The 230,686-nt window shown below is 62.8% G+C and carries 186 protein-coding genes and 3 tRNA genes (1 of these 189 only partly in view); 81 read left to right on the top strand and 108 right to left on the bottom strand.

Features of this window, described 5'->3' with window-relative positions:
* Window positions 1-200 precede the first annotated feature (200 nt).
* The 4 genes from KF691_07660 to KF691_07645 all read left to right on the top strand — a co-directional run bounded on the left by KF691_07660 (window position 201) and on the right by KF691_07645 (window position 7,424).
* On the top strand, window positions 201-1,331 hold the full coding sequence (locus KF691_07660) for a hypothetical protein (protein ID MBX3389318.1): 1,131 nt from the start codon (window positions 201-203) through the stop codon (window positions 1,329-1,331).
* A 194-nt stretch (window positions 1,332-1,525) separates the two neighbouring features.
* Window positions 1,526-2,779, top strand: coding sequence for an efflux RND transporter periplasmic adaptor subunit (locus KF691_07655; GenBank protein ID MBX3389317.1), 1,254 nt, complete (start codon window positions 1,526-1,528; stop codon window positions 2,777-2,779).
* A 3-nt stretch (window positions 2,780-2,782) separates the two neighbouring features.
* Complete coding sequence (locus KF691_07650) at window positions 2,783-5,953, top strand: multidrug efflux RND transporter permease subunit (protein ID MBX3389316.1); 3,171 nt, start codon at window positions 2,783-2,785, stop codon at window positions 5,951-5,953.
* The gene (locus KF691_07645) at window positions 5,946-7,424 is read left to right on the top strand and encodes an efflux transporter outer membrane subunit (GenBank protein ID MBX3389315.1); all 1,479 of its coding nucleotides are present in this window, start codon (window positions 5,946-5,948) and stop codon (window positions 7,422-7,424) included. Before KF691_07650 ends, KF691_07645 begins: the two co-directional genes overlap by 8 nt.
* 189 nt (window positions 7,425-7,613) lie before the next feature.
* On the opposite strand, the gene KF691_07640 is transcribed toward KF691_07645, so the two are convergent.
* Together KF691_07640 and KF691_07635 are read right to left on the bottom strand one after the other, a co-directional pair.
* Window positions 7,614-9,599: a serine/threonine protein kinase gene (locus tag KF691_07640; protein ID MBX3389314.1), complete on the bottom strand. Its 1,986-nt coding sequence runs from the start codon at window positions 9,597-9,599 to the stop codon at window positions 7,614-7,616.
* A gap of 4 nt (window positions 9,600-9,603) precedes the next feature.
* Complete coding sequence (locus KF691_07635) at window positions 9,604-10,215, bottom strand: hypothetical protein (protein MBX3389313.1); 612 nt, start codon at window positions 10,213-10,215, stop codon at window positions 9,604-9,606.
* A 151-nt stretch (window positions 10,216-10,366) separates the two neighbouring features.
* On the opposite strand from KF691_07635, the gene KF691_07630 reads away from it, so the two are divergent.
* The 3 genes from KF691_07630 (at window position 10,367) to KF691_07620 (ending at window position 11,898) form a co-directional block, all read left to right on the top strand.
* Window positions 10,367-10,795, top strand: a complete 429-nt coding sequence (locus tag KF691_07630) for a hypothetical protein (GenBank protein ID MBX3389312.1) — start codon at window positions 10,367-10,369, stop codon at window positions 10,793-10,795.
* 61 nt (window positions 10,796-10,856) lie between these two features.
* The gene (locus KF691_07625) at window positions 10,857-11,333 is read left to right on the top strand and encodes a hypothetical protein (GenBank protein ID MBX3389311.1); all 477 of its coding nucleotides are present in this window, start codon (window positions 10,857-10,859) and stop codon (window positions 11,331-11,333) included.
* Window positions 11,334-11,352: 19 nt separating this feature from the next.
* Complete coding sequence (locus KF691_07620) at window positions 11,353-11,898, top strand: hypothetical protein (GenBank protein MBX3389310.1); 546 nt, start codon at window positions 11,353-11,355, stop codon at window positions 11,896-11,898.
* Window positions 11,899-11,931: 33 nt separating this feature from the next.
* Here KF691_07620 and metF read toward each other — a convergent pair whose 3' ends face one another.
* The 4 genes from metF to KF691_07600 all read right to left on the bottom strand — a co-directional run bounded on the left by metF (window position 11,932) and on the right by KF691_07600 (window position 16,304).
* The gene (gene metF, locus KF691_07615) at window positions 11,932-12,882 is read right to left on the bottom strand and encodes a methylenetetrahydrofolate reductase [NAD(P)H] (GenBank protein MBX3389309.1); all 951 of its coding nucleotides are present in this window, start codon (window positions 12,880-12,882) and stop codon (window positions 11,932-11,934) included.
* An 85-nt stretch (window positions 12,883-12,967) separates the two neighbouring features.
* Window positions 12,968-14,482, bottom strand: coding sequence for an adenosylhomocysteinase (gene ahcY / locus KF691_07610; protein ID MBX3389308.1), 1,515 nt, complete (start codon window positions 14,480-14,482; stop codon window positions 12,968-12,970).
* Between the two features lie 72 nt (window positions 14,483-14,554).
* Complete coding sequence (locus KF691_07605; protein ID MBX3389307.1) at window positions 14,555-15,547, bottom strand: metalloregulator ArsR/SmtB family transcription factor; 993 nt, start codon at window positions 15,545-15,547, stop codon at window positions 14,555-14,557.
* 100 nt (window positions 15,548-15,647) lie between these two features.
* The gene (locus KF691_07600; GenBank protein MBX3389306.1) at window positions 15,648-16,304 is read right to left on the bottom strand and encodes a hypothetical protein; all 657 of its coding nucleotides are present in this window, start codon (window positions 16,302-16,304) and stop codon (window positions 15,648-15,650) included.
* Window positions 16,305-16,436: 132 nt separating this feature from the next.
* Between KF691_07600 and KF691_07595 the strand changes: the two genes are divergently transcribed.
* Window positions 16,437-16,949 carry a GNAT family N-acetyltransferase gene (locus tag KF691_07595; protein MBX3389305.1) on the top strand — a complete coding sequence of 171 codons (513 nt, stop codon included), beginning with the start codon at window positions 16,437-16,439 and terminating at the stop codon, window positions 16,947-16,949.
* Window positions 16,950-16,971: 22 nt separating this feature from the next.
* Here KF691_07595 and asnB read toward each other — a convergent pair whose 3' ends face one another.
* From asnB to KF691_07575, 4 genes are read right to left on the bottom strand one after another with little or no spacing between them, the layout of a single operon-like run.
* The gene (gene asnB, locus KF691_07590; protein MBX3389304.1) at window positions 16,972-18,846 is read right to left on the bottom strand and encodes an asparagine synthase (glutamine-hydrolyzing); all 1,875 of its coding nucleotides are present in this window, start codon (window positions 18,844-18,846) and stop codon (window positions 16,972-16,974) included.
* Between the two features lie 45 nt (window positions 18,847-18,891).
* On the bottom strand, window positions 18,892-19,413 hold the full coding sequence (locus KF691_07585) for a hypothetical protein (GenBank protein MBX3389303.1): 522 nt from the start codon (window positions 19,411-19,413) through the stop codon (window positions 18,892-18,894).
* Window positions 19,414-19,444: 31 nt separating this feature from the next.
* Window positions 19,445-19,849, bottom strand: coding sequence for a hypothetical protein (locus KF691_07580; GenBank protein ID MBX3389302.1), 405 nt, complete (start codon window positions 19,847-19,849; stop codon window positions 19,445-19,447).
* Window positions 19,850-19,901: 52 nt separating this feature from the next.
* Complete coding sequence (locus KF691_07575; GenBank protein MBX3389301.1) at window positions 19,902-20,729, bottom strand: ABC transporter ATP-binding protein; 828 nt, start codon at window positions 20,727-20,729, stop codon at window positions 19,902-19,904.
* Between the two features lie 137 nt (window positions 20,730-20,866).
* On the opposite strand from KF691_07575, the gene KF691_07570 reads away from it, so the two are divergent.
* The 7 genes from KF691_07570 (at window position 20,867) to KF691_07540 (ending at window position 29,875) form a co-directional block, all read left to right on the top strand.
* A tRNA-Phe gene (locus tag KF691_07570) sits at window positions 20,867-20,939 on the top strand.
* Between the two features lie 78 nt (window positions 20,940-21,017).
* Window positions 21,018-21,542 carry a dTDP-4-dehydrorhamnose 3,5-epimerase family protein gene (locus tag KF691_07565; protein MBX3389300.1) on the top strand — a complete coding sequence of 175 codons (525 nt, stop codon included), beginning with the start codon at window positions 21,018-21,020 and terminating at the stop codon, window positions 21,540-21,542.
* A 179-nt stretch (window positions 21,543-21,721) separates the two neighbouring features.
* Window positions 21,722-25,162: a DUF748 domain-containing protein gene (locus KF691_07560; protein ID MBX3389299.1), complete on the top strand. Its 3,441-nt coding sequence runs from the start codon at window positions 21,722-21,724 to the stop codon at window positions 25,160-25,162.
* A 232-nt stretch (window positions 25,163-25,394) separates the two neighbouring features.
* On the top strand, window positions 25,395-26,204 hold the full coding sequence (locus KF691_07555; protein MBX3389298.1) for a hypothetical protein: 810 nt from the start codon (window positions 25,395-25,397) through the stop codon (window positions 26,202-26,204).
* Window positions 26,205-26,552: 348 nt separating this feature from the next.
* Complete coding sequence (locus KF691_07550; GenBank protein ID MBX3389297.1) at window positions 26,553-26,918, top strand: hypothetical protein; 366 nt, start codon at window positions 26,553-26,555, stop codon at window positions 26,916-26,918.
* 389 nt (window positions 26,919-27,307) lie between these two features.
* A complete protein-coding gene (locus KF691_07545; GenBank protein MBX3389296.1) occupies window positions 27,308-28,024 on the top strand; it encodes a prepilin-type N-terminal cleavage/methylation domain-containing protein in 717 nt (238 codons plus the stop codon).
* A 294-nt stretch (window positions 28,025-28,318) separates the two neighbouring features.
* Window positions 28,319-29,875 carry a hypothetical protein gene (locus KF691_07540; GenBank protein ID MBX3389295.1) on the top strand — a complete coding sequence of 519 codons (1,557 nt, stop codon included), beginning with the start codon at window positions 28,319-28,321 and terminating at the stop codon, window positions 29,873-29,875.
* Between the two features lie 169 nt (window positions 29,876-30,044).
* Here KF691_07540 and KF691_07535 read toward each other — a convergent pair whose 3' ends face one another.
* The 6 genes from KF691_07535 to KF691_07510 form a co-directional block, all read right to left on the bottom strand.
* Window positions 30,045-30,401 carry a VOC family protein gene (locus KF691_07535; GenBank protein ID MBX3389294.1) on the bottom strand — a complete coding sequence of 119 codons (357 nt, stop codon included), beginning with the start codon at window positions 30,399-30,401 and terminating at the stop codon, window positions 30,045-30,047.
* Between the two features lie 18 nt (window positions 30,402-30,419).
* Window positions 30,420-30,572 carry a hypothetical protein gene (locus KF691_07530; GenBank protein ID MBX3389293.1) on the bottom strand — a complete coding sequence of 51 codons (153 nt, stop codon included), beginning with the start codon at window positions 30,570-30,572 and terminating at the stop codon, window positions 30,420-30,422.
* A 22-nt stretch (window positions 30,573-30,594) separates the two neighbouring features.
* Window positions 30,595-31,704, bottom strand: coding sequence for an acetylxylan esterase (locus KF691_07525; protein ID MBX3389292.1), 1,110 nt, complete (start codon window positions 31,702-31,704; stop codon window positions 30,595-30,597).
* A gap of 203 nt (window positions 31,705-31,907) precedes the next feature.
* Window positions 31,908-32,249 (bottom strand): RNA-binding protein, encoded by a 342-nt coding sequence (locus KF691_07520; protein MBX3389291.1) that lies wholly within the window; start codon window positions 32,247-32,249, stop codon window positions 31,908-31,910.
* Window positions 32,250-32,618: 369 nt separating this feature from the next.
* On the bottom strand, window positions 32,619-34,112 hold the full coding sequence (locus tag KF691_07515; protein MBX3389290.1) for a CoA-acylating methylmalonate-semialdehyde dehydrogenase: 1,494 nt from the start codon (window positions 34,110-34,112) through the stop codon (window positions 32,619-32,621).
* A 363-nt stretch (window positions 34,113-34,475) separates the two neighbouring features.
* Window positions 34,476-35,519 carry a hypothetical protein gene (locus KF691_07510; GenBank protein ID MBX3389289.1) on the bottom strand — a complete coding sequence of 348 codons (1,044 nt, stop codon included), beginning with the start codon at window positions 35,517-35,519 and terminating at the stop codon, window positions 34,476-34,478.
* Between the two features lie 843 nt (window positions 35,520-36,362).
* On the opposite strand from KF691_07510, the gene KF691_07505 reads away from it, so the two are divergent.
* From KF691_07505 to KF691_07460, 10 genes are all read left to right on the top strand, one after another.
* Window positions 36,363-36,656, top strand: coding sequence for a transposase (locus KF691_07505; protein MBX3389288.1), 294 nt, complete (start codon window positions 36,363-36,365; stop codon window positions 36,654-36,656).
* 642 nt (window positions 36,657-37,298) lie between these two features.
* Window positions 37,299-39,359, top strand: coding sequence for a methyl-accepting chemotaxis protein (locus KF691_07500; protein ID MBX3389287.1), 2,061 nt, complete (start codon window positions 37,299-37,301; stop codon window positions 39,357-39,359).
* Window positions 39,360-39,368: 9 nt separating this feature from the next.
* Complete coding sequence (locus KF691_07495) at window positions 39,369-39,842, top strand: chemotaxis protein CheW (protein MBX3389286.1); 474 nt, start codon at window positions 39,369-39,371, stop codon at window positions 39,840-39,842.
* Window positions 39,842-41,092 carry a hypothetical protein gene (locus KF691_07490; protein ID MBX3389285.1) on the top strand — a complete coding sequence of 417 codons (1,251 nt, stop codon included), beginning with the start codon at window positions 39,842-39,844 and terminating at the stop codon, window positions 41,090-41,092. The genes KF691_07495 and KF691_07490 overlap by 1 nt, the downstream gene beginning before the upstream one ends.
* Window positions 41,089-41,673 carry a chemotaxis protein CheW gene (locus KF691_07485; protein MBX3389284.1) on the top strand — a complete coding sequence of 195 codons (585 nt, stop codon included), beginning with the start codon at window positions 41,089-41,091 and terminating at the stop codon, window positions 41,671-41,673. The genes KF691_07490 and KF691_07485 overlap by 4 nt, the downstream gene beginning before the upstream one ends.
* Window positions 41,670-44,015 carry a hybrid sensor histidine kinase/response regulator gene (locus KF691_07480; GenBank protein ID MBX3389283.1) on the top strand — a complete coding sequence of 782 codons (2,346 nt, stop codon included), beginning with the start codon at window positions 41,670-41,672 and terminating at the stop codon, window positions 44,013-44,015. Before KF691_07485 ends, KF691_07480 begins: the two co-directional genes overlap by 4 nt.
* Window positions 44,015-45,046 (top strand): chemotaxis-specific protein-glutamate methyltransferase CheB, encoded by a 1,032-nt coding sequence (cheB, locus tag KF691_07475; protein MBX3389282.1) that lies wholly within the window; start codon window positions 44,015-44,017, stop codon window positions 45,044-45,046. The genes KF691_07480 and cheB overlap by 1 nt, the downstream gene beginning before the upstream one ends.
* Entirely contained in the window at window positions 45,043-46,206 is a 1,164-nt protein-coding gene (locus tag KF691_07470; GenBank protein ID MBX3389281.1) for a response regulator, read from the top strand. Before cheB ends, KF691_07470 begins: the two co-directional genes overlap by 4 nt.
* Window positions 46,203-47,417, top strand: coding sequence for a SpoIIE family protein phosphatase (locus KF691_07465; GenBank protein MBX3389280.1), 1,215 nt, complete (start codon window positions 46,203-46,205; stop codon window positions 47,415-47,417). Before KF691_07470 ends, KF691_07465 begins: the two co-directional genes overlap by 4 nt.
* A gap of 70 nt (window positions 47,418-47,487) precedes the next feature.
* Window positions 47,488-47,562 (top strand) — tRNA-Glu (locus KF691_07460).
* On the opposite strand, the gene KF691_07455 is transcribed toward KF691_07460, so the two are convergent.
* From KF691_07455 to KF691_07400, 12 genes are all read right to left on the bottom strand, one after another.
* A complete protein-coding gene (locus tag KF691_07455; GenBank protein ID MBX3389279.1) occupies window positions 47,525-48,823 on the bottom strand; it encodes a site-specific integrase in 1,299 nt (432 codons plus the stop codon). The two genes, KF691_07460 and KF691_07455, sit on opposite strands and share 38 nt — an antisense overlap.
* Before the next feature lies 1 nt (window position 48,824).
* Complete coding sequence (locus KF691_07450) at window positions 48,825-49,481, bottom strand: hypothetical protein (protein ID MBX3389278.1); 657 nt, start codon at window positions 49,479-49,481, stop codon at window positions 48,825-48,827.
* Window positions 49,482-49,681: 200 nt separating this feature from the next.
* Window positions 49,682-50,545: a hypothetical protein gene (locus tag KF691_07445; protein MBX3389277.1), complete on the bottom strand. Its 864-nt coding sequence runs from the start codon at window positions 50,543-50,545 to the stop codon at window positions 49,682-49,684.
* On the bottom strand, window positions 50,542-51,015 hold the full coding sequence (locus KF691_07440) for a hypothetical protein (protein MBX3389276.1): 474 nt from the start codon (window positions 51,013-51,015) through the stop codon (window positions 50,542-50,544). The genes KF691_07445 and KF691_07440 overlap by 4 nt, the downstream gene beginning before the upstream one ends.
* 274 nt (window positions 51,016-51,289) lie before the next feature.
* A complete protein-coding gene (locus KF691_07435) occupies window positions 51,290-52,468 on the bottom strand; it encodes a hypothetical protein (GenBank protein ID MBX3389275.1) in 1,179 nt (392 codons plus the stop codon).
* A 418-nt stretch (window positions 52,469-52,886) separates the two neighbouring features.
* On the bottom strand, window positions 52,887-54,038 hold the full coding sequence (gene bshA, locus KF691_07430; GenBank protein ID MBX3389274.1) for an N-acetyl-alpha-D-glucosaminyl L-malate synthase BshA: 1,152 nt from the start codon (window positions 54,036-54,038) through the stop codon (window positions 52,887-52,889).
* A gap of 1 nt (window position 54,039) precedes the next feature.
* Entirely contained in the window at window positions 54,040-54,801 is a 762-nt protein-coding gene (locus KF691_07425; protein MBX3389273.1) for a PIG-L family deacetylase, read from the bottom strand.
* The gene (locus tag KF691_07420) at window positions 54,776-55,570 is read right to left on the bottom strand and encodes a hypothetical protein (protein ID MBX3389272.1); all 795 of its coding nucleotides are present in this window, start codon (window positions 55,568-55,570) and stop codon (window positions 54,776-54,778) included. Before KF691_07420 ends, KF691_07425 begins: the two co-directional genes overlap by 26 nt.
* Window positions 55,567-57,300, bottom strand: a complete 1,734-nt coding sequence (locus KF691_07415) for a sodium:solute symporter (protein ID MBX3389271.1) — start codon at window positions 57,298-57,300, stop codon at window positions 55,567-55,569. Before KF691_07415 ends, KF691_07420 begins: the two co-directional genes overlap by 4 nt.
* Before the next feature lie 166 nt (window positions 57,301-57,466).
* Window positions 57,467-59,971 carry a PIG-L family deacetylase gene (locus KF691_07410; GenBank protein MBX3389270.1) on the bottom strand — a complete coding sequence of 835 codons (2,505 nt, stop codon included), beginning with the start codon at window positions 59,969-59,971 and terminating at the stop codon, window positions 57,467-57,469.
* 102 nt (window positions 59,972-60,073) lie between these two features.
* Window positions 60,074-60,667: a DUF2911 domain-containing protein gene (locus KF691_07405; GenBank protein ID MBX3389269.1), complete on the bottom strand. Its 594-nt coding sequence runs from the start codon at window positions 60,665-60,667 to the stop codon at window positions 60,074-60,076.
* A 419-nt stretch (window positions 60,668-61,086) separates the two neighbouring features.
* Window positions 61,087-61,551 carry a MarR family transcriptional regulator gene (locus KF691_07400; protein MBX3389268.1) on the bottom strand — a complete coding sequence of 155 codons (465 nt, stop codon included), beginning with the start codon at window positions 61,549-61,551 and terminating at the stop codon, window positions 61,087-61,089.
* Window positions 61,552-61,683: 132 nt separating this feature from the next.
* Between KF691_07400 and KF691_07395 the strand changes: the two genes are divergently transcribed.
* Window positions 61,684-63,060 carry an efflux RND transporter periplasmic adaptor subunit gene (locus KF691_07395; protein MBX3389267.1) on the top strand — a complete coding sequence of 459 codons (1,377 nt, stop codon included), beginning with the start codon at window positions 61,684-61,686 and terminating at the stop codon, window positions 63,058-63,060.
* 81 nt (window positions 63,061-63,141) lie between these two features.
* Window positions 63,142-66,219: an efflux RND transporter permease subunit gene (locus KF691_07390; protein ID MBX3389266.1), complete on the top strand. Its 3,078-nt coding sequence runs from the start codon at window positions 63,142-63,144 to the stop codon at window positions 66,217-66,219.
* 99 nt (window positions 66,220-66,318) lie between these two features.
* On the opposite strand, the gene KF691_07385 is transcribed toward KF691_07390, so the two are convergent.
* Window positions 66,319-66,687 carry a hypothetical protein gene (locus tag KF691_07385; GenBank protein MBX3389265.1) on the bottom strand — a complete coding sequence of 123 codons (369 nt, stop codon included), beginning with the start codon at window positions 66,685-66,687 and terminating at the stop codon, window positions 66,319-66,321.
* On the opposite strand from KF691_07385, the gene KF691_07380 reads away from it, so the two are divergent.
* The gene (locus KF691_07380; protein MBX3389264.1) at window positions 66,667-67,518 is read left to right on the top strand and encodes a hypothetical protein; all 852 of its coding nucleotides are present in this window, start codon (window positions 66,667-66,669) and stop codon (window positions 67,516-67,518) included. The genes KF691_07385 and KF691_07380 overlap by 21 nt on opposite strands.
* Before the next feature lie 26 nt (window positions 67,519-67,544).
* Here KF691_07380 and KF691_07375 read toward each other — a convergent pair whose 3' ends face one another.
* The 4 genes from KF691_07375 to KF691_07360 form a co-directional block, all read right to left on the bottom strand.
* Window positions 67,545-69,068, bottom strand: a complete 1,524-nt coding sequence (locus tag KF691_07375; protein ID MBX3389263.1) for a HAMP domain-containing histidine kinase — start codon at window positions 69,066-69,068, stop codon at window positions 67,545-67,547.
* Between the two features lie 4 nt (window positions 69,069-69,072).
* Window positions 69,073-69,747, bottom strand: coding sequence for a response regulator transcription factor (locus KF691_07370; protein ID MBX3389262.1), 675 nt, complete (start codon window positions 69,745-69,747; stop codon window positions 69,073-69,075).
* A 372-nt stretch (window positions 69,748-70,119) separates the two neighbouring features.
* Window positions 70,120-73,095, bottom strand: a complete 2,976-nt coding sequence (locus KF691_07365) for a serine/threonine protein kinase (GenBank protein ID MBX3389261.1) — start codon at window positions 73,093-73,095, stop codon at window positions 70,120-70,122.
* Window positions 73,096-73,704 carry a sigma-70 family RNA polymerase sigma factor gene (locus KF691_07360; GenBank protein MBX3389260.1) on the bottom strand — a complete coding sequence of 203 codons (609 nt, stop codon included), beginning with the start codon at window positions 73,702-73,704 and terminating at the stop codon, window positions 73,096-73,098. It abuts the gene before it with no gap.
* A 211-nt stretch (window positions 73,705-73,915) separates the two neighbouring features.
* Between KF691_07360 and KF691_07355 the strand changes: the two genes are divergently transcribed.
* On the top strand, window positions 73,916-74,650 hold the full coding sequence (locus KF691_07355; protein MBX3389259.1) for a hypothetical protein: 735 nt from the start codon (window positions 73,916-73,918) through the stop codon (window positions 74,648-74,650).
* Window positions 74,651-74,653: 3 nt separating this feature from the next.
* Here KF691_07355 and KF691_07350 read toward each other — a convergent pair whose 3' ends face one another.
* Window positions 74,654-75,979 carry a hypothetical protein gene (locus KF691_07350; protein MBX3389258.1) on the bottom strand — a complete coding sequence of 442 codons (1,326 nt, stop codon included), beginning with the start codon at window positions 75,977-75,979 and terminating at the stop codon, window positions 74,654-74,656.
* Between the two features lie 133 nt (window positions 75,980-76,112).
* On the opposite strand from KF691_07350, the gene KF691_07345 reads away from it, so the two are divergent.
* Both KF691_07345 and KF691_07340 read left to right on the top strand, forming a co-directional pair.
* Window positions 76,113-77,705, top strand: coding sequence for a Re/Si-specific NAD(P)(+) transhydrogenase subunit alpha (locus KF691_07345; GenBank protein MBX3389257.1), 1,593 nt, complete (start codon window positions 76,113-76,115; stop codon window positions 77,703-77,705).
* A 1-nt stretch (window position 77,706) separates the two neighbouring features.
* Window positions 77,707-79,137 carry an NAD(P)(+) transhydrogenase (Re/Si-specific) subunit beta gene (locus KF691_07340; protein ID MBX3389256.1) on the top strand — a complete coding sequence of 477 codons (1,431 nt, stop codon included), beginning with the start codon at window positions 77,707-77,709 and terminating at the stop codon, window positions 79,135-79,137.
* A 318-nt stretch (window positions 79,138-79,455) separates the two neighbouring features.
* On the opposite strand, the gene KF691_07335 is transcribed toward KF691_07340, so the two are convergent.
* The 5 genes from KF691_07335 to KF691_07315 form a co-directional block, all read right to left on the bottom strand.
* Window positions 79,456-80,652, bottom strand: coding sequence for a HupE/UreJ family protein (locus KF691_07335; protein ID MBX3389255.1), 1,197 nt, complete (start codon window positions 80,650-80,652; stop codon window positions 79,456-79,458).
* Window positions 80,649-84,860 (bottom strand): chitobiase/beta-hexosaminidase C-terminal domain-containing protein, encoded by a 4,212-nt coding sequence (locus KF691_07330; protein MBX3389254.1) that lies wholly within the window; start codon window positions 84,858-84,860, stop codon window positions 80,649-80,651. Before KF691_07330 ends, KF691_07335 begins: the two co-directional genes overlap by 4 nt.
* Window positions 84,861-85,109: 249 nt before the next feature.
* A complete protein-coding gene (gene ptsP, locus KF691_07325) occupies window positions 85,110-87,611 on the bottom strand; it encodes a phosphoenolpyruvate--protein phosphotransferase (GenBank protein MBX3389253.1) in 2,502 nt (833 codons plus the stop codon).
* Window positions 87,612-87,638: 27 nt separating this feature from the next.
* Window positions 87,639-87,938 carry a PTS fructose transporter subunit IIB gene (locus KF691_07320; GenBank protein MBX3389252.1) on the bottom strand — a complete coding sequence of 100 codons (300 nt, stop codon included), beginning with the start codon at window positions 87,936-87,938 and terminating at the stop codon, window positions 87,639-87,641.
* Window positions 87,935-89,026: a fructose-specific PTS transporter subunit EIIC gene (locus KF691_07315; GenBank protein MBX3389251.1), complete on the bottom strand. Its 1,092-nt coding sequence runs from the start codon at window positions 89,024-89,026 to the stop codon at window positions 87,935-87,937. Before KF691_07315 ends, KF691_07320 begins: the two co-directional genes overlap by 4 nt.
* Before the next feature lie 369 nt (window positions 89,027-89,395).
* Between KF691_07315 and lysW the strand changes: the two genes are divergently transcribed.
* The 5 genes from lysW to KF691_07290 all read left to right on the top strand — a co-directional run bounded on the left by lysW (window position 89,396) and on the right by KF691_07290 (window position 93,610).
* A complete protein-coding gene (lysW, locus tag KF691_07310) occupies window positions 89,396-89,590 on the top strand; it encodes a lysine biosynthesis protein LysW (protein MBX3389250.1) in 195 nt (64 codons plus the stop codon).
* Between the two features lie 110 nt (window positions 89,591-89,700).
* Complete coding sequence (gene lysX / locus KF691_07305; protein MBX3389249.1) at window positions 89,701-90,624, top strand: lysine biosynthesis protein LysX; 924 nt, start codon at window positions 89,701-89,703, stop codon at window positions 90,622-90,624.
* A complete protein-coding gene (gene argC, locus KF691_07300) occupies window positions 90,621-91,667 on the top strand; it encodes an N-acetyl-gamma-glutamyl-phosphate reductase (protein ID MBX3389248.1) in 1,047 nt (348 codons plus the stop codon). Before lysX ends, argC begins: the two co-directional genes overlap by 4 nt.
* Before the next feature lie 3 nt (window positions 91,668-91,670).
* A complete protein-coding gene (locus KF691_07295; protein MBX3389247.1) occupies window positions 91,671-92,492 on the top strand; it encodes a [LysW]-aminoadipate kinase in 822 nt (273 codons plus the stop codon).
* A complete protein-coding gene (locus KF691_07290; protein ID MBX3389246.1) occupies window positions 92,489-93,610 on the top strand; it encodes a [LysW]-lysine hydrolase in 1,122 nt (373 codons plus the stop codon). Before KF691_07295 ends, KF691_07290 begins: the two co-directional genes overlap by 4 nt.
* Window positions 93,611-93,717: 107 nt before the next feature.
* Here the strand turns inward: KF691_07290 and KF691_07285 are convergent, their stop codons facing one another.
* The 4 genes from KF691_07285 to KF691_07270 form a co-directional block, all read right to left on the bottom strand.
* Window positions 93,718-95,181, bottom strand: a complete 1,464-nt coding sequence (locus tag KF691_07285) for an efflux transporter outer membrane subunit (protein ID MBX3389245.1) — start codon at window positions 95,179-95,181, stop codon at window positions 93,718-93,720.
* Window positions 95,182-95,338: 157 nt separating this feature from the next.
* Complete coding sequence (locus tag KF691_07280) at window positions 95,339-96,703, bottom strand: ABC transporter permease (GenBank protein ID MBX3389244.1); 1,365 nt, start codon at window positions 96,701-96,703, stop codon at window positions 95,339-95,341.
* Entirely contained in the window at window positions 96,700-97,452 is a 753-nt protein-coding gene (locus KF691_07275; GenBank protein MBX3389243.1) for an ABC transporter ATP-binding protein, read from the bottom strand. The genes KF691_07280 and KF691_07275 overlap by 4 nt, the downstream gene beginning before the upstream one ends.
* Before the next feature lie 84 nt (window positions 97,453-97,536).
* Window positions 97,537-98,973: an efflux RND transporter periplasmic adaptor subunit gene (locus tag KF691_07270; protein ID MBX3389242.1), complete on the bottom strand. Its 1,437-nt coding sequence runs from the start codon at window positions 98,971-98,973 to the stop codon at window positions 97,537-97,539.
* A 950-nt stretch (window positions 98,974-99,923) separates the two neighbouring features.
* Between KF691_07270 and KF691_07265 the strand changes: the two genes are divergently transcribed.
* The 4 genes from KF691_07265 (at window position 99,924) to KF691_07250 (ending at window position 101,744) form a co-directional block, all read left to right on the top strand.
* Window positions 99,924-100,364, top strand: a complete 441-nt coding sequence (locus KF691_07265; protein MBX3389241.1) for a prepilin-type N-terminal cleavage/methylation domain-containing protein — start codon at window positions 99,924-99,926, stop codon at window positions 100,362-100,364.
* Window positions 100,365-100,458: 94 nt separating this feature from the next.
* Window positions 100,459-100,872: a type II secretion system protein gene (locus tag KF691_07260; protein ID MBX3389240.1), complete on the top strand. Its 414-nt coding sequence runs from the start codon at window positions 100,459-100,461 to the stop codon at window positions 100,870-100,872.
* Between the two features lie 6 nt (window positions 100,873-100,878).
* Window positions 100,879-101,409, top strand: coding sequence for a prepilin-type N-terminal cleavage/methylation domain-containing protein (locus KF691_07255; GenBank protein MBX3389239.1), 531 nt, complete (start codon window positions 100,879-100,881; stop codon window positions 101,407-101,409).
* Between the two features lie 47 nt (window positions 101,410-101,456).
* On the top strand, window positions 101,457-101,744 hold the full coding sequence (locus tag KF691_07250; GenBank protein ID MBX3389238.1) for a hypothetical protein: 288 nt from the start codon (window positions 101,457-101,459) through the stop codon (window positions 101,742-101,744).
* 66 nt (window positions 101,745-101,810) lie between these two features.
* Here KF691_07250 and KF691_07245 read toward each other — a convergent pair whose 3' ends face one another.
* Complete coding sequence (locus tag KF691_07245; GenBank protein MBX3389237.1) at window positions 101,811-102,935, bottom strand: hypothetical protein; 1,125 nt, start codon at window positions 102,933-102,935, stop codon at window positions 101,811-101,813.
* Between the two features lie 165 nt (window positions 102,936-103,100).
* Complete coding sequence (locus KF691_07240) at window positions 103,101-104,192, bottom strand: SPFH domain-containing protein (protein ID MBX3389236.1); 1,092 nt, start codon at window positions 104,190-104,192, stop codon at window positions 103,101-103,103.
* A 346-nt stretch (window positions 104,193-104,538) separates the two neighbouring features.
* On the opposite strand from KF691_07240, the gene KF691_07235 reads away from it, so the two are divergent.
* On the top strand, window positions 104,539-107,181 hold the full coding sequence (locus KF691_07235; protein ID MBX3389235.1) for a hypothetical protein: 2,643 nt from the start codon (window positions 104,539-104,541) through the stop codon (window positions 107,179-107,181).
* Between the two features lie 220 nt (window positions 107,182-107,401).
* Window positions 107,402-108,625 carry a tetratricopeptide repeat protein gene (locus KF691_07230; GenBank protein ID MBX3389234.1) on the top strand — a complete coding sequence of 408 codons (1,224 nt, stop codon included), beginning with the start codon at window positions 107,402-107,404 and terminating at the stop codon, window positions 108,623-108,625.
* Window positions 108,626-108,684: 59 nt separating this feature from the next.
* Here KF691_07230 and KF691_07225 read toward each other — a convergent pair whose 3' ends face one another.
* Entirely contained in the window at window positions 108,685-109,266 is a 582-nt protein-coding gene (locus tag KF691_07225; GenBank protein MBX3389233.1) for a hypothetical protein, read from the bottom strand.
* Between the two features lie 54 nt (window positions 109,267-109,320).
* On the opposite strand from KF691_07225, the gene KF691_07220 reads away from it, so the two are divergent.
* Window positions 109,321-109,995: a hypothetical protein gene (locus tag KF691_07220; GenBank protein ID MBX3389232.1), complete on the top strand. Its 675-nt coding sequence runs from the start codon at window positions 109,321-109,323 to the stop codon at window positions 109,993-109,995.
* Here the strand turns inward: KF691_07220 and KF691_07215 are convergent.
* The 3 genes from KF691_07215 to KF691_07205 form a co-directional block, all read right to left on the bottom strand.
* Window positions 109,937-111,838, bottom strand: a complete 1,902-nt coding sequence (locus KF691_07215) for a hypothetical protein (GenBank protein MBX3389231.1) — start codon at window positions 111,836-111,838, stop codon at window positions 109,937-109,939. The genes KF691_07220 and KF691_07215 overlap by 59 nt on opposite strands.
* A gap of 180 nt (window positions 111,839-112,018) precedes the next feature.
* Complete coding sequence (trpB, locus tag KF691_07210) at window positions 112,019-113,296, bottom strand: tryptophan synthase subunit beta (protein MBX3389230.1); 1,278 nt, start codon at window positions 113,294-113,296, stop codon at window positions 112,019-112,021.
* 8 nt (window positions 113,297-113,304) lie between these two features.
* Window positions 113,305-114,642, bottom strand: a complete 1,338-nt coding sequence (locus KF691_07205; protein MBX3389229.1) for an MFS transporter — start codon at window positions 114,640-114,642, stop codon at window positions 113,305-113,307.
* A gap of 95 nt (window positions 114,643-114,737) precedes the next feature.
* Between KF691_07205 and KF691_07200 the strand changes: the two genes are divergently transcribed.
* On the top strand, window positions 114,738-115,814 hold the full coding sequence (locus KF691_07200) for a hypothetical protein (GenBank protein ID MBX3389228.1): 1,077 nt from the start codon (window positions 114,738-114,740) through the stop codon (window positions 115,812-115,814).
* Between the two features lie 39 nt (window positions 115,815-115,853).
* Window positions 115,854-116,639: a prepilin-type N-terminal cleavage/methylation domain-containing protein gene (locus tag KF691_07195; protein ID MBX3389227.1), complete on the top strand. Its 786-nt coding sequence runs from the start codon at window positions 115,854-115,856 to the stop codon at window positions 116,637-116,639.
* Here KF691_07195 and KF691_07190 read toward each other — a convergent pair.
* The gene (locus KF691_07190) at window positions 116,636-117,505 is read right to left on the bottom strand and encodes a prolyl oligopeptidase family serine peptidase (GenBank protein ID MBX3389226.1); all 870 of its coding nucleotides are present in this window, start codon (window positions 117,503-117,505) and stop codon (window positions 116,636-116,638) included. The two genes, KF691_07195 and KF691_07190, sit on opposite strands and share 4 nt — an antisense overlap.
* Before the next feature lie 22 nt (window positions 117,506-117,527).
* Entirely contained in the window at window positions 117,528-118,970 is a 1,443-nt protein-coding gene (locus KF691_07185) for a UDPGP type 1 family protein (protein MBX3389225.1), read from the bottom strand.
* 78 nt (window positions 118,971-119,048) lie between these two features.
* Between KF691_07185 and rpe the strand changes: the two genes are divergently transcribed.
* From rpe to KF691_07145, 8 genes are all read left to right on the top strand, one after another.
* Window positions 119,049-119,747 carry a ribulose-phosphate 3-epimerase gene (gene rpe / locus KF691_07180; GenBank protein MBX3389224.1) on the top strand — a complete coding sequence of 233 codons (699 nt, stop codon included), beginning with the start codon at window positions 119,049-119,051 and terminating at the stop codon, window positions 119,745-119,747.
* 349 nt (window positions 119,748-120,096) lie between these two features.
* Window positions 120,097-120,984, top strand: coding sequence for an acetyl-CoA carboxylase, carboxyltransferase subunit beta (gene accD / locus KF691_07175; protein ID MBX3389223.1), 888 nt, complete (start codon window positions 120,097-120,099; stop codon window positions 120,982-120,984).
* 41 nt (window positions 120,985-121,025) lie between these two features.
* A complete protein-coding gene (gene lnt / locus KF691_07170; protein ID MBX3389222.1) occupies window positions 121,026-122,789 on the top strand; it encodes an apolipoprotein N-acyltransferase in 1,764 nt (587 codons plus the stop codon).
* Complete coding sequence (locus KF691_07165; protein ID MBX3389221.1) at window positions 122,786-123,895, top strand: HEAT repeat domain-containing protein; 1,110 nt, start codon at window positions 122,786-122,788, stop codon at window positions 123,893-123,895. Before lnt ends, KF691_07165 begins: the two co-directional genes overlap by 4 nt.
* A 265-nt stretch (window positions 123,896-124,160) precedes the next feature.
* Window positions 124,161-125,018: a hypothetical protein gene (locus KF691_07160; protein ID MBX3389220.1), complete on the top strand. Its 858-nt coding sequence runs from the start codon at window positions 124,161-124,163 to the stop codon at window positions 125,016-125,018.
* A 42-nt stretch (window positions 125,019-125,060) separates the two neighbouring features.
* On the top strand, window positions 125,061-125,273 hold the full coding sequence (locus tag KF691_07155) for a hypothetical protein (protein ID MBX3389219.1): 213 nt from the start codon (window positions 125,061-125,063) through the stop codon (window positions 125,271-125,273).
* Between the two features lie 131 nt (window positions 125,274-125,404).
* A tRNA-Asp gene (locus tag KF691_07150) sits at window positions 125,405-125,478 on the top strand.
* A gap of 120 nt (window positions 125,479-125,598) precedes the next feature.
* The gene (locus KF691_07145) at window positions 125,599-125,988 is read left to right on the top strand and encodes a hypothetical protein (GenBank protein ID MBX3389218.1); all 390 of its coding nucleotides are present in this window, start codon (window positions 125,599-125,601) and stop codon (window positions 125,986-125,988) included.
* Here the strand turns inward: KF691_07145 and vsr are convergent.
* On the bottom strand, window positions 125,949-126,350 hold the full coding sequence (vsr, locus tag KF691_07140; GenBank protein ID MBX3389217.1) for a DNA mismatch endonuclease Vsr: 402 nt from the start codon (window positions 126,348-126,350) through the stop codon (window positions 125,949-125,951). The genes KF691_07145 and vsr overlap by 40 nt on opposite strands.
* 77 nt (window positions 126,351-126,427) lie before the next feature.
* Between vsr and KF691_07135 the strand changes: the two genes are divergently transcribed.
* Entirely contained in the window at window positions 126,428-127,210 is a 783-nt protein-coding gene (locus KF691_07135; GenBank protein ID MBX3389216.1) for an Eco29kI family restriction endonuclease, read from the top strand.
* On the opposite strand, the gene KF691_07130 is transcribed toward KF691_07135, so the two are convergent.
* From KF691_07130 to KF691_07040, 19 genes are all read right to left on the bottom strand, one after another.
* On the bottom strand, window positions 127,161-128,393 hold the full coding sequence (locus KF691_07130; GenBank protein ID MBX3389215.1) for a DNA cytosine methyltransferase: 1,233 nt from the start codon (window positions 128,391-128,393) through the stop codon (window positions 127,161-127,163). The two genes, KF691_07135 and KF691_07130, sit on opposite strands and share 50 nt — an antisense overlap.
* A gap of 348 nt (window positions 128,394-128,741) precedes the next feature.
* On the bottom strand, window positions 128,742-129,164 hold the full coding sequence (locus KF691_07125) for a hypothetical protein (GenBank protein ID MBX3389214.1): 423 nt from the start codon (window positions 129,162-129,164) through the stop codon (window positions 128,742-128,744).
* Window positions 129,161-129,742 carry a hypothetical protein gene (locus tag KF691_07120; protein ID MBX3389213.1) on the bottom strand — a complete coding sequence of 194 codons (582 nt, stop codon included), beginning with the start codon at window positions 129,740-129,742 and terminating at the stop codon, window positions 129,161-129,163. Before KF691_07120 ends, KF691_07125 begins: the two co-directional genes overlap by 4 nt.
* Window positions 129,743-129,744: 2 nt before the next feature.
* Entirely contained in the window at window positions 129,745-130,488 is a 744-nt protein-coding gene (locus KF691_07115) for a hypothetical protein (protein MBX3389212.1), read from the bottom strand.
* 441 nt (window positions 130,489-130,929) lie between these two features.
* On the bottom strand, window positions 130,930-131,565 hold the full coding sequence (locus KF691_07110; GenBank protein ID MBX3389211.1) for a hypothetical protein: 636 nt from the start codon (window positions 131,563-131,565) through the stop codon (window positions 130,930-130,932).
* Between the two features lie 507 nt (window positions 131,566-132,072).
* A complete protein-coding gene (locus KF691_07105) occupies window positions 132,073-134,370 on the bottom strand; it encodes a bifunctional DNA primase/polymerase (protein ID MBX3389210.1) in 2,298 nt (765 codons plus the stop codon).
* Window positions 134,367-134,753 (bottom strand): hypothetical protein, encoded by a 387-nt coding sequence (locus tag KF691_07100; GenBank protein ID MBX3389209.1) that lies wholly within the window; start codon window positions 134,751-134,753, stop codon window positions 134,367-134,369. The genes KF691_07105 and KF691_07100 overlap by 4 nt, the downstream gene beginning before the upstream one ends.
* The gene (locus KF691_07095; protein ID MBX3389208.1) at window positions 134,750-134,992 is read right to left on the bottom strand and encodes a helix-turn-helix domain-containing protein; all 243 of its coding nucleotides are present in this window, start codon (window positions 134,990-134,992) and stop codon (window positions 134,750-134,752) included. The genes KF691_07100 and KF691_07095 overlap by 4 nt, the downstream gene beginning before the upstream one ends.
* 374 nt (window positions 134,993-135,366) lie before the next feature.
* The gene (locus KF691_07090; protein ID MBX3389207.1) at window positions 135,367-135,783 is read right to left on the bottom strand and encodes a hypothetical protein; all 417 of its coding nucleotides are present in this window, start codon (window positions 135,781-135,783) and stop codon (window positions 135,367-135,369) included.
* Window positions 135,780-137,219, bottom strand: a complete 1,440-nt coding sequence (locus KF691_07085; GenBank protein MBX3389206.1) for a tyrosine-type recombinase/integrase — start codon at window positions 137,217-137,219, stop codon at window positions 135,780-135,782. The genes KF691_07090 and KF691_07085 overlap by 4 nt, the downstream gene beginning before the upstream one ends.
* Window positions 137,220-137,513: 294 nt before the next feature.
* On the bottom strand, window positions 137,514-137,966 hold the full coding sequence (locus KF691_07080) for an STAS domain-containing protein (GenBank protein MBX3389205.1): 453 nt from the start codon (window positions 137,964-137,966) through the stop codon (window positions 137,514-137,516).
* Window positions 137,967-138,061: 95 nt separating this feature from the next.
* On the bottom strand, window positions 138,062-138,469 hold the full coding sequence (locus tag KF691_07075; GenBank protein MBX3389204.1) for an STAS domain-containing protein: 408 nt from the start codon (window positions 138,467-138,469) through the stop codon (window positions 138,062-138,064).
* Between the two features lie 195 nt (window positions 138,470-138,664).
* Window positions 138,665-141,160: a malto-oligosyltrehalose synthase gene (gene treY, locus KF691_07070; GenBank protein MBX3389203.1), complete on the bottom strand. Its 2,496-nt coding sequence runs from the start codon at window positions 141,158-141,160 to the stop codon at window positions 138,665-138,667.
* Complete coding sequence (locus KF691_07065; protein MBX3389202.1) at window positions 141,157-143,571, bottom strand: DUF3536 domain-containing protein; 2,415 nt, start codon at window positions 143,569-143,571, stop codon at window positions 141,157-141,159. Before KF691_07065 ends, treY begins: the two co-directional genes overlap by 4 nt.
* Entirely contained in the window at window positions 143,568-145,415 is a 1,848-nt protein-coding gene (treZ, locus tag KF691_07060) for a malto-oligosyltrehalose trehalohydrolase (GenBank protein ID MBX3389201.1), read from the bottom strand. Before treZ ends, KF691_07065 begins: the two co-directional genes overlap by 4 nt.
* The gene (locus KF691_07055; protein MBX3389200.1) at window positions 145,412-147,424 is read right to left on the bottom strand and encodes a 4-alpha-glucanotransferase; all 2,013 of its coding nucleotides are present in this window, start codon (window positions 147,422-147,424) and stop codon (window positions 145,412-145,414) included. Before KF691_07055 ends, treZ begins: the two co-directional genes overlap by 4 nt.
* Complete coding sequence (gene glgB, locus KF691_07050; GenBank protein ID MBX3389199.1) at window positions 147,417-149,393, bottom strand: 1,4-alpha-glucan branching protein GlgB; 1,977 nt, start codon at window positions 149,391-149,393, stop codon at window positions 147,417-147,419. The genes KF691_07055 and glgB overlap by 8 nt, the downstream gene beginning before the upstream one ends.
* Window positions 149,390-152,821 (bottom strand): maltose alpha-D-glucosyltransferase, encoded by a 3,432-nt coding sequence (gene treS / locus KF691_07045; GenBank protein ID MBX3389198.1) that lies wholly within the window; start codon window positions 152,819-152,821, stop codon window positions 149,390-149,392. Before treS ends, glgB begins: the two co-directional genes overlap by 4 nt.
* A gap of 18 nt (window positions 152,822-152,839) precedes the next feature.
* Window positions 152,840-154,909, bottom strand: a complete 2,070-nt coding sequence (locus tag KF691_07040; protein MBX3389197.1) for an alpha-1,4-glucan--maltose-1-phosphate maltosyltransferase — start codon at window positions 154,907-154,909, stop codon at window positions 152,840-152,842.
* A gap of 521 nt (window positions 154,910-155,430) precedes the next feature.
* On the opposite strand from KF691_07040, the gene KF691_07035 reads away from it, so the two are divergent.
* Window positions 155,431-157,896 (top strand): hypothetical protein, encoded by a 2,466-nt coding sequence (locus KF691_07035; GenBank protein MBX3389196.1) that lies wholly within the window; start codon window positions 155,431-155,433, stop codon window positions 157,894-157,896.
* A 79-nt stretch (window positions 157,897-157,975) separates the two neighbouring features.
* Window positions 157,976-158,206, top strand: a complete 231-nt coding sequence (locus tag KF691_07030; protein MBX3389195.1) for a hypothetical protein — start codon at window positions 157,976-157,978, stop codon at window positions 158,204-158,206.
* Between the two features lie 309 nt (window positions 158,207-158,515).
* Here KF691_07030 and KF691_07025 read toward each other — a convergent pair whose 3' ends face one another.
* The 3 genes from KF691_07025 to thrS form a co-directional block, all read right to left on the bottom strand.
* On the bottom strand, window positions 158,516-158,848 hold the full coding sequence (locus tag KF691_07025; GenBank protein MBX3389194.1) for a hypothetical protein: 333 nt from the start codon (window positions 158,846-158,848) through the stop codon (window positions 158,516-158,518).
* A gap of 67 nt (window positions 158,849-158,915) precedes the next feature.
* Complete coding sequence (locus KF691_07020; GenBank protein ID MBX3389193.1) at window positions 158,916-159,485, bottom strand: hypothetical protein; 570 nt, start codon at window positions 159,483-159,485, stop codon at window positions 158,916-158,918.
* A gap of 44 nt (window positions 159,486-159,529) precedes the next feature.
* On the bottom strand, window positions 159,530-161,776 hold the full coding sequence (thrS, locus tag KF691_07015) for a threonine--tRNA ligase (GenBank protein MBX3389192.1): 2,247 nt from the start codon (window positions 161,774-161,776) through the stop codon (window positions 159,530-159,532).
* Window positions 161,777-162,005: 229 nt separating this feature from the next.
* On the opposite strand from thrS, the gene nrdR reads away from it, so the two are divergent.
* Window positions 162,006-162,494: a transcriptional regulator NrdR gene (gene nrdR / locus KF691_07010; GenBank protein ID MBX3389191.1), complete on the top strand. Its 489-nt coding sequence runs from the start codon at window positions 162,006-162,008 to the stop codon at window positions 162,492-162,494.
* Here the strand turns inward: nrdR and KF691_07005 are convergent.
* Complete coding sequence (locus tag KF691_07005) at window positions 162,491-164,053, bottom strand: MHS family MFS transporter (GenBank protein ID MBX3389190.1); 1,563 nt, start codon at window positions 164,051-164,053, stop codon at window positions 162,491-162,493. The two genes, nrdR and KF691_07005, sit on opposite strands and share 4 nt — an antisense overlap.
* Before the next feature lie 44 nt (window positions 164,054-164,097).
* Here KF691_07005 and KF691_07000 point away from each other — a divergent pair, with 44 nt between their 5' ends.
* From KF691_07000 to KF691_06985, 4 genes are all read left to right on the top strand, one after another.
* Window positions 164,098-164,895, top strand: a complete 798-nt coding sequence (locus KF691_07000) for a CoA transferase subunit A (GenBank protein ID MBX3389189.1) — start codon at window positions 164,098-164,100, stop codon at window positions 164,893-164,895.
* Between the two features lie 406 nt (window positions 164,896-165,301).
* Complete coding sequence (locus KF691_06995) at window positions 165,302-165,829, top strand: four helix bundle protein (protein MBX3389188.1); 528 nt, start codon at window positions 165,302-165,304, stop codon at window positions 165,827-165,829.
* Complete coding sequence (locus KF691_06990) at window positions 165,826-166,518, top strand: HAD-IA family hydrolase (protein ID MBX3389187.1); 693 nt, start codon at window positions 165,826-165,828, stop codon at window positions 166,516-166,518. Before KF691_06995 ends, KF691_06990 begins: the two co-directional genes overlap by 4 nt.
* 83 nt (window positions 166,519-166,601) lie before the next feature.
* Entirely contained in the window at window positions 166,602-167,363 is a 762-nt protein-coding gene (locus tag KF691_06985) for an SIMPL domain-containing protein (protein MBX3389186.1), read from the top strand.
* Window positions 167,364-167,381: 18 nt separating this feature from the next.
* On the opposite strand, the gene KF691_06980 is transcribed toward KF691_06985, so the two are convergent.
* Window positions 167,382-167,786 (bottom strand): DUF3224 domain-containing protein, encoded by a 405-nt coding sequence (locus tag KF691_06980; protein MBX3389185.1) that lies wholly within the window; start codon window positions 167,784-167,786, stop codon window positions 167,382-167,384.
* 145 nt (window positions 167,787-167,931) lie between these two features.
* Window positions 167,932-169,122: an aminotransferase class I/II-fold pyridoxal phosphate-dependent enzyme gene (locus tag KF691_06975; GenBank protein MBX3389184.1), complete on the bottom strand. Its 1,191-nt coding sequence runs from the start codon at window positions 169,120-169,122 to the stop codon at window positions 167,932-167,934.
* 198 nt (window positions 169,123-169,320) lie between these two features.
* Between KF691_06975 and KF691_06970 the strand changes: the two genes are divergently transcribed.
* Window positions 169,321-169,905, top strand: a complete 585-nt coding sequence (locus KF691_06970; protein ID MBX3389183.1) for a CHRD domain-containing protein — start codon at window positions 169,321-169,323, stop codon at window positions 169,903-169,905.
* Window positions 169,906-170,004: 99 nt separating this feature from the next.
* Here the strand turns inward: KF691_06970 and KF691_06965 are convergent, their stop codons facing one another.
* Complete coding sequence (locus tag KF691_06965; GenBank protein MBX3389182.1) at window positions 170,005-170,166, bottom strand: small basic protein; 162 nt, start codon at window positions 170,164-170,166, stop codon at window positions 170,005-170,007.
* A gap of 33 nt (window positions 170,167-170,199) precedes the next feature.
* Entirely contained in the window at window positions 170,200-170,856 is a 657-nt protein-coding gene (locus tag KF691_06960) for a hypothetical protein (protein ID MBX3389181.1), read from the bottom strand.
* 311 nt (window positions 170,857-171,167) lie between these two features.
* Here KF691_06960 and KF691_06955 point away from each other — a divergent pair, with 311 nt between their 5' ends.
* Window positions 171,168-171,728 (top strand): NADH-quinone oxidoreductase subunit I, encoded by a 561-nt coding sequence (locus KF691_06955; protein ID MBX3389180.1) that lies wholly within the window; start codon window positions 171,168-171,170, stop codon window positions 171,726-171,728.
* A gap of 307 nt (window positions 171,729-172,035) precedes the next feature.
* Here the strand turns inward: KF691_06955 and pyrF are convergent, their stop codons facing one another.
* Window positions 172,036-172,905, bottom strand: a complete 870-nt coding sequence (pyrF, locus tag KF691_06950) for an orotidine-5'-phosphate decarboxylase (GenBank protein MBX3389179.1) — start codon at window positions 172,903-172,905, stop codon at window positions 172,036-172,038.
* The gene (locus tag KF691_06945) at window positions 172,902-173,984 is read right to left on the bottom strand and encodes an alpha/beta hydrolase (GenBank protein ID MBX3389178.1); all 1,083 of its coding nucleotides are present in this window, start codon (window positions 173,982-173,984) and stop codon (window positions 172,902-172,904) included. Before KF691_06945 ends, pyrF begins: the two co-directional genes overlap by 4 nt.
* On the opposite strand from KF691_06945, the gene KF691_06940 reads away from it, so the two are divergent.
* The 5 genes from KF691_06940 (at window position 173,983) to KF691_06920 (ending at window position 181,103) form a co-directional block, all read left to right on the top strand.
* Window positions 173,983-174,351 (top strand): DUF971 domain-containing protein, encoded by a 369-nt coding sequence (locus KF691_06940; protein MBX3389177.1) that lies wholly within the window; start codon window positions 173,983-173,985, stop codon window positions 174,349-174,351. The genes KF691_06945 and KF691_06940 overlap by 2 nt on opposite strands.
* A gap of 34 nt (window positions 174,352-174,385) precedes the next feature.
* Window positions 174,386-176,494 carry an ATP-dependent DNA helicase RecG gene (recG, locus tag KF691_06935; GenBank protein MBX3389176.1) on the top strand — a complete coding sequence of 703 codons (2,109 nt, stop codon included), beginning with the start codon at window positions 174,386-174,388 and terminating at the stop codon, window positions 176,492-176,494.
* A gap of 16 nt (window positions 176,495-176,510) precedes the next feature.
* Window positions 176,511-178,436 carry a PHP domain-containing protein gene (locus KF691_06930; protein ID MBX3389175.1) on the top strand — a complete coding sequence of 642 codons (1,926 nt, stop codon included), beginning with the start codon at window positions 176,511-176,513 and terminating at the stop codon, window positions 178,434-178,436.
* Between the two features lie 47 nt (window positions 178,437-178,483).
* Complete coding sequence (panB, locus tag KF691_06925; protein ID MBX3389174.1) at window positions 178,484-179,344, top strand: 3-methyl-2-oxobutanoate hydroxymethyltransferase; 861 nt, start codon at window positions 178,484-178,486, stop codon at window positions 179,342-179,344.
* Between the two features lie 307 nt (window positions 179,345-179,651).
* Complete coding sequence (locus tag KF691_06920; GenBank protein ID MBX3389173.1) at window positions 179,652-181,103, top strand: trypsin-like peptidase domain-containing protein; 1,452 nt, start codon at window positions 179,652-179,654, stop codon at window positions 181,101-181,103.
* Window positions 181,104-181,148: 45 nt separating this feature from the next.
* Here KF691_06920 and KF691_06915 read toward each other — a convergent pair whose 3' ends face one another.
* Window positions 181,149-181,997 carry a hypothetical protein gene (locus KF691_06915; GenBank protein MBX3389172.1) on the bottom strand — a complete coding sequence of 283 codons (849 nt, stop codon included), beginning with the start codon at window positions 181,995-181,997 and terminating at the stop codon, window positions 181,149-181,151.
* The gene (murD, locus tag KF691_06910) at window positions 181,994-183,388 is read right to left on the bottom strand and encodes a UDP-N-acetylmuramoyl-L-alanine--D-glutamate ligase (GenBank protein MBX3389171.1); all 1,395 of its coding nucleotides are present in this window, start codon (window positions 183,386-183,388) and stop codon (window positions 181,994-181,996) included. Before murD ends, KF691_06915 begins: the two co-directional genes overlap by 4 nt.
* Before the next feature lie 148 nt (window positions 183,389-183,536).
* On the opposite strand from murD, the gene KF691_06905 reads away from it, so the two are divergent.
* Entirely contained in the window at window positions 183,537-184,289 is a 753-nt protein-coding gene (locus tag KF691_06905) for a glucose 1-dehydrogenase (GenBank protein ID MBX3389170.1), read from the top strand.
* Between the two features lie 292 nt (window positions 184,290-184,581).
* Here the strand turns inward: KF691_06905 and KF691_06900 are convergent, their stop codons facing one another.
* The 3 genes from KF691_06900 to KF691_06890 all read right to left on the bottom strand — a co-directional run bounded on the left by KF691_06900 (window position 184,582) and on the right by KF691_06890 (window position 187,617).
* Complete coding sequence (locus tag KF691_06900) at window positions 184,582-185,289, bottom strand: methyltransferase domain-containing protein (protein ID MBX3389169.1); 708 nt, start codon at window positions 185,287-185,289, stop codon at window positions 184,582-184,584.
* A gap of 181 nt (window positions 185,290-185,470) precedes the next feature.
* The gene (locus KF691_06895) at window positions 185,471-186,586 is read right to left on the bottom strand and encodes a bifunctional oligoribonuclease/PAP phosphatase NrnA (GenBank protein MBX3389168.1); all 1,116 of its coding nucleotides are present in this window, start codon (window positions 186,584-186,586) and stop codon (window positions 185,471-185,473) included.
* Window positions 186,583-187,617 (bottom strand): bifunctional riboflavin kinase/FMN adenylyltransferase, encoded by a 1,035-nt coding sequence (locus tag KF691_06890; protein MBX3389167.1) that lies wholly within the window; start codon window positions 187,615-187,617, stop codon window positions 186,583-186,585. The genes KF691_06895 and KF691_06890 overlap by 4 nt, the downstream gene beginning before the upstream one ends.
* Before the next feature lie 67 nt (window positions 187,618-187,684).
* On the opposite strand from KF691_06890, the gene KF691_06885 reads away from it, so the two are divergent.
* The 4 genes from KF691_06885 (at window position 187,685) to KF691_06870 (ending at window position 194,513) form a co-directional block, all read left to right on the top strand.
* Window positions 187,685-188,614, top strand: coding sequence for an MBL fold metallo-hydrolase (locus KF691_06885; GenBank protein ID MBX3389166.1), 930 nt, complete (start codon window positions 187,685-187,687; stop codon window positions 188,612-188,614).
* Between the two features lie 293 nt (window positions 188,615-188,907).
* Window positions 188,908-189,705 (top strand): class D beta-lactamase, encoded by a 798-nt coding sequence (locus KF691_06880; GenBank protein MBX3389165.1) that lies wholly within the window; start codon window positions 188,908-188,910, stop codon window positions 189,703-189,705.
* Between the two features lie 278 nt (window positions 189,706-189,983).
* Window positions 189,984-193,259, top strand: coding sequence for a hypothetical protein (locus KF691_06875; GenBank protein MBX3389164.1), 3,276 nt, complete (start codon window positions 189,984-189,986; stop codon window positions 193,257-193,259).
* Window positions 193,260-193,403: 144 nt separating this feature from the next.
* Window positions 193,404-194,513 (top strand): PA0069 family radical SAM protein, encoded by a 1,110-nt coding sequence (locus KF691_06870; protein ID MBX3389163.1) that lies wholly within the window; start codon window positions 193,404-193,406, stop codon window positions 194,511-194,513.
* Between the two features lie 340 nt (window positions 194,514-194,853).
* Here the strand turns inward: KF691_06870 and cls are convergent, their stop codons facing one another.
* From cls to KF691_06855, 3 genes are all read right to left on the bottom strand, one after another.
* A complete protein-coding gene (gene cls, locus KF691_06865) occupies window positions 194,854-196,308 on the bottom strand; it encodes a cardiolipin synthase (protein ID MBX3389162.1) in 1,455 nt (484 codons plus the stop codon).
* A gap of 42 nt (window positions 196,309-196,350) precedes the next feature.
* The gene (locus tag KF691_06860) at window positions 196,351-197,493 is read right to left on the bottom strand and encodes a PilT/PilU family type 4a pilus ATPase (protein MBX3389161.1); all 1,143 of its coding nucleotides are present in this window, start codon (window positions 197,491-197,493) and stop codon (window positions 196,351-196,353) included.
* A gap of 120 nt (window positions 197,494-197,613) precedes the next feature.
* The gene (locus KF691_06855; protein ID MBX3389160.1) at window positions 197,614-198,942 is read right to left on the bottom strand and encodes a DUF4147 domain-containing protein; all 1,329 of its coding nucleotides are present in this window, start codon (window positions 198,940-198,942) and stop codon (window positions 197,614-197,616) included.
* Window positions 198,943-198,953: 11 nt separating this feature from the next.
* Here KF691_06855 and KF691_06850 point away from each other — a divergent pair, with 11 nt between their 5' ends.
* A complete protein-coding gene (locus tag KF691_06850; GenBank protein ID MBX3389159.1) occupies window positions 198,954-199,310 on the top strand; it encodes a hypothetical protein in 357 nt (118 codons plus the stop codon).
* 11 nt (window positions 199,311-199,321) lie between these two features.
* Here the strand turns inward: KF691_06850 and KF691_06845 are convergent, their stop codons facing one another.
* The 4 genes from KF691_06845 to efp form a co-directional block, all read right to left on the bottom strand.
* On the bottom strand, window positions 199,322-200,503 hold the full coding sequence (locus tag KF691_06845) for an aminotransferase class I/II-fold pyridoxal phosphate-dependent enzyme (GenBank protein MBX3389158.1): 1,182 nt from the start codon (window positions 200,501-200,503) through the stop codon (window positions 199,322-199,324).
* Entirely contained in the window at window positions 200,503-201,033 is a 531-nt protein-coding gene (locus tag KF691_06840; protein ID MBX3389157.1) for a shikimate kinase, read from the bottom strand. The genes KF691_06845 and KF691_06840 overlap by 1 nt, the downstream gene beginning before the upstream one ends.
* Before the next feature lie 47 nt (window positions 201,034-201,080).
* Entirely contained in the window at window positions 201,081-202,688 is a 1,608-nt protein-coding gene (locus KF691_06835) for a hypothetical protein (GenBank protein ID MBX3389156.1), read from the bottom strand.
* A gap of 88 nt (window positions 202,689-202,776) precedes the next feature.
* Window positions 202,777-203,331 carry an elongation factor P gene (gene efp, locus KF691_06830; protein ID MBX3389155.1) on the bottom strand — a complete coding sequence of 185 codons (555 nt, stop codon included), beginning with the start codon at window positions 203,329-203,331 and terminating at the stop codon, window positions 202,777-202,779.
* A gap of 203 nt (window positions 203,332-203,534) precedes the next feature.
* On the opposite strand from efp, the gene KF691_06825 reads away from it, so the two are divergent.
* Window positions 203,535-204,599, top strand: a complete 1,065-nt coding sequence (locus tag KF691_06825) for an MBL fold metallo-hydrolase (protein ID MBX3389154.1) — start codon at window positions 203,535-203,537, stop codon at window positions 204,597-204,599.
* A 682-nt stretch (window positions 204,600-205,281) separates the two neighbouring features.
* On the opposite strand, the gene truD is transcribed toward KF691_06825, so the two are convergent.
* From truD to KF691_06785, 8 genes are all read right to left on the bottom strand, one after another.
* Window positions 205,282-206,628, bottom strand: coding sequence for a tRNA pseudouridine(13) synthase TruD (gene truD / locus KF691_06820; protein ID MBX3389153.1), 1,347 nt, complete (start codon window positions 206,626-206,628; stop codon window positions 205,282-205,284).
* A gap of 152 nt (window positions 206,629-206,780) precedes the next feature.
* On the bottom strand, window positions 206,781-207,941 hold the full coding sequence (locus tag KF691_06815; GenBank protein ID MBX3389152.1) for an agmatine deiminase family protein: 1,161 nt from the start codon (window positions 207,939-207,941) through the stop codon (window positions 206,781-206,783).
* 43 nt (window positions 207,942-207,984) lie between these two features.
* A complete protein-coding gene (locus KF691_06810; GenBank protein ID MBX3389151.1) occupies window positions 207,985-208,416 on the bottom strand; it encodes a four helix bundle protein in 432 nt (143 codons plus the stop codon).
* 23 nt (window positions 208,417-208,439) lie between these two features.
* Window positions 208,440-209,441, bottom strand: a complete 1,002-nt coding sequence (locus KF691_06805) for a carbon-nitrogen hydrolase (protein MBX3389150.1) — start codon at window positions 209,439-209,441, stop codon at window positions 208,440-208,442.
* Window positions 209,442-209,597: 156 nt separating this feature from the next.
* Window positions 209,598-211,067: a deoxyribodipyrimidine photo-lyase gene (gene phrB, locus KF691_06800; GenBank protein ID MBX3389149.1), complete on the bottom strand. Its 1,470-nt coding sequence runs from the start codon at window positions 211,065-211,067 to the stop codon at window positions 209,598-209,600.
* Window positions 211,064-212,308 carry a DUF2029 domain-containing protein gene (locus tag KF691_06795; protein ID MBX3389148.1) on the bottom strand — a complete coding sequence of 415 codons (1,245 nt, stop codon included), beginning with the start codon at window positions 212,306-212,308 and terminating at the stop codon, window positions 211,064-211,066. Before KF691_06795 ends, phrB begins: the two co-directional genes overlap by 4 nt.
* The gene (locus tag KF691_06790; GenBank protein ID MBX3389147.1) at window positions 212,305-213,351 is read right to left on the bottom strand and encodes a radical SAM protein; all 1,047 of its coding nucleotides are present in this window, start codon (window positions 213,349-213,351) and stop codon (window positions 212,305-212,307) included. Before KF691_06790 ends, KF691_06795 begins: the two co-directional genes overlap by 4 nt.
* Window positions 213,348-214,442 carry a glycosyltransferase gene (locus tag KF691_06785; GenBank protein ID MBX3389146.1) on the bottom strand — a complete coding sequence of 365 codons (1,095 nt, stop codon included), beginning with the start codon at window positions 214,440-214,442 and terminating at the stop codon, window positions 213,348-213,350. Before KF691_06785 ends, KF691_06790 begins: the two co-directional genes overlap by 4 nt.
* A 237-nt stretch (window positions 214,443-214,679) precedes the next feature.
* Between KF691_06785 and KF691_06780 the strand changes: the two genes are divergently transcribed.
* A complete protein-coding gene (locus tag KF691_06780) occupies window positions 214,680-217,229 on the top strand; it encodes a ligase-associated DNA damage response DEXH box helicase (protein ID MBX3389145.1) in 2,550 nt (849 codons plus the stop codon).
* Window positions 217,226-217,963 (top strand): ligase-associated DNA damage response endonuclease PdeM, encoded by a 738-nt coding sequence (pdeM, locus tag KF691_06775; GenBank protein ID MBX3389144.1) that lies wholly within the window; start codon window positions 217,226-217,228, stop codon window positions 217,961-217,963. The genes KF691_06780 and pdeM overlap by 4 nt, the downstream gene beginning before the upstream one ends.
* Here pdeM and KF691_06770 read toward each other — a convergent pair.
* The 3 genes from KF691_06770 to KF691_06760 are packed head-to-tail and all read right to left on the bottom strand — an operon-like array spanning window position 217,946 to window position 220,309.
* Window positions 217,946-218,440 (bottom strand): peroxiredoxin, encoded by a 495-nt coding sequence (locus KF691_06770; protein MBX3389143.1) that lies wholly within the window; start codon window positions 218,438-218,440, stop codon window positions 217,946-217,948. The genes pdeM and KF691_06770 overlap by 18 nt on opposite strands.
* A gap of 9 nt (window positions 218,441-218,449) precedes the next feature.
* Window positions 218,450-219,091: a phosphoribosylanthranilate isomerase gene (locus tag KF691_06765; protein MBX3389142.1), complete on the bottom strand. Its 642-nt coding sequence runs from the start codon at window positions 219,089-219,091 to the stop codon at window positions 218,450-218,452.
* A gap of 3 nt (window positions 219,092-219,094) precedes the next feature.
* Complete coding sequence (locus KF691_06760; GenBank protein MBX3389141.1) at window positions 219,095-220,309, bottom strand: rhomboid family intramembrane serine protease; 1,215 nt, start codon at window positions 220,307-220,309, stop codon at window positions 219,095-219,097.
* Window positions 220,310-220,520: 211 nt separating this feature from the next.
* Between KF691_06760 and KF691_06755 the strand changes: the two genes are divergently transcribed.
* Window positions 220,521-221,660 (top strand): hypothetical protein, encoded by a 1,140-nt coding sequence (locus tag KF691_06755; protein MBX3389140.1) that lies wholly within the window; start codon window positions 220,521-220,523, stop codon window positions 221,658-221,660.
* 117 nt (window positions 221,661-221,777) lie between these two features.
* Here the strand turns inward: KF691_06755 and KF691_06750 are convergent, their stop codons facing one another.
* Window positions 221,778-222,215 (bottom strand): hypothetical protein, encoded by a 438-nt coding sequence (locus tag KF691_06750; protein ID MBX3389139.1) that lies wholly within the window; start codon window positions 222,213-222,215, stop codon window positions 221,778-221,780.
* 220 nt (window positions 222,216-222,435) lie between these two features.
* On the opposite strand from KF691_06750, the gene rpsU reads away from it, so the two are divergent.
* A complete protein-coding gene (gene rpsU / locus KF691_06745) occupies window positions 222,436-222,651 on the top strand; it encodes a 30S ribosomal protein S21 (GenBank protein ID MBX3389138.1) in 216 nt (71 codons plus the stop codon).
* A gap of 196 nt (window positions 222,652-222,847) precedes the next feature.
* Window positions 222,848-225,421, top strand: coding sequence for a sodium-translocating pyrophosphatase (locus KF691_06740; protein ID MBX3389137.1), 2,574 nt, complete (start codon window positions 222,848-222,850; stop codon window positions 225,419-225,421).
* A 103-nt stretch (window positions 225,422-225,524) separates the two neighbouring features.
* On the opposite strand, the gene KF691_06735 is transcribed toward KF691_06740, so the two are convergent.
* Both KF691_06735 and KF691_06730 read right to left on the bottom strand, forming a co-directional pair.
* The gene (locus KF691_06735) at window positions 225,525-228,713 is read right to left on the bottom strand and encodes a protein kinase (GenBank protein ID MBX3389136.1); all 3,189 of its coding nucleotides are present in this window, start codon (window positions 228,711-228,713) and stop codon (window positions 225,525-225,527) included.
* The gene (locus KF691_06730) at window positions 228,710-229,318 is read right to left on the bottom strand and encodes an RNA polymerase sigma factor (protein MBX3389135.1); all 609 of its coding nucleotides are present in this window, start codon (window positions 229,316-229,318) and stop codon (window positions 228,710-228,712) included. Before KF691_06730 ends, KF691_06735 begins: the two co-directional genes overlap by 4 nt.
* A 269-nt stretch (window positions 229,319-229,587) precedes the next feature.
* Between KF691_06730 and KF691_06725 the strand changes: the two genes are divergently transcribed.
* A complete protein-coding gene (locus KF691_06725; GenBank protein MBX3389134.1) occupies window positions 229,588-230,370 on the top strand; it encodes a hypothetical protein in 783 nt (260 codons plus the stop codon).
* A gap of 116 nt (window positions 230,371-230,486) precedes the next feature.
* On the opposite strand, the gene KF691_06720 is transcribed toward KF691_06725, so the two are convergent.
* Window positions 230,487-230,686, bottom strand: partial view of a protein kinase gene (locus tag KF691_06720; GenBank protein MBX3389133.1) — the final stretch only. It continues 2,734 nt past the right edge of the window; only the last 200 of its 2,934 coding nucleotides appear in the window; its start codon lies beyond the right edge, outside the window; it ends in the stop codon at window positions 230,487-230,489.

The raw sequence follows: 230,686 nt of genomic DNA, 5'->3' as shown, positions 1-230,686 counted from the left end.
TGCCCTTCCCTTCTCTTCCTCCACACCATTCCTCATCCGGATCCCGCCACCTACGCGATGATCCAGCAGGCGGACACCGTCGGGGTTTTTCAGATCGAGAGCCGGGCGCAGATGTCGATGCTGCCGCGGCTGAAACCGAAAGAGTTTTACGATCTCGTCATCGAGGTCGCGATCGTGCGGCCCGGGCGATCCAGGGCGACATGGTGCATCCGTACCTGCGCCGGCGCAACAAAGAAGAACCGATTCCGCCCTCGCCTCATCCTTCTTTTGATGAAGTGCTGGGACGCACGCTCGGTGTGCCGCTGTTTCAGGAACAGTGCATGGCGCTCGCGGTGAAGGCGGCGGGGTTCACACCGGGCGAGGCGGATCAGCTGCGGCGCGCGATGGCGGCGTGGAAACGCAAGGGCGATCCCGCGATCGTTCGCGGAGCGCTGCTTCGAGCAGATCAAAGGTTTCACGAGCATGGTTTTCCAGAGAGCCATGCCGCGTCGTTTGCACTATTGGTGTACGCATCGGCGTGGCTGAAGTGTCACTACCCGGCGGAGTTCTGCGCGGCGATCCTGAACAGCCAGCCGATGGGTTTCTATGCGCCGGCGCAGCTCATCCGCGATGCCAAAGAGCACAATGTCGTGGTCCGGCCGATCGATGTGAACCACAGCGCATGGGATTGCACGGTCGAACCCGACGGCGCGCTGCGTCTTGGCATGCGGCTGGTGGCGGGCGCGCGGAAAGAAGATGGCGATGCGATTCGCGCCGCGGTCGAGCGGCGTGGGCGCTACTCGTCTCTGCTTTCGCTCTGGCGCGAATCGGGCTCGAGCGCGCTGACTTTCCGGAGGCTCGCGGGCGCGGATGCTTTCGGCTCCATGAATCTCTCGCGTCAGGAAGCGCTCTGGAACGCACGGCTTCTCCGCGATGACAAGCTGCCGCTCTTCGACGGCGCGGAAGAACCGGAAGCAGAGCCGGGACTGCCCGCGCTCTCGGCGCAGCAGCATACCACGCTCGACTACAACGCGACGGGTCTCTCGCTCAAGTCGCACCCGATGGAATTTCTTCGTCCTTCGCTCAGAGCGCGCAAGGTACGCCCGTGCGGCGATCTTCGCAACGCGAAGCTCTGTCACAACGACTGTCCCATCGCGGTCGCGGGGCTGGTGCTCGTGCGCCAGCGCCCCGGAACGGCTTCGGGCGTGACGTTCATTACGATCGAAGATGAGACCGGCATCGCCAATCTGATTGTGTGGCGTCAGGTCTATGAGTGCTACCGGAAGCAGGCGCGCGCCAACGTGCTGTCGCTTACGGAAAGGTCCAGCGCGAAGGTGAGGTTGTGCACGTGATCGTTTCGCGTCTGCAAGGACTCGAAGCAAGCGAGCCGCTCATCGTGCGCGCCCGGAATTTCCATTGAACTCGCAGGAAGACTTCGGCGCACGCACGACCCGACCACCTACCCAACTGTCCCTCCTGCCGCCGACACAATCACCCAATACTCGGTATGATCGCGCCGACGCCGAACACGTCACGTGAGAACTCCATGACTGCGCACAAAGTGATCCTGCTCTCGCTCGCGGCACTCGTCGCCTCGTCCTGCGACCGCACAAAGGAAGAAAAGAAGGCGCCCCCGCCCCCCGAAGTGCTGACGATGCAGGTCAAGAACAGCGACGTCCCGATCTGGGCTGAATGGGTCGCGACGACCGACGGCTATGTCAATGCCAAGATTCGCGCGCAGGTCACGGGCTATCTGGTCGCGCAGAATTACACCGAGGGGTCGTTCGTCAAAAAGGGAGATGTTCTCTTCACCATCGATGACCGCCCCTTCAAAGCGGCTCTCGACCAGGCCAAGGGCGACCTCGCTCAGCAGGAAGCGCGACTGGGCAAGGCCGTGATCGATGTGAACCGGTACACCCCGCTGGCGGCGGAGCAGGCGATCAGCCAGCAGGAACTTGACGACGCGATCCAGGCGAAACTCGCGGCGGAAGCGGCGGTCGCGGCAGCGAAGGCCGTGGTCGAGAACGCGCAGGTCAATCTCGGGTTCACCAAAGTGACGTCGCTGATCGACGGCGTCGCGGGCCTCGCCAACGCGCAGATCGGCGACCTTGTCGGCCCCACCGGCACGGAGCTCACCGCGGTTTCGACGGTCGATCCGATCAAGGTGTACTTCGTGATCAGCGAGCAGGACTATCTCCGGTGGTCGCTTCAGTACAAGTCGGAAGCGGAGATGGAGGCCAAGAGCAAGGATCTTGCATTCGACCTGGTTCTGAGCAACGGCGAAACCTGGCCGCACAAAGGAAAGTTCTTCTTCGCCGATCGTCAGGTGGACGTGCGCACGGGATCGATCCGGCTTGCCGCGACGTTCTCGAATCCGCGCCGGATCCTGCGACCGGGACAATTCGGCTTGATCCGAACGGTCGTGCGCACGCAGAAAGATGTGCTGCTGGTCCCGCAGCGCGCCGTCATCGAAGTGCAGGGGCTCTATCAGATTATGGTGCTCGACCACGAGAACAAGGTGAGCGTCCGCCCCATCACAACGGGCGAGCGGATCGGCAGCGACTGGATCATCCTCACCGGCGTCGAGGCCGGTGACACCATTCTCGTGGAAGGGCAGCAGAAGGTGCGACCGGGGATGGTCGCGGCACCGAAGCCGTACGTGCCGTCGAAGAAGGAACAGGATGCCGCGGCGGACGACAAGGCCGACGCGCCCAAGCCCAAAGCAAGCTCTCCCCCCACGCGCCCGCCATCCGCTCCCGCGGAAGCGCCCGCCGCCGCGGAAACCGGGGGGAAGCACTAACACATGTCCAAGTTCTTCATCAACCGGCCGATCGTCGCGATGGTCATCTCGATCATCATGGTCATCATCGGCCTGGTGAGCATGCTGCGGTTGCCGATCGCGCAGTTCCCGAAGATCGCGCCGCCGGAAATTTACATCAGCACGACGTACCCTGGCGCCGATGCGCTCACGATCGAACAGTCTGTCGCGACTCCGATCGAACAGCAGATGAGCGGCGTGGACAACATGACGTACATGTACTCGCTGAACATGAACAGCGGGAACATGAAGCTGTACGTGGACTTCGACGTCGCGACCGATCCGAACCAGGATCAGATCCTGGCGCAGATGCGGGTGACGCAGGCGAACAGCCAGTTGCCGCAGGCGGTCATAAACCAGGGCGTGACGGTGATCAAATCGGTGACGAGCCCGCTGGTTCTGTTCGCGCTCACTTCGCCGAATAACACGTACGGCCAGACTTTCCTCGCCAATTACGCGTACATCAACATCAACGATCAGTTGCTGCGCGTCCCGGGCATCGGGCAGGTGCAGGTATTCGGCGCGGGCCAGTACGCGATGCGGCTGTGGGTGAAGCCGGACCAGCTTGCCAAACTGGACATCACGGTCCCGGAGATCGTCAACGCGATCCAACAGCAGAACACAGTGAACCCGTCGGGTCAGATCGGGGCGGACCCGATCCCGCCGGGCCAGGAATTCACGTACGCGGTGCGCTCGCAGGGACGCCTTGAAACCGAGGAAGATTTCGCCAAGATCGTGATCCGGGCCGAGACCGACGGTTCGTTCGTGCGGGTCGGGGATGTCGCCCGGATCGAACTGGGCGCGCAGAACTACACGCAAAAAGCGCGGCTCGACGGCGGCAACGCGGCGCTCGTGGCGATTTACCAGTTGCCGGGCTCGAACGCGGTCGCGGCGGCACAGAACGCCCGCAAGCTGATGGACGACCTTGCAAAGCGATTCCCGCCAGACATGCAGTATGTCGTGGCGCTCGACACGACGCTCGCGGTGACCGAGGGCATCGTCGAGATCGAGCACACGCTCTGGGAAGCGATCATCCTGGTCATCCTCGTGGTGTTCATCTTCCTTCAGGGCTGGCGCGCGACGCTGATCCCGCTCATGGCGGTGCCGGTTTCGCTGATCGGCACATTTGCGGTGTTCCCGCTTCTCGGTTTTTCGATCAACACGCTGAGCCTGTTCGGGCTCGTGCTGGCGATCGGGCTCGTCGTCGATGACGCCATCGTCGTCGTCGAAGCCGTGGAGCACCACATCGAGCAAGGCAAGACGCCGAAGGAAGCGGCGCTCAAGGCGATGTCGGAGGTGTCGGGGCCCGTGGTCGCGATCGCGGTCATTCTCTCGGCGGTGTTCCTCCCCACGGTCTTCATCCCGGGTATCACCGGCCGGCTGTATCAGCAGTTCGCCGTGACGATCGCGATCTCGGTCATCATTTCGGCGTTCAACGCGCTGACGCTGAGCCCTGCGCTCGCGGCGATGCTGCTGCGCCCGAAGAAGGAAGGGCGCGGACCACTCGCGCTGTTCTTCCGCGGATTCAACCGGGCCTTCGGGGCGACAACGAACGGATACGTCTCGGTCTGCCACTTGCTGATCAGGCGGTGGATCCTGGCGATCCTGCTTCTGGGCCTGATGACTTTCTCCGCGGGCTGGTTCGGCAAGCAGCTCGCGCCGTCGTTCCTGCCGGACGAAGACCAGGGCTATCTCTTCGCGGCGATTCAGTTGCCCGATGCCGCGAGTCTGCAACGAACCGATGCGGTGCTCAGCAAGGCGGAAGAAGAAGTGCTGAAAGTGCCGGGCGTCGCGCATGTGACGACCGTTGCGGGCTTCTCGCTCTTCAGCAATGTGAACAACACGTATAGCGGGTTTTTCTTCATCACACTCAAGCCCTGGTCGGAGCGGAAGGATGAGGCGCAGAGTTACGACGCCATCAAGCGGAACCTCACGCGCATTTTGTCTTCGTTTCCCGCGGCCATCGGATTCGCGTTCCCGCCGCCGGCGATCCCGGGCGTGGGCACCTCCGGCGGGGTGACGTTCATTCTCGAGGATCGGGCGGGCGGAACGGTCGATTTCCTCGCGGAAAACACCGAGAAGTTCATGGCGGAGGCGCGGAAGCGGCCCGAACTGGCGAGCGTCATCTCGACGGCGCTGCTCAAGGTGCCGCAGATCTACGCGGACGTGGACCGCGACAAGGTGCTCAAGCAGGGAGTGGATCTGTCGGAAGTCTTCCAGACGATGCAGGCCTTCATGGGCGGCGCGTTCATCAATTACTTCAACCGATTCGGTCGTCAATGGCAGGTGTATGTGCAGGCGGAGGGCGACTATCGAACGAATATCGAGAACCTCGGGCAGTTCTACGTACGGAACAGCGTGGGGCAGCCGGTGCCTTTGAACGCGGTGACCTCGACGCGGCCTTCGGTCGGACCCGAATTCACGATGCGGTACAACCTGTATCGGTGCTCGCAGATCAACGCGTCGGCGGCGCCGGGTTACAGCAGCGCGCAAGCGATGAAGGCGCTCGAGGAAGTCTTTGCCGAGACGATGCCGCCCGAGATGGGGTTTGACTACATGGGCATGTCGTACCAGGAGCAGCAGGCGCAGAAGGGCGTCGGCGCGGGTGTGATCTTCGCGCTGTCGCTGTTGTTTGTCTTCCTGATTCTCGCCGGACTTTACGAAAGCTGGTCGCTTCCGTTCTCGGTGCTTCTGAGCACGCCGATCGCGGTGGCGGGCGCGTTCGCCGGTCTGTACATCCGCGAGATGGAGAACAACATCTACGCCCAGATCGGCCTGGTCATGCTCATCGGTCTCGCGGCGAAGAACGCTATTCTCATCGTCGAGTTCGCCAAGCTCAACTATGAAGAGGGGAAACCGCTTGTCGAAGCCACGCTCGACGGCGCGAAGCTGCGCCTGCGCCCGATTCTCATGACCTCGTTCGCGTTCGTGCTCGGCTGCGTACCGCTGGCGATCGCGTCGGGCGCCGGCGCGATCTCGCGTCAGGTGATGGGCACGGCCGTGATCGGGGGCATGCTGTTCTCCACGCTCATTGCGATCTTCATCATCCCCGCCGGTTTCTACATGGTGGAACGGATCCGGGGCGACAAACCGAAGGAGCCTCTCCCGCCGGTTGAAAGCGCCGGTTCGTCCACGGGGGCGAAAGCCCATGAATAAGACGGATCTCAATCCCCGAGTTCTGATCGCGATCGCTGCTCTTTGCGCGATTGGCGCGTGCCACCCGGTCGGGCCCGATTACAAGCGGCCCGAGACGGCTTCGCCCGAAGTTTTCCGAGGGCAGGCGCAGCCTCAGGAGAAGTCGCTCGCCGAGACAAACTGGTGGGATATCTATGAAGACCCGGTGCTTCAGGAACTGATCCGCGAGGGACTCACGAACAACTTCGACACGCGCATTGCCGTCGCCCGGGTCGAGCAGGCGCGCGAACTCGCGGCGCAAGCCCGATCGCTCTACTACCCCACTGTGAATTATCAGGCGGCGCTCGCGGGCGGCCGCAACGATTTCGTCGGCACGCCGGTTTTGAACAACGGAGTGCAAGGGGGCACGGGCTTTGGCATCATCGGCGCGGCGTGGGAACTCGACGTGTGGGGTCGGATTCGGAGGCTCAACGAGCAGGCGCTCGCCGAGTATCTTGCAACCGAGGAGGCCAAGAACGCCGTGATAATCACGGTGCTCGCGGAAATCGCGACGGCGTACTTTCAGCTGCTCGAACTCGATCTCGAGCGCGAGATCGCGATCCGGACCGAGCAATCGTTCGCCGAGAGCCTGAAGCTGTTCACCCAGCGTTTGAAGGGCGGGGCCGGTTCGCGGCTCGAAACCTCTCGCGCGGAAGCATCTTTAGCGTCGGTTGCCGCACGCGTCCCCGATCTCGAGCGGCTGATCACGCTCAAGGAAAACGAGATCAGCGTGCTCCTTGGAAGAACGCCGGGACCGATCAAACGCGGCGCGAGGCTGACCGAGCAGACAACGCCGCCGGAGGTTCCGGCGGGCATTCCATCACAGCTGCTCGAGCGCCGGCCCGATTTGCGCGAGGCGGAGCAGAGGCTGCGTGCCGCCAATGCCGCGGTCGGCGTCGCGCAGGCGGACTTCTTCCCGCGGATCGGTCTGACCACGTATTTCGGCAAGGTCAGCAGTTCGCTGGGGGATCTGCTCGATCCGGTCTCGACCGCGTGGTCCGCGGGCGGCAATCTGCTGGGTCCGCTCTTCACTGGCGGGCAGCTGGAAGCGCAGCTCGCGCAGCGCAAGGCGGAATGGGACGCAGCGCGGCTTGGCTATCAGAAGACGGCGATCGTCGCGCTCCGCGAAGTTTCGGATGGCCTGACTGATCGAGAGAAGCTCGCGTACGTGCGTACCGAACAGGAGCGGAGCGTCCGGGCGTTTTCCGAATCGGTGGAAGTCGCGATGAAGCGCTACTCGGCGGGCAAGGCTTCGTACTTCGAAGTGCTCGAGGCGCAGCAGCAGTTGTTCCCGGCGGAGAACACGCTGGCGCAGGTGCGATTCAGCCAGCTCGCGGCGATTGTGCGGCTGTACAAGGCGCTGGGCGGCGGGTGGAATCCGAATACAGAGGCGGAGCCGCTGCCGCCGGTGGAGATTTTCTCTTCGCGGCAGAGCGGAACCAACGCCAATTGAGATGGGCGTCGCTCCGCGTTGGACACTGTTGACTTTGAACGCCCCGCGCCCCTCCGCTGGCAAATCGGGAAGTACCCGAACTCGATCGCTCATGATGCAAGTGCAATCCGCAAGGCGCGTGCGACGATCGTGGGGCGCCACACGAACCCGGCGAGCGAGCCCCTGTTGTGCGGATCGATCGGACAGGCTTTAGGGCACTGTGACCGCGGAATCCGGGTAGGCGATTGGCTTGAGCTTTTCGAGAAGCATGCGCACCGGTCTGCCGGTTTGACCCAAGGTCTTCGATCGATCGACCGCGGCTGCATAAAGAGCGACTCGCCGTTCACTTGCATCGGGCATATTCGAGTCCACAACGAGCATCTCCGCGCACCGGCGGAACACATCCATGAAAATAAACCACTCGTCATCTGGCTGGAGCATTTTTCGCCAACGAGGTTCGATTGCATCCAGATGCTCGAGTGCTTCCTCGCCGTTCTTTGTCCGGAGCAGCCACAAGCACAAGGAAGATTCGAGCATCAAAGGCTCAAGGTCATCTCCGTGCCCTTTGGCTCTGGATTCGGCGATCGCGTTCTTGGCGACTCTCACTCGGCTCAACCAGAGTTGTTCTGTGTCGGTTGGATCGGCGCTCGACCGCGATCCCATCATCGATTCGATGAAAGTCAGAATGTGTACCCAATTCGCCCCCATATCATCGTCGCTGACATTTCGGAGATACTTCGACATGAGCGCAGTCATGAGGTTCGCGGTCTGAAGCCGCTGCTGCTGTTCGCTGTTCCGCTGGCTCAGCATCTCGATCGTCGCTCGCTCCCGCGCGACTTCGGCATTGCCGACACGGTAGCCAGCGATCAACACGATCGCGATCACGGCGATCACGCCGATCCCGGCGGCTCCCCACGCAATCGGCGCACGGCGAACCGAGAGCCGGTACCGGCGGGCGAGCGTCGGCCTGGTCCACTGCAATGGCTGTTTGGCGAGCCACAGCTCGAGATCCATCGCCATGCGATCCGCCGAGGAGTATCGCTCTTCCGGTTCGATCGACAGCGCTCGGAGGCAGATTGCGGCGAGATCCGAGTCGAAGGGAGAAAGGCTTTGCGCGAGGTCGGAGTTGTTCACCCCACCGACAAGCCGTTGGGTTGCCGCCTGCTTTGTGGTCCCGTTGGGCCCGTTGCCCGTCAGCATCCAATACAACAGACCGCCGAGTCCGTAGACGTCGTCTTGAACGGTCGCTTGAATACCACGGAATTGCTCCGGCGACATGAAGCCCAATGAACCGGAGCGATCCGAAATCTCCCTGTTCGCCTGATTGTGGCTGATTCCAAAATCGGACACTTTGGGAGTACCGTCGTCCGCAAGAAGCACGTTTCCCGGCTTCAGGTCGCGATGAATCAAACCGGCCGAATGCGCCGCCTGCACACCCCTTGCGATCTGAACGCACAACTCTGCCGCAGCACGCTCGCGATCGGGCAGAGTCTTTCCTCCCCACGTCTTTTCGAGCGAACCCCCTCGGACAAATTCGAACACGAGCATCCACGAACCATCCGGACCGGGCACGCGGTCGAGCGCCCGTACGACATTGGCGTGCAGCACCTTTCGGGCTCGAACCGCCTCCTCCGATGCTGCGCCGGGGCCGACGTGCTTGATCGCGACCCACGCCGGACTTCCCGGTTCGGACAGAGATCGGTCCTGGCCGAGATAGACTGCCCCTTCGCTACCGATTCCCAGCAACTGGTGCAACTGATACCGCGGCCTACCCGAAGCCAGAATGGGGCCGACATCAAACGGAAGCGTGAAGGACTGACGCTCGGAACTCGCCATCGCCAGTGACGTGGTGCTGCTCATGGCCTGCCCGAGCGCGTGCGCGGTCCGGATCGCGGTCGCGAGCATCGGATAGTGACGGGAAAGAGTCGCGGCGGCTTCGTCCGCTTCCGCGCCGGAGCGTCGCATCGACTGGAGCGTCACCTCGATTGCGGCGTCGAGCGCGACCGGCCGCGATTCGAGATCCGGAATCGCTCTCAGGAACAGGCCGAGATCGAGCGAATCGATCGAGCCGCAATTCTCCACGATGACATCGGCGAGTTCGCCGTCGGAGAGATACGAGGACGCGGCGAGCAACCGAGCGACCCCGGAAGCGTTGGTATCGGACAAATCCTGCTTGACGGAAACAAGTTTCAACATAGTGCTATTCCTGCTCTGCACTGACCCGCAACCTTGATCGGATCCGCTCCCAGCGTTTGCGCACCGCCGCGGGCTCCATCGACAATTCCGACGCAATGACCTGCTGCTCGATTCCCATGAGCCACATCGTGAGGATCTGCCTGTCGATCGGCTCTTCGAGCGAGCGGAGCATGGAATCGAGCTCGCCTTCCATACCGTCGGGGCCGGACCGCTCGGCTCGGGCAAAGCGGATGCGCCATTCCCGTGCGACGTCGGAATCCGGTCCTTCCACGCGCTCGAGATGCTGCAGAATCCTTCCCTTGTCCGCCAGCGCGTGATCGCCGATCGAAAAAATCAGCGCCCACAACTGGCGCTCGCTGGCGGCCCGCACTTCGCCGTCGCTGACCATTTTGTCGAAGCGTCGCGCGATGGTGGACACGAGTTCCTGCGAATCGCACAGCCGCCGCATCGCCCGGCCCATCTTCTGGCGGTAGCGGCGCCGAATGAGAGCTTCGTTGCGGGTCAGAAATTCTGCCGCGGCATCGCGATCGCCCGTCCGGATTCGGTCGAGCGGATCGCCCGGGCCGCTTACCGGCCTTTCTGGTTCCGGACCTGTGTTGCTCGCGAAGCGTCCCATCAGACGGACTCAACTTTCGATAACGCCCGCCCCTCCACAGGAATGTGGAAATCTTATCCGAAATCCACACGGTTGTGTCACACGACCCCGGTTTGTCCCGCCCACTCCATGTCTCTGAGGCTCCCGCCTCTTGGACACATGGAGATTTGTTATGGGAAGAACCCTCCTCGTTCGGGTGTTCTTGGCGTTCTGCTTCGGCATTGGTCACCTGGGATGGCTCTCCTTGCCGGCGGTTGCTGAGAACGGCGTGCCGACGCCGTACGCGGGGGGAACTGCCGATCCACTCGACGATCTCTGGTCATGGCTTCACCAACTGTGCTCCGTCGTGCACTGCGACGAATCACGACCTCCGGCTGATGGCTCGATCTCGGAAGCGGACTATGCGGCTCTCCAGTTCGTCCTTTCGTACGAAGCCTACGGCGTGCGATCTGGAGTGAACAAGTATGACGTTCTCAATGCGCAGCTCGTGACTGTGCATTGTTTGAAACTGCTGGACCAAGAAGCGACCAAGCTCGACCCGGACATTGAAGAGGCTTTGACCGACGCGCTTCTTTCGCTCCAAGTTGATCTCGCTTCGTGATTTCGCGTTGCCGCAAACCGTGGCTCGCGATGGGGCGCGCCACATACACACAGGAGTCAGCGTGCCGCTCTCTCGAACAAACCTGCGCATCACCCGGGGACATGTGACGGTTACCGATTGCTCACTCGACGCGATACGCGAACGGCTGAAATCGGCGCTCGGGGGCCAAAGCTGCCGCGCCATCGGAATTCGAACTTCGACGCACCCCGAGACGGTGCGCCGATACTTATCCAACGGTCACCCTTCGATCGAGTTCCTGATCGCGGTCGTCCGCGGCTTTGACATTTCGGCGAACTGGCTGCTGCTCGGGCTGGGCCCGCCGAGGCAGAGTGAGGTTGTCGATCATTCCATCCGGTCGGCTTCGCTCTCGCATCTTCTGCGGGGCATCGCGGAAAAGCTCGCGACGTCGGAGGATGTCGGCAGGCTTTCCTCCCCACGTTCGACCGCCCCACTTCGGATGACGAATTCGGCGGCGCCTCAAGTCGCGTCGCGCCTCAAGTCGGCTTCGGGTGCGTCTCTCAGTTCCACTTCGACCTAGCCCGCAAGGAATCGACCCCATGACTCTCCGCCCCGGCGCCGGTTCGCTTCGAATCCACATCAGCCATCCGCTCGGTCGGAGCACGAAGGCCGTGCGCGACTTTGTGGATGCACTCGACGGGCTCGGGGGCGGCACGGTGATCGTCTCGCACTCCGCCGGCTTCCAGCTTGATCAGCACTGGCACGCCCGCGCGGGAGAGATGCTCCGATCGGCGCACTGGCTGCTCCTGGTTTTCGGAGAGCGCTCGCTCGATCGCGATTGGTGGCTTTGGGAGGCGGGGTATTTCGCGGCGATCAACCAGAATTCGATGAAGCGGATGGTGTGTCTCCATCACCCGGATCTCAATGTGCCGCGCACGCTCCACTCGTGGCGCACCGTTCCGGCGACCACGGCGCAGGCCGATTCGCTGCTGCGCGAGTTGCTCGATTCTCAGCCCGGCCCGAGCGGGCGCACGCTCACATCGGGCATCGAAGGCAAGGGCATTCGATGGCTGAGCGAATGTCTGAAGCAGTGCGCGATGCCATCGGCGCTCGAGCCAGCGGGCGATGCGGTTCAGGCGATTTAGAACGAACGAGCGGGCCATCGCTGGCCGCGAGTGTCAGGCGAGATCGAGGCTGTTCTGAACGCCCAGCGTGGCGTAGATCTCTTTCGTTGCGGTCGAGCGATTGAGCGTGTAAAAATGAAGGCCCGCGACGCGGTGGTCGAGCAAGTCGCGGCATTGCTCGGTCGCCCAGTGCACGCCGACGCGGCGGACCGCGGCTTCATCTCCGCCGGTTCGGTTGAGCGCCCGGAGCAGAGGCGCCGGATAGCGCGCGCCGAGTGCGAGTTCGGCCATTTTGCGCATGCCGGGGAGGGACGTGATCGGCATGATGCCGGCGATGATGGGAAGATCGATCCCGGCGAGCCCGCAACGGTCGCGATAGTCGAAGAAGTCGTGGTTGTCGAAGAAGAGCTGGGTGACGATGAAATCGGCCCCCTCATCGCACTTGGCTTTCATGCGCTCGATCTCGATCACGCGGTTGGGCGTGTCGGGATGGCCTTCGGGGAATCCGGCGACGGCGATGGCGAAGCCGCGCCTGTTCGGATGGCGCCCCGAGTCGTTGAATTTTTTGATGGCGCGGACGAGGTCGCAAGCTTGCTTGAAGTGCTTGTAGGGGTCCTGGCCGTTGACGGAGTCCTTGGTCTTCGGCGGATCGCCGCGGAGCGCGAGGATCTTGTTGATGCCCGCCTCGGCGTATTTCTGAAGGATCTCATCGATTTGCTTTTCGTCGTGCCCGACGCAGGTGAGGTGAGGCATCGGGTCGAGCGGAGTCTGGGTTTTGATCCGCACGACGAGGTTGTGGGTCAGATCGCGCGTCGAGCCGCCCGCGCCGTAGGTCACGCTGACGAAGGAAGGGCGCAGCTGCTCGAGATCGGTGATGTGTTTGTAAAGCTCTTCGGCGCCTTCGGGCGTTTTGGGCGGAAAGAACTCGAAGCTGAAGGTGGCGCGCTTTTGCGCGAAGAGATCGCGGATATCGGCGGGGCCGGGCTTGATGGAATTCGCCCACATCGTGCGGTACTCGCTTCTCGCGGGCCGTTCCTCGGCCCGCAGGACACTCAAAGAAGCCCGGACGCTCTCGCACCCGGGCATCGAATCAATAGCGATAGTGATTGGGCTTGTAGGGGCCTTCCGCGGGAACACCGAGGTAGTCCGCCTGATCCTTCGAGAGCTTGGTCAGTTTCACCCCGAGCTTGTCGAGGTGGAAACGAGCGACGCGCTCGTCGAGGTGCTTCGGGAGCGTGTACACCTTCTTCTCGTACTTGCCCGCGTTGTTGTGCAGCTCGATCTGCGCCATCACCTGGTTGCTGAACGAGCAGCTCATCACAAAGCTCGGGTGGCCGGTGGCGCAGCCGAGATTGAGGAGCCGGCCTTCGGCAAGGATCATCACGCTGTGCGCAGGCTTGCCCTTCGAGGCAGGGAAGACCCACTCGTCGTACTGCGGCTTGATGTTGATCGTCTTGATTCCCTTGTACTTCTTCAGGCCGGCCATGTCGATCTCGTTGTCGAAGTGACCGATATTGCCGACGATCGCCTTGTCCTTCATCCGCGCCATGTGATCGACGGTGATGATGTCCTTGTTGCCGGTGGCTGTGATGAAGACGTCGGCGCGCTCGACGACATCTTCGAGCGTCGTCACTTCATACCCCTCCATCGCCGCCTGCAGCGCACAGATCGGGTCGATTTCGGTGATGATGACGCGTGCGCCCTGCCCGCGCAGCGACTGCGCGCAGCCCTTGCCCACGTCGCCGTAGCCGAGCACAACACAGATCTTGCCGCTGAGCATCACGTCGGACGCGCGGAGGATGCCGTCGGTGAGCGAGTGGCGACAACCGTAAAGATTGTCGAACTTGCTCTTGGTCACGCTGTCGTTCACGTTGATCGCGGGGAACGCGAGCTTGCCCTGCTCCATCATCTGGTAGAGGCGGTGAACGCCGGTGGTCGTCTCTTCGGAAACGCCCCGGATGTCCTTGATCACTTTGGTCCAGCGACCCGGGTTCTTCTTCTGCTGCTGCTCGCAGAGCGCGAGGATGTAGCCCCACTCTTCGGGGTCCTTGCTCTCGTTGAACTTCGGAACCTTGCCCGCTTTTTCCCACTCCGCACCGCGGTGGACAAGCAGCGTCGCGTCGCCGCCGTCGTCGAGAATCAGATTCGGGCCGGTGCCGTCGGGCCACATGAGCGCCTGGTCGGTGCACCACCAGTATTCCTCGAGGGTTTCGCCCTTCCACGCAAACACCGGCACACCCTTCGGGTTGTCCGGCGTTCCGTCCTTGCCAACGACGACTGCCGCGGCGGCGTGATCCTGCGTGCTGAAGATGTTGCACGAAACCCAGCGCACGTCGGCGCCGAGTTCGACGAGCGTTTCGATCAGGACCGCGGTCTGGATCGTCATGTGCAACGATCCCATGATCTTCGCGCCCTTGAGCGGCTTCTTGCCCTTGTATTCCTCGCGGATCGCCATCAGCCCGGGCATCTCGGTTTCGGCCAGCCGGATCTCGTTCCGGCCGAACTCGTGCAGGTTGATGTCCTTCACCTTGTAATCAAGGGTCGCCAGCTTGTGCTTGGTGCTGGCTTTCGTCAGTGTCTTGGGTTTGGTCGCGATGCTCGTCATTCCATCCGCTCCTGCAACTGTGTGAAGACTGCAATCCGTCGTCTGTCCCGCGGCACTCCGCCCGGGAATCTTTCAGTTTGATTTCCTTCCCCGCACGCCCGCCCGCGCCGTGGCCACAAACAGCCCCGGGCCGCGCGCATCCGGATCGACCGGAAGCTCGCGGAAACTCATCGGCTGGAGGCCGGCGAGTGCAAAGCGAGATTCGATGTCCTCCCTCGAGAACCCGAGGTGCTGATGCCCCATCAAGTGCCGATATTCGCTTCGATCGTGCCGGACCATGTCCAAAACGAGCACACGTCCGGGAACCCCTGCCTCAGTTGTCCGCAGAATTCTGGCGGCTTCCTTGAGCGGCAGCTCGGGTTTGGCGACGTGATGAAGCACCAGGCCGAAGGCCGCGATGTCCACGCTGCCATCCGCCAGCGGCAAACTCGAGAGTTCGCTTTCCACAAACTCGACGTTTTTCACGCCCTTGAGTCGCTGCTTCGCCGCTTCGAGCATCGGCCCGGATTGATCGACCGCGATCACGCGCTTCACAATCGGTGCGAGAAGCTCCGCGATGTTGCCGGTGCCACAGCCGAGATCCGCAACCACCCACGAAGCCGAAAGCAATTCGAGCAGAGCATGCAGAGTGAACCGTGAACCGAAGAGATCCTGCCGCACGGCGTCCCACTCGCCCGCGACTCGACCGAAAAAAGCCTGACTGTCCGTTCGGCGCTCATCGAGAACTGCCGCGACACGGCGAGCATCTTCCGCGTGCTCGGCCCGATCGGTTCCCGCGGCGAGATCACGGATCGTCAACCAAAGAGCCCGCGCGGGCGTGTGAAGATCGTCGAGCACCATGCGGTAGAACGTCGCCGTCCCCTCGCTCCGCCTCACGACCCAGCCGGCGTCGGCCAGAACCTTCAAATGCCGGCTCACGGTCGATTGGGGGCTCTGGAAAACCTGTGCGAGCTCGCCGACGGACAATTCGTTCCCTTCCAGGACGCGCAGCAGCCGAAGCCGCGTCCTGTCGGCCAGTACCGCAAGTCTCGTCGCGACGGGAATGTCCGAAATCCGTTCTTTCATCCGTTTATCCGGATGAATGGTAGAAAGGACCCGGCGCGGCGTCAAATTCGTCTCGGAAACCCCAAAACGAGCCGGAAAGAGAACCGAAGACGCCTTGGGCTCACTCAGGTCGCAGGACGTAGCTAGGACCCGGAACCTCGCCCAATTCGCGGATCCGCTTCTGGATCTCCTGATTCTTGGGCTCGATATACAGGGCCATGCGCAGCCTCTTCAATTCGCTTTCCTTGTCGCCGAGACTCTGATAGAGGTTGGCGAGGGCCATCTGAGGTTTGATCGTCTTGGGGTTTTCGAGTTTCGCCGCAGTGATCAGAGCCAACTTCGCTTCGTCCACGTTACCCAGCAGAAACTGGTAGTGACCGAGCCGCTCGTAGTCTCCCGGCCGGCCGCGCTCGCGTGCTTCGCGAGTCAGAAACGTGATGAGTTCCTCGCGCTCACCGCACGCGAGCAGAGCCTCCGCCAGCCCCTGCGCGTAGTCCTGATTGTCCGGATGAACTGCAAGACACTGATAGAACTGCTCGCGCGCGAGCTGCGGCTGTCCCAGCTTCATCTCGGTCATCGCCAGCGAATACCGAACTTCTACGCCGTCGGGCTTGCGGGTGATGTATTCCTGATAGTCGCCGAGGGCGGCTTGATAGTCGCCGAGCGAGTAATTCCGATCGCCCATCTCGCGCACGAGACTCAAGTTGCGCTCGGCCTGGCATCCGCCCAGAGCGATCGCGCCCACGAACAGCAACACGATGAGTAGAAAACGAGACATAGAAATCGGCTCCTGACAATCCTGAAAACCCGATCCGAGCAGATGTATCGGTCGCACAGAATACGCGACCGGAATTCATCGCGCTTTCGCCCATCCGCCGCCCCGCGCCCCATTCATGACGTACTCTCCGGCATGCCCGATCTCACGCCGAATCTGCGCGTCCGACCCGCCCGGCCGGACGATGTACCCTTCATTCTCGCGATGATCAAGGAACTCGCGACCTATGAGCGCGAGCCCGACGCCGTCCATTCCAATGAGCCATCGCTCCGCCAATACCTGTTCGGCATGGGTTTCGGCCGCGGCCCATGCGCCGAGGCCCTGATCGGTGAGATCAACGACACCCCTCAGGCCGCGGCGGTTTACTTCATGAATTTCTCGACCTGGTCGGGCGCCGTGGGGCTCTATCTCGAAGACCTGTATGTCCGTCCCGACGCGCGGCGTCTTGGGATCGGGAAGGCTCTGCTCGTCGAACTCGCATCGATCGCGCGGGCACGGGGTTGCCGCCGGATGGAGTGGGCGGTGCTCGATTGGAATTCCACCGCGCAGGATTTCTACAAGACGCTCGGCGCGCGCGAGATGTCGGGCTGGCACGTCTGGCGCATGGATGAGCACGCGCTGCAGCGACTTGCTGATACGACACGGTGAGGCGCGAAGAAATCGCCGAGCCTCACGCTGCGAGAGGCACCGTGGGTCGGCGCGTGTTTTCGATTGCTTCGAGCCAGTGCGCGAGATTCGCGATCGGCCACGCGAGGTGCCAATACTGCGAGGGATTTGCTGCCGCCGTCTGGATCGCGTCTTCCCGCACGAATTCGCGCAAGGCCTCGCTCTCGAGCATTGCGCGTCGGGCGCACCCGATCCAATTCTGAAACGGCAACGGAAAACTCGCCTTCTCGCGGGCGACCACTTCCTGGGGCAGCATTCCCGCAAACGCCCGCCTCAATGCGATCTTCGTCTTGCTCACGACACGATCGCCCCGCACATCGAACTTGTCGGACATCGGCAGCGATTCCGCGATCGCGCGCACCCGCGCATCCGCGAACGGAGTGCGCCCCTCCACGCCGGCGCACATCGTCGCGGAGTCAAGCCGTAGAAGCAGACCAGAGAGATTCATCCGCTGCTGAAAGCACAGGTGCGCCTGGAGCGGATCGTCGTGGCCGCGCTCCTGCGCGCGGGAGGCGCTCTCCGCGAACTCGCGCTCGAAGATTTCGGTCAGTTCGTCGCCCCGGCCAATTCTCGTCAGGAACTGCGGCGTCAACACGTCGTGATACGCATCCGGGCTCAACCACGCGTTGGCGCGCAGCTCGAAAGCGCCCGGCCCGAGCGCCGGATGATTCCGCACGAGCGCATGCGACCCGTCACGAAACCGCGCGCTCTGAGCGAGCGCCAGGTCGTACCCCCCGAACAATTCATCGGCGCCCTCGCCGCTCAGCGCGACCTTGTGCCCTTCGCTCCGCAGCACGCGCGCGACCTCATAGATCGCCACCTCGTTCGGCGTGCTGAGCGGCACCAACTGCCCGCTGACGATCTCGCTCCACAGGCGCGCAAATGAATCCTGCGTCACCGGCACTTCCGTGTGCGCCGTGCCGAGACGCTCCGAAACCAGCCTCGCGAAGGCGAAATCGTCACCGCCGGGAGCCGTCGCGCCGCGCGCACCGGAGCAGTAGGTACGCAGCTTTCCTTCTCGAGCGATTTCTCCGCACGTCACCGCCGCGATGATCGAGCTGTCTAGCCCGCCCGAGAGCAATGCGCACAGCGGTACATCGCTCCGCAGGTGAGTAATCACGCTTTCGCGCACCACTCGCGCGACATCCCGTGCCACGCTACCCGCTTCGCCGACTTCCTGCACCGACACGCGCAGCGAGTCGCCGGCGTAGTTCACCCGCACAATCTGGCCGGGACGGACGATGGAAACTCCCCGGAACATCGTGCGTTCGGCGAACGTCGTTCGCGAAGTTGTCAGGTACGCCGCGACGCCCAACCCGTCGGGCTGGATCTCGAATCCCGGCATCGCGACGAACGCTCCGGGCTCGCTCGCGAATCCGAACGACGCGGGTTCCCCGACACGCGCGGCAGTTTCGGCGATGTAAAGCGGTTTCACTCCGAGCGGGTCGCGCCCGAGAATCGCGACATGGCGCGCCGTATCGACAAAGCAGAAAGCGTACATGCCGCGGCAGCGCCGAAGTCCATCGGCGCCCCATGTTGCGAGCACCTGCAACATCGTCTCGGTATCGCTCACGGTTCGGAACGAAACGCCGCTCGCCGACAGATCCCGTCGAATCTCCGCGTCGTTGTAAAGTTCGCCGTTGTAGGAGATGACGAATCGGCCATCCGAGGTCGTCATCGGCTGCGCGGCGGCGGCGCTCAAGTCAACAACCGCGAGCCTTCGGTGCCCGAGCGCCGCGCCCGGCCCCTCCCACAAGCCCGCACCATCCGGCCCCCGATGCGCCAGCCGATCGCGCATGGCTTCGACCGCCTCTCTTCGAGCCGACGACAACACACCATCCGTCGAGAAAATCCCGGCGATGCCACACACGCGATCCATCTATCGGATCGCGGCAACCCCTCTGTTCGCATTTGGCCCCGGTCGTCAGACCCAAACTTGGACGATCACGTTGGGTTCTTTCAGTTTTCCGGTCCATTCACCGACCGTGGAAGTTGAGAACTTCACTTCGTGATCCGGGTGCGCATCGAGCCAGTCGTTGATCTGCTTGTCGAGAAACTCGAGCGATTCACCCGTCAGTTTGGCGTGAAAGGTCTTGACGTGGGTGGCGCCCGACCCGGTCTTGTTGGTCTTGCGCTGCCACGAATCTTCGGTCTTGCCGATGCCGCCCTTTTGCTCAAAGGCCATGATCTTCGGCTTGGCCTCGGGGCCATCCTTCGGAAGGTTCATGCCGCCCGAGCCGCCGTTGCCCGATGTCGGCACGTTCGCGCTGGCACCGCCTCCGGCAACCCCGCCACCCGCCGCGCCGCTCGCGCTGCTTGATGCCCCGATTCCCGTAGACCCGGGGCGAAAAACATTGCCCCCGCTCCCCATCGGAGGCAACCCGCCCCCCGATCCATTTCCACTTGAACTTCCGAACGAATCCGGAGACTGCAAAGGCTGACGCATGAAGGCCCCCTTTTGTGCAGATGGAACGGTTTCAGCATACCACGCCGACGAACTTCCAGCGAGGCCCATTCTCCCTTTCTCCGGTCCATTTCATTCGTCGGCCACCGGTGCCCGCCGACTGCAGAACCACGCTGAAGCGATCTTCAGATTCGAGGAGCTCGAATGCTTCAAACTCGGCAATCCTCTTCACGCTCCCCCTGCCGCCGGTGATGATCCCTTCATACTCAAGATAGTCGCGCCGGTGGTCCGCGATTCGCTCGGCACCGATCTCTCCCGCGCGCATCAAATCGCTCTCGAGCGCGAGGCGAAACGTGATCAGCGCTGATGCCGGATCCACGCGCTCGATCATCCAATCCAGGTGCGCGCTGCCATCCGCAAGCGTGTGTCGAAGCAGCACACTCTGGATCGATCGTGAATTGCGGGTCTCGTTTGCCATCGCTCGCCCGCCACTGCTCTTGCCGAGCCGGTGGCGCGGCTCTCATCAACGATTACCTTCGCACCTCCGCCACGGGCACGGCATCAAGCAATCTCTTCGTGTACTCATCCCTTGGCGAAAACAGCACCTGCGCCGTCGCGCCGCTCTCGACAATCTTCCCCGCATTCATCACCGCGATCGAATCGCACATGTGCTGCATCACGTTCATGTCGTGGCTGATGAAGAGGTACGACATGCCGGATTCGCGCTGGAGATCCTTGAGCAGATTAAGAATCTGCGCCTGCACCGATACATCGAGAGCGCTCGTCGGCTCATCGCAGACGATCAACTTCGGCTTGAGCGCGATGGCCCGCGCGATCGCGATCCGCTGCTTCTGTCCGCCCGAAAACTGGTGCGGGAATCGCTCGATCGAATCCTGCGGCATGCCGCAACGCTCCAGCAGTCCCGCAACCCGCGCGCGAAGCGCCCCCGCGTTCTTTTCGATCCCGTGCACAACCAGCGGCTCGCCCACGATCGCGCCGATCTTCATCCTCGCATTCAGCGATCCACCAGGGTCCTGAAACACGATCTGCAATTCCCGTCGCAGCGCTCGCAATCTCGAAGCCCCCGCCCTGCGCACATCGACTCCATCAAAGACGATTTCGCCCAACGCCGCGGGGATCAACCCGAGGACCGCACGGCCGACAGTCGTCTTGCCGCAGCCCGATTCGCCGACAAGCCCGAGCGTGCGCCCGCGCTCGATGTGAAAGGACACGCCATCGACGGCGTTGGTCCAACCCGTGCGTCTGCCGAGCGCGCCAGAATGCCGCGGGAAGCGAACCAGGAGGTTGCGCACTTCGAGAATATTGCGGGCCTCCGATTGCCCGTTCACGCCGTCCATGTTGAATGCATGTTACCGGCCGGGGCGCGTCACGATGCCGACGCCCTTCGGATTGCCCGATTCCGCGTGCCAATCGCCCGATGCTCATTCCCCTTGACGCTCGCCCCGCGGCGTCTACTCTTCCGCCTCTACTTTCCGGGCAGATAGCTCAATTGGTAGAGCACAGCACTGAAAATGCTGGGGTTGCCGGTTCAAGTCCGGCTCTGCCCATTCCCGGAAGATTTGGCCGCCCCGTCGCGCACTCGGTGGGGTCTCCGGCAACGCACTTCCAACCAAGGGATTCACCCCGTGCCCATGCATCCCCGGCAGGACGTCGCCACGGTCACGCCCGACGGAAAGCCGCTCGGCCGTCTCATCGAAGGCGTCGACATCCGATACGCCACCACACATCAGGACGACCGCGGCACACTCTGCGAGATCCTCAATCCGGCGTGGGGATTTCACCCCGCGCCTTTTTCCTACGTCTATCAGTTCACCATCCGACCGGGGATGGTCAAAGGCTGGCACCAGCACCATCAACACGACGATCGCATTTTCATCAGCCAAGGCACGGTGAAGGTCGTTCTGTACGACGACCGCCAAGACTCACCCACCCGCGGCATGATCAACGAAATCGTGCGCTCCGAACTCCACCGTTCCGTCATGACGATCCCGCAATTCGTCTGGCACGCGCATCAGAACATCGGCGCGACCGATGCGCTCTTCGTGAGCATGCCCACCCGCGCATACGACCATGCATCGCCCGATGTCTTCCGATTGCCGCTCGAGAACGATGTCATCCCCTACCGCTTTGAGAAGAAACTCGGCTGGTAAAACGCCCTGCGCGCCACGCCTTGCGCCGAGAGCGCCCGCCGGATCGCGAGGAATGCCCTTTCTGCTTCGCCGTTCGGCTGAATCCCCATGGCCTCGAGCTCGCGACGCCGAAACGGTCGGATGAGTTCGGCTAAATCCATCCGGCCGACGCCGCTCGACCCGCGTGTTATAACTCTGCTATGACCAATTCAGCGCCCCGCTGGTCCCGCAAGAAGCGCTTCCTTCTCGTCTACCTGCCCATCGCCATCATCCTGTACACGCTCTTTGGCTTCTTCGCCGTCCCGCTCATCATCCGCAAGATCATCGTGCCGCAGGTGCAAAAGCGCCTCAACGCCACCATCACGCTCGACCGCGCGTACACCAATCCCTACACCTTCTGGCTCTCGCTCGACAAGCTCGAAGTCAAAGACCTCGCGGGCGAAAAGGTTTTCGCGCTCGATCAACTCGACGCCAATTTCCAACCACTCGCAACCATCTTCTCCCGCGGGTGGCACTTCGACACGGTCAAAGTCGTCGCGCCGTTCATCCGCGCGCGCGTCGAAGCCGACGGCACGAACACGCTCGCAAAGTTGATCAAGCCGGCTCCTCCAGATCCGAATGCAAAGCCGGAAGAGCCGCTCAAGCGCCTGCCGCGCGTGGTCGTCCGCGAACTCTCCGTCGAAAAAGGCGAGGCCGATCTCAAAGACCTCTCCACGCCCAAGCCCTTCGAGCGCGAGATCCACGGCGCTTCATTCCGCATCACCAACGTCGATACCAACCCCGACTACGTGAACCCGATGAAGATCGAGTTCTCGACCGACGAGGGCGCCAAAGTCACCTGGACGGGCACGCTCCAGGTCAACCCGCTCACGAGCAAGGGCGAGATCGAAGCCGTCGGCATCCAGCCCGCCCGCTTCATGCCCTACGTCATGCGCTACACCGACATCAGCCTCGAAGGCGCCACGCTCGGCGCGAGACTCTCCTACGACTTCGCGCCCGCCGCCTCGCCCCGCGTCGCGAAGTTCCATGTTTCCACCGCAACTTTGGAAACTCCCAAGCTCATCGTCCCCTGGCAGGACATCATCAAAGGTCGCGCCGATGCCGGAGCGGACAAAGTCACCGTCACCGACATCGACGCCGACGCCGACGCCCGCAGCATCTCGATCGCCAAAGTCGAAGTCGATGGCGGCGAAAGCCTGCTCGAGCTCAGCAAAGGTCGTTCCGTGCCGCAGCGCATCGCCGATGCCCTGCTCAACGACGCGCACGAAAAACTGGAACTCCCCGCAGTCGAGCCCATCATCCACGAAGACGTCGCCGCGATCCCCTATCCCGTCGTCCGCCTCTTGACCGGACTCAAGCAGCTCCTCAGTGATATCCAAAATCCCTGGACGATCGAGCTCACCGCTCTCGACATCACCAATTACCGCCACACGTTTGCCGATCTCTCCGCGCCCGACCCCGTGAAACTGTTCATGTCCGATGTCACAATCCACGCCGGTCCGATCAAGAGCTCCGATCAATTCCTCACGCCCTTCGCCCTGAACGTGAAGTTCGAAAAGCAAGGCATCGCCGCCATCAAGGGCGACATCAAGCCGCTCGACCAGATCATCCAAGGCCACATCGAAGCGACCGACCTCAACGCGGGAGTCGCCTCGCCCTACATCCCCGCCTCCGCGCTCGCGCCGCTTCCCCCGGCGCGCCTGGGCAACAGCATCATCGCCCTCAACGGCGACTTCCGCGCCGAACTCCCTCCCGCCGGCGGCGCGAGAACCGCCTGGAAAGGCCGCACACGCATCGCGCCGCTCACGTTCGAATCATCCGAGCATGGCGTCGTCCTCGGCGCGAAATCACTCGACATCCAGAGCGATGCAACGCTCGACACCTCCGCCGCGGCAGATATCGACATCAAATGGAAGGGCGACATCAAGGGCGAGGGAGTCACCGCGGGCGGGCCGCTCCCGCAAACCGGCGACACCAAAGTCGCGATGGAGCAATTCGGAATCAAGGGCGCAGCGGCGCTCGCCCGCTCGAGCGCGGGCCAAGTCAACATCTCCTACAAGGGCGACGCCTCCCTCGGCGGCATCGATGCTTCCGCAAGCGACGCGCACGGACCCGTGACCGCCGGAATCGGCGGCGCCTCCTTCAGCGGCGAACTCGCCGTCGCCGGCGCGCCCGGAACAACACCTTCCCTGACAGTCGGCGGCAATGCATCCGCCTCTCAAGTCGCCGCGAAATCCGCCAAACTGGGCGATACATCGCTCACCGTTTCGGGCGCGAAAGTGGATGCGCTCAAGCTCGACACCCAAGCCAAGTCCGTCGCCGCGACGCTCGTCTCGGTCGATGGCCTCGGCCTCAAGGGTTCGCCCCCGATCATCCCGCCCGAAGGCTTTACAAAAGAGCCCCCCAGCGACCGCGGCAAGTTCACGCTCGCTGGCCTCATCCCATTCAACATCAACCTCGATCGCTTCGAACTCAACGGCGGCACGCTCGACCTCACCGATTCCTCAACCTCCCCCGCCACAGTCATCGCCGCCGAAGACATCAACGTTTCGATCGTTCCGCTCTCGACCGCCGCCGGAACGCCTTCGGAAGTGAACGTCGCCGCGAAAGTGAACAACAGCGGCAAGCTCGCCGTGACCGGCACGGCCGAGGCATTCAGGGATTCGCCGACCGCGAACATCAAGATCTCGCTTTCCTCGATCCCCGTGCCGCCGTACTCCGGCCCCACCGGCCGCTTCCTCGGCTATCAGATGGCCGACGGCCGCATGACGACGCAGATCCCGTTCGAGATCGAGAACGAAAAAGTCAAAGGCGAAATCGACTTTGCCTTCGATCACCTCAAGCTCGGCGAGCGTGTGAAGAGCGAGGATGCGATCGATGCGCCGCTCGAGCTCGGCCTCGCGCTCCTCCGCGATTCCAACGACCAGATCAAGAGCAAGATCCCCTTCACCGGCGATCTCACCGATCCGAAGTTCAGCCTCGGTGGCGTCATCTGGCAGGCTTTTTCCGGTCTGCTCGTCAAGGCCGCGACCGCGCCCTTCCAGATCCTCGGCGCGATGTTCGGCGGCGGCGATCAGGACCTTTCCCAAGTCGTCTTCGCCGCGGGCTCGTTCGAGCTCGCGCCCGAGTCGATCTCCGCGCTCGACACACTCGTCAAGGGATTGACCGATCGACCCGGCATCTCCCTCGCCGTTCGCGGCCAGGTCGAGCCCGAGTCCGACAGCCTCGAACTCCGCCGCCAAATTCTGCGCGAGCGCTACGCCGAGAACATTTTCGGCAAGGGCAAGGCCTCGCAGAAGCTCAGCGATCAGCAGCTGAAAGAGCAGACGATGATCGCTTTCGATCAGTTGCAGATCGAGAAAGCCAGAGCCGCCAATCAGCCGCCCCCGCCATCCGTGCGGCGAGTCGGTTCCGGCGTCGCGCCGCCGCCCCCGATTGAAGAAATGGAGGCAGCGCTCATCGAAGCGACCGAACTGCCCCCCGAGCGCGTCGTCGATCTCTGCCAGAAACGCGCAACCGCCGTCGTCGATTTCCTGGTGCAGGAAAAGAAACTCGACCCCTCGCGCGTCAAAGCCGCCGAGCCCGATCCGACGAAGCAGGAGTCCGAAAAGCCGCGAGCTGTGTTTGAAGTCTACAAGTAGCCATTTTTCCGCCCCCCCCCCCCCCCACACACACACAAAGATTTTTGCCCCCTCCACTGCAAGACGGCGCCGGTCCGTACGCAGACTCGGGAGTGAAGCGACCTCCCCCTCCCCTCGTCTTTGGCCGGTCTGCAATCGCCGCCGATTATCGTGAGGCGATGCATGCGCGCGCCGACCGATCTGCCCTCGCCTCGACCGGAGAGCCCCGCCCTCGTTCAAAAAGGAGTGAGAGATGAACCAGTTTGTGATCGCCTTCGTCGTCGGAGCCGCCGCCACTGCGTCTGTCGTCCGCGCCCAAGGCACCCTGACGGCCTCGTATCAAGTCTCACAGGCCAACGCCCACTACGTGCTTCCGAACAGCACAACCGTCGGAAACTTCGGTCAAACCAGCACGCCGCCCGGCACGGGCAATGATTTCTCCGCCACCGAGAATCGCCTGTTCAACAACAACGGGTTCTCCGGCCGCGGCTTCGCCGTGGTCGCCGCCACATTCAATCCCACAAGTCCGGGTGTCGGGGGCCCGTTCTGGGGCGCGACACTCGACGCCTGCACCTCCGCAGAGGTCTTCGCGTCCAACATCGGCCCGCACCGACTCGAAGAGTCCTACGGCCGCGCCTACGGCGAAATCTCGTTCAACCTCTCACAGGGCCTGGCCTGGACCTGGAACGGCGTGAGCCAGGGCACCTCTTACAACACGGGCTCGTACCACGCCGTCACCGCTGAGTTCACGCTGACCGACATCAACACCGGCTTCTCCTACGTCAACATGTCCGACACCACCATCAACGGCGTCGGAAACTTCTTCATCCCCTTCGCACTCGGCGGCTATCTTCCGCCCGGCGACTACCGCCTGACCTGGCTCCATGAATCAATCTGCACCGGCGGCAACACCCCCTATGGCTTCTATCCCACCGCCTTCGGCGGCGCCCCGCTCGTCTCGTGCATCCCCAGCACCTTCTCCCTCTTCCCTGTCCCAACCCCAAGCACCGCGGCAGCGTTCTCTCTCGCCGGACTGATCGCCACGCGCCGCAGGCGCCACTGATTTGATTCAACTGGATTTGAGGGCGAGGCAGTTCATCGGCGGTTGATTTCGACTTCGTGGCACTGACCTTGCTTCAAGGTCAGTGGCCCTTGATCGCAAACCGGCGAAGGCAGAAAGACGCACTGACCTCAAAACGAGGTCAGTGCCACGATGCCTGAGATGGGATTTGGGAGCCACTGCAACGCACGGTCATGGCCACCTGCCGTTCCCCTCGCCAGTCGCCCGCCAATGTGGCTCGGCGTCGCGATCTGGATCCTTGTCGCGGCGGCTGCTTTCGCCGCCAACACCCGACTCCGTCTCGGGCTCCTGCGCCGCCCTTCGATCTTTTTCTCCTGCCTGCTCTCCGTCGTGGCCCTGACCCGTGGTCTGGAATGGCTGAGTCCCGACATCAGCGAGGCACGCGAGCCGGTTGTACTGCTCATTTCCATCGCTTCATTCATGATTGTCGTTCGGGCGGTCGCTACCGACGCCCGCCATATGCAGAACCTGTCAATTACTCGCTGGGCGTCCGTCTTTGAATCGCTGGCGTTTGTCGCGACGGCCGTCTTGCTGCTCGTGAATCTCGTCGGCATTCTGCTCCCCACGCTCCGGACACCGCTTACCCTGGCTTGGGTGTCGATCGCAATCGTGGCAGCATGCGAACTCGCGGGACTCTATCTCGCCGTGATCAAGTCGCGGGAAATGCGGAAGAATTGGACGACTGCGATGTCGTGAAGCCGTTGTGGCGACAGCGGCCATTGCAGACTCAGCCAGATGGCATCGACTTCGTAGCACTGAGCTTGCTTCAAGGTCAGTGCGATTGGATCGAAAGGCAAAGAGAATTGCGCTGCCTTCCCAGGGCCCGGGCCACCGGCACACTCAGGCTCGGCGCGCCGCAACCCATCCACCGAGCAGCAATGCTGCGCTTCACGCAGAATCCGATTCTGCCCAGGCTGGCCGCGATCTCTCCCGACTCCCGCCTCCCAGTGCCCAATGCCTGCCCCCTAATGCCTAGTACCAAGTGCCTCCTTTTCCCGGTGCCAAACCCCCTCTTTTCCGAAATACCCCAGCCCCGATACCGTTATCCCTTCCGGTTCTTCTCTCCCAGCGGAGTCTCCGCGCCCATGCCCAGTTCCAAGTCCAATATCCGTCGTTCTTTAGCGCCCGCGCAACGCGCCCGCTCCACACCATTTACTCCCCCCACCTCCCGCGCCAAGCTCCTTCACGCCTTCACCATCATCGAGCTCCTGGTCGTCATCTCGATCATCGCGCTGCTCATCGCCATCCTGCTCCCGGCACTCGGCCCGGCCCGCGATTCCGCACGGCGTGCCGCGTGCACCGTCAACATGCGTTCCGTCGGCCAGGCGGTCGAGCTCTACAAAAACCAGTGGAAGGAAAAGTTCCCCGTCGCCAAGTACATGCCCGATCCGTGGCTCAGCGGCGACCCCAACCCCCCGCTCAACATCGCCATGCTCGATCAGCTCGATCGCGAGAGCCCCGCCTGGCGCTGCCCCGGCGATCGCGTCATCTGGAGAGAGACTTTCAAAGACACCTCGACGACCCCCGTCACCGAAAAAATCGGAGGCAGTTCCTACACCTACGTCAGCGCCCTCGGCGATGAATTCACCGGCACCGATTCAAACGGTCGCCGCCGCAACTTCTTCGCGATGTACCTCCGCACCCAGCCCACCAACACGCCGATCATCTACGACTTCGACGGCGGCACCTTCGACAAGCAGCCCGGCGAGGGCGACCCTGTCACCGTCTCCTTCTTCCACCGCGTGCGCAACGTTTTGTTCGCCGACGGTCACGCCGGCCGATTCGATGCCAACACCCAGTAACCCCTACCTCAAGTCTCGACGCCCGTTCCCCAAGCGCACCCGATTTCACCATCTGCCATTTGAGATTTGAGATTTGAGATTTGAGATTCTCCCGCTCCGCTCCTTTCTCCGTGTCCGCCTCCGTGGTTCTCCGTGGCCTTCTGTGTTTCACCTGCCTTTCGCTCCGAAATCCGCCACTCCCATGCCTCTCCCGTCTTTCTCTGTGTCCTCTGTGTCCTCTGTGGTGAACTCCCTGCTTTTCTTTGCCACTCTGCCACTTCGCCACTTCTACCCACCTCCCCAGTGAGCAAGACCATGAACAAAAACCCAAGTCTTCTAGAGGGCCTCGACATCCCCGACAAGCACAAGGGTGGCGGTTCATCCCGGCGCGACCTCTTCTCCGCCGCGGCATCCAGCGCGAGCAAGGCCGTCTCGCACGACTGGACTCCCAAACAGAAGAAAATCGCCGCGATTGGGCTCGCCGGCATGGCTTGCGCCGCGCTGGTCTATGGCGGCGTGCTCTTCGTCCGCAACCGCCCGCTGCAATTGCCCAAGACATTCGAAGAAGGCAAAGCCGCGATGGCGACCGCGCGCTTTCAGAACATGGACGAACTCCGCCAGGCCCAGTACAAGACCGAAATGGATCGCCTCTTCCGCGAGAAGATGGGCACGATGAAGGAAGAAGGCGAGCGCCGCGACTTCTTCCGCGACGAATCAAACCGCGAAGTCATGCAGCAGATCCGCGAGCAGATGTTCGACGACATGGCCAAGCGTGTCGCCAAAGGTGAAACGCCGCAGTTCCCCTTCGGCCCCGGTGGACCGGGCGGACCCGGCGGCTTCCGTGGCCCGCGCGAGCCGAGCAAGGACATCAATCTCGCTTCGCTCGATACGTTCAAGCCGCGCGCGGGCGATGAACCGCCCAGCCCCGCGCCGCGACCCGATCGCCGCGACTTCGGTCCGGGCGGTCCAAATGGTGGCCCCAATGGCGGCCAAAACAACAACGGAAGAAATGGTGGTCCGAACGGACAACCCAACGGGAATCAACCCGGCGCGCCCGGCAACAACCAAGGCCAACCCGGCAACGGAAACCAGCCGGCCCCCGGCTCAGGCTCACCGGGAGCAGGATCGCCCGGCTCAGGAGCACCCGGCGCGGGAGGGGGCGGGGGTGGAGGAGGGGGACGAATGCGTGGCAACCCGACCGCGCGCATCGCCAACCGGATTCAGAATGGAAACGCGCAGAGCAACGGTCTGCGGTACGAGATGATGAAGAAGATGGAGGCGCTCCGCGCCGCGAACGGGCGCCAGGATCAGAACCCCGGCGTGCGCGTGATGTTCGTCTCGGGAACATCCGAGATCACGACCGACGGGTTCGCGAGCCTCGGCACGATCGCGAAGCAACTCAACGATCAGCCGGAGACCGCGGTGCGCATCTGGGGCCTGATCGACATGGACACCGACGGCAAGAAGGTGCGCCACGAAGCGCTGCGCGATTCGTTCGCGGTCAAACTCTTCGGCACCGGCGCGAAGGGCACGCGGCTCACCAAATCTCAGCTCGAAGATCAGATGGTCGTGGCGTACAACGAGATGCTCGCCAAGAAGGCCGCCGAAGCGGGCAAGCCCGCGCCGGCGCTCGTCGGCCCCAACTCCGAAGTCGCGGCACCCGCGGTCGCGGCCATGGAAAACGAACTCGTCGAGACCATCCAGGCCCCAGCGGATCTACTCATCATCCTCGCGCAAGAGCGCCAGGACGCGATCAAAAAGTACCTCGTCGAAAAGAAGGAATTCAACCCCGTGCGCGTGCGCATCGTCGGCGTCTCGACGCAGTTCATGGAAACGAATGCTCCGTCAGCGGTGCTGCAGGTCGCCAAGTGATACGGGCTCCGCTTTTTCTTTGTGTGCTCCCTGCATAGTCCTCCCCCTTTGCCAAAGGGGGAGGTGTCATCGCGCAGGCTTTGCGAAGCGATGACGGCGGGGGTTTCAGAACTCCTCTGGCGCCGATCTTGGACACCAACGTCCCAATTCAAATTCGCTTGATTTCTTGCTACCTGCTGTGCGCAACCGGATGTTTCGGCTGATACAAGCCGATCGCGCCGAGCCCAGGCACTCGCATCGATACAAGTATCCCCCACCCTCGATCGATCGGTTCGCCCTCGAACTCGACGCTTTTTGATTTCAGCTCCCGGATCGTCCGCTCGATGTCGTCGCACATGAAGTACAGCCCGTGCCGCCCCGCCTGATGGGGCTCCGCAGGGTGCGCCGCGATCTCTCCCGGCGGCAACGCGAAGATCAGCCAGCCCCGCCCCGCATCGACGCTTCCGAACCCGAGCACATCGCGAAAGAACGCCCGCGCCTTCTCGGCATCCTGCGCATACACGATCGTGTGAATGCCGTTGATCATGCCCGTTTCCATCTCCCTTCAGCCGCGACGCTTGAAATACTGCACGGCGCGCTCGTGCTTCTCCGCCGCCGCACGCGTTGAAAACGTGCCCAGGTTCCTGCGTTTGCCCGTCTTGGGATTCACCTTGCGCGAATAGAGCCGGTACTTGCCCGAAGACAACTTGCGGATCATCGGAGGCGCTCCTCCCGCGATTCTACTTCGCCGGCTTGAATTCCGCGGCACAATCTTCGTGCTTCTGTGAGGCGTAGTCGACGAGCCACGCTTTCGCGCCCGCGTCCGATTTCACGTACGCATCAAAGAACGCGCCGCTGTACGACTCGATATTCAGCACGTGCGCGTTCACCTCCGGGTCCGTTCCGCCGCTCTTTTCCGCGGCCTTCTCGCGCACGCGATCGCGGATCCGGTCGCGCAGCCTGCCGAGCGACTTGTTCTCCGACTCGCCGGTCCCGCCGAGCGCAGCGCTTGTCCCCGGTCCGCCGAATGTCATATGCCCCGCGCCCTCGATCGTGAACAGGTAGTCATCGACCCCTCGCACGCTCTCGAATCCCGTCCGCCGCCACGAGGCCGATCGCCCCCCGCTGCCGTAGTCCTTCGTTCCGGTGAGAAAGAGCACGGGCGCACCGAAGTTGTTCCACGATTCCTTCGTGATCCCCATCGTCCCCGCCCCCTCGGGCGACATCGGCAAAACCGCTTTCACGCGCGGATCGCGGAACGAAACCGACTTCGCTTCCGGAAGATCGACCGTCATCCCGCCGATCGCCATCGCCGTGTACGCGCCGAAAGAGTGACCCGCGACGCCGATCTTCTCCATGTCAACAAGCGCCGCGAGTCTCGGGTCTTTCGCCGCGCGATCGATCACGAATGAAATGTCCTTGGGCCGGTTCCGCAGATTGTCGGGGTCGGAAATCCCCGCCTGCAGCCAGCCTTCTCCATCCTCGTTTTTCTTCCCCAAACCGTGCGTACTGACCCACTCTTTCAGCGCCTGCGTGTCGCTCCCGTGGTGCGTCGGCGCGATCACGATGTACCCCGATTCCGCCATGTGCTTCCCGAAATAGCCGTACATCTCGCGCGATGCGCCCAGCCCGTGCGAAAACACGATCAGCGGCAGCTTCCCTTTCTCCGCTCCCTCTTGCGATTTCGGAATGTACATCCGCACCGGAATCTCGCGCCCGCGCGCCTCATCGCGCCACTCCGCATCGACGATCGTCACCTCGCGCTTCGGCTCGCTCGGCTTGTACAAATCCCCCGCCAGCGCGCGCACCGCGCTCACCACCACAACCAGCGCAACAAGCAACTTCCTCATCGCAAGACCCTCCCAAATCACAACGCGGTCCCCCACTCCCGATTGCTCACTCAAAAACAAAGACCGGAACCCTTCGGCTCCGGTCTTCTCTATTCATCAGATTCTCGGACAGCCCTGATTCTCAGACATCGAATCTCCGAACGTTACGAATTCTCGGAAAGCGCACGTCTTCGAACAGCGCCGATGCGCAGACGGCGCCGGACTTACCAGCCCCCGCCGCCGCCACGGTTTCCACCGCGACCGCCGCCACCGAATCCACCACGACCGCCGCCGCCGAATCCGCCGCGACCGCCGCCACCCGCTTCGCGGGGCTTGGCTTCGTTCACGGTGAGATCGCGGCCGTCGATGTTCTTGCCGTTGAGCGCGGACATCGCGGCTTTGGCGTGTTCATCGTTCGCGAATTCGACGAAGCCGAAGCCGCGCGGGCGGCCGGTTTCGCGATCCATGACGAGAGTCGCCGAGGAGACATCGCCGTGCTCGGAGAAGATCTCGCGGAGGCGCTGCTCGGACGTGCTGAAAGAGAGATTGCCGACATAAAGCTTCATGACGCTTTCCATCCTGCCCTTGAAACTGAACGTGAGACCGGTGCTTGAACTCGGGCGGAGAAAGCGTCGGGAGACCTGAACACTCGAGCCAACATTGGCCGGGCCTGAACAAGAGTCACGTCGTGATTATAGCAATTCGAAACTAAAAACAGGTTTCAATTCGGGTAATTGGGCGCTCATCATGAAAACGCTTCCATCGCGTTTTTCCGACGGAAATGCGTCGTCGCGTGCTTGAAGAGCCCCCTCCGTCATCGCTTCGCGATGACACCTCCCCTTTGGCAAAGGGGGAGGACAAAAAATGAAGCAGGTGAAACGGGCGCGGAACTCGGGCGCGTTCGCGAGTGCTGCGTGCGCGTCGCAACTTGTCAATCACATCCAGCGCGCGACGACGACTTTGCTTTCGGTCCAGAACTTGGCCGCGTCTTCGCCGTTGGCGTGGAGGTCGCCGAAGAAACTCTGCTTCCAGCCGGCGAACGGGAAAACCGCCATCGGCGCGGGGACGCCGACGTTGATCCCGATCATGCCGACCTGCGCGTGGGTCTTGAAGCGGCGCGCGCTGTAGCCACTGCTCGTGAAGATCACGCCCATGTTGCCGTAACGGCTTCGATTCATGGTCGCGAGCGCGGCATCGAGCGTCGATTCGCGCACGACGCTGAGCACCGGACCGAAGATTTCCTCGTCGATGATCTTCATCCCGGGGCGCACCTGATCGAAAATGGTCGGACCGACGAAGCAGCCTTTATTCGGCATTGGACACTTGCGTCCGTCGAGCACGAGTTTCGCGCCGTCCTGCTCGCCGCTGGCGATGAAACCTTCGATGCGCTTTTTGCTGGCATCATCGATGACAGGTCCCATGCCGACGCCCGACTCGGTTCCGGCGGCGACTTTGATCTTTTCTGCCGCGGCTTTGAGCTTGGGGATCAGCCACTCGCCCGTGTCCCCCACTGCAATGCACACGCTGCCGGCGAGGCAGCGCTGGCCGCTGTTGCCGAAGGCGCTGCCGACGATGCCTTCGATCGCGGCGTCCTGGTTTGCATCGGGCATGATGACCATGTAGTTTTTCGCGCCGCCCATGCACTGGGCGCGCTTGCCCGCGGCGGTCGCGGTCTTGTAGATGTGCTGCGCGACTTTCGTCGAGCCCACGAAACTGACGGCCTTCACATCTTCGTGCGTGATCAGGTGATCGACGACGGCGGGGCCGCCGGTGACGAGATTCAGAACGCCCGCGGGGAGACCGGCTTCGTGCGCGAGTTCGACTTCGCGGATCGCGCTGAGCGGCACTTTTTCGCTGGGCTTGAGGACGAAGGTGTTGCCGCAGGCGACGGCCATCGGCCACATCCAGAGCGGTACCATGACGGGGAAGTTGAACGGGGTGATTCCGACGCAGACACCGAGGGGCACGCGATCGACAAAGGAGTCGATGCCCACTCCACTCTTGTCCTCAGTGCGGCAGAAGGAACTGCTGACGGCGATTTGCGGGAGGGTTTTGCCCATCATGAGTGTGGGCGCGGCGCAGGCGAACTCGACGCAGTCGATGCCGCGGCGGACGTCGCCGCGTGCTTCGGCCATGGTCTTGCCGTGCTCCTGCACGATGAGCGAGGCGAGTTCTTCGAAGTGCTTTTCGAGGATCGCCTTGTACTTGAACATGAACTGGCAGCGGTCGCCGACGGGCGTCGCGGACCAGGATGGAAATGCTTCGTACGCGGCCTGCACCGCGGCTTCGGCGCTGCGCTTGGCATCGAGATCGACCTGCGCGATGGTCTCGCCGGTGGCGGGGTTGATGACGGAGTGGGAAGCGGCGCCTTCGGCTTGAGCGGCGGTGCGCTTGCCGGCGATGAATTGGTCGACTTTGGGTGAAGGCATGTGGTGGCTCCAGCGAAGAGTGGGCGTCTTTATGTTGTGTCAGGGGAAGTTTAGGGGAGAAATGGCCAAAGAGCCAAAGTTCCAAAGGGCCAAAGAAAGGCGGGGTCACCGCAGAGGCACAGAGAAAAATGGGAGAGGGGATTGGGGAGAATTCAAATGGCCAAAGGGCGGAGGATTCAAATTGCCAAAGGGCCAAAGTTCCAAAGGGCCAAAGAAATGCAGGGAGTTCACCACGGAGGCGCGGAGACGCAGAGAAGACTGGGAAATGTGCGGGAAAAGAAATGGGGAATCGCAAATTCCGGATTTCGGATTGCGATGGGAAGCGGAGTGCGCGGGAGGCGCACTGATCGCGTCGTGACGCGATCAAGGGGACGAGCGGGCGGATTGTTTGGCGCGGGCTCGGTTGCCGGACGCTCTGGTGGCAGGGGAACTTTTGAGGCGTGATCGTTTGTTGAGTGCGTTTGGAGCGGAGGGCGACTTGTGTGGTCGCGTTCTGCGCGTTGCTTGCTTGCCAGTTGGTTCGGAGCGATTCGACGCGGGGGCGGCTGGCGCTGGGGCATTGGGTTCGATGACAGAAGGTTGTGCGGGGTCTCGAGGCTGCGGGGTGTTTGCGGACAAGACGCACTGATCGCTCGGAGCAGCGAGCTGTGACATGGCGGGCACCGGGGGCACGAGAGGCACGGGGGGCGCGGGTTCTTCTTTGCCGACGTGGTTCTTCAGCTCGAGCACTTCGAGGTTGGTGGGATTTGCATCATCTTCCCAGCAGACGATGAGATCGCATCCGGCGGGGTCGTGATTGAAGCGGCTGGTGACGAATTCGAATTCGATGCGCAGGCGGCGCCACTTGCCGTCCTTGCCTTTGCGTTTGGCTTCGCAATCGGGGTAGCCGGTGCGCACCATTTCGATTCGGAAGCCGAGTTTCTTGGCGAGGATGCCGAAGAGGAGCACGACGCCCTGCTCGTTGACGGGTGCGTGCGCCATGTCGCAGCAGTGGATCGGATCGCCGTAGAAGAGTTCGTCGGTGCGGGGGCGGGGCTTGATTGGAGGCTTGGATGGGGCGGGTGTACCGCGTGAAGGATTTGATGAGACGGATGGGACCGATGGGGCTGATGGGAGTGATGCGATGGGTGATTCGTGAGGTGGGTCGGAGTTGGGGTCGGAGTTGATGATCGGGTGGCGTGTCGATTGGACGGTTGATTGCGCCTCCGATTGGGCTTGCCATTGGGCGGCGCGTTGATTCGCGGCGATTTCGCGGCGGCGATCGGTGGCGGACCGGTAGCCGCAGGATCGGATGAAGTCGTCGTAGCCGCGGAAGAACTTGCGGTAAGGAGGCGTCGCCTGGCGGACCGCGCGGGCGAACTCATCGCGCGAGGGGGCGAAGCCGTCGGGGGAGGCGAGAGCGTGCAACTGAGATTTGAGTTGTTCGAGTTCGCGTGCCGCGGATTCAGAGAGGCGTTGGGAGGGCGGGTGTGGGAGGAATGTCGGATGTGGGATGTCGAATGGCGGATGTGAAGAAGGGGTCGGGGATGTTGGATGGGAGCGCGTTGGGGATGCGAGCGCGGCGTCGCTGGAGCGGCCGGGCTGCTTGGGGGGTTGGTCAGCGGTCTGCGCGGGAGAGATGTTTTTGGATGGCGGATGTGGGATGTGCGGTGATTTCGGAGGTGCGATGTCGGGTGCCGGAGGTAAGGCGGCAGATTGGCCAGCGGCAGAGTGCTCAGGGGCAGTCTGCATTTCGGGCGCGGCTACGAACGCGGAGCTCGGGCCGACTTCGGAAGTGGGCGGGGCGGGAGATGGAGAGTCGCCGGTGGAGCCGGGCTGGAAAGGGGGCGTCGAGAGAGGGGGCTGGATTTGGGGCGTGTGGACGGAGCTGCCGCGCTGGTCGGAGGGCTGGAACATTTGGTAGATCCTGTAGAGGTGCGGGGAGATTTCGGGGCGCAGCGAGCATCCTACCAAATCCCGTACCGTGATGCAAGGGGGAATTGGGGATATTTTGCAAGTCGCTGCTTTTCGGAGATTTACGAAAGGCGTTGGCGAGTATTTTCGGGCTGCGATTGCCTCTCAGAACGACCTAGCGGGAAGGCGTCTTCTTCGGCGGAAAAGCAAAGGCACACGCTGATCTCTCAATGCGAAGATCAGAGTGGAACGATGCGAATGATCCTCTCCGACGCGTGGCTGGAACCAACGTCATGGCCCTGCCCACGACTTTCGGACACCGTTGAACCTCGGTTATGGTTCGACAGGAGTCCGATTATGGCACGCAAGGTGTACACCCGGGAGTTCCGTGAGACCGCCGTCCGGCTGGCGTCGCAGCCGGATGTCTCGGTCGAGAAGGTGGCCAACGAACTCGGCATCACCGGCTGGACGCTGCGGCGTTGGATGAAGCTCGATCTGCCCGTTCCCGCGCCGACCTCTCAATCTCAGGTTCCCAAAGAGACCGATCTCCAGCAACGCATCCGCCAGCTCGAAGCCGAGAACAAGCAGCTCCGCATGGAGCGCGACATCCTAAAAAAAGCGACGGCGTTCTTCGCGAACCAGCAGCCGTGAAGTACGCCTTCATCCGCGATCATCTCGCCGGCCTCTACCCGGTCCGAGTCTGCTGCTCGGCGCTGCGAGTCAGCCGCTCCGGGTACTACGCCGCGCAAGATCGCGGCGATTCTCCGCGTCGGCAGCGGCATCAACTGCTTACCCGTCAGGTCCGTCTCGTGCACGAAGAGACGCGGCAGGCCTACGGAAGCCCGCGTCTGTGCCGCGAGCTGCGGAGAAGAGGCATCCCGAGGCGCGCCCACCCCCAAGCCCCCTCCCACAGGGAGGGGGTTCCGGAAGCGGGCAAGGCCGCGGGAGCGCAGAGTTGCGCACGAGCAAGTTGCACCCGCAGGAAAGACACTCCCTTCCCCCAACCCCTTCCCTCAGGGAGTGAGCTTCGGAAGTGGCGCCGCGGGTAATGAGTTGAAGACATGACTCGGCGATGCGAAATGCGCGCCCTTGGTGTCGATGAGACGTCAAACCATGCTCTGGCGCGCGCGAATTGACGCAATTCTTGCCGAAAACCCGACTAAACCGGGGCTCGCGGAACGAGAATGGGCGGGGGGTCGGAAGGGACTTTCAATATACTTTTGATGGCGCGCTCCAGCCCACGATATGAACGCGTGCGCTTCGGGCGCCAGTCCGCACAGGGAACCACGACGCATGTCCAAACCATCCTTTGCCAACAGTCTGTCGGGACGGATTCTGCTGTTTGGCGTTCTGCCCACGGTCCTCGTGATTGGTGCGATCGTGGCGTGGAGCGCCGTGGAAACGTATAAGAGCCTGCGGACTGCGGAAGAGGAGGTTCTGGCGGCGGATGCGCGGGGTGCCGCGGTTGACCTCAACGGGCGCAACGATCGCTGGAATCTGGTTGCCGCGATCTTGGCGCAGAGTCAGCCGGGGGGGATGTTCGGCAAGCGGAGCGAATCGCTTGAGTTTATCCGCCATGTGAACGCATTGAACGACCGGACATTGAACACGTATTTCGTCTACGAACCAAATGCGGACGGAGCGGATGCGTCGTCGCTTAAGTCGGACTTGCCGCGGGGCGCCATGGATTCGTCGGGCAGGTTCTGTCCGGTGTGGACGACGGTGAACTGGGAGCAGACAAAGGGGAAGGGCGACACGCTTTCGTCGGCGACAGGGATGGACACGCTCGAGTACTACCAGGGACCGAAGCGAGAATTCGGGAAAACGGGGCGGGCCGATGCGCTCATGACCGAGCCGCGGGTAGTGGGGAGTGCGACGGTCGTGTCGCACGTCTATCCGATCGTGATCGACGGGAAATTTCAGGGAATCGCGGGCGTGGATCGGGACCTGCGGAAACTCGAAGAGCTCGCGAACGGGATTAAAGCGCGATCGGGTGCGGATGTGATGGTTCTCAGCTCGGGCGGACGTGTCGTGGCGTCAACGGTCGAGGCGCGCTCCGGAACCGAATCGCTGGAAATGAAGCCGATCGCGGAGACACCGTTTGGTTCCATGGCGAAGGGCTGGATGTCGGTCACAGCGGGAGGTTCGGTGGACATGTTCGATGAGGTCGACCCGACCCTGAACGAGCCGTGCATCTATGGCGTCGAGCGAACGGCGACAGGAGGCTGGACGATTGTGGTGCGGCGGACAAAGGCGGAAGTGATGGCGCCGGCGCGCGCGGCCCTTCTGCGGAATGTCGCGATCGGGGCAATCGGTACCGCGATCGTGGCGGTGCTGCTGCTCCTGGTCACGGGGGGCGTCGTGCGTCGGGTCGGACGCGCGGCGAGTGCCGCGGACCGGATCGCGCGGGGAGATTTGACGCAGGAGATTGAGGAAGCGCGGAGCCTCGACGAGACGGGGCAACTGATGCGTTCGATGCGCACCATGGACGGCAGCCTGAATTCGCTGGTCGGTGACGTGAAGCAGGCGGGGATCCGGCTGAACTCGACGGCGACGGAGATTGCGGCGACCAGCAAGCAGCAGGAAGCTTCTTCGGCGACGTTCGGCGCCGCATCGAACCAGATCGCGGCGGCGGTGAAGGAGATTTCCGCGACGGGTCAGGACCTCGTGAAGACTGTGGATTCGGTGAGCCGGATGGCGGCGGAATCGGCTTCACTCGCAACGAGCGGGCGTGCCGGGCTCCAGAGCATGGAAGCGGTGATGCGCGAGCTTGACGGCGCGACGGCTTCGATCGCGGACAAGTTGAACGCGATCAACGAGCGCTCGCAGAAAATCACGACCGTCATCACCACGATCACAAAGGTCGCGGATCAGACCAATATTCTCTCGATCAACGCGGCGATCGAGGCGGAGAAAGCGGGCGAGTACGGGTCGGGTTTCCTCGTGATCGCGCGCGAGATCCGGCGGCTCGCGGATCAGACCGCGTCGGCGACGCTCGATATCGAGCAGATGGTGCGGCAGATGCAGGGGGCGGTTTCGGCTGGCGTGATGGAGATGGACCGGTTCAGCGATCAGGTGAGGCGTGGCGTGCGCGACGTTGTTTCGGCGGGATCGCAGATGACGGAGATCATCGACCGGGTGAATCGAAGCACCGACAGCTTCAAGCAGGTGAACGAGTCGATGCAGGCGCAATCGGAGGGAGCGCAGCAGATCAGCGATGCGATGAATTCGCTGGTTGGCAATGCGAATCAGACCGTTCAGTCGGCGCGCGAGTTTGGGCGTGCCGCGACGGATCTGCAATCGGCGATCGCGCTGCTGCGTGATGCTGTGTCGAAGTTCAGGCTGCGCGAATAGGGGGAAGCGATGAGTTCGCTCGCGGTCATCTGGCGCGCAGGAGGGCTGGTCTTCTCGACGGCGGTCGCCGACGTGGTGGAAGTCCTTGCGCCGGTGCAGGCGGAGCCCTGCTCGGCGGTTCCGGGATGGGTGCGCGGGCTCTTTGTCTATCGCGGAACGCTCATTCCGCTGGTGGATGTTGCGGGCCTTCTCGGTCGCAACCCGCAGGAAGACCGGATGTCGAACCGTGTCATCGTCGTCCGCGTCGGCGAACATGCCGCGCTCGAACGCGCGGGGCTCTGGGTTGAAAACGTGCTCGAACTCGATCGGCCCGCGTTCGAGGCGCCCGGCTCGCACCCTGGCTTTTGGGTCGAGCAGTCTCGCTTCCTGGGCAAGGTCGCTCAAACCCGCTACGGAGCGGTGCAGGAAGTCCGGCCTCGCGAATTGTTCACGCCGGAACAGGCGGAGCTGCTCTGGTCGCGGGTGAAAGCGGGTGCCGCGTGATGCGCGTGCAGCGATGGCTGAGCGAGCGGATGTCGCTCGACGCCGATCTGATGCGCGGCGCGGGCTTTCGCGCGCTGCTCGACGAGCGTTTGCAATCACTCGGGCTCTCGACCGAAGACGAGTATCTGTCGCTGCTCGAGCGCTCGCCGGAGGAAGCCGAGCGCATCGCGGGATCGATCGCCGTTCCGGAAACCTGGTTCTTTCGATACCCCCACTCCTTTGGCTTGCTGGTGGAGCAACTTTCGTCCAAACTCGCTTCAGGGGCCGCTTCACTCCGCATGATGAGCATCGGGTGCGCCACGGGCGAGGAGCCGTACGGGATGGCGATGGCCGCGGCGTACGCGGGCTGGCCGGATGAGCGCGTGACGATCGACGCGATCGATCGGAGCGGCGCCGTGCTGGAACGCGCGAGGCAGGCCGAATACGGATCGTTTTCGCTCCGGCACGAGATTCCGGCGTGGGCGATCCAATTCTTGCAGCATGAACCGGGGCGGATCTTGGTGGACAAGCAGATTCGTGCGATGGTTCGATTCCGGCGCGCCGATGCGCTTGATGCGGGAACGCTCGGCACGGCGGGTGCGGATGTCGTTTTCTGCCGCAATCTGCTCATCTATCTCAGCGCGGGTGCACGGGCACGGTTGCTGACGTCGATCACCGACTCGCTCGTCGAGGGGGGCCTGCTCTTTGTCGGGCACGCCGAACAGATGCTGGCGATCGGGACGGCGATGAAGCGGCTCGAAGCACCGCACGCTTTTGCACTCGAACGCGTCGCACCGACACTTACGAAGCAGACATCGCGGAGCGAAACGCCGGACCGCGTATCACCGGCGTTTGGTCCGCCTCAGATTCGGCGTGCGGCGGTTTCGAGTAGCACGACCGCCGCAGCACGCCCGCCGGTCGAGGTAATCGCGAAGCACAGCCGCCCGGAGCCCGGTCTCGAGGAGGCGCGGACGCTGGCGGATGAAGGGCGCACCATCGAAAGCGAAGATTTGATCCGGCGGATCCTGGCAAAGAAGGGCCCGAGCGCACCGGCGCTCGAACTCTTGGGTACGTTGCGGGGCGCTGCCAACGATTCCGCCGGCGCGAAAGCGCTGTTCGAACAGGCGCTGTATCTCGAACCCGCACGTCCCACTGCGCTGCTCCAGCTCGCCATGATCTTCGAGAAAATGGGAGATCAAGCCATGGCCGACCGCTTGTGGAATCGGCTGCGTCGCGTTCAACCGAACGGCAAAGATGGTGAGAAGCCATGAGCGCGAGCACACCACCCCCACATTTCGGCAGTCATTCGGATTCGCTGTTTCGGCTCCTGGAGCGACCGCTTCTTGAATCGGATGTTCGCGCTTCGACCGAAGACGCCGCAAGCCCGGCGGAAACGGGGGAGCGCGGGCGGATCGGCGTCGTGCTGTTCGGACTCGGAAACGAGTCGTTGGCGCTACCGGCGAGCGTCGTGCGGCGGGTGACCGCGTTCGCCCAGCCCGTTCGCATCCCGCATCGGTCGGGCGGAGTGTTGCGTGGTGTGTGTAATGTGCGGGGTGAGCTGGTTCTTTGCGCCGATCTGCGGCGGCTGCTCGGAATGCCGGCGCGAGAAGATGCGAACACCGAGCCACTCCGAACGATGGTCATCGGTCCCGCCAGCGCCGCGTGGGCCTTTGAAGTGGATGCGCTGCACGGGATCGGACGGGTCGATCCATCGGCGCTCGCCTCGGCGCCCCTCACCGTAGAGCATGCGCTCGGCGCGTTCGTTGCCGGGCTGGCGGAAGTCGACAATCGGCCTGTGACCGTTCTTGATGGCGAACGAATCCTGGCCGGGTTCAAGGCGGCACTCGCATGAGCGATGACGGCGGCTTTGCGGGCGTTTCGATGCTCGAGCTCTTCAAGCTCGAGGCGGAATCGCATTGTGCCGCGCTCACCGAGGGCTTGCTCGCGCTCGAGAAGAACCCTGGCGACACGTCGGTTGTCGAACCGCTGATGAGAGCGGCGCACTCGGTCAAGGGCGCGGCACGGATCGTCGGGCTGGATGTGGTCGTCACGCTCGCGCACGTGATGGAAGAATGTTTTCTTGCCGCCAAAGCCGGACGCGAGAAGCTCACAGCGGCACGCGTGGATCAGTTGCTGCGCGGCGTCGACGTGCTCGCGGAAATCCGGGCGATTTCCGAGTCGGAGCTCGGCGCATGGACCTCGTCTCAAGCGAGTCGGATCGATGCGCTTGTTGCAGAGTTGAAGGCTCCCGCGCCCGCAGGCGCCGCGCCGGTTTCGTCCCCACCGCCCGCGGCACCGGCTTCCGAGTCGATCCCCGCTGCTTCCTCACCTTCACCTGTTTCCGCACCGGCCGCGGCGCCGCCTGCAACGGCTACATCACCGTCCCCTGCTTCTGGGCCGGCGCGCGAAGCGCCGAGCGAAGGGAGCGCCACGAGCGTGCGCGTCGCGTCGGATGTACTGAACCGGATGCTCTCGCTGGCAGGGGAATCGACGGTCGAAGCGTCGCGGATGCAGGGGCTGCGTGCCCTCTCCGAAAACTTGCGATCCCGCGAGCGTGCCCTCGAGAACGGGATCGAATCACTGCGCGAGCAGGTACACGAGGCGAGACGCCGCGGGAAGCCCGAGCAGAGCGACGCCGAGCTCGACACGATGCTCGAATCTCTGGGTACCGAGACCGGCCGCCTGCGCGGGGCGGTGCTCGAACACTCGGCGCGGTTTGATGAGACGATGCGGCGCGTGGAAGAGTTGTCCGGCGCGCTCTACACCGAAGTTCTGCGGAGTCGCATGCGGCCTTTCACGGAAGGGACGACCGCGTTTCCGCGCATGGTGCGCGACATCGCAAGACAACTCAACAAGAGCGTCGAATTCACGCTCGTCGGAGGAGGGGTCGAAGTCGATCGCGAGATACTGCAGAAACTCGAGTCGCCTCTCACGCACATGATCCGCAACAGCCTCGATCATGGCGTCGAGCCCGAAGCCGAACGCATCGCGCTGGGCAAGCCACCCAAGGCGACGATCAAGCTCACGGCGCGCCACCAGAGCGGCATGCTCGTCGTCGAAGTCCAGGATGACGGACGCGGCATCGACCCGGACGCTATCCGGCGGAAGGTCGTCGAACGCAAGATGGTGGACGAGTCGACCGCGGCGAAGCTCTCGAAGCAGGAACTGATGGAGTTCCCGTTCCTGCCCGGATTTTCAACTAAGCAGTCGGTGAGCGAGATTTCGGGGCGCGGCGTGGGGCTCGACGTTGTGATGTCGATGGTCCAGGGCGTTTCAGGGACGATTTCGCTCGAATCCGATCCGGGCAAAGGCACGTGCTTCGTGATGCGACTGCCCGTGACTCGCTCGGTGCTGCGGGCGGCGCTCGTGCGCATCGGCGGGCAGTTGTTCGCCGTGCCTCTCGCGCGTCTGCACCGCGTAGTTCTGGTCGCACGCGAAGATGCGCGACCGGTACAGGGACGGCTCCAGTTCACGCTCGATGAGCAGTCGGTCGGCCTGCTGCGGGCGAGCGACATGCTGGGCGGCGAGGCGCCAGACCAAAGCAGCGCTGTGCTGTCGGTGCTGGTCATCGGCGGGAAGAGCGATGACTTGTGCGGGCTCATCGTCGACGAGTTCTGCGGTGAAGAGGACCTCGTCATCCGTCCGATCGATGCTCGACTCGGCAGCGTGGCGCACATCGCGGCGGCTTCGATCCGCGCGGACGGGCTTCCGGTTATTGTGGTGGATGTGGATGATCTCCTCCGCTCGGTCAAGCAATCGCTGCAGGAGGGCAAGCCACTCGGAGTGATCACAAAGCAGGGCGGAGCGGCGCACGCGGCGCGTCGGCGAATCCTTGTCGTCGACGACTCGATCACCGTGCGCGAAGTGGAGCGCCAGTTGCTCCAGCGGCGCGGCTATCACGTGGAAGTCGCGGTTGACGGGCGGGAAGGTCTGAACGCACTGAAAGCCGGGAAGTTTGATCTTCTTGTCACCGATGTGGATATGCCGCGGATGACCGGAATCGAACTGATCCGCGCACTCCGGAAGGAATCTCGTTTCGGCGAGTTGCCGGTGATCATCGTGTCGTACAAGGATCGGGAGGAGGATCGGCTTGCGGGACTCGAAGCGGGGGCCAACGCCTATCTGACCAAGAGCAGCTTTCATGACGACTCGTTGATTCGCATGGTGGAAGACCTGATCGGAGCGCCGGTGTAATGCGGATCGCGATCGTGAATGATTTGAGGCTTGCGATCGAGGCGCTGAGGCGCGCGGTCACCACGATTCCGGGAGCGACAATCGCATGGATCGCCGAGGACGGCAAGCAGGCCGTAGACAAGTGCGCCACCGATGTGCCGGACATCATCCTGATGGACATGATCATGCCGGTGATGGACGGCGTCGAAGCAACGCGCCGCATCATGGCGAAGACTCCGTGCCCGATCCTGGTCGTCACCGCGACCGTCGAAGGGAACTCGAGCAAGGTCTTTGAGGCGCTCGGCGCGGGCGCGCTCGATGCGGTCGAAACGCCGGGGCTCGGCGCCGGGGGCGGAGTCGAACGCGCCGAAGCGCTCGCACGCAAGGTGCAGGCGATCCGGATGATCGCGGGCGCCGGGAACACTGAGGCCGCGTTGGCTCCGATGTTCGACCCCAACCGAACGCTGGCACCGACCCCGCCGCTTGTTGCCATCGGGGCTTCGACCGGCGGCCCGATGGTGCTCTCGCAGATTCTCAATGCGTTGCCGCGCCCGCTGCCGTGGCCGGTCGTGATCGTGCAGCACGTCGATCTGCAGTTCGCACCCGGGCTTGCTTCATGGCTCGGCGCGGAATCGGGTCAGGCGATCGGCATCGCGACCGCTGGAGAATCGCCGCGTGCGGGGCGGGTTGCGATCGCCGCGACCGGCGATCACCTTGTGCTGGATCCGGGCGGAAGGTTGATCTATTCGCCGCACCCGAAAGAGGCGGTGTTTCGGCCGTCGGTGGATGTGTTCTTCGAATCGCTGGCGGCGCCGCAGGTTTCGCGCGGCGTCGCGGTCGTCTTGACCGGCATGGGAAGAGACGGCGCGATCGGGATGAAACGATTGCGAAAAGAGGGCTGGCACACGATCGCCCAGGATCGCGCGAGCAGCGTGGTGTGGGGGATGCCGGGAGCGTGCGTCGAATCTGGCGCGGCAATCGAGGTTCTTCCCCCCGGTCAGATCGCCGGCGCGATCATCCGCGCCATGACGAAGGTGACGGGGCGCGCATGAGCGAAGAAAACAAGCAAGCCGCGGCACCCCCGGAAGATGGCGCGATCGTGCTGCTCGTCGATGACCAATTGATCATCGGTGAGGCGGTGCGTCGGATACTCGCCGGGCAAGAGGGAATCCGATTTCACTTCTGCCAGAAGGAACAGGAAGCGCTCGCGATCGCTGCGAAGATCGGCCCGACTGTCATCCTGCAGGATCTGGTCATGCCGGATGCCGATGGATTGGACCTCGTGACGCGGTATCGCGCGCAGGAAGCGACAAGCCGGACGCCGATCATCGTCTTGAGTTCGAAGGAAGAAGGAGAGACCAAGGCGCAGGCGTTTGCCAATGGCGCGAACGACTATGTCGTCAAGTTGCCCGACGGTGCGGAATTGCTGGCGCGAATCCGGTACCACTCGGGAGCGTTCCGCGCACAGCAGCGCGCGCGGGCGTACGCGGATTCGGAACGGCGACGAATCGAAGCGGAGAGACGAGCGGAATCGGTGAACGCCCGCAACACGCTGATCTTCGCCCTCGCGAAACTCGCGGAAAGCAGAGACACGGACACCGGCCTGCACCTGGAGCGCATCGCGGCGTACAGCCGCGTGCTTGCGGAGCAGCTTCGCGCGAAAATGCCCGAGTTGACGGACGAATGGATTCTCAACCTTCAATTGGCGTCGTCGCTGCACGACATCGGCAAGGTGGGGATTCCCGATGCCGTGCTGCTGAAACCCGGGAAACTCACGCCGGAAGAGCGGACCGTGATCGAGAAGCACCCGGCAATCGGCGCGGACGCATTGAGCGCGATCCTCGCCCGTCAGCCCTCAGACGACCTTTTAAGGATGGCGCGAAACATCGCCGCAAGCCATCACGAGCGCTGGGACGGCAACGGCTATCCGGGAAAACTGGCGAAGGACCAGATCCCGCTCGAGGCGCGGATCGTGAGCGTGGCGGATGTGTACGACGCGCTCACATCCAAACGCGTCTACAAGCCGGCGATGCCGCACGAGGAGGCGGTGAAGATCATTGCAGGCGGGAGCGGAACGCAGTTTGATCCGGTGGTGGTCGATGCGCTGCAAAAATCGGAGATGGTGTTCCGCCTCGCGGGAAGCCAGTTCCATGATGAACAGGGCAATGGAGAGGGTGCTGACGCGAAACAAGCGAGCAAGGAGTCGGCATGAACCAGGTCGAATCCAATCCGATGACCGCACCGGTCCCTGCTCCGGCTCTCGACACCTGCATCGTGCTGCTCGTGGATGATCAGTTGATCATCGGTGAGGCCGTGCGCCGGATCCTCGCCGGGCAGGAAGGGATTCGTTTTCATTTCTGCCAGAAGGGGCAGGATGCGATCGCGACCGCCGCGAAGTTGAACCCGACGGTCATTCTGCAAGATCTGGTCATGCCCGATGCCGACGGGCTCGAACTCGTGAAGAAATATCGCGAACAGGATGCGACAAGGCTGACGCCCCTGATCGTCTTGAGCTCGAAGGAAGAGGGCGCGACGAAGGCCGAAGCATTTGCTCGCGGCGCGAACGACTACATCGTCAAGCTTCCCGATCCGGTCGAGCTGATCGCCCGCATCCGGTATCACTCGCGGGGTTATCTCTCCCTGCTCCAGCGAAATCAGGCATTTGAAGCGCTGCGTGCAAGCCAGGCGGCGCTGGCCAACGAGCTGCACAAAGCGGCGCAGTATGTCCGATCGTTGCTGCCCGAACCGATGAAGTCGCCTCTCTCGATCGACTGGCGATTTGTGCCTTCGGCGTCGCTGGGAGGAGACTGCTTCGATTACTTTCAAATCGATGACGATCACATCGCGATGTATGTGCTCGATGTGTGCGGGCACGGCGTCGGCCCGGCGCTTCTCGGCGTTTCGGCGATGAACTCTCTCCGCACGAGCAGCGTGACCGGCGCCGATCTTCGCGAGCCATCGAGCGTGCTCGAGCGGCTGAACGCGTCGTTCCCCATGAGCACGCACGGCGGCATGTTCTTCACCATCTGGTACGGCGTGTTCAAGCGCAGTTCGCGAACACTGACGTACTCAGGAGGAGGACATCCGCCCGCGATGCTGATCGAACGCGGCGGAACCGGCAACCCGATCCGCGAATTCGAATCGCCCGGCCCGCCCATCGGCGTGGTCCCGGACATGACATTCGAGTCGAACCGCGCGGAACTCCCCGCCGGGTCTTCTCTTTTTCTCTACAGCGACGGCGCGTTCGAAGTCTTCCCGACCCCCGGTAAGGTGTGGGGCGTGGAAGGCATCCGCGCGTTCATGGAAGCGCAGGACGTGCGGACCGCTTCGTGCCTCGACAACCTGTACGAAACGGTGAAAAAAATGACGGGCTCTGAAATCCTCGCGGACGATTTTTCCGCCGTGCTGGCGCGATTCAGCTGATTTCGCCCCGCAAAGTCGGCCCCGATTCGATTGCCCTTCGCACCTTCGTCACCTACGCTTGCCCCTCTCAGGCCCCGTCGTCTAGCCTGGTCTAGGACACCACCCTTTCACGGTGGGGACATGGGTTCGAATCCCATCGGGGTCATTGGTTCACCGCTCGCAGAATCGCCCTGCGAAGCATTTCCCGACAAAACAAGCTCTTTTTCAATTCTTGCCGACGCTGCTGGCGCGGGCTGTCGGTCCGTGTGATGCTGTGACTGCGCCGCATTTTGCGCCGCTTTTTCGTTGGCCGCTGGGATCAGTGCCCGTTCGAAGTCTTCCGGTCGGGCTTGCCAGTAGTGCGCGGTCGCGACCGCAACGCCGTGCCCCATCCATTCTGCGGCGACGTGCTGGGGGAAGTCGGCCGCCAGCTCGCACGCTCGCGACGAGCGGAGATTCTGCCAGAGCCGCGGCCAAGACGGGATCGCGGCTCGCTGGATGAGTCGCTCGAGTTGCGTTCGAAAGTTCGTCGCGGTGCCGCGTGTCTTGTTGATGACATACACCGCACCCTCGGGAGCTGCATCGAACGCGGCCTGCAGCGCCGGCGCAACTTCAGGAAAGATCGGGATCACGCGGGACGGCTTGTCCGCGCCTTCGGTCTTGGGCGATGTGATACTCATTCGCCCCGTGTCCCAATTGATGTGCTCCCACTTCAGGAGCAACGCTTCGGAGGGGATCCGCAAGCCGCCGTATCGAGCCAGGAGAATCAAGAGGCGGAACTCGGGGTCCTTTGTCTGAGCGAGAACCTTCGAGATCGTCTCGCGCGGAACGAATTGCAACCGCTCGCGATTCTTCATTCCGCCGGCCTTGATCGCCGCGAATGGGTTTGCCTGGATCCAGCCCCAGAGAACCGCTTTCGCGAAGATCGCCTTCGCAACCTTGATTCGCTTCGCCGCGGTTGCTGGCGCCAAGCCCGACTCCGTGAGCGACCTTGCCCAGAGCGCGGCCGGGAGTGGGCCAACCGTCTCGATCGGGGCCTCGAGCTTGAAGTACGCTTCGAGACTTGTGCGGGTCTGGAGGAGCGTCGTCATCGTAGACGGTTTCACGTTGATCGAGGCAAAGAACGCATCCAGGAGCTTGGCGAGAGTCGCGGCCTCTTTGGCCTGCGACTTCACCCGCGGAGAGACCAGTTCGACCCTTGCGAGCCTGGCGTGAAAGGTATCGTCCAAACCCGCGACCCACTTCGAAAGATCGGCATCGAGAGGCTCGCCCGTAAGCATGTGGGATACAAGCGATTCGACGCGGCGATTGATCGTGCGGGCGAGCGACATTTCCATCCGGCCGAGACGGATCCGCCGGCGATCCGTCGCCGACAAAACGAACTCGATTCTCCGCAGACCGTTCGCCTGTGTCACGATGCTGGCCATCTCAACCGCCTCCCTGTTTTTCGCCGAGAGCCTTCAGGAATCGCTGCTTGGAGATCCTCGCAACTCCGCTCGCTTTCACCGCAGAGATTGCGTTCTTCATCGTTTTCGTGCGGGCCTCCACAAAGCTGGCATGCGCCTCGGTGTTGTGGATCTCAACGATCGTGGTGTTCCTGGTCTGATGGATCTTGCCGCGGCCGCGGTAGATCTTGTAGCGGACGGAAGGATCCTTTTGACCGTAGAGGCCGCCGATCACGATCGCATCATTGGTCTGCTGGAAGCGCTGCAGCTCGAGCTCCGCTCGGGCGCGGTTCCGCAGGATCTTCCGGTAGAACGGCTGACTTGTTCTTCGCTCGCTTTGATAGCGCTCGTCCATGTGCCGCCAGAATGAAACCGAGTCCATGAGCCTAGCGAGATAGGTCGCCGCGTATCGGCTCCGCTTCGTCGGTGTGAGCAGGAACGGACCAAGGCCGGCGGCATTCGCCGCTTCGCCAAGGTTCCGCTTGAACCGGCCCGTATCCGTCGGCGCCGTGGCGAAGGCGCGACGAGCGACCAGCTGCGCCGCGGCGATCGCGACCTCTCGCCGCGCGAATGCTCGCCGGCTGAGGATTCGGCGGTACCGAGCTTCCCATTTCGATTTGTCGATGCTGATCGTGAACATGTTTTCGCCGTTCAGTCAGAGTGAGCCGCCGGCGCTGATTGGCAGCGCGGGCTCGGATGACTCACAGGGAAGAAAAACCCGCCGGCACTGCGGACCGTCTGACTCTGCAATGCCGGCGGGGTGAACTCGGAAACCGTCTCGCACAAGCACGCGAAGCGATCCGATCTCCGAGCTGGGTGCTGATTGCTCATCGGGGCGATTCATCGAGCGGGTAGCGGCATTGTGAGCGCAGCCATTCGATCTCCGGTCGAAGCCAGGAGCGATTCGATTGCCGCACCTTGTTCGATCGTGCCTCCGAGCTCCGATAGCCGGGCTCGAAGCCCGCTGATCTCCCCCTCAATTGCCGCGATGTTCGCGCGATCCTTTTCGATCGACAGGCCCAGCCGCTCCTTGGCGCTTGACTCCGAAGACTGGGCAAGCTCGAGCTTCTCTGTTGCGGCGCTAAGAGCGACCCGCACCCGCTCGTGTTGTGAAACCCTTGACCGGACGGTATCCGCTTCGGCCTCGAGCGTTTCGAGCTGTCGCTTCATGGCCAAAACCGCGGTTTCTGTTTTGAGATCGAGCTTCGCGAGAACCACGCTCATGTCCCGCTTCGCTGACTCAACGTCTTCGGAGGCCTCTCTAACCTGATCCTCCGCTCGGCCGATCGCCTCCTCAGCGCCCTGGATGGATCCGCGCAGCGTTGTGGCGTTCTGCTCTAGTCGCTGCACTTCCATTTTCAAGTCTTCGACCTTCGCGGCATCGGCGCTCGGCTTGTGCGATTTCTGCTCTTTTCGCAGAGAATCCTGAACCCGCCGGAATTTCCGCAGGTCTTCGACGAGCATCATCGCGCGATCGTTGATCGGCTTTTTCGAATCCTGAAGCCATTCGTGCGCCATCACGACAAGATCTCGCGGCGCCTTGCCGAGTTTGTTGAGAATCGCTTCGAGCTCTTTCCGTCCAGTCGCAATCGAACCGCCGGCGGCTGCCGCCGTCGTGCCGGCGGACGGAACGTTTGTCGGCTCCGGAGCGGGAGACTGAGCGAGCTGGGGAGCGGTTGCGGGTTTCTTTTTCGTTGCAGTCATGAGATGCCTTTCGTTGAAGAGGGGAGATCAATGACGGACAATTCGACCAGTCGCCGGCGAACTCTCGCGCTTACCCATTGACAGCGCCCAATCTGGCCGAGCAAAATGTTGTGCCGGCCCATCGCTTCCATGATGCCGAGCAGCTGCATTTCGATTTGGGCGGCTCGTTTCTGAGCGACGAAATCCTCGTCGCGAGCGCTTCCATGGAGCTGATCCGCAGCCGCCAGCTTACGAACCGCCCGCTTCCGCAGGATCCTCGCGGCATTCCTGGTGTCGGCATCGTTCGATCGCTTTGCATCTTCCTCGAGCCTTGCCGCGGCCTCACTCGCCTCGTCGGCATTTGCCTTGGCCTGGTGAAAGACTTCGGCGCGTTTGACGAGCGGCGCCATGGCGGTTTCAAGCCGCCCCTGGAGCTCCAGAATCTGGCGTCCGACATTCGCCGGCGCCGATTCCGATGCTTGAGCTCGCAAACGTCCCTCAATCTCTCCGAGTCGATCGAGTCGCTCTCGCACCCGACAAACTCTCGCGATGAGATCGACCAGCTCCGATGACTGTTCGGAATCGGACTCGGGCCCGGATCCGGGATCGGCGCCCGCGGCACGGATCGCGGGTCCGACAAGATCGGGCCGGCAATCCTCGAGTACTTTCAGACCCAGAAGATCTTCCGCTTGAGCAGGCCGCGCTCGAGAGAATCTTCCGAGCCTGTTGCTTGCGTCGTTTTTTCGATGACTTCAAGTGGCATATTCAATATCCGTATGTGGCCGAAATCGTGCCGCCAGGCGGCGGAAGTCTCGCGATCAGTTCTTTGAGGATTCGCTCCTGGATGTCTTTCATTTGCTCGAGCGGGCGTTCCGCCGGCTGCGCCAGCATGGCGAGCTGTTGGGCGAACGTGGCGCCGCCGACGGACCCGGAGAGCGAGTGATAAGCGACGTTTCTCGATTCGATCTGCTTGCGCATCTCGTCTTCGGCCATGTATCGGGAGTTGATCGATGCCGCCTCGTAGGCCGATTGGTTTCGATAGAACCCGATGAGCCCTCGCTTGGCATCCAGAGTGAGCAAGTCGCTGTTCTCGATTTCGCGGATCCGATCTCGAGTCTTGGATTGGAGGCGCATGAGATCGGCGCCCTTGCTGTCTCCGAGCAGTTCCTTCAGCCTGGCGGTTTCTTCGTCGCGCTCCCGGTTGAACTTTTCCTGCGCCGCGAACCACTCATCCCAGGACTTGGCGGATTCCGCAACGTCCTTTTCGATCTCGGCGACCTTGGCTTTCGCCAGGTCGAGCGCTTGTTTCTTCGCGAGCGCTTCGGCCTGCCGCTCCGTGCCCTGGGTGACTGTCGATTCACCAGCTCGAACGGTCTCCCACTGATCGGCGATCGCCCGCTCTCGGACGCTATCCATGCCGGCATAGATACGGCGGCCGTACCGATAGTTTCCCAGCGGGCCCGTGAGCAGCTCGCCCCATGAGGGAATGAGTCCGCGGTCTTCGGTGTTCGCCTGGTAGAACTTCAGCCGATCGAGAAAGCTCATGCTGCGGAGACTCTGCTCGTATTCCAATGCGGTGTCATTGAGCTTCTGAAGCGACTCGGCTCGCTTGGCGAAGACATCGGCCCGAGAGTCGGCCGATTCGCCCCGAAGCGCTCGGATCTCCTGGTTGGCTGCCTTGGTTGCCTCGATCGCGATTTCGGAGAGAGTGACCTTCAGCTTCTGACCACGAGTCGACATCTCCTCGAGCTCTTTCGACAGCTGAACAATCTGCGAAGCAACGCCGAGCGCTCCGAAGCCGGCGAAGACATTCCGGAGCTGCCCGAACCCGCGGCGCACGTGGTCTGTGGTCCGAACAAGTCCATTGAGCCGGGCGTTGACGCGATCGACGCCGCGTTGGAAATCCGAATCGTCGGCGCCGATTGCCGTTTTGAGATCAGCCATGAATCGTTCCTTCCTGCTCGCGGGCCGCTGGCCGGTCCGCGGGCTTGCCGGAATTAGCGATCGCAACGATCGCCGCCTTCAGGTGGGGCTCGAGCAATGGCCATTGCTCGAGGAGCTCGGCGAGTTGGCGGTCTTCTCTGCGCTGTTCGTGGTTCGCCGGAAGCGATTCGCGGTCGGCGCAAAATCGTCGTTCTGCGCCTCCGCGAAAACTGTTCGAAAACGCCGAGAAATTAGGGCGAGTGACAGACCCCATCGGGGTCATTCTCTCGGCGTCTCCAAACGCCTCAAGGGCCTTCGGGCGCTCTTTTTGGGGGCTGAACGAGGCGTGACCGGCCTTTGCGGGCTCAAAGATGCCTGTTGAGACCACCGCCCAACCAATCCACCGCTTCGTCTGCGAGCGCGAGACCGGCGCCACGAATTACCTGACCGAGCGTGACTTGCCCAGTTTCCGATAGAGCGCCTCATACCGCGGCACGATCGCGTCTGCGGAAAACTTAGACGCGGCATCGCTTTCCGCCGCCTTCCCGAGTGCCGCCCGACGCGAGGTGTCCTTCAAAAGCGTGTCGATCGCGCCCGCGAGCGCCGCGACATTTCCGAACGGCACAAGCAATCCCGTGCGGCCGTCGGTGACGACCTCCGGAATGCCGCCGACGCGGGTGCTCACGCTCGGACACGCGAACCACATCGCTTCGAGAATGCTGAGGCAAAAACTCTCCGATTCCGATGCGATCAAGGTCAGGTCCGCCGCCTGCATGAACTCCTCGATGTCGAACACGCGGTGACGGACAACGACCTGATTCTCAAGCCCGAGCCGCCGCACGATCGGCTCATACTGCTCAAAGCTCTCTCCCGCGAGCACCAGAAACTTGAACGACTCCCGAGACGAAATCCGAGACAGCGCCTCGAGCAAGAGATCCATCCGCTTCCCTGGGCGCAGATTGGAGCTGTGCAGCAGCAGCGCCTGACCCGGCGCCATGCCCAATTCAGCTCGCACCTCGTCGCGGGAGCGCGACGGCCGCTTGGGGACGAAGAAATTCGGGATCACCTCGATCTCGCGCGCAACTCCGAGCAGCCGCCGGGTCTCCTCCGCCAGGAAGCCCGAAACCGCCGTGACCGCATCCGACGATGCGAGCGCATGCCGGAGCGCGGGCGCGTAACCCGGGTCCTTTCCCATCAACGTCGTGTCCGTTCCGTGCAGTGTCGTAACGACCTTCGGCTGCCTGCCTTCCGGCAACATCCAGCGCGCGAGAATCGCCGCGGTCGCATGCGGCACGGCGTAGTGCACATGCAAAATATCCAGCGCAAATCGCTCGCTGACTTCGGCCATCTTCACCGAAAGCGGCAGCGTGTAGTCCGGATACTTGAAGAGCCCGTAGTCGTTGATCGCAACCGGATGAAAATGAATCCGCTCCGAGGGCAACTTCAACCGGAATGGCTGCTCGTAACTGATGAAGTGGACTTCGTGGCCCCGCGCTGCGAGTTCTTCGCCCAGTGTCGTCGCGAGAATCCCGCTCCCGCCCACCGACGGATAGCACGTGATCCCGACGCGGCATGTGCGAGAATTCGTCATATCAAAACGCCCTCGCTCCCCGCGAGATCGACGCCAGCGACTCGACGACGATTGAGTCGCTCGGGAAGAGGGGGATCGCGTACTCAACTCCGGCGCACAGCCCGAGCGTGCGGGCGCGCGACAACTGCAACTCGATGTATTTGAGGTGAGCCGTCTGCGATCCATGCGCGTTCATCGCCTGCTTCCAAGTCTCGATCACGCCCGAAACGTCATACAAAACTTTTCCCGCTCCGCCACCCACCCCGCTGCCCACCCCGCTGCTCGGCTCGGAGCTCGGCGAAATCGCGTAGAACAACAATTGCCCGATCGCGTGCGCGGGCAGATCTTTCAACTCCGCGACGCCTCCGTATCTTGCCAGCCGCGCCGCCTGCCGCACCAGTTCGCCGAGCACGGCATGATCCGGATGCTGATCGCGCACAACGCTGGGCGCAAGAACGATCACCGGCTTCGTTTTCCGCAACAGCCGCGCGATCTTGATCGCATGCTCCACGCGCCACTCAAAGTGAGCATCCCCTCCCAGATCGAGAAACTCGAGCGTCGCACCGAGAATCTCAGCGCCCTTCCGCGCCTCGGCCTCTCGCTCGACCGGAGTGCCCCGAGTGGCGGACTCGCCGCTCGAGCAGACCACGATCTGCACCGGTCGCCCGGCGCGCACCTCCGCCGCGAGCACGCCCCCGCAGGCAAACTCCACGTCGTCGGGGTGCGCCCCGAACGCGACCAGCGGCGCCGGCCCCGCATCAGATGGTTTTTTCGGTGTAGGCATCATCGGATCGCTCGATCGGCTCCCTGTTGACAAAGGCAGTTTCGGGCGCCTCTTCTTTCTTCAGATACGCCTGTTCGCCCGCGCCGCACACATAGTGCGTGCAGTGCAGCACGGAATTCATCCAGCGAAGCCGTGTATCGCGAGCCGGACTGATCTGTTCTTTCGAAATCGATGCGGGCGCGGGAATCGTCAGAAACGAATCACCCCCCTGGTGCAACTGCAGCACGCGCTTGCCCCCTGCCTCTTCCATCACACGCGCCCGCACGATCTCGCCCTCATACGGCACATCCGCGTAAAACTCGCCCACATCGCACGCCGCCTTCCGAAACTCCGGATCGCCCGACCGCGCCACACGCACGCCCTTGAGCATCCCCATCCGTCGGTACATCTCGAGGCAATAGTCCGCGATGTTCGTCATGGGCAGCGTGCGGAACTCCTCGAGCCACACCTTCGCATCGAACGACGGCATTTGCCGCAGTGTTTTCGCGTGCCACTCCGCAACGACACGCTTCAGATAAAACGGCGTGTACTTCCGCTGCACCTTGTTCTCGAACGCGAAATTCAGCGTCGTCGGTTCGCCCGTTTTGTGGTGGTGCAGCGTCGTCTGCGTCTCGCGCGGGTCATGATCGCTGTCGTGATAGAAGAAAACGATCTCGCCCCCGATTTCCGCCTGCAGCTTTCTCGCCGTCCGCAACTTGGCGACAAGAAACCGGCGCGGGAAAAAGCCGCACGGCTGCTGACCGAAGCAGATGACCGGTGATTGACTCATGCGGCATTCGCTCCCACGTTCTTCGGCTGCCGCGGCAGCACGGTCTGCAACACGATCGCAAGCAAGATGCAGGCGCCCGGTCCGATGAAGTTGTACCAGAGATAGCTGATGTCCAGCGTGAAATAAAGCGCGATCACCAGCAACTGCGCCCCGATCGCCGCCCAGAAGACCGCCGTCCCGCCGATCCACTTCAGAAAGAACGCCACGAGAAACAGCGTCAGCACCGGACCATAAAAAATCGATCCGACGATGTTGAGCGCCTGGATCAGGTTTTCCGCGAGCCGCGCGAAGAGCGCGAACCCGATCGCCACCATCCCCCAGAACACCGTCAACACCCGCGACGCCATCACATAATGCGCATCGCTCGCGCCGCGCGACACAAGATTGCGATACACATCGATCGTCGAAGTCGACGCCAGCGCGTTCAGCTCCGCCGATTTCGATGACAGCGTCGCCGCAAAGAATGCCGCGACAAGCAACCCGATCAGACCGTGCGGCAGATACCCGAGAATAAACGTGATAAATACATAGTCGGCGTCGCTCACCGGCTTTCCGCCCTTGCCTTCGTCGCCGGATTTCAGCTCGCCCCCCACCGCCGCCTTCGCTCGCGCGCGAATCTCCTCGCTTCGCTGCTGCAATTCCTGCGCCCGTTCGCGTGCCGCGGCAGCGCCATCCGCGTTTCCATCCCGCTCGGCCGCGATCCAGCGCTGAATCGCTTCACGCTTCTGCGCGTGAACCGCCGCGAAGTCGCTCTCGAGTTGTTGATACGCCGCCGAGCCGTCCGCCGCCATGCGCTCCGACCACGCGGCCTGGTTGAAATAGACCGGAGGCTTCTCGAATTGATAGAACGAAAACAGCATCGCGCCCAGCAGCAGAATCCCGAACTGCATCGGAATCTTGAACACCGCGTTGAACATCAGCCCGAGCCGGCTTTCGCGCAGCGAGCCCGACGACAAATACCGCTGCACCTGCGACTGGTCCGTCCCAAAGTACGAGAGCGCCAGGAACAATCCGCCGATCGTCCCCGACCAGAACGTGTATCGGCTCTGGATACTCGGCGAGAAATCGACCGCGTTCAGACGATTGAGCCCGCCCGCGACATTCATTGCGCCCCGAAAGCCGATTCCCGCGGGCAGCTTCCAAATCAAAACGACAAACGCCGCGATCATCCCCGCGAAGATGACGGCGAACTGATACTTCTGCGTCAGACTCACCGCTTCGCTGCCGCCCACGACGGTATAGATGATCACCACCAGCCCGCTCGAAATGATGGTGAGATCGAGCGGCCAGCCGAACACCGTCGAAAGCACGATCGCCGGCGCATAGATCGTGATCCCCGCGCCAAGCCCCCGTTGCAGCAGAAACAGCCCGGCGCCGAGCAAGCGAGTCTTCGCGTCGAACCGCTTCCCCAGAAACTCATACGCCGTGTACACATTCAGCCGCCGGAACAAGGGCAGAAAGATCGCTGCGATGATCATGAGCGCGAACGGCGCACCGAAGTAATTCTGCACAAAGCCAAGTCCGCTCTCGAAGCCTTGGCCGGGTGTCGAGAGAAACGTGATCGCGCTCGCCTGCGTCGCCATCACCGAAATCCCGATGATCAGCCACGAGGATTTGCCGCTTCCCTGAATGTACGTTTCAAGGCTCCGCTTGCCCCGCGTGCGCCAGATGCCGTATGCCGCGATGCTCAGGATCGAGATCAGCAGCACCGCGTAATCGAGCGCGTTCAAGAGAACACCCGCGGCAGAAGGGCAAGGATCGCAACCCAGAACACAAAACACGCGGTCACCAAGATGTAAACCGCTCGCCAACTGCCAAGCAGAGGCAAGCCAGTCGCCAGTTCATCGTCGGCCGGGTTCGGGCTCGGCGCCGCGTGGTTTTCAGACGGGTTTCGGTTCATTCGCTGGGTGCCACGAGATTGGCGAAGAGTCGATACGCCCCCGGCACCCCGGCTGGAAGCTCACGGAACCATGCCAGCCCCGTGTAGATGTACCGCCCTTTTCCGTACGGCGCTACGAGCAGCCCGCCTTTCAGCGGCGCTTCCCCCGGATCAGAACACGCGATCAGCGGCACAAATCGCTCGTCCCACTGATTCGGGAAATACAGCCCCCGCTCTTGCACCCAGCCTTCAAAGTCCTTTGCCAAAATCTTGTTCGGCGTGTTCAGCACCGAATGCTCGGGCGCAAGCAAAGTCACCGGCGCGTTTTCATCCGTCACGCGATCAGAAGAGATCTGAAGGTTGAACGGCGCAACGGCGCCACTTTGGATCCCGTTCGGCCGGTTGTACTGCACGACGACCGTGCCGCCAGCCTCCGCAAACGCAAAGAGCGCCGGTAGACCCGCGCTCAGATCATTCCGTACGTTGAACGCGCGAACGCCGATCACCACCGCATCAAGACCTTTCAACTTCTCCGGCGTGAGATCCTCGCCAGTGAGCGTCGTCACCTCAAACCCCATCTGCTCGAGACATTCGGCGACGCTATCACCCGCGCCCGGAACGTACCCGATGCGATGTCCCGCGGTCTTGAGATCGAGGCAGACCGCGCGAAGCCGCGCCGGCGGCTGAAGCACCTGCCGCGGTATGTGCGGATAGCGAATGTCGATCCGGCGCGTGCCATATTCGCGCCCCGCAACTTCCGCTCTGACTCCGAAATCAACCGGCGCGCTCGCGCCGGGCGCTGTGACTTGAAATTCATACGCTTTTCGATCGCCCGCCTGCACGAGCTTTAGCGGAAGCGGGGCAGGAGAAACGCTCCAGCCGGCGGGTACCTCCAGCGAAACCGTTCCAGAAATCTGCGGCCGTGCCGCGAGCACCTCCACTTCCACCGCGCGTTGCTCTCCGGGAGCGAACAAACGAATATCCGACTTGAACGAGAGCGAAACCGGCGGCACGACCACGAGTTCTTCCCGCGAAATCGCGCCGTCGCCTGCCGAAATGGCTTTCGCCGGCACGTCGCGAACGACCAGCCCTTGTCCCGCGATTTCAAACACATATTCAACCGGGAACACCGGCGGGTTTTCCGCTCGGCCGATGAGCATTGCATCGGAGACCTGTGCGATCCCCGCCGAAGCGGTCTCTCTCAGCCAATACGGCTGTGTCAGCGGCGCGGTCGGCGGCAATTCCGCGCTCAACGAACGCCGCGTGAAAGTGGAAGAGAGATCCGCATTCACAACTTCGTCGCGATCCGTCGCCGGAAACCGCACCGCAACCCATCGAACGGGCGCGCTCGCCGCGGCAGACACCTGCAACGCCATCGTTTCGCCCGGACAAACTTCGGGATTTGCGATCTCGGTGCGGACTCGAATGCCCGCGCACTCGGCGATGATCCGATCGAGTTGCTCGCGCTTGTCCGCGATCACCGGGTCGCTCGGGAGCGCAGCGGCCTTTGAACGAATCGCAAGAAGCGCCGGAATGCTCGCCGCCGGATCATCGGCGCGAAATCCCGCGATCGCATCTGCAACCGACTTCGCAACCCCCTCGCCTCCCGGATATCGCGCCCATGTCGTGTCGATCCCGTCGAATGGATCCTTGGCCGCCGGCTCTCCACCCAAGGGCAAGAACGTCTCCATTCGCGCACCCGCGGCACCGCGCGAACCGAATCCCGTGAATCCCGCGAAGCCCTGCGATTGGTGCATGGAGCGGCTCTTCGCCGCAATCTCGTCGAACGAATGCCCGGTGACCGCATCCGCGCCGCTGATGTCGATGCTGAAAGCGCCGACCGGAGACTCGCCGCCCCCCGATCGGCCGTTGTGCAGAATCCGCTTCGGCTGCCACGGCTTGAGTTCGCCGAGTTGTTCCGGATACGCGCTCGGATCGCCCGCCAATTTGAACGCCTCGACCGTCAGCATCGCGGACGCCGTGTGATGTCCGTGCGTGCGGCTCGGTTCGGGCGAAAAACGCGTGATGATCACATCCGGCCGGAATTCGCGGATCACCCGCACCATGTCGCCCAGCACGGCCTTGCGATCCCAGATGCTCAGCGTCTCATTCGGATCTTTCGAAAACCCGAAGTCGATGGCGCGCGTGAAGAACTGTCTGCCGCCGTCGACTTTGCGCGCTTCGAGCAGTTCCTGCGTGCGGATCACGCCGAGTTCATCGCCGAATTCCGGACCGAGCACGTTCTGCCCGCCGTCGCCCCGCGTCACCGAGAGATACGCGGTCCGAAAGCCCCGCCCCTGCGAGAAATAGGTGATGAGCTGCGTGTTCTCATCGTCCGGGTGCGCCGCAACATAGAGAACCGTGGCGCACTTTCCGAACGCCTCCAAGTCGTGGCCGATCGCAGCGCCCGGTGCCGCCTCCTTTTCCGGGAGATCGGGCGCGCGCCCGAACGCGGCGCCCGCGATTAAAGAAAAGATGAATAGACAAGCCAGCCACGTCGGCGATTGATGCGGTGTGTTCATTTCTGAAATCCGCGTGGGATCAACCGCCGGCGCGGCCGGCGCAGGTCGTGACAAATCAACGCGATCGAAAAACGTGGCTCCGAGAAGTCGCCGTGCACGCTGCTATTTCTTGACCGAGTACGGAACCGTGAACTGCAGGTTTTCCCACGCGAGAGTGAGAGTTCCCCCGCCGGCGGCTTCTTTCGCTACCCGCATTGTGAATTGATCAACAGACTCCGGGGTTGCGGATTGCACGAGATCGACGCGGGCGAGATCCTGCTTGTCATCGTACTGGCTGCCCCACTGGCCGATCTGCTTGTTGATGATCAGCTTCGAAGGGCCACCCTCAACCGGCAGCATGAAGAGCGAATACGCGCCGGCCGGCACGGTCGCGCCGCCGATCTCGATCGGTTGCTGCGTGATCAAAAGCGTCGCCTCGTTCGCGCCCGCGCGCCAAACCTGTCCGTAGGGGACCAACCCGCCCCAGATCTTGCGGGCGGCGCCGGTCTTGGGGTCCTTCGTGTACGGGCGGCTGTAGACCAGCGTCACGCGATTGCCATCGACAACCGTGCTCGTCACTTCGCCCGGGCTGACGCGGGCCGGCGCCTTTGTGGCCGGCTTGGGCGCGGGAGTCGAACCGCCGGGCTGCGCCATCAAGGGCAATGCGACAACCATCGAAAGCGCCAAAGTGGACACGATCGGCTTCCAGTGTTTCATTCGGATCTCCTTGAAGTTGAGAGAATCGGGATCATTCTTGCCAGCATTCCGGAGAAGAAGCGAACAGTTGCGATTTCCGGCCGGAGGCTCTGATTCGCGCGTGCCCGAACAAACTTGCCGGAACACCCTGCGAATCATGCAGCTCGAGTTTCCGCTACCAACGTGCTTCCGCGCCTCGAACCCGTTGGATGCGGCAGCGCGACCAATCGTTCCATTGTTTACAGGCTTTTTGCAATCCGCCGATCAGCCCCCCGAAGGATCGGCGGGTTTGGAATGCTCCGCGTTTCAGCCGGTGCACCCGGGATTCCGACCGGATCCTCTTGCTCGCAGAACCGACCGGGCGCCGCGTTCACAGGCTCTCGATGCACTTTGAGCCAAACGGAAATGCCGGTTCCACATCCGACAATCGCTGCCTTGTTTCAGATCGATTGATTGACGGGGGCGTCCGAGCACAAGCTGGAAAGAAGATTGCGCAAGTCGGCGACCTGCGATCGTGAAAGCATGTTCATCCCAGGCACGTCACGGAACAATTCAGAGCCGATGACCTCGCGCAGTTTCTTTCCGGCCGGCGTCACATGTAAGATTTTGACGCGCCGATCCTTCGGATCCTCAGAGCGGGTCAACAACCCGCGATCCTGCAGTCGATCGACTACGCCCGTGATGTTCGAGGGATCGCAACCCAGATTATCGGCGATGCATCGCATCGGCTCCGCGTCCCCCAGAAACATCAGCACCTTGGCCTGGACCGCCGTCAATTCTCGCGCGGCGGCCACCGACTCGAAGTGAGCTCGAAGTCGCTCGACATACGAGAAAAGCAACTCCACCACTTCCGCACGTGCCGCGGCAACCGGATCCTTGGGTTTGGGAATCTTGCAAACGCCCATAGGGGCACATCTTACCCGAAACACTTGACAACTTCAACTATTGAAGACTATCGTTTTCTTGGTTGGTCGTTCGGGCGCCCCGGGGTGCACTCAACCCGGTGCACCGCGCCGACCAGGAGAAGAAGGTTCGTCATGCGAATGAAACCGTTTTTGGCCGGAGTCGGACTGCTCGCCACGTTGGTCGTCGTCGGCGGAGGGCTTGCATTCTGGAAGTATCGCCAGATTCACGCCGCCCAAGGCATGGGCGGATTCGCGATGCCCGAATCTGTCGAAACGGTCGAGGCCACATCTGTTCCGTGGCAGCCACGCTCACGTCTGGTGGGCACGGTCATCGCCGTCCGGAGCGTGAATCTCGCGAACGAGATCGTCGGCGTCGTGAGAGAAGTCAACTTCAATTCAGGGGACATCGTGGAGCCCGGTCAGGTGCTCGTCAAGCTCGACGCCTCAACCGAGGAGGCCGACCTCGCCGCCGCCAAGGCGACAGTTCGACTCGCCGTGTCGGGAATCGAAGTCGCGGAAGCTGAAATCACGATGGCCAAGTCGGCGGCGGACCTCGCGCGCTCGACCCTGAAGCGGTACAAGAGCGCGGCGACTGCAAGTTCGGTATCGGAATCGGATGTCGACAAGGCGACGAGTGAAGTGGAGCGCGCCGAAGCCGCGCAGCAGCGTGCCGAATCGTCGCTCGCCAAAGCCAAGGCCGAGCGCGATCAAGCCACGGCACGCGTGCAACAGATCGAGACCATCATCGCAAAGAAAACCCTGAGCGCGCCGTTCAAGGCACGAGTCGGCATGCGCACGGTCCACCCCGGCCAATACCTTGCCGAGGGCACCAAGATCGTGGATCTCACCGAACTCACCGACGACATCTATCTCGATTTCGCAGTGCCTCAGGAATATGCCCAGCGTGTGTCCGCGGGCATGGTCGTGTCGGCAAGGTCTAAATTGCTCGGTACCGACGACGCGAAGATCACCGTCGTCTCGGTCGATGCGACCGTGAATCCGGTCACGCGAAACGTCCGGGTGCGCTCCAGCGTTCCGAATCCTGGCTACAAACTCAAGCCCGGCATGTTTATCGATGTCGAAGTGCCTGTGTCGCCACCGGTTGATTCGATCGTCATTCCGGCGACGGCGGTGCGACGCGCCGCCTTCGGCGACCACGTGTATGTGGTGTCGCCGATGGACCCGAGCAAGATCCCGCCGGCTCCGCCCGGCGCGCCGCCCATGCAGGGACCGCCCCCCATGGTGGCTCATCAGAGAATGGTGCAACTCGGGGCAAACATGGGCGATCGGGTTGTCGTCGCGACCGGGCTAGAGGCCGGCGAGAGAGTCGTCACCGGTGGCTCGTTCAAACTGAGGGATGGAGCCATGGTCGTCGCCATACCGCCGCGGAGCGAACAGCCGGCCGGCGGCGCGACCGCGCACGCCGGAATTCAGAACAAGCCGGGGAATGACGCGAGCCCCGCGTCTCCGGCGACCCCGAACGTCAGTGAAGTCAGCGACAAACACTAACCAGTGAGTCTCCGCTCCCGCCCGCCGAGATAAACGCAGGACTCGGATCCCATCGCGGTTCGTGCCGCAATCGAGAGAAGAATGAAACCGTTCACGGACATCTTTATCAAGAAGCCGGTGCTGGCGCTCGTGATCAACCTGATCATCCTGGGCCTTGGGTGGAAGGCGATCTTCAACCTGCCGGTCCGCCAGTATCCGCGCCTCGAGTCGAGCGCGATCATCATCAACACGGCGTACATCGGGGCGAGCGCCGAAACGGTCCGCGGCTTTGTGACTACGCCGATCGAGAAGGCCGTGTCGGCGATCGACGGCATCGACTACATCGAATCGAAGAGCACCGCAGGCATCAGCACCGTCACCGTTCGTCTTCGGCTGAACCACTCAAGCAACGCGGCGCTTGCCGAGATCTCCGCGCGTCTCAATCAGGTGCGCAGCGAACTCCCTTCCAACGTCGAATCACCCGTCATCGAAATCCAGCGGACCGACAAGCCCTACGCCACCTTCTACATCAGCATGACGACGAAGCTGATGTCGCTTCCGCAGCTCAACGACTACATGGCGCGGGAACTGCAGCCCGAGCTTCAGGCGCTGCCTGGGGTGCAGCGCGTGGGCATCGAGGGCCCGCTGCCGCTGGCGATGCGGATCTGGCTGGACTCCGACAAGCTCGACGCGCTCGACATCACACCGGGTGAGGTGCAAACGGCGCTCGTGCGAAACAATTTTCTGGCGACGGTCGGCCGTACGAAAGGGAAGGACGTCCAGGTCGACCTGATGACCGACACCGACCTGCGCACGGCGGACGAATTCCGCCAACTCATCGTCCGCGAACGTGACGGCACGATCGTCCGGCTCGCCGATATCGCGCGCATCGAGCTCGGAAGCGAAGAAGCCACCGGTCGCGCGGGATTCAACCGAGAGCCCGCCATCTGGTTCAGCGTCTGGCCCCTGCCGAGCGCCAACGAACTCGAGGTCGCCCAGGCGCTCAAGGAAAAGCTCGCGGAGATGCAGCCCAAACTCGCGCCCGGCGTCACGATGACGCTCGCCTACGACGGCACGTACTACATGGAAAATGCGATCAAGGAGATCATCCACACCCTCATCGAGACCATTCTGATCGTCGGTCTCGTGGTCTTCCTGTTCATGGGGTCGCTGCGCACGGTGCTCGTGCCCATGGTCGCGATGCCGATCTCTCTCGTCGGCGCGTGTCTTGCCATGCTGGCGATGGGCTTTTCTCTCAACCTGCTCACGATTCTCGCGATTGTGCTCGCCGTCGGTCTTGTGGTGGACGATGCGATTGTCGTCGTCGAGAACGTCGAGCGCCACGTCCGCGAGGGCAAGACTCCGATGCAGGCAGCGATACTCGGCGCACGCGAGCTCTTCGGACCCGTCGTGGCGATGACGATCACGCTCGCCACCGTTTATGCCCCGATCGGATTCCAAGGCGGCTTGACCGGCATGCTCTTCCGGGAGTTCGCGTTCACTCTTGCCGCCGCCGTCGTGATTTCCGGCATCGTCGCCATCACGCTCTCGCCGGTCATGAGCGCGTGGATGGTTCCCGCTGGAGCGCGAGAAGGCCGTTTCCAGCGCTTCGTCAACCACCAGTTCGATGCGTTGCAGCGCGTTTACGTCAGGGTTCTGGCGTTTGTGCTGCAGATGCGCTGGGCCGTCGTGATCGCGGCGGTCCTCATCACCGCCGCCGGTTACCCGCTCTACATGATGTCGCGCTCGGAACTCGCGCCGACGGAAGACGAAGGCATCGTGTTCACGGTTGTGCAGGCCGCTCCGGACGCTTCTCTCGACTACTCGCTGAAGTACTTCGATCAGGTCGGCGAAGCGTTCATGAGTCTCGAGAACAGAGAGTTTCTCTTTCAGGTCATGCAGTCCCCGACGTTCGGGTTCGGCGGAATCAAGGCGGTTGACTGGAGCAAACGAAACCAATCGACCACCGATATGCGCAACGAGGTTTTTCCCAAGCTCATGGCGATCAGCGGCGTCCGCGCCATTCCCGCTCTGCCCCCCCCGCTACCGGGCGCCGGCCAGTTCGATGTCGAATTGATGGTGACGAGCACGCAGGAAGCGCAGGACATGGAGCAGTACGCCGGCATGCTCGTCGGAGCCGCATTCGGAAGCGGGAAGTTTCTCTACGCCGATACCGATTTGAAAGTGGATCTACCTCAGACCCGGATCGTGATCGATCGCGACAAGGTTGCCGACATCGGTCTCGATCTCGCTTCTGTCGGACGCGATCTTGCCGTGCTGCTCTCGGGCGGGTACACCAATCGATTCAACCACGAGGGCCGCAGCTACAAAGTGATTCCGCAGGTCGAAGACTCGGCGCGCATGACGCCCGAGTCGGTTCTGAACCTCAAAGTGCGCGCCGCGGATGGCGGGCAGGTCTCGGTCTCTTCGTTCGTCACGCTCGAAACAACGGCGGCGCCGCGCGAGCTCACCCGATTCCAGCAGCGCAACAGCTTCAAGATCTACGGCATCGTGGCGAACGGGGTCACAAAAGCCGAAGCGCTCGCGGCGCTCGAGGCCGCGGCAAAAAACGTTCTGCCCGCCGGCTACGCGCTTGATTACGCGGGCGAGAGCCGCCAGATCAAGACCGAAGGTGCGTCGCTGGCGTCCACACTCGGTCTCGCGATCGGCCTCATCTACCTCGTACTCGCGGCGCAATTCGGGAGTTTCCGCGATCCGCTGATTGTGCTGCTCGGATCCGTACCGCTCGCCCTGACCGGTGCGCTGATCTTCACGTTCCTGGGCTTCACCACGATTAATATTTATTCACAAGTGGGCCTGATCACGCTGGTCGGCCTTGTCGCCAAGAACGGAATCCTGATCGTGGAATTCGCGAATCACGTCCAAGCATCGGGCGCGTCAAAGTTCGAGGCGGCGATGCAGGCGGCCGGCACGCGCCTCCGCCCGATTCTGATGACGTCGGCCGCGACGGTTTTCGGACACTTCCCGCTCGTGCTGGTCTCCGGAGCCGGCGCGGAAGCGCGAAACAGCATCGGCATCGTTCTGGTAACCGGCATGACCATCAGCACGCTGTTCACGCTGTTCGTAGTGCCGTGCATTTACACGCTGCTCGCGGGCGCCCACAAACCGGTGCAGCTCGAGCCGGACGGAATGCCCGAGCCGAGCCTCAGCATGGCCTGAGCACCAAGCGTGACGAAAAATCGGGAACTCGCCCGATTCAGGGTGTCGGACTCGCCGAGGAGCGAAGTCATCAATTTTGCCCTGATTTTATGGAAAAACTCAGCGCGAGCGTCGCTTGAACTGTCCGGGTACCGAGTCGAGCGACTTGGCCGCCCATCTCGCGAGGATCGCAACAGTGAAGGAAACAAAGCCGACTATGCCGATGATGAATCCGATGTGGAATCCCACATCGCCGCCGTCTTTGCCAAAGGCAAAAACGCCGCACGCGACGGCGATCAGGAAAAACAACACCGAAACGGCCGCCATGATTCGAACCTTTTGCAGCGGAATTCGACTTGTACAGCGGACGAAAAGACCATACAAAGATACCGGATGGGGGTCATCCGCACGATAAAGTGCGAATGAAAACTGGATGAGCCCGCGCCTCGTGCTTTTCCTTTCGAACCGATGCTCGATTTTCTGCTCCACCTCTTTGATCCCGCTGAGCCACCGACCGCCGTCCACGGCGGCGCGCTCTCCACTCCTTCGGGCTGGTTCCATTTCGCCGCGGACATGTCGATCTTCTTCACCTACGCGGTGCTCTGCACGCTGCTGATGATCTTCCTTTTCGGACGCAAAAGCCTTCCGAATCGCAGCACGGTGTGGATGATCTGGCTGTTCATGCTCGCGTGCGGCATCACGCGCCTCGTCGCGGCGGCCATGCTGTACTACCCCGCGTTCCGGCTGCTGCTCGTCGTCAAAGTTGTGACCGCAGGCATTTCGATCGCGACGGTGATCGCGGTTGCCCGGGTGTTCCCCGCAATGTTGATGATGGACCCTCGCGCCAAGCCCGACGCCGGACGCGGCGGCTCGCGCCCGCTCCATCGCAACGGCGATGAGACCTTCGTCGATCAGCGCAATCAACTCGAGCAGCGAGCAAGTCAGCTCACGGTGCGGGACCGCAGAATTCGACGCGCGCTGGACTCGTCGGCCTCCGCCGCGTGCAGCTGGGACATCGAGACCAACCGAATCTACTGGGAGGTCGGGCTGAAGGCGCTCTTCTTGAATCAGAGCGACGAAGTCGAACCCGCGCATTCGTGGTCCGAGCTGCTCAGCGAGCCCGATCGCTCCCGGCTGCAGGCAGCGGCAAAGCAGGCCGCGGCATCCGGCGAAGAGCTCCAACTCGAGATTCCGGTTTCCCCCGCGAGCGGTCGCGAGGGAACTCTGCGCATTCGTGCCCGCGTCGATACGGGTTCATCCGCCGCAAAATCGGCGTTCACCGGGCTCGTCACTCTGGTATCCGCGGACGTGGCCGCCTGAGCGGGATTCGCGGGCCCAGCGCCCTGCTAAGAGCGGACTTCGCGATTGGCCGCCGCGCCGTTTTGCAGGTCCGGCCGGTCGCCCGGTTGAAGTCGCGGCAACACCACAACGAACTCGCAGCCTTTGGGATCACGGTTTGAAACCGAGATCGAACCTTGGTGCAATTCCGCGATGCCGAGCGCAATCTCCAATCCGAGGCCGTGTCCGCGTCCACGCCGCTCCTCGTCTTTGGACTGCGCGAAGCGGTCGAACAGTCTTGGGAGCAGCGCGGGAGGGATGCCCGGTCCGCAATCCCGCACGTGCACGGTGATCTGGGCGGGGCTCGCGACCGCCTCGACCTCGACCGTCTCGCCTTCCGGGCTGAAGCGGATTGCATTGCGGATCAGGTTGTCGAAGATGATTCGGAGCAGATCGACGTTACCCTCGACGGTCGCGTCGATGTCGTCGCCTTCGGGCACGCGCAGACTCAGGCGAACTTTGTGAAGGGTCGCCATCGAAGAGCAGCCCGCGTACGAATCCAGGAGCACATCGCGGAGCGCGCAGGACTCGAGCGCGGGGATGATGCCCTTGTTGTGGCGCACGCGGGTGAGGAGCAGGAAGTTGTCCACCACGCGCGCCAGCTTCTCGAGTTCCTCCGTCATGCCGCGGAGAAACTCCTTCGTGCTTCGGGGAAGATCTTCAGTCTTGAGCGCCTGCGCTCCGGTCAGGACGACCGCGATGGGCGTCTTGAGTTCGTGCGATACGTTCGACATGAATCGTTCTTGTGCCGCGAAGCCGGCTTCGATGCGCTGCCGGGCTCGCTCGAGTTCTTTGCGGACGTCGGATATCTCCGACGCGGCGGGCGCATTTTCGATCGACTGATCGATCGATTCGGGCGACAGACGCTGAGCCAGATCGCGGATGTCGGCGAGCGGGCGCACGGCGAATCCCGCGATGAGATAGGCACTGAGCGCGATCGGAAGAATGCCGATCGGGATCGCCGCGGCGATCATCCGTGTCGTCAGTTCCTGCATTTGCGACGCGCTGGAATCGCTGGTTGTGAGGACGATGAAGTACTCGTGGCCGTCCGAAGTCGTGATTGGTGCGATCGAGACTCGATCGGGTGTCGCGCGATTGTCGACGGGCCGTATCCGGCTGCGCACGCTGAATGGGTCGTCGGAGTTTGCTGCACGGTGAAAGAGCGTCGGATCAAGCTTCGTAGCGGGTGCAATGTTGGTCGCGACCGGCGCGCCGCCGGCGTCGAGGACGTCGATCTTTATGACCTCTCCGACGCGCAGGAGAAACCGCGTGGCGACAAGCTGCTGGAGCTGCTCGTCGGTGATGGTGGGAATCTCCGGGCGGAGCGACTCGGCGATAGCGTCGACCCGCTCGATCGCGCGCTCGGAGAAAAAATCTTCGATCGCCCTTGCGAAGTAGAGATGAAATACGAACGCGATCGACAACTGGACGATCAGGAAGATCGCCATCATCCAAAGCATGAGCCGCACCCGGAGAGGGAGCTGCCGCATGTTCTGCGCTGGACGGACAAGGTCGATGCGGGACCGCGTCATGGATCTAATCCATGATTCCGAAGCGATAGCCGGCGTTCTTGATCGTGTGAATCAACGGCTTGAGGCCGGGACGATCGATCTTCTTGCGCAGCGTCGAGATGTAGACATCAATCACGTTGCTGGTGGGCTCGAAATTCAATTCCCAAACGTGCTCGCCGATCTGGACGCGGCTGAGCACGCGGTTCTGATTCCGCATCAGGTATTCGAGCAGCGTGAACTCACGCGAGGGCAAGTCCCACGTTTCGCCCGCGCGCGTGGCCCGCCGGGAATACAAATCGAGTTCGAGGTCGTCGCAGCGCAGAATCTTGCCCTCGGTCGCCTGGCCGCGCCGGAGAAGTGCGCGCAAGCGGGCCACAAGCTCTTCAAATTTGAAGGGCTTGGTGAGGTAATCGTCGGCTCCGGAGTCCAGCCCCTGAACCTTGTCCTCTGTGGCCGAGAGCGCGGTGAGCATCAGAATGGGCGTCGCGATTTTTCTGCGCCGGAGATTACGGCAGACATCGACGCCGTCGCGGTCCGGAAGCATGAGATCGAGAACGATGGCGTCGAACGGTTCGCCCGCAGCGAGGTCCTCGCCCTCGGCACCGCTGTGCGAGACTTCGGTCGCGAAGCCCGCTTCGTCGAGACCCGTGCAAATGCCACGGGCCATTTTCGGGTTGTCTTCAATGACCAACACTCGCATGCGATGTTCTCCGTTCCCCAACCGGGCCGGGAGCGGGCCCCGGAATGGGCAGGCGCTGCCCCCCGACAACCTTACTGTACGCAAACACATTGACCAAGCCCCCACCTCGGTTTTTTCGGGGCCGGGTCGTATGGGACTCGGGTGAGCGCATTCATTGCCGCGCGAAACAATTCGGATCGAACCCAAGTTTGCCGGAGTTCGAACTCGCCTCGCAACGCGAATTCACGGATCCGGTGATGCATCCACGCCCTTCACGGCGAGGAGCGCCCCGCGCCTTCGAGTGGCGCTTGTTCTTGAAGCGAGGTGTGCAAGATCCCAGGGGTTCGCGCTTCGAAAGTCAGGAAATCGCTGCGCTTGCAGGTCGCTCTGCCACTACCTCATCCCTTTGGTGTTCGCTTCTCCCTCGCGCTGGGCGACGGCTTCCCATGCATGGAGGTTGGCTTCATCTCCCATTGCCTTCAGGCTGGTGATCATGTCGTCGGTCAGCATCTTGCGCCATGGAGAGACGATGCGGTCCTGCCGGTACGAGCCCTCCCACGCCTGCAACAGCATGCTGTGCGCTTCTTCGTAGCGGCCGAGCCTGGTGAGCACGTGGCCGCGGGAAAAGCGGATGTGCGAGGCTGTATCGACGGGGGTCGCGGGCCAGAGCGCAAGGATCTCGATCGCGAAGCGGGAGTTGTCTTCCGCCTCTTGAAAGTTTCCCTGCTCGGCGTAGCAGATCGCCTGGTGCGAACGCGCGAGTGCGACGACGTAGTGCCTGCCGCCGACTTCCTTTTCGAATTCTTTCTGCGCCGTTTGCAGGATCGGGAGCGCCTCCGTGAACTGACCGGCGGCGATCATGTACCACCCGAGGCGGCGACGGCAGTTTGCCGCGAGCAGGTTGTCGCGCGATTTTTCGGGGCGCGACATCCAGATGTCGAGCGCTCGCTGCTGCAAACCGACGGCCTGCTCGGCGCGTCCGCCGAAGGCGAGATTCACTGAAGCTTCCTCGATGCAAACGAGGACGGAGTTGTCGTTAGGGCCGAACTTCTTTGAGAGGATTTCGGCGGCGCGGAGCGCCGCCGACCAGCGGACATCGATCCGGTTCTCGCTCTGGGCAGCGCGATATTGCGAAACGAGCGTCCGCACCAGCGCGGGGCTGTCTTCGCCGAGCATTTCGCCCTGCAGGCGGACGATGCGCTCGAGGGCCTGCGTTCGCCCGATGTCGACGGGGCGGTAGTAGGTTCCGCGGTCTGGTGATGCGAGGATCGGGATATCGCGGCGGATGGCGGTGACGAGCGGGACATCGCTTGTCCCCCAGGCCTTTTGCATGTCAACCGTGAACTGGCAGTCGGAGCAAGCGGCGATGAAGTCGGCCGCGGCCGAGAGCGCGCTCAGGAGATCCGAGTCATCCGGAGGTAGCCTCCGAAGCCGACGAACGAGCGCATCGCGGATCTTGGGCTCGGCGTCGCGATACTTGGCGACCTTCATGTAGAGCTGCGCCTGCAGAGCCGAAAGGGTGGCGATCTGCAGATCGACGCGCTCCTCCGGGAATTTCTTGAGGACGGCGAGTGCCGCGGCGGCTTCGCGCATGGCGTCGTCGGGCTTGACCAGGTTGGCGTGGATGCGAGCGAGGAGCGTGCGCGATTCGGCGGTTTCGATGCTCGAAGCCCCGAGAAGCTTTTCGCGCATCTGGAGCGCCGCACGGCAGTAGACCTCGGCCTCGCCCATGCGATCTCGGACGAGGAGGACGCTGGCGAGATCGTGCATCGTGGCGGCGATCTCGGCGTGCTCTTCACCGTATTGCTCACGCAGACTCATCAGACCGTTGCGGAGAGCGACCTCGGAGTATTCGATCTGCGAGATGGGTTTGCCGTTGGCGAGACCGGTGTAAACGCCGCTCCACATGCGCCGAAGCGCCTGATCCATTTCGGGATCGGCATTGAACTCGCCTGTTTCGAGGCGGAAATAGAGGCGGTTGAGTCCGGCGCCGACCGCCTCGGCGATTTCTGGCCTTTGTGGATCGGTACCGGGGAGCGCTTCGCGCAGAAGCTCGGCGACGGCGCGGGCGCGGATACTCTCGCCTTGGGCTCGCTCGCGCTGAAACTCTGCGGACTGTGCGGAGCGCGTGGCGTTGGCGATGCTGATCGCGACCGCGGCGCCCGCGCCGACAACGAGCACGACGGCGGCGGCGGCGAGAAAAAGCCGCTTCTTGTTGAGCGAGATGGCCTTCTGGAGCACGTACCAGCCAGAGCCGCTGCGGGCATCGACGGGCGCGCCGTCGAGATAGTTTTCGATGTCGCGGGCGAGCGCCGCGGCGGATTGGTAGCGGAGGGTCTTATCCTTGCGCATCGCGCGGCGGACGATCGCCTCGAGATCGGCGGAGATCGAGATATCGTGGAATCGCATCGGCACGGGCTCGACCGTGCCGATGGTCTTGGCGATGTCGAAGATCGAACCCTCGATGTTGTAGGGCATGCGCCCGCAAAGGAGCCGGTAGAGCACGACGCCAAGCGAATAGATGTCGGTGAGGGCGTCGACCACATCGGACTTGCCGGAGACCTGCTCGGGCGAGGCGTAGGCGGGCGTGCCGGCGAATTCGCCGGTGAGGGTCGTGCGGATGCCGCCGGCTTTGGCGATGCCGAAATCGAGCACGACGGGGCGGGCGTCCGGAGTGACGAGGACGTTGTCGGGCTTGATATCGCGGTGGATGACGCCGTTGAGGTGGGCGTGATGGATGGCATTGCAGACTTCGACAAAGACGCGGAGGAGATTGCGGCGCCGGGCTTCGTCGTTCAGGCCGCGCGGATACCAACGGTCGATCGGAACGCCGTTGATGAACTCCATGACGACGGCGATGCGTCCGTCGCCGAGCTTGCGTGATTCGAAGACTGTGACAATGTTGGGGTGACGGAGGCGGGCGGAGATTTCGGCTTCGCGTTCACCCCGGGCGCGCTGACGGGCCGAAGCCGTGTCTCCGGCGATCGTGACCTTGATCGCAACGGTCCGCGAAGTGGATTCCTGGACGGCCTTGTAGACGACGCCCTGCGAGCCGGAACTGATGACGCTGAGATTGCCGTAACCGGGAATGCGCGGCGCGCCGGCCGGCGGAAGCCCGTCTTCGGCGAGCAGCCGCACGCGCGTGAGAAAACTCGCGTCGTCCTTGGCTGCGCGCAGGCGGTCTTTGCACTCGGGGCAGGTGCCGACGTGGCGCATGACCTCGGCGCTGGCCGACTGGCCGCTGGCGAGCGATTCGATCTCCGCCATGGTCGGGCAGGAGCCGATCACGGAAGATTCGCCGGTCGATTGCGTCGGAGGATCGACGGCAGGATCAGAAGAGGGGAACGAACTGGGTTGAGGCGGAGTCACTCAAACGTCCTCCTCGAACGCTTCGGTCAGTTGGAGGACGATCTCGCGGAGCTTTTTCGTCATTCGGCTCTTGGCGACGTAGACCTGCTCCACGGACATGCCGGATTGCGAAGCGGCCTCGGGGGCGGGAACGCCGCGGAGCGCAACAAGTTCGAAAGCCTGGAGGGTACGGTCGTCCACGCCGGTCTCGTCGCGGAGGAGGGAGATGGCACGCGAGAGAATGGTGCGGTCGCGCTCGTCGGTCCAGATGCCGCGAAGGGTTTGCTCGTCCGGCGTTTCGGTCAGGATCGTGGCGCCGGGAAGCAGGTTTTTTTTGTTCGTGCGGGCGACGCGCATCGCGGTGTGATGGGCGATGCCGAGGATCCATGAGCTGAGCCGGCCCTTGGTTCGGTCGTAGTGACCTTCGCGATAGACGCGAACAAATTCGGAGAGCGCCTGCTGCGCGACCTCGTCGGCGTCGGATTCGCGCAGGCCGAGGCGGCGGGCCAGACCGGCGATGACGGGTCGATAGCGGGCGTCAATCTGGGCCCACGCCGGCTCATTGGCCGGCTCCAACAAAGCGTCGAGAAGACGCGTGGTCGTCTTTGTCGCGAGAAGTGCTTCGCTCAAGGCCCGGAATCCTTCCGAGCTGTCAGTATACAGGTACGGGAGGGGTTGCCAAGATGTATTGGCGCTCCCGCCCACCACGTTTGGAAACGGTTCAGACGATTTGTTGTTATCAGGCACTTGTTGCGCCGGGGTGAGCTCTTGCCGGCCGGAGCGGGAAGCGCCTCGTTTCGGTAACCTGCTCCGGCTTTTCATCCTTCAAAGGGGCTTAGAAATGAGGAATCGATTTGTGTCAGGGCTGGTCGGCGTCGCCGCGGCTGGAATGGTGGCCTTTGCCGTGGGTTGCACCCACACCCGGGCACCAGACGCGTCGGTCGCGGCGAAGCTTGTAGGCGAGCCTTCGGGCGGCCAAAAGGCATTGGCACTCCTGAAGGAAGGAAACAAGCGTTTTCTTGAAGGACAGGCGGAAGCACCGGCGACAGACGCGGAAACGATCCGGATTGCCGCGGAACAGGGGCAGCGGCCGTTTGTGACGATCCTGACGTGCTCGGACTCGCGCGTGCCGGTAGAGCGCGTGTTCGATCGCGGATTTGGAGAGGTGTTTGTCGTGCGGGTCGCGGGAAATGTGACCGCACAGCACGAGACCGGAAGCGTGGAGTATTCGCTGCTGGCGCTCAAGGTGCCTCTGCTGGTCGTGATGGGACACACCAAATGCGGTGCAGTTCAGGCAGCATGCGCAGGCAAGAACGTGTCCCCCAATATCGACTCGTTCCTCGCGAGCATCGGACCGGCCGTGCGCCGGGTCCGAGCCGAGCACCCGGAGCTAGCCGGCGATGCGCTCGAAGCGGCCGTGACAGAGGAAAACATCCGACAAACGCTGCACGAGCTGTATGTCACGAGCCCGGAGATTCGAGAAAAGGTTTCCAAAGGAGAAGTGGAAGTGGCTCTGGCCGTGGTTGATATCGCGACGGGAAGTGTCAGGTGGTTGGGCAACGTGCCGAAGCCGTAGTCTTCAGGCCGCGATAAAGAGACCGGCGACGCTCGCGGTCATTTGGGTCGCGAGCGCGCCGCCGACCATAGCGCGGAGCGCAAGACGTGCAAATTCCTTGCGCCTGCTCGGCGCGAGCACGGAGAGTCCGCCGATCTGGATCGCGATCGAGGCGAAGTTGGCAAAGCCGCAGAGGGCGTAGGCGGCGATCTGCGCCGAGCGGGGCGAGAGTTTTGCGACAATTTCGCCCCCGGTATCGACATCCAACCCGGGATGGAGCGCATCGGCGAGATGCAGGTAAGCCACAAACTCGGTGAGGATGAGTTTTTCGCCGAGCAGCGAGCCAATGAGCGGCGCATCTTTCCATTCGATGCCCATCGTCCACGCCAGCGGCGCGAAGAGCCGGCCGAGAATCACCTGCAGCGACAGTTCGGAAATCCCCTGCGTCGCGAGCCACGCCTTGACGGACGAGATTTCGCCGATGGCGTGGATCGGCCAGTTGATGAGCGCCAGGAGCGAGATGAAGCCGATCAACATCGCGGCGATGTTCGCGGCGAGTTTCATTCCGGTGGTCGCGCCGCCCGCCGCGGCATCGAACACGTTCGCGTGATCCTCGTCCGCCGCGGCGTGGAGGCTGCGCGCATCTTCGGGGGGTGGAGTCTCGACTTCGGGGACGATGATGCGTGCCATGACGAACGCGGAGGGAGCGCTCATCACGCTGGCGGCGATCAAGTGTTTCGCGAAGAGAACGCGGCTGTGTTCGTTGTCGCCCCCGAGCATGAGGACGTATGCGCCGAGCACGGAGCCGGCGATGTGCGCAAAGCCGCCGAGCATGACGAGCATGAGCTGCGCGCGGGTCATGCGCGGGATAAGAGGGCGGATGGTGAGCGGGGCTTCGGTCTGGCCGATGAACATGTTGGCGGCCATGCAGGTTGCCTCGGCGCCGGTGACGCGCAGCGTTTTGCGCAGGCACCACGCGAGCACCGCGACGATGCGCTGCATCACTCCGAGGTAGTAAAGCACGCTCATCAGCGAAGAGAAGAAGATGACGATCGGCAGGACCTGAACCGCGAAGATGAAACCCCAGGGTTTGGATTTGTCCCTGAGAGCCGAACCAAAGACGAAGTCGGTGCCCGCCTGCGACATGTCGATCACGCGGTTGACAAACCACCCCATGCCTTCGAAGAAATCGCGGATTCCGGGAAGGCGCAGGATCGCCCCGGCAACGAGGATCTCGACAATGACGCCGATGAAGACAAACTTCCACGGCACCTTCGAGCGGTTGGTCGAGAGCGCGAAAGCGAGAAGGATCATCACGCAGATACCGAGTAGCCCGGTGTATTGACCCACGGTGAACTCCAGGCCCGAACGACGCCGGGCGTGAGCAGTAGTAGAACATTTTTGCGGTTCAACGTCCAATCGGCGTGCCGCCGAGGGGATTCGCTAGACTCGCGGCTCCGCTCTGTCCGATCGAAGAGAACCGATGCGCATCGCGATCCCCAAGGAAATCCACGCCGGCGAGAAGCGAGTCGCGGCGACGCCGCAGACCGTGATGCGGCTGTGCAAAGTGGGCTTTGAAGTCACCGTGCAGGCCGGGGCCGGGCAGAACACCGATATCAGCGACAGCGCGTATCAAGAAGCGGGCGCGACGATCGTTGATGACGCAAAGGCGCTCTGGGCCGGCGCCGGCGTCGTGCTCAAGGTTCGGCCGCCGCAGACAGGCGGCCCGCACGGGATCGACGAAACGGAGCTGATCGCGCCGGGCACTCTGCTCATCAGCTTTGTCTGGCCAGCGCAGAACCGCGACCTGCTCGACAAGCTCGCGGCGAAGCGCGTGACGGCGCTCGCGATGGACTGCGTGCCGCGGATCACGCGCGCGCAGAAAATGGATGCCCTTTCCGCGATGGCGAACATCGCCGGATACCGCTCCGTCATCGAAGCGGCGCAGCACTTTCCTCGCTTCTTCACGGGTCAGATGACCGCGGCGGGGAAGATCGATCCGGCGAAAGTGCTTGTGATCGGCGCGGGCGTCGCGGGACTCGCCGCGATCGGCGCGGCGCGCTCGCTCGGCGCGATCGTCCGCGCGTTCGATCCGCGTGCCGCGACGCGCGACCAGGTGAAGAGCATGGGGGCCGAGTACCTCGAACTCCACGTCCAGGAAGAAGCCGAAGGCAAAGGCGGTTACGCCAAGGAAATGAGTGACTCATTCCTCAAGGCCGAGATGGCGCTCTTCGCCACTCAGGCCATGGAGGTCGATGTCATTATCACAACGGCGCTCATCCCCGGGAAACCGGCACCAAAGCTGATCACGGCCGGCATGGTTGAGAGCATGAAGCCGGGATCGGTCATCGTCGATCTCGCCGCCGAACAAGGCGGCAACTGCGCGATGACGCGCCCCGGAGAAGTTGTCACGCACAAGGGCGTGACGATCGTCGGTTACACCGATCTGCCCAGCCGCGTCGCGAGCCTTTCGAGTCAGTTGTACGGTGCGACGGTCGCGGCGCTTCTCGAGGAAGTGTGGCACGAAGGCGTGATCCGCATCGAAGAGAGCGATCCGGTCGTGCGTGGTGCGATGGTGACGCATGAAGGACGTGTGACATGGCCTCCCCCGCCGCTACCAAGCCCCACGCCCGCACCGCCGCCGGAGCCCGGTGTTGCCGCGAACACGGCGAGGGCCGAAGCGGCTTCGCAAGGCGCGATCGCCGCGGCACCGTCGGTCTCGTCAGTCTGGGTCTGGCTGATCCTCGGAGCAGTCGTGTGCGTCGGGATCGCCCGCGTCGCGCCCGCCTCGTTCCTGAGCCACTTCACGGTATTTGTGCTCGCGTGCTTTGTCGGCTGGCAGGTCATCTGGAACGTCAAGCCCGCGCTGCACACTCCTCTGATGAGCGTCACCAACGCGATCAGCGGCATTATCCTGATCGGCGGGATGCTTCAGCTTTCCGGCCCGGCCGATGGCCCCGTCTTCACCGCCGCGGCGATCCTCGGCGCCATCGCGATCCTCATCGCGACCATCAACGTCGCGGGCGGATTCCTCGTCACGCAGCGCATGCTCGCGATGTTCAGGAGGAACTCCTGACATGAGCGGCGAAATGCGCGAAAGTCTCTCGAATCTCGGCTACATCGCCTCCAGCGTGCTCTTTATCCTGAGTCTCGCGGGCCTTTCGAAGCAGGAATCGGCGCGGCGCGGCAACGCGCTTGGCATCCTTGGCATGGTCATCGCGCTCCTCTCGACCGCCGTACGCCCCGATTTCGGCGGGTATGGCCTGCTGATGGCGGCGCTTGTTCCCGGCGCGATCGTCGGCGGCGTGCTTGCGCGACGTGTTCAGATGACCTCGATGCCGCAGCTTGTCGCGATCCTGCACAGCTTCGTCGGCGCCGCGGCAGTGCTCGTCGGCCTCGCGACCTATCTCGGCCGGCACGCGCTCATGAGCGACGCGGAGTTCAAGATCCACCTCGCCGAGATTTTCATCGGCGTCTGCATCGGCTCGGTCACCTTCACCGGCTCGGTCATTGCGTTCGCAAAGTTGCAGGGGAGCATCTCGGGCAAGCCGCTCATTCTCCCGGCACGTCACCTCATCAATCTGATGATGGTGGTGATCACCGTCGGCCTGGGAGTCTGGTTCTATCGCGAATCGGGCAACGCCACCGGACACGAATCCCACGCCGGCATCTGGCCGCTGATCATCGCGATCTTCGTGACGGGCGTGCTCGGCGCGCACTCGGTCATGGCGATCGGCGGCGCGGACATGCCGGTGGTCGTCTCGATGCTGAACAGTTACTCCGGCTGGGCGGCCGCCGCGGCCGGCTTCATGCTCAGCAACGACCTGCTCATCATCACCGGCGCGCTCGTCGGCAGCAGCGGCGCGATACTGAGTTTGATCATGTGCCGCGGCATGAACCGCTCGCTTGTCAGCGTGATTCTCGGCGGCTTCGGAACCGGCGAAGGAAGCGGATCAGGTGCTCCGGCGGCGCCGCAGGGCGAAGTCCGCTCGATCGATACTGCGGGCGCCGCGGACCAGCTTCAGCGCGCCAAATCGGTCGTCATCGTCCCCGGCTATGGGCTCGCGGTCGCACAGGCGCAACACGCGCTCGCGGAAGTCGTTCGCTCGCTCCAGTCGCGGGACATCAAAGTTCGCTTCGCGATCCACCCCGTCGCGGGCCGATTGCCCGGACACATGAACGTGCTTCTCGCCGAGGCGGACATCCCGTACGACATCGTGCTCGAGATGGACGAGATCAACGACGACATGCCCGAAACCGATCTCGTGCTCGTGATCGGCGCGAACGACATCGTGAATCCGAGCGCGTATGAAGATCCGAACAGCCCGATCGCAGGGATGCCGGTCATCGAGGTCTGGAAGGCCGGGACCGTCATCGTCATGAAGCGCGGCATGGCGAGCGGCTATGCGGGCATCGATAATCCGCTGTTCTTCAGGCCCAACACGCTGCTGCTCTTCGGCGATGCGAAAAAGACGGTCGAAGGCCTGCGAAATGCCCTCACGCAGTAATGCTCCCGGACGACAGATGTGAACTCAAATGCCTCGTAGTGACCAGTATTTCCGCTTTGCAATTCCTGTCGTCATCGCCCTGAGTCTACCGGGATGCACGGCGAACACGGCGCGGCTATCTCAAGACGACGCAATTCAAGTAGCGTTGCAGGAAGCCTCTCGCAAGGGCTTTACTGCGCCAACGGTGGATTCCGTTGACGTCTGGAAGCGGAAGTGGCAAGTACACATCAGCTCAAACCCACCCACGCCCGGCAGCCATGCGACCGTATTAGTCTCCGATTCCGGCGAAGTACTGAAGTATCAGCCCGGCCTTTGACGCTACCCCATCATCCGCGTCACCGCCCAATACAACCCGACGCACGCGATCGCCGCGGACGCCGGGATCACGACCGCGCTCCGGTACCAACTCTTCCGCGCCGCCCAGCCGATCACGGCGAACGCCGCGCACAGCACGATCAACTGCCCCACTTCAACTCCGACATTGAACCCCACGAGCGCCGGCACGAGCACGCTCCGCGGCAATTCCATCTCCTTAAAGGCCGAGGCGAACCCCAGCCCGTGCACAAGCCCGAACAAAAACACGATAATCGCGCGCAGTCGCAATTCAGGAGCCCCCTCCCGGAGGGAGGGGGTTTGGGGGTGGGTGCCGTCTTCTGTCTTTCCCGATTTGCTCCAAATATTCTCAATCGCCACCGCGGCGATCGACAACGCAATCAGCGGCTCAATCACTCTCGGTGGCGCAACCACGATCCCGGTCGCGGCGAGCGCCAGCGTCACCGAATGCGCCAGCGTGAACATCGTGACCATCACCAGCAGCGACTTCACCCTCGGGCTTGCCAGAAACAGCCCGAGTATGAACAGCATGTGATCGAGCCCTTGGGGAACGATGTGCTCGATGCCGAGGCGAACAAAGGAGCCAAAGCCGCCGTGCCGCGGCTCTTCCCCGCCGGTGTCTCTCAGCGAGAATGGCTCGCTCCGCACTCCGGCGGCGAGCGGAACCGCCTGCGCTTCCCTGCCCGGCGACTCAAACGCCAGGACAAGGTCGCCGAGCACCTCCGGGAACTGCACACCGATCGCCCCTGCCGAGGGCGGCACGTCGAACGCGAGCACCGCATCCGCGAGCCACGGCAAGCGCGGTCGCTCGCCCGGCGTGCGCACGTCTGCCTTCCACTTTTCCAAATCCGCTGCGCTCGGAAATGCCGCCATCCGAACAGGAACGATCGTTCCATCCGCGCGCACGAACGCATGTCGCGCCAGCCGCCCCGCCGCCTCTTCCAATGACTCCCGAATCGCTCCGTCTGGCCCATCGACAAGTCGCCAGAGTGCCGCGTCGTCGGCTTTCGAAGGTTCTTCGTTCAAAACAAACGAAAGAACATCGAAATGAAGGGTGAGAGTGCCCCGCCGTTGCTCGTCAACTTTGAGAACTGCCGCGCACCGCACCGCCGGGTGCGCGATCGCCACGCGTGCGCCAAGTCCGAGCGCGATCATCACAAGCGCCCGAGCGAGCCACTTCACGGCAATTTCGCCTCGTCGTGCAGCGCCTTCAGCGCATCATCGGTGAGCGCCGAATCCCAGATGGTGAACGCGCGGATCTCGCCCTCGAACCGCCGCTCCTTCTCCCATGGATCGAGCGGCGCAATCCGGACAACATTCTCATCATCCGCCAACTCTCCCTCGTTCTCGCCGACGAGCACACCGTCCTTGTACAGCCGCACGGTCTTCCCGTCGAACGTCGCCGTCAGCATCTGCCACTTGCCGACTTCGAGCGCCGCCTTGCTCGCCAAGTCCCCGTGATGGCTCCAGAAGTGCTCGCCACCGGAGAACTTCGCGAGATACCTCCCGTCTCCGCCGCTGGCCTTCGATGTCCGCCCGAACCCGACGATCAGCGTGCGATTTTCCGGCTGCTTCTCCATCTTCACGAAGCAGTTGATCGTCCATGGCTGCGCCCCCTTCACCGGCAACCCCTTCACGTCCTTGATCTCCAACGTCGGCGAGCCCGCGGCAAACGATTCCAGCGAATACACAGGCCCGCGCACGGTCAATTCCTGCTTCAACTCCATCGAATTCCGTGCCGGCGCACGATCCGCCACAGGATTGGCCTCAAGCACATACGTCTTCCCCGGCTCGAGCGGCGAAACCAATTCCAGCTCGATCCCGCATCCGTCCCGCGTCATCTTCGCGCCGCGAACGGTCGATTCGCCCCCGACCGAATACTGCCCCACCTCCGCGTACCGCTCGTTCACCGGCTCGCTGAAGTGCAGCACGATCCGCCGGCTCCCGGCGCACGCATCCACACTCACAAGGGTCGGCGCCGTCGTGTCATGCACCTTCACGTCCAGCGAACTCACCGGCCCGAACTTCCCATCGTCATCGAGCATCGCCGCCTTCACGGTCGCCGGCGCGCTCAACCAGATCGGTTCGCGATAGACCCGCGACGACGGAGTCGGATCGCTCCCGTCCGTCGTGTACCGCATCGCCCCTTCGCGCCAGTACAACTCCGGCACAATCCGCACGGTCATCGCGTCGTTCGGATCCCCCGAAGCAACGACCTTCACCGCGCCGCCCTTGTGATCCTTCAGCGTGTCGAAGAGCGGCCAGGCAGCTGTCGCGCCGCCGCTCCGCCCCTCCGCCATCGTCGCGCCGAAAACCAGCACATCCGCATCGTTTGGAAGCGTCAGAGACTGCACGCCGCTCGGAACCTCGATCGCCTGCGCGAAGATGTACGAGTACTGATAGTGCGCATCGCCCTTCGGCGTGTGATAGTGCGAGCTGAACCACGCGATCGGCGCGGGTTTCACATATCCGGGTTCGAGCCCCGCCCACTCGTTCTTCCACTGGAACGCCATCTCCGGGACATCACCCTTCCAGAGCCGGTTGTCCCACTGCCCGACATACCCGCGCCACGATTGAACGCGCGCGGGCACGGTCCGCTCGCCAACCCGGAACTCGGCGTCCTTATCAACATCGCGTGCCGCGGCAAGCACATACACCGTTCCTCCCGCGCTCGACGGCAGCGCCACCGTCTGCCCCTTGCATGTCACCGCATCATTTGTTCCGTCGCCAATCGCGATCGAAACGCCACCGACTTCGACCGACCGCGGCAATTGCTCTTTCGCGAGCGACCGGCCTTCATTATCAATCGAAGCGGCGGCGCGATCCGCGTTCGTCGTCGAGACCCTCGTATCGAACGCGAGAGCCACCGGCTTGGAAATCGCCGGCACCGATGCTTTGTCGGCGGGATTCACCTTCAGGGCGAAAGCCTTCAGGCTGAACGGGGTCAGCACCGCCTTCAGAGCGCCACCGTCCACAGTGGCAGATGCCGTTTCTCGTTCCTGACCATCGACGCGCTTCGCGCTCGCGATGCCGCCTCCAATCGAAAGCCTCGCATCCGCCTGGCGCCCTTGAGTCTCGCGCAAGCGCACGATCACCTCGTCCGAAGCCTCTGCTTTCTTGAGTGCAACAACCTGGGCGCCATCGCAAGACCCGAGCGTAATCTGCTTGCCCAGCTTTCCGTCGTGCTTGGGAACGAGGAATGCCCGCAAAGGCGAATTCACCCGCGCCGCCTGCTGCACTGTGGCGGCACTCGACCAATCTCCCGCGTGCGGATAGAGAGCCGAAAGCATCTCGTGCCGCCCGATGTCCTGCGTCCCCTGATCCTGATACCCGCCCCTCACGCCCGGCGTGTACAACATCGTGAGGCGGAGCGTGCGATCATCGGGCTTGTCCGATCCGTATTTGCTGTCCGACAAGACCGAAGCCCCGAATTTCCCGGAAGTGTCGGTCAGATCGAACCACTGATGCGAGGGATTCTCGTAGCGTTTCGCGCTGTTGTTGTCGCGCGTGATCGCTCCCGCCTGAATGTCGTAGGTCGCGATCGGATTGGATGCCGCCAGAACGAACGTCTGCTTGAGGCTGCGCTCGCGCGTGTTCCAGTCGATGTGCGTCTCGAACTCGACGCGATCGCCCGCGCCTGCAAGCCGCACGAATTGTGTGAACACGGATCCCTCGTGCTCGCGCCGAACCCTGATCGCCACGCGTGCCGGCCCGTCCTCGGCGATCGAAATGTCCGCGGGCGCATCGGGCGTCTGGCCGACTCCATCTCCGACAAAGCTGCGAGGCGGCTGCTGCCGATCCGCCCAGTCCATGTTCCACGCCGGCCAATCGCGCGGCTTCTCATAGAGCAGCGCCAGCCGGATCGGCTCGGCGAGCACTTCGCGATTTCCCGCCTTGTCAAAGACGGACACAACATCGCCGTTCTCTCCGATCGTCACCTTCAGAGATCCGCTCTCGAGCACCCGCCCCGAAACGCGCAGGCCCGATTGCCCGCCCGGCTCGCGTGCGATCGGCCGCACATCAAAAACGGATAGACTCATCGGCTGCACATTCGGCGCGAAGACGATGTGCGCCACGCCGTTCTCGACCGATGCCACCTGCGCCGGAACATCCTTCTCATCCGGCCCGATCACCCGCACCGCGCGCCACTCGCTCTTCCACGAGATTTCCGCATCCACGGCGTCGGCCCGAGCAAAGCCCAGCGGGTTGTACACGAGCACGCTTGTTCCCTGCGTGTGCGTGTTCATCTGCGCCGACAGCGTGTCTACCGCGTGCGTCAGAACCTGCGAAAACAGATTCCCCGCGATCACCTCGTCGTTCCACGCGTACTCATACGCCTTGGGCAGGCTCGTCCCGGGCAGAATGTCGTGCATCTGCGAGCCGAGCACCAGCGTCCACGCATCTTCGAGTCGCTGCGCCGGATACTTCTCCCCCGTCAGCCACCACGCCCAGGTCGCCGCGGTTTCCGCGGCATTTGCCAGCAGTTCATTCTTCCGATTCCACCGCTTCATGTACGCCTGCGATGTGATCGACCCCGCCGAGTGCTCGGTCAAGAGCAGCTCGCCCTTGTACGTCGGGAGACCTGCGCGCATCTCCGGGTGCGCATCGATCGCGCGGAACATCCAGTCTGCCGGCCCGCTGATCACCTTGATCGCGCCGTCGGTCTTGACGCTCTCTTCGACCATTGCGACCGACTCGGGCGTCGGCGCGCCGCCGGTATCGCCCGTACCGTAGTAGTGGTAATCCACGAACACGCCCGATTGCTTGCCGTTGTTGTCGATGCGCGCCTTCCAGCTCGCGCTATTCGCCAGATTTTCTTTCACCTGACCGACGTACGCGCCCGGGTCGAGTGCCGCGAGCACCTCGCTGTCATCCGGCCCGATCCAGCGTCCGACCTTGAACGGGATCCCGACCGGCGAACCCCACGTCAGTTTCTGCGTTGAAAACCCTTGAATCCCGCAGTGATTGAGGAGCGTCGGCAACGCCGCGGGAAACCCGAAGCAATCGGGCAGCATGAATTCCTGGCTTGCGATCCCGAACTCGCCCCGGAAAAACCTGTTGCCGTACAGGATGTGCCGCACGAACGACTCCGCAGACGGAACGTTGGCGTCGTTCTCATCGACGGATGACCCGCACGGGAACCACTTGCCCGCCGCGACATACCCCTTGAGTTTCTCGAACTCTTCCGGGTAATACTCCTTCATCATCTGGTAGCGCCGCGACCCAGAAAAGTTGAACACGTAATCGGGATACTTCTCGAAGAGATCGAAGTTCTTGTGGAGCGTGTCGGCGATGAACTCGCGGATCGTCTGCGGATACGCCCAGCGCCACTCCGTATCCAGGTGCGCATATCCGACCACATACAGCGTCGGCTTCGACTTAAAGTCCACTTCCGGTGCCGCCGGCGCCTGCGCAGGCTCCGCCGCGCGGGCGGCGCCGGCACATGTCAGCGCACACGCAACCGCAAGTGCACCTCCGAAGCCCCTTCCCTGAGGGAAGGGGTTGGGGGAAGGGAGAGCATTTCTTGCCGCGGCGCGGAGTACGCAAACCCAACTCGCTTTGCGAATCCTCGGAGTTGCTGATTCCGCATTCTTCATCTTCGTTCCTCTCCGCGTTCTCATGTGATTGCCTTTCCAGGCTCACAGTCCCAACTCTCTCTTCAACAACTCCGCCATTCCCCTGACATCGCTCACTCTCTCCACCGCTCCGCGAAACTCCTCGTGCACCAGCTTCCGCGCCAGCTTCGCGAGCACCTGCAGGTGCGCCTTGGCATCCGCACCATCCGGGACCGCCAGCATCATCACGTGTCGCACCGGCAACCCATCATTCGAGCCCCACTCGATCGGCCTCGCCAGCCGCCCGACCGCGACCGAAACCGAGCCAACAGCCTTCGTCCGACAGTGCGGGACGGCAAAGCCGAATCCCAATCCCGTCGAGTACACCGCCTCGCGCGCCCAGACATCCTCCTCGAGATCTCCGGGCCGGTCCGTTCTGCCGCCGCTGTAGAGAATCCCGACCATCTCGCGGATCGCCTCTTCTTTCGTTGACGCCGCGCACTCGAGTTGGATCAGTTCGACCGCGATCGGCGACACATGGGATCCCATCGCTCCAAGTGTTCCTGCCCACTCGCCGCCCTGAGTGTGCGGATTCGAAAGCACCGCATCCAGCGCCGATTTGCATTCGTCAGAACTGAGTCCAGCAAGCCGGTGCTTCATCTCCGCGCCGCTCACGCCCGAAACACTGATCTCATCCAGCCCGAGCGCGAGCAGAATCGCGAGATTCGCCGTACGCGACGCCATCTCGCCGCAAATCCCGATCCACTTCCCTGCAACGTGCGCGTCGCTGACCGCGCGCTGCAGCATCCGTACAAATGAAGGCTCGAGTTCATTTGCGAGAGGGGCGACTTCTCCGTTCCCCCGGTCCGCGGCAAACCAGTACTGTGAAAGGTCGTTCGTCCCCAGACTGAAGAAATCCGCGTGAGGTGCAAAGCTCGCGACCGATGCCGCCACCGCGGGCGTCTCGATCATCATTCCAACCTGCAACGGCGGCGCAGTGAAGCCGCCGTTCGCGAGATTCTTTTCGACCGCGCGCACCTGCGCCTGAAACCATTTCATTTCCTCGACCGTCGTGATCATCGGAGCCATGATCCGCACGGTTCCGGGCGCGACTTCCGAAGAGCGGACGATCGCCCTGAGCTGTGTCCGCAAAAGGGTCGCGTGCCGTCGGTAAAGCCGCGCGCCCCTCGCGCCGAGAAAAGGGTTCTCCTCGAAAGGCAAGTGCAGAAACGGCGCCGGCTTGTCCGCGCCGATGTCGAACGTGCGAAAAACAATCGGCCTTCCGCCCGCCGCGCGTGCCGCACCGAAAAAAGTCTCGAAGAGCTCTGCTTCCGTCGGCGCCTTGGTCCGGCCCAGATACAGAAATTCGGTGCGGAAGAGCCCGATGCCGTCCGCCCCTCCCGCGACCGCGCGCCCGACATCCTGCGCCGAAGACGCGTTCGCGCCGATTTCGAGCGATTTGCCGTCGCGCGTTTTTCCGCCCATCGTCCCGAACGAAGCGAGAAACTCGGCACGCCGACTCTTCGCGAGTTCGTCGAGTCCATAGAGCCGGAGCACGCGTTCATCGGGATCGGCAACAGCGAACCCGAATGCGCCATCGACCAGCATGCGCTGCGCCGCCATCGCGCGAAGAAATTGCTTCGGTGCACCGACGATTGCGGGCAGGCCCATCGATCGCGCGAGAATGACCACGTGCGATGTCAACCCGACCTCGCCCAGCACCAATCCGGCGAGCTTGGAAGCGTCGAACCGGAGAAGCTGCCCGGGCGTCAGTGAATCCGCGATGACGACCGATGGCTCCGTCAACGTCGGAACCTCGTCGCCGATCTCGGTGCCCATCGCGCTCAGAATCTGGATCGCGAGATCGTGCACGTCCGCGGCGCGCTCGCGGATGATCGTGCTGTTCGCGGCCTTGAGCCGGTCCGCAAACTCTTCCGTTGCCTGCGCCACCGCGCGCTCCGCGCCGGTTCCATCGGCGATCCGCTGCTCGACCGCCGCGTTCAATTCCGAGTCATTCAGCATCAGGCGGTGCGCCGCGAGCAGTTCCGCGCTCGTGCCCGAGGCTCGTCGCAACCGTCTCTCTACTTCGTCCGCCGCGGTCTCGATCGCCCGCCGAAATCGCCTCGATTCATCTTCGGGTTTCTCGACCGCCCGGTCCGCAAGGCTCTGCTCGAGCGAACGCGAACGCACCCGCACCACCGCCCCACGCCCGATCCCAGGAGAAGCAGGTCGGCCCGAAACAACCTGTACGCCCATGCGCTGGAGTGCCGCGGGAACCCGCGCGGGCGCCTCGATGAACTCGCCGTCTTCCCCGGCCTTTTCTCCGAAGTGCGAGCGCACCAGCGAGTCGATCTCCGACGAGACCGTTGTCGCGTCCGCCCCGTCGATGCTGATTTCCCAGACATCTCCCGGCTGGATATCGAGCGCGATCACCGAGAGGACGCTGCGCGCATCCGCCTCGGCAACACCCGACTTCTTCACGAGGACGCGCGACTTTGCTTTCTCCGCGATCTGCGCGATCAGGCTCGCCGGCCGGGCGTGCAGCCCGTGTTTGAGGTCGCACGCGAATTTCAAAGTCGTGGACACGGGATTCTCTCGCAGCGCAGGCTCGCCTTATCCGATCGCCCGGGCGAGCACGGCGCCGGGATTCTTGATCGCCTCCGCGACCCCGACCTTGATGACCTTCTTGCCGTCGAATCGCTCCTTCTTTTCGACCTCGATATCCACGGCGAAGATCACGACATCCGCGTTTCGTACGTCCGCCGCGCTCAGTTCGTTCTCGATCCCCATTGCACCCTGCGTTTCCATCTTGATCTGATGGCCCGCGGCCTTCGCCGCCTTCTCGAGATTCTCCGCCGCCATGTAGGTGTGCGCGATCCCCGTCGGACACGCCGTCACTCCGATGATCTTCATGCCAGTTCCTCCGGCGCACCCTTCCGCTTCGAAAACGACTTCAAGAGATTGATGAGCAGCGCCGTCGTCACCGTCCCCGCGATGATCGCGACCACGTACATCATGCGATTGTCGATCACGGGCAGAACGATCGGCCCGCCGTGCGGCGCGTGATTCCCCACTCTAGCGAGCATCGCGATCACCGCCCCGACCATCGAACCCGCCATCAGGCACGGGATCACCCGCAGCGGATCTGCCGCAGCAAACGGGATCGCGCCCTCCGTGATCCCGATCGTGCCCATGCCGAGCGCCGCGAGGCCCGAATCGCGCTCCTCTTCCGACCAGAGCCGGCGTGAGAGCAGCGTTGCAAGCCCCATGCCGAGCGGCGGCGTGCAGATCGCGACCGCGCACGCCCCCATCGGCAGGAAATTCCCCTTCGCAATCAAACCTGCCGAAAAGAAGAATGCAACCTTGTTCACCGGCCCGCCCATGTCGAACGCGATCATCGCACCGATCACCGCTGCGAGCAGAATCGCGTTTCCTGTCTGCATCTCCTTTAAATGAACCGTCAACCAGTCCATAAGGTCCACGATTGGCGGGCCGAGCAGCAAGATCATCGTCGCGCTCACGATCAACGACGACACGATCGGGATAATCAAAATCGGCATTACCGGCTTGATCAGCCGATGCGTAGGCACTTTCTTGATCAGCGCGACGAGATACCCGGCAAGCAGACCCGCGACGATTGCGCCGAGAAATCCGGCGCTCAACTCCTTCTCTCCCGGCTGCGGGAAAAACGCGAGCACGCGCAGGTCGTTGCACAAAAACCCGCCGATCGCCCCCGGCACCAAGCCCGGCTTTCCCGCGATCGAATAGGCGATGTACGCCGCCAGGATCGGCAGCATCAGCTTGAACGAGAGCACTCCGATTTTGAGCAGGAACATCAGCGCCGGAACGGTGCTCGGATCGGGCGCGTGCGACTCGGGATTGGAAGGCGCGAACGCCAACGCCGCGGCAATCAGAATGCCGCCGCAGGCAACAAACGGAATGGCGTAGGAAACTCCGGTGAGCAGATGCTGACGGAGTTGTTTGAAAAAGTCGGTGATCATGCGGATTGAAAGCCACCAGCGGGGTTTGGAAAGTGGCCCAGTCTACCGAAACCAACCGACGCCAGCCCGCGAATGTTGCTTGTCCTGGCCCCTTTGGGCACTTGACCCCGGCGGGAAACGCGCCTTGTATTGCCGTCCGAAATTCGCCGATAGAACGCGCATGACACTCACCAGCAGCAAATTGGGCAAATCGAAACAGGCAAAAAGCCTGTCGGCGGCCCTTTCGCGCGGTTGAGATCTCTTCGATCCACTGACGTATCCGGGCCGGCCGACTGCCGGCCCGCTCTGCTTTTGCAGCCGCGGGAAAACCAAACCCCGCGGCTTTTTTCTTGTCCCCAGTTTTCCCCCGGTTTTTCAAGGAGATTCAGCATGTCCGCCTCCCCGACCACCGCGTCCGCCTCGACAAACTGCCCCGAATGCGAAGGCAACGTTCCGTTTGTGCGCCGTCCGCTTCAGGGCGAAGTCGTTCGTTGCCCCGATTGCAACGCAGAGCTCGAAGTGACCGGCCTCGACCCCGTTCGCCTCGAACTCGCTCCCGAAGTGCAGGAAGACTGGGGCGAGTAATCCCCGCTCGATGCCTCGATGCCCCTTGCCTTGATGCCTTCTTGTCTTTCAAACCCTTCCCCTTTCTGTGTCTCTGTGCCTCTGTGGTGAACTTGTCTTCCGGAGCCCCCATGCGCATCGGTTTCCTCCACTCCCGCATCCGCGTCGAAGAACGCCTGCTGATCGAAGAATTCGAACGCCGCGGCATCGAGTTTGAATTGCTCGACGTCACGAAGTTCCAAGCCGAGATCCACGATCCCACGCCTTGGCAGCGCTTCGACGCGGTCTTCGAACGCTGCGTCAGTCAGACACAGGCTGTTACCGCGGTGCGCGTGCTCGAGTCCTTCGGCATCCCGTGCATCAACCCGAGCGCGGTGATCGAAGCCTGCGGCGACAAGCTCACAACTTCGCTCATCCTCGCCCGCAACGGCATCGCCACTCCGCGCGTTCGGGTAGCAGTCGACCCCGAAACCGCGCTCGAGGCTATCGAGGAAATGGGCTATCCGGTGGTGCTCAAGCCGGCGGTCGGTTCGTGGGGAAGATTGCTTGCCCGGGTGAACGATCGCGATGCCGCGGAAGCGATCGTGGAGCACAAGTCCACGCTCGGTTCCGTGCAGCACGGGGTTTTTTACATTCAAGAACACGTCGACAAGCCCGGTCGCGACCTGCGGGTGTTCGTCGTCGGTACATCGCCGATCGCGGCGATCGAGCGGCGGAGCGAGCACTGGATCACCAACACCGCGCGGGGTGGTCAGGCCGCGGGCTTCGCGATTCTGCCGGCGATCGATGATCTCTGCCGGCGCACCGCGCGCGCGATGGCGGGCAACGCCGGCGCGCTGCTCGCAATCGACCTTCTCGAATCCTCCGACGGCCGCGTGCTCGTGAGCGAAGTCAATCACACGATGGAGTTCCGCAACTCCATCGCGACGACCGGCGTTGACATTCCCGGTCGGATGATCGACTATGTGCTCGGCATTGCCGAGAAGCAGAGCGTGAACCGCGTCTCGCACGCCCGTTCGCCCGTGCCCGCCGCCGCGGGGTTGGGAGTTGCATGAGTTCGCCACTCCGAGTTTCGATCGTCGGCGGCTCCGGTTACGGAGGAGGCGAGGTTCTTCGCCTGCTCCTTGATCATCCCGGCGTCACGGTTTCGCAGATCACCTCGCGCCAGCAGACAGGGAACTACGTCTACAGCGTGCACCCGAACCTGCGCGGCCGAACGACACTCCAGTTTTCCTCGCCCGATCAGCTCGAACCGTGTGATGTGCTCTTCCTCTGCATGCCGCACGGAGAAGCGAGCGGCAAGATCGAGCGCTTCACCTCGCTGGCGCAGCGCGTGATCGATCTCTCGGCAGATTTCCGCCTGCGCGACGCCGCGCAGTACCAGCGCTGGTACGACGAACCGCATCCTTCTCCGGCGTGGCTCGACCGATTCGTCTACGGATTGCCCGAACTCCGGCGTTCGCAACTCGCCGGGGCGAAGCTCGCCAGCGGCGTCGGCTGCAACGCGACCGCGATCAACCTCGCGCTTCTGCCGCTGGCGCGCGCGGGGCTCATCAAGTCCGTCGTCGCCGATCTCAAGGTCGGTTCCTCCGAAGCCGGCAACGCATCCAGCCCGTCGAGCCACCACCCCGAGCGCTCCGGCAGCGTGCGCTCCTTCGCACCCACCGGCCACCGCCACCAGGCCGAAGTGCGCCAGGAACTGATGGATCTGCATGGTGCGTTCGACCTGCACATGAGCATCACCTCGGTCGAGCTCGTGCGGGGTGTTCTCTGCACGGCGCACGTCACCCCTACTCAACGCGTCGAAGAAAAGGCGCTTTGGAAGCTCTTCCGCGAGGCGTACGGCAAGGAACCGTTCGTGCGTCTCGTGAAGGATCGATCGGGCATCCATCGCTATCCCGAACCGAAGATTCTCGCGGGCACCAACTACTGCGATGTCGGCTTCGAGTGCGACCCCAACTCGGATCGCATCGTTGTCCTCTCCGCAATCGATAATCTGATGAAGGGCGCCGCGGGTTCCGCCGTCCAGTGCATGAACCTCATGTGCGGCTTCGATGAAAGTCAGGGACTCACCTTCACCGGCCTTCACCCGATCTGATCTATGTCAACCCACTCAGACATCACCGTGGTCAAGCTCGGCGGCAGCGTCGGCAAGGAACCCGGCCCTTTCTGCCGCGATGCGGCCGAACTCATCTCGCGAGACCAGCGCCTCGTCATCGTGCACGGCGGTTCCGATCACACCAACGAACTCGCAATCGCGCTCGGCCACCCATCGCAGTTCATCACCAGTCCGAGCGGCCACACGAGCCGGCGCACGGATCGCCGCACGCTCGAGATCATGCAGATGGCCTGCCGCGGATTGCTCAATCAGCAGATCGTCGAACAGCTCGGGCGAAACGGCGTTCGCGCGATCGGACTCTCCGGGATGGACGGCGGCACGTGGCGAGGCGAGCGCAAGGCCGCGATTCGGGCCGTCATCGACGGGCGCGTGACCGTCGTGCGCGATGACTTCACCGGAACCGTGAGCGAAGTCAACGCGGCGCTGCTGCGTCAATTGCTCGATGCCGGCTTTACACCCGTGCTTTCGCCCCCCGCCGTGAGTTTCGAGGGCGAGCCGATCAACGTCGATGCCGATCGTGCCGCGGCAATGACGGCTGCGGCGCTCAACGCGCAAGACCTCTTGCTGCTCAGCAACGTGCCGGGCCTGCTCGCGAAGTTCCCGGATGAATCGTCGCTGATCGACCGCCTGCCCAAGTCGCAGATCGAGTCGGCGCAGTCCGCGGCACAAGGGCGCATGAAGAAGAAGGTGCTCGGCGCGGGCGAAGCGCTCGACGCGGGTGTCCGTCGCGTGATCATCGGCGATGCGCGAAGAGAAAACCCCATCTCTCAGGCGCTCCAGGGTGTTGGAACCGTTATCGAATGAGCGTCCCACTCGCAACTCCGAAGCCGACCACAGCCCGGCCACCAATGTCCGACGAGGAAGCCGTCGCGCTGCTTGTCGATCTGGTTCGAACTCCGAGCGTGAGCACACAGGAGCGCGCGTGTTCCGAGTTACTCGCAACCCGGATGGCGGCGCTCGGTTTCGAGACCGAGATCGATCCGAGCGGGAGCGCTGTCGGCGTGCGGGGCGACCTTTCTCCATCCGTAAGGGAGATCGTGCTGCTCGGGCACATCGATACCGTTCCCGGCGATGTTCCGGTCCGGCGCGAAGGCGACTTGTTCTTCGGACGCGGCGCGGTCGATGCGAAGGGACCGCTGGCGGCGTTCACCATCGCCGCGGCACGGGCGACCCTTCCGCCCGGCGTTCGCGTTCGCGTGATCGGCGCGACCGAAGAAGAATCGGCAACTTCGAAGGGCGCTCGGTTCGCGTGCGCGACGTACCGCGCCGATGCGTGCATCATCGGCGAACCCAGCGGCGCCGAGGGCGTGACTCTCGGCTACAAGGGCCGCGTGATTGCATGGCTCGACGTCGAAACGAGTTCATCGCATTCGGCCGGTCCCGAGCAAACAGCGAGCGAGATCGCCTTCGAAATCTGGTCGCGGGTGCGTGAAGCCGCCGAGCAATTGACGCCGGGCGCGCAGCGCGTGTTCGATCGCGTGCAGGCGAAGCTGCGATCCATGAATTCCTCCCACGACGGCGTCACCGATCGCGCATCGCTCACGCTGGGCTTTCGCTTGCCGCCCGGCATTGCCCCTGCGCAGATCGACGATCTCTGCCTGCGCGCCTCGCATTCGTTCCTCGGCGCGCGATGGTCTTTCTCCGGCCACGAAGTCGCGCATGTCGCGGAGCGCAGCGGCTCCGTTGCTCGCGCGCTCACGAGCGCGATCCGCGCCGAGGGTTTGAAGCCGACACCGAAGCACAAGACCGGCACATCCGACATGAACGTCGTCGCGCCGATTTGGAATTGCCCGATCGCCGCGTACGGACCCGGCGACAGCGCGCTCGACCACACGCCGAACGAGCACATCCGGATCTCGGAATACCTGGCGTCGATACGGGTTCTGACCCGCGCGATCGAAACCATCGCGGGCGATTTGTAGTTCCGCGCGAAGCGCAGCGGCTTGTTCAAGTGTTGTGCATCGTGCCGCGCCACGCGCACCCCTGCGCTCATCGCAGCGCCATGCTCAATACATGGTCGATATCCGCCTCATTGACTGACGGATGAAGGCTCGCTCGCAGGCCCCGAAACCTGTGCGACCGGTGCGGCAGCAGACGGCCCTGGGTCCTCGCCCCCATCTTCAAGACCCCATCCGCCGCCGAGCGCCTTGTAGAGGGCGATGAGATTCGTGCTCACGTTCGCTTCGCTCTGCGCGAGCGCATCTTCTGAAAGGAAGAGCTGGCGCTGCGCGCTGAGCACGTTGAGGAAATCGGTTCGCCCGTTGCTGTAGAGCTGCATCGAGAGATCGACCGCGGCCTTGTTCGCTTCGACCGCTTCGGCGAGCGCGACGCGGCGTTTTTGCTGCGACGTGAAATTGACGAGCGCGGTTTCGGTATCGCGGAGCGCGACGAGCACGGTCTGCTTGTAGGTGGCGAAGGCTTCGTCGGTCACGCCGCGCTGGAGCTCGATGTTGCCGCGGGTTTGGCCGCCATCGAAGACGAGCCAGTTCGCGCCGGGTCCGTAGGACCAGTAGTGATTTGCGATCGAGCCGAGATCACCGGCGTTGCCGCCCTGAAGCCCGATCGAGCCGTTGAGATTGAACTGCGGGTAGAGGTTCGCGATGGCGGCGCCGATCTGCGCGGTCGCGGCGTGCAGCGTGGCCTCCGCGCGCCGGATGTCGGGGCGGCGTTGAAGCAGATCGGAAGGGAGGCCGATCGGGACAGTGCTGGGCGCGCGCGGGATGGGGTTGTCGGGTGTGAGTTCCGCCAGAAGTGTCGAGGGTTCGTCGCCGAGCAGCACACCGATCGCATAGATATATGCGCGGATCTGTGCCTCTGTCACCGGGATCGACGAGCGGGTCGAGGCGACCTGAGCCTGAGCGTTGGCGACATCGAGCGCGGAGACAAAGCCGGCATCGAAGCGTTCCTGCGTGAGCGCGAGGGTTTGCTCCTGTGCCGCGAGATTGCTGCGTGCGATCGCGAGCTGACTCTGCGCGCCGCGCAGGTTGATGTAGTTGGTTCCGATGTCTCCCGCGAGGGTGACGAGGGCATCGTCGCGCGATTCAAACGCGGCATCGAGCCCGGCCTTCGTCGCTTCGATCTGGCGCCGGATTCCGCCGAAAACATCGATCTCCCACGAGGCATCAAATCCGGCCTGATAGAAGTTGGTGATGCGTCCGTTGCCGCCGGTGCCGAGCCCGCCCCCAGGGCTGCGCGCCTGCGAATAGCTGGCGCCGATGCTGACCGAGGGGTAGAGGCCACCGGTCGCGATCATCACCTGAGCGCGGGCCTGGCGGATGCGCGCGATGGCGACGGCGACATCGAGGTTCTCGCGCTGCGCACGGGCGATGAGACCTGTCAGCTTTTCGTCGCCGAATTCACGCCACCAGCGCGAGATCTCGAGCGGCGCATCCGTCGGTTTGCTCGCGAGATCGTCGCTCGTGACCTGCTTGTCGAGACCGGCGAACTGCGCGAACACCTTGGTCTCGGGTTTCTGGTAATCGGGCCCGACCATGCAGCCGGAGGAGAAGAAGAGTTCACCACAGAGGCACAGAGGAAAAAGAGAAGAGCGGACAATGGCGGCCAAAGCCCCCTGGCTGTTCGACGGTTCTGTTTTTGTCCCTTCCATTCCTTGGCTTTCTGTGTGTCGTTGCGCCTCTGCGGTGAGCGCCTTATTCGTATCTCAGCGCCTCGATCGGATCGAGGCGAGAGGCTTTCCATGCGGGATAGAAACCGAAGACGATGCCGACGACGGCGGAAACCACGATCGAAGCGACGATCGCCTCGATCGAGCTTTCGACCGGCCAGCGCAGGAACCTCTGGACCATCAGCGCCGCGCCGCGTCCGAGCGCGAGCCCGAGCAATCCACCGACCAGGCAAAGGAGCGTCGCCTCGGTCAGGAACTGACGCAGGATGTCGCGGGATCGCGCGCCCACTGCCATGCGCAGGCCGATCTCACGCGTGCGCTCGGTCACGGAGACGAGCATGATGTTCATGATGCCGACGCCCCCCACTACGAGCGAGATGAGCGCAACCGCGAGCAACAGGTTTGTCATCATGTTCGTTGTGCTCGCAAGCGCATTGGCGCTCTCGGTCATGTCGCGGATGCTGAAATCGTCGGCCTCTCCTTGTTGCAGGCGGTGGCGTTCGCGGAGCAGCGCGGTGACTTCACGCATCGCGGGCTGGATCTGGCTGCCCGAGCGGGCCGACATGATGATCTGATCGACATTCGCGAAGCGCACTGGCATCGGCGCATCGGCAGCCTGCGTCGAGGAAGGAGCGGGAAAAACGCTCGAGGCGCCGGGGTACGTCGAGTCGGCGGAATTGCCGGTCGTTGTTGAAGTCGAAGACGAGCTTGTCGTCGTCGTTCCGGAGTTTCCGGAGACTCGGTACTTGATCGTTGTCCAGGGTGCGAGAAGGATGTCGTCCTGATCCATGCCGAAGGCGTTCGCGCCCTTGGGCGCGAGCACTCCCACCACCGTGAACGCCACGTTTTTCACGCGGAGTTCCTTGCCAACGGGATTCTTGCCGCCGAAGAGTTCGCGCACGAGCGTCTGACCGACAACGCAGACGCGCGAAGCGTTGCGCACATCCGCATCGGTGAAGATGTCGCCCTCGGCCATCTGCGTCCAGTCGCGCACGTTGAGATACGCCGGCGTCGATCCGTAGACAAAAGTCGGCACCCAGTTCTTGTCCTGGTAGATGAGCTGCGGGCGGGCGCGGACGATTGGTGCTGCCGCGGCAATCGCGGAGCACTCCCGGTTGATTGCCTCGCAATCTTCGGCGGTGAGCGTGAGCGAACTGCCTCCGCCGAAGCTCACGCCGCCGCTGGCGGCGGTGCCCGGGAAAATCAAGAGGTTGTTCGCGCCCATGCTGGCGATGGTCTTGGCGATCGAGCCGGAAGAGCCCTTGCCGATCTCCATCATGGCGATCACGGCGGCGATGCCGATGACGATTCCGAGCACGGTGAGCGCGGAACGGGTGATGTTTCTTTGCAGCGCGCGGATCGCGGTCGAAAGCGTTTTGCGGATGGTCATGCGACCTGCCTTTCCGCGCTCTCTTCGGGAGTGGAACGTCCGGGCGGCGGGCCTTCGCGGACGGTGTCGGATTCGACCATGCCGTCGCGCAGGCGGATGTTCCGCCTCGCGTGCCCCGCGACGTTGGGATCGTGCGTCACGAGGATGATGGTGATGCCTTCTTCGCGGTTGAGACGGTCGAACATCTCGAGGATTTCCGCCGTGGTGTGCGAATCGAGATTTCCTGTCGGTTCGTCGGCGAAGAGGACCGGCGGATGATTGATGAGCGCGCGGGCGATTGCCACGCGCTGCTGCTGGCCGCCGGACAACTGGCTGGGCCGGTGGTCCATGCGCTCGCCGAGGCCGACCATCTTCAGGAGGTCGGCGGCGCGGGCCTTCGCTTCGCGATCGCTCAGTCCAGTCGCGGTGTACGCGAGCGGCATGATGACCTGCTCGAGCGCCGTCGTGCGCGGCAGGAGATTGAAGTTCTGGAAGACAAAGCCGATTTTCTTGTTTCGGATCATCGCGCGGGCATCGGCGGACAGGCGCGAGACTTCGATTCCATCGAGCCAGTATTCGCCCGAGGTCGGTCGGTCGAGACAGCCGAGCAGATTCATGAGCGTGGTCTTACCGGAGCCGGAAGAGCCGGTGAGGGCGACGTAGGCGCCGCGCTCGATCTCGAGCGAGATGCCGCGGAGCACGTGGACGCTGATCTCGCCCATGTGAAACGTGCGCCGGATGTCATGGAGTTTGACGAGAGGGGAAGTCATCGGGGTTCGAGCGAAAAGAAGGCATCAAGGCAGCGAGGCATCAAGGCATCGAGTTCGGAATGAAGGAAAGGCGGATATGCGCGGTCAGCGTCCCCCTCTGCCTCCGCCACGACCACCGAAGGGGCTGGCCGGTGCGAACGGATTGGTTGTGGCGCCGGAAGCGGAACCAGCGACGGCTTCGCCGACGACAACGAGTTCGCCTTCTTTGAGATCGGGGTTTTCAACGGCGGTGACGAGGCCGTCGGAGATTCCGATTTTGACCTCGACCGAGCGCAGGCCGTTTTCATCGAGCACCCAGACTGTGCCTTTGCGCTCCGCGGTGCGTTCGCGCCTCGGTGCGGCGTTTTCGGATTGCGCTTCTCCCTCGCGCGGCCCTTGTCGGCGCTGACCGTTTCGTGGGCGGCCGGTGTCGCCGGTTTGTGCCGCGGGCGCAGACGCGTTGGGCGGCGAAGAGGCGGATGAAGCGCCTCCGGGGCCGGTGTTCGCAGCGGGCTCGACAGATGGAGACCAGCGGAGCGCGGCATTGGGAACCGCGAGCGCGTCGCGTGCTTCTTCGACGATGAAGCGAACGTTGGCGGTGAGATAAGGAAGAAGCTTTTTGTCGGGATTGTCGGTCGCGATCTCGGCGGTGTAGGTGACGACGTTCTGTGTCATCGTCGCGTTGAGGCGAACCTTGCGGACTTCGCCCTTGAACGTCTGGCCGGGGAAGGCATCAACGGTGAAAGTCACCGGGTGACCGGGGATCACGTGTCCGATGTCGGCCTCGTTCACCTGGACAAGCACCTTCATTTTCGTGAGGTCTTTGGCGAGAAGGAAGAGGCTGGGGGCGTTGAGGCTGGCGACCACGGTCTGGCCGATCTCGACGCGACGGTCGATTACAACGCCGCTGACGGGGGCGGTGATCGTGCAGTAAGCGAGATTGCGGCGGGCGCGGAGCAGCGAGGCTTCGGCGATCGCAACCGAAGCCTTCGATTGTGCGATCGAAGCGTCGGAAAGCGAGATAGTGGCCGTGCCTTGTTCGTACGCGGACTTGGCGGCATCAAAGTCGGCCTGCGAGATCGCCTTGCTCTGACCGAGCTTCTGGGCGCGGGCCCAGTCGCGCTCGGCCTGATCGAGCTTGGCCTGCGATTGCGCGCGGTTGGCCTCGGCGACAAGAACCTGCGCCTTGGCCTGCGCGAGCTGCGCTTCAGCAGTCGAGACATCGGCTTTAAAGAGCGCGTCGTCGATATTCGCGAGGACCATGCCCGCATCGACCTCGGAGCGGTAGTCCACCGGCTTGCCGTCTTTGCCGTTGCCGAAGCTGGCGATTTGGCCGTTCACCTGGGCGCCGACGTCCACGACATCCTCGGGAACGACTGTGCCGGTTGCGGAGATGCTGGAGATGATGTCGGCCTTGCGGACAGGCGCGGTGCGATAGACCGAGGAGTCGGGCTTGGCCCGCGCCTTGTACATCTGCCACGCGTACGCCCCGCCGCCACCCAAAAGACCCAGCACAATCAACCAAACGACCAGCTTCTTCATCGAGAACTCCGACCGACCACCTCCGCCGAGCAAATCAAACCGTTACCAGTTTCCTACCAAGGGTAACTGTTGGAGGGCTGAGGGTATTGCGTCGGAACGCGGGAATCGGTGCGGGGAATCACTGATTCGGGGAGATCGCGTACGAGCCGGAAGCAGGAAAAGTCGGCAACGCGAGGGGCTCAAAGGACTCGAAGGGCGGAGAGTGGTGAACTGAGGTGATGCGCGTGTGGCGCGGCCGAGGAGAGAACGCGGAGTAACGGAGTTTGCGGAGTTGCGCGGAGGCGAAGGAAAAGAAGGAGAGACGGAGAGACGGAGAGAAGCAGAGAAGCAGAGAAGCATTCGACTGCAATGGCTCAAAGTGTGAGGAGAGATTCACCGGCGCCATGCCCGAACGGTGCAATCCAGACGCGAACGCGGAGTGACGGAGTTTGCGGAGTTGCGAGGAGAGCCAAGAAGTGAAACCGAAAAGGCATCTCCCTTCCCCCAACCCCTTCCCTCAGGGAAGGGGTTCCGGAGCTGCGCTCTAGGGCGAATTCCTCGTTTTGCGGCGTGTCGTGCTGCGTGATCGCGCGATGCGTGCGCCGAAGTGCCCTTTGTTTTGCGCCACGGGCACTTTTGGGAAACGCGGTTTTTCCGGGCGTGCTCCGCGCGACGCAATCGGAATAGACGGACCTGTGAAGGGGTCGCGAAGGGCGCGCGGGGTGACTTTGCGCGAAAGTGTTTCCGATGTTGAAGGTGATCGAAGGAGCAGCTGGATTTTCCGGAGGCTTCGGAGGTCGCCGGCTCGCACGGTTGCGAGCGGAAGGGAAGTACTGGTTTCCTCGCTTTTGGGTCTGCCTTCGGGGCGGGCGTGGGACTCCGGCAACGGGGTGCAGGAGCAGGGTTGAGCGAGGTGGAGCACGGGAAGCGGGCGGGCCGGTTGGCCACGGCCCACAAGCAAGGAGTCAGGAATGTTGAAGCAGACGATTCGCAAGGGTTTTACGCTGGTCGAAATTCTGATCGTGGTGGTCATCCTGGGCATTCTGGCGGCGATCGTTGTGCCGCAGTTCACGAACGCCACGCAGGATGCACAGGCGGGCAACATCAAGGCCCAGCTCGACACGCTGAATAATCAGCTCGAGTTGTTCCGCGCTCGCGAAACGACCCACGCCTATCCGACGGCTGCTGACTACGCGGCAGCGTCCACCTCGAATCCGGCCTATACGACTTGGGGCACGCTGATTGACAGGGGCTACGTGAAGGCGCCCCCGGTCAACCCGGTGAACGGCAGCTCGACCGTCATTTTCTCGGCGGCGGGCGATGCGGCGGCGGGCTGGTACTTCGATGCTGCCACCAACACCCTGAAGGCAAGCTACTTCGACGGCGACAAGATCACGCCGGGCACTCCCTGAGCGTGCAGCCTGATTTGAACTGAACTTCAGACCGGCCGATTCCTGAAAAGGGATCGGCCGGATTTGCTGGTGGGAAAGCCCACGGGAGCGAGCGATGAAAAGCAAGGGATTCACCCTCGTCGAAATCCTGATTGTCGTCGTGATCCTCGGGATCCTTGCGGCGATAGTCGTGCCCCAATACGCGAGCGCGACAGATGACGCGAAGAAGACGGCGACTGTGGATCAGCTTGTCAAGTTGCGCCAGGCGGTCAGCCTCTATTACTACCAGAACAAGTCGAAGTTTCCATCTGTGACTTCAGGAGACGGAACCTGGGGTGAATTAATGACGGCCGGCTATTTCAAAGTTCCGCCGGCCAATCTCTACGTGGAGGGGCCGAACGGAACTGTTATCACCCTTGGCTCCAGCCCGGATTCCGCACCGACGACGTCGTACGGCTGGATTTTCAATCCAGCCACGGGCGATGTGTGGGCCGCGTCTTTCGACGGATTCGACAAACCCTTGCCGTAGTTGGCCATGCACATCAACCGCAATCAAACTTCCTGGCGCGCCCACGGCTACACCTTGATCGAGGTGCTGATCGTCGTGGTCGTTCTCGGGATTGCCGCGGCGGTTTCGGCGCCGGCGTTCAAGCAGACCGGCGTGCTGCAGGTGCAGTCGGCGCTGCGGACGGCGGTTTCGGACATCACCGAGCTTCAGTCTGATGCGCTCGCGATGCAGCAGAGCCGGGCGATCGTGTTTGATATCGCCAAGAACTCGTACACGATGTGCCGCGTCCCTGGGACGAGCGTGGACACGACGATCGACGCGATCGAGACGAGGCAGATCGGCGGCTCGCTCTACGGCAACGCGATCATCAAGAACGTCAACTTCAACAACAGCCAGACGCTGATCTTCGACGAGCTGGGCGCGCCGGTCGCATCGGCCGGCAGCAACACGCCGGCGGCGGACGGTTCGTTCGAGATCATCGGATCGGGCCAGACGTACAAGATCACGGTTCAGGGTTACACCGGGCGTGTGACGGTGACCAAGACGGCGGGGGATTGAGCAACGAGCAAGACACCGCCCGGAAGGGCGGTGCCACTGGAGGCGACGTGGGAAACAGCGAAACCAATAGCGTGAACGGCGGCCCGAACAAACCGGATATCGGGACCGAGGGAAGCCGCGATTTCGGGGGCGCGATCACGCTCAAGAGCGCGGCGGTCTCGATGATGATGGTCATGGCGCTCGGCATGCTGATCTGGGTGAAGCTGCGCCTGGTGACCAATGTGCCGCGGACCGCGTACGCGGAGCCGGAGCGGCGCGCGATCGAGCCGAAGCCGAGCGATGCGCATCCGCAGATTGCGAAGCAGGAAACGGCGGACGCGTCGGAAAAGCACTGAGAACGAAAAGCAACCGAATGGGACACATAGGACCTCTAGGACATATAGGTCCTATTTCTTTTTTGCTCAGTGATATGCGGCGATGAGCGCGATGATGCCGGCGACGACGAGCAGGATCACGATGAGCGACCCGATCTTCCAGCGGCTGTACGGGCGATCGCCGATGAGCTCGCCGGTGCGGCCGTTGATCAGCACGCGGTAGAGCTTGCGGTTGAAGCGGTACGCGCTCAGCCACATCGGCAGGAGGATGTGCTTGAAATGGATGCGGTCGTAGGCTGATCGCATCGAGATGATGCGCTGGTGATCGCCGCCGATGTCGGCGCAGATGGTGCCTTCGATCGTCGACCGCATTCTCTGCTTTGCGGCCTCGAAGCCGCCCTGGAGATCGGTGCGGTAACTCTCGGAGCGGAATCCCGCAAGGTACGCGTCGTCGTACGGGACGAGATCCTTCAGACCCCAGGGTTCCGCCTCGACCTGGCTGTTCAAGGGCAGCGAGTTGCTCGCGGGGACGAGCACATCATCGAAATCATCGACGACGGTTCCGGATGCAGGGTACCAGCGCGTGCGCCGGACCTGACGCGTTTGCGTGACAAGCTTGCCGTTCACGGTTGTCGTGTATGTCTCGGTGACCCAGTAGTCTTCGCCCCGTTGGCCGGTGTAGTCGGTGGTCGCGACGCAGTCGTAGGTCCAGAAGGGCATGTACGCGCCGACGAACGCGCCGTCGAGGAAGGCCTCGCGCGCGAGCTTGGTGGGCGCGAACCAGCGCGACTTGAGCCAGGCGCGATAGTGCTGGATCGCGGCCTGACGCGTCACGGAAAACGGCAGAATCGCCGTAGGTTTCAGGAGTTTTTTGGAGACGGCCTGCGCGACGATCGGGCTGCCGCAGAACGGGCAGGCGCGGCTCGTCACGTTCTCCGGGAATTCGACGTTCGCGCCGCAGCCGTCGCAGCGGACTTCGAGGCGCTCGATGGTCTCGGCGTTGTGCTCGAGGTCGTTGAGCACGGAGAGATAGTCGTTTTCCTCGACCTGGGTAACGGGCGCGGGGATGGGGTTGATCGTGCCGCAGTGACCGCACTTGAGCGCGCTGTCGCCCGGGGAAAAAGAAAGATCGGCGCCGCAGCGGGCGCAGGGGAAAGAGCGATGGACGCCGGGGAGCGGAGCGACGGAATCGATGGGAGAAGTGTCGGGCATCGGGAAGAGAGAACGCGGAGTGCGCGGAGAATGCGGGGTTTCGCGGAGGGGTTCTTGTCTGGAAGGGTGAAGAAAGTGCGGCGCGGCTTGGCGTTCGGATTCGCGCCGCGCACACGATTGCCCACCCCCTGCCCCCTCCCTCCGGGAGGGGGTTTCTGCGTTGCGCTAGGGGAGCGGAGGTGGATTGCTTCCGAGCGCCGGTGCGAGTTCGGGGACATCGGATGCCGCGGCCCAGGCGGACATGCCGTGTTTCCAGACGAGTGTCTGAGCGGTGAGTTTGCCGGAATTGCCGAGCTGAGCGAGCGTGGCCATGTCGAACGGACCCGCTTGCTTTCCGTCGATGGCGACGAAGTACTTCGGTGCGGCAACACCGGGAATCGGGGGCGGAGCGGCGTTCGAACCGGAAATCGCGCCGGCCATCTGGTTCGCCATCGCAAAACCGGCCCCGATTCCCATGCCTTGCGCCATGCCGCCGCCGCTGGGGTTTTTGGCGGCGTCGCCGATAGCTGTGGCGGTCTGGAACTGCGTGAACTTGCCCATGTCGCCGATCACGCCCATGCTGGTGCGCTTGTCGAGCGCGGCTTCGACCTCGGGCGGGAGCGAGATGTTCTCGATGAGGAATGCGGTGACATCGATGCCGTAGGTTTTGAAGGGCGGGCGGATCTTGCTGGCAATCAGCGAGGAAAGTTCCTCGTAATTGCTGGCAAGGTCGAGCGCGGGGACTTTGCTTTCAGCGAGTGCATCGGTGAAGCAGGTGACGATGAAGTTGCGGAGCTGGTCGGTGATGCCGTCGGCGGTGAAACGGCCGGCGGTTCCGGCGACTTCCTTGACGAGCGCGCCGGCGTCGGCGACTCTGAACGCGTAGGTGCCGTAGGCGCGGAGGCGCATGGGGCCGAACTCGGCGTCGCGGAGCATGATGGGGTTGGAGGTCCCCCACTTGCAGTCGGTGAACTGGCGGGTGTTGACGAAGTAGACCTCGGCCTTGAAGGGCGATTCGAAGCCGTATTTCCAGCCCAGGAGTGTCGAGAGGATGGGGAGGTTCTTGGTTTCGAGCGTGTAGATGCCGGGCTGAAAAACGTCGGCGATTTTGCCCTGATCGACGAAGACGGCGACCTGGCTCTCGCGGACGATGAGCTTGGCCCCGTACTTGATCTCGTTGTTCATCCGCTCGAAGCGGTAGACGAGCGTGTCGCGCGAATCGTCGAGCCACTCGACGATGTCAATGAGTTCACCCTTGAGCTTTTTCCAGAAATCCATGGTGCCTTCTCCAATCGCTCGGTGAGGCAACAACCGTGCCACTCACGAGAGAAAAGTGTAAGTCGAAAAGTTATTGGGCCGGGAGATTTCTCGATTTCACTCTTGCGCAGACGTTACAGACGGAACGCGACCGCGTTTCTGGAGCGCCCTCGATGTGGGTGTGGGGTCTGTAGCCGCGTGCGCGATTCGGGCTGGAACTTCGTGCCAAAGTCACTCACTGCGCCAGTCGAAATAGACCGCATCCGGTGCGCGGGCTATTGGGCCTGTCACCGGCGGAAGGTCGGGCGCGCGTCCGAGAGGTACCGGAGCCGGCCGAGAACACTGCCCGCAAGAAGAGGAAAACGCCATGTCGTCCACCGAGAACAACCGCCAGTCCTCCAAAAGCGCGAACCTTCCGGCGTTTGCGATGCTCTTGAATGTTCCGACGAGCCTCGCGAAAGCGGATTGGCCGCGCCTCGCCTGGCCGGCGGCGATCCTGATCTCGATCTGCGGCGCCGCCGTGGGCCGGGCGCAGGTGGGGACGTACACCGGGGGCGGACAATCGTCTTCGCCTCAATCCAACGTGCAGGCGATCGGCCAGCAGCAGAACTCCGGCAGCGCGCCGGATGCGTCGCTGAATGCCGCGGCCAAAGAGTCGAATCAGACCTCGAACCAGACCGGCAGCCCTGCTGCGGTTCCGAACACGCTGGCGCAGAGCTGGTCGGCGCAGCCGGTCGCGAACCAGAATCAGCCCGAGCAGCAGAACTCGCAGCCGACTCCGCTGCAGCCCGCCGTGGTTTCCGACCCGTTCTCGAGCAAGCCGAACGGAGGGATGATGGAGGGCGGGCCCGCCTCGGAATCTCGCGGCGTCAAGAGCATCCGAGCCAACGCGGTGAAGGTCGATGACAACGGCGTGGTGGATCTGCGCGTCAACGGCGAAGAAATCACGGCGGTGTTGGAAATGCTGAGCCTCCAGAGCCAGAAGAACATCATCCCGTACAAGAACGTCAACGGCAAGGTTTTCGCCAATCTCTACGGCGTGACCTTCTACGAGGCGCTCGATGCGCTGCTCCACGCCAACGGCTTCGGATACGTCGAGCGCGGCAACTTCATCTACGTCTACACGCTCGAAGACCTTCAGAAGCTCGAGAAGGAGTCGCGTCAGCGGGTGTGGAAGGTGATCAAGCTGAACTACCTCGCGGCGGTCGATGCCGCGTCTTTCGCGCAGGCGCTCCTGAGCAAGGACTCGGTGATCAAGACCAACGCGAAGATCGGCTCGTTCCCCGGCAAGAGCGAAGTGCCCAACGGCGCGGAAGACTACCCGGGCGAATCGACGGTGATGGTGTACGACTTTCCCGAGCAGGTGGAGCAGATCGAGAAGCTGATCAAGGAACTGGACACGCGCCCGGCGCAGGTGCTGGTCGAGGCGACGATCCTTCAGGCGAAGGTGAGCGAGAACAACGCGTTCGGCGTGGACTTCGCCGTGATCGGCAACCTGAACTTCGGCGACTTCCTGGGCGTCGGCGGGCCGCTCCGCATTCCGGACGCGATGCTCGTGAACAACTCGACGAAGCTGATCAACGGCTCGCCGGGCGATACACCGGTCGTCGGCGGAACATCGGGCAAGGACAGCGCGTTCGGCCTGGCATCGAGCCCCGGCAACGTGGCCGGCCCCGCGACGCTGAAGCTCGGCCTGTACAGCAACGACGTCGGCGTGTTCATCCGCATGCTGGATGAAGTCACCGACACGACGGTCCTCAGCAACCCGAAGATTCTCGCGCTCAACCGGCAGGCGGCGCGGGTGCTCATCGGCGAGCGCGTCGGGTATCTGAACACCACGAGCACGAACACGGCGACGACGCAGTCGGTCGAGTTCCTCGATACCGGTACTCAGCTTTACTTCCGTCCTTTCGTCGGCAACGACAACACGATCAGGCTCGAGCTCAAGCCGAGCGTTTCGTCGGCCGTCGTGCGCGACGTGAAGAACAGCTCGGGCTCGACCGTCACCGTGCCCGACGAAATCACGAACGAATTGACCACCAACGTGATCGTCCGCGACGGACAGACCGTGGTGCTGGGCGGGCTGTTCCGCGAATCGACGCAGACATCGCGCAAGCAGGTGCCGTTCCTTGGCGACATCCCGCTGGTCGGCTACGCGTTCCGCGGCCAGGAAGACACGATCGATCGTCAGGAAATCATCTTCCTGATCACCCCGTCGGTGGTGACGGACACGTTCCTCGCGGAGACCGGCGACAAGACGCACGACATGATCGCGCGGGTCCGGGCGGGCACGCGGGAAGGTCTCTTGCCGTTCAGCCGTGAACGCATGACGGCGCAGATGCTGATGGATGCGCGCAAGCTCGCGGCGGAGGGCCAGACCGATCAGGCGCTGTGGAAGGTGAACATGGCGCTCTCGATCGACCCGATGCAGCAGGAAGCGATCCAGCTCAAGGAGAAGCTCACCGGCAAGCAGGACATCTGGCCCGATCGCAGCATGCTCGACGAGCTGCTCGACACGGACAAAAGGACCAAGCGCAGCTCGTCTTCGGTTCTGCCGGGCATCCCGGCGCCGGAAGACTTCGCGAATCCGACGAATCCGAGCGCCGTGACGAAAGCACCGGCCGCGACGAAGAACGCGGATACACAGACTGCGTCGCAGCGGGACTCGGCCTCGGGATCAACGCCGGTCGCGGCGGGACAAACTGCTCCGGCTGCTGAGTCTGCACACGCCGTTTCCGCAACCGCGTCGCCGGCCGGAACGAACAACATTCCGGCAGCAACGCAGGCTCCGGCCGTCGCCCCGACGTACGCGACGGTTCGCTGGGACGCGATGCTGCCTCGCGGCACGGCGGCAAAGAAGACTGCCGCGGCGAGCGGGAACACAGCAGGAAACCAGGCGGACAACGGCCAGAAGGCCAAGGTTTCCGCGTTCGGCAAGTTGTTCGGACAAGGCGCGGCAGCGGATGAGACCGTCTCGTCGGTGCCCGAGACTTCGCCCGATCAGAAGTAAGTCGACGTGGGAAATTGGAGATTCGCTGCTCGAACCCGCAGAGCGGGTTCGATGCGGCGCGCACCCGAGCCGAAGCATCGCCCGATTTCCGAATGCTTTTCGGCGATTCCCGGACTTCGCGAAAGTGGGAACACAACCGGGTCGATGAGACCGAGAACCCGAGGCGAGATTGACGCCGGTCACCGCCGGGCCAAACCCAGACTGCCTCACGGAGAGAATCATGCGTTACGCCCTGCTTGTTCTGGTTTCAATGCTGCTGGTCGGATGCACCGGGCATGGTGTTTCGACGCGTCGCGAGAGCAGTGCCGCGAAGGAGCGGCTGGCCGCGATGAAATCGGCGATGGAATGGCAGAGCGCCAAGCAGCAACTTCTTGCGGGAAACACGGAGAAGGCGCTGCAGGCGATCGACCGGTCGCTGGGTCTGAACCCGAATGTCGCCAAGAGCCACGTGCTCAAGGGCCGCATCCTGATGGAGCAGGGCGACCTCGAGGGCGCGCTCAACTGGTTCGGAACGGCGGAAGGGCTTGATCCCGAGAACGTGGAAGCGCAGTACTACAGCGCCGTGGTCTACGAGCGGCTGAAGCAGCCCGAAGAATCGCTCGCGCGGTACCGGCGCGCTTCGGACCTTGAACCGAGCAACCCGCAATATGTCATCGCGGCGGCCGAAGTGCTGATCGACCAGGGAAAGCTGGACGAAGCGGAGACGGAACTGACGAGCCATCGCGCGAGCTTCGCGAACAACCCGGGAGTCAATCAGACGCTCGGCCACATCGCGATGATCCGGAACAAGAGCGAGGATGCGCTGAATTACTTCGAAGAAGCGCGGCTGGCGGCGCCGGACGATCTCGCGATTCAGTCGGACGTGATCGGCGCCGAGATCGCCTGCAAGAAGTTCGCCGATGCGGAACACAACATCAGCAAGCTGATGAAGCAGAGGGGGTATGAGGATCGTCGCGATCTGCAGCTGCAGCGGGCGCGATGCCTCGTCGAGCTCGATCGGCCGATGGATGCACGCGAGGTTCTTGTGAAGCTGACGAACTCCGACGGCGGGTCATCCGACGTTGATGCGTGGATCGAACTCGGCAAGGTGAGCTACAAGCTCAAGGACATCAACCGGGCACGGACCGCGGCGGCACGCCTTGTCGCCATCGCACCCGAACGGCCCGAGGGCTATCAGCTCCGCGCGATGGTCTTCCGGCGCGTCGGCTCGATGGATCAGGCCCACGACAACGCCGTCCGCGCTGTCGCGATCGCCCCCACCGCCGAGAACTACGTGCTGCTCGGAATGATCGAGCGACAGCGCGGCAATATGGGCGATGCGAGCCTGTGCTTCGCCGAGGCGCTCAAGATCGAACCGAACAACACGCGCGCCGTGATGCAGATGTCGGAAATCAGGAACGGCGGCGCCGCAACTGCAGTCGCGGGAGTCCCCGACGGCGAGTGACAAAGCCGCACAATTGCAGTCAAGAGACGAAAAGGCCCCGCGAATCGGGGCTTTTTCGTTTAGATGAAGTCGGCGTTGGGCGGCGCACCGAAAGACTCTTTCGTTCGCTTGATCAGCCCGAACCAGATCAGGCAGAAAATGGGCCAGATCGAGAAAAACGTGAGCACAATCCCCATGATCGCAAGCCCGACGGCCGTGCCGCCCTTCAGCGTCTGATCCGCCACCGGATTACCGGGGTTGTTTCTCGCCCAAACCTGCATTTCCTGCTGCTGGAGCCAACCGACGTACGCGCCGTAGACGATCGCGAGGATTGAGATCCCGGCCCAAACAAGGTGAAGCGTTCGCCCGATCATGCTCCGGCGCATCGTTTGAATACCCGCCGCGAGAAGCAAGACGGATGTCACGAGGCTGATCGCTGTTTGGATGATCTGCAGCATTCCGAATTGCATCGAAGGCGGTGGATTGTCACGCACTGCGGGCGGAAGCATCGAAGGGCCGATCGCGAGCTGCATGGTGACGCCGCACGCGAGACACGACAAGCCCAAACATGCCCAGCAGATCGAGATGATCCCAACCACTTTCGGCCAGGATGTCGGAGCCAATTCGATCTGCGGATCGAGCGGAGCTGACTGTTCTTCCATCGCAAGCCTCCTCGAGTGCTGGTGGAAGTGTACCGTCCCGAAAGGAGAACACGGATGAGTACCGGCACCCCCACACAGCGCGTTCTTTGCGCGGCACTGGCCTCGGCGACTATTTTCACATCCGCGGCGTCCGGTGCGACTTACGGGCTCGACGACGGCGTCGGCAGCGGCAATTTAGGCCCCAACTTCGCCTGTGAATTCATGTGGGGCAACATCTTCGACGTGCAGCCCGGCGCAAATGTCATCACGACCATCTCGGTTGCTTTCGGCACGATCGCGGCGCCAGAAGCGAGGCCCGTGCGCGTCTATCTGTACCAGATGGTGACGGCGAACGACCCGAAGGATGCGGTCCTCGTCGCGACAGCGACCGGTTTGAGCGGATCGCCCCGCACCAACACCTTCCTCGATTTCGCGATCGCGCCGACATCGGTGCACGGACAGTTCTTTGCGGCGGTCTCGATGCAGGTCTTCGGCGATGCGACCGTGCTCCCCGCGCGCTACGACCGGGACGGCGCGCCGAACGCCGCTCGCTCGTGGCTTTTCGGCGCGGATTCATATCTGTCGATGCCGCTCGGAAGCGCCCCTTACATCAACAACATGACCAACAACTTCATTCCCGGAGTGTTCATGGTCAGGGCCCAGGGGATTCCGACGCCCGGAAGCGGGATCATCATCGCAGCCGCGGCGCTGGCTTCTCAACGGCGGCGCCGCCGGCGGGCTTGGTGGTGATCCGGGCTTTGAGCTGCTCGAGCCTGGCGCGGTCCGCATCGGTCAGAGAATCGGCCATGTTGGTTTCGATGAGCGACGCGATCTGCGGCGCCTGGGGCTGATCGAGATTGAGCTCGAGCGCTTTCAACCAGACTTCGGGCTTGGCGCCGAGCTCGCGCGCCTGATCGAGTCGGTTGAGCCCGATGAAGGCGAGCGTGCGGATATCGCGCAGCCGATCGGACGGAATGAAGAACTCGATCTCCGACAGAGCGTCGAGCGCCGCGATCGCCTCGCCGTATTTGCCCAGCTCGATGCGCAATTCCGCCAGTTCCGCGAGCGCTTCGGCGGTGAACGACAGCCGCGAAGGGTCCGTGCGCTCGGCCATCACGCGGCGAGGATCGGCGAGCGTCGCGAGCACCGCCTCGCGCAGCGCCGGGTCGGAACGGAGCCTCCGGCTGGCATCCAGAATCTCGTCTTCGTTGAGAACCGAGGCAATAAGCGTGAGTGCGCCGCGTCGCTGATCCGGCACGCGCCGTGTGGCCTCTTCGATCGCCGTGAAGTTGGCAAGAGACGGGTCGATGGTGATCACGCCTCGGGCAGCGACATCGATGAGCAGCGGGTCTTCGCGTGCGGCGGCGAGAATACGAGGGAGATACTCGGGAGAGGAGACGAGCGCTTCGGCGGTCGCCAGGCGCTGGGCGGAATTGTTGGATCCGAGCAAAACGACGATCGCCTCGAGATCGGACTGATCTCCGAGTTCCGCGCGCAGGCGAACACCCGCGCCGGTCAGATCGCCCAGATTGATCGATCGCAGCGCCGCGAGCACGCGGCTGGAAGAATCGGCTGATCGGAGCATGCCGCCCCGGTAGAGCGCCCAGGCGGCATCGATCGCTGCGTCGCGTACCGTCGGTCCGGCGCTCGCCCAGACCGCCGGATCGATCCATTGCAACACCGAATCCTCGGCTTCCGGGCCGGGCCAGCGTGCCGCGGCATTCAAGAGGGCCGCGGCCGTCGAGGGCACTTGTTCGCGATCGAGCGCATGAAGGACCGCCTCTTGCGCACCGGGAGGCGCAAGATTGGTCACGAGAATAGCGGCTTGCTCGCGGATCGCGGCGTCCTGTGATTGCAAGAGCAAGAGAATCTCGAGCGCCAGCTTCGCGTCTGGGCGGTTCCCGGCGGACAGCTCGCGCGACGTCAACTCGAGCCCGAGAAGATTGACGCAGGCAAGAGGATCGCCGATCATCGAGGTGATGAGTGCCCACCGCTTGTCGGCGGGAGTTGATAGGTGCAGCGCTCGGAGCGCTTCCAGCAGCTTCGATTGGACAGCGAGTTTCTGTTCGCGCTCGCGGTCGGCTTTTTCCGCGTGGAGGCGGTTGGCGCGGGAGAGCCATTCTTCGTCGTTGGGACACGAAGCAAGGAACTCGTGCCACCGCGCGGCGTCTTCACCGATATCTTCCCGGCCGGTCTGGCGAACGAGCGCTTCGACCGCTGCACGCCGAATCGGCCCGTCGGCGCTCGGAACATCGAGTGTCGAAACGAGGTACTGCGCCGCGGCGCGGTCGGGCACGGACGAGATGGCACGGAAGATCGCCGGCTTCTGGACGCTTGACGCGGCATTGCACGCAGACATCAGGTCCGGAAGCAGTTCGGCCGTCACCCACGGAGCCTTCCCGAGAGCATCAACAACAGCTCCAAATTGAGCGGCGTCAGCGGGTGTTGTCAGGATCTTGCGGATCTCGCCGAGCGAATCGGCGTCCGACATTGCCGCGACCAGACTTCTGGCTTTCGACTTCGCCGCGTCCGCTTCGACCGGCTGGGCAGCCGGCGGCGCGCCGTTGGGCTGCGCGGCTTGAGAATGCGCCAAAAACGGCGATGTACACATCGCGAGTGCGCACGCAAACCCAGAAATGAGCCGAGCACGACGCACGGTGAGCAACTCCGGCGACACCAATGGGGCTTTCTATCCGTCCGGTTCGCTCATCCTACCGCGTCCGCGGCGCGATCGGTTCGGCAAAGTCGCAACTTGCGGCAAAAAAGGATCGAGTCAATGCCCTTCGCGCGCTTGCGAAAGCAGACGAGAAGCTTCCTCGACATCCTTGTCTCCGCGACCCGAACTGCAGACAACAATGTGCTGCTCGCTGCTCATCGTCGATGCGAGGCGCACCGCTTCCCATATTGCGTGCGAGGTTTCGAGCGCGGGGATGATCCCTTCCGTGCGGGCGAGAAGCGTGAATGAATCCAGAGCCTGTTCGTCGGTTGCCGCGGTGTAGGAAACCCGGCCCGTGTCCTTCCAGAACGCATGCTCGGGACCGACCCCCGGATAGTCGAGACCCGCCGAACAGGAGTGCACGTCCGCCGTCTGCCCGTTCTGATCCTGAAGGACATAGGAGAGAGTTCCGTGCAGGACGCCGGGGGAACCGTATGAAAGCGTCGCGGCGTGCTGACCCGGCGAAGATGATCGCCCCCCCGCTTCCACGCCGATCAGTCGCACCTTGGCGTCGTCGATGAACGGGTAGAAAATGCCCGCGGCGTTCGAGCCGCCTCCCACACAGGCGACGATGGCGTCGGGCAATCGGCCGATGTAGCGGAGGCACTGCGCCTTGGCTTCCGTGCCGATAATCGACTGAAAATCGCGAACAATCATCGGGAAGGGATGAGGGCCGACGACCGACCCGATGATGTAGTGCGTTCCTTCGACCGAGCCCATCCAATCGCGCATCGCCTCGTTGGTGGCGTCCTTCAGCGTTCGTGATCCGGAATCGACTTCAATCACCCGAGCGCCGAGCATGCGCATCCGGATGACATTGAGTCTTTGGCGCCGAACGTCTTCGCTGCCCATGTAGACATCGCATTCGAGACCGAGGTGAGCGGCGGCCGTCGCCGAAGCCACTCCATGCTGGCCCGCCCCGGTTTCAGCGATGATGCGCTTCTTTCCCATGCGACGGGTCAGAAGGCCTTGCCCGAGCGTGTTGTTTATTTTGTGAGCGCCGGTGTGGGCCAGGTCTTCGCGCTTGAGCCAGATGGTCGCGGCCTGTCCGTTGTTTCCCTTCTGGCGAGAAATCTGCGCCGCGTGCGCCGTGAGCCGGCTCGCCTTGTAGAGCGGCGTGGGCCGGCCGACCAGCGTGGCGAACAGCGCCCGCAATTCATCCCAAAAAGCCCGGTCGTTCCTGGCCGATTCGTACACCTCTTCGAGCTGTGCCAGCGCCGCCATCAGGGTTTCGGGAACATACCTGCCGCCAAAGGCGCCGTATCGACCGTCGGGTGACGGCTCGTCGCTCAGTTTGGGCGGCGCGGGCTTGGGCTCGGCTTGAAACGTCGACATGCCGGAGTTTAGGTCGAAGAGCGCGCAACGCCGGAGAATCGAGTCGGGGCGAGCTCGGTATCGCGCTTGAGAAACGCGGCGCCCCAGATCCAGAGCGCGCCGGAAAAGAGAATCATCCCGCCGACGATCAGAAACCCGAGCGTCATGTCACCCCGCGGGTCCGAGGCGGTCTTGGTCAGGTCGGTCACCCAGCCGATGACCGGCGGGCTGATCGCATCGCCGAAAGCGTGAATCAGGAAAATGGACAGCGCGAATCCGGTGGCGCGGATCGATGGGTGCGTGACGTTGGCCAGAATCGCGTTGCTGGGACCGGTAGAAAGAAAGAGAAAGAAAATAGCCACGAAGATGAAGGCGTATCCGAGGGGCATGGGGGCGTAGAGCGACCCGAGGAAGAAAGGAAAGGCGACGAGCATTCCGCCCCCGGAAACCAGGAAGTAGGAACCGCTGAAACGGGCGCGCAGACGGTCTCCGAGCCAGCCGCCGATGAGCGTGGCGCTCAAACCCGCGATCACGGTGATGCCGCCAAAGACCAGATTCACCCTCGTGAGGTCGGCTTGCCCTCTGTGCTCGTGGAGGTAGGTCGGCATCCAGAAGGAGATGCCGCCGATGGCGAACGTGAATGCGGTCATTCCTGCAACCGCGAGGACATAGGAAGGCGTTCGCGCGAGCACGAAGTAATCGCGGAGGCTCGCCCGGTGATGTGTCGCGCCGTCGGAAATGCCGCGCGGCGGATCTTTCATGAAAAAGCAAACCGCACCCAGCAGCAAGCCGGGGGGGAGCGTGAGCAGAAACGCCCAGTGCCATGTGGTGAACTGCGTCACCTGTCCGCCCAAGACGTATCCGAGCGCGCTTCCGACCGGGATTGCGGCATAGAACCACGCCAACACGGCGCCGCGGCGCCTCACCGGAAACAGATCGGAGATCAAGGTCGGGGCCGTCGGCCCGTACGCGGCTTCCCCGATTCCGACCAGCACTCGCATCAGCAGCATCGCAAGCCACATCGTGGCCAAGCCGCTGGCTCCTGACGCCACCGACCAGACACAAACACCGATGCCGACGATGGCCCAGCGCTTCCAGCGATCCGCCAGCCACCCGAAAATGGGAGCCGTCACCATGTAGGAAACAAGAAAGGCCGTCGCCAACAGACCCATCCGCAAGTCGGCGGTTTTCTCGTCCGCTTCGCCGGGAGGAAAAAACTCCGCGCGGATCAGGGGCTGGACCGCCGCGAGCACATACCGATCGATGTAGTTAAAGAGGTTGATGAGCAGGAGAAGAGCCACCGAGGTCGTTGCCACGGCCCGGGAGCCCGGGTGCTCGGTCGGAAGGCTTTCTGCCGGTTGGCCCATTCAACGAGTATGACAACCTCGGGTGGATCCTGCAGGACGAGCAAAAACCAGCCGAAACCGGACGGAGACGGGGAAGGTGCGCATCGACTGTGAACATGACAAGCCTGATCGATGACGCGGATCGCGGCGCAGGACTGAATCATTCCGCACCGGTGGCTCGCCGAACGCGCTCGTATGGGCCGGTCGGAGCGGCAGTTGCAATCACCGTGGGCGTCGCCGGGATCGCACTGGCATGCTGGAGCGTGTACGAGAATACGCGCCCGATTCCCCGCCCTCGTTCGGCAAGCGACGTCGTGCGCTCACAGGATGAAGGACCACGAAACACGGAAGACCGGGTCACCCTCGCGCCCGGAACCGGACCCGGAAACGCGCCGCCAGGCTCCTCCGACGGAGCGCGGCGAAGAGCGCTCGTCGGAAACGCCGAGGTCCCGACGTTCATCGAAAACCCGGAGTTCTCGCCCGTCACGAATTCGGAAGAGGCGAACGCCCTGATGATCGCGGCGGGCGCGGCCGCGGGCGAACAGTCGACCAAAATCGAGGGCCTGACGCCAACGCCTCTCCAGACCTCCGACCAGATCAACGGAGCGCTCACGCGATTTCTGGGGCCGCTCACGCAGGGTGAGATAAAGAACGGCGCTTCGTACATCTCTTCCAACGGCGGCAAGCCTCCGGAATCTGGAACAATCCCGGGTATCGTGAAGCAGATCGCCCTTCTGCTCCAATTCTGCGAGTTGGACACGGCGCACATGAAGGTGCGGAAAGCGCCGGCGCTCGAGGGTCCACTCGCTTCCATGCTGGCCGGCCTTCCTGCCGGCGCGGTCCCGATGATGATCAATCGCAACAACCTGGGGAACGGGAACGAGGTGTCATCGCTGACCATGCCGCTGGGCGGGCTCTTCAATGGATCGAGCGAAGGCGCCGCGCCCAACGCCCCACGGGTCTTGGTCACGATGCCCGCGCGGCTGAAAGGCGCTTCGCTTGAAGACAAGAAGTTCCTCCTCGGTATAACGCTGGGTCAGAACACCCGGACCAATACCTGGGTTCCGCAGTCGCTCGAATTTCATTCAAACGACGCGGAAGCGATCAAGGCGCTGCAGAAGAGCCTTCGCCCGAGCGGCGCGAGCTCCGGCGACGGCTCGCCACCCCCGAAGGCGCCGAGCGGACGGGGCTGAATCGGAAAATTTTCTCTCACGTGACACTGCGAGGCACACATGAAGACTCCTCGGAAAACCCGCGCGTTTTCACTGATCGAATTGCTGATCGCGATCGGGATCATCGGGCTACTTATTTCGCTCTCGCTCCCGGCGCTCGCAAAGGCCCGGCTGCTGGCGCGCCAGACCAAGGGACTCGCGAATGTGCGTTCGGTCGGCATGACGTTTTCGCAGTACGCGGGTCAGTATCGCACCTACCCGTTCATTCAGCCCGGCGCTCCGATCCAAGGCCCGCGCGGCCCGGTGCCGGTCCCGGAAGGAATGATCGGCACGCAATGGATCAATCCAAATGCGATGATCATCACGAGCGATCCGTTCGAGATGGAGTGGATGTGGGCAGGTCCCGTTTCGCGATTTGTCGATCCCGAGCAGAACTACCCGATTTGGGTCTCGCCGGGACTGCCTCAGCAGCTTCCGCAGAACGATGATCTCGAGGCACGCGAGCAGATCTCCTTGCGTCTGTCCAATGCGTTCATCGCGAAGCCCGAGCTGTTCGGCGAGAACCCGAAAGACGATCCGAAGATGATCGCTCCGGTGAAGCCCGAAGACGTGCTGAGCCCGTCGAGCAAGGTGATGCTGTTCGATGCGCACGTCGCGTACTACACCAAGCGCCCGGCAATCGTCGACTCGCACTACGACGCGCCGGCGCCGATGGTGTTCGCCGATGGCCACGGCGACGCGAAGGACCCGGTCCAGGCGAAGGAAAGCGTTCCGAACATCATGCGCGAGAATCGCAACGTCAAGTTGCATTCGACAAAGAACGGCATCAAGGGTCAGGACTATTAGTCGCTGTCTGTCGCGATCGGCGCCACCGCACGCAGATGTTTCGCAAAAAACGCGGTCTGCAGATTCTTCGCGTCGTTGCTGAATCGGCCGAAGCCGATGTGCTCTTCGGGCGCACCCGTACTCGGCCACGAATTCACCTCGATGATCGACGGGTCCGCTCCCGCTTTCGCATAGTGCGCACGGAGACGCTCGATGAATCCCTTGGCCACCACAAACGGCATCATCTTGTCGGCCTGGGAGTGAAGCATCAGCAGGGGGAGCGGACGAAAACCGTCAAGATGTGCCGCGGCACTCACCCGCGCGACCGCATCGCGGTCGTGGCGCGCCACCCAGCGAGGGTTTGTCTCGGCGGGCGCACCGCGATCTTCCGGAAAATACAAGCCTTCGAGCCAGCCGGTCGTCCCCTCGACCGCGGCGCACACAAACGAGTTCGGATCGCAGAGCCGTCTCAGCGTGACGATCCCGCCCATCGACATGCCGCCGATCGCGATGCGGTCGAGATCGAAAACGCCTCCGAACCTCGCGTCGGCGAGAGACTCGACGACGCCATCGATCTCCGAAACCGCCTGCGCGATGACCCGCAAGCTCGAATCGGGTTCGTGTGCGCCGGCGGCGGGTCGCTCCCCGTGGCCGGGCAAATCGATCGAGCACGCCGCGATCCCGGCGCGAATCCAGCGGAGAAAGCGCCCCGGGTCAAGCTCTTTGTTCGCCGTCCGACCGTGCATCCACAGCACTAGAGGCGCCGGCGACTTCCAATCCGGGTGCGCGAGCACCGCGGGCACGTCGGGGCCGAGCCGATCGACTCTCGCTGCCGAAGCGAGATCGCGCGGGAATTGCTTGAAGCGTTCTGGCGGCGTGGTTTTCACGAACAACAAGCCTAGACGATGGCTAAATGACCCGCCGCTCGCCCGGCTGGATATTCAGACTCTTGGCGCGGTCGCGAAGATCGGCGGGCTCGGCCCCGTGCAGCGGATCGACTTCGAGCACGCAATCGGGCGAGCCGTCGGACTTCTTTGGCACCTTCACCCCCGCCGCTTCGAGCCAGCGCGCGGCGCGAAGCGTTTGGATCCGCGCGCTCGATTCCGCGCTGTCCACCCCGGAGGCGTTCTTGATCGGCGCAAACTCCTCGATGCGGTCGGTTTCGAGCACGATGGATGCGCGGCAGAGCGGGACCGCATCAAAGATGAACTTCTCGAGTTTGACCCCGTTGCTGGAAGTCGGCTGGACTTCTTCGCCGGTTTCGAGATCGATGCAAGGCACTTTTTTCTCGGCGCGATGGAACGGAAGCTCGAAGTTCGGATCGCTCGCGAGTTTTTCGAGGAACGCGACGCCCAGCACGTGCACCGCGATCGAGCCGGCGTTGAATCGGAGTGAACCGTCCGCGAGTTTTTCCTGCGCGAGCGCGGCGGGGAAATCGGAGTACTCGATCACCTCCACCACGCGCCGACCGTTTTTCTCAACAGTTGCAAAGACTCCGACTTTCTCGGCCGGATCGGTCTTCGGGATCATCTTGCTCGACATCTCGCCCGAGGAATCGGGCGCGCTGGCGTGCAAGCCGAGAAAGACCGGATCGAGCGTGCGGACGATCGGATTATCCACCTGGAAATAGGAAAGATGCTCGATGCCGCGGCGTTTCATGTCGCTGATCGCGCCGCTGCGCTCGAGCGCCGCGATCGAACCGCCGTGCCCGTCCGGATTCGTGGCGACTTCGTCCTGATGCGCGAGCAAAATCTTGCCCGTCTTGATGTCGAACGAAGGGAGCATGCCCTGCTGAAAGAACATGATGTTCGCCGGATCGAGCCCGAACGAGCGGTGCTCACTGAAATAGGCCTGCGTGCTCGCGTGATTCTGTGCGCTCGTCATGATGTACCACGGGACAGGGCGACCGAATTGCTGCTGCGCGCGCCGGATCCCGAGACCGAAAAACTCAAACAACGAGCGCCGGCTCACTTCGCCGGCGCGGAAGCAACCCTTGGGTCCGTCATAGCCGAGCCTGCTTCCCTGTCCTCCCGCGACCATGAACGCCGCGACCTTGCCCGCTCGCAGGAGCTCCTCGCCGATTCGATGGTACTTGTCCCGATCCCATGGCTTTTTGTCAGAGCGCGGGTTGTTCGGATATGCATCCACCGGGAGCATCCCGGACGGGGGCGAATGCTTGACCGGATTCCGCACGTATCGCTCGATCAATGAGGGAAGCGTTTCCAAATCGAGCGATTCGATCTGACTGAGAAGCGCCATCTTCTGCTTCTCGTCGAGCGCCGGAAAAAACCGGAGCAGGTGATCCTGACCCACCCGCTTCAGGCGATCGAATGTCTCTTGATAGCCGGCCATCGTGCTCTCCTTCCCGCGCGATCGGGGAAGGGCATGCTATCGCGCGATGCCCGAGTCGTGCGCGTGTACAGTGGTCCGATGGCCCCGACGCCCGCACATCAGGTATTCAAATCGCCCGCTCACCTGCCCCTGATCGGGCCTTCCATACTTTCCGGCGATTTCGGTCGGATGGAAGCGGATTGCCGTCCCTTGCTCGAGAGCGGCGCCGACTACCTGCACCTCGACGTCATGGACGGTCGCTTTGTTCCGAATCTGACCATGGGCCCTGACATGTGCCGCTGGATGAGGCATTACTTTCCAAAGGCCGCGCTCGATGTTCACCTCATGGTGGAAGAACCCGAACGCTTCGTCGATCCGTTCATCGAAGCGGGCGCCACGAATCTCACATTTCACGTGGAAGTTCACCGCGGCGCAGAGGCAGAAAAGCTGGCGGACCGCATTCACAAGGGAGGCGCGCTGGCGGGGCTGGCAGTCAACCCGCCCACCGATGTTGCCCCGATGATCGATGTTACCGGCGCCTTCGATGTGCTGCTGGTCATGTCGGTGAACCCCGGTTTCTCCGGTCAGGCGTTCATGCCGGAAGTTCTGGAAAAAGCCCGCCAACTCAAGCCGCTGCTGCGACCCGATCAGCGGCTCGAAGTCGACGGCGGCGTCTCACCCAAAACCGCCGGTGCCTGCCGCGAGGCGGGGATCGACGCGCTGGTCTCGGCGAGCGCGATCTTCGGCCAGCCGTCCCCAAAACGGCCCGAAGTCATCCGCGCCATGCGGGGCGCTTGAACCAGCTTCCATCCGACAGGTTTCCCACCGTTACCGAACATAAACCGATCCAGTCTTTGCACGCCCTGAACCGAATTAGGCTAAAGTTGGCCTCGAACAACCGGCCTGTGTGGGTCGTCGGCAGGAGTCGACGGACGGGCCGGAGCGCGGGAGTCTTCCGTTCGGAAGGCTTCGGGTGACGCGGAGGGCGTTGCTTGCTGCTGATCGCACGGATGTGCGAGTAGCCACGCAAGGTCGATTGCTTCGAACGGGCAAGGGTCAATCCGGATCCGTCCATCGGATCGGGGTTGTCTCCAGCAAGTGCTCACTTGCAAGTCCGCGAGGGGCAAACCGAAGGAATTGCTATCCCATGACCAAGACAGCCAGTTCGACCAGACCCGCCTCGCCACCCCCGCGGAGTTGGAGCGAGGTTCGTCCCGCGCGCCGTGCTTCGATCCCCGAGGGCCTTTGGCTCCGGTGCCCCTCCTGCGCGAAAATGGTCTACCGGAGGCACCTCGAAGCCAACCTGAACGTCTGCCCAGAGTGCACCCACCACTTCCGAATTGGGGCGGCCGAACGCGTCTTGCAGCTTGCCGATCCGGACACGTTTCAGGAGATGTTCACCAATCTCCAGCCCGCCGACCCCCTCAAGTTCCGCGATCTCAAGTCCTATCGCGAGCGCCTGGTCGCCGAACAGGTCAAGACCGGCCAGATCGACGCAATCCGGGCGGGCAAGTGCTTCATCAAGGGTCGCGAAGCGATGCTCGTGTGCCTCGACCTCACCTTCATGATGGGTTCGATGGGTTCGGTCGTCGGCGAAACAATCACCCGCGCGATCGAAGCCGCGACGCCGAACAAGGCCACCGGATACGCCGGCTTGCCTGTGATCATCGTGAGTTGCTCGGGTGGCGCCAGAATGCAGGAAGCCGGCCTCAGCCTCATGCAGATGGCCAAAACGAGCGCCGCTCTCGCCCGGCTCGACGATGCCGGAGGCGTCTTCATCAGCGTCCTCACCGACCCCACCACCGGCGGCGTCACGGCCAGCTTTGCCATGCTGGGCGATGTGATCCTCGCCGAGCCCAAGGCGCTCATCGGCTTCGCCGGACCGCGCGTGATCCAGCAGACCATCCGCCAGGAATTGCCCGAAGGCTTCCAGCGATCTGAATTCCTGTTGAAGGCGGGCTTGGTTGATCGCGTTGTGCCTCGAGCCAACCTCCGAACCGAACTGGCTCGCCTCATCGACTACTCCGGTCGCTAATTCGCCCTGCTCTTCGCCCTGGAGCGGTCAAGGATCGACCCGTGAAGCGGCTTCTTCTGCCCCTGCTTGCGGGCCTTGCGCACGCACTCCTGCTCCTGTTGGCGTTCCCGCCGATCGGACTCTGGCCGTTCACGTTGGTCGCCATCGCGCCGCTAGTGTGGCTTGCGCTGCGCCCGACGCGCGTGAATTGGAAAGATGCCATTGCCGCGTCGCTCGGCGCGTCGGCCTTCTATTGGTACCAGCAGCAATGGGTCATCGAGATCTCGACGGCGGGCTACTTCCCGCTCGTCATGTACTTGTCGATCTATCCCGGGCTGTTTGTCTATCTGCTCAATGTATTGCGGCGCAGCTTCCCGCGTATGCCGCTCAGTTTGCTCATTCCGATCGCGTGGACCGGGCTCGAGTGGTTGCGGGGCGAACTCGTCTGGGACGGGTATTCATGGTTCTTGATTTCGCACCCGCTGATCGATGCGCCGGCTCTGTCGCTCTGCGGTTCGGTGATCGGCGCGTACGGAGTCGGCGCGCTTCTCGCTTCAATGGTTGGCATCGTCTTCGACTTCCTGGTCCCCATTCCCCCACGCGACGCACGCCCAACACGATTCCGCATACGAGGCATGGGACCGGCGCGGCTCGCGCTCTGCGCCGCGATCGTCGCCATCTACTTCGGCGCAACCAACCTCGCGACACGCAACCCGGCGCTGGCGGTGGCCCAGCCCGAAATCCGCGTCGGTATCGTGCAGACCAATCTGCCCCAGGACAACAAAGTCGCGTGGACGTTCGAGCAGCGACAAGAAGACTTCCCGCGTTTCCTGCAGTTGACGCGCGACGCCGCCGCCCAGAACCCCGCGCTCATCCTCTGGCCCGAGACGATGTTCCCGGGCACGTTTCTCGAGCCCTTCGAGGATGTCGACACCAACGGTCGTGTCACGGGAAAGCGAATCGTCTCCTTTGCGAATTCGCTGCTGCAGTTTCAAAAAGAATTGGGCATCCCCATGCTTGTCGGTGCGATCGGCACCGATCGCTTGCGCCTCGTTCCAGATCCCGACAAACAAGACTCGCACTTCATCTCGGATCACCGCTTCAACAGCGTGTTCCTCCTCAAAGACGGAAGGGTCGATCCGCTCCGCTACGACAAGATCCGGCTCACGCCTTTCGGCGAGACCATGCCCTACATCTCGTCGTGGCCTTGGCTCCAAAAGAGTTTGCTCTCAATCGGCGCGTCCGGCATGAGTTTCGATCTCGACCGAGGCAGCACCGACCGCATCGGTGGCTTCGAGTTCTCCCCGACGACACCCAGCCCCGATTCGAAGCGGCCCGAAGTCGTCCGCGTCGTCACTCCCATCTGCTTCGAGATCACCGAATCCAGCCTCTGCCGCAAACTCGTCAACCGTGCCGCTCAGGGTCGCGCGAGAGTACTCATCGCCAACGTCACCAACGACGGCTGGTTCGGCTCATTTGACCCGGCCCGCGTCGAACACCAGATGGCGGCAAGGTGGCGCTCCCTCGAACTCGGCGTCGCCGTCGTCCGGGCGGCCAATACCGGTATCTCGTCGGTCACCGAGTACGGGCGGGAAAACGGCAACCGGCTCATCAATGTTGAAGGCCGCTCTTCACGGGTCGCAGGCGTTCTGGTCGACAATGTCGCCCTCTTCCGCGGCACCACATTCTTCCGCGAGTATGGCGATTTCTGCTGGGTCTTCCCGCTCGCTCTCGGAACCCTGCTGATTCTCGCATTCCGGCGCCGAACGCCGAACAATTCGGTGGCTGCAACCGGTAGCAGCCTGCCGACCGGAGGTTCCTCTTGAGAAACCGCATTTTCGCCACCCTTGGCCTCGCCCTGCTTGCCGCTGCCCAAGGCTGCTCTTCCCATCAGGCTGCGAAGTCGACAACCCCGGCCGAACCCCCGCCCGCCAAGCCCCCTGCGACCAACTCTGTCGCGACCGCCACTCCCAAGGCGGCGGCCCCGAGCGCGATCAAAATCTCGCAGATCCGTGAGCGGGCCCTGCAACTGATCGAGGAGTCGGGAAACAGCCCCGACGGTCAGGTCCGGGGTTACGCGTGCGACGGCGCATCGCTTGTTCCGAACCGGTTGGGTGACACGCTCTTGAAGGGTCTGGAAGACCCGACGCCGGGTGTAAGAGCGATGGCTTCAATCGGGGCCGGACGAGCGCGATACCAGCCCGCGGCAGCCAAGATCCACTCGCTCACAAACGATCCGTCTCCGTTCGTTCGCATTTCGGCAATCTACGGGCTCAACAAATTGGGCCGGCCGATTGACCCCACGCCTCTCGCTGGTTACCTCACCGGTTCGGAACCGCTCCAGGTCCGCAGCCAAGCCGCGTGGGTGATTGGAGAGATCGGCAATCGCTCGGCCATCGCCATGCTGCGTGCCGCGGCGGTCGAAAACATCGCTCGTTCCCGTCCACTCGAAGTCCAGATTTTCCAACTCCAGTGCGGCGAAGCACGCGTGAAACTCGGAGACAACGAACCGATCGAGGGAATACGCGCGGCACTCTTCCCGGCAAGGCCGGAGGACTTCGAGTTGGCCGTGCTGGCTGTCCAGATCATCGGTGAAGTCAAAGACAATCGCTCGATGGATCAATTGATCTATCTCTCTGAATATCGCGACGCAAGGGGCAATCCGATGCCGCCGGAGTTCCGGCTCGCCTGCGCGACCGCGATCGCCAAACTCGGGCTCGACCGCGGCAGTTTCCTGGCCGACGAATACGCGAAAGACCCGAATCCGACCATTCGCCAGCAAGCGGCTTCGGTCTACGGCTACACCGCCCAGCCCGAACACTTCGCGATGCTCGAAACGATGATGAACGACCCTTCGCCGATGGTCCGGGTCGTGGCGGCATCTTCAGTCATTCGGGCACACGCTCGGCTCACCGGACAGAAGCTTCCGTAGAACGCCTCGGTTTGACAGGCCTCTCCCGGCCCGGTACAAGATGCACGCAGTTCAACCCGGCTGGCGGATCGGCGGGAACAGGTCGGCGGCGCCTGTCGGATAGACTGCATGCGGCGGAGTGCCCCCGAGTTGGCAACCCGATCGAATTCGTGTCAAATGGATGGGGGGCGTTTGGTTGATCGGGCCTGAGTAGGCTCGAATGATTCGACCCCTCGCCGGCCGGGAATGCGGACGCATTCGGCTCGGCAGACTTCAGGAGCCTCGCGTGGCGACCCTAACGAAAGTGCTTGTCATCATTGCCGCGGTCCTCAGCCTGTTTCTCTCAGCGCTGGTGATCTCGTATTCCTTCAACACCGATCAGATACTGCAGGATCGCGACAACCAGGTGTCGCAGAGCCTGGCGGCGAAGGGGCAGCTGGCCGACTACACGGCGCAGGCGAGCGCCGCGAAGGTGGCGTGGGACAAGGAGCGCGAAGCCCTCAATTCGCAGCTCACCGATCGCGAAGCACGCGCTCGTGAGCTCGAGCGTGTCAACGCCGAACTCACCCGCGCCAAGGCCAAGGCCGAACAGGATTTCCAGGCCATCACCCTCAAGATCGCCGAACTCGGCGAGACCGTCAAAACCCAGGCCACGCTCTTGACCGGCTACCGCGATGAAGTCACTGCCCTCCGCAAGAACGAACTCCGCTTCCGCGAACAGGCAGTGCAGTCGGATGACCGCATCAGCGATCTCGAAAGCCAGAACGAAGTGCTGACCCAGAGCGTGCGTGCTCTCCGCGAGCAGCTCGAAGAAGCCCGCCTCGCTCGCGAGGGCGGCTCGTCGATGGGCGTCTTCGGCGTCTCGTCCAAAGAACCTTTCGTTGACACCGGCATCCCGGTCACCGGCTCGATCGAGAACGTGACCACCGATCCCTCGACCGGATCGACGCTCGTCAAGATCAATCTCGGGAGCAACGACCGCATCCGCGAGAACCAGAAGCTGTTCATCAGCCGCGGCAACAAGTTTGTCGCCAATCTCGTCATCCTCAAGACGGACATGCGTTTCGCCATCGGCCGCGTGGACGCGCTGAACCGCGACGTCTCGGTGCAGAACGGCGATTCGGTCACCACGCGTCTCCAGTAAACATCCCTCGGCACGAGCCGCGCAAACGCGCGAGGAATTCACATGTCTCAATTCGGAATGCAGATGCCGGGTGGTCGGGCGAGGCGCGGGTCGTCGCTCGATGTCTTCACGGTGCTCGCTTTTCTCGCGGTCGTCGCGCTCGCCGTCGCCTGCGGCGTGATGTGGATGGCCGCATCCAAAGTCGGCAAGAACGGAAACCCGTTCGAGATGCAGGAGAAGGGCAACATCACTCTGCCCGAAAAGGCCCGCGTCTGACGACAGCGTGATTTTCACTTTGTTTTGGTCTGTTTCTTCGATCCGTCGCCGGCCACTTGAACTTTCGGGGCTGACGCGTATCGTTCCTCCCGCTCCAAAGGCCTCGCGGCCCGAGGATCGGAAGACAATTCGGGGCGGTAGCTCAATTGGTTAGAGTACCGGACTGTCGATCCGGTGGTTGCGGGTTCGAGTCCCGTCCGCCTCGCTTAGAAAGGCCCTTTTATGGGGCCGTTTTCTTTTCGGCTAGGTTCCGGCTAGGTCACGCGCTCTCGGACGTGCCGCGAAGATTCTTCGCACTCCCGGAATCTGACCGTACACTCTTGGCATGGACAAAGCCCAAGCGAAGGCGATAGCCAAGGCGGTAGGTGGGGAGGAGTGGCAGAGCGGCGGCGGTATCTACGTCGTCGCGCTCCGTCGCCCGGACGGGTCCATTGTCGTCTTCTCCGATGACGCGGTGGCCGAGTACGCGGACGATGAGGCTTTCGACGCGGGCACGCCCACCACAAGCATCCTCCTCCGCGATGACCCGACCGAGTATTGGGTGATTCAGGATGAGGAGGGAACGGTCATGCTCGCGGACCCGGAGCACGGGCGCGGGTGGCCCGATGAGTACGAAGCGGAGCACGAAGCGCGCGGGCTCGAATCCCGTACCGGCTTGAAGACGTGGGCGCGGCGTCAACGCTTGGAAGACACCCTCCCGGCCAAGTCCCCTTGAAGGAAGCGAGCGAGCCGCGCCCGGAGCCGCTCCACGTCCCGCGTCTGGCACTCCCACACCACGAGCACACGCCACCCTTCGCGGCGGAGCCTCCGTCGCGTGCGGGTGTCGCGTAGCCGGTTGCCGTCCAACTTTGGGAGCCAGAAGTCGAGCCGGGACTTCGGCGCGCGTTGTCCATTGGGGCAACGGTGCCGGTGCCAGAAGCATCCGTGAACGAATACCACGGCTCGCCGCGAGCGGAATACGAAGTCCGGCTTGCCGGGCACGTCGGCTGGATGGGAGACGGAGCGGAAGCGGAGGGAGCGGAGCACGTCGGCTACCAACCGCTCCGGCCCGGTGTTTCGGCCCTTCACGCGGGCCATGCGCTCCGATCTTTGTTGGGGATTCAGGGTGTCCATCGTGCTTAGCCGATTATCCCCTACAGATTCCCGGAGCGCTCATGGCAGAGCCGATCGACTACAAACGCTTGGACGCCGCTCTGCGCGAACTGCTCGCGTGCATCCCGGAGGGGGAGTTGAGCCGGGAAGGCTTGTCGTCGCGCCGGGCAAAGCGGCTCGCGGATGAGATTCGGGAGGCAATCGAGCGCCTGAGCGAACTGGCCCAAGGGATCGACACAATCCGCCAACCTCCGCTCATCTTTGACCCGAACCATCCGGAGGTGGTCGGGCGGATGGTCGGGGAAACCATGTTGAAGCAACCTCGCAACCCTTTGGGCGAGGTGCCCGGCTTCTACGGCTCCGGGGTCTACGCGCTCTACTACAAGGGCGATCATCCCGCGTACGCGCCGATCTGTGGAACAGAAGCACCGATCTACGTCGGCAAGGCGGACCCTGCGGATACCCACGCGGGAAGCCCGGAGGAGCAAGGCCCGAAGTTGGCCGGTCGGCTCCGGGACCACGCCAAGAGCATCAATGCGACGGAGAATCTGCGAATCGCAGACTTTGAGTGCCGCTATCTCGTGGTCACGAGCGGTTGGCAAAAGGCGGCAGAGGATTACCTCCTCGCGCACTTTGGACCAATATGGAATCAACCAATCTGCACGGGCTTCGGCAAGCACGGCGACGCGGCGGACACCCGAAAGAACACTCGCTCCGAGTGGGACACGCTCCACCCAGGCCGGAAGTGGGCGACGGACAAGGCAAACAAGCCCAATCCGAAGTCTCCGGATGAGATCATCGCCGAGATACTCGCCTACTACCACGAACACCCGCCGCGCGAATGACGGTCATAACTTCGTCCCCACGTTGTACGGCGCGGCGAAGGTCCGTCGCCACCACCTCCGCCATGCGCACCGGAACCGCGTTCCCGAGTTGCCGCATGGATTCGGTCCACGAGCCTTCTAGCACCCACTCATCGGGGAACGTCTGGAGCCGGGCGCACTCGCGGACGGAGAAGTACCGCACGCTTCCATCGGCGAGCCGGAGCATGTTCTCCCCGCCCGGTACGCCGTGGTCCCCGGCTTTGAGCGTCTTCGCGGGTTCGTCCATCGGGCTTCCGTTGTGCCCCGCATATGCGCGAGCACCCGGATTGAGGAAGTGATTGGGGAACTTCTCGCACGTCTGGCCGGGAGCGATGCGCGGCAAGTCGGAGATTGCATCGCGCACGGTGCGCCACGGTTGTAGCATCGCCGATGACCAGAGAGCCGAGAGCCTCTCCACTTTCGGGCGCAGACGCGGAGGCATCTTGGGGCGGTCTTTCTTCGCCACCTTGTGGCGCTCCCAGTACGAACCCGTTACCCATTGATCGAAGACAAGCGCATCCTCTTCGTGCGTCGGCGTGGGGAAAGAGAACCTCACGCCCAGGTCGGCGCGAATGCCCACGATGAGCACGCGCTCTCGGCGCTGGGGTACTCCGTAGTCGGCGGAGTTGAGGAGTTGATAGACCACGTTGTAGCGAAGTCCCTTCGCCTTCCCGCTCGTGATCGCTCGCTCTAGCCGCGCGTGGTGGTCGGTCCACTCCTCATCGCCTCTTCGGACAATCTCCGGGTAGGTGAGTTGGTGAATGATGTAGGCGTAGTAGTTGGCGAACGACTTGCGGAGAAGTCCCTTCACGTTCTCGAAGAGGAAGGCTTTGGGCTGAATCTCGCGCACCGCACGAACCGCGTGCGGGAACATGTTGCGCGCATCGTCCACGCCCCGATGCTTCCCGCCGACGCTGAAGGGCTGGCACGGTGGCCCACCCGAAACGAACTCCACCGATCCCGCGTGCCGCTTGAAGTCGTACTCCGACACGTCGCCTTGCACCACTTCCCAATCACGGACGTGCGGCACACCCGCCGCCTTGTTCCGGCGGATCGTGGCGCAGGCGTTCTCGTTCCACTCCAATACCGCTTCGTGGTCAAAGCCCGCGTTGGCGGTGGCGATTGCCAGCCCGCCCGCTCCGGCGAAGAGTTCAATAGACTTCATGCGCTCCGTGCTCCCGACAGGGTGTCGGGAGCATTGTACCCGGAGCGGTGGAGCACCGCGGCGCTTGGGGTGGAGGAATCTGTTAGCCCAAGGGGTGGGGCTGTCGATTGGCTGGGGGTTCGGACCCCGCCCGAGCCCGGCTCGGATTCGGGGGCCGCGTCAACACCTCTAGCACCTCCTCAAGCCGCTTCTCTTGGAGGAAGTACCGATCCAGCCGGACCACGGCGGGGAGTTGGCCCTTGTGGAGCAACGCCCAGAGTGCGGAGGGTTCGCACCCGAGCCGCGCCGCCGCTTCGTCGATGCGGAGGAGGGGGCAAACGATGGTCGAATCATGGCGACGGCGGCCCATCATCCCACCCGCTTTCGTACATGCTCCGCCACCTCCGGGGATAGCGCTTCGGGGTGGGTGCCCGCCAACTCCACAAGCAAGCGAACGGCGGAGAGATACGCCATATCGCCCAGTAGGGGGCCGATTGCTCGGACGGCGCGGATGGTGGCGAGCCGGAGCGCTTCGTCCGCCGGTCCCCGCCACTCACGCGCCGCGAGGGTCGCGTGATACTGGATGACGTGGCGGATTGGGTCTTCCTTGAAGACGGATCGCACCTTTAGCCGAGCGGTGCGAGCGGTCAACCCGTTGAAGTGCCCACCGGCATCGGTGACGACGGCGCAGACTCGGCGGACTGCATTCCGGTGGAGGCTGGAGGCCACGGCGCTTGCGATGGTGTTCGCGCGGGAAGTCTGACGCGCGAGTATGCGGTTTGCTTCGCTCATCGCGCACCGCCGTACTTCCGGCGCGCCGCGTCCGCCGCCGCCGCGCCATGCTGCGCCTCAAAGGCAAGTTGCTTCGTGAAGTTGAAGGATGGGCCGGGGCGGAAGCAATCATCGCTCGGGCCGCGTGCGGCGCTGAAGCCAGTTCCACGGGCGGACAAACCGCCTCCCTGCGAAGTCGGCCACCATCCGGGGCGGCGCTGGCGGAGTTCCACCACGCACCACGTTGCCGGATCGACGTTCGGGGTGGGCGCGTCCGGCTTCGTAACCACCTTGCCCGTCTTCGGGTCAAGGTGGAAGTGCTCCGCCGCGAGGTTGCGGAAGTCTTCGTAGTGGCCCATCGTGGCCCCGCTCTTGGCGAAGGCTTCGCGGAGCGCCGAGTCAACCTTCATGGCCGACACTTCAGCGCGGGAGGAGTCGCGTTCGTTCGTCGTCTCCGTGAGGCGGGCCAGGAGCGCGGCATCGTCGGCATCATCGCCCAAGCCGAAGCCTTTGGCGACGCTGGCGCGGAACTCGCGGAGCGCCGCAACTTGGGCGGTGAGTTCCTCCACGGTCGGGGTGTTGGGGTTCGTATCGCTCATGGTTACTTCGCCTCCGTTTCGAGAGCGCGGAGAGCCGCTTCGCTCCGTCCGTCTTCGCCTTGCCCGACAAGCGATTGGAAACGCGAGGTGATCGCGTCCCCGGCTCGGGCGACAAGGGTTCGTAGGGAATCCAGCGATTCCCGCTCGGTCACGAGTTCCGGCGCGAATCGCCGCTCTGCGTCAATGCGGATGCCCTCCACGTCATTCGGCGTCAAGCCCACCGCGAGAGGATCGGCGGACAAGGCGCTCGCCACCGCCTCTACCCGCCCGTCCCGAATGGCGACTCGGAGCGCCTCAAGCGCCTTCGTCTGGCCCATGTTGCGGAGAGCCGCGCGGACTTCGCTCGCCCGCGCCGCATGGGTAAGGGAGTTGCGATGCTCCTCCACTTGGAGAGCGGCTTCGATGCCCGCAACCGCCTTGGCCCGAGCGGAGCCGATGCTCTCCATCGCGCCGCCGATTGCCTTCTGTGATTCGCCCAAGGCACGCTCCACGCCCGCGCGGAGGCGACGTTGGGAGGCGGGATCGTGGTGGCGCTGTTCCTTCAACGCGCTTTCTGCGGCGCTCATCGCGCGGGCGCGTTCGTGCGCGACGGTGACGGCCCCGAGTGCGGCGGTGTACGAAGGGTGGAGCGTCTCCGCGCCGTCGGTCGGGTTCGCACCGATGACGAAGCGGCTCCGCACCGCCGAGATTGCCGAGGGGTCGGCGGAGATACTTATGCTGGTGTCGATTGGGGGTTCGGTACTCATGGCGTCTACTCGTGCGGTCTACTGACTCTGCCCGCTCCCCACGCTCGCGCGTGGAACGAAGGATCGGGACTTGAAGCCGTGCCGGGAACTGCCGATCCCGACACGGTGACTCCGGCAACGTGCCGGAGAGCAAGCCGAGCGGTGCGCATCACTTCACCGCCCAGCATGGCCCGCACCCTGCCAACGCCAATCGGAGGGGTGCGAGCCGCAAACCCTGTTCATTCGCTCTTGCGCTCCTCCGGCGCTACGAGCGGGCCGGTGTGCCCACGCGAGCGGCGCACCACCTCTTTCCACTCCTCCGTAGTGACCGGGCGAGCGGCCACCACGCAAACGGACCCGCCTTGGACTAGTTCCGTCTTTGGCCAGAATCGCCACCGCAACCACTCCGCGTTCGTGGCGGTTCCCGCCTTCACCTTGGCCGCGAGCGCCGCGTACTCGGCTTCATTCCGAATCGCGGACTTCGCCCCGGCTATCAAGTTGTCGAATGGATCGCGTGGCGGGTTCGTCGATGACATTGGGATTCTCCGGTGTGCGGCGATTGCGAATGAGGGTGAGGAGTTCAAGGAACTTCGCGCGGTCTTCTCCGTCCAAGTGGAGCACGTCGTCGGGCGTGAGGTAGAGTCCGAACCCATCGGCGCGAGTGTGCGAATGGTCGATGGTGCCTTCAATCTGAAGTTGCTTCGTCTCGCGCCACTCGGGCGACAACTTTTTCGCCATGAACTTCAGCATGTCGTTTGACGGACGGGAATCCTGTTGAACGCCCAGCAACTTCCCCGACTTGTCGAAGATGGGGCGCGTGTCGATGCGGAACGCGGCAGCGGCGATTGCTTGCTCCACGCGGCCCAGCGCGAGGGAACGCGCCTCCTCCCATCGCGCGGCCCACTCGGGATTCGCGCGAAGTGCATCCTCCAAGGTGCGCCGCCGCGAGGGTCGGCCCGTCGCGTCCGTCGCGCCTCCAGAGATAGAGAGGATCGCCGCGTGTTTGGAGCCGGTGTTCGCGTACACCTCGCACGCGACGTTGAACTCGCGCTCGGTGAGCGGTCCGCGCCGCGGTGAGTTGGGGTTCGTGGTGCTCATGGGTTCGTACAGCCTCCGCGTCGTCCGCCGTGGAAAAACCAATGGGGGTGGAGGGGGTGGTCCGCCCGCATATCCGGTTCTTTTTCCCCAACCCCCTCATCCCCTCCAGGCCGCACAGGTTGACGCAGCGCGGTTATCAACCCGAACAGCCCTTGGTTATGGACACCGAACAGACTGGCCGGATGACGGACTAGCCGGGCTCGGCTAGGCGGGTCCGAGAGAAGGGCCGATCCTGAGACGCCAAGGGCGGTTCGAGCCCGCATCAACCGGATAGGCAATCCGGTGCTCTCGCGTGCGCGTGGGTTATCGGGGCGGCGAGGGCGATACGCGGGGTGATCCGGGGTGATCCGCCCGCCGCCGCGTGAGGGGTGATCCGGGTGATCCGGGTGCGGTCCATTGCAACACGCGCCGAACTCAAACACAAAGAGAGGAAAAGAGAGAAGAGGTATACAGAGAGCGCAATGGGTGGAACCCGGCTCACCCGGCACACCCGGCATCGGCATCGTGTCAGAACGCACGGGGCGTCCCTCCCCTCTCACCGCTCCCGTTGTAGAGGCTGTAGTCTTCGATTAGCGGCGTCTGGAGCCGCACCCCGAAGAACACCGGCTCTTGCTTCCCCTCGCCCGCCTTGCGGCTCTTGCCGGGCTTGGCGCGGCCCAGCGTGGCCGCGATGAACTGCTTGGCGAAGAGTTCACGCGAGAGCGCCATCACGCCCTCCCGGATGCACCAATCGCGGTAGCGCTCGTGGAGCATCGCTTTGCTCTCCATTGCATCGTGCGCGAACTCGCACTCATCCGCGATGAATGACTCCATCGGGGAGGAGACGCGCCGAACGTGGTCCACGAGTTCGGCGGATGACGCGGGCACGCTGTAGCGCCCTTGCTTCACCAAGCGCCGCCACCCCTCAATCGACCAGTTCAAGATGCCGGGGAGTTCCGTGAGGAGTTCATCCGTGAGGGCGGGGTTCTCGCGCCCAAGGAATGAGGTGTTCATCTGAAGCACGATGAACCGGGAGGCGAGAGCGCCGCTCGGGTCCGTGATCGACGGAGGCTCATTCGAGAGGATGAGGAACCGCGTGGGGAGTCGCCCTTGCCAATCGTCCCGGTGCTTCCGGGGAATGTTCACGTCGTCTTCGCCGGAGACGCGGAGCATCGCTTCGGCCACCGCCGCAACGTCCGTCCCCTTGCCCATCCGCATATCCGAGAGGATCGCGGAGCGCTTGCCGATGAGCGGGGCGAGCCCGAAGTTCTCGCCGAGCGCCGAGAGGCGGGGCGAACAGACATTGGCCGGGCCGATGACCCGTGCGAAGACCCGAACCGTGGTCCCCTTGCCGGATCGCGGTGGGCCGATGATCGTGAGAATCTTCTGTTGGGAGGTGTCGTCCGTGAGCCCGTTCCCGAACCACTCTTGAATCACGGGGATGCAATCGGGTTCGTATGAGGCTTCAAGGAAGCGAAGCCACCGCTCGGGGGCCGGGGCGCTCGCGCTGTACGCATAGTCCAGCGCGTTCAGCGTGAAGAGTGCCGGATCGGCGGGGAGGAGTTCACCGCTCGGGAGGTGGAGGAGCCCGTTCGGGAGCGCCACGAGTTCACCGGGCTTCGGGCCGGCGCGCCCATCCAACCAACTCGGCGGGGTGTGCTCATGCTTGGGCACGAGGGCGAGCGAATCGAGCGCATCTACCACGTTCGATACCGCCGCCGCATGGGTCGGGAGTTCCTCCCGTTCCATCGTCGCGTACACCTCTCGGCGGATCGCGCCGTCTTCCACGGGGCGGTAGCACCCTCCCCGGTACTCGAACCATTCATCTTGATAGCGGAGGAGCCGACGTTCCCGCGCCGCCAGGAGCATCCGCCCCACGTCGCGCCCGGATACGTTGTCTTCGTCGCGCCCGCCCTTCGCCTTCGCCTTGGGCTTGCCCCACGTCCACCACTTCACCAACTTCGGCGCGACGGACGCGATGCCGAGCAACTCGCACAAGCGGGTAAGCCCGGTGCAAGGGTCGCCCGCTTCCATCTTCTCACGGGTGGCGCTCGCCTTCGTCCCGCGCTTCGCGTGCTCCTCATCCCCGGCCAGTTCCGCCACAAGCGATACCGCTTCGTTCGCCGCATCATCGCTCATCCCCGCGCCGATGCAAGCGCCGGTGAGGGCGAGGGCGAGTTCATCCCGGTTCCCCGCCACTCGGGGCCACTTGCGGACGAACACCGCGAGCACGGCAACGCGGGCGATGATCGCCTCCACCTCCGCGAGCCGGAGCACGGGCGGCGCGCCGGGCCGCTTCCATGCGATGCGAACCCCGGAGGGATGCACGGAGGGCGGGAACATGGTGTAGTGACCGCTCCCGCGAATCTCCGCTACCATCGCTTTATCGTCGGCGGGGAGCCCGAGCGCCGCCGCCTCATCCTTCGTGAATCCGAACTTCGTGATTCGGTGCTCGCCTTCGCACACAAACAGGAAGTGCGAAGCCGCGAGGTTCTCGCGTCCGAACGTCGGACACTCCGCGAGCGTCGCGGAGCGGGCCAGGAGCGCCGCCACCTCCGGCCAATCGCAATCAATGTCCGCGAGGTTGCGGGAGTTCGTGCCGAGCACAATCCCGACGTTTGCGCCCGCCTTGTAGAGCGAATCGAGCGCTTCGGGCGGGCGCGCGATGCCCCACTTGCCCACCGATTGCTTGGAGCGGTGCTCCAGCGCCACCTCCCGGAGCCCCATCGCGCGATAGCCGAGCGCTGCTTCACCGATGGAAGCGGGGGCGTCCGCGCCGAACTGGAGCGGGGCGAGGGGCCGGGATGGGTCCGCGAGGTAACTCATGCGCGCTTCGCCCGTCCCTTCCGTTCCTCCGCTTCGTACTTCGCACGCGGACGAATGACCACGGGCAACCAGTGATCCGACTTGTACGGGTGGGCTTTCGTAGCGATGGGGAGCGTGAGTGTCGCGCCGTCAAGGATGTAGACCATCGGGGAGCACAGCGCGAGGGCGAGCGGCCCGCGCTTCGCGGTCAAGTCATTGACCGCGGCGCAGAACTCGCGGCTCATGCCGACCCAATAGAGGAGGGTCGGGAGGCGCTCCGGTGCGAGTCCGACTTCGCCGCGCATGTTGAACCGGGAGCCGAACTCCCGTTGGAGTTCCGCGAACGTAACGTGGTCATGTTCGTTGACGTACCCCAAGATTGCTTGGCGGAGTTCGACGTTCACGCTCCGGCGCTCCCTTCCGCCGCGCGGTGCGAACCCGCCTCCAGAGACGCGGCCACGGCTTCACCCGCCGCTCGCATGAGCGCATCGCGCCATGCGACGGGGATTCGGATGCTGCCGGAAACCTTGATCGCGGGAATCTGGCCCGAGTCGATCAAGCGGTAGACGCTCTTGGTGCTTAGGCGGGTGAGACGCGCAGCCTCACTCACGGTCAAGAATGGCAAGTCGGCGGCGGTGCTCATCGGGCCACCTCAGCGCGGGAGCGAATCCACGCTTCAACGTCGGCGCGCGTGGTGCGAACGCACTTCGCGCCAAGTGAGTAGCACCGGGGGCCGCGCCCCAACGAACGCTCCGCCATGAGGTGGCGAAGACTTACCGTGGCCAGCGACGCGGCTTCCGCCAGCGTCAACACAGCATCGGGAGCGAGTGAGAGGAGGGCCGCTTGATCGCGTCCCGTGGCTCGCCGCGTCTTTGGTTTCTCAGTTTGCGTACCCATCGGCTACTTCTCCAGCGATGGGGTTCTTGTCCCATCGTGAGAAGTAGACGCTGTGGCCAGAGGCGGGGGAAGAGGTGCGAGCGCACTTCGCCCAAGTGACGCCCGAGTGAGAGCGGGAATCTACAGCGTGCGCCGCTTCCGGGCCGCTCGGCGCTCGTTCTCTAAGTCGAGGGCGACCCGTTCGAGTTCGTCAAGGTCGAACTTCCAGCGCTGCCGGGAGAGTTTGTTCGCGGCAATGCGCCCGTTCGAGATGTAGTTCTCAATGAACCGATCCGACTTCCCTTCCACGCCCAGAATGTCGGCGGCGCGAGAGATGGGAAGCACCACGGCGCGCGGGCAGTCTTCGGGGACGGCGCGGGGACCATGCGCCACCTCATTCCAACGCGCGTCGCGTTCGGCCCCTTGCTTCGCCAGCAACGCGAGCACCTCGCGGGGATTCACCTTGGCGGTGCCCGCGTGCATCCACGGGCCGTAGACCCGCTCCAAGTAGAGTTCGCCGCGTGTGGGCCGCTTCGCTTGTGGCTTTCGCTTGCTCACGCCACTCCCTCCTCGCCACGCTTCACCGCTTCCCGCACCTTGCCCGCCGTGCGTTGGATCGCGGCTCGCACCGCCTCCGTGCCGGGGCGGGCGTACCGCTCCGTGGTGCGGATGCTCCGGTGCCCGAGCGCCCGTTGAATCACGAAGGCATTCTCGCCCGTCTCGGACATTCGGGTAGCGAGGTTCGCGCGTAGATCATGTAGGCGCGTTCCTTCGTCCGTCTCCTCCAAGCCCGCGAGTTCCTTCACCCGTGCCCAAGCATCGTGGTACGCGAGGAAGTGCCCGCGCTTGCTCTTGTCATTCCCGGCGGGGAAGACGTACACCGCGCCCGGCGCGGCGCTCGCCTTGCGGCGCTTCAGAATGTCGAGAGCCTCATCGGGAAGCCCAGCCGTGTGGGGATCGCCATTCTTGAAGTGCCGGGCGGAGATTCGCCACGTCCCCCCGATGAAGTCCACACCGGACCACTTCATTGCCCGCACGTTCCCGGCACGCTGGCCGGTCCAGAGGCAGAGACGGAGCAAGTCCGCCTCCGTGCGCCGATTCTCGCGGGCCTTCGCTTGCTTGCGGGAGAGGTTCTCGCGCCAGCGCTCGCGGGCTTCCGCCAACTTTGCGGCATCCTTCGGCTTTCGATACTCCGGCCAATCGGCGGGGTCGGTCCCTTCGTTGCCGGAGACGCTCACGGGCTCGGATTCGTACACGTCGATAGCGCGGAGGAGTGCGCGCAACTCGGCATCATTGAACGTGCGTTGGCGCTGGTGCTCGGGGTTTCGCACCACGCCGCTAGCGGGGTTGTGCGCGCCTTGCGGCAAGTGGTGGGCGAGAATCGCGGAGAGGAGGGAGAGAGTGCGATTCGCGGCTCCGGGACTTCCCTCCGCCGTGATCCGGGCATGGATGCGGCGCAACCACTCGGTATCGACGGTGGACATTGGCACGCGGGCATGGGGCTTGACGTGCTTTCGGAACCCGAGCACGAGTTCCCGCCACGTCCGCAACTTGCCCTTGTGCGCCCGGAAGTACCGGCCCGCCACGGCGCGGAACGTCAACTCGCCCGGCGCGAGGGTGGGCGTCTCCTCCGGGGCGTCCGGCTCCTCCGGGAGCCCATCGGCGATGCGCACCTTGCGGCGCTGCGCCTCATCGCGGGCACGCTCCACGCTCCAGCCGTCCGCGCGGACAGGGTGGAGGTTCCGCTTCACGGGCTTCCCGTCGATCCATGTATAGAGCATGAACCGGACGGAGCCCGTGGCGGGGACGCGCACCGCGAGGGCCGGTTGCTTGGAATCGAACCACGTCACTTCGCCCGTGGCGGGCCGGGCCAGCGTGATCGGCTCGCCCGCCTCATCGACCACGCCCGGCGCGCGGACCGTCTGGCCGTTCGCCACGGCCAAGAGGTGGGCCTTCTCAAAGCGGAATCGGAGTGTCGGTCGGCGGGCTCCCATCGGGCGTTCCTCATTCGGCTAGTCCGGCTAGGAGTTGCCCGCGCTCGCGTGCATCAACCCGCATCGACGGACGGTTGGCCGGATGTAATATCGCCTCTGTAAGCCCCGAATCCAAGGTCACTTGCGCACTATTCGGCTAGGTGCATCCGTGTGCATCGTCTATGACGGATAGAGCGCGACTGTCGATCCGGTGGTTGCGGGTTCGATTCCCGTCCGCCTCGCTTCAAGCGGCCCGAAATGGGCCGCTTTGCTTTTTGAAGGCATGATCCGTTTCCTCGCGATCTACGGCTGCTATCAGCCGGCCGATTTCGGCTCTGAAAGCGCCCTGACCGCCTCGCCCTCATCCTCGTACATCCCGAGCAGCCCCTCGACCTTTGAAATCTCGAGTTGCGTTCTCAATTCGGCCGGCGCGTGCAGGATCCCCACCCTCGCGTGCGCATCTTTCCGCCGGCGCACCGCGTTCACAAGATGCGCAACCGTCGCGAAGTCGCTCCCGCTCGTCCCGGCAAAGTCGAGCAGCAGCGGATAGTGGAACAGCCCCACCCGGTCGGCCTCGTCGATCGTCTTCTGCGCATCACGCGCCGCCTCCCGCCCGACATTCCCCTGAAGGCGCATGATGCACACGCCGTTCCGCATTTCCACAGCGCGAACAAGCGGCGGCCAAATCGCCGCCGCACCGCCGCTGCCGAAGATGCCTTCGAATTCCATCGTAAATTCCCGGTGATGCAGGGGCCCGGAATCGACCATCGTTCCAATTCTACTGTCCGGCTTGTCCAGCCGATCCGTTCTCCCTGCTCGGCACGTTCAAACATCAAAAGCCGCCGAGCCAAGAAACCTCCGCCTCATGACGCACCGGGTGCGAGCGCCCTGATCGCCTCGCCTTCGTTCTCGTACATCCCGAACAGCCCCTCGACCTTCCCGATCTCGAGCTGAGTTTTCAATTCTTTGGGCGCATGCAGGAGCCCCACCTTCGCGTGCGCGTGCATCCGCCGGCGCACCGCCTCGACCAAATACGACACCGTCGAGAAATCGCTGCCGCTCGCCCCCGAAAAATCGATCAGGAGCGGCCGGTTGAAGAGCCCCAGCTGGTTCGCCTTCTCCACCCGTGCGTTCACCTCATCGGCGATGCCGCGCCCCACATTGCCCTGTACCCGCATGATGCAGACGCCATCGATCGTTTCGACCGCGCGAAGAAACGGCGGCAGACCGACCGGAGGCTCGTGCTTGCTGAAGAGACGGTGCAGGTCCATGATGCCCTGAAGAGTATCGGCATCCTCACCAGCGGCGTTTTGTGCGTGTCGAATGTTTCGGCATTCCACCCGTGTGCAGATTCCTCCGCGAGCTTCCACATTAGTTCGAACCGGCGGTGCCGCACGGAAAGGCCCGGCAAGGAACCCCGCGAAAGGTCTGAGCCCGTTCTCCCAAGCGGCAGCCGGACACTCGACTTATCGCGAATCGGGCGAAACCGCCCCGATCAGCCGCTCCGCACCATCGACGACGACGAGCACGCCGGAGGCATCGCTGGAGCGCGACGCGCCCGTCAATTGATCAAAGGCACTGATGGTGCGGCCCGCGTCCGACCTTACCTGCCGGGACTCGAAGACGACCGTCACGCTTCCCGAGTTCGGCCCCGACACAAACCGCCAGAACAAGCGGCTCCCGTCCGCCTCGAGATCCGAAACTGCGATTGACTCGCCCGCGTCCAAGAGCCAGCGCCGGATCGCAAGTGCCCGCCAGGTCACGAGCATTTTCGCGTCGTCGCTGTCCGGATTTGCGAGCGCCGCGCGTGCGAACGAAGTCCAATCCCCACTCCAAGCGCTTGTGATGCGCGATAGCCGGTTCCGATGTTCGGGCCAATCGACCGGACGCCGGTTGTCGGGATCGACAAGCGACAAATCCTGACACTCGCAGCCCTGATAGAAATCCGGCACGCCCGGCCCGAGGGCTTTGAGCAGCACCCCCGCGAGAGACTGCAGCCCCGCGCGACCGCGCGTTTCACGGGCGAGCGATCGCAGCGACTCACGCACGCCGCGGCATTCGGATGACCGCGCCAGCTTGTCGATGAATTGATCGCAGGCTTTTTCGTACACCTCGACCGGGTCGAGCCAACTCGTTCGCAACTTCGCTTCTTTCGATGCCTTGCGCACGTAGGCCTTGATGCGATCAACAAGTTCTGGAACAGGCTTTTGTTCCAGCGAAATCAGTGCCGCCGTCGTGTGCAGGATCAGCATCACATCGGTCGGGTTCGGTGCGATTCCTTCGGGAAGTTGAGCCAGCCGCGGCTCGAGCGCGGCGCGCGCCGCGCGAAAGGTCTCGACAACCAGATCGGACAAGTGCGAGAGCGCCGCGATGCGCGCACGCGTGTCTTCGCCTCGCTTTGTATCGTGCGTCGCCGTGGCGTTCAGCGCGCGGGGCGAATGCCTCGCACGATCCGCAAAGAACCGCGAAGGCGCCGCGTCCATCAACTCCGGTTCGCACCCGACGTCATTGAGCGCCGGCATCGACATGTCACGGTAGAGCGCCGTGTCCTCCACTCCCTTTGCCGCGATCGGCCCCGTGAGTTGCTGCCAGGGAATGAGAAATTTCAACGCCGCCCGACGCGCCCCGCCCGAATCAAACGGCGGCCGCAGCGTCCAGAGCGTGCCCAACTCTCGCAGCGCATTTGCTTCCGTCTCACTCGCGCCCTCCGAAGCCCTCGCAACCGCCGCATCGACAAATCCCGCGTCGGCTCCGCTCATGCCGCGCTCATCTCCGTATGTTCGATAGATGCGGAGCTGCGAGCAGATCGAGATCAGCCCGCGCCGGATCGTCGCCTCATCCATCCGCCGATCCGCGGCGTGCAGAGCATCGCGCGCAAGCTCCACGATGCGCATCACCTCAGTGCGGAACAACTCCGCCGCGGCAGCCTTGCACTGCACCCGCAGCGCCTCGAAGTGCTCCGGCGCAGCGCCAACGCTCACAGCATCCGCGCGCAGCTTCTCGAACCCTTCCCGATCGACCTGAAGCCGGGTCGCTTCCGCAAGGAACTCGTATCCGGTCGTTCCATCGACCTGCCAGTCTTCAGGCACCTGTTCCGACACCCCGAGAATCTTCTCGATGAGGACCCACGGCTGCGCACCGCGCGGAGATATCTCGAGCAAGCGCTGCCGAAGGTGCAGGCAATAGTCGTGCGGATCGGCAAGTCCATCGACGTGGTCAACGCGAACCCCATCGATCTGTCCAGCGCGAACCAGAGCGAAAACCCCGGCGTGCAACTCCTCAAAGACGTCAGGATTCTCCATCCGCACACCGGCGAGATCGGCGATGTCGAAGAAGCGCCGGTAGTTGATCTTCTCAAGACCCGTGCGCCAGTACTCAAGCCGGTAGTGCTGGCGATCGAGAATCTTCGCGAGTGCCTCGCCTCGCAGCGACTCAAGTGTACCAGAAATCGTTCCCTCTCGCAAGGGGAAAAAGCGATCGAAGTAGCGGAGCACGGGCACGCCCTGAACCGATTCGACTTTGAGCTCGTCGCTCGCGATCGCTTCGTCGAGCGGTTTTCCGAGTACCGGAAGAACAACCTTGTCATCCGCGGCACTCCACGCAACTTCAAAGAACTTGTCGAAGCGCGAGCCCTTTCCTTCCGCGAGGAGCCCGCGCCACCACGGATTGGCGAAGTGTGTCGCCATGTGGTTCGGCACAATGTCGATGATGATTCCGAGGTTCCGTGAGCGCGCGATGCGAACGAGTTGCTCGAACTGTGATGCGCCTCCCAGCTCCGCGCGGATACGGGTCGGGTCGGTCTGGTCGTAACCGTGCGTGCTGCCCGGAACAGCTTCAAAGATTGGTGACAAGTAAAGATGAGAAACGCCGAGGTCCGTGAGGTACGGGACGACCGCCGCGGCGTCGGCGAAGCCGAACGACGGCGTCAACTGAAGCCGATAGGTTGCCCCCGGCACGGTCATTCGATCACTCTCAGTTCCTGGCACGCCTGTCGATAGACATCGAGCCATTCCCGGTCGCTCGGCGAACCGGAATCGGCGTGTCGCCGATGCCCGGGCGCGTCCGGAGCGATCCGCTCGATGATCGCTTCCTGCATCGGCCAGACATCCACATTGAACGGGAGATTGGCAAGGAATCGCGTCAGGCCAACGATCCCCCTGAGTGTCTCGATCGTGAGGATCACCGGTGATTCCTGGCTGACCACGCGATCCATCGCGCGTCGAAACGCGTGCGCGATGGTGGGCTCGTCGAGTTCGATGCCTTCGCGCCGGGCTTCTTCGACCAGTTCCGACGCGCGGCTCACATCGAACACGGGCTGCTCGAGCAATTTGCGAATGGCCTGGCTGAGAACAAACGCGCCGACAAACTGGATGCGGCGCGGCACGGTCAGGTTGACGCTGCGGAGGAATCGGGCGAGCGGCGCGTGCTGCTCGTAGATGTTCTGATACGACGCATCGATCTGCGCGAGAGTCGGTTCGAGGATCTTCCGGACAACGGCGTGCTGTTCATCGCGGAAGAGCGACGTGATGTTGTACGACCTGTTTCCGAATTCGCGATCGAGTGCGCGGATGACCTCCGAAAAATCGGCGGTGTCGAACGCGCGCTCAGCCTGCGTGACCACTTCGGCAAATGACTCATCGCCCCGGAACAAGCGGATGCCGCACGAGGTGTTGTGGTCTCCCAGGTGCAGCGCGCCGTAGCTGAGTTGCACGCTTTCTTCGGTGATTCGCGAGCGGAACGAGGCGTGACCAACGACGAGGCGGGTGCGTCCCGCGGTGAGCCTCTTCTCCGTACCGGGCTTCACTTCGTAGGCGTGGAGCGATTTCGAGTCGCCCTCGAACATCCGCTGGAGCGCGTAGTGCGCGCCGACCCTCATCAGATCGAGTATTGCGGGCCGAACGCTCTTCTCGTAGACAACCTTGCCGTTCGGATACTCCTTCATGCTCCCTTCGGCCTGCTCCAGCCGGTGCAGAAACTCCGCTTCGAGCTCGAGCCGCAGCGCCTGTCGCGCGAGCTGCACGACACGCGCGCCGTACTGGATGACCTGCACCGTTTCGATTCCGGCCACGTCATCGAAGAACCACGCGCAGCTGGTGTACATCAGCATGGCGTGGCGCTGCAATTCCATCAGCATGATGGCGGTCGTCCGCTCGCCCTCGCTCAGCGGGCGCGCGGCGTGCTTCGCGATGAATCGGTCCAGGCACTCGGAAGACCGATCGAGAATGACCTCGATGTAGCTCTCTCGCGCGGCCCAAGGGTCTTTGAAGAGCTCTTTCCCTTTCTTCTCGAATTCGGCGGCGATCGAGTCTCTCAACCAGTCGAAGGCGCTCCGTAAGGGCGCCCGCCAGCGCTGGTGAAAGCCCTGGCGGCCCGAATTGCATCCGCAATCCGATCTCCATCGCTCGATCCCGTGCGCGCAGCTCCACGAACTGTTCTCGTGAATCCGCGCCTCCCATTCCGGCGGGTGCTTCTCGAGAAAGAGCCCGTAGTTGATGAAATCCACCCCGGGCTGGCGTTCGATGCGCTCGAATGCCGCGGCGAGCGCCATCTCGCCGTGACGGTGATGGTGGCCGTAACTCTCTCCATCGGTCGCGATGTGCATGAGTTGCGGATGCCCGCGATCGCCGTTGATCGCACCGAGCAGCCGATCGGCGAAGCGGTCGCCGCTGTTGAGGAGCCCCTCGAACGCAACCCCCTGCGAAACGGGTCCGTCGTAAAAGAATGCGACGATCGACCGCCCCGACGGCAGCGGAATCTTGTACGCCCGCGTGGGGTCCACTCCATCGTGCACGGCGTGCCAATCGGGTTGACCGATCGGTCGGACCGAATCGCATTGACGCGGCGCCATGATCGTGAAGCGGATCCCGCCTTCTGCGAGCGCTTCGAGTGTGGCAGTGTCCGCCGCGGTCTCGGGCATCCACATCCCTTCGGGCCTGCGTCCGAACCGGTGCTCGAAATCGCGAATCCCCCACTGCACCTGTGTGCGCCGGTCGCGATCGTTGCACAGCGGGAGGATCGCGTGGTTGTACCCCTGCGCGAGAGCGGAACCGTGCCCGCCGAATCGTGCCATGCTCTGGCGATCGCCCTCGAGGACGCCGGCGTAACTGCGCGGCGCGCTCTCTTTCATCCACGCGAGCAGGGTGGGCCCGAAATTGAAACTCATCCGCGAGTAATTGCTGACGATCGCCTTGATTCGCCCTTCGCCGTCGAGCAGGCGCGCCTTGGCATTCGTGGCGTAGCACTCGCGCGTAATCCGCTCGTTCCAATCGTGATCCGGATAGGCCGATTCCTGCATCTCGACGGCTTCGAGCCACGCATTTTCGCGGGGAGGCTGATAGAAGTGCCCGTGGACGCAGATGTACTGACTATTCATTCAGGCTCCGATTGCGAGACAAGGACGATCGCGGACTTCGCCGGAACAGTTATCGACAGCGCTTTCTCGGCGGGTTGTAGCGCCGCTTCTGCGCCCGGCGGATTCGGCTTCCGGCTCCAATTCCTTGATGCGGTATCCAAGGCGATGCGCCACGAGATCGACGGTGGGACACGCTCCGCGGGCAAAGTCCAATTGCACGGCCCCGCCCCGAAGTTGGCCGCGACAACGACCCTGGCCGGCATTCCGTAGAACACCGCCAAACAGCCCTTGTCCTCCCAGCCGATTGCATCGGCGCTGGCCGCGAGACTCGGAATATCGAGTTCGCGGCGCAATCGGAGCAATTCGCGGTACATCGCCAGCCGGGGCGATGCCACGCGCCGGCTCCAATCGAGCTTGGAGCGTTCGAAGGTCGCCTCGTCCTGCGGGTCGGGCGGCTCCGAGCCATCGTGCAATTCCGCAAACTCGGCGCGCCTCCCCTTTCTCACCGCCTCGATCAGACCCGGATCGGTGTGGCTCACAAAGTATTGAAACGGTGCGACCTCGCCGTATTCCTCACCCATCCAAAGCAGCGGAGTAAAGGGAGACAAGAGCACCATTGCCGCGGCGAGCTTTGCGCCATCTTCCCCGGCGGACGCATCGAGCCGGTCGCCGTGCGGCCGGTTCCCGACCTGATCGTGATTCTGCGTGAACACCACCAGTTTTCCGTGCGGAACGTCTCTGCTCCAAGCGCCGTGCCGCCGGAGATGACTCGACGAATACTCGCCTGTAAAGACAAAGCGATCCCGCACCGCCTTGGCGATCTGATCGACCGAACCAAACGGCTTGTAGTAGCCGCGATTCTCTCCGGTGAGCGCACACCGGATCGCATGGTGGAAGTCGTCGTTCCAGCACCCATCCAGGCCCGCCCCGCCTCGATCCGCCGACCGCACGAGTTTCGGATCGTTATCGCTTGATTCCGCGATCAAGAGCGCACGCCGACCGATTGCCTCCGCGGCGTCGTGCACGCGCTCCGCCAATTCCTCGATGAATGTCTTGGCGGTGTGATCGATGATCGCGTGCACCGCATCGAGCCGCAGTCCGTCGATACCGCAGTCGATCACCCAGTGCAAGGCGTTCTGGATGAAGTACTCACGGACTTGATCCGACTCCGGACCGCCGAAGTTCAGTGCTGCGCCCCACGGAGTCTGGTAGCGATCGGTGAAATACTGCCCAAACTCAGAGAGGTAGTTCCCTTCCGGTCCGAGGTGGTTGTAGACCACGTCCAGAATGACCGCCAAGCCGCGGCTGTGGCATGCGTCCACCAGTTTGCGCAGCCCGTTCAGGCCTCCGTACGACCATTGCGCTGCAAAGGGACCGACGCCGTCGTACCCCCAGTTCCGATTTCCGGGGAATTGCGAAACCGGCATCAGCTCGACCGCGGTGATCCCCAGGTCGCGCAAGTCATCCAGCCGCGCAATCGCGGATTGAAATGTCCCTTCGGGCGTAAACGTCCCGGTGTGCAACTCATAGATGACGTGATGAGCGAGCGTGGGATTCTGAAACCCAAGCGCCCGCGGCACCGTGACCCGCTCGACCATCGAAGGACCGTGGACCCCGAATGGCTGGGCGCGCGATGCCGGGTCCGGACGCAGGCGGCTGTCCTCGAATTCGAACTGATAAAGCGTTCCGGGCGGCGCTTCGGCGACAATGGAGTGATAGCCGAGTTGGTCCCGCTTCATCCACTCGCTTCGTCCGGCATCGGGCAGGTGCAGCCCCAAGCGCATCGCCTTCGGAGCCCAGACGCAAAACCGCGTGAGAGTCTCGCTCTCCGGAATCGCCCCCAATCTTGGCAGCTCGGTCTTCATGTCGCAGTCTTCCGTCGCGCCCGACCGCCGGATATCCGCATATCCGCCAGTTCACGGATCGTACGAGTTGTTTCTCGGGACTCGACAATCTCGTTCAGCGACTTTCGGGCTCGGCGCCGCCAATTGGGATACTCCGTGGAAGTGCCCGGAACATTCTGAGGTCTTCGCTCACCCCACAAATCTTCCAGATTCACGAGCGTGATCGGAGACGATCCGCGTGCCTGCCGTTTCATGAGTGCCAGTGCGACGTTTCGTGCTCCCGCCCTTCCGAGCGCTTTGCCTCCGAGTTGAGACACGACGGCACGCTTCACCGCCGCCCGTTCTCGCCGTTCTCGCTTCACCCCGGCGCTATTGATCAACCCGAGCTTCCTTCGGAGCCCGATGTCGTCTCCGTTCCAGAATCCTGCAAACGTCGGCGTATCGTGCGTATTCAGACTCGCGAGCGCCCCCACCCCCGCCCCCGCCTCCATCCCCGCTCCCGTCCCATCCTTCACGCCGGCGTTCGAAGCGTCGACGATCGCCACGCGGCCGCTGCCCAGGCAGAACTGCTGGACGTGCATACCGAGCATGCCGCGGCGGCGCATCATGACGCGAATCTTCTCCGGCACCGTTCCCAGGTCTTCCCCGACCACGATCGCGCCGGCACGCGCGGCTTCCGTCATTACGACCGCGAAGAGTTCGTTCGCGGGGTAGTACAAGTAGGCGCCGCGCGCGCCTCCGAACCCCTGGGGCACGCAATACATCCGCAGCAGCCCCATCACGTGATCCACCCTGAGGACTCCCGATGCCGAGAGCATGCGGCGCAGCACCTCGCGCAAATAGGCGTAGCCATCGGCGCGCCCCGTCTCTGGGTGCATCGGCGGGAATCCCCAGACTTGCCCGGCGGTGTACATCGTGTCGGGCGGCGCACCCGCTGAAACTCCTTGGAGAAACAGTTCCGGACGGCGCCAAACGTCGAACCCTCGCGGATGAACGCCGACCGGAAGATCGAGATAGAGCGAGTGCGCCTTCCCACCCGCTCCGAGATTCGCCATCTGCAGGTTCGCCTGAGCCTGCGCGTAGAGAAACAAGTCGGCGACAGATCGGCCGCGCGCCGAAAACGAGCGCTCGCGCGCGGCTCGGAAATCCGAGTACTCGCGCCCGATGCGCCCCGCGCCGGTCTCGATCTCTTTCCATCGCGCGCTCGAACGGCGTGCGACCCTTGACATTTCCGACAGGAGTTGACGGACAAGTCCCCAGCTCTTGCGATAGTCGACCCAATCGCCCCGGCGCGCGGCCAGCACACGCCTCTGGAAACCGGCCGATGCCGCGACCCGTTGAACTTGTGGAGCGCCCCACTCCGGACACCTGGCGAGGTCGAGAAACAGTTCGCTCCAACAAAGCCTGCTGATCGGCGCGTACGGGCTTGGATCGAATGGGGTATCAAGAAACGACGGGAAGAGCGGCAGCGTGCCGACGATCGGGCTTCCCGCGCTGCTCGCCCAGCGCACAAGTTCTTGCAAATCCGAATAGGTGCCGACGCCAAAGCCGGTCCGCCCGCGGATGGAATGTATCGGCAGAAAGACCGCCAGATGCCGGCCCGCGCGACGCACCGATGTTGCGAGGCTCGACGGAGCCGAGATCACATGAAACTCGGCCAAGCGTTTGCCACCTTCCAGGCGGAGGCGATGCGTTCCGAGCGGCAGCTTCTCTTTGAATCTCAGACGGATGCCGCCGGGCGCCAGCGCCGGGCGCGCCGAAGAAAGCCTGTCGTGCGAATCTTCGATCGATAGCTCGGCACCGCGCGGCGTGCGAGAGTCCTTCCAAGGGAGCATGATCTCATGGGCACCGGCACGCGCCAAGACAACTCCCGGCAGCTCTGACTTCACGCGCACCGCCGCCAGGCATTTCAGGAGCGCCTCAAGAACCTCGACAGAGACATTCTTTCGCGTGCCGAAGGCATCGACGTAGTGGTCTGCAATGCCCGCGACACGAGCGGCCCTTTGAAGGCTCCGCTTGTAGTCAGGCACGCGTTTCACCTTCTCCCGGCTTGGCCTGAGACGTGGTCTGGGGTGTGAGGATCAGCGCCCCGAGAGGAGGCAGATTCAGCGTGAGCGAGCGGGGAAATTGCCGGAACGGCATGGGCGACGCATCGACCGAACCGTAGTTTCCGACCCCGCTGCCGCCGTATTCGATCGCGTCGGTGTTGATCGTCTCGTTCCACCGATCAAAGCCGGGCACGCCCACACGGAAGTTTGACCGGGGCACCGGAGTGCAGTTGAAGACGATCAACGCCACGTCCTCGGCACGCTTGCCTTTTCGCAGGAATGTGAGCGTGCTGTTTTCGGCGTCGTTCGCGTCGACCCATTCAAAGCCCGACGGCGCGCAGTCGCCCTCGTGGAGCGCCGGGAACCTGCGGTACGCGGCATTCAAGTCCGTCACGAGCCGCTGAACTCCGTGGTGGAGCGGCTGATCGCACAGATGCCAGTCGAGACTCGAATCGTGATTCCATTCGGCCCACTGCCCGAATTCGCCGCCCATGAAGAGCAGCTTCTTGCCCGGCTGCGTCCACTGATTGGTGAGCAGGAGCCGCAGATTTGCAAACCGCTGCCACGGGTCGCCGGGCATGCGCGTCAGCAACGACCCTTTGAGGTGCACGACTTCGTCGTGCGAGAGCGGCAACATGTAGTTCTCGCTGAACATGTACACGCCGCGGAAATTGAGATCGTTGTGGTGGTAGCGACGATGGATCGGTTCACGCTTGAAATAGCGGAGCGTGTCGTGCATCCATCCCATGTCCCACTTCATTCCAAAACCAAGGCCCCCGATGTAGGTCGGGCGTGAGACCATGGGCCAGGCGGTTGATTCTTCCGCGATGGTCTGCACATCCGGAAACGAACGGAACACCTCGGTGTTGAACTGGCGGAGAAAGTGGATGGCCTCGAGGTTTTCCCGGCCACCGTGTTCGTTGGGCACCCATTCTCCCTGCTTGCGTCCGTAATCGAGGTAGAGCATCGACGCGACCGCGTCCACGCGCAGTCCGTCCACGTGGTACTTCTCGAGCCAGAAGATCGCGCTCGAAATGAGGAATGCCCGGACTTCGTGGCGGCCGTAATTGAAGATCGCGCTCTTCCAATCGGGATGGAAGCCCTGGCGCGCGTCCTCGTGCTCGAACAAATGGGTGCCGTCGAAGTACGCGAGCCCGTGCTCGTCGTTGGGGAAGTGCGAAGGCACCCAGTCGAGAATCACGCCGATCCCCTGCTGGTGCAGATGATCGATCAGGTACATGAAGTCCTGCGGCGACCCGAAGCGGCTGGTCGGGGCGAAGTAGCCGGTGGTCTGATATCCCCACGATCCGTAGAACGGATGCTCCATGATGGGGAGGAATTCCGCGTGCGTAAAGCCGGTGCGTTTGAGATACTCGGCGAGCTTCGGCGCGAGTTCGCGGTACGTCAGAGAGCGGCCGTTGTCCTCGGGAACGCGCATCCACGAACCCAGGTGCACCTCGTACACGCTCATCGGTGAGGTGAGTTTCTGCTTGCTCCCCCGCGACTTCATCCAGGCGCTGTCGCCCCACGTGTAGTCGAGGCTGCGCACCACGGAACCAGTCTTTGGGGGAGTCTCGTGCTGGAATCCGAACGGATCGGCCTTGTCCACGGCGTACTTGTTGTGGCGGCAGGAGATGTGGAACTTGTAGGTGGTGCCTTCGGTCGCCTCGGGAACGACGGCTTCCCACACTCCGGTCGCGCCGATCGGCTGCATCGGATTCCGGCCTCGATCCCACCCGTTGAAGTCGCCGACCACGGAAACGTATTGGGCGCTCGGCGCCCAAACGGCGAACGCGACGCCGCCCTCGGGCAGCAAATGCGCGCCGAGTTTGTCGGCGAGGCGATAGTGAGTTCCTTCATTGAACAGGAACTGGTCGTCTGCGGTGAATCGAGACGCCCGCTCGGGTGCAACCCGCGTTCGCGCCGCGGGACTGACTGCCTGCTTGCTCATGCTGCACCTCCTGTGCTCGGGGTTGCGCCGCCCGATGCCGACTTGGGCTCGAGCAGCTGCCGGACTGCCCGGAGAGGAATCTCCAGCCAATCCGGACGCGAATTGAGCTCGTATGTGATCTCGTACATCGCTTTTTCGATCAGCCAAACGTTCAGCAGCAGCCGCCGGCTCGCCGGATCCGATCCGAGGAGCCCGGGGCAGGTGCGATCGACTTCCGCTGCATAGGCGGCCGTAAAGACCCGCGACATCCAGGCGCTCCAGGCTGCGGCCGCGCGATCGAGCGACGCCTGCGCCGCCTCGCCACCCGAGACGACATCGACCTGTTTTTTCCAACCGGCGCGTGCGGCATAATCGAACGAGCGGATCATGCCTGCAACGTCGCGCAGGGGCGAACGCTTCAATCTCCGCTCACCGATCGAGCGCATCGGCTCGCCTTCGAAGTCGATGATGACAAAGTCGCGCCCCGTCCACAAGACCTGGCCGAGGTGGTAGTCGCCGTGCACGCGGATGCGCGAGCCGCTCAGCGTCGATTTGCCCAGCCCCTGCACGAATGCGAGCAACCGTTCGCCCGAACCCGCGATTTCCCGGGCCAATTCCGCGACACGGGGATTCCCCGACGGGATCGCGCGCTGGAGCTCCGCCAGCCCGTTGCGGATCGTGTTGCGCATCGACTGGAAGAGCGAGCGCTGATACATGAGCGTGAAGGGTTCTGGTGTGAATGCGGGGTCGCCCCGATCGTCGGCGAGTGCCGCGTGCATCTGCGCCGTTCGTTCTCCGAGCAGGCGCGCCCCCTGGAGCGGCTCGGCGAGCAGTTCCGCGAGCGCGGCCGGCGGGATCGCGGGTTCGAACGGATCATCCGGCGGGAGCACGAAGAGGCGGTCCGCGTCGCTGGCCGTCGCGGCCGCGCGCTCCATGAATTGCTCCACGCGCCCGAGAATCCACTGCCAGGCATCCCCTTCACTGGCGATGAGGTTGAACACGACGGCGAGCGTCCGCTTCTTTCCGGCGGTGTCGGCAAGTTCCACCGCGCCGGCGAGCGGGGCCACGCCTCCAAACCCGACCTTGCCGGTCAGGTGCCGCCCGATTTCGAGTTCGGGGTTCTCCCCTTCCTGCACGCGCCGATACATCTTCAGCATGTACTTGTCGCCGAAGAACACCGTCGTGTTGCTCTGTTCGAGCTTGGGCATCCGCACCGGCAACTCATCCAATTCCTGGGCCGAAACCGATTTCTCGATTCTGGTCCCGAGGAGGCGCACGCCGTCCGAACCGACACGCTGCTCTCCCATCGCGACGCGCAGGAGCGTGCGGGCGAACTGCACTTCGGTCATTCCGTCGATGAGCTCGTGCTGCATCTCGCCGCCGCTGCGAATGCGCGCGATCGCGGCGGGCGAAGAGCCGTCGGCCGGCGTCGGCTTGATGGCCAGCGGGATCGCGTAACTCTCCGGCTCGCCGCTGCTGAACTCGCACTTTGCGAGCATGATCGAGGCCGAGCCCTTCGGCAGGCCGCCGACGGGCAGAAGGAGTTTGTCCGTGATTCTCACTCCGCGGAGTGTCCGTGCCTTGGACGCGAACCACCGCTTTTGCTGAAGAAGCGAGGGGAGCAGTTGTTCGAGGTCTCGCGGCAGACTGTCCGACAGCAGAGCCTTTTCTGCCGCTCCGGAGACTGCGATTTCCCGCAAGTCCGGGGCTTGATCGCCCGCCGCGGCCGAGGCCTGCGTTTTCACGAGTTCGAACCAGCAGAAACCGTGCGGCCCGAGCGACATGAAGAATGGATCCTTCCCGATCACCGGGAACTTGATCCGCCCGAACATTTCCACCGGCTGGAGCCCCTCGAATTCCGCCAGCGCCACGGAGAACGGCTGGACAAACCGCGACAAGTTGGCGACGACGAGCACCGTGCTTTGCTCGTCCTTGCGGATGTACGCGAGCACGCGCGGATTGTCCGGCTGGACAAACCGCATCTCGCCACGTCCGAAGACGGGGTAGCGCTTGCGCAGCGCGATCAGCCGCTTCATCCACCACAGCATCGAGGATGGATTCCCCTGCTGCGATTCGACGTTGACCGTCTCGTAGTGGTATTCGGGATCGATGATCGCGGGCAGGAACAGCCGCTGCGGATTGGCGCGGCTGAAACCCGCGTTGCGGTCGGCGCTCCACTGCATCGGGGTGCGCACGCCGTCGCGATCGCCCAGGTGCACGTTGTCGCCCATGCCGATCTCGTCGCCGTAGTAAACGATGGGAGTACCGGGCATCGAGAAGAGCAGGCCGTTCATCAATTCGATCTTGCGCCGGTTGTTCGAGAGCAAGGGAGCCAGCCGGCGCCGGATGCCGAGGTTGATCCGCGCTTCCACATCGCTGGCGTAGACGCGGTACATGTAGTCGCGTTCTTCGTCCGTCACCATCTCGAGCGTCAACTCGTCGTGATTTCGGAGGAAGACGGCCCATTGACAGGTGGGCGGAAGCGCCGGTGTCTGATCGAGAATGTCGATGATCGGATAGCGATCCTCCATGCGCAGCGACATGAACAGCCGCGGCATGAGCGGGAAGTGGAACGACATGTGGCACTCGTCGCCCGTGCCGAAGTACGCAACCGCGTCTTCGGGCCATTGGTTGGCCTCGGCGAGCAACATGCGGCCCGGGTGGTGCGTGTCCACGTGCTTGCGGAGCTTCTTCAGGAACGCGTGCGTCTCCGGAAGGTTTTCGCAGCTCGTTCCTTCGCGTTCATAGAGGTAGGGAATCGCGTCGAGGCGCATCCCGTCCACACCCAGATCCATCCAGAAACTGCAGGTTTTAAGCACGGCCTCCTGCACGGCCGGATTGTCGAAGTTGAGATCGGGCTGGTGGCTGTAGAAGCGATGCCAGTAATACTGGTGCGCCACGGGGTCCCACGCCCAGTTGCTGGTCTCGAAGTCTTTGAAGATGATCCGAGTGCCCGAGTACTTGTCCGGTGTGTCGCTCCAAACATAGAAGTTGCGCTCGGGGCTGCCCTTGGGGGCGCGCCGGGCGCGCTGGAACCACGGGTGCTGATCCGAGGTGTGATTGACGACGAGTTCGGTGATCACCCGCAGTTTGCGGCGATGGCACTCTTCGATGAAACGACGCACGTCCGCCATCGCGCCGTACGAAGGATTCACGCTGGTGAAATCCGCGATGTCGTATCCGTCGTCGCGCAGGGGCGAGGGATAAAACGGGAGCAGCCAGATCGCGGTCACGCCGAGATCGGCCAGGTAATCCAATTTCGAGATCAGGCCGTTGAAGTCGCCGATGCCGTCGCTCGTCGAATCGCAGAACGATCGCACGTGCAACTGATAGATCACCGCGTTCTTGTACCAGAGCATGTCGGACGCTTCGGCGCTGGCAGCGCGGCTTCGCCGGCGCGGCGATCCCGCCAACGAGTCAACGCGGGTTTTGCTCACCGTCCGGCCCATGAAATTCTCCGGAAAGGGTCAAAGAAAATACTCGAACTGCGATTCGGTCCGCTCGTGCTTGCGTACGCGGAAAATGTGCGCGGGCGTTGCCGCGGGATCGAGGCCAACGACGTTCTTCCATCCCTGCCAGCGATAGCGGGATTCCGTCAGAAGGTCGTGCATCTGATAGGGACGATCCTCGGGCAGGCCCAGTTCGCGGATATCGAGATCGACCGTACCCCATTGGCTGTTGTGTGGATCGGTGTTTGCCGCGACCACGATCAGGTTTTCGCCGGCCGACTTGCTGAAGCAGACGATCGCCGGGTTGTCGCAACGATGGAATCGGAGCGTCCGGTCCTGTTGCAGCGCGGGGTTGGCGCGGCGCACCGCGTTGAGTTTGGCGAGCAGCGGCGCGAGCGAGTCGGGGCGATCCAGGTCCCACGAGCGGATCTGGTATTTTTCCGAGTCAAGATACTCTTCGCTACCAGGCTTGAACGGTTTGTGTTCCATCAGCTCGAGCGCGGGTCCGTAGACGCCCCAGCTCGCGCACAGCGTCGCGGCCAGCACAGCGCGCACGATAAACGCGGCGCGACCGCCCTGCTGCAGATACTCGGTGAGAATGTCGGGCGTGTTCGGCCACGCGTTCGGTCGGTAGTAGTCCGCGGCGCCCGTCTGCGTGAGCTCGGTGAAATATTCGCGGATGTCCGCCGGCCCGTTGCGCCACGCGAAGTACGTGTACGACTGCGTGAACCCGATCTTCGCGAGCCGGTGCATGACTTTCGGGCGGGTGAAAGCTTCCGCGAGAAACAGCACGTCCGGGTGATCCTGCTTGACGCGGTCGATCAGCCAGTTCCAGAAACCGAACGGCTTGGTGTGCGGGTTGTCGACACGGAAGATCCTGACTCCGCGATCGACCCACAGCAGCACGACGCGCAGTATTTCATTCCACAGCGCCTGCCACTGCTCGCATTCAAACTCGAACGGATAGATGTCCTGATACTTCTTTGGAGGGTTCTCGGCGTACTGGATCGTGCCGTCCGGACGTCTGCGGAACCACTCCGGATGCTCTTTGACGTACGGGTGATCCGGCGAGCACTGCAGCGCGAGATCGAGCGCGATCTCGATGCCGCGCTTCCCCGCTTCGGAGACCAGCGCCGCGAAGTCCTTCTCGTTTCCGAGTTGAGGATGGATCGCGTCATGCCCGCCTTCGGCGCTGCCGATGGCCCACGGGCTGCCGACATCGTCGGGGCCGGGCGAGAGCGTGTTGTTCTTTCCTTTTCGGAACGCCCTTCCGATCGGGTGGATGGGGGGCATGTAGAGCACGTCGAAACCCATCGAGGCAATGCGGTCGAGCCGACCGATGACATCGCGCAGAGTTCCGTGCGACTTGCCGTCGCCCGCGGAGCGAGGAAACAACTCATACCAGCTGCTGAAGCGGGCGCGAACGCGATCAACCCAGAGCGGGACAAATCCGTCCGACTCGGCGACGAAACGGCGCGGCGCCTCGGAGAACATGAGCGCCGCGAGTCGTTCGTCCATCGCGGCTTCGAGCCGCATCCCGGCGTCGGCGTCCACTCTTCCGATCCGTTCGGCGAACTCCATCAATTCGCCCCGCGCCGAACGCGCGTGACGGGAGGCGCTCTCGACCATCTGCGCGCCGATAAGAAACTCGACCGACAAGTCCTGGCCAGCCGCGGCACGCTTGGTCATCTCGTATCGCCAGGTCTTGAAGTGATCGACCCACGCGGAAACTTTGAATTCGTGTGCCCCCTCCGCCACGACGGTGAATTCGCCGGCCCACCGGTCATTGACCAGGGGAGTCAGCGCGGTTTCGGCCCACTCGGCGCCGACGCGCCGATGCATGATCACGGCGCTCAACAAATCGTGACCGTCGGTAAAAACGTCGGCCTCGACTCGGACCGTTTCTCCCACGACGCGTTTAACCGCGAAGTTGCCTCCGGCCACCCGCGGAGTCACCGCTTCGATGACGACGCGGGAACGACCCTCGCTCGGAAATCGATCAGAGGCAACCGGCGTTTGCGCCTGCGGCGCCGTCTGACCCGAACCCCTGTTCGATACCACGTTCTGGGGGGAGGCTTTCGGCTTCACATTGCACCCTACGCCTTTCTCACCAGCGAGGCAACACGTCCCGATATATAAAGTTTGTTCGGGTTAGCGTCAATCGCGAAATGTTTTTTTCGATTTCTGTGCGTGCAATTGTTGGTTGTTCGCCGGGATTTCCGGCGACCGATGCCGCGCGGCGTGACGAACAGTAAGTGCACCATTTGTGCCTCTGAGCAAAGCAGCGCACCTCTGCGACGCATGAAGAGCCTCTCACAGCTTTGCCGGCGCGGCCGACAATATTTTTTGGAAAGCAGGACGTGGACGAGCTTCGGGCGGATTCCGTTTCGATTGAATCACGCCGCCGTGCGCGAACATCGAATGCCATAAGCGATTCGTCCTCACGACAAGAACGCATGGTTCTCGCTTGGAATCCGTGCGTGAAAACTGCGGTGGGACTCGGTCCGATCGAGGTGCGCCATGCATGGCACAAAAACGGTACAATCTCATGCGGTGGCCTCGCCCGGATCGAATACGCGATTTGCGGCGGCCGTTCCTTGGAGGTGCGCATGTTCCGCAAGACGCTTGCTCTCGGGCTCACGATTCTCTGCTGCGGCTTTGCGCCGGCTGCTCTCGCGCAGAGCGCGGCACCCGCGCAAATGCCGGCGCCGGTTGACCCGGGTTGGCCGCGCTCGTTCTCGAAGGACGGAACGACCGTCCTGATCCATCAGCCGCAGATCGACTCGTGGAAGGATTACGACAAGATGCGGTTCCGCTGCGCGATCGAAGTGACTCTCCCCGGCGCCGCAACGGCCGAGATGGGCGTGGCCGCCGCCGAAGCCGATACCGAGATTCATCGAGATACGGACACCGTTGTTCTGACCAACATCCAGGCGGTGTACCACTTTCCGGGCGCTTCTCCCGAGATCGCCTCGGCGCTCACGGCGGTGGTCAAGGAAGCGCTCCCGGAGAAATCGACTCTCACGTTGGGGCTCGACAAGGTGCTCGTCTACATGCGCAACGTCACACCGCCCGCCGGAGTGAACCTGAACATGGACCCGCCGCCGATCTTTTACAGCGAACGACCCGCGATCCTCGTCATGTTCATGGGACAGCCGGATCTCAAGCCGATCGACAACACCAAGATCATGTTCGCCGTGAACACGAACTGGCTGGTGCTGATGGACGGCACCACGAGTCAGTACTACCTCCTGAACAACGGTTCGTGGCTCACCGCGCCGGATCCCGTGAACGGCCCATGGACCGCGGCGACCTCGCTTCCCGCCGACTTCACGAGTCTTCCCGCCAAGCAGTGGGAAGAAGTGCACAAGAACATGCCGCTCAAACCAGCGGCCACCGTTCCCACGGTCTTTGTCAGCACGCAGCCCGCGGAACTCATCGTCACGCAGGGGCCTCCTTCCTATTCGCCGATCGCGGGCACTTCGCTCATGTATGTGAACAACCCGACGATGACGGTCTTTTTCGACGTCTCGAATTCGACGTACTACTTCCTCGTCGCCGGCCGCTGGTTCAGCGCGACGACTCTGAACGGGCCCTGGGCCGCGGCATCCGCGAATCTTCCGCCCGACTTTGCGCGCATTCCCGCGAGCTGCCCGCTCGCATATGTGCTTGTCTCGGTGCCGGGCACGCAGCAGGCGCAGGATGCGATTTTGCTCGCAAACGTGCCGCAAAAAGCGACGGTCAAGATCGCCGAGACCAAGCTCGACGTGACCTACGTCGGCGCGCCGAAGTACGTCCCGATTCAGGGCACGCAGATGACCTATGCGGTGAATACACCGTTTGAAATCGTGCAGTATGAGGGGGCGTATTACTGCTGCAACAAAGGAGTCTGGTTTATTTCGACGTTGCCGACGGGTCCGTGGGTTGTTTGCTCGGTTGTCCCGAGCGCGATCTACACCATTCCTCCGACGTGCCCGATTTACAACGTGACCTATTGCCAGGTGTACAGCGCAACGCCCGACACCGTGGTGGTCGGATATACCAGCGGATACAGCGGTGAGTATGTTGCGGCGACCGGCGCCCTCATGTTCGGCGCGGGGATGCTCACCGGCGCGCTGATCGCGAGCAACAACAATTGGTATTACGGCTGTCCGCCTTGTTATTACTCCTACGGGTGCGCTCCGATCTATCACTATGGTTACGGAACGTACTACCGCGGCGCTGGTTGCTATGGTCCATACGGCGGCGCGGGATGGTGCGCCGGGTACAACCCGGCGACAGGAACTTATTTCAGAAGCGGCGGCGCGTACGGACCATACGGCAGCATCCACGGGACGCAAGCCTACAACCCGTGGACCGGGACCTACGGCCAGCACACGGGCGGCTCGAACGGTTACGGTTCGTGGGGTCACTCGTACGTGTCACAAGGGAATCGCTGGGCTGAGGCCGGGCATTCAACCAACAACGCGACCGGCGTGACCAAGGGCTGGGCCGAGGACTCATCGGGCCAGTGGGCCGAGGGCGCACACAAAGGCAACTCGTCCGTTGCGAAAGCGAGCAACGGAGACGTGTACGCGGGCCACGACGGGAATGTCTATCGCAAGAACGATGACGGCCAGTGGCAGAAATACAACGACGGAAGCTGGAACAACGTGAATCGGCCGAATCAGAGTTCGAACATGGGGGCGGAAAACCGAAACTTTTCAAATAGCGGTCAGGGCATGAACGAGACCGAGAGCCGCGCCGCGCAGGCTCGCGACTCGAGTGCGTGGCAGAATCGATCACAAAGCTCCTGGCAGAACCAGTGGCGCAGCGGCGAGGGGAACACATCCGAGCTTCAGAACCGCTGGGGTCAGTCCGGAAGCGAAGACAGGTTCGGCGGCGGCGGATGGCAGGATCACGACAACATGAGCGGTCTCAATCGTGATTCCTGGGCGCGCGGCGCTTCGAACGGCTGGGGCGGATTCGGCGGCAGCTCCGGCGGGTTCGGCTCGCGATTCGGTGGCGGAGGATTCAGCCGCGGCGGCTTCAGCGGCTTCGGGGGCGGACGGTTCGGTGGCTTCCATCGCAGGTAGGCCGACAGAATCGACGGAGAATCGCACGATTCGAGAAGCTCGCGCTCGTGGGATTGGGCGGAATCCGGCAAACACAGACATGCGCGGCATCGGTGCGGCCCGCAGCAAACTGGCGAAGGCGGATGGCGTGACGATCTCGCTGGGGGAAGTGACGCTGAAGGATCAGGTCGTGATGGCCGGATCGCTGCCGCTGTTCTCGCGGTTCAAAGGACCGACACCGATCGGGATTCTGGGGAACCAGACACTCGCGGACTTTGGGCGGGTGGAGATGGACTTTGGGAAGAGAGAGTTACGGGTCTATTCAAAGTGAACCCGTGCCAAATAGGGAGTCGCACGAATCGCGCGCTCCATCGACGTAAGCCGCCGGATCGACGCAAACAGCAACTGCGCAGCGCCGAGCGCCGTTGGTGCGACGGTTGTGGGGCAAGCCAAAAACCCAAAAGCAACTGCGCAGAACGCGCTCACCGGTTCGCGGCAGAGACAGGCGATCCACACTCGGGGCAAGGAGATCCCCCGCCGATCTCCGAAATGTCATATCCGCAGCGCATGCAATGTCCGAGCTGCGTGCGGCGGCGAACCCGCCAATCGAGTCCAAAAAGAAAAAATGTCGGGGTGATGATCACCAGCAATGGAATCCAGAGCGGGATTTCAAAGGAGCCCAATCCCGATGGATCCATGACGAACCGAAGCGATTGACCGGGTGCCACAAACGAAACGTTCGATCGGTCGACGCCCACACCCACCAGCCATTCGGCGGGGTCAGGTTCCAGTCGCGCGTTCGCCCGAACTGAAACGTGCCTTGCCAGAGCCGATACCAGCGCCACGTGCGGCCATCGAACTCGTCGTAGTGGACGTGAATGAATGCGCTGCCGAGCCAGGCGCAGGTGATGGCAACCGAGGCGATCAAGCCGGCCCACTTGAGAAATCGCGTGCTCGTTCTTCTGCAGCGCACGAGTCATATTCCATCGGAAGCGCCCCGCGGGCCGTGCGTCGGTCGGCGGCGCACGCTTTGCCGGTCGCTACAGCCCCACTTCCCGTAGAAGCAATCGCAGTTCGCGCGAAAGTGACGTCTGCTCGTCGGAGTCAAAGTCATCAGGCACCGAGCCGAATCGAAACTGGCTTTTCCGGTAGGAAAGCAGACGCAAATACAAGCCCACAGGGAACTCGTAATTGTTCCATGCGCCACGATAACCGGCAAGGCCGTGTCGACGCAGGATGCGCGCCGCGTTGGACAACAGCATTTCGCACCATGTTCTCGCCGAAACTTCGGTTTCAAACAGCAGCTTGTGTCTGAGCTTTCTCTTGCCCGGCAGGATTTCAGAAAACGAAATCGAAAGCTGCTCCGCCGAGACAAACGTCAAATCCCAGCGATAGTTACCCGGCTCGCAATCCCAGTAACAAGAAACTTGGATCGGAGCCTCAAACTCAGGCCCCTTCTCCGGCACCACATCCATCACGCCGTTCGATTCGATCAGTTCTAATGTGGCCTCGAGCAAGCCGCCAAGCACATCTGTCGAGTAGCCCGGATAGAGCGTGAGCGATCGGCGACCGCATCGCAGCTTCGCCTGCATCCATCCCGCGCCCATCATCTTGAGCGACATCTTGAACGTTGGTTTGCGGGCCACTCGCTTGTTCACGGCTTCACCCCAAGCACCGCATCCTTCCTCTCAAGCTCTCCCTTGATGTCGCCGACAAACTTCTCCAGCGGCATCGCGCCAAGATCTTTCTCGACTCCCCGAGCGCGCACGCTCACCGCCTTGTTCTCCGCATCGCGCGGCCCGACGATGAGCATGTACGGGATCTTCTCGTCCGCCGCGACCTTGATCTTCGCCTGCACGCGTTCGTTGCTCTCATCGAGGCTCGCGCGCACGCCCGCCGACTTCAATGCCGCGAGCACCTCGCGCCCGTACTCCAGAGTCTTATCGCTTATCGGCAGCACTCGCACCTGCTCGGGACTGAGCCAGGTCGGGAACGCGCCCGCAAAGTGCTCGATGAGCACGCCGCAGAACCGCTCCATGCTTCCGAACGGCGCGCGGTGGATGACCACCGGCCGGTGCGCCTTGTTGTCGGGGCCGATGTAGGAAAGATCGAAGCGGTTGCCCATCTGGTAATCGACCTGCACGGTGCCGAGCTGCCACTCGCGCCCGATGACATCCTTCACGACGAAGTCGATCTTCGGGCCGTAGAACGCCGCCTCGCCGGGCTCGCGGCTAAACGAAACCCCGAGCGATTCTGCCGCGGCAAGGCACGCCGCCTCCGCCTTGTCCCAGCTTTCAGCGCTGCCGGTGTACTTGGACGAATCCTTGTCGCGCAGGCCGACGCGGACGCGATAGTCCTTCATGCCCAGCACGTTGAAGATGATCTTCACCAGCGACAAACAGCCCTGAATTTCCGCCGGGATCTGCTCCTCGGTGCAGAAGAGATGGGCATCGTCCTGGGTGAAGCCGCGCACGCGGGTGAGGCCGTTGAGTTCGCCCGACTGCTCCCAGCGATACACAGTGCCGAATTCGGCGAGACGCACCGGCATGTCGCGGTACGAATGCGGCGAACTGCCGAAGATCTTGGCGTGGTGCGGGCAGTTCATCGGCTTGAGCATGAAGCCCTCGACGAGCTTGTCGTCGGGCATGATGCGGTCCGCGGCGATCGTGTTCGCCTTGGTGCGTTCGTTGATCCCCGCTGCGAGGCGCGCCGAAACCCCCTCGACGCGGTGCATCATCTCGGCGCAGGTGCAGCCCGCCTTGCTGAGTTCTTCGAGCGCCTGGCGCTCGACGATGGGCGCGAACTGGCTGTCCTTGTAATACGGGAAGTGGCCGGAGGTCTTGTAGAGTTCGAGGCGCCCGATGTGCGGGGTGAAGACTTCGGTGTAGCCCTGCTTTTTCAATTCTGCGGAGATGAAGTTCTGGAGTTCCTTGCGGACGACGCTGCCGCGGGGAGTCCAGAGGATGAGCCCCTGGCCGACATCTTCATCGATGTGGAAGAGGCGGAGGTGCTTGCCGATGACGCGGTGATCGCGCTTGGAGGCTTCTTCTTTCTGCTTGAGGTATTCATCGAGTTCGGCCTGGGTCGGGAAGGCGGTGCCATAGACGCGGATGAGGCGATCGGAATTTTCGTCGCCGTGCCAGTAGGAGGAGGCAAGCGAAGTGACGATCGCGGCGCCGATGCGCCCGGTGCTCGGCACGTGCGGCCCGCGGCAGAGGTCTTCCCAGCTTTTTCCGGGAGCGCCGGTGGCGTAGAAGGAAAGGGATTTCGTGGCACTGCTCTCCAGAGCAGTGCTTCCTGTTGCACCTTGATCACCGGTCTGGAGACCGTTGCCACCGCTGAATGCCGACTTCGCGCCGTTGTACACGCTGCTCGGCAGCCCCATCGCGCGCTCGGCGTTGTCAACTTTGTACTTGTTGCCTTCGGTCTTCAGCTTCTGCAAACCATCGCCGCCACCGATTTCATACCGGGTGAACTCTCTGTTCTCCTTGATGATCTCCGCCATGCGCTTGTTGATCGCGTCGAACTGATCGCTGCTGATCTTCTTCCCCTCCGGCACATACATGTCGTAGAAAAAGCCGGTGTCGGTCGGCGGGCCGTACGCGAGCTGCACATCTTTTCCAACGACATCCTGGATCGCCTCTGCCATCACGTGTGCCGCGGAGTGACGGATCAGAAAGAGACCGTCCTTGTCCAGCACTTTCTGGCGGTCGCGCTCGGTGACGATCGAGATGCTCGCGTCGCGATCAATGACGGTCGAGAGATCTCGCAACTCGCCGTCGATCTTCACGCCGAGCGCCGCCTTGGCGAGCCCGGCGCCGATCGACGCGGCTATTTCCTTGCCGCTGACCGGCTTTTCGAACGACTTCTTGGAACCGTCTGGAAGTGTGATGGTGGGCATGCGTCAAAGGTCCAAATGTGAAAAGGGCCAAAGGGCCAAATAAAAGCAAGAAAAAACCCGGCTTTCGGCCGGGTCGAGTGTTCAGGTACAAACTCCGCTGCCTGCCGGCTCAGGCGGTGGAGTCTTTGGTCGTCGTCGTGGCACGGCCGGTGGTCATTTCGGAAGAGTACGCGGACGAACCGGACTTGGCCACCGCACGCACGCTTGAACGGGCCGGTATGCTCTGCCCGTGCTCTGTCCCTTCTGCAACGCCGACAACGACAAGGTCATCGACAGCCGCGCCAGCGACGCGGGGAAGACCATTCGCCGCCGCCGGGAATGCGTCGCGTGCAGCAAGCGCTTCACAACCTACGAGCGGGTAGAGCAGGCGACGAGGCTGGTCGTCGTCAAGCGCGACGGCACGCGCGTGCCGTTCGCACGCGAGAACGTGCTCAAGGGCGTCGTCGCTGCCTGCGGCAAGCGCCCGATCCCCGAAACCTCGAAAGAGCGCGTCGCCGACGTCGTCGAAGAAGAGCTGCACAAGGAATTCGACCGCGAGGTCGAGAGCCGCGTAATCGGCGAGCGCGTGATGGCGAAACTGCGAGACCTCGACGAGGTGGCGTACATCCGCTTCGCGAGCGAGTACTACAAATTCCGCAACGTCGAGGACATCATGCAGCAGCTCGAGACGCTGAACGGGCGGATTAAGGACGTGAAGGATCAGCAGAAGCTGTTTTAGTGCTCGTCGAGCAGCCTGACGTGGCGGCGTTCTTTTAGAAAGAACAGCCCGACCACGATCGTGACCGCGCAGACCGCCATCGGATACCACAGCCCGGCGAACTGATTGCCGGTCTTCACGTACAGCAGTTGGCCGATGAACGGGACCATGCCGCCGAAGACGCCGTTGCCGATGTGATACGGCAGCGACATGCTGGTGTAGCGGATGCGCGTGGGGAACAGCTCGACGAGGAACGCGGCGATCGGCCCGTAAACCATCGTGACCAGAAACACCTGCACGAACACGAGGAACGTGAGCGCCATCGCGGGCGGGCTGGTGAGGGAGGGGAAGCGGATCGAGTTCTTGGTTACCTCATCGACCCGGTAGGTTCCCTCGTAGACCGTGCGCGTGGTTGTGGTCGTATTCACCGTGCCGTTCAGGTAGTTGTGCGTCGCACGCTCGGTGGTGATGGAGCGCCCCGGGAGATCGCGCGCCGGGTCGGGCGGGATGCGCTCGAACTTGGGCTCTCCCAAGGACTGAATGCCGTCGTTGACATATTGATACCGCGATTGATTGGAGAGGTCGGCCATGGCCGCCATCGCGCCGTAGATCGGGTAGTAGAGCACGAGCGCCAGGAGGCAGCCCGTGAGCATGACTCCCTTCCGGCCGATCTTGTCCGAAAGCGACCCCATCACGATGAAGAAGGGCGTGCCGAGCAGGAGCGCGATCCCGATGATGTACTCGGCCTGCGTCGGCTCGATCGCGAGCGTTGTCTTCAGGAAGTTCATCGCGTAGAACTGGCCCGTGTACCAGACCACGCCTTGGCCGGCGGTCGCGCCGAAGAGAGCGAGCAGAACCAGCTTGAGATTCTCTTTTCTGCCGAACGACTCCTTCAGCGGGTTCTTCGCGCCCTTGCCCGACGCCTTCATCCGCTGGAACAAAGGCGATTCGCTCATCCGCCGGCGGATGTAGTAGGAAAAAGCCACCAGCACCAGCGACACCCAGAATGGAATCCGCCAGCCCCATGCCACGAATTCCGCCGGACTGAGCCACGCGCGGCAGATGAGAATCACGCCGAGCGACAAGAAGAGCCCGAGCGTCGCCGTCGTTTGAATCCAACTCGTCCAATATCCGCGCTGTCCATCGGGACAATGCTCGGCGACATATGTTGCTGCGCCGCCGTATTCGCCCCCGAGAGCAAGCCCCTGCGCCAGTCGCAGTAGGATGAGCAGGGCCGGCGCCAGCCAGCCGATCGTGGCATAGCCCGGCAGCATTCCGATCAGAAACGTCGCCCCGCCCATGAGCAGGAGCGTCACCAGGAACGTGTACTTGCGGCCGATCAGATCGCCGAGGTAGCCGAAGACGATCGCGCCGAACGGACGCACGACGAACCCGATCGCAAAGGTGGCGAGAGTCGAGAGCAGCGCCGTTGCGCCCGAGCCCTTCGGAAAAAAGACGTCCGCGATGGTAAGGGCGAGTGCGCCGAAGATGTAGAAGTCGTACCACTCGATCAGCGTCCCCGCGGAGGACGCCCCGATGATGGTCCAGAGACTCTTTTCGCGAAGGTGGGGCTTGGTCATGGGTGTGGCTGAACTCGCGAGCGGTCCGCTATGCTACAAAAAGCATGGCGAACAAAACTTTCTCATCGGCTGCAGACACCTTCCAAGACCTGCGGTCCCGCGGCATCCTGCGCGACGGCATCACCGTCATGGTCGGCGGCTTCGGGCTCTGCGGCATTCCCGAGAATCTCATCCTCGCGCTCCGCGACAGCGGCGTGAAGGACCTCACCTGCATCAGCAACAACGCGGGCGTTGACGATTTTGGCCTCGGGTTGCTGCTGAAAACCCGTCAAATCCGCAAGATGATCTCGTCGTACGTGGGCGAGAACGCGGAATTCGAGCGGCAGTTTCTCTCCGGCGAGCTCGAAGTCGAGTTCAATCCGCAAGGCACGCTTGCCGAGCGCATCCGCGCCGGCGGCGCCGGCATCCCGGCGTTCTATACGGCGACGGGCGCGGGAACCAAAGTGGCCGAAGGCAAGGAGACGCGCGAGTTGTTCCGGCCGTTCGACGGCGTGGGCGGGTGCACGATTCCAGGCTGGAAGGTCCCCGGCAAGCACTCCCCCACTACACGGGCTGGTGCGACACCCCGCGAGTACGTGCTCGAGACAGGGCTTTTCGCCGATCTCTCGCTGGTGAAGGCCCACAAAGCCGATCCGTTCGGCAACCTTGTCTATCGCAAGACTGCGAGGAATTTCAATCCGATGATGGCGACCGCCGCGGCATTTGTGATCGCGGAAGTCGATCAACTCGTCGGGCTGGGCGATCTTGATCCCGAAGCGATCCACACGCCGGGGAGTTACGTTGATCGGATCGTGCAGGCGAAGGCGGAAAAGCGGATAGAGCAGAGGACGGTGAGGAAGTGAACGAACCAAAGCGTGGCCTTTGATTCCTGCCGCAACGAATTCCGCCAAAACAGGGAACGAACCTTCGGCGACATCCGCGAAAGAAACCGGCCCGGAGGTCGACGACTGATGCGTGCGGGCATAGCAAGGAAGAGATTTCAGATTTCAGATTTCAGATTTCAGATTTCAGATTTCAGATTTCAGATTTCAGATTTCAGATTTCAGATTTCAGATTTCAGATTTCAGATTTCAGATTTCAGATGTCAGATGTCAGATGTCAGATGTCAGATGTCAGATGTCAGATGTCAGATGTCAGATGTCAGATGTCAGATGTCAGATGTCAGATTTCAGATGTCAGATTTCAGATTTCAGATTCCGAATCGCGGTCCCCGTCATCCAAACGCTCCTCGAAACGAAAGGGTTTCCCGTGCGCTATTCCCGCTTCGAACAGGTGCCCGTCTGGAAAGCCGCGTTCGAACTGGGCGTCGCGCTTTTGGAACTGACCGAAGACGCCTCCTTTTCCGGGATCGGCGACATCCGGAACCAACTCCAGCGTGCGGTGGTTTCCGTCGGCAACAACATTGCCGAGGGGTTTGAGCGGGGCACTACGAACGACCTCTTGACGTTTCTGTATTACGCCAAGGGTTCCTGCGGCGAAGTGCGTTCCATGCTTCTGACTTGTCAGCGACTCCGCCGTTTCGCTTGCGTTGAACAGCAAATCGCAGGTTTCATAATTCAGACCGAGAATATCTCCCGTCAACTCGCCGGTTGGGCGGAGTCGCTTCAGAACGCCGAGATCAGGGGCATCCGGTATCTGACCGATGATGCCCGCGAATCGGGCGCGCGCAAAGAGCGACGGGTCGCGTTCGAGCAGCAGCTTCGGGACGTTGTCGAACAGGGACGCCTCAAGCGCGAAGCTCAGCAGGCCCAGCGTTCTTCTTCGTCCGAAACATGAACCTCGATATCGCCTTCATCCGCTGCGTCTCTTTCGACTGCTACGGCACGCTGATCGACTGGCAATCGGGACTTGCCGCTGCGGTCGCACCGCTGCGCGCTGGTTTGCCTCAGATTCCGGGCGGCGAAGCGCTTTTTTCCGCGTTCGCGAAGCTCGAGCGCGAAGCGGAGCGTCCCCCCTACTGCTCCTACAAAGATGTCCTGCGCCAGGTGATGTCCGGCCTGACGGGCATCGCGGGCCCGTGCGAATTGCTCGACGCGCTGTGGCGCTCGATCGCCGATTGGCCCGCATTTTCCGACACGCCCGATTCGCTCCGCCATTTGAAAGCCCGCTTCGGCCGACTTGCCGTGCTCTCCAACATCGACGACGATCTCTTTGAGGCCAGCCATGCCAGGCTCGGCGTCCGCCTTGACACCCTCGTCACCGCGCAGCAGGTTCGGTCGTACAAACCCGACGAACGCAACTTTCGCGCCTTGCTGACAGCGCTCGACTTGCGACCAGATCAGGTGCTTCACGTCGCCGAGAGCCGCTTCCACGACATCGAGCCCGCGGCAAAGCTCGGCTTGCGAACAGCGTGGATACAGAGACAGTCCGGCGCGAGCGCATCGGGCGAGGCGCTCGATCGGTCGGTGAATGCCGACGTGCAAGCGCGGTCTCTCGCCGAGTTATGCGACCTGCTGAAGTGCTGAACTTCGCGATTCAAAAAGCCGAACGCAAAGTTTGAGTCGCGCGAGCACGAACTCCGATTGTTGAACCCGATCGGGGGATCAACATGCAATACAGCGTTCGCCTGAACCTTTTCGGAACAGCCTTTGCTTTCGCGTGCCTGCTCGGGCTCAGTATCGTTGCGAGCACGCTGGTTGTGTCGAGGTCGATTCAGGCCCGATCGGCGGAACAGAGCCGAGCCCGCCGCGAAATCGAGATGCGAGGATCGGCGCGCTTGCGGGTCCGATCCGACCTCGCCGTGTGGAGAGTGGTTGTTCGGGCCCAGGGTTCTTCTCTTCAAACGACCTTCGACGCGCTCGAAAAGAGCACCCGGGCGGTTCACGAGTTTCTCGTTTCGCAGGAGTTCTCGTCCGACGAGATATCGCTCAGCGCAATCTCCACGAGGCCCATTCATGCGAGAAACAAGGAGGGTGAGGCGCTGGACGATATCTCTGGCTATTCACTCGAACGCGCCGCCATCGTCACGACCGCCAATGTGGAGAAAGCCGCGGGCGCCGCCACGGCAGTCACGCAGCTCCTGCGCGACGGCGTGGAGGTCATGTCCGGACGGCCGGAATTCACATGCACAAAGCTCGGGGACATCCGGCAAACGCTGCTCGGAAACGCCGCGAAGGATGCGCGATCGCGCGCCGAGGAAGTCGTGAGCAACACCGGCGGCAAGATCGGCGCCGTGCGGGACGTACGAACCAATCCCATCCAGGTCACCGAACCGAACTCTACCGAGGTCAGCGGCATGGGCCGTTACGACACCTCAACCATCGAGAAAGATGTGACCGGGGTCGTCAGCGTTACTTTCGGGATCGAATGACTTGCGCCCGCGGTCCTCTTACGACTTTGGCAGTGAATAGTCGAATTCGTACGAGTGCTTGCCGCCCTCGATATTGATTTTCATCGTTCCAGTCAGCCCCACCAGTTCATCCGTCGCGGAATCGGGCACCACGATGATGTTGAGCGACGGTTTGCCGCGGTCCATGGTTGCGTTGTGCTGGAGCACAAATGTACCGCGCTTCCCGTTCAGTGTTCCGGTGACACGTTCGATCGCGACGTAACCCGCGGACCCCTTGGTATCGGTCATCGCGCTGAGCATCTCGCCCTTCGAGACGGCTTCGAGATCGCCATGGAACTGCTTGTCGATCGTCATCCTGCCGAGCGTCGAGCCCGGGCCCTTTTCGGGCGTGCCGACCGGTTCGAGTTTCACTTCGAACGGCCCGCTCGCTTTCATCAAAATCATCGCGGCTTCCTCTCTCTCGACTTGCGATCGGCCTGTTGAGGAGCCGGCGCATCCATTCAGCGCGATCACGGCTGCGAAAAAGCCGACAGACACCAGCCGTGAGCGAATCGCAACGTTCAATTCCTGTTCCTTGTCAATCGCAAACTCACGAGCCCGAAAGCAATTCGACCAGCACGTCGAGCCCCGCTTGCAGTTTGTGTTCCGGCACGGCGTAACTCAATCGAAAGTGCGTGTCGCGCAGGCTGAACGTGCCGCCATTGACGAGGATCAAGTTGCGTTCGATCGCCGCCTCGAGGAAGTGCAGCCCCGTCATGCCGAGTTTCTCCGGAATCTTCGGAAAGGCGTAGAACGCGCCGCCCGGCGCCTTCAGCCCCGTCACGGGCGCGAGCGCCTTGACGACCATGTCGCGCCGCTTCTGGTATTCCTGCATCTGGATCGTCGCATCGACATCGAGCGCCGCGATCGCCCCCCACTGAAGTGGCGTCGGCGCGCACACAAACGAAAACTGCTGCAGCTTGATCATCTGCTCGATCAGTTTCTTCGGCCCGGCGGCATACCCCAGCCGCCATCCCGTGTTGCCGTAGGTCTTTCCGAACCCTCTCACAAGCAGAACGTTTTCTTCCGCGCCCGGAAATCGCGCCGGGCTCGGGCATTTCATCGCCGTGTCTTTCTCGGGCCGCGCCGACTTCTGCGTGCGCGATTCCGTGTACGTGAACTCGTCGTAGATCTCGTCGCTCAAGAGCAGGATGTTCTTTCGCTGGCACAGATCCAGCAGGTCGCGGCATTCATCGACCGTGTTCACCACGCCGCCCGGATTCCCCGGCGAATTCACGACGACCATCTTCGTGCGCGCCGTGATGCACTTCTCGACGCGCTCGGCGGTGAGTTTGCAATCCGGATACGTGTCGCAATACACCGGCTTCGCGTCGGTGAGCGACGCCATCGCCGGATAGAGCACGAAGTACGGGTCCGGAATGACGATCTCGTCGCCGGGATTGAGTGTCGCCATCGCCGCGAGCACGAGCGCACCGCTCGTGCCCGGCGTCACGACGATGTCGCTCTCGCCGCCGGATGCCGCGAACGACCAACCAAAGTCGGTGCTCAACTTTTCGACCAGCCGGGCTTGCAACTCCGGGATGCCGCGCGAAAGGCTGTAGCCGTTCTTGTCGGAATTGATCGCGTGGATCGCGGCGTCTTTCACGCTGCGCGCCACGGGGAAGTCGGGCTGCCCGATCGACAAATTGATCGGGTCTTTCAGTTTGGCCCCGAGTTCAAAGGCGCGCCGGATTCCCGATCCGGACATCGCGAGCGTGCGGCGGCTGAGCAGCGAGTTCATTTCCATGCGCTCGGAGAATACGCGCCCCCGTACCCGAACGGTGTGCAAACGTATTGAACATGTCCTTTGAATTCCGACAGGATGCGCCCAAAACCGCAAGTTTCTGTCGCGCAGACGGAGATCGGTGACATGTTTGAGAGAAGACGCAACTCTGCGCTTCGGGGAGACCCCCTCAGGGCAAAACGGAGAGGAAGCAATATGCCATTCAAGTCTGCGGCCAAGATTGGTAGCGCTGCGGCGCTCGTCGCGTTCGGGGCGATTTCACAGGGTGCGCTCATTCACTACGAGGCGTTTCTCGACGGGCCATCGGAGTCGCCACCCAATGCGTCGCCCGGCACCGGTTTCGCGACCTTCGATTTCGACACTGTCTTGCACACCATGAAAATGCATGTCGAATTCACCGGCTTGATCGGAACAACGACAGCAAGCCATATTCACGCTCCCACCGCTGTCCCGTTCTCCGGCACTGCCGGCGTCGCCACGACGACTCCGACTTTCGCGGGGTTCCCGCTCGGCGTAACGAGCGGCATCTACGACATCACACTCGACCTGACCTTGGCATCCTCGTGGAATCCGGCGTATATCACCGCAAACGGCGGCACGACCGCGGGCGCCGAGTCGGCCTTTATGGCCAGCATCGCCGCGGGCAAGGCCTATTTGAATATCCACACGGCGTCATTCCCGGGCGGAGAGATCCGCGGATTCCTGAGAGTTCCGTCTCCGAGCGCGCTCGGCCTCGCCGGGATCGGCGGGCTTGTCATGGCCGCTCGACGCCGACGCTGAATCTCTACTCTCAAAAAGCACAAAGCCCCGGCCAAATGGTCGGGGCTTATTGATTTGGATCCGATCCACGGAACAATCGCACTCCGGCGGACGCGCGGCTCAGCCCTTGCCTGCGAGCGTCTTCGCGAGGCCGAGGACCTTGTCCTTCTTCGAATCGAATTTCTTGTCGGCGATCAACTTGTTGATCCGCTCTTCGCGCGTCATGACGCTGCGTTTCCCGGCGCCGGTGGTTGAAATCTTCAAGGAACGGTCAAGGCTCATGTCAGGCTCCAATCCGGCTCAGCCGCCGGCTCTTCAGTCGTTCTTCAACCAGAAGGCATCGGAGAACGTCGTGCTCCCCTTGTAGTCCTTCTTCCAGATCGCCCCCAACCGCACAATCTCCTGCTTCAGCTTGTCGCGTTCGAGCTGTCGCGCGGCGAATTCTGAGGAGGCAACCCCCTTCGCAGCAAAGAGCTGAAAGCGGGGGGAAGTATTGGCTCGCGGCGACTTCCGATCAACCGGTTCCACAGGCACTCCGAGGGTTTCGACCCCGTTTTTCGCGAAGAATTGAATGGCGCCGGCTGCTTCGTCCCGGGAAAGCGTGCCAAGCAGCAGATAATTATTCCCGGACAGTCTGGGATCTGGCCCGGAACCTCGAGAGGTAAGCACCTGTCCCGATTCCGCCGGAGCTGCAGCGTTCGCCGTATTTGTCGCGGGAATGGGAATTGAGCCCGCGCCGGAACGCGAATTCAACGGGTCCTGAACGCCCCGGACGGAGCTTTGAGCGCCGGTCGCAGCGTTGGCACCCGGAGCCGCGGTCGCCCCTCCGTCTTGCACACTCGTCACACCGAAATTCCGCTCGAATTGCAGTTCCGCTTGCCGTCGCCCATAGGCATTCCCGGCGATCCAAACCACGAACACAACCAGCAGTGCGGTTGCCGCCGCCAGCCAGAGCGCGGTGCTTCCGACCATCACCGGCTTACCTCCGAGACTCGGCAGCAGGCCAGCCGGTCCCGCCTCGGAGGTGCGAAAGGTCCTCCGTTCCGCGGCAAGCGATTTCGGTTCTCGAGGTTGAAAGTCCGGTGCAGGGGCGCGCTGAACGCTCGGCACCGGCGGAACAGCCGGTGAAATAGTCTCTCGCCGCGCGGCGTTCTCCCGATCGGTCACCAGCTCGAACAAAGGAAGTGGCTTCTTGCCCGGCGGCATGCCGAGATTGTATCGGAATCGGAACGGCTCGGTTTTCAATCTCGCGATCGCCGGGGGTTCAACGTAGAATGTCCCGCATGACCGTTCGAGAACAAGACATTCTCCGCCTGACTCCCAAGCCGCTCGGCGCGATGGAAAGCATCTATCTGCCCGAAGTCTTCAAGGGATTCGGCACGACGCTCAAACACCTCTTCACAAGCTTCGGGCAATCGAAGTTCAGCCCGGTCAAAAGCAACCGAACGATGCAGTACCCCGAGGAGCGCCGGGAGCAGTTGCCCGTCGAAAAGGGCGGCCTGTACGCGCCAAACTTCCGGGGCGTGCACCGCCTGAATCGAGACGAGGCCGGACGCGTGAAGTGCGTCGCGTGCATGATGTGCCCGACCATCTGTCCGGCTCGCTGCATTCACATCGAGGCGGCAGAAAGCCCGTGGGACGATCGGGAAAAGTACCCCAAGAAATTCGAAATCGATGAGCTGCGCTGCATCTACTGCGGCATGTGCGAAGAAGCATGTCCGGTGGACGCCATCGAGTTGACCACCGAATACGACATCGTCGGTCGGTCGCGCCAGGAAATGGTGTTCGACAAAGAAAAACTGCTCGAGGTTTACGACGTCACGATCAGCAAGAAGCCGATGTGATCGGCCCCCCACGCCTGCCGCCGGATCGGTGATTTTCCGCAAGTTCCGGAACCCAATCCCACGCCCCCATGCCCTCGGTGATATGTCCCGAGCAAGCCATCTAAAATCTTTGGGCTTTTGTCGGAAAATGGTTGCGAACGCGACCAGATGAGATAATCTTCATCAGAAGCATGAGCGTTTTCTCATGTTTGTGGGTGAGGATCGCCCGCGGCCCGAGGAGGAGCAAAGGTGTTTTACATTCGATTCGTTGTCTGGACCACTGTCGGGGTGCTGGCAGCGTTGTTGATCGGCGACTGAAAAATCGTCATCAGCCGACGGTCGTCACAGTCCGGATCTGTGTGGCGAAATCCACCGCGGCAGCGCGGATGGCGTCCTGCCACGGAATTCCGCCGCGTTCCGGATAAATCACCGATCGACTCGCGGTCACGAGCACTCCTGCATGTTCGAAACTCTGGCTTGGTCTGACCATCGAGCGGATGTCGTCGGCTTTTCCTCCTTGCGCGCCGAAGCCGGGTATCAGAAGAATCTGATCGGGCATGTTCCGCCGAAGCGCCGCTCCCTCCGAGGATTGTGTCGCCCCGACCACGGCCCCGACATCGCTCAACCCACACGAACCCAGGCTCGTCGTACCGAGCCGGCTGACGCTTGAAGCCATCAAATCGGCGACTGTGCCGCCTGCTTTCAAGGCCTCAGCCTGGATTGCCGCGCTGTCCGGATTACTCGTACGCACGAGCACGAAAACGCCGAGTTTTTCTTTCAAGAACGGCTGGATACCGCTCACACCGAGGTATCCGTTCACGGTGATGAAATGCGCTCCGGCATTGCATGCCGCCGCGGCGTAGTGCGTGGCGCTGATTCCGATGTCACCGCGTTTGGCGTCGAGGATAACGACAAAGCCCAGATCGCGCGCGATTTTCATCGCATTCTCGAGCGCACGCACGCCCTGCCACCCGTAGCGCTCATAGCAGGCCGACTGGAATTTGATCGCCGGCGAAATGCCGCGGACCGCCTCGAGCACACCGCGCGAAAAACTCTCGATCCGATCGTGCGGCGCAGCCTCGCCGATGTCGCCCGGAATGCTCTCGAGCACCGGGTCGAGTCCGACGCAAACCGGGGATCCGGCCGCGCGGACGGCCGCGCACAGCACGTCCGCGGCATTTGTCGGGGTGCCGATCACTTTTTCTCCGCTTCGGCCGGCGCGTCGCTCTTGGCCGGCTCCGGGCGCGGCTGAAACCCAAAGAACGTAAGCATGGGCGTATCGAACCGCTCGGGTTCATCCAGAATGAACCACGAGCGCGCCCCGTCCACGAGTTCCACTCGGACGTTCGGATGGTTGTATCCCGCATTGCGGAACGCCGCGATCAGCATCGCCCGATCGTTTTCTCTCACCCAGCTGGGGAGAGTTGCGTAGATCAGAATCGGCGACTGGGTGTCATTCAGATCTTCTCGCAAATCCAGATACAGCGGTTCGAGCGAATACCGGCGCACGGCGCTGATCGGAGCCGCCGCGATCATGGGCAGCATCGACTCGACGCGTTTCGGATCGGTGGTCTGCAGAGGGAGCAATGACTGCGCTCTATTGGCCCAGGTGGACTGGGTCATGCTGAGAATAGTGTTGCGTTCCAGCTTGTCCACTTGCGCGCTGCGCTGCTCGGGTAGCGGGATGCGCCCCGGTCCCCCGATCGAGGGCGCGGGAAGCGTGTTGATGATCGCGTACCCTCGTGCAAAATCGGGATCGCGGATCGCGAGCATGTACGCGACCATGCCGCCGGCGCCCTGTCCGATGACGATCGGCTTTTCGATCTTGTGCTGGCCGGCATATTCGCGGATCGCGTCCGCGGCATTCACGAGCCACTCCGGATCGAGAATCTGTCCCCTGTCGAGCGGCGGCGCCGCGCTCCCCGGAACCGAGCCGGGAAGCACGACGGTGTGCGTGGTAAACCGCTCGGCGTGACGCTTCGCGAATTCCGAATAGGTGTTCTCGTCGCAGCCGAGTTCGGCGATGATGATGACCGGCTGCGGGCCCTCGCCCGAAACGCTCGACCGGTCGATCGGAGCGAGTTTCTTCGGCTTGAATTCTTTCCACGAAGACGGGGTCGGCGCGGGCCTCTGCGCCTGAGCCCAGTGCGTGGGCCCGATGACGGACAACGTGACGATCCCGATCAGTATTGCTCGCATCATGCTCTTCCTGAAGCGCCGAAAAACGTCCGGAAGTTCGGCGGGTTGAATCATAAAGTCCTTGTCGGCATTTGCCATGACCACCCCCACCCCCACCCCCGCCCCCTCCGATTCTCCGTCGCCCTCCCAGATCGACTTGAAGAAGGATAAAGGTCTCACGATTCGCTGGTCGGATGGAACCACGTCCTATTACCCGATCGCGTACCTCCGGCGCATGTCCCCTTCGGCGGACATGCGCCAGTTACGCGAAGAGATGGCCTCGAATCCGCTCACGGTTCTTCCTTCGCGTGGCGGCTCGGGACCGGTCCAGGCGACCGGCGCCTCGCTCGTCGGAAACTACGCCATCAAAATCGAGTTTTCGGATGGCCACTCCAGCGGAATTTATTCGTGGGTCTACCTGAGGTCGATTGATCCTGATCGACCTCAGGCCCCGCCTCAGGCGTGACGCGGTCGTCGACGGCCGAGTATCGTGTTTCGAAATGCGTCCGGCACGTGTCATAACTCTCAGCACACGCATCGAAGATCTGCCCGGTGTTCCCGCGCGCTCGATCGCGGGCCTGCGCGAACTCGGCCTGACCAACCTGGGAAAACTGATCGCGTATCTGCCCCTTCGTCATGAGCGCCTCGAAGCCGAGGCTCCGGTGGAAGATCTGGAAGCGGGCCACATCGTGAGCGCGCGAGGCGAGATTACTGCGACCCGCGTCGTGCTGCGTCGCCCCAAACGCTTCGAGGCCGCGCTCATGGAGAACGGTCAGCGGCTCGATCTCGTGTGGTTCAACGCGCTCTACATGCGCGACAAGATCAAGCCGGGGATGCGTCTGCGCGTCCAAGGAAAGGCCACTCGCTACGGCCCCGGGCTGCAGATCGCCAATCCAAAGTTCGACATCTTGCAGGACGATTCCGAGCCGGAGCGTGCCAAATCGAGAATCCGCCCGGTGTATTCCGCGAGCGAGCGAATCAAATCGCCGGCGATCGAAGCGGCCATCAGCGCGACGCTCGATCTCGCGCTCCCACTCTTGAAAGACCACCTCCCCGCGCCGCTGCTCACCAAACGGGAGATGCCGGCGCTCGCGCGAGCGTACGAGCTGGTCCATCGCCCTGCGAACGAAGGAGACGCAACGGAGGGTCGGCGCCGGCTCGCGTACGACGAATTGCTTCTGCTCCAGCTCGGCGTACAGATGAAGCGCGAACATCTGCGACGACGCATGCGCGCCCCGGCGCTCCAGCTCACCGATGCGATCGACCGGCGGATTCGCGCCCGATTTCCCTTTGCTTTCACGCCGGAGCAGAATCACGCCGTCTCCGAGATCGCCCGCGACCTGACGCTCGCGACACCGACCAACCGGCTGCTCCAAGGCGATGTCGGTTCCGGAAAGACCGCGGTTGCGCTCTACGCGATGCTCATGGCGGTCGCATCGGGTCACCAGGCGGCGCTGATGGCGCCGACCGAATTGCTCGCGGAGCAACATCTCGCGACGATCGAGTCCGTTCTCAAAGACTCGAAAGTGGATGTGCGGCTGCTCACCGGCTCAAAGAACGACGGCGAACAAGTGCGCAAGGACATCGCCTCGGGCAAGGCGGGAATCATCATCGGCACGCACGCGCTCCTTCAAGAACACGTCAAGTTCAAGAGCCTGGCGCTCGCCATCATCGATGAGCAGCACCGCTTCGGCGTGCACCAGCGGGCGGCGTTGCGCGCGAAGACAAACGACCCGAATCTCACGCCCCATGTCGTCGTGATGACGGCGACCCCCATCCCGCGCACACTCGCCCTCACGATGTTCGGCGATCTCGACGTGACGGTGATCGGGGGCTTGCCCCCGGGCCGCGCGGCAATCAAGACCCGGCTGGTCCCGCGAAGCAAACGCGCGGACGTCTACACCTTCGCGCGCGAGCGCATCAACAAGGGCGAACAGGCGTTCGTGGTTGTTCCCGCCATCGATTCGCGCGAAGCCACGGATTCCGCGGCAACGGTCACCGGCGTGCGGGAACTGGTCAAAGAGCTGGAATCGGGCGCTTTTCGCTCGGTGCCGATCGCAGCGCTGCACGGGAGAATGAAGTCCGATGCCCGGGCGACGACCATGGCGAAGTTCCGCGCGGGCGAGATCCGCTGCCTGATCGCAACGACGATCGTCGAAGTCGGTGTCGACGTGCCCGATGCGACGGTGATGGTCATCGAGCACGCCGATCGTTTCGGCCTGGCGCAGTTGCACCAATTGCGTGGTCGCGTTGGACGAGGAAACAAGCCCGGCGTTTGTGTGCTCATTGCCGACGAGCCCGAATCCAGCGCCGGCGACGTCAATCCCCGGTTGCAGCTCCTCGTTGAAACAACCGATGGATTCCGGCTCGCCGAGGGCGATTGGCAGATTCGAGGCTCGGGCGGCTTTTTCGACGCCCGCCAGTCAGGCCTCTCCTCACTCCGCGTCGCCGATCTTTCCCGCGATCGCAACCTGCTCGAACTCGCGCGCCACGATGCACGCGAGTGGATCGAGCGTTCGCCGTCGCTCGCGGCGCCCGGCGAAGAACTCGTGCTGCGCAGGATGATGAAGACATTCGGCACCGAACTCGGCCTCGTCGCCGTCGGCTGAACTCCTATCGTCCGCTATGTCCTTGAACGAAGCGGTCGCCGAACGGCTCCACGAAATGTCCAGGCTGCTGGAGTTGCTCGGAGAGAATCAGTTCAAGGCGATCGCGCATTCGCGTGCCGCACGCATCGTCGAATCGCTGGCGACGCCGATTGAAAGCATGGACAAATCCGCGCTGACGGAGCTCGACGGCATCGGAGACAAAATCGCCGACAAGATCCTCGAGTTTTCCGCGACCGCAGCCAAGGGAACGCCGCGCATCGCCGAGCACGAGAAGATGCTCAAGGAAGTGCCGCCCGGATTGCTCGAGATCCTCGATATCCCGGGGCTGGGCCCAAAGACAGTTCGCGCGATGTGGCAGGACCTGCACATCACCGACGTCGCCTCGCTCAAAGCGGCGATCGAAAACGGCTCGCTGCTGACACTGCCGCGGATGGGAGAGAAGGCGGTCGAAAAGATCAAGGGCGGGCTGGCGCTCGGCGAGGAAGCCACGCGCCGGATCGCGCTCGGGCTCGCGCTGCCGATGGCGGAACGGATCGCGGATGAAATCCGCGCCGTCAAAGGAGTGCGCCGCGTTGAAGTCGCCGGCTCGCTCCGCCGCGGCAAGGAAACCATCGCGGATATCGATCTGCTCGTGATGGTCCCCGATGCCGACAGCGCCGCCGCACCATCCACAACACCCAAAAAGAAATCGACGAGCGGCACGAAGGCTTCTCCGACGAAGACAAAGGGCGACGAAACCCATCCCGTCGTCGAAGCGTTCTGCTCGCTCCCCGATGTTCGTCAAATCATCTCCAAGGGACCGACTCGCGCCTCGGTTCGGGCCGTGATCAACCTTCATTCCGGACGATGGAAGGGCGGCGGCCCGGATGAACACGCCAAAGAGCCGACGATGCAGGTGGATGTGCGGGTAATCCCGGAGCGCTCGTTCGGCGCGGCACTCATGTACTTCACTGGCTCGAAGGATCACAACGTCACTCTTCGCCAGCGCGCGCTCGCGCAGTCACAAACGCTCAACGAGTACGGCCTCTTTCCGGAAGACGACGAAGAGACGCCTCCCCAGGACCGCGGCATCAAGCCGGTCGCCTCCAAAACCGAACACGACATCTACAAGGCGCTGCGCCTTCCGTACATCCCGCCCGAGTTGCGCGAGCACCCCGCCGACATCGCCGAATTCGAGAAAACGGGCAGAGTTCCGGCGCTCATCGAACTCGCGGATATCAAGTGCGATCTCCACGCGCACACCACCGACAGCGACGGACGGATGTCGATGCGTGAACTCGTCGACAACGCGATCAAGCGCGGTTTCCACACGATCGCCGTGACCGATCACTCCAAGAGCTCCGCCGTCGCGAACGGACTCTCGCCCGATCGCTTGCGCGCCCAGATCACGCTCGTGCAGAACATCAACAAGGCTCTCAAGTCCGAGGGCCTCGACATCCGCGTGCTCGCAGGCTCGGAAGTCGACATCCTCGCCGACGGCTCGCTCGACTTTGATGATGATCTCCTCGCCGAACTCGACATCGTGGTCGCAAGCCCACACGCGGCGCTCTCGCAGGAACCCGCGGCCGCCACAAAGCGTCTGCTCAAGGCGATTTCCCACCCGCTCGTCCACATCATCGGGCACCCGACCGGCCGTTTGATCAACCGCCGCCGCGGACTCGAACCCGATATGAACGAGCTGATCGCCGCGGCAAAGCAGCACAACACCGCGCTCGAGATCAATGCCCACTGGATGAGGCTGGATCTGCGCGACATCCATGTGCGTGCCGCGACCCACGCGGGCACGCTCATCGCGATCGACTGCGATGATCACGAATCGTCCGATTTCGAAAACCTTCGCTTCGGGATCTCGACGGCGCGCCGCGGCATGCTCACCCCCGACTTGTGCATCAACGCCTGGTCGCGCGACAAGCTTCTGAAGTGGCTCCAGTCCAAGCGGTAGTTCCCGAGTCAGCCGCTCGCTCTCTCTCCCCGCATACCATTTTTGCCGTGAACACGCACGAGCCGCCACGCCAGCCGGTCACGATCAAGACGCTTCGGAAGATGGCTTCCGATCGCGAACCCTTCGCCGCTCTGACCTGTTATGACGCGACGACCGCGCGATGGCTCGAACGCGCCGGAGTCCACATCCTCCTCGTCGGCGATACCGCCGCGGAAATGATCCTCGGCTATTCGCGCACCATCGACATGCCCCTGGATGTTCTCGTTGCGCTGACCGCAGGGGTGAAGCGCGGCGCTCCTTTCACTTTCGTCATGGCCGACATGCCGTTTCTCTCGTATCACACGAATGAGAGCGACGCCATGAAAAACGCCGGTCGCTTTCTCACCGAAGGTCTCGCCGACATCGTCAAGATCGAGTCCGATTCGACGTTCGCGCCGCTCGTGAACAAGATGACCCGCGCGGGTATTCCCATCTGCGCTCACGTCGGCACCCGTCCGCAGCAGGTCGCTCTCACGGGTGGTTACACGGCAACGGGCAAGACTCCAAAGCAAGCGGCACAGATCGTAGCCGACGCCGTTGCGCTCGAGCAGGCCGGAGCGGTCATGCTCCTGATCGAAGCCGTGCCCGATGCCGTCGCAGAAGAGGTCCTGAAGGCGACGACAGTCCCGGTGATCGGCATCGGCGCCGGCAACTCCACGCACGGGCAGGTGCTCGTCCTTCAGGATTTGCTCGGATTGACCGACAAGCCGCCTCCGTTCGCCCGCCCGATCGCGCAGCTCGGCGCTTCGATACAGACCGCGGCCGAGACGTACGTCCAGATGGTCGCGGAACGCCGCGTGGGCTTGCGTGCGGCGCCCGCCGCCAAACCCGCAAACCCGACGCCGACGTCGCCACACGCGACAAGCTGACCCAACCCGCACATTCCTTGTCGGGCGAGTGCCCCTTGGCAACCGGCGGCGCGTCAACGGCGAATCTCTGAAAGAATCGGATTCCCCGACCCAAAAAGGGCCCGGGCGTTCCATCCAAGGCCCCCTTGCATCTCCATGCGCCCCCGCCTCACATTCCCCGCACTTTGCCGCAAGGCCGAAACTTTCGGCGGCGAGACATCGTCTAATCCATGCGGATGGCCGATTTGTGTTGTCGCGGGACCTGTCGGATTCGATCTTGCCTCGGGTAAAGGATTGAGCCGCAGGTCTCTCTGTGAAAGGTGATCTCATGCGTCGCATCATGACACTCGGGCCCGCGGTCGTCGTCCTCGCCACGGCCTCATCGCTGCTCTGGTTTACGCCGCGGATTCTGCGGACGCTTTCCGCCTCTCAGACCGAAGCCCAGATCCTGCTCGCGCGCCGGACGATCGAGTCCGATGACATCCTGGAGCGTCTGAACATGGCGATCCGCGCCATCGCCGACTCGGTCGAACCCTCGGTTGTGCACATCGATGTTCTGACTCCGGAAGGAACGCGACGGCGCTTCCTGGGCGCGACGGGCTCGGGCTGGATCTTCGACGCGAAGGGTCACATCGTCACGAACGCGCATGTCGTCCGCGGCTCTCGCTTCGTGCGGGTCCAACTCTACGACGGGCGTGCGAGCCAGGCCACGATTGTCGGGATCGACCCTTTCACCGACATCGCCGTCCTCAAGATCGATGCCGACAACCTCGCGCCGGTGCGCCGCGCAACGGGCGAGCGGGTCTATCAGGGAGACCGCGTCTTCGCGTTCGGTTCTCCGTTCGGCTTCAAGTTTTCGATGTCGGAAGGAATTGTCTCCGGGCTGGGGCGCTCGGCGGGCCCCGCGCTCGATTCCGGCGGCTTCACCAACTTCATCCAGACCGACGCCGCGGTCAACCCCGGCAATTCCGGTGGACCGCTGATCGATATCAAGGGACGCGTCGTTGGGATGAACGTCGCGATCGCCACGGCGAAGGACAATACCGGAACCGGCGGCGGCGAAGGACAGTCGTCCGGTATCTCGTTCGCGATTCCGCTTGTGACGATCGAAAGCGTCGCGTTGCAACTCATCGAAACAGGCAAGGTTTCCCGAGGATTCCTCGGCATTTCGTACGATCCGCGCGAATACATCGATGAAAGCATCTCGCGGAACGGCGTTTCCGTGCGCATTCCGAGCGACGGGCCCGCCTCGCGAGCGGGACTTCAGAATGACGACATGCTGGTTTCATTGAACGGTCAACGCATCACCAGCGTTCAGGGGATGCGGTCGATGATCTCGAACGCCCGGCCGGGAGACACACTCAGCATCGGATACACACGAAACGGCGAGTCGCGTGAGGCCTCCGTCGTCATGGGTGAGATGCCGACGTCGGCGCTCATCCAGCCCGGTATTCTCGACGACATCCAGGACGATCTCGGGCTCACGTTCGAAGATCCCTCGACCGCCCGCGAATTCTTCTCCACGGGCGGCGCGCCCATCATCACCTCCGTTTCCGAGCGTTCGCATGCTTCGGACGCCGGGCTCAAAGAGGGCGATCGGATCACCCAGGTCGGGAGCGCGCCAGTTTCCACGGTCGGTGAAGCGGTTTCCGCGATGATCGATCAAGGGCTTTACGTCGGCAAGCCCGTTCATCTCGTCGTCCGCAATATTCAGAACGATGTCGATCGCAAGCAAAGCATCCGTCTCTGGGGCGGCAGATCCAAGCCCGCGCCCGAATGAGTCTCGCCCCGCACGAATCGGTCGAGCGAGCCCCGCACCCGCGAATCACGCTCCTCCTTTTTTCGCGCTCACCCGAACCGTTACCTTCGCGCCGATCTCCGGAGTCTTTTCCGGGCTCGCGACCCACTGCGGCGCTTCCTTGTCGTTGTCGGGGTTGTACATCGCGGTCAAACCGATCGTCTCGGTCCCGAAACTCGTGAGCCCGATGAGCGTGCCCTCCACATCCGCGACGTAGAACTCCGGGCCGTTTCGCTCATTTTCAACCGGGGGCTTTGGTTCCGGACCGACCCCATCTCCCGGCGCCCGCGGCAGCGGCTTCTTCTGCGCAAGCTTCGACCCGGCGAACACCCACTTTGCATCGGGCGCGACCTGACTCAGCGGCTTTCCGTCCCTCTCGTTCACGATCCACTCCGCCGGATCGTCCTCGCGAATCGTTCCATCCGGCGCCGTCAGCAGGAATTTCACTTCGACCTCGTCACCTTCCGGCGGCACACCGATCCACTTTTTTTCTTCGCGCCTCCACGCGCCCGGCTTTCCCGGCTTGAGTCCGATCAGCAACAGTGCCGCGTGAACTTGCGAAGGCTTGGCCTTGGTAACGACGAGCGACTCGTGCTCTTTGCTGTCGTAGCCGCACACCGTCGTCTCGAGAAAGACTCTAAGCCCCGCCTTTGTGTGCGCATTCACCGGGACCGTTCCATCGAATTCGACCGCCTTCTCCACGAGATTGATCCGAATTCCAGGAAACACTTCGCGCCACGCCGCTTGAGCCTGGTCTTTTTCTCCCTGCGCCGCGGGCGCCGCATCCTGCCTGCTCTCCGGCTCGGACGCCGCAACCGACGAAGCAACCGCCGCCAACGCGAGAACTCCGGCACACTTCGAAAACAGTCCCGTCATCGGACACCCCCAACCGCCCGAACCTCGCGCACAAACAACTCGCCTCGCTTTTCGTAATTCTCGAATTGATCCCACGAGGCGCACGCCGGGCTGAGCAGAAGGACATCCCCCGGCTTCGCCGCGCCGATCGCCGACGCGACCGCGCTCTCCACGGTTCCGCACTTCTTCGCCGCACCATCCGACGCCGCGGCGATCGCGTCCCCCGTCTTCCCGATCGTGTAGAGCCCCGCGAGGCGCCGAGCCAGCGCCCCAATCGCGGAAAGGTCGGAGCCTTTGTCGTATCCCCCGGCAATCAGATGAACTCGCCCCGCTCCGACTTCTCCCGGTTCATCAAACGCCGCAACAGCGAGCAAACAAGCTTCGGGCGTCGTCGATTTCGAATCGTTGAAGCAGCGGACGCTCCCACCCGCGCGAGAGATGGTCGCCGCCAATTCAAGCCGGTGAGGCAATCCCGCAAACGTCTTCACCGCATTCACCGCGCGCGCGCGATCGAGCCCGCTCGCCGCGGCAAGCGCCGCCTCGATCGCCACGCTCGCGTTCTGACGGTTGTGCTTGCCGGGAATGGCAAGCCCGCTTACTTCCACCCGCGGCACGCGCCGCTCGACACCCGAGTTCGTCTTCCATTCCGCCGACTCGCTGCCGGGCGGCAAGACCGCAACGTCTCCCGATCGCTGCGCCCGCAGCAATTCCTGCTTGCTTCGGCGGTAGTGCGCAAGATCTCCGTGCCAATCCAGGTGATTCGGCGAGAGATTTGTCACCACCGCGACGTGCGGCGACCAGCCTTCGCTTGCCGGCGCGTGATCGAATTCCGCCGGCCCGACCCGCGCGAGGTCTCCAAGCCAGCACAGCATGGCGCTCGAGAGTTCGAGCACCACAAACGTCTCCGGCGTGATCGAATCGATTTCTCCGAGCAGCGACCCGCCGATGTTGCCGCCGAACACCGTTGCAAATCCACACTGTTTCAGGACATGGTGAATCATCGCGCTCGTTGTGCTCTTTCCCGCCGAGCCGGTGATGCCGATCACGCGCGCTCGATTCGGAAGCCGCGCGATCGTCAGCCCGATCTCCGTGGTCACCGGAATTTTCGCCGCCCACGCGCTGCGCAGAAACCGGTTGTCCCACGGCTTGGGAACCGCGGGATTCGCCACAACGAGATCGCACGTCGTGAAGTCGCTGACGTTGTGCCCGCCGAGGCGCAGTTGCACGGTGCCGGATCGAACCAAATCCGCAATTTGCGCGACCGATGCCGCGAGCTTTTCTTCCGGCTCGATATCTGTCAACAAAACCGTCGCGCCGCGCTCGCAGAGATAGCGCGTCACGCTCGCGCCGCCACCGAATCGACCGAGCCCCATCACCGTAACTCGTTTGCCCTCAAGTGCCGCCGCTTCCATGCGTGTTCTCCCGTGCGCAGCGTAGCCGAACAGGAGCAAACCAATCTTCACACAAATCTGGATTCCCAGGTACCCGATTTCTGAAACCCGCTCACGCCCGGCAGAATCGAAGCCCCCGTATCCGTTTCTCAAATTCAGGAGTGCAGCAATGTCGGAACGGCTTAAAGGACAAGTTGCGATCGTGACGGGCGCTTCCAAGGGCATCGGCGCGGCAATCGCCAAGCGGCTCGCCGCGGAAGGCGCATCGGTCGTCGTCAATTACTCTTCCAGCAAGGAAGGCGCGGACAAGGTCGTCCACGAGATCACATCGAAGGGCGGAAGAGCGGTTGCAGTCGGCGCGAACGTCGCAAAGCAAAGCGAAATCTCGAAGCTCTTTGCCGAAGCGAAGAAGACCTACGGCCGATTAGACATCCTTGTGAACAACGCGGGCATTTACGACTTCCAGCCGCTCGAGAGCGTCACCGAAGAACACTTCCACAAGCAGTTTGATCTCAACGTGCTTGGACTGCTGCTCGCCTCGCAGGCCGCGGCGAAGCAGTTCGGTTCCGAAGGCGGCAGCATCATCAACATCAGCTCGGTGGTCAGTACGCTCGCGCCGCCCAACGGTTCGGTCTATAGCGCGACCAAGGCCGCCGTGGACGCGATCACCAAATCGCTCGCGAAGGAACTCGGCCCCAAGCGCATCCGCGTGAACTCGATCAACCCCGGCATGGTCGCCACCGAAGGCTGGCGTAGCGCCGGAATCTCCGGCAGCGACATGCACAAGCAGGTGCTCGCGACCACGCCGCTCGGGCGCATCGGCGAACCCGACGACATCGCCGGTGCCGCGGCATTCCTCGCATCGCGCGACGCATCCTGGCTCACCGGCGAAACCATCCTGATCGCGGGCGGATATCGCTGACGGCTCAGGCCCATCGACTGATTCGTTCCTTTGAAATGATTCCCCAGCCCAAGCGGCGCACCGCAAGAGCCCGAGCGGAGCGCCGCTTTCGCGCCCACCGTGAATCATCGCTCGGTCGGAGTGCAACCCCGCAAACCGGTTCTCCTTCTTCGGTGCGCTCTTCGTGATTGGACCTCCCCCCTCGCCAAAGAGTGAGGTGTCATCGCGCAGCCTTTGCGGAGCGATGACGGTGGGGGTTTCGGATCTCCTGACGCGCCGAACTCCGTCACGAAAGTTCCAAACGAAATTCCAATCACATCTTCCGCATGATGAACAGATAGTTGAACCCGCGCAGGAAGAAATTCCCTTCCTCCGCCGCCTTGTGCCAGTTGCCGCGCTGCAGCTTTTGGTTGTGCCGCACCACCGCGATGATGTCCACCGGCTGCATCGACTCTCGCATCATCGCAAAGAGTTCGAAACCGATCGGCGCAAAGCCCGTGGAAGCGGAGTTCGCGCCCGGCTTCTGAAAACTGTCGCTCACATACAGCGCCATGTGCCGCCCCGGCTTGAGCACCCGCGCAATCTCGCGGATGACTCTCTGCATCGACGCGTAATACGCCCCGCCTCCGTCGGCCCCGAGCGCATCCAGTTTCCCGATGCACGCCGGATCGTCCGAATAGTCCACATGCGTCGAGTACGGCGGATCGACAAATACAAAGTCCACGCTCGCGCTCGGCAAGTCGATCTTTCTCGCATCACCCTGCCGAATGTCGGGCCGCGACGGCGCCAGATCAAACCCGATCGCCCGCCGCTTGAGATCCATCGCGACATCGATCGTCGTTCCGCTCCCTACCATCGGGTCGAGCACTGTTTCGCCCGGCTTCGTATATCTCTGCAAACACTGCCAGATCACCCACGACGGGCTCGCGCCGACATAGCGCTTGTCGCCCTGCATGTTCCCGGTTGCCGCGTCGTAGTGCTGACTCGGATACTCCCACAGCGTCGTGGTCATGATCTGCATCGAGGGCAGTGTCCGTCGCCCCGGGCGCGCCGGAGCCGGCCCCGCGCCGTCCGCCGGTCGCCCGCGCACTCCATCACCCTTGCGCCCGCCACCTTCTCCTCGATTGGGCCGAATCGGTCTCATGCGTGTTTCGAAGAAAGCCGCGCGCTCGTCAACATCCGACCTCGATCGCCGCGGCAACTCACGTTCCCCACCGCGCCCTGATCGCCTCCAGCAACTTCGCTTTCGTCTCCTCTATCCCAAGCGCAACCTTCGCGCCCGCGGCACGCACATGCCCACCCCCTCCAAACACCTTCGCCACCGCGTTCACATCCACCGACCCGTCAACCGCCTTGCTCCGCAGACTCACCTTGGTGAGTTTTTCCCCCGGCTTCGACGCCATCCCGAATTCACTCGCGTCCGCTTCCGTCAACACCGCCGTCACCATCACGGTCTCGAGCGTCTGCGAGTGATCGGCAAAACCGCCCGAATCCGCCGCCTGCGCGCCCGTCTCCGCAAAGTCCTTCTTCGTCAGCGTCATCACCGCGACCCGGTTCTCATCGAACAGCCGCAGCGAATCGAGCGCCCGCCCCAGCAGCTTGAGCCGCGGCAATCGCTCGCGCTGCTCGATGTTCACATACAGCGCCGCGTGATCCACGCCCGTCGCGAGCAACTCCGACGCCGCACGCAACACCCGCGGCGTCACGTTGCTGTGCTTGAACCAGCCCGTATCCGTCGCGATGCCCAGATACAAAGGCTCCGCAACTTCCTTCGGCAATTCCGCCAGCGACTTCTTCTTCAGAATCAGCCGGCAAAGTTCCGCAACCGGCTGTGCCGCCGCGGCACTCCCCGTATCCACAAATCTCCGCGGCGCGATGTCCGAATCGCCTTGTGCGTGATGATCCACAACCGCCGTATCCGCCGTGTGCTTCACAAGCCACGGCTTGATCATCTCGACCTGCACCCACGACCCCGTGTCCACGATCACAACCGCGTCCGCGGTCTCGTGCTCGATCTCCGACACATTCTCGATCGACAGCGACGGCGACTCTCCCACCACGCGCCGGATCCACGACGGCCGAGGACCGAAATACCACGCCCGTGCCCGCGGCGGCAAACTCACCGCTCCCGAATCCTTCCGTGCAAGGTTCAGCGCCCGCACAAGCCCGAGCGATGAACCCACCGCATCGCCGTCCGGCTTTACGTGCGTCACGACCACGATCTTGTTCTTGTCCGCGAGCCAGTCCGCGATCGCCGAGAGCTCGATCCCGCTCCCCCATTTCGCGCCCTGCGTTTTCGAATCCGCTGTTCCGCTCATTGTGCCATCGTCCTTGTCGCACGAACCGCGACAGGCGCGGCAGGTTTTAAAGTTACCAATCCATCGGCCGCCGGCGCATCAAATCCGCAATCAAGCAGCCGCAGCGCCGCTTCCCGATCGCGCTCGAGTTGCGCCTTGAGCGCATCAATCCCCGAGAACCGAACCGTATCGCGCACCCAGCCGACAATCTCGATCGCGAGCCGCCATCCATATTCCGGAATCCCCGCCGCCGGCTTCCCCGTCTCGACATCCACAAGATGCGCCTCGATCCGCGGCTCCATCGCATCAAACGTCGGCCGCGCCCCGATATTCACCGCCGCGGCCAACTTCCTCCCATCCGGCATCCGCGCCCACGCCGCATAAACCCCCTGCGCCGGAATCACCACCGCCTGCTCCGCATCCTGCACGATATTCGCCGTCGGGAATCCGATCGTCCTGCCGCGCTGATCACCCTTCGTCACGACCCCCGCAATCTCGTGCGCGCGCCCCAGCACCAGCATCGCATCGCGCACGCGCCCCTGCGCAACCAGATGCCGCACCAGCGTGCTGCTCGCACGCACGATCGACAAATCCGAAAGTGCAACTTCCACCGGGTGCACGGCCTCGACGCCGAACCCCATCCGCTTCCCTTCATCAATCAGCGTCTCGATCGACCCCGCGCGCCCCTTCCCGTAATTGAAATCCGGCCCTTCCACCACCGCAACCGGCCGCACATCGCGCATCAACTTCGCAAGAAACTCATCCGGCGTCATCGCGAGCAGCTCATCCGTCGGCTCCAGCCTCACAACCTCATCCGCGCCCGCCTCGCGCAGCAACTCCACCCGCCGGTCAAACCGCGTGATCCGCGCCGGCGCCGATTCAGGCCTCAACCTGCTCGTCGGGTGCGGATCAAACGCCATCGCGATCACGCGCGCACCCCCACCCCCACCCCCGCCCGCACTAACAGCAATCTCCCTCGCCCGCGCAATCAGCGCGCGATGCCCCGCGTGCACCCCATCAAAGTTTCCGATCGTCACAACCGCTTTCGACATCGCTCAAGGCTAGCAGACGACCCCGCGTGTTTTCGCCCCCTTTCATCTTCGCCCAATACTCTTCGCCATGCGTTTGAGCCGGGCACACCGGGCAAAGATCGAATTCTGGAGCAAGGCTCTCCGCAGCGGCATGCGCCGCTACGCCCGCCAACTCGCCGACCTCAGCCCCTTCCACGATCACACCCCGAGCCCCGCCGACTTCGCATCCGCTTGGGCCATCGAATGCGACCGCGCCGGCGACGATATCGTCGCCTGCTGGCTCGGTCACTGCACCGTCCTCCTCCGACTCGGTCGCCTCAACATCCTCACCGACCCCGTCTTCTCTCGTCGCATCGGCGTGAAAATCGGCAAGCGCACCGTCGGGCTCAACCGCATCGGCGATCCGCCCCTTCAAACCAAGCACCTGCCGCCGATCGACATCATCCTCATCAGCCATCCTCACTTCGATCATCTGGATAAGCCCACGCTCCAGCGCCTCCGCTCACCCTCCACCATCGTCGTCACCGCCAAGGCCTCGCGCCGCCTTATCCCCAAAGGCTTTGCCGATGTGCTCGAACTCGGCTGGCATCAGAACGCCATCCTCGAATCTCTCAAAATCGAAACGATCAAGCCCCGCCACTGGGGCGCGCGCACCGCCTGGGATCGCCACCGCGGCTACAACAGCTACGTCCTCACCGACGGCCCGCAACGTGTCCTCTTCGCCGGCGACACCGCGCTCACCGAGGCCTACTCCGCGCTCAAGGGCATCGACCTCGCGATCTTCGGCATCGGCAGTTACGAACCCTGGGAACATGCGCACGCCACGCCCGAGCAGGTTTGGAGCATGTTCACCAAGTTCGATGGCAAACGCCTCCTCCCCGTTCATCACTCCACATTCGAACTGGGCGAAGAGCCCCCCGGCGAACCGATGCAGCGCCTCCATGCCGCGGCATCCTCTCACCACCGCCGCATCCTCGACGCCCACATCGGAAAAATCGTCCGCGTCAGCGCGCTGTAACAACGGATCAATGGACACAATCGTGCCGATGGTTTGTGCCGAAGGTTCTTGCCATCACTTGCCGCTCCGGGCGAGTGGTGCCGGTCTCCACAAAACTGCTCCGCGATCCTCGCCCGCGACGATGATCTCCGCGGAGTCAATCGCACAACTCGCACACAACTTGCCGCGCGTCCGCCAATCTCGAACGCGATGCATTTGTCCTCCCCCTTTGCAAAAAGGGGGAGGTGGCGCTTCGCCGGAGGCGGTTTCTGAAGCCACGAGCCAAACACACCGTTGCCTCCTCGGAGCACAACATGCCAAAGAGTCTTCCATTCGCGCTGCTCCTCAGCGCGCTCCTTCTTCACGCCTGCTCCTCGATAACGCCCGCGCGGCAAGACTCGACCGCCGACCTCTCGAAGCACTTCGAAGGCCTCGATGGCTGCATGGTCCTGACCGAACTCTCGAACAAACAGACTCTCCGATACCGGCCCGAGCGATGCGCCGAGCGCTGCTCTCCCTGTTCCACGTTCAAAATCCCCCACGCGCTCTTCGCGCTCGACAGCGGCATACTCGCCGACGCCGACTCCACCATCCAATGGGACGGTGTCGCTCGCGACCGCACCGAGCTCAACCGCGATCACACGCTCAAATCCGCGATCAAATACTCCGTCGTCTGGTATTTTCAAGAGGTCGCCCGAAGGCTCGGGCTCGCGCGTGAGCAGCGCTACGTCGATTCGATCAACTACGGCAACAAAGACCTTTCGGGTGGACTCACCCAGTTCTGGCTCGGGTCTTCGCTCAAGATTTCCGCCGACGAGCAAGTCGCCTTCCTCTCCCGCCTCTGCCGAAATGATCTGCCCCTCTCGGCCCGATCCATGGAAATCGTCTCCGAATGCCTGATTCAGCGCGAACAAGACGGCCTCATCTACCGCGGCAAGACGGGTTCTCACCGATATCAATCCGACAGCCTCGGCTGGTGGGTCGGCTGGGTGCACAAAGACGACAAGACCTACGTCTTCGCGGCCAACGTTCGAGGGCCCGATGTCTCGGGCTCCGTCGCAAGACGCGTGGCCGAAAGCGTTCTCCGAGACCGCGGCATCCTGCCCGAATAATGCCCCATCACTTGCCGCCCTGGGCGAGTGGTGCGCCTCTCCCCAAGGCCAGGTGTGTCACGGACATTGCTTCAAAGTCGTTGACTTCGGATCGCAGCGCTTTAACCAAGAAAAACACAATCGAAACGAGGTCGGGGCGACGCGCCGTACCATGATCGGACTCCTGTCGAACCATTACCGAGCCTCAACGGTGTCCGAGAGTTGTGGGCAGGGCTAGATTCACGAATGATCAAGGCCCAGTTTATTATTATCTAGCGGCACGCTCGAAAGGATGTGGCATGGAATCGTTCTCGCCACGAGAGTTCTTAAGAAACAGACGACCTGAAAGATTTTCTGATTCGACGGAAATTGTCGAAAGCCGCTTAGATGGTGCGATTCTTGAAACCCATCTTGACACCCTGACAAACCGAAGCCAAGAAAACGATTTCGCCCGGTTTGCGAGACGCTTGGCGTCGCTTGAAATCTGCCCGAACTTGTTGCCGCAAACTGGACCCACGGGCGGCGGCGATAGCAAAGTCGATTCAGAAACCTATCCGGTCGCCGAAGCGTTGACCGAAATCTGGCACGTTGGAAACGGAACCGTCGCCGGCAACGAAAGGTGGGCTTTCGCTTTCAGCATCAAAAAGCAATGGAAGCAAAAAGTCGAGAGTGACGTTGCGAAATTGGTCGCAACGGATCGTGGCTACCAGAAAGCGTTCTTCATCACGAACCAGTACATTCGGGATAAATCTCGTGCTGAAGTCGAGGATGCCCTTAGCCGTAAGCACGGTTTGGACGTCCGAATTCTGGATCGGACTTGGATTACGGAACGCGTGTTCGCGAGCAAACGCGAAGAGTTAGCAATCAAGGAACTGGCAATTGAATCGTCGTTCCGCCGCTTCACGAAGATGGGGCCGAACGACACTAAGCGTCAAGACGCATTGGACGAAATCCAGACACGGATAGAGAAAGCGATTCAAGCCAGCGAATTTTCGGGCGTGTTGGTTGATGACTGCTTGGAAGCGGCGTTTCTGGCGAGAAGCCTGGAAAAGCCTCGTGAAAACGTCGAAGGTTTATTACTTCGAGCAAATCGACTGGCCACGAAATACGGAAGTCGGCATCAGCAATTGAGAGCCGCCTACGACGACGCATTCACCGCATTCTGGTGGTATGAGGATTTTGACAGTTACTTGGAGAAATACTCGCGGTACGAAAGTCTGGTGGGGCAATCAGACAACGTCACGGAACTTGAAAACGCCGCGACGCTTTGGAAGGGTTTGTTTTCGGCCAGTCGAGCGGGCAAGCTGGATTTCGATAAGGCCCGCGTTCTTGAACGACAACGGGAACTGTTGAAACAACTGGAGAAGATTTCCCAGAATTCGGAACGCCCAAGTGCAGCTCTCTTGGCCGAAACACATGCAATCGGCTTGGAATTGCCGGTTGCCGAGCCAAGCAACGTCGACGCTCTGCTTGTGAGACTTACGGCCGCCGCATCCAAGGTAACGGGATTGCTGGGGTTTCCTGTCCAAATGCTGGTGGACATCGTCACGGAACTTGGCACCCCCTTTGGCGATAGACCCGCATACGGAGAACTGCACACGGCATTAGCGGCTTTGGTGGAACAACGGTCGGGAGAAATCGCTGCGGCCAAACTACATATGAAACGCGGACTGCAACAGGCGATGAACGGCGACCCCCGAGGTGCCATTCGCTCGCTTGGCCTTGGTCTTAGCCGCCTGTACAAAGATGAAACGCGTGAAGATTTGATGTTCGCTCTGTATGCGTGTGGCCGGGCCTACGAGGAATTGGGACTGCTTTGGGCGGCTCGCGGATCGGTGTTGACTGCGGCTTCGATTGCCTCAGCGGGTATCAAAGGCCCTGGCGACCTCGTACCGTTTCATGTTGGCTGCTACAACAGGTTAAAATGGATTGAACTGCAGCTTGGAAGATTGCCGCAACTCTTGGCTTGGCACGAACTGGACGGCATTTCAAGAGACGTGCTGCTTCGGAAAGGTTTGCCAGAATCGAAGCTTCCCGATGGGCATATGGACTTTCAGGCCATTCTTGGAATACTGCTGCTACGCACCCCCATCGACGAATTGCCTCGCCTTTCCAGATTTCCGATTTTGCTTGGAGAGCTTGGCCTTGAACCGGCTAGTGCGGCACTTCTTTTTGCATTGGGCCATGAAGCCGACGCACACAAAATATTTGGTGGCGACGCTGGTGTTGGCGACCTTAAAGACTTCTTTACGCAATGGCTCCGTCAGCCCGCCGCTTCGGAACTTCCCTCAACGCCATGCTTGGGCGAATCCGCACTTCTTCGCATGACAACCCATTTGCTGGGATGTGAGTTAGAAGTGCAAAGCGACAATGAAACGCCTTGCGTCGAGATCACGGAATCGATTCTGGCCACGATGGAGGCGGTGATAGCAACGGCAAGCATCCAAAATGTCGTCGCCAGGGAGCCCAAAGTTCTGATTCGAGTGCGTCTTTCACCCGATGGCCCCTCCCCATTTGCAATGGAATTCAGCACCAGAGAATCGATGCCATACGTCGACGTCGCTTGTGGCACGTGGGATGCACAATCTACGACGGCAGAGTTTCAAATCGCGTTCAAGGACAAGTTGGGCGAACTGATCGGCAACTTAATTCCTCGGGCGTTTCTGATTCAAGAGTTCGAAGAAACTTTGACAAAGATGTTCCGCGACGAAAAGGTAATGGACCGGTCTTTGAATTTTGCGACAAGCCTTAACCACATGGGCAATGTCTTCGGAGGCGCACGAAAGAGCAGGTCGGCCGATTGGGTGTCGCCTGAAATTCCCGAGTTTCCGCTGACACGAACGAAAAGCTGGTTCGATGGCTTGGATATCTCCCCAGTTGCGTCAAACGAAACGAAAGATTTCAATCCAAAGGCTGCATTTCGACCCAAAGACGTCACGCTTTACTCTGTCATCCACGAAGATCTCTGGAACAAAGCGGGCTGGAGCGGAATCGGTTATATCTGGGAAAGCTCCAATGCCGCACCGCCGATGATGGGGCTGATCTTTCGCGATATCGCCAGCGGACGGCAGATATTTGCGGAATGGATTCAACGGTGGGGGAGGGTGGATGCAAACGACGACCTTCGCGTGGTAATTGTTCGCGGCGTTTCAACGGAAGACCCGGCCAGCTATCGCGTGGGCATCGGGCCGAAACGTGAACTTGGCCCCAAAGGAGGACGCGGATACTGGGTCGTGAATTCCCGGTCGCATCAGATGCACCCATCGTCGCATTTCAACTTGAATGAATTTCTTGGGGCATATCACAAGCACGGAACATATCTGTTGGTTCCTGTAGATGGAAGGACTGGCAGTTTGTCCGTGCCCGAAACCGATCATGGAATCGAAAAGCACGAGCTTGTTGTACGCGAGGCATGGCAGATTGGCGAGCACGATATCGATTCGATGTTGATCCATCCGGGCGATAAGGTGGTTATTCCAGAACATGCGGTAAATCCGCCGGTCGCGAAGCTGCTGCAACAAAGATCGCTCCAAGGCAAGAAGGCGTCAGGCGACCCTGACTTCGGGTCCGCCTGACCTGCCCCCAAGCGAGTAGTACAAGTTCATCTGCGCATCATCCCATCTCGAAGTACCGCCCCCACCGTCACTTACCTCCAGCCCCCCCCCAATCGATCAAAACCCTTCTTGACAGTTCGGTCTCCATTTGGTATCCTACCCCTCGTGCCCTCGCACGACCACACCCTCAAGGACGCTCTCCCCGCAGGCCCCGCCCGTGGCCGCGGCTCCGGCATCAACCCCGGCAACCGCTTCGAAACCGTCCGCCTCCACGTCCTGGGCGAATACCTCGATGAAGTGCACGCCGAAGCCCCCGGCGGCACACAGATCAAAACGCGCATCCTCCCCGACCGCACCAAGTCCTTCATCAACCCCGTCGATTCCCCCGACCTCTCGATGAAGTGGACCGTCAACCCCTACCGGGGCTGCGAGCACGGCTGCATCTACTGCTACGCCCGCCCCGGCCACGAATACCTCGGCATGTCGAGCGGGCTCGATTTCGAGACCGTCATCCTCGCAAAGCACGATGCGCCCGCGCTGCTCCGGCGCGAGCTCGCCAAAAAAAGCTGGCGGGGCGAAACGATCACGATGTCCGGCGTCACCGATTGCTATCAGCCCATCGAGCGCGAACTCGGGATCACCCGCCGCTGCCTCGAAGTGATGGTCGAGTGCCGCCAGGCCGTCGGCATCATCACCAAGAACAGACTCATCCTGCGCGATCTCGACCTGCTCAAGCGCCTGCACGAGCACCGCGCCGTCCACGTCGCGATCAGCATCACCAGCCTCGAGAACGATCTCGCCTCGGTCATGGAGCCCCGCGCCTCGAGCCCGCGCGACCGCCTTCTTGCCGTCCGCGAAATCGCGAGCGCCGGAATCCCCGTCACCGTCATGACCGCCCCGATCATCCCCGGCATCAACGACCGCGAAATCCCCGCTCTCCTCGATGCCGCGGCAGCCTCTGGCGCATCCAGCGCCGGCTGGGTCATGCTCCGCCTCCCCTACCAGATCAAAGACCTCTTCCTCGAATGGCTCCAGCGCCACTTTCCCGATCGCGCCGCCAAGGTCGAAGCCTTCATCCGCGAAATGCACGGGGGCGACCTCTACGACGCGCGCCACTTCGTCCGCCAGCGCGGCCAAGGCCCGCTCGCGAAACAAATCGCCGACACCTTCCGCCTCTTCTCAAAAAAGCACGGCCTCACCGGCCGCCACAGCGCTCTCAACGAAGAAGCCTTCCGCCGCCCCACCCTCGACGGTCAAGCCACCCTCTTCGCCTGATCGCGCTATTCACGCGTTCACCTGCTCACCTCCCCACCTCTTCACCTGCTCACCTGCTCCCCTCTTCCCCTCTTCCCCTCTTCCCCTCTTCCCCTGCTCCCCTCTTCATCTCTTCACCTCTTCCCCTGCTCCCCTCTTCATCTCCTCTCCGTGCCCTTCGTGCTCTTTGTGTCCTCTGTGGTGAAAGTCACTGACTCACCTGCCTCTCCCCCACTCCGTTCCTTCTCTGTGCCTCTGCGCCTCCGTGGTGAACTTCTTTGCCTTTCTTGTCTTCGCCTTCCCCGTCCAATTTCTTCTCTGTGTTCTCTGTGTTCTCTGTGGTGAATCTCTTTCTTCCGATTCACAAGATCGGCCCCGCCAACTGCGCGATGTTGTCCGCAAACCGCTCCACCCACGGCCTCTCTCTCCACTGCTTCGCCGTCACCGGGTTCGATTCCTTCAAATACCGGCGCTGCTGCCTTCGCAGATCCTCCGTGAAGTCCGCGTCGTACACGAACAGCGTGATCTCAAAGTTCAGCCAGAAGGAGCGCATATCCAGATTCGCCGACCCCACCATCCCGAGATGGCGATCGACCGTCGCCGTCTTGGCGTGCAGCAATCCCTCCGGGTGCAGCGCGATGTTCACGCCCGCGTCCAGCAGATCCTGGAATTGCGCCCGGCTCGCCGCCTCGACAAACCGCGCGTCGAGTGCGTCGGGCATGATCAGCGTCACCGAAACCCCCCGCAGCGACGCGTTCACGAGCGCCGCCTTCATCGATTCATCCGGCACGAAGTAGGGCGTCACCATCACGATCTCTTCGCGTGCCGAAAAGACCGCCGCGAGCAGCGCCTGCCGGATCGCATCCGGCTGCGGCCCCGGCCCCGAGGGAACCACATGCACGATCGAAGTCCCCGTCTTTTGCGCCGCCGGATAGAACTCTTCCGGGTCCTTGAGTTTCTCTTCCGTCTCCGCCGCCCAGTCGCGCAGAAAAACCGTCTGCAGCGCCTGCACCGCCGGGCCCGTGATGCGCACGGTCGTATCGATCCACGGGCCGACCTTCTTCCGCCGCTTGTTGCGGAACGTCTTGTCCGTCAGGTTCTGGCTGCCGCAGTACGCGATCGTCCCGTCGATCACCGAAATCTTTCGGTGGTTCCGAAGATCGACGCGTGCAAAGAGCATCCGGATGAACCCCGCCGGCAGCGCCCCCACCACCTGCACGCCCGCCTCGCGCATCCTGCGGCATTCCGCGCAACCGATGAAGTTCTTCGCGCCCACCCAGTCAACCAGCACGCGGCACTGCACGCCCCGCTGTGCCGCGGCAATCAGCGCATCGCCGATCTCCTTCCCGCGCCCCTCCGGCATCCAGATGTAATAGAGCAAGTGGCAGTGCTTCTTCGAATTCTCGATGTCCGCCTTCAGTTTGTCGAGAACCTCGTTCGCATCGTCCATCAGCTCGAGCGAATTGCCTTTCAATGGCGGCATGCCGCCCAGCGCCGTGCCGAGCTTCGCCAGAACCGCGTAGCACTCTTCGTCCGCGTTCCACTGCAGATTTCGCTTGCGCCAACGCGCTTCGATCTCGTCATTGAAATTGCGCGTCCGATTCTCGAACCGGAGCACCCGCCGGTTTCCAAGTCTGTTCTCACCGATGAGGAGATACGCGAGCGGCCCGACGATCGGAAAGAAAAAGAGGATGATGATCCAGCTCAGCGTCACCGAAGGCTTGAGCCCGCGCATGATCACGCGCAGGATCAGAAACGCGCGCACCACCGCTTCCAGCACGAACACGGAGATGCCGAACCAGCCCGAGGAATGCATCGGGCCCAGAATAGCCGCACCGCTGCACGGTCATCGGTGCCGCTAGCCGCCGGGCTTCTTGAGCCGGTTGACAAGCGTGGCGGATTTGACCTCGACGCCCTTGAGGATCGAGTCCAGGGCTTCGCGGTTGGGGGAATAGTCCATGCCGATGGCGCGGCTGATGGCTTCCTTCTTCACGAGGGCGGCGAGCGAGTGCGTGAAGGAATGCATGCCCTCGCCGGGCTCGGCGCCCGTGCTGCCGCTGATGACAGCGGGGAGATCGTTGTCTTCGCCCTCGCGGATTTTATCCTTGACGATGGGCGTGCCGAGGAGGACTTCGGTCGCGGGAACGACGCTGTTCCCGAATCCTTCGAGGGCCGGCAGGAGCTTCTGGGCGCAGATGGCGCGGAGGGTGTTGCCGATCGCGCTGCGGATAAAGGCACGCTCGCTGGTCGGGAAGAATTCGAGCATGCGGCTGAACGCCTGCATAGTGTCGGCGGTATGCATCGATCCGAAGACCAGGTGGCCGGTCTCGGCGGCCTGAATGGCGGCAAGAACGGTGGCGTGGTCGCGGAGTTCGCCGATCATCACGACGTCCGGGTCTTCGCGGACGACGTAGCGCAGGGCGGTTGGGTAGTCGGAAACATCGATCCCGATTTCGCGCTGGCTGATGATCGACTTCTTCGGGATCAGCCGGTATTCGACCGGGTCCTCAATCGTGATGATGTTTTCGGCGCGGGTCTGGTTGATCTGCTCGACCATCGCCGCGAGCGTGCTCGACTTGCCCGAGCCGGTGACGCCGACGACCAGGATCAGGCCGTCGGTCGTTTCCCCCACCAGTTTGGAATAGATCGGCGGGAGGTTGAGCTGCTCGTAGCTGGGGATTTCGGCCTTCACGCGCCGGATCGCCGCGTGCGTGTGCGCACCCGCGCGGAAGATGTTGATGCGGAACCGATCGCCGTCGGGCAGGCTCGCCGAGAAATCCAGGTTGCCGCTCGTCTCGTATTTTTCTTTCTGGACCTGGCTCAAGATCGGATCGAGCAGATGATCGGCCTCGTCTTCGCTGATCGGGGGCGAATCTACCGCGCGCAGTATTCCGCCGATGCGATAGGTTGGGGGAATCCCGACCTTGATGTGCAGGTCGGAAGCATCGAGTTTCTTCATCGAGCTGAGAAGCCGCTGAATGGTGAGGCTGCCGGTGATCATGAAAAGAGCCTACCAAAAACAAATCCGTGCCCGAAGCCCACAACCCGGCAGCCCCGATCCGGAGACTCCGAATATCGAGCCGCTCCGCTGCGTGACTCCGCCTCCCATTGCCACACCCTCCTACCGAGAGTCGATCAGCACCACAACAACGTGATTCAGGTTCGTCCCCGTCGGGCCGGTTTTCAGGTGGTTTGCGCCGGAAAGCCTTTCGAAGAACCCGTAGCTGTCGTGCGCCGCAAGCGCCGCAGCGCCGTCCAATCCCGCTGCATCCGCGGCATCGATGGTCCTTCCATCCACGATCGCCCCCGCGCCGTCGGTCGGACCATCCACCCCGTCGGTCGAAAAGCACAGCGCCGCAGCGGGCAAACCCCGAAGTTGCATCGCGAGCGCCAGCGCCAGTTCCTGACTCGGTCCGCCAATCCCGCTCGACTCGGTGACCTTCACCGTCCACTCGCCTCCGACAATGATCGCGCGCCGTTGCTTGTCGTGCGGCATCGACCGAACAGCCGCGCCGATCCGTGCCGCGATCGCGCTCGCTTCACCATCGATCGACTTCCAGATCTCCACGACCTTGATCCCGCGCGATTCCGCATGAGCCAACAGTGCATCCACCACCGAAGCGTTGTTCGCGATCACGCTCGTAGTTACGCCAGCAAAGGCCGGGTCGCCCTGCTTCGGTGTTTCCGCGATCTCGCCGCGCGTGCCGCGGCGAAGATGCGCCGCGATTTCAGGAGCGGCATCACCTCCAATGCTCTTCTCAACAACTTCGAGCGCCTCGGCGAAAGTCGTCGAATCCGGAGCAAACGGCCCCGACGAGATGACATCGAGCGGATCGCCGAGCACATCCGAAAGAACGAGCACCCGCGCCTCCCCCGCGCGAGAGAGCGCCGCGAGCCGCCCGCCTTTGAGTTGCTCACAATGCTTGCGAACGCAGTTCAATTCGTTGATGGTGCGCCCCGCGCGCTGCAGCGCCCGCGTCGCATCGCGCAAGTTGTCGAGTGTGAGTCCCCGCGCCGGCAGCGTGAGATGCGCACTGCCCCCGCCCGATACAAGCACGAGCAACGAATCCGCGGGAGCCAGCGACGAAACAAAGTCCCGCACTTCACCCGCCGCGGCCACATTGCGCTTAGTCGGCAGCGGATGATCCGCGGGCAAGAGCCGCACCCCGCACGCGCGAATCGCTTCTTCTCTCTCGCGCGCCAATGCAGCAAGCCGCTCGGGAACGACCGTCGCGATGCCGCGCACAACCCTCTCGCCCAGAATCTGAACGGCCTCATCCATCATCTCGAGCGATGCCTTGCCGAACGCAAGGAGCGAAAGAGGCCGCGAGGCGTTCCGCCCAAACGCCCGTACATGCGGCCGCAGCGCCGCGCGCGCGTCCGATGCCTCTCGCGCAACGGTCAGAAACCCGCGCAGTTCTTCAACCAGAGTTTTCGATGCGGCATCCATCTGATAAGCTCATGAGAGAAAGTACCACGATGAACAACGAACCGAATACGCCCGTGCCGGCCGAGCAATTCAAGCAGCCCGATCGCAGCGGCATCATCCTCGCGCTCGGCATCCTCTCGCTCCTCATCGGGTGCGCGGGCTGGATCCTCGGGATCATCGCGTGGACCATGGCCAACCGCGATCTCGCGCTCATGGACCGCGGCATGATGCAATCGACCGGCCGCGGCACAACCCAGGCCGGAAAGATCTGTGGCATCGTGAGCGTCTGCCTGCACGCGCTCGGCCTGTTGATCGGCTTGGTCTGGCTGATCTTCGTGGTCGGGATTCTCGGGATCGCCGCCGCGGCATCCGGCGGAAAACATCCCTGAGATCGCGCCACTCAAGTGGCAAGTCGCGCGAGCCGCTTCACCGCCTCATCGATCGTCTCCGCTTTCTTGCAATACGCAAACCGCACAAAGGATTTGCCATGCTCTCTATTTTCATAGAACACACTCGGCGGGATCGCCGCGACGCCGCAGCGCTCGATGAGCTTGTGGCACAGGTCGCGATCGTCGCTCGCGCCGAGGCGCCTGCTCACCTCGGTGTGATCCGCCATGATGAAGTACGTTCCGTCGGATGGGAACGCTTCGAAGCCGAGTTTCGCGAGCGCCGCGCCGAGCACGTCGCGATTCCTTCGGAAGAGCGCGCGATACTCGTTCACGATCGGGCCCGGGTTCTCGATCACCGCCGCGGCGCCGTGCTGGAGTGGCGTCGCCGTCGCGAAAGTCAGGAACTGGTGCGCCGCCCTCACTCCGGCTGTCAGGTGCGCCGGCGCGATCGCCCATCCGATTTTCCAACCGGTCAGACTGAACGATTTTCCGAGCGACGAGAGCGTCACCGTGCGCTCCCACATACCGGGCAACGACGCGAGCGATATATGAGGCAGCGCGGGCTCATACGTGAGATGCTCGTACACCTCGTCGGTGATCGCGATGGTGTTGTGCTTCGCACACAGCCGCGCGATGCTCTCCAGCTCCGCACGCGTGAACACTTTCCCCGTCGGATTGTGCGGCGTGTTCACCAGGATCGCGCGGGTGCGCTTCGTGAACGCGCGCTCGAGCTCGCGCTCATCGAACCCGAATCGACCCGAAGAATCAGGCCGCAGCGTCACGAACTTCGGCGTCGCACCCGCGAGCGCGACGCACGCTCTGTAGGAATCGTAAAAAGGCTCGAAGAGAATCACCTCGTCGCCGCTGTTCACAAGCCCGAGAAAAGCAGCGGGAAGCGCCTCGGTGCACCCGCTCGTGACGGTGACGTTCGCATCGGGATCGATCGGGACATTCGTGCGCGCGGCGAACGCGCGCGCGATCGCGGCGTTGAGCTTGGGCACGCCGAACATCCGGGCATATTGAGAATGACCGGCGTCGATCGCGGCTTTCGCTGCATCTTTCGCGAGCTGTGGGCCATCGAAGTCCGGGAAACCCTGCGCGAGGTTCACCGCGTTGTGCTTGATCGCGAGCGCGGTCATCTCGGTGAAGATGGTCGTGCCGAAGGGTTGAAGACGTGTTGCGACTGAAGACATCAACTCAATGTAGCAAGGACCGAAGCGAGCGCGGAATCCTCGGACATGGAGTCCACGTCGATCGTGGTGTCGGCGACTTCTTTGAAGAGCGGATCGCGCTCGCGGAAGATCTGATCGACTTCGTCGATCGGGTTCTTGCCGGTCAGGCTCGGGCGCGTGGCGAGATCGGTCGCGGACATTCGGGACTTGAGCGTCGCGGGTGTTGCGCGCAGGTAGATGATGCGCGAGCCGGCTTTCTGCAGGGCGGCGAGAGCGGCGCGCGCGACGGGATCGGTGGGTGTGCCGCCGCCGAGAGAAAGAACACCGACCGAAGTTGCTTCGGGCATTGACAGCGCGCGCACTTCGCCGGCGCGGAACGCGGGGAGGCCGAGATTGCGGATCGCGTCTCCCGCCGAGGGTTGATTGAGCACGCGGGCGGTGAGGTCATCGAGATCGAGGAACGGAAGACCGAGCGATTGCGCGGCGCGCGCGCCGAGCGTCGTTTTGCCGCTGGTGCGGAGACCGAGAAGGATGAGGCGGGGGGAAGGCATGGCGGATGTGGGATATCGGATTTCGGATGGCGGATGTGTGGAGACGGTCAATTGCCGCCGAGGCCGAAGGGCTTCACGGAGACCTTGGGATCGCCGACTTTGCCGGTGATCTGGTATTGAATCACTTCCTTGGTCATGTTGCCGATGATGCGTCCGACGGCGCCGAGCGGTTGTGTTACCGCGGCGATCGGATTGGCGGTCGCGGTCATGTGGAGATCCATGTGCCAGTCGATCAAGCCGGTCGCGCGGGCGTCGAGCGCGCTGGCCACGATGTGTGACTGCGTGACCTGGATTCCCTGGCCGGTGATATTGAAATTCGCGTTGAGGGTGTGCTTGGTGGCGTCATCCATGAAGGAGATGGACTTTCCTGTTGCGAGATTCATCGCGTCCATCAGGCCGGGGATGACAAAGAGTCGGCCATTCTCGATGTTCAGGTCGCCGGCCCCGCTCGCGGTTGCGAGGACGGCGAACGGGTCGGCGTTCGGATTTGGGGACCCCGCGTTCAGAGCAAAGTTGCCCGAGCTGCGCAATTGACCCTGAAATCCGGGCGGCGCGTTCACATCCTGCTGCGCCCGCATCAGTTTTTCGAGGTCGAGATTCGATGCCTGCCAATTCCCGGAAACCGGAATGTTGGTATCGGACAGATTCGCGGAGACCGACGATGTGAACTGCCCGCCGAGCAGGTTGATTTGAATCGGGTTCAGATTGAGCAGCCCGTTCGCGATTGAGATCGGGACATCGCCCCGGTCGATGGGGAACTTGAACCGGCCGGCTGCGACATTGAAATCCGCGAGCGTGACCCTGCCCTGCAACTCGCTGGTGCGCCAAGCGTTGGCGGGGACGGTTCCCGCGATGTTGGCGGCGAGTTTGCCGCGGGCCTCGGCGGCGCGGAGCGTTGATTGCAGCTGTGGCGGCAATCCTTGGATCGTTTTGTCGTCGAGCATGACGTCCATAGTCGCGTCGTCGATTTTGGCGACGGATGTGTCGAGATTGAGCTGTCCTTTGACCTTCATTTCGACACCGGGAGCTTTTCCGGCGTTGAACGCGAGTTCGTACCAGCCGGTCTCGTTCCCGATCGTGATCGGCTTGATGTCCATCTCGGTGCTGATGCCGTCGAGCTTCATGACGGGCTGACCCCCACCGGCGTCGTACACAACCGTCCCGTTCTTCAGAATGAACTTGCGGAGCTGGAGGACGTTCGACAGCTTGAACTCGGTCGGTGTTTGCGCCGACTCCTTGCCCGGGACGTTCTTGACGAAAGGAACCAGGCCCTTGAATCCGCCTCCGGGGACGGAAATGAGGTTGACCGTCGGCGTTTCGAGCTCCACCCGCTCGATCTTGAGGGGCGAACCGATCTTCGGGATTTCGGCGAGGGTCACCGTGAGCGTGTTCAATGAGACCACGCGCGTGCGGTCGCTTGCCGTGAAGGTCACATCGCTCAAGACGACCGTGCCGGGGTAGGTGTACCGGATGCGTTTGAAGTCGATCGTCGGCTCGACGTATGTCGATGCGATGCCGACGAGTTGTCTGCCGAGCCAGGTCTCGAGCGCGCCGCTGCCCGACCTGAGCGAAAAGAAGATGATCGCGCCGATGCCGACAACCGCGACGAGTGCCGCGGACGCGATTGCGAGGATGAATTTTCGTGCCTTTTTCATGGTTCTTTCCCTCAGAGCCTAGCGGGAAAACCGGCGCAAAGAAAAAGGCCCCAGCACGGGGCCTGATGAAAACTCGCGTAATTCCTGCTCAGGCGCGCGACTGGTAGCTGCCGTCCATCGTGGCGATGCGGATGGTCTCGCCCTGCTTGATGAAGGCCGGGACCTTCACTTTCAAACCGGTTTCGGTCTCGGCGTCCTTGGTCTGGTTGGTCACGGTGGCGCCCTTCACTTCGGGCGGACAATCGGTGATGGTGAGTTCGACCGACGGCGGAAGTTCGACCGTGATCGGGTTCCCGTCGAAGAGCAGGACGGTGCACTTGCTGTTGGGGCGGATGAACTTGAGCGTGTTGCCGAGGACGTTCTCGTTCAACTGATACTGCTCGTAACTCTCGGTGTCCATGAACGTCGCGCCCTGCGAATCGGAGTAGAGGTACTCCATCTCGCGGCGGTCGAGATCGAGGATCTCGATGTCTTCCGAGGGCTGCATGCGCTTATCGAGCGTTTTGCCGGCGAGGATCTCGCGATAGGTGAGCTGCACGAACGCGCGGAGGTTGCCCGGGGTGCGGTGTTCGGTTCCGACCACCACGCACATCTTGCCGTCCATCTTGAAGCCCATTCCGGGACGCATGTCGATCGCTTTCATCGCCTGGTTCCTGTCGCCCTTGTGCGGGCTCTTGCTGCGAGTGAAAAAGTTGCGGAATCCAGCCTTTGCGAGCGCATGGGCCGAAATACCAAGACTTTGTCAATGTTCCTGCCGCGGGTTGCCCGACGCGGCGAGGGGCGGATGATAGGCTCAACGGGAGCGGACTTCGAGCATTTCGGTCGGCCCCGGGCTGGAGCGCAACCGTGAAACAGATCGACCCAGCGTGCAACTTCGGACTTTCTCGTCGCGGTTTTCTCGGGCTATCGGCGGGTGTTTCGGCGGGGCTTGCGTTTGCCGCCAACGCCACGTTCACGCGTACGACACGCGCGGCGCTGCTTGGGGATGCATCGCTTCAAGATTCGGCGATGAACTGGTTTGCGTGGACAAAGGTCTCGCCGCGCTGCTGGGTTGCGCAGGGAGAGGGCGGGAATGTGCTGGTGATCGCAGGCGAGAATGAAGCGATCGTCATCGACGCGAAGAACGCGGGGTACGGCGCGACGCTGCGGCGCGAAGCCGAAGCCGTCTGCGGCAAGCCGGTGAAGACTTTGATCAACACGCATCACCACGGCGATCACATCGGTGGGAACTACGCGTTCACGAAGGATTGCGCGGTGATGGCGCACCAGAACGCGCTGCCGCGGATCGCGAGCCAGGGCGAGCGCTTGCTGGGCGGCGCGGCACGGGCCCAGAAGCAAGTGAGCGAGAGCGACAAACCGGCGAAGGGCGCAGTGCTGAATGACCTCGCGGCGTTTGACGGCGCGGGATACACGAAGAACTCGTGGAACCCGACGAAGTCGCTGGGCGACAGCGAGACGATCACGATCGGCGGCATCGAGTTGCAACTGGCACATGTGGGGAACGGGCACACGGACAACGACCTGATCATCGTCGTGCCGCGGGAGAACGTGCTGCACGGGGGTGATTTGCTTTTCAACCGCACGTGGCCGGTGATCGATCTGCCGGGAGGATCGGACACGGCGGGCTGGGTCAAGGGATGCGAGAAGATTCTCGAATTGTGCGGCGAGAAGCAGAGGGTGGTGATTCCGGGCCACGGCGACATCGGCGATCGCGAGATGGCGCAGCGGCAGCGGCAGATGTTGATCGCGCTGCGCGCGAAGGCGGCAGCGGCGGTCAATTCGGGCCAGAGCCGCGAGGATTTTTTGAAGCGTCCGTTCGATGAATACGCGGAGTATCAGCGAGCGGATGTGCTGAAGCCGCGGACGCTGGGCGGGGTGTATGACGAAGCGATGAGGGCAGCGGGGAAGTGAGGGAGAGGCGGAGGGGCAGAGACGGAGAGTAAGGGCGGTTTCGATTGACACCCCCTCCGTCCTCGCTCGAAGACTCGCTCGGACATCTCCCCCTTTCGGCAAAGGGGGAGGACCGAAACGGGATTGCACGGGCCCGCAAACGGCAGAGACGGAGAGATGGAGAGTAAGGACGGCGTTCATTTGACAGCCCCTCCGTCATCGCTCCGCCAAGCCTCCGCGATGACACCTCCCCGCTGGGGAGCGGGGGAGGACTCAGTTTGAAGTGCGTTGAGTCGAACTAGAACGGCAGCGTGGCGGTGCGGCAGGGCAGCAGAGACGGCAAGGCAAAGAGACGGAGAGACGGAGCAAAAAGAAGAGAATCCGGTTTGAAACCCCCTCGGTCATCGCTCGACGATTCGCTCGGATACGTTCACCCAACCAATAACAGATTGTGCTAGCGGCGTGATTGGCCGATCGCTATCCAGATGTCGCACGCCGATGGCGTGCCGGAGTCTTCGCGCTTGCACCGAGGGTGTCGCTCGAAGACTCGCTCCACCCCACCCCCCCTCTCGGCTCGAATTTATCAGCCCATTCGGGCTGAAAGCGGGCAGCTGATGGATGCGACAGCGGCTTATGTTCCGCATTTGACCCGGCAAAAGAGCCGGCCTGACATACGAAATGTTCGTGGTGCTCAAATCAGCAGCTACTGACCGAGCGCGCGGAGGACGACGGTGGCGTAACTGCCGCGGGACAGGTCGAAGGATGCGGTGCGTTTGCGGAGGCCGGACCTGGAGAGCTCATCCGGCTCGGGCACAGAAAGAGCGAAGTTGCGTGCCTCGGCGAAGAGGCGGCGCGAGGCCTCGCCGAAGAACGGACGCTTGAGACCTTTGACGCGGAGATCGGCGAGGGCGATGCCTTCGGAAGCCAGCACGCGCTCGTAAGTTTCCTTCCACGGGTCGAGCAATTCGGAGTTTTTGGCGAGCAGAGGGAGATCGAGATCGCGCCAGGGAGGTTGGATGAGTGAGGCGGGAGCGAAGAGCATTTCGCCGAATTCGTCGCCGGTTCTCAACATGGGTGATTGGGTTGCAGACGACCGCCCACCCCCTTCCCCCTCCCTCGGGGAGGGGGTTCCTGCAGCTGCACCGGTGAGTTCGCAGGCGCAGCGGTTCCAGAGGTGCGACTGATAGGCCTCGACGAAAAGAGATTGCAGGAAGTACGGGAGCGCGGCGAAGGCCTCCTTGAAGTCGCCCCCACCGTCAACGTGCCGGCCGCGCGCCAGCACTTCGATCGCGCGGGCCTCGGGCAGGCGCGGCAGATCCTTGAGCATCCCTTTCCAGTCGCCCCAGCGCGAGGCGAGGATGCGCGTGAAGTCGCGGGTCTTGCCGGTGTCCTTGCGCGCGGGAGTGCCGATGGCGAGTTTGAGCGCGGTTTCGAAATCGCCGGAGATCAGTGACTTGGCGATCCAGCCCGCGCCGTGGCGGGCGGAGCCGAAACGCTGGGCGCCGAAGTAGTTCGTGAAGAGAAGACAGGTGTCGAGGTGTCGAGGTGTCGAGGTGCCGAGGGGAGAAAGCAGCCCACCCCCTGCCCCCTCCCCCCACCCTCTCCGGGAGGGGGTTTCGGAAAGAAGACCGGCGCGGCGGTCCATTTCTTCGCTGTCGGGGCGCTTGAGATCGCGGACGGTGATGACGAAGCGGTTGCCGGTGATGTCGGCGGCGGTGATCGGGTGATCGACAAAGCCGCGGAGCGCGGCGTGCCACTGCTTGCCCTCTGCGGCACGCGGAGCATCGGAGGGCGTGCGCAGCTTGACCGTGATGTGCTGGCGGGTTTGGGCGTGCTTGTCTTTGAGCCCGGCGTAGCTCGCGTGATCGGGGCGGGCCTTGAGCGCGCGACAGAGTTCATTGACCGCTGCGGGGGTCGTGAGCGAAGTCTTCTCGAGTTCGTAGAGCGCGTGAACGTCGCTGCCGCCGGCGCGATCGTGGATCGCGGCCTGCGTTTCGGGAGAGAGCAGTTCCTCAACGCGAAAATCGGATGGCTGCTTGCGGATGGTCAAGGGGGAGAAGGGGCAAAGGGGCAAAGGGGCAAAGGGGCAAAGGGGCAAAGGGGCAAAGGGGCAAAGGGGCAAAGGGGCAAAGGGGCAAAGGGGCAAAGGGGCAAAGCCAGATTTTACAGAACGGGTTTCGCGGCTTTGCGGAACGGCAAACGCTACTTGGGCTGCTGCTGCGAGAGGCAGTGGATGGAGCCGAGTCCCCAGATGAGTTCGACGCTGTCGACCCCCACTACTTTGTGCCGCGGCAGGTGCTTTTGCAGGATCGCGAGGGCGAGTTTGTCGTTCTTGTGGCGGAAGGTGGGCACGAGCACGGCGCCGTTGATGAAGAGGAAGTTGAGGTAGGTTGCGGGCAGGCGCTGGCCCTTGTGCTCCACGAGGCCGGGCATGGGGATCTCGATGATGTCGAATGGCTTTCCATCCTGATCGCGGAGTTCCTGGGCGCGCTGGTAGTTTTCGCGGAGGATCTTGAAGTTCTTGTCTTTGCGGTTTGTCTCGAGCGCGACGACCATGGTGCGCGGATCAAGGAAGCGGGCGAGGTCGTCGATGTGACCGTCGGTATCGTCGCCGACGATGCCGTCGCCGAGCCAGCAGATGTGATCCTGTCCGTAGTACTCCTTGAGATAGTGCTCTATTTGTTTTTTGGTGAGATTCGGATTGCGGTTCTTATTGAGAAGGCAGGATTCGGTGGTGAGGAGCGTGCCTCGGCCGTTCACCTCGATGGCGCCGCCCTCCATGATGACCGGGGTTCCGTTCCTTGTCGCGGGATGCTTTGGATAGAAGATGCCTGCGAAGCCGGGGGTTTTTGCTTTGGCGAATTCCTCGGCGATGCGTGTGGGGACGGCGTCGTCGCTGTCGAACGGGGGGTATTTGCCGCCCCAGGCGTTGAAGCCCCAATCGACGATGGCGAATTCGCGTTTGCCGCGGCGGGTGCGGGTGACGAAGGCGGGTCCGTGATCGCGGCACCAGGATTCGTTGGTCTTGATGTAGTGGAATTGGATGCGTGAGGTGCGCGAGGGCTTTTCATCGAGGCCGGTGAGCGGGCCGAAGAACTTTTTGGGGACACCTGCGGCGATGAGCTGCTCGCGCGCGATGCGCTCGTAGTTCTCATTGGGGACGTTGATGTGAACGGTCTGGCGCGGCGCGATCTCGCGGATGAAGAGCGCGATATTGGCGGGAACGGTTTCGTACTTGGCCGGGAAGGAAATCCCTTCGGGGCGCGGCCAGGAAAACCACGTGGCGCGCTGTTTTTCCCATTCGGCGGGGAATGTGAAGCCGTGGGAAAGAGGAGTGCCGGAGAGAATTCTCGGAGTCTTCATGGGGAGGTGAAAAGGTGAGCAGGTGGGGAGGTGTGATGTGACCTCAGGGTTCCTCACGGCGCAACTTGCGCGCATCGCGTGGGGACAGCGGGAAGACCCAGGAATCAGCGTGCGTGATCATGCCGACAATTGTCTTGAGAATCGATTCATATTCACGAAACAAAGCAACGCCGTGCTTTCGGTCCAAGTAGCCGCAGCGGACGGCATATTGAATCCAATCTTGAGTCTCCGCGGCCTCGGTTTCAGCGTCGTTCAACTTGCTGACAAATGCCGGCTCGTAGCGTCGTTTACGCCATGCCTCGGTGATGCTCGTGGTCACCGAGCGCGAGGATCGCCGAATCTGGCTTGTCAGTGAATAGCACTCTTCACGAGGAAAGGCCTTGCTGAACTCGAATACCTGCATCGAGACTTCGAATGCCTTCTTCCAGACCACCAGTTGCCGGTGCGAAGTGATTCGCTTTCGTGACGGCTCCACGGCTTTCTCACCTCCCCACCTGTTCACCTGTTGACCTGTTCGCCGGAGAATCGCTTCGTCAAATCGCCGTAGGCGTCGATTCGCCGATCGCGCAGGAAGGGCCAGTGGGTGCGGGCGAACTCGACTTTCGCGAGATCGCAGTCCGCGATGAGAACTTCTTCGCGATTGATACTCGCGCGTTTGACGACCTGGCCGTTGGGCTGCACGACAAAGGACTGGCCCCAGAACTGGATGCCTTCCTTGCTGACGGGCTTTCCGTCGGGTCCCTTGACGTACTCGTGACCGATGCGGTTGGGAGCGCAGACGTAGCAGCCGTTGGCGACGGCGTGCGAGCGCTGCATCAGTTCCCATGAATCGTGCTGCGCGTCGCCGTACTCATCTTTCTCCATCGGATGCCAGCCGATCGCGGTCGGATAGAAGAGGATTTCTGCGCCCTGCATCGCGGTGAGGCGGGCGCCTTCGGGGAACCACTGATCCCAGCAGACGAGGACGCCGATCGTCGCGTACTTCGTCTTCCATGCGCGGAAGCCGGTATCGCCGGGCGTGAAGTAGAACTTTTCGTAGTAGAGCGGATCGTCGGGGATGTGCATCTTGCGGTAGATGCCCAAGAGCGAGCCGTCGGCGTCGATGACCGTCGCGGTGTTGTGGTAGAGGCCGCGGGCGCGGCGTTCGAAGAGACTGCCGACGATGACAACATTGTGCTTCTTCGCAAGCTTGCACATCGCGTCGGTGCTCGGGCCGGGGATCGGCTCTGCGAGATCGAAGAAGCGGTGGTCTTCGGCCTGGCAGAAATACTGGCTCGTGAAGAGTTCCTGCGTGCAGATGATCTGCGCGCCCTGCTTCGCGGCTTTCTCGATGAGCACCATCTGGCGGGCGCGGTTGGGCTGGACCGCTTCGCCGCACGCCATCTGCGTCAGCCCGACGCGGACGACGTGATCGGGGATGCGGCGTTGAACTGCTCGCGCAGAAGCGGAGCGTTTGGAAGTGGTCTTGCCGGGCTTGGGTTTGCTGGGCTTGCGGGGCATCGCGACTTTCTGATGAGAGGCGAGCGAACGGACAGGATTCGAGTGTAGGAAAACCGATCGAACACGGAGCACCACAGAGAACCACGGAGGAAGACACGGGGAGAGAAAAGAGACGTAGCGACGAGAGAACAGAAGAGGAGCGGAGAAGGGAGAAGGCTATCGCAAGCGCTTGAATGCTTCGATGGCGCGAGCGCGGGCTTTGACCTGATCGACAAGCGGATCGGGATAATCGAGTTTCGCGCGGGCGAGGGGCGCGAGGTCCTGCGGGTTGTGGATGGCCGGGCCATCGATGGCGCGGAGTTCGGGGACGAATTCGCGGATGTACGAGCCATCCGCGTCGAATTTCTCGCTCTGGCTGTAGGTGTTGAAGATGCGGAAGTACGGAGCCGCGTCGGTGCCGGTGCTCGCGGACCACTGCCAGCCCCCGTTGTTGCTGGCGAGGAAGCCGTCGACGAGGTTTTGCATGAACCACTGCTCGCCGCGGCGCCAATCAAGCCAGAGGTCTTTGGTGAAATACATCGCGACGATCATGCGGACGCGGTTGTGCATCCAGCCGTCGCGGAGGAGTTGGCGCATGCCGGCATCGACGATCGGCACGCCGGTTCGCCCGGCTTTCCACGCCTCGAATTTCTTCGGATCGTCGTCCCATCGGATCGCCTCGGTCGCGGTCTGGAATGCGCGGTGCATGCAGACGCGCGGGAAGCCGGTCATGACGTGGACGTAGAACTCGCGCCACAAGACTTCGCTGATCCATGTGACCGGACCATCGGAGCCGTTTTCGAGCGGGCTTCCCGTGAGCTTTGGGTTTGCGGCACTATTTGCTTCGATCGCGGCTTCGATGCACTGGCGAGGCGAGACGCACCCCACCGTGAGGTAGGGCGAGAGCTGGCTTGTGCCGTCGACGCCGGGGAAGTCGCGGCGGTCTTTGTATTCGAGGATGCTCTGGCGAGCGAAGAGTTTCAGGCGCTTGACTGCCGCGGCTTCGCCTGCGGGCCAGCGATCGGCGGGAACGTGCGAATCCCAGCCGGGAACGGACTTGGCAACAGCCGAGCTCTTGAGTGCGAGCTGGGCCTGCATGGAGGGTGTGGCGAGCGCGGGAACGCCGCCGACTTCAGCCCATTTCTTGAAGCACGCGCGTTTGAAGGGAGTGAAGACGGTGAAGAACTTGCCTTCGCCGGTGCGGATCGTGCCGGGCTCGAAGCAGACCTGATCGGTGTGGGCGGAGGCGCGAAGGCCTGCGGTCTCGAATGCCGCGGTGACTGCCGCGTCGCGCCGGCTTTCGTTGAGTTCGTATTCCTTGTTGAAGTGGATCTCGCTGCAGGCGTGCTTCTTTGCGAGCCCGACAAGAACATCGGGGATTCTGTCGGCCCTGGGAACGGTCTCGATGAGAAGCGGGATGTTGAGATCATCGAGCGCTTTGCTCAATTCCACGAGCGAGCGCAGGATCAGATCGACGCGCACGGGCGCGTAGTCGTGCGCCTTCCACTCGCCCGGGGAAATCAGGAACGCCGCGACGACGCCGCTGCCCGCTTTTCCCCCGGCGCGGCGGCAGGCGTTGAAGAGTGCCGCGTTGTCGCGGGTGCGCAGATCGGATCGGAACCACATGAGCGTGCGTGATCCGGTCATGCCGCGCATCCCTTTGCGAGCGAGGCGCAGCGGGCGTGGATGGCGAAGCCTGCCGAGGCAAGGCAGCAGAGTTTCAATGCGGTCATGACGTAGGGGTCGATCGACATTCGGAACGGCTGCAGCCAGGGCAACGAAAGCAGGAACAGAACCGCGGCCACTTTTTCGCTCTTTGAGACTCCGCAAAACCTGAAACCGAGCACGCACAGCAACGCGAGCGGCAGGAAGATGAGGTTGTAGTCATTCGCGATCGGGAGAAGAAACGTGGCGCCGCTCACCACCCAGAAAAGGAAGGGCATCTGGAGTTTCGCTCGCACCGGGGCGGCCAGATTCAGAATTGATCGCGTGATCGGGAGAAAGAGCGGCGCGAGCAGCGCGGCTGCGATTGCCGCCTGCGGCAGCGGATCGAAGACCGTGACTCCGGCCTTGCGCCAAAGCAGGACCCACCATGCACCGAGCGGGTGCATGAAGGAGTCGTAGATTCCGTGCACGCCGGCGTAATGGATCGACGCGGTTTGCTGGCGGTGAAGCCAGAAGCTCCGCAGGCCTTCGAGGTCTGCTATGGCGAAAAGGGCGACGAAGCCAAGCGCGAAGACAAACGCACGTGGGCGCGCGAAGACAAGAAGAGCCGGGACGGCGGCGAACGGATAGATCTTGGTCCATGTGGCGAGCCCGAGCGCCGCCGCGGCGATGAGGTCTCCGAGGAGTGTTCGGCTGCGCAGGGCGGCGCAGGCGATGACGAGGTGAAGCAGGACGAGCGAATTGCAGTTGGATCGCTCGAGCTCGAAGAAGACCGGGCTGGAAAAGAGGATGAGCCCGAGCGCGAGCACCGGATCGATCGATCGCAAACCGAGTTCGCGTCGGACTCGCAGGGAGGCGTGAACCGCGAGCAGGATGATGAGCGACGAGGCGATGAACCACGTGATCGATGCCGCGCGTAGAGAGGGCATGAAGGCGCACCACACGAACTGCCAGAGAGTCGCGGGCGGATAGCCGTAGGTCAGGGGGAGGAGCGAGCCGAATTTGAGTTCGTACGGATTTTCGCCTCGCACGAGGGCGCGGGAGCAGAGGAAGTTGCCTTGGACATCGACGGAGAGCTTGTCCCAAAGAGGGAGCCAGATCAGCCCGCGCAGGACGGATTGATCGCGCGCGATGCTGAAGCCCCAGATCGCGAGCCATGCGATCAGCAGGAGGAGCCCGAGGGATCGCTGCGTTCGAATTGTGATTCCGCTCGCGGGGCTCACGCGCTCGGCGCCGGTTTTGCGGCGCGTCCCGGTCTGAGGTAGTTGCTCCAGAAATTGCCGAGCACGTGCGGCGAGAGATCGAAGACGGCGCGGTTCTCGTTGAGCCAGGTGTTGTAGCAGGATGCGCAGGAATGTTTGTGGCAATGTTCCCACGCGGCGCGCACGCCGTCGCGGACCGCGTTTTTGGGCTGGAACGTTCCGATGTGAAGAACGCAGGGATAGATGTCGCCGTTGGGCTCCATCTGGAGGAAGTACTTGCCCGCGGTGCAGGACGAATCCCGGGAGTCGTCGATCACGCGCTCCTGCGAATAGTCGCTCCAATTGAGCGTCTTCTGATAGGACTGCTCGGTGAAGAGGACGGGCGCGCCGGAGCGCTTGGCGGCGATGATTTTGTGGAGAACATCGCGGGCGAGCGTGTCGTCGGGGAGGGCTTTCTTTGCACCAAGACCGTACATCTCGGGATTGAACTGCGGCAATTGGAAGTTGACCATGACGCCGAGGCGGCGGGCGAGATCAATGAGCCAATCGATCTCGCCGGTGCTCTCCTTGGTCACGACGGCGCTGAGGAAGAAGTCGATCCTGGCGGCGGCGCACATTTCGATCGAGTTCATCACGCGCTTCCAGGTGCCCTTGCCGCGCTGACGATCGTGGGCTTCTTCCCGGCCGTCGATCGAGATGATGAGTTCGTCGAGCTCGCGGATGACATCGAACTTCTGGGGGATGAGGAGCGCGTTGGTGACCATCGCGGCGCGCATCTTGAGCCGCTTAGTTTCCGAGACCAGTTCGCCGATATCGTCGCGGAGGAGAGGCTCGCCGCCGAGGAACTTGATGCGCGCAGTCCCGAGGTCTGCGAATTGGGCGAGCAGATGTTTGTGGGTCTGTGTGTCGATCTGTGCGTCGTCACGGTTGGGCGAATTGCAGTAGGAGCAGCGCATGTTGCAGCCGTTCAGGAGCGAATACTGAACGAAGAACGGACGGGGCTCGCCGGTGATGCGCGATTGAAGAATGTTCAGTCCGATCCGGACTTTGGTGGATGCTTTCACATTTCCTCCTGCTTCCAGCGGCAGAACTCGGGCTTCGAGCGGACAAAGGCGCACGTCGCGATCGCGACGACAAGAACGATCGAGAGCATGACCATGAGCAAGGGCGCGCGGGCGGCCTTTTGCACGACTTGCGCTCGGCGCCCGGCCGGACCTGCGAGCACGATGAAAGCTCCAGCACCCGCGAGGGTCGCGAAGGGAAATGTGATCGCGAGCCAGCCGATCATCGTGAGGATGGCGAAGGGGCCGAGAAGTAAAGCGATCGCGCGGAAGAGAAAAATCGGACAGGACTTCCACCCGAACTCGAGCGAGCGCGGCAGGAAGCGCAGAAACTCGCGAACGACCGCCCGCGCTTTTCGGAGTTTGTGCCAAACAAGGGCGAGAAGGCCGCTCGGCGCTCGACGCTCGATCACCAGCACATCCGACAAGATCGCGCGGGCGCCGGTTCGGTTGATTTCGAGCGAGGCAAAGACATCGTCCGCGATCACGCTCTTCGGCCATCCGCCGAAGGCAGCGCGGCGAATGAGATAACAGGGCCCGAGCGCGGTGGCGCAGCCGAATACATTTTCAACTTTTCGGATCGTGTTCCAGAGCGACCAGTGGGCACGATCTGCGCCGATTGCGTGGCGTGGGTAGCACCGCACGCCGACGAGGCCGATTTTTTCGCTCCGGTCTGCTGCGCCGATCATGCTGCGGAGCGTTTCGGTCGGGAGCCGGGCGTCGGCGTCTGTGACGAGGAGCCAGGGCGCGGTTGCGTGATCCATCGCCATGTTGAGCTGCGCGGTTTTGCCGCGGCCGGGGCACGAGAGCCACGCGAATCGCTTATCGCCCTTGGCGGAAAGCTTGGCAACGAGCATCGATTCGTCGGTTGAGCCGCCGTCAACGAAGATGAATCGGAGCAGTTCGGGCGGATAGTCGAGCGCGAGCAGATTCCGCACTTTGGGAGCAATCAGTTTTGATTCGTTCCAGAACGCGACGACCACATCGATCCGCGGCAGGAGTTCCGTCGTCGGCGGAGCGCCGTCGGCATCGGTTGGCCGAAGCCGGCCCTTGATCTCTGCCGCGGCGGGGGATGGGATGGAAAGCACGGACATCGGTTGATGCAGTATGACACAAGCAACGCTGACGTGTCACATGTTCTTCGCGGGACCCGAGAACGCTTCGGAGCGCCCTCCAACCACTCCTGACTCCCGAGCCGACACTATCGTTGTGGGTTGCGGGTTTAACCCGACGGAGCGGAGAGCCGGTTTGTGCTTGAAGACGCGGAACAAACCACCGTTTCGACGACGACGAAGCGGACCGCCAGCAGTCTCTCGCGACAATTGCGCGCGTTGACTGCTCCGCCGAAAGAGAAAGTTCCTCGCGCCGCCCAGCCGAGAGGCGACAGCGGTCTCTGGCGCGATGCCGCTGATGGGCTGGGAGCGATCAAGCGATGGTTTGAAGCGCGTGGCTGGGAATCTTGGCGATTTCAGGAGGAATCCTGGAGCGCATTTCGTCGGGGGCGCGATGGACTGATTCAGGTGCCGACCGGGGCGGGCAAGACGTATGGCGCGTACCTCGGGCCGCTTTCGGTGCTCATCGATGAGCAACTGGCGGCGGGGAGTCCGGCGCGAAAGCAAGCTCTTCGCATCCTTTACGTGACACCGCTGCGGGCGGTGTCACGCGATATCGAACTCGCACTGCGGGCGCCGATCGACGAGATGGCGCTGCCATTTGGCGTCGAGAGCCGCACTGGCGATACGAAGCAATCGATCCGCGCCAAGCAGCGGACGCGACTCCCGGAAGTGCTCATTACCACGCCGGAGAGCCTGTGCCTGCTCTTGACGCGTGACAACTCTGCGGAGCTATTCGCCGACTTGTCGTCTGTGATCGTGGACGAGTGGCATGAACTCCTCACGAGCAAGCGCGGCACGCAGGTCGAACTCTGTCTGGCTCGGCTTCGCAGCTTTGCCCCGAACATGCGCACTTGGGGGCTCTCCGCGACGTTGCCGAACCTGGAGGAAGCGGCGCGAGTGCTCGTTGGATCGGCCGCGCCGGAACCGGCGATCGTCCGCGGCGATATCAGCCGCGATGTCGTGGTGGAAGCTTTGCTGCCGACTCGTGATCAAAGGCTGCCTTGGGCGGGGTTCTTCGGTCTTTCGATGCTGCCGCGCGTGCTCGAAACCATCGACCCGGAGCGCTCGACACTTCTCTTCACCAACACCCGGGCGCAATCGGAACTCTGGTTCCACGCGATCTGGCATGCGAAGCCGGAGTGGCGGGAGCACATGGCGCTGCACCACGGCTCGATCGATCGACAGGATCGCGAGCGCGCCGAAGCGGGGCTCAAGAGTGGAACGATCAAACTCGCCGTCGCGACCAGTTCGCTCGATCTGGGCGTGGATTTCTCCCCGGTAGAACGCGTTCTCCAGATCGGATCGGTGAAGGGGATTGCGCGGCTGCTTCAGCGCGCGGGGCGCGCGAGCCACCGGCCGGGCGCGCCCTGCCACATCACCTGCGTACCGACGCACGCGCTCGAGTTGATCGAACTCGATGCAGCGAAGCGGGCGATCGAGAGCGGAAGGATCGAATCGCGAACCGCGATCCGCAAACCGTTGGATGTTCTCGCGCAGCACATGGTCACGTGCTCGCTCGGCGGCGGCTTTTCCCCCGATTTGTTCTTTGATGAAGTCCGCGATGCATCGTCATTTCGCGATCTGACGCGCGAGGAATTCGACTGGGCGCTCGACCTTGTCTGCCGCGGCGGAGAGACTCTCCGTGCGTACCCCCACTATCGAAAGGTTCACATCATCGACGGGCGCGCGACCGTCCCGGACAAGCGGATCGCGCACCTGCACCGGCTGAATGTCGGCACGATCGTCGGCGAGGCCGTCGTCGATGTCTGCATCGGGCGCGGCAGGCGGATCGGCTCGATCGAAGAGTACTTTGTTGCGAATCTCCGGCAGGGCGACAAGTTCTTTTTTGCCGGGAGGCAACTGGTTTTCGTCGGGCTTCGCGACATGGTCGCCTATGTGCGGCCCGCCTCGGGAAAGAACAGGCGCACGCCGCACTGGGCGGGGACCAAGCTGCCGATCTCGGAATCGCTGGGCGAATCCGTGCGACTCACGCTCGAGCACGCGCAGGAAGGGCTACTTGATTCGGTCGAATTGCGCGGCGCCGCCGGCCTGATCCGCGCGCAATCCGAACTTTCCGCGATCCCGCGCTCCGATGAACTGCTCATCGAAACAGTCGAGACGCGCGAGGGATACCACCTGTTCTTCTATCCGTTCGATGGCAGGCTGGTGCATGCGGGGATCGCCGCGATCTGCGCCCTCCGCCTCGCGCGGCGCTCTCCCGCAACGTTCACAATCTCCGCGAACGACTACGGATTCGAATTGCTCTCGCCCTCGCCGCTGCGCCTCGATCAACCCATTGCGCACGAGCTTTTTTCGCTCGATCGCGTGCTCGAAGACTCGATCGAGAGCATCAACATGGCCGAACTCGCCAAGATCCAGTTCCGTGAAGTCGCGCGAGTCTCCGGGCTGGTGACTCAGACATTTCCCGGCGCGAAAAAGTCCGGGCGCCAGACCCAGGCAAGCGCCGGCCTCTTGTACGACGTCCTCCGCGAGTTTGATCCCGGCAATCTGCTGCTGCATCAGGCGCGGCGGGAAGTTCTGGAGAAGCAGTTCGAAGAAACAAGGCTCGCGCGCGTGCTCCGTCGCATCGGCGCCTCGAAGATGCGGATCGTCGCGCCGATCATGCCGACGCCGCTCGCCATGCCGCTGATCATCGAACGCATCGCGGGCCGGATGTCAACCGAGTCGTTGCAGGCAAGAATCGAGCGGATGCAGACGGAGTGGGAAAGCCGGAGCGCCGTGCAGGGGAAGGGGCGGAAAGGATGAACGGAATCACCATCGAGCTCGCCGGACAACGGGTGCAACTGCTGCCGGAACGCGCGGCATTCCTGCATGCATCAAAGACGCTACTCGTTGCCGATCTTCACTTCGGGCGCCAGCACGCCTGGCACGCCGAGGGAAAGCCGGTCGGCGATGTCGTGGCGGCCGCCAGTCTCGAAGAACCTCTCAATCGACTTTCCGTTGCAATCGAAAAGACCCGGGCTCGGCGCGTCCTTGTGCTCGGCGATCTGCTTCATGCTCCCGCGGGCCTCACCGACGACATGATCTCGCGCGTTTCGCGTTGGCGGCATCAAATCGGCGTCCCGATGGAACTCGTACCCGGCAATCACGACCGCCGGCTGAATCTCGTCATCCGCGAGTGGAGTCTACACGTGCACGACTCCATGCTGATCGAACCGCCCTTCGCGTTCACGCACGATCCCGCGAGCATTCCAGCGCGGGATCGCGCCAAGGGCATCGTGTGGTGCGGCCACGTCCACCCGCTTGTTCATCTGCGGACGAGAGGCGATGCGCTCCGGCTGCCCTGTTTCTGCTTTGGATCAAACACGGCGCTGCTCCCGGCGTTCACCGGGATGTCTTCCGGGGCGGCCATCCGTCCCGAACCCGGCGACCGCGTCTACGCGATCACGGATACGGATGTCGTCGACGTTTCAGACGGAGCGGCCCCGCCGCGTGTCCGCGTCTTGCGCGCCGCTACGCGCTCAAGCGCCCGCAACTGATCCGAATCTGGCGAGCACGCGCTTCACAAACGCCTCGTGCGGCTTGACTGAAAGATCGGCGACTGCGCGATCGGCGACTACGCCGCGCACTGGGCCGTTCGCCTCACCCGCAACGATTTCCACGAGATACGTCACCCGGCGCGTGAACATGCCGAAGAGAAAATCCGCGCCGTACGCGTGGATCGCTTCCTTCTCCGGATCGGCGAGCAGCGGAAAGCTCAGCGCGTGCTTCTCTTTGAACTTTCTCTTTGATTCCGCGCCCTGCGGGCTGATGCCGATGACGCGCACGCCCGCCGCGGCAAGCTCCGCCGTCCAATCGCGGAACATGCACGCCTCGGCGGTGCACACGGGCGTGAAATCGGCCGGGTAGAAATAGAGCACGACCGGACCTGAGGCGAGCAACGACGAAAGAGACACGCGCGCACCAGAATCATCCATGAGCGTGAAATTGGGCGCGTTCTCACCAATATTCAGCATGGCTCGCGTTCACTCATCCCCGAGTTCGGAATCGGCTCGCCGCACCGCTTCGCAGAAGCGCCGGATCAACTCATGATCTTTCACGCCGCGCTCGCGCTCGACGCCGCTCGACACATCCACCGCATACGGCCGCAACTCCGCAATCGCCTCTCCCACGTTTTGTTCGTTCAGTCCCCCGGCGAGAAACACGGGCTTTGATACCGATGCGAGGTGTGCCGACAGATCCGACCACCGAAACGGCACACCCTCTCCCGGCGCGGGGCCGTCGATCAGGATCGCTTCCACGTTCTCGTCCCCTTCGAATCGCTCGAGTTCACCCGCGATCGTCGGAGCAGCAAACCGCACGCCCTTGATCACCGGTGCACACGATGCGATCAACTCCGCATCCTCGTCGCCATGTAACTGCGTGTGCGTCGTCGGGCATGCTTCCTCGATGTCGCTGAACGCGTCGATGGGCATGTTCATGAACACGCCCACCGTCGAAATAAACGGGGGCAAAGAAGACATGATCTCTGCCGCGGCATCCGGCTCGATGTAGCGCGGGCTCGACCGCACGAAGATGAACCCGATTGCATCGGCGCCCGCTTCGATCGCGGCGTGTGCCGAATCGATGTCGCGAATCCCGCAGATCTTGACCCGTGTCCGGCTCATCGGTCAGGTCCCCGCCGCCCTGCCCGAGGGAGTGTCGATCTCGCTGAGCAGCGACCTCGCCAACTCCTTGTGCTCCGCGTCTTTGTCTTTGAGCGCTCCGATCGCGGCCTCCAGGATCGACTTCGCCTGCTGCTGCTGCTTCAGATAGCGCACCATGAGCAGCGCCAGCATCACGCGGACCACACCCGATTCCGGATCCTTTTCGTACAGCGTGAGGAACCCCTTGTACGCCCGCGCCGCCAGTTCGCGCTCGCCCGCCTCGAAAAGGCGATTGGCAAGATCGACCTGCGCGCGGTTCGACAGCACCTCGAGCGAAGGCGACAGATTCGAATTGACTTTGCGGGCAGCCTCGACCGCGCTGATCAGTGCCGAATAGAGCGCCGGAAGATTCGTGCGCTCGTTCGCCGAAACGGCCCGCGACAGTGCTGCTCTCGCCTGAGCGACCTCGGCGGGTACTTCCGGTAATTCGACGACAATCCGCTCGGGCCGGGCCGCATCGCGCCGCAATCGCTGCTGGCTTTCCCGAAGGGCTTCCTGCATTTCCCGGCGCCGCTTCATCTGGCGGAGCATGAAGAACAAGTCGTAATCTTCCCGCGCGAGCACCTTCGTCACGAGCAGGAACATCGCGACCGAAAAGCCGTAGATGTACCCGCCGAAGTGCGCGGCGTACGAGACATTCGACCCGCCCGTGCCCGCGCCGAGCGCATCGCGTGCGATCGCGAAGCAGATGAAGTAGATCGCAGGGATGTTGAACACCCCGATGAGGAAGAAAAAGATGAACGTCCGCACGACCGTGCGCGGAAAAAGCACGAGGAACGCTCCGGTCACGGCCGAGATCGCTCCCGACGCGCCGATCACGATCGCCGGCCCCGAAATCAGGTGAGCCATGCCCGCGATCGCGCCGCCCATGACGTAGAAAGCCAGATACCCCAGCCGGCCGAACCGATCCTCGACGTTCGGACCAAACACCCACAGCGTCACCAGGTTGCCGATGAGGTGCATCGGTCCGGCGTGAACAAACGTGTATGAAATGAACCGCCACCACTCGTGATGTTCACGCGATACACCAAACGTGTCCACAACCCATTCGTACGTCTCGCCTTCCATCCCCGTCCCCACCACCACGATGCAGAACGCAAAGAGGTTGAGGAGGAGCAGCAGATGGTTGACGAGCGTCGGGCGTTGGAGCGGTCGGTCGGTGCCGATCGGAAAAATCACGCCCGATGGTACGGGACGTTTCGCCCCCGTGCGCCGACCAAAAAACCGCGGAAATCTGGGCCCGAGAATGCCACTCGCGTTGCCTCCGGCTCGGGCCGGTTTCTATAGTCTCTCCCTGCGCGGCACTCGCGCCGCAAGTCTCAAACCCGCCTCTATTTCACCCGATTCGGCCCTCGGCCGCACCAACCACATGCCCGCCGGAACTCTTGCCATGTCAGACAAACCCGCCTTCTCCAAGGGCCTCGAGGGCGTCGTCGCGGCGCAAACCAAAATCTCGTTTATCGATGGCGAGAAAGGCGTCCTCGAATACGTCGGCATCCCGATCGGCGATCTCGCGTCAAATTCGTCCTTCGAGGAGACCGTTTTCTTCCTCTGGAACGGCCACCTTCCGAAGAAGTCCGAGCTCGCCGACTTCGAGTCCGCCATCCGTTCTCGCTACGAAATCCCCAAGGGTGTGGAAGACCTTCTGCTCACCTTCCCCAAGACGGCGGAACCGATGCACGCGATCCGCACGCTCGTTTCCTCGCTCGGGCTTCACGATCCCAAGCCCAACTCGATCGAAATCCCCGCGATCCGCGACAAGGCGCTCTCGATCCTCGCGCAGGTTCCGACGCTGCTCGCCTACTTCCATCAGTTCCGTCAGGGCAAGCCCTTCATTCGCCCGGACAAGAACATGGGCCTCGCGGAAAACTTCCTCTACATGCTCAACGGCAAGAAGCCGACCCCCGCCATGACCAAGGCGATGGACGTCTGCCTTGTGCTCCATGCCGATCACGGCTTCAACAACAGCACGTTCACCGCCCGCGTCCTCATCTCGACCGAGAGCGACATCTACTCGGCAATCACCGGCGCCATTGGCTCGCTCCGCGGCCCCCTCCACGGCGGCGCCAACGAGGGCGTGATGAAGATGCTGAATCAGATCCCCACCGTCGACGACGCGGAAAAGTTCATTCAGGACAAACTCGCAAAGAAGGACAAGATCCCCGGCTTCGGCCACCGCATCTACAAGGCCTACGACCCGCGGGCGACGCACCTCAAAGTCCTCGCGAAGCAGCTCGCGCAGGACACCGGCAACATGCCGCTCTTTGAGAAGAGCACCGCGATCGAAGCGGTCATGACCCGCGAGAAGGCCGCGAAGGGCATCTATCCCAACGTCGATTTCTACAGCGCCACCACCTACCACTGCATCGGGCTTCCGCTCGATCTCTTCACGCCCAGCTTCGTGATCTCGCGGGTCGGCGGCTGGTCGGCTCACTGCATCGAGCAGCTCAGCGACAACCGCCTCTTCCGCCCCGGCTCCGATTACACCGGACCGCACGCCGTTGCCTACACGCCGATCGACAAGCGGTAATCTGAGTTCCGAACCTCGACGCCATCCACCCGAACCCCTCGAGCAGAGGGGTTTTTTCTTTTCTGCAGCTATGCGACAATGCAGCGTTGCAACCCCAATTCACGCATCCGACATCCGTCACATCCCCAGCCGCTCCAGTATCCCGTCCAACGTGATCCGCGCCAGCGACTCATCCCACGGATTGGTCGTGATGAAGATCTCGGCGCTGTTCTCCGCCGTGGGGCTGACGTCTATCCGGATTGTCCGTCCGAGGTTGTACATCGGAGGCCTGGCAAAAATGCCACCTTGATCCTTCGTGGTCGCATTCTGATCGATGGAATACCCGCGGTCTCGCAGCGTCTGCTCCGATGCCGCGAGGACCTGCGACGGCGTGGCGCTCAAGGTTGCCGTCAGGGTCCCCGCCTTGTAGTTGGCGATGACCTTTTCCGCTTCCCCCTGCACCTTGGAGGCCGTCTCGCAGCCGCCAATCAGCGTCCCAACCGCCAGGAGAAGCCCAGAGAAACAAGCGCCAAATCGAGTAGGATGCCGCTTTCCGCTCAAAGTCGATGTCTTCATAGATTGGAGTCCAACCGACCGATTCCGACGGCTTCCGCGCCGATCGGTCCCGCATGGTACGAAATGGCGGCCCCTCCCGCTCGCCGGGATTGATACTCCCCCGGTCAGGGTTCTATTATCCCGCCCCCCACATCCCCCGTGGGACGGAATTCTTCGCCGCACGTTCGCAATCGGTTGCGGGCGCAGGGCGGCATAAGTCTCAGCACAGAGCGAGGTTCGGATGGCGATTCGGGTGAAATCACGTAGCGGCGAAACGGTCGAACAGATGATGCGCCGCTTCAAGAAACTCTGCGAGAAGGAAGGCCTGATCAAGGACATCCGCCGCAAGGAATTCTACGAGAAGCCCAGCGAACGTCGCCGCCGCGCCGCCCGCAAGAGCCTGAACCGCCGCCTGGCGACCACGGGCGAATTCTTCACCCGCAAGGAAGAGAAGTAACTCCCGGCCCTTCGGTCCGTGCAAACGCCGCAAACCTTGCAGCGCAAGGCACGCGCCTGCCGATCTCGTTACACTCCGGCCTTCTCTGGCCGATCTCCGCCGCGATGTTCGGCGGCACCGAATTCGTCGAGGCTATTCCCGGAAGCGCCGGCTTGGCCCGGAACGCACACCCTCCCGACTCCCTGGAACCGCAGATATGCAAAGCACACTGGCGAAATGCTCGCAATCCTTCTTCCGGCTTCTTTCCACGACTCCCGCGCGCCTCGCGGGAGTTTTTGTTGCGCTCCTGATCATGTCCGCGCCTGCGATTGCCGCGGATGCCCCGGCGCACAAGGGCGGCGGCGAAGCAAACCTCATCCTGCCGAACGTCGGCGATGTCATGTTCCTGAACGGCGCGGTGAACGGGCACAACCTGCTCATGGCTGGCATTCTCGTCAGCCTCCTCGGCATGGGCTTTGGACTCTGGATCTACTCGCAACTCAAGGGCATGCCCGTTCACAAGAGCATGCTCGACATTTCGGAACTCATCTACGCCACCTGTAAGGCGTACATGATCCAGCAGGGCAAGTTCCTGCTGATCCTCTGGGTCTTCATCGCCGCGATTGTCGGAATCTACTTCGGCAAGCTTGTCCACGTCGGGGCCGATGCTTCGGGTGTTGATCAGTACGGCATGCCGATCCCCAAGGTCCTCATCATCCTCGCCTTCAGCCTCGTCGGGATCGCCGGTTCGTATGGCGTCGCCTGGTTCGGCATCCGAGTCAACACGTTCGCCAACAGCCGCGCCGCCTTCGCCTCGCTCCGCGGCAGAGCCTTCCCGTGCTACGCGATCCCGCTCAAGGCCGGCATGTCGATCGGCATGGCTCTTATTTCGGTCGAGCTCATCATCATGCTCGGCATCCTCCTCTTTGTGCCCTCCGAGCTTTCCGGCCCCTGCCTGATCGGCTTCGCGATCGGCGAATCGCTGGGCGCTTCGGCCCTGCGTATCGCCGGCGGCATCTTCACCAAGATCGCCGACATCGGCTCGGACCTCATGAAGATCGTCTTCAAGATCAAGGAAGACGACGCCCGCAACCCGGGCGTCATCGCCGACTGCGTGGGCGACAACGCGGGCGACTCGGTCGGCCCGTCGGCCGACGGCTTCGAGACCTACGGCGTCACCGGCGTCGCGCTCATCACCTTCATCATGCTCGCAATCAACCAGAACACCGCGGGACCGGAATTCGCCACGGTTCAGATCCAGCTCCTTGTCTGGCTCTTCGCGATGCGCATCATCATGGTCATCGCCTCGGCGCTCTCGTACTTCGTCAATGAAGCCTGGGCCAAAGCCCGGTTCAGCAACGTCGAGAAGTTCAACTACGAAGTTCCGCTCACCAGCCTCGTGTTCATCACGTCGTTCGTCTCGATCGCGCTCACGTTCATCGCCTCGAAGCTGCTTATCCCCACGATCGCTGGCGACGACACCTGGTGGTGGAAACTCTCGTGCATCATCACCTGCGGCACAGCCGCAGGCGCGATCATCCCCGAACTCGTGAAGGTCTTCACCTCCACGCACTCGGACCACGTGCGAGAGGTCGTCACCAGCTCGAAGGAAGGCGGCGCCTCGCTCAACATTCTCTCGGGCTTTGTCGCGGGCAACTTCTCCGCGTACTGGCTGGGAATCGCGATCGTCTTCCTGATGGGAATCGCATACTACATCAGCAATTTCTTCCCGCACGTCGCCGGTGGAGGCACCATCATGATGGCGCCCGCCGTCTTCGCGTTCGGTCTCGTCGCGTTCGGATTCCTGGGCATGGGCCCGGTCACCATCGCCGTAGACAGCTACGGCCCCGTCACCGACAACGCGCAGTCCGTCTTCGAGCTCTCGACGATCGAGTCAATCCCGAACATCGACAAGGAACTCCAGGATTCGTACGGCTTCACGCCCAACTTCGAAAAGGCCAAGGAGTGCCTCGAAGAGAACGACGGCGCGGGCAATACCTTCAAGGCAACCGCCAAGCCCGTGCTGATCGGAACCGCCGTCGTCGGCGCCACGACCATGATCTTCTCGATCATCGTCGCGCTCACGCACGGCCTCGAGAAGAGCTACCTCGAGTATCTGTCACTCCTGCACGCTCCGTTCGTCCTTGGTCTCATCACCGGCGGCGCCGTGATCTACTGGTTCACCGGCGCTTCGACGCAGGCAGTCAGCACCGGCGCTTACCGCGCCGTCGAGTTCATCAAGGCCAACATTCGCCTCGAGGGCGCGACGAAGGCCAGCGTCGAAGACAGCCAGAAGGTCGTGACCATCTGCACGCAGTACGCGCAGAAGGGCATGTTCAATATCTTCCTCGGCGTGTTCTTCGCGACGCTCGCGTTCGCGTTCTACGAGTCGTTCTTCTTCATCGGATACCTCGTTTCGATCGCCTTCTTCGGCCTCTATCAGGCCATCTTCATGGCCAACGCGGGCGGCGCGTGGGACAACGCCAAGAAGGTCGTCGAGACCGAACTCCGCGCCAAGGGCACGCCTCTGCACGACGCCACCGTCGTCGGCGACACCGTCGGCGATCCGTTCAAGGACACGTCTTCGGTCGCCATGAACCCGGTCATCAAGTTCACGACGCTCTTCGGTTTGCTCGCCGTTGAGCTCGCAGTAAGCATGAAGGGCTCGGACGGGGCCACCCATAGCGGCCTGACCACCGGCCTCACCGTCGCCTTCTTCCTCGTCTCCGCTTTCTTCGTCTGGCGCTCGTTCTACGGGATGCAGATCAGCGGCAAAAACGCCCACGCCTGAGGACCCCGACCGAAGGCAGGAAAGCGTTTCCCGCAATGAGTGAATCTTCCAAAGCCCCGCACTCGCGGGGCTTTTTCATTCCATGCGCGCGCTCCGGCCGGCCTCATTCGGGCTGGTCGGCCAGCCTCTCTTTCCAATACTCCCAGTTGCCGGCCAGGCTCTTCGCCATCATCTCAAAGTCCCAAATCCTGATCGGCCGTTCGAAACTGGCCACAGCCAGTCGATCCCCGGCGAATTGCAGCGCCGTGATCGCTTCACCCTCGTCGAACCCCGCCAGCAACCGGCCGTTCTCCACGTCCACGATCGTCAAACGACCGATTCGGTCGCCGATAGCGAGCACCTTTCCTTTTTCGTGAAAGGCGAGCGCGTATCCGACGGTCGTACCAAACCCGATCTCGCGCTCGAGCTTCCATGTCTTGCTATTCCATAACCGAACCATTCCATCGTCGCCCGTCGTCGCGAGTAATCGCCCGTCCGGAGAAAACTCCGCTGCGCGGCACCTCGGCTTGTGGCACTCAAAGTCAATGACCGGACGCAGGCTCCTTCCGTCGAGGACATGACACCTGCCGTTCGCCGCCGCAACCGCAAGAAACTCCCCGTTCGGACTCCACCGGAGCTGCACGAGCCTTGCGACGGCGAGTCTCGTTGCCGCAACCTGCTCCCAGGAATCCGTTCGGAGGAGAGCAATTCGGCCCCCTCGCATCCCGACCGCGAGAAGTGACTCTTCCGGGTTGAAGCGGGCGTGCGCAATGCCGCCATCTCCTTCAAGGTGAATCGATCGCAACAAAAAGAGATCGCTCGTCCTGAAGACGCTCAGCACGCCATCGAAACCACCTGCCGCTCCCAAGGACTTCGTCGCCGCTCGCGCCAATGTCGTCGCGCACGCTGCATCCGCGCGTAGCATCCACGGCTCTCGCCGCCCGAGTCCGCCCCAGCAGCGGACAAATCCGCGGCTGTCCGACGCCCAGATTTCCCGGCTTGCTCGGTCGAACGAAATATCGTGCGGCTGAACGATCGAGTCTTCGAGGTCGGCGCACGCACCCGACCCCGGCCTGGGCCACAAGCGAAGACTCCGGTTGTAGTCGCACGTAATCACGTAACTCTCATCATCCGCGATCGCCGTGACTCTGGCGCCGCCTTCATGTCCGCAAAGCATCGCGAGCCTCGACCAGTCCGAAGTTCTCAGAATCTCGACATTTGGGTCGCCGGCCGACGAAACAGTTATCCACCTGCCCGTCGGAGCGAACATCGGCACTGCGGCGTCGCCACTCGTGATCCGAAACCGCTGCATGTGGTCACCGGTATCGAGATTGCACACAACGAGATTCCGGCTGAACCCTATCGCGCCAAGGTTTTGGCTCTTGGAGATGCCGAGATTCGTTCCCATGATCCCAAATGGGTATTCCGCAATGGAATCGTGATTTGGCCCGAACCCGAACGCTGCTACCTCCTTGTTTAACTTCACCGAATGGACGTGAGCAACATCGTCCCGACCAACGTACAGCGTAGAATCGCCCTCGTGACTGATTCCTATAGCCCTTCGTTCGGAAAAGTCGGAAAACATCCGCCTGAGGGAAGGCAGTTCGAAGACGGACACATCAAAATCGCTCCACACAACCGCCGCGCTGCCGCTCGCGTCCATCCTCGCCCCGGCAATCGCAGACCTCCATTCGCCGCGTTGAAGCACTTGCCCGGTGGCGATATCGAACACGGTCATCCGCGCATTGCCGAAAGCCAAGCCGATGCAACCCGCGCTCGAAACAGCCTGAATCCGCGAGTCAGCGTCCGCGACGATCATCGATTCGCAATGGGTCAATCCGGGCATCGCCCATCGGTGAATGAATCCGTTCGAAGTCGCAACGATGCACTCATCGGCGCTGCAACTCGCAGCCGTCGCTTCGCTCTCGAGTGTAATCGATTTCAAACACGGATACGCCCCTTGGATTTCTGAAAACGCCCAGAGTGCCCGGCGCTCGTCGGACGAGCCGCCAAACAAAGCCTCGGCAAGCTCCAGCGGAGAGTCGGCGAGCGAAAGCAATTCTCGCCAGATCACTCCGTCGGCCTGCGGGCGTGATCCCGCGGCCCCGAGCGCTCTGGCGCGTTCGATCGCGCTCGTACGCAGCGCCGCTCCCAGCCTCTGATTGCTCAGAGTCTGCACCATGCCGAAAGCCACGAGCCCAACAGCCACTCCGGCCAATACGCCGACGCCGACCCGATGCCTCCACAGGGATTTTCGCACCACATACCAGCGGCTGTCTCTGCGCGCCTCGATCGTTTCGCCCTCGAGATACCGTCTGAGGTCCGCCGCGAGCGCGCCAGCCGATTGATAGCGTCGCTCCGGCGCCTTCGAGAGCGCCTTGTGAATGATCGTCCAAAGGTCCTCATTCGCTCGCAATCCACCCGCCGGACGCGAGGGCGGCGCGTTCGCGATATTCCAGATCGCCGAGTCGAGCACTCCCTCGACGCTGTACGGCAACGCGCCGAACGTCGCCTGGTAGAGCATGACTCCCAGCGCATACACGTCGCTTCGCAGATCCGGAGGGCCGCCCGAACCCGACACCTGCTCCGGTGCCGCGTACGCCAGCGTCCCCGCAAACTCGCCGGTCATCGTGATCCTGCCCCGCTGCTCGTCGAGATTGCTCGACCATCGCGCCACGCCGAAATCGAGCACGCGCGGCCGCCCCGTCTCGTCCACGATCACGTTCGACGGCTTCAGATCGCGATGGATGACGCCCTTCTGATGCGCATAGTGAACCGCATCGCACAGCTCCGCGATCTGCTCGAGCCGGGCGCGCCGCTCCGCATCACCCGCCGGAGCGATCGAGTAGTCCAGCTCGTGTCCCACGACATACTCGAGGACAAGCGCAAATCGTCCTTGAGGCATCGCGATGCTGTCGTACACCGCCACAATCCCCGGGTGTTTGAGCGCCGCCGCGATCTCGATCTCTCGCTCGAACCGCGCCCTGCTCGCGGGCGAAACCGGGTAGTCCTGCCGCAGAACTTTGATCGCAACGCGACGCCTGGTTCGCTGCTGGATCGCTTCGTACACGATCCCCTGACCGCCGCGCGACACCTCGCGCACAATCTCATAGCCCGCGATTTCCGGCGGGCCGTTCTCGATTCGCCGCGGCGAGTCCCGCAGCGCCGACGCGAACGCGCTTTCAAACTTCGCGGCATCGTAGATTTCGCGACACCGCTCGCACGTGCGCAGGTGCTCGGCGAGCCCGGCACCCGGCGCCGGCATCGCCGCCGAACGCTCGACTTCGCGGGCTGGCGGACAGGCCCGACTCACAAGCCATCCTCGTACGCCGCGCTGAGCGCAGACACAATCTCCCGAAGCCTCGAAGAAATCCTGCTCTTCGCGACGTACACCTGGTCCACCGAAATCCCGCATTCCTCCGCCGCCGTCTCGGGTGGCACGCCGCGTATCACAACAAGTTCGAATGCTCGGGTGTTGCCCGCGCTAAACCGTTGCTCGCAGAGCAAACTTTCCCACGCCCGCCTGAACAGGCTGTCTCGCAGCGCTGCCTCCCACGCGGACGCCACCGTCTCCACCGCTGGAAGTTCACGCATCGTCGTATCACCCGCGGCGACCTTGTCACGTCCGCGCCGACGCAGGAGGTCCGCGATGCGGTGGTGCGCGATCGAGATGATCCAACTGCTCAGACGCCCGCGCGAACGATCGTACTTTCCCGCGCGATAGTCGCGCACGCTCTGAAAAAGAGTCTCCTGCGCAACATCCGCCGCGTCCGCCTCGCCAAGGCCCATCGAGCGTGCCACGCCAAAGAGCACGTCGCGAAAGCGCTCGTCAAACGTCCGCCATGCCGCCTGGTTGCTCTCGTCCCGGAGCTGCTCGAGCAGCAAGGTCGTCGTGATGGGTGCCCCCGCAACCGCCAAGGAATCTTCCTCTTTTTCCGGCCATTGCCGCAAGAACCCTGAGACGGCCTCGCAGACTTGCCAGAGAAGCCGATCGGTCCAACGACCAGGTGACCCCGAAGCCACCGCCGCTGTTGACCAGTCTACCGGCTTTTGTGAAGGCATCCAAGGGCGTTTGGTGTGCGACGCCTCGCAATTCAACCCGATCGTTCTGGCCGAATTCGAACCCGAGCCAACCCCCCACCGGCGTTTCCTCTCTTGCCGGCGCGCCGGTTCACAAGGAGAAGACAATGAAGGTTTTCCGATTCGCACTCGCCTGCTGCCTCATCAGCCCGGCGGTTTCACTCGCCGATTTCAACGCCTACGAAAACAGCCGCCACACTCTGGGCGGCAGCAACAAGCCCGGTGTCGTCGCTCCCTATTCGCTCAAATGGATCGGCCAGGCGCTCAATCTGTCCACTGCGTCACCGTCACGATCGATCACCGGCGTCGATGCGGGTTTCTACTTTGAGGGTATTCGCCAGTTCAACGCCGGCGAAGTGCGCTTGCGTGTCCGCGTGTACGACACCTTTACTCCTTCCTCGAGTCTGGTCTTCTCGAATCTCGTCTCGGAGGAAGTCGTCCTCTCCCAGACCGCGTTTACGGGCGCCGCGCCGGGGTTCTCGCCCGCGAGATACCCCGTCGGACTTTCACCCAACACCCCCTATTGGAAATTCAAAATCCCGGTGACCGTGTCGTCCCTGGGCCCGATCGGAATCGCCTACACATTCGAAACACTCAGCGGCGGAGTCTGGAGTTCCGACCCGGGCCTCTACGCCATCGGTTACGGCTCACTCGCCGGCCCCACCGTCGGTTCCACCGCGATGACGCAAGGAACCGGCGTGTTCCGTACTTCGATCGCGTCTGCGAACCCCGGCAATTTCGCGCCCTCGGAATACGAGAACCCGACGTTCGCAGACCCCGGCGCGTTCGGCGGCATGGACGTGCGCGTCTGGACGGCCGTGCCGTCTCCGTCGGGCTTCGCGTTGTTTATTGCGACCTCCGCCTTCGCATCGCGCCGCAAACGGTTTTAGCCCTCGTCTTCATCGCAGACGAGCAGCCCGCTTCATCACTCTCCGCTCGCGCGTTCACTCGCACTGCGAAGATACTCCGCATCGTTCCGCACGCAGCGCCCAAGCATCGCAAAGTCTCACACTTGCACGGGTCGATCGATCGACCCCACCACCAGATTCGTTCCGCAATACTCGATCGCCATGACCGGGCTTTCGACGCTGAATCCCGCCAGCACCTTGCCCTCGGGAATCCCGACCTGCGTCACGCGGCCGGAGCGATCGCCCACCGAAAGAATGTGTCCGTCCGGATGAAAGGCCAGGCAAAAAACCGCGTCTT

This window comes from Phycisphaeraceae bacterium, assembly GCA_019636555.1.
In the GTDB taxonomy this organism is placed as follows: domain Bacteria; phylum Planctomycetota; class Phycisphaerae; order Phycisphaerales; family UBA1924; genus JAFEBO01.
This window is presented reverse-complemented; position numbering and strand designations above follow the sequence as displayed.

Coding starts and splice junctions, on each gene's coding strand:
- KF691_07380 (MBX3389264.1), top strand. CDS start 66,667: ATGCTCGATTTTCTGCTCCACCTCTTTGATCCCGCTGAGCCACCGACC.
- KF691_07480 (MBX3389283.1), top strand. CDS start 41,670: ATGAGCGATGACGGCGGCTTTGCGGGCGTTTCGATGCTCGAGCTCTTC.
- KF691_06860 (MBX3389161.1), bottom strand. CDS start 197,493: ATGATCACCGGCAGCCTCACCATTCAGCGGCTTCTCAGCTCGATGAAG.
- ahcY (MBX3389308.1), bottom strand. CDS start 14,482: ATGACGAGCATCGCGACCAAACCCAAGACACTGACGAAAGCCAGCACC.
- KF691_07340 (MBX3389256.1), top strand. CDS start 77,707: ATGAGCGGCGAAATGCGCGAAAGTCTCTCGAATCTCGGCTACATCGCC.
- KF691_06740 (MBX3389137.1), top strand. CDS start 222,848: ATGCAAAGCACACTGGCGAAATGCTCGCAATCCTTCTTCCGGCTTCTT.
- treS (MBX3389198.1), bottom strand. CDS start 152,821: ATGGGCCGGACGGTGAGCAAAACCCGCGTTGACTCGTTGGCGGGATCG.
- KF691_07640 (MBX3389314.1), bottom strand. CDS start 9,599: ATGTTGAAACTTGTTTCCGTCAAGCAGGATTTGTCCGATACCAACGCT.
- KF691_07405 (MBX3389269.1), bottom strand. CDS start 60,667: ATGAAACACTGGAAGCCGATCGTGTCCACTTTGGCGCTTTCGATGGTT.
- KF691_07560 (MBX3389299.1), top strand. CDS start 21,722: ATGACCAATTCAGCGCCCCGCTGGTCCCGCAAGAAGCGCTTCCTTCTC.
- KF691_07505 (MBX3389288.1), top strand. CDS start 36,363: ATGGCACGCAAGGTGTACACCCGGGAGTTCCGTGAGACCGCCGTCCGG.
- KF691_07195 (MBX3389227.1), top strand. CDS start 115,854: ATGAAGACTCCTCGGAAAACCCGCGCGTTTTCACTGATCGAATTGCTG.
- KF691_07020 (MBX3389193.1), bottom strand. CDS start 159,485: ATGATGGGCGCGGGATGGATGCAGGCGAAGCTGCGATGCGGTCGCCGA.
- KF691_07445 (MBX3389277.1), bottom strand. CDS start 50,545: ATGACTGCAACGAAAAAGAAACCCGCAACCGCTCCCCAGCTCGCTCAG.
- KF691_06890 (MBX3389167.1), bottom strand. CDS start 187,617: ATGTCGAAAGCGGTTGTGACGATCGGAAACTTTGATGGGGTGCACGCG.
- KF691_07485 (MBX3389284.1), top strand. CDS start 41,089: ATGAGCGCGAGCACACCACCCCCACATTTCGGCAGTCATTCGGATTCG.
- KF691_07395 (MBX3389267.1), top strand. CDS start 61,684: ATGCGAATGAAACCGTTTTTGGCCGGAGTCGGACTGCTCGCCACGTTG.
- efp (MBX3389155.1), bottom strand. CDS start 203,331: ATGAAAGCGATCGACATGCGTCCCGGAATGGGCTTCAAGATGGACGGC.
- KF691_07620 (MBX3389310.1), top strand. CDS start 11,353: ATGACTCTCCGCCCCGGCGCCGGTTCGCTTCGAATCCACATCAGCCAT.
- trpB (MBX3389230.1), bottom strand. CDS start 113,296: ATGTCGACGTTTCAAGCCGAGCCCAAGCCCGCGCCGCCCAAACTGAGC.
- KF691_06805 (MBX3389150.1), bottom strand. CDS start 209,441: ATGCCCCGCAAGCCCAGCAAACCCAAGCCCGGCAAGACCACTTCCAAA.
- KF691_06815 (MBX3389152.1), bottom strand. CDS start 207,941: ATGAAGACTCCGAGAATTCTCTCCGGCACTCCTCTTTCCCACGGCTTC.
- KF691_07630 (MBX3389312.1), top strand. CDS start 10,367: ATGGGAAGAACCCTCCTCGTTCGGGTGTTCTTGGCGTTCTGCTTCGGC.
- glgB (MBX3389199.1), bottom strand. CDS start 149,393: ATGAGCAAGCAGGCAGTCAGTCCCGCGGCGCGAACGCGGGTTGCACCC.
- KF691_07110 (MBX3389211.1), bottom strand. CDS start 131,565: ATGAGCACCACGAACCCCAACTCACCGCGGCGCGGACCGCTCACCGAG.
- KF691_07390 (MBX3389266.1), top strand. CDS start 63,142: ATGAAACCGTTCACGGACATCTTTATCAAGAAGCCGGTGCTGGCGCTC.
- KF691_07530 (MBX3389293.1), bottom strand. CDS start 30,572: ATGATCCGCAAGTTGTCTTCGGGCAAGTACCGGCTCTATTCGCGCAAG.
- KF691_07005 (MBX3389190.1), bottom strand. CDS start 164,053: ATGACCAAGCCCCACCTTCGCGAAAAGAGTCTCTGGACCATCATCGGG.
- KF691_06835 (MBX3389156.1), bottom strand. CDS start 202,688: ATGAAAAAGGCACGAAAATTCATCCTCGCAATCGCGTCCGCGGCACTC.
- murD (MBX3389171.1), bottom strand. CDS start 183,388: ATGGAAGCGGCGGCACTTGAGGGCAAACGAGTTACGGTGATGGGGCTC.
- treZ (MBX3389201.1), bottom strand. CDS start 145,415: ATGAAGACCGAGCTGCCAAGATTGGGGGCGATTCCGGAGAGCGAGACT.
- KF691_07035 (MBX3389196.1), top strand. CDS start 155,431: ATGTTCCGCAAGACGCTTGCTCTCGGGCTCACGATTCTCTGCTGCGGC.
- KF691_07315 (MBX3389251.1), bottom strand. CDS start 89,026: ATGATCACCGACTTTTTCAAACAACTCCGTCAGCATCTGCTCACCGGA.
- KF691_07290 (MBX3389246.1), top strand. CDS start 92,489: ATGAGCGTCCCACTCGCAACTCCGAAGCCGACCACAGCCCGGCCACCA.
- KF691_07075 (MBX3389204.1), bottom strand. CDS start 138,469: ATGGACCTGCACCGTCTCTTCAGCAAGCACGAGCCTCCGGTCGGTCTG.
- thrS (MBX3389192.1), bottom strand. CDS start 161,776: ATGCCCACCATCACACTTCCAGACGGTTCCAAGAAGTCGTTCGAAAAG.
- KF691_07635 (MBX3389313.1), bottom strand. CDS start 10,215: ATGGGACGCTTCGCGAGCAACACAGGTCCGGAACCAGAAAGGCCGGTA.
- KF691_07605 (MBX3389307.1), bottom strand. CDS start 15,547: ATGAAAGAACGGATTTCGGACATTCCCGTCGCGACGAGACTTGCGGTA.
- KF691_07420 (MBX3389272.1), bottom strand. CDS start 55,570: ATGAGTCAATCACCGGTCATCTGCTTCGGTCAGCAGCCGTGCGGCTTT.
- KF691_07205 (MBX3389229.1), bottom strand. CDS start 114,642: ATGGGCCAACCGGCAGAAAGCCTTCCGACCGAGCACCCGGGCTCCCGG.
- KF691_06845 (MBX3389158.1), bottom strand. CDS start 200,503: ATGTCTTCAGTCGCAACACGTCTTCAACCCTTCGGCACGACCATCTTC.
- asnB (MBX3389304.1), bottom strand. CDS start 18,846: ATGGATCGCGTGTGTGGCATCGCCGGGATTTTCTCGACGGATGGTGTG.
- KF691_07535 (MBX3389294.1), bottom strand. CDS start 30,401: ATGATCAACGGCATTCACACGATCGTGTATGCGCAGGATGCCGAGAAG.
- KF691_07295 (MBX3389247.1), top strand. CDS start 91,671: ATGTCAACCCACTCAGACATCACCGTGGTCAAGCTCGGCGGCAGCGTC.
- KF691_07085 (MBX3389206.1), bottom strand. CDS start 137,219: ATGGGAGCCCGCCGACCGACACTCCGATTCCGCTTTGAGAAGGCCCAC.
- KF691_07525 (MBX3389292.1), bottom strand. CDS start 31,704: ATGAGGAAGTTGCTTGTTGCGCTGGTTGTGGTGGTGAGCGCGGTGCGC.
- KF691_06840 (MBX3389157.1), bottom strand. CDS start 201,033: ATGCCTTCCCCCCGCCTCATCCTTCTCGGTCTCCGCACCAGCGGCAAA.
- KF691_06970 (MBX3389183.1), top strand. CDS start 169,321: ATGCCATTCAAGTCTGCGGCCAAGATTGGTAGCGCTGCGGCGCTCGTC.
- KF691_06785 (MBX3389146.1), bottom strand. CDS start 214,442: ATGTCCGTGCTTTCCATCCCATCCCCCGCCGCGGCAGAGATCAAGGGC.
- KF691_07500 (MBX3389287.1), top strand. CDS start 37,299: ATGTCCAAACCATCCTTTGCCAACAGTCTGTCGGGACGGATTCTGCTG.
- KF691_06955 (MBX3389180.1), top strand. CDS start 171,168: ATGACCGTTCGAGAACAAGACATTCTCCGCCTGACTCCCAAGCCGCTC.
- KF691_07115 (MBX3389212.1), bottom strand. CDS start 130,488: ATGAGTACCGAACCCCCAATCGACACCAGCATAAGTATCTCCGCCGAC.
- KF691_07155 (MBX3389219.1), top strand. CDS start 125,061: ATGTCTCAATTCGGAATGCAGATGCCGGGTGGTCGGGCGAGGCGCGGG.
- KF691_07425 (MBX3389273.1), bottom strand. CDS start 54,801: ATGCCTACACCGAAAAAACCATCTGATGCGGGGCCGGCGCCGCTGGTC.
- KF691_06855 (MBX3389160.1), bottom strand. CDS start 198,942: ATGGATGCCGCATCGAAAACTCTGGTTGAAGAACTGCGCGGGTTTCTG.
- KF691_07030 (MBX3389195.1), top strand. CDS start 157,976: ATGCGCGGCATCGGTGCGGCCCGCAGCAAACTGGCGAAGGCGGATGGC.
- KF691_06975 (MBX3389184.1), bottom strand. CDS start 169,122: ATGAACTCGCTGCTCAGCCGCCGCACGCTCGCGATGTCCGGATCGGGA.
- KF691_07600 (MBX3389306.1), bottom strand. CDS start 16,304: ATGTCTCGTTTTCTACTCATCGTGTTGCTGTTCGTGGGCGCGATCGCT.
- argC (MBX3389248.1), top strand. CDS start 90,621: ATGAGTTCGCCACTCCGAGTTTCGATCGTCGGCGGCTCCGGTTACGGA.
- KF691_07225 (MBX3389233.1), bottom strand. CDS start 109,266: ATGGAAGAACAGTCAGCTCCGCTCGATCCGCAGATCGAATTGGCTCCG.
- rpe (MBX3389224.1), top strand. CDS start 119,049: ATGGCCCCGACGCCCGCACATCAGGTATTCAAATCGCCCGCTCACCTG.
- KF691_07585 (MBX3389303.1), bottom strand. CDS start 19,413: ATGCGTCAGCCTTTGCAGTCTCCGGATTCGTTCGGAAGTTCAAGTGGA.
- KF691_07645 (MBX3389315.1), top strand. CDS start 5,946: ATGAATAAGACGGATCTCAATCCCCGAGTTCTGATCGCGATCGCTGCT.
- KF691_07145 (MBX3389218.1), top strand. CDS start 125,599: ATGGACAAAGCCCAAGCGAAGGCGATAGCCAAGGCGGTAGGTGGGGAG.
- KF691_07095 (MBX3389208.1), bottom strand. CDS start 134,992: ATGAGCACCGCCGCCGACTTGCCATTCTTGACCGTGAGTGAGGCTGCG.
- KF691_07255 (MBX3389239.1), top strand. CDS start 100,879: ATGCACATCAACCGCAATCAAACTTCCTGGCGCGCCCACGGCTACACC.
- KF691_07130 (MBX3389215.1), bottom strand. CDS start 128,393: ATGAAGTCTATTGAACTCTTCGCCGGAGCGGGCGGGCTGGCAATCGCC.
- KF691_07280 (MBX3389244.1), bottom strand. CDS start 96,703: ATGACCATCCGCAAAACGCTTTCGACCGCGATCCGCGCGCTGCAAAGA.
- KF691_07230 (MBX3389234.1), top strand. CDS start 107,402: ATGCGTTACGCCCTGCTTGTTCTGGTTTCAATGCTGCTGGTCGGATGC.
- KF691_06755 (MBX3389140.1), top strand. CDS start 220,521: ATGTCAGACAAACCCGCCTTCTCCAAGGGCCTCGAGGGCGTCGTCGCG.
- KF691_06980 (MBX3389185.1), bottom strand. CDS start 167,786: ATGATTTTGATGAAAGCGAGCGGGCCGTTCGAAGTGAAACTCGAACCG.
- cls (MBX3389162.1), bottom strand. CDS start 196,308: ATGCATTCCTCGGGCTGGTTCGGCATCTCCGTGTTCGTGCTGGAAGCG.
- pdeM (MBX3389144.1), top strand. CDS start 217,226: ATGAACGGAATCACCATCGAGCTCGCCGGACAACGGGTGCAACTGCTG.
- KF691_06885 (MBX3389166.1), top strand. CDS start 187,685: ATGCGTTTGAGCCGGGCACACCGGGCAAAGATCGAATTCTGGAGCAAG.
- KF691_07450 (MBX3389278.1), bottom strand. CDS start 49,481: ATGTTCACGATCAGCATCGACAAATCGAAATGGGAAGCTCGGTACCGC.
- KF691_06930 (MBX3389175.1), top strand. CDS start 176,511: ATGTCCTTGAACGAAGCGGTCGCCGAACGGCTCCACGAAATGTCCAGG.
- KF691_07660 (MBX3389318.1), top strand. CDS start 201: ATGGTGCATCCGTACCTGCGCCGGCGCAACAAAGAAGAACCGATTCCG.
- KF691_07650 (MBX3389316.1), top strand. CDS start 2,783: ATGTCCAAGTTCTTCATCAACCGGCCGATCGTCGCGATGGTCATCTCG.
- KF691_06985 (MBX3389186.1), top strand. CDS start 166,602: ATGCAATACAGCGTTCGCCTGAACCTTTTCGGAACAGCCTTTGCTTTC.
- KF691_07120 (MBX3389213.1), bottom strand. CDS start 129,742: ATGAGCGATACGAACCCCAACACCCCGACCGTGGAGGAACTCACCGCC.
- vsr (MBX3389217.1), bottom strand. CDS start 126,350: ATGGCCCGCGTGAAGGGCCGAAACACCGGGCCGGAGCGGTTGGTAGCC.
- KF691_06850 (MBX3389159.1), top strand. CDS start 198,954: ATGAGAGAAAGTACCACGATGAACAACGAACCGAATACGCCCGTGCCG.
- KF691_07185 (MBX3389225.1), bottom strand. CDS start 118,970: ATGGCCGGCTATCAAGAGACATTCGATCGCCTGAAGCGGGTGGGTCAG.
- phrB (MBX3389149.1), bottom strand. CDS start 211,067: ATGACCGGATCACGCACGCTCATGTGGTTCCGATCCGATCTGCGCACC.
- KF691_06905 (MBX3389170.1), top strand. CDS start 183,537: ATGTCGGAACGGCTTAAAGGACAAGTTGCGATCGTGACGGGCGCTTCC.
- treY (MBX3389203.1), bottom strand. CDS start 141,160: ATGACCGTGCCGGGGGCAACCTATCGGCTTCAGTTGACGCCGTCGTTC.
- rpsU (MBX3389138.1), top strand. CDS start 222,436: ATGGCGATTCGGGTGAAATCACGTAGCGGCGAAACGGTCGAACAGATG.
- KF691_07125 (MBX3389214.1), bottom strand. CDS start 129,164: ATGAGCGAAGCAAACCGCATACTCGCGCGTCAGACTTCCCGCGCGAAC.
- KF691_06750 (MBX3389139.1), bottom strand. CDS start 222,215: ATGAAGACATCGACTTTGAGCGGAAAGCGGCATCCTACTCGATTTGGC.
- KF691_06960 (MBX3389181.1), bottom strand. CDS start 170,856: ATGGTCGGAAGCACCGCGCTCTGGCTGGCGGCGGCAACCGCACTGCTG.
- KF691_06940 (MBX3389177.1), top strand. CDS start 173,983: ATGACCACCCCCACCCCCACCCCCGCCCCCTCCGATTCTCCGTCGCCC.
- KF691_07400 (MBX3389268.1), bottom strand. CDS start 61,551: ATGGGCGTTTGCAAGATTCCCAAACCCAAGGATCCGGTTGCCGCGGCA.
- KF691_07520 (MBX3389291.1), bottom strand. CDS start 32,249: ATGAAGCTTTATGTCGGCAATCTCTCTTTCAGCACGTCCGAGCAGCGC.
- KF691_07595 (MBX3389305.1), top strand. CDS start 16,437: ATGCCCGATCTCACGCCGAATCTGCGCGTCCGACCCGCCCGGCCGGAC.
- KF691_07105 (MBX3389210.1), bottom strand. CDS start 134,370: ATGAGTTACCTCGCGGACCCATCCCGGCCCCTCGCCCCGCTCCAGTTC.
- KF691_07080 (MBX3389205.1), bottom strand. CDS start 137,966: ATGGTCGATTCCGGGCCCCTGCATCACCGGGAATTTACGATGGAATTC.
- KF691_07065 (MBX3389202.1), bottom strand. CDS start 143,571: ATGAATAGTCAGTACATCTGCGTCCACGGGCACTTCTATCAGCCTCCC.
- cheB (MBX3389282.1), top strand. CDS start 44,015: ATGCGGATCGCGATCGTGAATGATTTGAGGCTTGCGATCGAGGCGCTG.
- KF691_07265 (MBX3389241.1), top strand. CDS start 99,924: ATGTTGAAGCAGACGATTCGCAAGGGTTTTACGCTGGTCGAAATTCTG.
- KF691_07555 (MBX3389298.1), top strand. CDS start 25,395: ATGAACCAGTTTGTGATCGCCTTCGTCGTCGGAGCCGCCGCCACTGCG.
- KF691_07135 (MBX3389216.1), top strand. CDS start 126,428: ATGGCAGAGCCGATCGACTACAAACGCTTGGACGCCGCTCTGCGCGAA.
- KF691_07540 (MBX3389295.1), top strand. CDS start 28,319: ATGAACAAAAACCCAAGTCTTCTAGAGGGCCTCGACATCCCCGACAAG.
- KF691_07545 (MBX3389296.1), top strand. CDS start 27,308: ATGCCCAGTTCCAAGTCCAATATCCGTCGTTCTTTAGCGCCCGCGCAA.
- KF691_07410 (MBX3389270.1), bottom strand. CDS start 59,971: ATGAACACACCGCATCAATCGCCGACGTGGCTGGCTTGTCTATTCATC.
- KF691_07240 (MBX3389236.1), bottom strand. CDS start 104,192: ATGGATTTCTGGAAAAAGCTCAAGGGTGAACTCATTGACATCGTCGAG.
- metF (MBX3389309.1), bottom strand. CDS start 12,882: ATGTGGGCGAATTCCATCAAGCCCGGCCCCGCCGATATCCGCGATCTC.
- KF691_06875 (MBX3389164.1), top strand. CDS start 189,984: ATGGAATCGTTCTCGCCACGAGAGTTCTTAAGAAACAGACGACCTGAA.
- KF691_07220 (MBX3389232.1), top strand. CDS start 109,321: ATGAGTACCGGCACCCCCACACAGCGCGTTCTTTGCGCGGCACTGGCC.
- KF691_07655 (MBX3389317.1), top strand. CDS start 1,526: ATGACTGCGCACAAAGTGATCCTGCTCTCGCTCGCGGCACTCGTCGCC.
- KF691_07285 (MBX3389245.1), bottom strand. CDS start 95,181: ATGGTCGGGCCCGATTACCAGAAACCCGAGACCAAGGTGTTCGCGCAG.
- lysX (MBX3389249.1), top strand. CDS start 89,701: ATGCGCATCGGTTTCCTCCACTCCCGCATCCGCGTCGAAGAACGCCTG.
- KF691_06915 (MBX3389172.1), bottom strand. CDS start 181,997: ATGACGGGACTGTTTTCGAAGTGTGCCGGAGTTCTCGCGTTGGCGGCG.
- KF691_06900 (MBX3389169.1), bottom strand. CDS start 185,289: ATGCAGATCATGACCACGACGCTGTGGGAGTATCCGAGTCAGCACTAC.
- KF691_06880 (MBX3389165.1), top strand. CDS start 188,908: ATGCCAAAGAGTCTTCCATTCGCGCTGCTCCTCAGCGCGCTCCTTCTT.
- KF691_06920 (MBX3389173.1), top strand. CDS start 179,652: ATGCGTCGCATCATGACACTCGGGCCCGCGGTCGTCGTCCTCGCCACG.
- KF691_07000 (MBX3389189.1), top strand. CDS start 164,098: ATGGCGAACAAAACTTTCTCATCGGCTGCAGACACCTTCCAAGACCTG.
- KF691_07490 (MBX3389285.1), top strand. CDS start 39,842: ATGCGCGTGCAGCGATGGCTGAGCGAGCGGATGTCGCTCGACGCCGAT.
- KF691_07320 (MBX3389252.1), bottom strand. CDS start 87,938: ATGAAGATCATCGGAGTGACGGCGTGTCCGACGGGGATCGCGCACACC.
- KF691_06895 (MBX3389168.1), bottom strand. CDS start 186,586: ATGAGCGGAACAGCGGATTCGAAAACGCAGGGCGCGAAATGGGGGAGC.
- KF691_07235 (MBX3389235.1), top strand. CDS start 104,539: ATGTCGTCCACCGAGAACAACCGCCAGTCCTCCAAAAGCGCGAACCTT.
- KF691_06945 (MBX3389178.1), bottom strand. CDS start 173,984: ATGGCAAATGCCGACAAGGACTTTATGATTCAACCCGCCGAACTTCCG.
- KF691_06990 (MBX3389187.1), top strand. CDS start 165,826: ATGAACCTCGATATCGCCTTCATCCGCTGCGTCTCTTTCGACTGCTAC.
- KF691_06725 (MBX3389134.1), top strand. CDS start 229,588: ATGAAGGTTTTCCGATTCGCACTCGCCTGCTGCCTCATCAGCCCGGCG.
- KF691_07345 (MBX3389257.1), top strand. CDS start 76,113: ATGCGCATCGCGATCCCCAAGGAAATCCACGCCGGCGAGAAGCGAGTC.
- KF691_07260 (MBX3389240.1), top strand. CDS start 100,459: ATGAAAAGCAAGGGATTCACCCTCGTCGAAATCCTGATTGTCGTCGTG.
- KF691_07470 (MBX3389281.1), top strand. CDS start 45,043: ATGAGCGAAGAAAACAAGCAAGCCGCGGCACCCCCGGAAGATGGCGCG.
- KF691_07575 (MBX3389301.1), bottom strand. CDS start 20,729: ATGGACGGCGTGAACGGGCAATCGGAGGCCCGCAATATTCTCGAAGTG.
- KF691_07270 (MBX3389242.1), bottom strand. CDS start 98,973: ATGAAGAAGCTGGTCGTTTGGTTGATTGTGCTGGGTCTTTTGGGTGGC.
- bshA (MBX3389274.1), bottom strand. CDS start 54,038: ATGACGAATTCTCGCACATGCCGCGTCGGGATCACGTGCTATCCGTCG.
- KF691_07515 (MBX3389290.1), bottom strand. CDS start 34,112: ATGCCTTCACCCAAAGTCGACCAATTCATCGCCGGCAAGCGCACCGCC.
- KF691_07375 (MBX3389263.1), bottom strand. CDS start 69,068: ATGACGCGGTCCCGCATCGACCTTGTCCGTCCAGCGCAGAACATGCGG.
- KF691_07245 (MBX3389237.1), bottom strand. CDS start 102,935: ATGCCCGACACTTCTCCCATCGATTCCGTCGCTCCGCTCCCCGGCGTC.
- KF691_07370 (MBX3389262.1), bottom strand. CDS start 69,747: ATGCGAGTGTTGGTCATTGAAGACAACCCGAAAATGGCCCGTGGCATT.
- KF691_07465 (MBX3389280.1), top strand. CDS start 46,203: ATGAACCAGGTCGAATCCAATCCGATGACCGCACCGGTCCCTGCTCCG.
- KF691_07495 (MBX3389286.1), top strand. CDS start 39,369: ATGAGTTCGCTCGCGGTCATCTGGCGCGCAGGAGGGCTGGTCTTCTCG.
- KF691_06770 (MBX3389143.1), bottom strand. CDS start 218,440: ATGCTGAATATTGGTGAGAACGCGCCCAATTTCACGCTCATGGATGAT.
- KF691_06765 (MBX3389142.1), bottom strand. CDS start 219,091: ATGAGCCGGACACGGGTCAAGATCTGCGGGATTCGCGACATCGATTCG.
- accD (MBX3389223.1), top strand. CDS start 120,097: ATGACCAAGACAGCCAGTTCGACCAGACCCGCCTCGCCACCCCCGCGG.
- lysW (MBX3389250.1), top strand. CDS start 89,396: ATGTCCGCCTCCCCGACCACCGCGTCCGCCTCGACAAACTGCCCCGAA.
- recG (MBX3389176.1), top strand. CDS start 174,386: ATGCGTCCGGCACGTGTCATAACTCTCAGCACACGCATCGAAGATCTG.
- KF691_07355 (MBX3389259.1), top strand. CDS start 73,916: ATGAGGAATCGATTTGTGTCAGGGCTGGTCGGCGTCGCCGCGGCTGGA.
- KF691_07435 (MBX3389275.1), bottom strand. CDS start 52,468: ATGGCTGATCTCAAAACGGCAATCGGCGCCGACGATTCGGATTTCCAA.
- KF691_07275 (MBX3389243.1), bottom strand. CDS start 97,452: ATGACTTCCCCTCTCGTCAAACTCCATGACATCCGGCGCACGTTTCAC.
- KF691_07200 (MBX3389228.1), top strand. CDS start 114,738: ATGACAAGCCTGATCGATGACGCGGATCGCGGCGCAGGACTGAATCAT.
- KF691_06965 (MBX3389182.1), bottom strand. CDS start 170,166: ATGAGCCTTGACCGTTCCTTGAAGATTTCAACCACCGGCGCCGGGAAA.
- KF691_07580 (MBX3389302.1), bottom strand. CDS start 19,849: ATGGCAAACGAGACCCGCAATTCACGATCGATCCAGAGTGTGCTGCTT.
- KF691_07455 (MBX3389279.1), bottom strand. CDS start 48,823: ATGGCCAGCATCGTGACACAGGCGAACGGTCTGCGGAGAATCGAGTTC.